The sequence below is a fragment of the Blautia sp. OF03-15BH genome, from assembly GCF_003463065.1.
GTDB lineage: Bacteria > Bacillota > Clostridia > Lachnospirales > Lachnospiraceae > Limivivens.
Genome location: NZ_QSCM01000006.1, coordinates 1 through 230,686, shown reverse-complemented (window position 1 = coordinate 230,686; position 230,686 = coordinate 1). Strand labels below are relative to the sequence as shown.

190 protein-coding genes, 2 pseudogenes, 2 riboswitches and 1 other annotated feature (1 of these 195 cut by a window edge) are annotated in these 230,686 nt (G+C 46.4%); of the genes and pseudogenes, 39 read left to right on the top strand and 153 right to left on the bottom strand.

Annotation, left to right across the window (positions count from 1 at the left end; all coding sequences use genetic code 11):
• The 16 genes from DXA57_RS09060 to asnS form a co-directional block, all read right to left on the bottom strand.
• Positions 1-1,344, bottom strand: the 5' portion of a protein-coding gene (locus DXA57_RS09060; RefSeq protein ID WP_117766770.1) for a LuxR C-terminal-related transcriptional regulator. 1,110 nt of this gene lie to the left of the window's left edge; the window shows 1,344 of its 2,454 coding nt (coding positions 1-1,344); it begins with the start codon at positions 1,342-1,344; the stop codon falls past the left edge of the window.
• A gap of 304 nt (positions 1,345-1,648) precedes the next feature.
• A complete protein-coding gene (gene pepT / locus DXA57_RS09055) occupies positions 1,649-2,890 on the bottom strand; it encodes a peptidase T (RefSeq protein WP_117766768.1) in 1,242 nt (413 codons plus the stop codon).
• Between the two features lie 25 nt (positions 2,891-2,915).
• Complete coding sequence (pepT, locus tag DXA57_RS09050) at positions 2,916-4,136, bottom strand: peptidase T (RefSeq protein ID WP_117766766.1); 1,221 nt, start codon at positions 4,134-4,136, stop codon at positions 2,916-2,918.
• Positions 4,137-4,152: 16 nt separating this feature from the next.
• A complete protein-coding gene (locus DXA57_RS09045) occupies positions 4,153-6,261 on the bottom strand; it encodes an alpha-L-fucosidase (RefSeq protein ID WP_117766764.1) in 2,109 nt (702 codons plus the stop codon).
• A gap of 112 nt (positions 6,262-6,373) precedes the next feature.
• A complete protein-coding gene (locus DXA57_RS09040) occupies positions 6,374-8,053 on the bottom strand; it encodes a peptide ABC transporter substrate-binding protein (RefSeq protein ID WP_117766762.1) in 1,680 nt (559 codons plus the stop codon).
• A 64-nt stretch (positions 8,054-8,117) separates the two neighbouring features.
• Positions 8,118-9,131, bottom strand: coding sequence for an ABC transporter ATP-binding protein (locus DXA57_RS09035; protein ID WP_117766760.1), 1,014 nt, complete (start codon positions 9,129-9,131; stop codon positions 8,118-8,120).
• Positions 9,124-10,158 (bottom strand): ABC transporter ATP-binding protein, encoded by a 1,035-nt coding sequence (locus DXA57_RS09030; protein ID WP_117766758.1) that lies wholly within the window; start codon positions 10,156-10,158, stop codon positions 9,124-9,126. Before DXA57_RS09030 ends, DXA57_RS09035 begins: the two co-directional genes overlap by 8 nt.
• Positions 10,159-10,166: 8 nt before the next feature.
• Positions 10,167-11,528, bottom strand: coding sequence for an ABC transporter permease (locus DXA57_RS09025; RefSeq protein ID WP_117766756.1), 1,362 nt, complete (start codon positions 11,526-11,528; stop codon positions 10,167-10,169).
• Between the two features lie 16 nt (positions 11,529-11,544).
• Positions 11,545-12,486 (bottom strand): ABC transporter permease, encoded by a 942-nt coding sequence (locus tag DXA57_RS09020; protein WP_117766754.1) that lies wholly within the window; start codon positions 12,484-12,486, stop codon positions 11,545-11,547.
• Between the two features lie 33 nt (positions 12,487-12,519).
• Positions 12,520-13,617, bottom strand: coding sequence for a GntR family transcriptional regulator (locus tag DXA57_RS09015; protein ID WP_117766752.1), 1,098 nt, complete (start codon positions 13,615-13,617; stop codon positions 12,520-12,522).
• A gap of 261 nt (positions 13,618-13,878) precedes the next feature.
• Positions 13,879-14,067, bottom strand: coding sequence for a DUF951 domain-containing protein (locus DXA57_RS09010; protein WP_117766750.1), 189 nt, complete (start codon positions 14,065-14,067; stop codon positions 13,879-13,881).
• Between the two features lie 21 nt (positions 14,068-14,088).
• On the bottom strand, positions 14,089-14,805 hold the full coding sequence (locus DXA57_RS09005; RefSeq protein WP_117766748.1) for an NAD-dependent protein deacylase: 717 nt from the start codon (positions 14,803-14,805) through the stop codon (positions 14,089-14,091).
• A gap of 46 nt (positions 14,806-14,851) precedes the next feature.
• Positions 14,852-15,844, bottom strand: a complete 993-nt coding sequence (gene srtB, locus DXA57_RS09000) for a class B sortase (protein WP_158571276.1) — start codon at positions 15,842-15,844, stop codon at positions 14,852-14,854.
• Positions 15,841-17,025, bottom strand: coding sequence for a sensor histidine kinase (locus DXA57_RS08995; RefSeq protein ID WP_243005755.1), 1,185 nt, complete (start codon positions 17,023-17,025; stop codon positions 15,841-15,843). Before DXA57_RS08995 ends, srtB begins: the two co-directional genes overlap by 4 nt.
• The gene (gene vanR / locus DXA57_RS08990) at positions 17,015-17,710 is read right to left on the bottom strand and encodes a VanR-ABDEGLN family response regulator transcription factor (protein ID WP_117766742.1); all 696 of its coding nucleotides are present in this window, start codon (positions 17,708-17,710) and stop codon (positions 17,015-17,017) included. Before vanR ends, DXA57_RS08995 begins: the two co-directional genes overlap by 11 nt.
• Positions 17,711-17,844: 134 nt before the next feature.
• Positions 17,845-19,236 (bottom strand): asparagine--tRNA ligase, encoded by a 1,392-nt coding sequence (gene asnS, locus DXA57_RS08985; protein ID WP_117766740.1) that lies wholly within the window; start codon positions 19,234-19,236, stop codon positions 17,845-17,847.
• Positions 19,237-19,455: 219 nt separating this feature from the next.
• Between asnS and DXA57_RS08980 the strand changes: the two genes are divergently transcribed.
• Together DXA57_RS08980 and DXA57_RS08975 are read left to right on the top strand one after the other, a co-directional pair.
• Complete coding sequence (locus DXA57_RS08980) at positions 19,456-20,217, top strand: YesL family protein (protein WP_117766738.1); 762 nt, start codon at positions 19,456-19,458, stop codon at positions 20,215-20,217.
• A 60-nt stretch (positions 20,218-20,277) separates the two neighbouring features.
• On the top strand, positions 20,278-21,438 hold the full coding sequence (locus DXA57_RS08975) for an ROK family transcriptional regulator (RefSeq protein ID WP_117766736.1): 1,161 nt from the start codon (positions 20,278-20,280) through the stop codon (positions 21,436-21,438).
• 80 nt (positions 21,439-21,518) lie between these two features.
• Here DXA57_RS08975 and rsmA read toward each other — a convergent pair whose 3' ends face one another.
• From rsmA to metG, 4 genes are all read right to left on the bottom strand, one after another.
• On the bottom strand, positions 21,519-22,379 hold the full coding sequence (rsmA, locus tag DXA57_RS08970; RefSeq protein ID WP_117766814.1) for a 16S rRNA (adenine(1518)-N(6)/adenine(1519)-N(6))-dimethyltransferase RsmA: 861 nt from the start codon (positions 22,377-22,379) through the stop codon (positions 21,519-21,521).
• A gap of 1 nt (position 22,380) precedes the next feature.
• Positions 22,381-23,151, bottom strand: coding sequence for a TatD family hydrolase (locus DXA57_RS08965; protein ID WP_117766734.1), 771 nt, complete (start codon positions 23,149-23,151; stop codon positions 22,381-22,383).
• Positions 23,148-25,433 (bottom strand): leucine-rich repeat protein, encoded by a 2,286-nt coding sequence (locus DXA57_RS08960; RefSeq protein WP_158571275.1) that lies wholly within the window; start codon positions 25,431-25,433, stop codon positions 23,148-23,150. The genes DXA57_RS08965 and DXA57_RS08960 overlap by 4 nt, the downstream gene beginning before the upstream one ends.
• A gap of 79 nt (positions 25,434-25,512) precedes the next feature.
• Complete coding sequence (gene metG / locus DXA57_RS08955; protein ID WP_117766812.1) at positions 25,513-27,471, bottom strand: methionine--tRNA ligase; 1,959 nt, start codon at positions 27,469-27,471, stop codon at positions 25,513-25,515.
• A gap of 139 nt (positions 27,472-27,610) precedes the next feature.
• Positions 27,611-27,854, bottom strand: a binding site (T-box leader).
• Positions 27,855-28,079: 225 nt separating this feature from the next.
• On the opposite strand from metG, the gene DXA57_RS08950 reads away from it, so the two are divergent.
• From DXA57_RS08950 to DXA57_RS08940, 3 genes are all read left to right on the top strand, one after another.
• Entirely contained in the window at positions 28,080-29,171 is a 1,092-nt protein-coding gene (locus DXA57_RS08950; RefSeq protein WP_117766730.1) for a M42 family metallopeptidase, read from the top strand.
• Between the two features lie 223 nt (positions 29,172-29,394).
• Entirely contained in the window at positions 29,395-31,983 is a 2,589-nt protein-coding gene (clpB, locus tag DXA57_RS08945) for an ATP-dependent chaperone ClpB (protein ID WP_117766728.1), read from the top strand.
• A complete protein-coding gene (locus DXA57_RS08940; protein WP_117766726.1) occupies positions 31,980-32,153 on the top strand; it encodes a DUF4250 domain-containing protein in 174 nt (57 codons plus the stop codon). The genes clpB and DXA57_RS08940 overlap by 4 nt, the downstream gene beginning before the upstream one ends.
• Positions 32,154-32,693: 540 nt before the next feature.
• On the opposite strand, the gene DXA57_RS08930 is transcribed toward DXA57_RS08940, so the two are convergent.
• The 12 genes from DXA57_RS08930 to DXA57_RS08875 form a co-directional block, all read right to left on the bottom strand.
• Entirely contained in the window at positions 32,694-35,171 is a 2,478-nt protein-coding gene (locus DXA57_RS08930; RefSeq protein ID WP_117766722.1) for a hypothetical protein, read from the bottom strand.
• A gap of 5 nt (positions 35,172-35,176) precedes the next feature.
• Entirely contained in the window at positions 35,177-36,325 is a 1,149-nt protein-coding gene (locus tag DXA57_RS08925; RefSeq protein WP_117766720.1) for a class I SAM-dependent methyltransferase, read from the bottom strand.
• A gap of 690 nt (positions 36,326-37,015) precedes the next feature.
• Positions 37,016-37,462: a hypothetical protein gene (locus DXA57_RS08920; protein ID WP_243005754.1), complete on the bottom strand. Its 447-nt coding sequence runs from the start codon at positions 37,460-37,462 to the stop codon at positions 37,016-37,018.
• Positions 37,463-37,753: 291 nt separating this feature from the next.
• Positions 37,754-38,872, bottom strand: coding sequence for a substrate-binding domain-containing protein (locus DXA57_RS08915; RefSeq protein ID WP_117766718.1), 1,119 nt, complete (start codon positions 38,870-38,872; stop codon positions 37,754-37,756).
• Positions 38,873-38,996: 124 nt separating this feature from the next.
• Positions 38,997-39,437 carry an RbsD/FucU family protein gene (locus DXA57_RS08910; RefSeq protein WP_117766716.1) on the bottom strand — a complete coding sequence of 147 codons (441 nt, stop codon included), beginning with the start codon at positions 39,435-39,437 and terminating at the stop codon, positions 38,997-38,999.
• A 189-nt stretch (positions 39,438-39,626) separates the two neighbouring features.
• Entirely contained in the window at positions 39,627-41,438 is a 1,812-nt protein-coding gene (locus tag DXA57_RS17310; protein ID WP_243005753.1) for a substrate-binding domain-containing protein, read from the bottom strand.
• 80 nt (positions 41,439-41,518) lie between these two features.
• Positions 41,519-42,523, bottom strand: coding sequence for an ABC transporter permease (locus DXA57_RS08900; RefSeq protein ID WP_117766714.1), 1,005 nt, complete (start codon positions 42,521-42,523; stop codon positions 41,519-41,521).
• Between the two features lie 12 nt (positions 42,524-42,535).
• Entirely contained in the window at positions 42,536-44,029 is a 1,494-nt protein-coding gene (locus tag DXA57_RS08895) for a sugar ABC transporter ATP-binding protein (protein ID WP_117766712.1), read from the bottom strand.
• Positions 44,030-44,065: 36 nt separating this feature from the next.
• Positions 44,066-45,046 (bottom strand): ABC transporter permease, encoded by a 981-nt coding sequence (locus DXA57_RS08890; RefSeq protein WP_117766710.1) that lies wholly within the window; start codon positions 45,044-45,046, stop codon positions 44,066-44,068.
• A gap of 300 nt (positions 45,047-45,346) precedes the next feature.
• Positions 45,347-46,327, bottom strand: coding sequence for a substrate-binding domain-containing protein (locus tag DXA57_RS08885; RefSeq protein ID WP_117766708.1), 981 nt, complete (start codon positions 46,325-46,327; stop codon positions 45,347-45,349).
• Positions 46,324-48,126: a cache domain-containing protein gene (locus tag DXA57_RS08880; RefSeq protein WP_117766706.1), complete on the bottom strand. Its 1,803-nt coding sequence runs from the start codon at positions 48,124-48,126 to the stop codon at positions 46,324-46,326. Before DXA57_RS08880 ends, DXA57_RS08885 begins: the two co-directional genes overlap by 4 nt.
• On the bottom strand, positions 48,126-49,733 hold the full coding sequence (locus DXA57_RS08875; protein WP_158571274.1) for a response regulator: 1,608 nt from the start codon (positions 49,731-49,733) through the stop codon (positions 48,126-48,128). The genes DXA57_RS08880 and DXA57_RS08875 overlap by 1 nt, the downstream gene beginning before the upstream one ends.
• A gap of 278 nt (positions 49,734-50,011) precedes the next feature.
• Between DXA57_RS08875 and DXA57_RS08870 the strand changes: the two genes are divergently transcribed.
• Complete coding sequence (locus tag DXA57_RS08870; RefSeq protein WP_117766702.1) at positions 50,012-50,689, top strand: RluA family pseudouridine synthase; 678 nt, start codon at positions 50,012-50,014, stop codon at positions 50,687-50,689.
• A gap of 62 nt (positions 50,690-50,751) precedes the next feature.
• Here the strand turns inward: DXA57_RS08870 and DXA57_RS08865 are convergent, their stop codons facing one another.
• Positions 50,752-52,518, bottom strand: coding sequence for a C40 family peptidase (locus DXA57_RS08865; protein ID WP_117766700.1), 1,767 nt, complete (start codon positions 52,516-52,518; stop codon positions 50,752-50,754).
• Positions 52,519-52,671: 153 nt separating this feature from the next.
• Complete coding sequence (locus DXA57_RS08860) at positions 52,672-52,899, bottom strand: NAD(P)/FAD-dependent oxidoreductase (RefSeq protein WP_117766698.1); 228 nt, start codon at positions 52,897-52,899, stop codon at positions 52,672-52,674.
• A gap of 242 nt (positions 52,900-53,141) precedes the next feature.
• Between DXA57_RS08860 and DXA57_RS08855 the strand changes: the two genes are divergently transcribed.
• Positions 53,142-53,531 carry a Fur family transcriptional regulator gene (locus DXA57_RS08855; protein ID WP_117766696.1) on the top strand — a complete coding sequence of 130 codons (390 nt, stop codon included), beginning with the start codon at positions 53,142-53,144 and terminating at the stop codon, positions 53,529-53,531.
• Positions 53,532-53,724: 193 nt separating this feature from the next.
• Positions 53,725-54,267, top strand: coding sequence for an NADH peroxidase (locus DXA57_RS08850; RefSeq protein WP_117766694.1), 543 nt, complete (start codon positions 53,725-53,727; stop codon positions 54,265-54,267).
• Between the two features lie 173 nt (positions 54,268-54,440).
• Here DXA57_RS08850 and DXA57_RS08845 read toward each other — a convergent pair whose 3' ends face one another.
• The 3 genes from DXA57_RS08845 to DXA57_RS08835 all read right to left on the bottom strand — a co-directional run bounded on the left by DXA57_RS08845 (position 54,441) and on the right by DXA57_RS08835 (position 56,449).
• Positions 54,441-55,049 carry a recombinase family protein gene (locus tag DXA57_RS08845; protein ID WP_117766692.1) on the bottom strand — a complete coding sequence of 203 codons (609 nt, stop codon included), beginning with the start codon at positions 55,047-55,049 and terminating at the stop codon, positions 54,441-54,443.
• A gap of 224 nt (positions 55,050-55,273) precedes the next feature.
• Positions 55,274-55,792 carry a ClbS/DfsB family four-helix bundle protein gene (locus DXA57_RS08840; protein ID WP_024729655.1) on the bottom strand — a complete coding sequence of 173 codons (519 nt, stop codon included), beginning with the start codon at positions 55,790-55,792 and terminating at the stop codon, positions 55,274-55,276.
• A 54-nt stretch (positions 55,793-55,846) separates the two neighbouring features.
• Positions 55,847-56,449, bottom strand: a complete 603-nt coding sequence (locus tag DXA57_RS08835) for a Type 1 glutamine amidotransferase-like domain-containing protein (protein ID WP_117766690.1) — start codon at positions 56,447-56,449, stop codon at positions 55,847-55,849.
• A 316-nt stretch (positions 56,450-56,765) separates the two neighbouring features.
• Here DXA57_RS08835 and DXA57_RS08830 point away from each other — a divergent pair, with 316 nt between their 5' ends.
• Positions 56,766-57,002: a DUF6061 family protein gene (locus DXA57_RS08830; RefSeq protein ID WP_117766688.1), complete on the top strand. Its 237-nt coding sequence runs from the start codon at positions 56,766-56,768 to the stop codon at positions 57,000-57,002.
• 70 nt (positions 57,003-57,072) lie between these two features.
• On the opposite strand, the gene DXA57_RS08825 is transcribed toward DXA57_RS08830, so the two are convergent.
• Both DXA57_RS08825 and DXA57_RS08820 read right to left on the bottom strand, forming a co-directional pair.
• The gene (locus DXA57_RS08825; RefSeq protein ID WP_243005752.1) at positions 57,073-57,990 is read right to left on the bottom strand and encodes a nuclear transport factor 2 family protein; all 918 of its coding nucleotides are present in this window, start codon (positions 57,988-57,990) and stop codon (positions 57,073-57,075) included.
• 33 nt (positions 57,991-58,023) lie between these two features.
• Positions 58,024-58,794, bottom strand: a complete 771-nt coding sequence (locus DXA57_RS08820; protein ID WP_117766804.1) for a nuclear transport factor 2 family protein — start codon at positions 58,792-58,794, stop codon at positions 58,024-58,026.
• Positions 58,795-59,028: 234 nt separating this feature from the next.
• On the opposite strand from DXA57_RS08820, the gene DXA57_RS08815 reads away from it, so the two are divergent.
• On the top strand, positions 59,029-59,916 hold the full coding sequence (locus tag DXA57_RS08815) for a LysR family transcriptional regulator (RefSeq protein WP_117766686.1): 888 nt from the start codon (positions 59,029-59,031) through the stop codon (positions 59,914-59,916).
• Here DXA57_RS08815 and DXA57_RS08810 read toward each other — a convergent pair.
• Positions 59,890-61,008 carry a tyrosine-type recombinase/integrase gene (locus DXA57_RS08810; RefSeq protein WP_117766684.1) on the bottom strand — a complete coding sequence of 373 codons (1,119 nt, stop codon included), beginning with the start codon at positions 61,006-61,008 and terminating at the stop codon, positions 59,890-59,892. The two genes, DXA57_RS08815 and DXA57_RS08810, sit on opposite strands and share 27 nt — an antisense overlap.
• Positions 61,009-61,140: 132 nt before the next feature.
• On the opposite strand from DXA57_RS08810, the pseudogene DXA57_RS17805 reads away from it, so the two are divergent.
• Positions 61,141-61,221 (top strand): annotated as a pseudogene (locus DXA57_RS17805) (NADH peroxidase); the annotation flags it as partial.
• Between the two features lie 102 nt (positions 61,222-61,323).
• On the opposite strand, the gene DXA57_RS08800 reads toward DXA57_RS17805, so the two are convergent.
• The 3 genes from DXA57_RS08800 to DXA57_RS08790 form a co-directional block, all read right to left on the bottom strand.
• Entirely contained in the window at positions 61,324-62,481 is a 1,158-nt protein-coding gene (locus DXA57_RS08800) for an Ig-like domain-containing protein (RefSeq protein WP_117766682.1), read from the bottom strand.
• 115 nt (positions 62,482-62,596) lie between these two features.
• A complete protein-coding gene (locus tag DXA57_RS08795; RefSeq protein WP_117766680.1) occupies positions 62,597-63,844 on the bottom strand; it encodes a zinc ribbon domain-containing protein in 1,248 nt (415 codons plus the stop codon).
• 13 nt (positions 63,845-63,857) lie between these two features.
• A complete protein-coding gene (locus tag DXA57_RS08790) occupies positions 63,858-64,562 on the bottom strand; it encodes a serine/threonine protein kinase (RefSeq protein ID WP_117766678.1) in 705 nt (234 codons plus the stop codon).
• A gap of 125 nt (positions 64,563-64,687) precedes the next feature.
• Between DXA57_RS08790 and DXA57_RS08785 the strand changes: the two genes are divergently transcribed.
• Together DXA57_RS08785 and DXA57_RS08780 are read left to right on the top strand one after the other, a co-directional pair.
• A complete protein-coding gene (locus DXA57_RS08785; protein WP_117766676.1) occupies positions 64,688-65,113 on the top strand; it encodes a helix-turn-helix domain-containing protein in 426 nt (141 codons plus the stop codon).
• Between the two features lie 238 nt (positions 65,114-65,351).
• Complete coding sequence (locus tag DXA57_RS08780) at positions 65,352-66,980, top strand: fibronectin type III domain-containing protein (protein ID WP_117766674.1); 1,629 nt, start codon at positions 65,352-65,354, stop codon at positions 66,978-66,980.
• A 44-nt stretch (positions 66,981-67,024) separates the two neighbouring features.
• Here the strand turns inward: DXA57_RS08780 and DXA57_RS08775 are convergent, their stop codons facing one another.
• The gene (locus tag DXA57_RS08775; RefSeq protein WP_117766672.1) at positions 67,025-68,347 is read right to left on the bottom strand and encodes an alpha-glucosidase/alpha-galactosidase; all 1,323 of its coding nucleotides are present in this window, start codon (positions 68,345-68,347) and stop codon (positions 67,025-67,027) included.
• A gap of 206 nt (positions 68,348-68,553) precedes the next feature.
• Here DXA57_RS08775 and DXA57_RS08770 point away from each other — a divergent pair, with 206 nt between their 5' ends.
• Positions 68,554-69,387 carry an AraC family transcriptional regulator gene (locus DXA57_RS08770; protein WP_117766670.1) on the top strand — a complete coding sequence of 278 codons (834 nt, stop codon included), beginning with the start codon at positions 68,554-68,556 and terminating at the stop codon, positions 69,385-69,387.
• A 108-nt stretch (positions 69,388-69,495) separates the two neighbouring features.
• Here DXA57_RS08770 and DXA57_RS08765 read toward each other — a convergent pair whose 3' ends face one another.
• The 3 genes from DXA57_RS08765 to DXA57_RS08755 all read right to left on the bottom strand — a co-directional run bounded on the left by DXA57_RS08765 (position 69,496) and on the right by DXA57_RS08755 (position 74,207).
• The gene (locus DXA57_RS08765) at positions 69,496-71,631 is read right to left on the bottom strand and encodes a fibronectin type III domain-containing protein (protein WP_117766668.1); all 2,136 of its coding nucleotides are present in this window, start codon (positions 71,629-71,631) and stop codon (positions 69,496-69,498) included.
• Positions 71,632-71,699: 68 nt separating this feature from the next.
• Entirely contained in the window at positions 71,700-72,854 is a 1,155-nt protein-coding gene (locus DXA57_RS08760) for a toxic anion resistance protein (protein ID WP_117766666.1), read from the bottom strand.
• Positions 72,855-72,866: 12 nt separating this feature from the next.
• Positions 72,867-74,207, bottom strand: a complete 1,341-nt coding sequence (locus DXA57_RS08755; RefSeq protein ID WP_117766664.1) for a 5-bromo-4-chloroindolyl phosphate hydrolysis family protein — start codon at positions 74,205-74,207, stop codon at positions 72,867-72,869.
• A 335-nt stretch (positions 74,208-74,542) separates the two neighbouring features.
• Here DXA57_RS08755 and trhA point away from each other — a divergent pair, with 335 nt between their 5' ends.
• Positions 74,543-75,229, top strand: coding sequence for a PAQR family membrane homeostasis protein TrhA (trhA, locus tag DXA57_RS08750; protein ID WP_117766662.1), 687 nt, complete (start codon positions 74,543-74,545; stop codon positions 75,227-75,229).
• A gap of 56 nt (positions 75,230-75,285) precedes the next feature.
• On the opposite strand, the gene DXA57_RS08745 is transcribed toward trhA, so the two are convergent.
• The 6 genes from DXA57_RS08745 to DXA57_RS17465 all read right to left on the bottom strand — a co-directional run bounded on the left by DXA57_RS08745 (position 75,286) and on the right by DXA57_RS17465 (position 84,166).
• A complete protein-coding gene (locus DXA57_RS08745; protein ID WP_117766660.1) occupies positions 75,286-75,495 on the bottom strand; it encodes a hypothetical protein in 210 nt (69 codons plus the stop codon).
• An 8-nt stretch (positions 75,496-75,503) separates the two neighbouring features.
• Positions 75,504-75,749: a GIY-YIG nuclease family protein gene (locus tag DXA57_RS08740; RefSeq protein ID WP_117766802.1), complete on the bottom strand. Its 246-nt coding sequence runs from the start codon at positions 75,747-75,749 to the stop codon at positions 75,504-75,506.
• A gap of 230 nt (positions 75,750-75,979) precedes the next feature.
• Entirely contained in the window at positions 75,980-76,804 is an 825-nt protein-coding gene (locus DXA57_RS08735) for a M23 family metallopeptidase (protein WP_117766658.1), read from the bottom strand.
• A 138-nt stretch (positions 76,805-76,942) separates the two neighbouring features.
• Positions 76,943-79,402: a glycogen/starch/alpha-glucan phosphorylase gene (locus DXA57_RS08730; RefSeq protein ID WP_117766656.1), complete on the bottom strand. Its 2,460-nt coding sequence runs from the start codon at positions 79,400-79,402 to the stop codon at positions 76,943-76,945.
• A 79-nt stretch (positions 79,403-79,481) separates the two neighbouring features.
• Complete coding sequence (gene ileS, locus DXA57_RS08725) at positions 79,482-82,598, bottom strand: isoleucine--tRNA ligase (protein ID WP_117766654.1); 3,117 nt, start codon at positions 82,596-82,598, stop codon at positions 79,482-79,484.
• Between the two features lie 542 nt (positions 82,599-83,140).
• Positions 83,141-84,166 carry an anthrax toxin lethal factor-related metalloendopeptidase gene (locus tag DXA57_RS17465; RefSeq protein WP_243005751.1) on the bottom strand — a complete coding sequence of 342 codons (1,026 nt, stop codon included), beginning with the start codon at positions 84,164-84,166 and terminating at the stop codon, positions 83,141-83,143.
• Positions 84,167-84,315: 149 nt separating this feature from the next.
• A riboswitch (cyclic di-GMP riboswitch) is annotated at positions 84,316-84,399 on the bottom strand.
• Between the two features lie 164 nt (positions 84,400-84,563).
• Here DXA57_RS17465 and DXA57_RS08715 point away from each other — a divergent pair.
• The 7 genes from DXA57_RS08715 to DXA57_RS08685 are packed head-to-tail and all read left to right on the top strand — an operon-like array spanning position 84,564 to position 89,477.
• The gene (locus DXA57_RS08715; RefSeq protein ID WP_117766652.1) at positions 84,564-85,490 is read left to right on the top strand and encodes a transglutaminase-like domain-containing protein; all 927 of its coding nucleotides are present in this window, start codon (positions 84,564-84,566) and stop codon (positions 85,488-85,490) included.
• Positions 85,491-85,500: 10 nt separating this feature from the next.
• Positions 85,501-86,544 carry a type II secretion system F family protein gene (locus DXA57_RS08710; RefSeq protein WP_158571273.1) on the top strand — a complete coding sequence of 348 codons (1,044 nt, stop codon included), beginning with the start codon at positions 85,501-85,503 and terminating at the stop codon, positions 86,542-86,544.
• A 28-nt stretch (positions 86,545-86,572) separates the two neighbouring features.
• Positions 86,573-86,905, top strand: a complete 333-nt coding sequence (locus DXA57_RS08705) for a hypothetical protein (protein ID WP_117766648.1) — start codon at positions 86,573-86,575, stop codon at positions 86,903-86,905.
• 23 nt (positions 86,906-86,928) lie between these two features.
• The gene (locus tag DXA57_RS08700; RefSeq protein ID WP_117766646.1) at positions 86,929-87,423 is read left to right on the top strand and encodes a DUF4860 domain-containing protein; all 495 of its coding nucleotides are present in this window, start codon (positions 86,929-86,931) and stop codon (positions 87,421-87,423) included.
• A gap of 3 nt (positions 87,424-87,426) precedes the next feature.
• The gene (locus tag DXA57_RS08695; RefSeq protein WP_117766644.1) at positions 87,427-87,873 is read left to right on the top strand and encodes a hypothetical protein; all 447 of its coding nucleotides are present in this window, start codon (positions 87,427-87,429) and stop codon (positions 87,871-87,873) included.
• Positions 87,870-88,370: a hypothetical protein gene (locus DXA57_RS08690; RefSeq protein WP_117766642.1), complete on the top strand. Its 501-nt coding sequence runs from the start codon at positions 87,870-87,872 to the stop codon at positions 88,368-88,370. Before DXA57_RS08695 ends, DXA57_RS08690 begins: the two co-directional genes overlap by 4 nt.
• Before the next feature lie 54 nt (positions 88,371-88,424).
• A complete protein-coding gene (locus DXA57_RS08685) occupies positions 88,425-89,477 on the top strand; it encodes a type IV pilus twitching motility protein PilT (protein WP_442857674.1) in 1,053 nt (350 codons plus the stop codon).
• Positions 89,478-89,486: 9 nt separating this feature from the next.
• On the opposite strand, the gene DXA57_RS08680 is transcribed toward DXA57_RS08685, so the two are convergent.
• From DXA57_RS08680 to DXA57_RS08665, 4 genes are all read right to left on the bottom strand, one after another.
• Positions 89,487-91,106, bottom strand: coding sequence for an MBL fold metallo-hydrolase RNA specificity domain-containing protein (locus DXA57_RS08680; protein WP_117766638.1), 1,620 nt, complete (start codon positions 91,104-91,106; stop codon positions 89,487-89,489).
• A gap of 162 nt (positions 91,107-91,268) precedes the next feature.
• Entirely contained in the window at positions 91,269-92,204 is a 936-nt protein-coding gene (locus tag DXA57_RS08675) for a hypothetical protein (RefSeq protein ID WP_117766636.1), read from the bottom strand.
• Positions 92,205-92,369: 165 nt separating this feature from the next.
• On the bottom strand, positions 92,370-92,873 hold the full coding sequence (locus DXA57_RS08670; RefSeq protein ID WP_117766634.1) for a DUF6147 family protein: 504 nt from the start codon (positions 92,871-92,873) through the stop codon (positions 92,370-92,372).
• Between the two features lie 70 nt (positions 92,874-92,943).
• On the bottom strand, positions 92,944-93,999 hold the full coding sequence (locus DXA57_RS08665; RefSeq protein ID WP_117766632.1) for a DUF4367 domain-containing protein: 1,056 nt from the start codon (positions 93,997-93,999) through the stop codon (positions 92,944-92,946).
• Positions 94,000-94,160: 161 nt separating this feature from the next.
• Between DXA57_RS08665 and DXA57_RS08660 the strand changes: the two genes are divergently transcribed.
• On the top strand, positions 94,161-95,225 hold the full coding sequence (locus tag DXA57_RS08660) for an undecaprenyldiphospho-muramoylpentapeptide beta-N-acetylglucosaminyltransferase (protein ID WP_117766630.1): 1,065 nt from the start codon (positions 94,161-94,163) through the stop codon (positions 95,223-95,225).
• Positions 95,226-95,313: 88 nt separating this feature from the next.
• Here the strand turns inward: DXA57_RS08660 and DXA57_RS08655 are convergent, their stop codons facing one another.
• On the bottom strand, positions 95,314-95,832 hold the full coding sequence (locus tag DXA57_RS08655) for an RNA polymerase sigma factor (protein WP_117766628.1): 519 nt from the start codon (positions 95,830-95,832) through the stop codon (positions 95,314-95,316).
• Between the two features lie 56 nt (positions 95,833-95,888).
• Positions 95,889-96,308, bottom strand: a complete 420-nt coding sequence (locus tag DXA57_RS08650) for an HIT family protein (RefSeq protein WP_117766626.1) — start codon at positions 96,306-96,308, stop codon at positions 95,889-95,891.
• A 460-nt stretch (positions 96,309-96,768) separates the two neighbouring features.
• On the opposite strand from DXA57_RS08650, the gene DXA57_RS08645 reads away from it, so the two are divergent.
• Positions 96,769-97,488 (top strand): sensor histidine kinase, encoded by a 720-nt coding sequence (locus DXA57_RS08645; RefSeq protein ID WP_117766624.1) that lies wholly within the window; start codon positions 96,769-96,771, stop codon positions 97,486-97,488.
• Here the strand turns inward: DXA57_RS08645 and DXA57_RS08640 are convergent.
• The 20 genes and pseudogenes from DXA57_RS08640 to DXA57_RS17125 form a co-directional block, all read right to left on the bottom strand.
• Positions 97,386-98,015: a rhomboid family intramembrane serine protease gene (locus DXA57_RS08640; RefSeq protein WP_117766622.1), complete on the bottom strand. Its 630-nt coding sequence runs from the start codon at positions 98,013-98,015 to the stop codon at positions 97,386-97,388. The two genes, DXA57_RS08645 and DXA57_RS08640, sit on opposite strands and share 103 nt — an antisense overlap.
• A gap of 33 nt (positions 98,016-98,048) precedes the next feature.
• Positions 98,049-99,563 carry a DUF6382 domain-containing protein gene (locus DXA57_RS08635; protein WP_117766620.1) on the bottom strand — a complete coding sequence of 505 codons (1,515 nt, stop codon included), beginning with the start codon at positions 99,561-99,563 and terminating at the stop codon, positions 98,049-98,051.
• Entirely contained in the window at positions 99,560-99,922 is a 363-nt protein-coding gene (locus tag DXA57_RS08630; RefSeq protein ID WP_158571272.1) for a TadE family protein, read from the bottom strand. The genes DXA57_RS08635 and DXA57_RS08630 overlap by 4 nt, the downstream gene beginning before the upstream one ends.
• A gap of 2 nt (positions 99,923-99,924) precedes the next feature.
• The gene (locus DXA57_RS08625; protein ID WP_117766616.1) at positions 99,925-100,353 is read right to left on the bottom strand and encodes a prepilin peptidase; all 429 of its coding nucleotides are present in this window, start codon (positions 100,351-100,353) and stop codon (positions 99,925-99,927) included.
• Positions 100,354-100,384: 31 nt separating this feature from the next.
• Positions 100,385-101,293: a hypothetical protein gene (locus DXA57_RS08620; RefSeq protein ID WP_117766614.1), complete on the bottom strand. Its 909-nt coding sequence runs from the start codon at positions 101,291-101,293 to the stop codon at positions 100,385-100,387.
• A gap of 103 nt (positions 101,294-101,396) precedes the next feature.
• Complete coding sequence (locus tag DXA57_RS08615) at positions 101,397-102,956, bottom strand: DUF5702 domain-containing protein (protein WP_117766612.1); 1,560 nt, start codon at positions 102,954-102,956, stop codon at positions 101,397-101,399.
• A 32-nt stretch (positions 102,957-102,988) separates the two neighbouring features.
• On the bottom strand, positions 102,989-103,156 hold the full coding sequence (locus tag DXA57_RS08610; protein ID WP_117766610.1) for a Flp1 family type IVb pilin: 168 nt from the start codon (positions 103,154-103,156) through the stop codon (positions 102,989-102,991).
• A 193-nt stretch (positions 103,157-103,349) separates the two neighbouring features.
• Positions 103,350-103,850: pseudogene (locus DXA57_RS08605) on the bottom strand (RNA-guided endonuclease InsQ/TnpB family protein); the annotation flags it as partial.
• A 108-nt stretch (positions 103,851-103,958) separates the two neighbouring features.
• Complete coding sequence (locus DXA57_RS08600; protein WP_117766608.1) at positions 103,959-105,320, bottom strand: type II secretion system F family protein; 1,362 nt, start codon at positions 105,318-105,320, stop codon at positions 103,959-103,961.
• Positions 105,310-106,053 (bottom strand): type II secretion system F family protein, encoded by a 744-nt coding sequence (locus tag DXA57_RS08595; protein WP_117766606.1) that lies wholly within the window; start codon positions 106,051-106,053, stop codon positions 105,310-105,312. Before DXA57_RS08595 ends, DXA57_RS08600 begins: the two co-directional genes overlap by 11 nt.
• 10 nt (positions 106,054-106,063) lie before the next feature.
• A complete protein-coding gene (locus tag DXA57_RS08590) occupies positions 106,064-107,290 on the bottom strand; it encodes a CpaF family protein (protein WP_117766604.1) in 1,227 nt (408 codons plus the stop codon).
• A complete protein-coding gene (locus DXA57_RS08585) occupies positions 107,184-108,293 on the bottom strand; it encodes a hypothetical protein (protein WP_117766602.1) in 1,110 nt (369 codons plus the stop codon). Before DXA57_RS08585 ends, DXA57_RS08590 begins: the two co-directional genes overlap by 107 nt.
• A gap of 12 nt (positions 108,294-108,305) precedes the next feature.
• Complete coding sequence (locus tag DXA57_RS08580) at positions 108,306-108,782, bottom strand: A24 family peptidase (protein ID WP_158571271.1); 477 nt, start codon at positions 108,780-108,782, stop codon at positions 108,306-108,308.
• Positions 108,783-109,209: 427 nt separating this feature from the next.
• Complete coding sequence (locus DXA57_RS08570; protein ID WP_117766596.1) at positions 109,210-109,416, bottom strand: pro-sigmaK processing inhibitor BofA family protein; 207 nt, start codon at positions 109,414-109,416, stop codon at positions 109,210-109,212.
• A gap of 50 nt (positions 109,417-109,466) precedes the next feature.
• Positions 109,467-111,497, bottom strand: coding sequence for a 1,4-alpha-glucan branching protein GlgB (gene glgB, locus DXA57_RS08565; RefSeq protein ID WP_117766594.1), 2,031 nt, complete (start codon positions 111,495-111,497; stop codon positions 109,467-109,469).
• Positions 111,498-111,632: 135 nt separating this feature from the next.
• Positions 111,633-112,985, bottom strand: coding sequence for an alpha-amylase family glycosyl hydrolase (locus DXA57_RS08560; protein WP_117766592.1), 1,353 nt, complete (start codon positions 112,983-112,985; stop codon positions 111,633-111,635).
• A 282-nt stretch (positions 112,986-113,267) separates the two neighbouring features.
• Positions 113,268-113,843 carry a TetR/AcrR family transcriptional regulator gene (locus DXA57_RS08555; protein WP_117766590.1) on the bottom strand — a complete coding sequence of 192 codons (576 nt, stop codon included), beginning with the start codon at positions 113,841-113,843 and terminating at the stop codon, positions 113,268-113,270.
• Positions 113,844-114,159: 316 nt separating this feature from the next.
• The gene (locus tag DXA57_RS08550) at positions 114,160-115,332 is read right to left on the bottom strand and encodes a serine hydrolase domain-containing protein (protein WP_117766588.1); all 1,173 of its coding nucleotides are present in this window, start codon (positions 115,330-115,332) and stop codon (positions 114,160-114,162) included.
• A gap of 97 nt (positions 115,333-115,429) precedes the next feature.
• Complete coding sequence (locus tag DXA57_RS08545) at positions 115,430-117,979, bottom strand: hypothetical protein (protein ID WP_117766586.1); 2,550 nt, start codon at positions 117,977-117,979, stop codon at positions 115,430-115,432.
• A gap of 598 nt (positions 117,980-118,577) precedes the next feature.
• On the bottom strand, positions 118,578-118,832 hold the full coding sequence (locus tag DXA57_RS17125) for a hypothetical protein (RefSeq protein WP_147345672.1): 255 nt from the start codon (positions 118,830-118,832) through the stop codon (positions 118,578-118,580).
• A gap of 232 nt (positions 118,833-119,064) precedes the next feature.
• On the opposite strand from DXA57_RS17125, the gene DXA57_RS08540 reads away from it, so the two are divergent.
• Positions 119,065-120,846, top strand: a complete 1,782-nt coding sequence (locus tag DXA57_RS08540; protein ID WP_199612705.1) for a glycoside hydrolase family 2 protein — start codon at positions 119,065-119,067, stop codon at positions 120,844-120,846.
• 137 nt (positions 120,847-120,983) lie between these two features.
• Here DXA57_RS08540 and DXA57_RS08535 read toward each other — a convergent pair whose 3' ends face one another.
• The 7 genes from DXA57_RS08535 to DXA57_RS08505 all read right to left on the bottom strand — a co-directional run bounded on the left by DXA57_RS08535 (position 120,984) and on the right by DXA57_RS08505 (position 131,725).
• Entirely contained in the window at positions 120,984-122,849 is a 1,866-nt protein-coding gene (locus tag DXA57_RS08535; protein WP_117766584.1) for a DUF4340 domain-containing protein, read from the bottom strand.
• Positions 122,849-124,303: a GldG family protein gene (locus DXA57_RS08530; protein ID WP_117766582.1), complete on the bottom strand. Its 1,455-nt coding sequence runs from the start codon at positions 124,301-124,303 to the stop codon at positions 122,849-122,851. Before DXA57_RS08530 ends, DXA57_RS08535 begins: the two co-directional genes overlap by 1 nt.
• 16 nt (positions 124,304-124,319) lie before the next feature.
• Positions 124,320-125,183 (bottom strand): ABC transporter permease, encoded by an 864-nt coding sequence (locus DXA57_RS08525; RefSeq protein ID WP_117766580.1) that lies wholly within the window; start codon positions 125,181-125,183, stop codon positions 124,320-124,322.
• Complete coding sequence (locus DXA57_RS08520; protein ID WP_117766578.1) at positions 125,180-126,220, bottom strand: ABC transporter ATP-binding protein; 1,041 nt, start codon at positions 126,218-126,220, stop codon at positions 125,180-125,182. Before DXA57_RS08520 ends, DXA57_RS08525 begins: the two co-directional genes overlap by 4 nt.
• 220 nt (positions 126,221-126,440) lie before the next feature.
• Positions 126,441-128,729, bottom strand: a complete 2,289-nt coding sequence (locus DXA57_RS08515) for a hydratase (protein WP_117766576.1) — start codon at positions 128,727-128,729, stop codon at positions 126,441-126,443.
• Between the two features lie 630 nt (positions 128,730-129,359).
• Positions 129,360-130,448: a PucR family transcriptional regulator gene (locus DXA57_RS08510; protein ID WP_117766574.1), complete on the bottom strand. Its 1,089-nt coding sequence runs from the start codon at positions 130,446-130,448 to the stop codon at positions 129,360-129,362.
• Between the two features lie 164 nt (positions 130,449-130,612).
• A complete protein-coding gene (locus DXA57_RS08505; protein WP_117766571.1) occupies positions 130,613-131,725 on the bottom strand; it encodes an ABC transporter ATP-binding protein in 1,113 nt (370 codons plus the stop codon).
• Between the two features lie 401 nt (positions 131,726-132,126).
• Here DXA57_RS08505 and DXA57_RS08500 point away from each other — a divergent pair, with 401 nt between their 5' ends.
• Positions 132,127-133,083, top strand: a complete 957-nt coding sequence (locus DXA57_RS08500) for a 3'-5' exonuclease (RefSeq protein ID WP_117766569.1) — start codon at positions 132,127-132,129, stop codon at positions 133,081-133,083.
• Positions 133,084-133,105: 22 nt separating this feature from the next.
• On the opposite strand, the gene DXA57_RS08495 is transcribed toward DXA57_RS08500, so the two are convergent.
• The 6 genes from DXA57_RS08495 to DXA57_RS08470 all read right to left on the bottom strand — a co-directional run bounded on the left by DXA57_RS08495 (position 133,106) and on the right by DXA57_RS08470 (position 140,534).
• Positions 133,106-133,825: a tyrosine-type recombinase/integrase gene (locus DXA57_RS08495; protein WP_117766567.1), complete on the bottom strand. Its 720-nt coding sequence runs from the start codon at positions 133,823-133,825 to the stop codon at positions 133,106-133,108.
• Between the two features lie 22 nt (positions 133,826-133,847).
• Complete coding sequence (locus DXA57_RS08490) at positions 133,848-135,638, bottom strand: D-alanyl-D-alanine carboxypeptidase family protein (RefSeq protein WP_117766565.1); 1,791 nt, start codon at positions 135,636-135,638, stop codon at positions 133,848-133,850.
• A 218-nt stretch (positions 135,639-135,856) separates the two neighbouring features.
• Complete coding sequence (locus tag DXA57_RS08485; protein WP_117766563.1) at positions 135,857-137,932, bottom strand: ABC transporter permease; 2,076 nt, start codon at positions 137,930-137,932, stop codon at positions 135,857-135,859.
• Entirely contained in the window at positions 137,925-138,692 is a 768-nt protein-coding gene (locus tag DXA57_RS08480; protein WP_117766796.1) for an ABC transporter ATP-binding protein, read from the bottom strand. The genes DXA57_RS08485 and DXA57_RS08480 overlap by 8 nt, the downstream gene beginning before the upstream one ends.
• A gap of 182 nt (positions 138,693-138,874) precedes the next feature.
• Complete coding sequence (locus DXA57_RS08475) at positions 138,875-139,867, bottom strand: sensor histidine kinase (RefSeq protein WP_117766561.1); 993 nt, start codon at positions 139,865-139,867, stop codon at positions 138,875-138,877.
• Complete coding sequence (locus tag DXA57_RS08470; protein ID WP_117766559.1) at positions 139,851-140,534, bottom strand: response regulator transcription factor; 684 nt, start codon at positions 140,532-140,534, stop codon at positions 139,851-139,853. Before DXA57_RS08470 ends, DXA57_RS08475 begins: the two co-directional genes overlap by 17 nt.
• A 195-nt stretch (positions 140,535-140,729) precedes the next feature.
• Between DXA57_RS08470 and DXA57_RS08465 the strand changes: the two genes are divergently transcribed.
• Positions 140,730-141,332 (top strand): ECF transporter S component, encoded by a 603-nt coding sequence (locus DXA57_RS08465; RefSeq protein WP_117766557.1) that lies wholly within the window; start codon positions 140,730-140,732, stop codon positions 141,330-141,332.
• Between the two features lie 429 nt (positions 141,333-141,761).
• Here DXA57_RS08465 and gatB read toward each other — a convergent pair whose 3' ends face one another.
• The 12 genes from gatB to DXA57_RS08400 form a co-directional block, all read right to left on the bottom strand.
• The gene (gatB, locus tag DXA57_RS08460; RefSeq protein ID WP_117766555.1) at positions 141,762-143,195 is read right to left on the bottom strand and encodes an Asp-tRNA(Asn)/Glu-tRNA(Gln) amidotransferase subunit GatB; all 1,434 of its coding nucleotides are present in this window, start codon (positions 143,193-143,195) and stop codon (positions 141,762-141,764) included.
• Positions 143,195-144,694, bottom strand: coding sequence for an Asp-tRNA(Asn)/Glu-tRNA(Gln) amidotransferase subunit GatA (gene gatA / locus DXA57_RS08455; protein ID WP_117766553.1), 1,500 nt, complete (start codon positions 144,692-144,694; stop codon positions 143,195-143,197). Before gatA ends, gatB begins: the two co-directional genes overlap by 1 nt.
• Positions 144,695-144,705: 11 nt before the next feature.
• A complete protein-coding gene (gene gatC, locus DXA57_RS08450; RefSeq protein ID WP_117766551.1) occupies positions 144,706-145,002 on the bottom strand; it encodes an Asp-tRNA(Asn)/Glu-tRNA(Gln) amidotransferase subunit GatC in 297 nt (98 codons plus the stop codon).
• A gap of 16 nt (positions 145,003-145,018) precedes the next feature.
• Complete coding sequence (gene aspS, locus DXA57_RS08445) at positions 145,019-146,350, bottom strand: aspartate--tRNA(Asn) ligase (protein ID WP_117766549.1); 1,332 nt, start codon at positions 146,348-146,350, stop codon at positions 145,019-145,021.
• A gap of 118 nt (positions 146,351-146,468) precedes the next feature.
• The gene (locus tag DXA57_RS08440) at positions 146,469-147,686 is read right to left on the bottom strand and encodes an LL-diaminopimelate aminotransferase (protein ID WP_117766547.1); all 1,218 of its coding nucleotides are present in this window, start codon (positions 147,684-147,686) and stop codon (positions 146,469-146,471) included.
• 10 nt (positions 147,687-147,696) lie between these two features.
• Entirely contained in the window at positions 147,697-148,314 is a 618-nt protein-coding gene (locus DXA57_RS08435) for an ANTAR domain-containing response regulator (RefSeq protein WP_330423236.1), read from the bottom strand.
• A 35-nt stretch (positions 148,315-148,349) separates the two neighbouring features.
• A complete protein-coding gene (locus DXA57_RS08430; RefSeq protein ID WP_117766545.1) occupies positions 148,350-149,645 on the bottom strand; it encodes a glutamine synthetase family protein in 1,296 nt (431 codons plus the stop codon).
• A 686-nt stretch (positions 149,646-150,331) separates the two neighbouring features.
• Positions 150,332-151,699, bottom strand: a complete 1,368-nt coding sequence (locus DXA57_RS08420) for a nitrogenase component 1 (RefSeq protein WP_158571270.1) — start codon at positions 151,697-151,699, stop codon at positions 150,332-150,334.
• On the bottom strand, positions 151,665-153,863 hold the full coding sequence (locus DXA57_RS08415; RefSeq protein WP_117766541.1) for a nitrogenase component 1: 2,199 nt from the start codon (positions 153,861-153,863) through the stop codon (positions 151,665-151,667). Before DXA57_RS08415 ends, DXA57_RS08420 begins: the two co-directional genes overlap by 35 nt.
• 265 nt (positions 153,864-154,128) lie before the next feature.
• Positions 154,129-154,309, bottom strand: a riboswitch (cobalamin riboswitch).
• 163 nt (positions 154,310-154,472) lie between these two features.
• Positions 154,473-155,969, bottom strand: coding sequence for a glutamate synthase subunit beta (locus tag DXA57_RS08410; protein WP_117766539.1), 1,497 nt, complete (start codon positions 155,967-155,969; stop codon positions 154,473-154,475).
• 18 nt (positions 155,970-155,987) lie between these two features.
• Positions 155,988-160,514, bottom strand: a complete 4,527-nt coding sequence (gene gltB / locus DXA57_RS08405) for a glutamate synthase large subunit (protein ID WP_117766537.1) — start codon at positions 160,512-160,514, stop codon at positions 155,988-155,990.
• A gap of 81 nt (positions 160,515-160,595) precedes the next feature.
• A complete protein-coding gene (locus DXA57_RS08400; protein WP_117766535.1) occupies positions 160,596-162,206 on the bottom strand; it encodes a CTP synthase in 1,611 nt (536 codons plus the stop codon).
• A gap of 550 nt (positions 162,207-162,756) precedes the next feature.
• On the opposite strand from DXA57_RS08400, the gene DXA57_RS08395 reads away from it, so the two are divergent.
• Positions 162,757-164,856: a glutamine synthetase III family protein gene (locus DXA57_RS08395; protein WP_117766533.1), complete on the top strand. Its 2,100-nt coding sequence runs from the start codon at positions 162,757-162,759 to the stop codon at positions 164,854-164,856.
• A gap of 78 nt (positions 164,857-164,934) precedes the next feature.
• Positions 164,935-166,326 carry an amidophosphoribosyltransferase gene (gene purF, locus DXA57_RS08390; RefSeq protein ID WP_117766531.1) on the top strand — a complete coding sequence of 464 codons (1,392 nt, stop codon included), beginning with the start codon at positions 164,935-164,937 and terminating at the stop codon, positions 166,324-166,326.
• Between the two features lie 108 nt (positions 166,327-166,434).
• Here the strand turns inward: purF and DXA57_RS08385 are convergent, their stop codons facing one another.
• From DXA57_RS08385 to DXA57_RS17120, 9 genes are all read right to left on the bottom strand, one after another.
• Positions 166,435-166,884, bottom strand: coding sequence for a hypothetical protein (locus DXA57_RS08385; protein ID WP_147345671.1), 450 nt, complete (start codon positions 166,882-166,884; stop codon positions 166,435-166,437).
• A 1-nt stretch (position 166,885) separates the two neighbouring features.
• Positions 166,886-167,809 (bottom strand): trypsin-like serine peptidase, encoded by a 924-nt coding sequence (locus tag DXA57_RS08380; protein ID WP_117766527.1) that lies wholly within the window; start codon positions 167,807-167,809, stop codon positions 166,886-166,888.
• A 34-nt stretch (positions 167,810-167,843) separates the two neighbouring features.
• Positions 167,844-169,862: a C40 family peptidase gene (locus DXA57_RS08375; RefSeq protein ID WP_117766524.1), complete on the bottom strand. Its 2,019-nt coding sequence runs from the start codon at positions 169,860-169,862 to the stop codon at positions 167,844-167,846.
• Positions 169,863-169,961: 99 nt separating this feature from the next.
• The gene (locus DXA57_RS08370) at positions 169,962-170,435 is read right to left on the bottom strand and encodes a hypothetical protein (RefSeq protein ID WP_117766522.1); all 474 of its coding nucleotides are present in this window, start codon (positions 170,433-170,435) and stop codon (positions 169,962-169,964) included.
• A 67-nt stretch (positions 170,436-170,502) separates the two neighbouring features.
• On the bottom strand, positions 170,503-171,219 hold the full coding sequence (locus tag DXA57_RS08365; protein WP_330423235.1) for an ATP-binding cassette domain-containing protein: 717 nt from the start codon (positions 171,217-171,219) through the stop codon (positions 170,503-170,505).
• A gap of 2 nt (positions 171,220-171,221) precedes the next feature.
• Positions 171,222-172,058, bottom strand: coding sequence for a hypothetical protein (locus DXA57_RS08360; protein WP_147345670.1), 837 nt, complete (start codon positions 172,056-172,058; stop codon positions 171,222-171,224).
• A 4-nt stretch (positions 172,059-172,062) separates the two neighbouring features.
• Positions 172,063-172,905, bottom strand: coding sequence for a hypothetical protein (locus tag DXA57_RS08355; RefSeq protein WP_117766516.1), 843 nt, complete (start codon positions 172,903-172,905; stop codon positions 172,063-172,065).
• Positions 172,902-173,588 (bottom strand): hypothetical protein, encoded by a 687-nt coding sequence (locus DXA57_RS08350; RefSeq protein ID WP_117766514.1) that lies wholly within the window; start codon positions 173,586-173,588, stop codon positions 172,902-172,904. Before DXA57_RS08350 ends, DXA57_RS08355 begins: the two co-directional genes overlap by 4 nt.
• Before the next feature lie 57 nt (positions 173,589-173,645).
• Positions 173,646-174,095 carry a hypothetical protein gene (locus DXA57_RS17120; protein ID WP_147345669.1) on the bottom strand — a complete coding sequence of 150 codons (450 nt, stop codon included), beginning with the start codon at positions 174,093-174,095 and terminating at the stop codon, positions 173,646-173,648.
• A 263-nt stretch (positions 174,096-174,358) separates the two neighbouring features.
• Here DXA57_RS17120 and DXA57_RS08345 point away from each other — a divergent pair, with 263 nt between their 5' ends.
• From DXA57_RS08345 to DXA57_RS17115, 3 genes are read left to right on the top strand one after another with little or no spacing between them, the layout of a single operon-like run.
• Complete coding sequence (locus DXA57_RS08345; RefSeq protein ID WP_243005750.1) at positions 174,359-174,718, top strand: PadR family transcriptional regulator; 360 nt, start codon at positions 174,359-174,361, stop codon at positions 174,716-174,718.
• A complete protein-coding gene (locus tag DXA57_RS08340) occupies positions 174,711-175,106 on the top strand; it encodes a DUF6120 family protein (protein WP_117766512.1) in 396 nt (131 codons plus the stop codon). The genes DXA57_RS08345 and DXA57_RS08340 overlap by 8 nt, the downstream gene beginning before the upstream one ends.
• Before the next feature lie 22 nt (positions 175,107-175,128).
• A complete protein-coding gene (locus DXA57_RS17115; protein ID WP_147345668.1) occupies positions 175,129-175,599 on the top strand; it encodes a hypothetical protein in 471 nt (156 codons plus the stop codon).
• A 488-nt stretch (positions 175,600-176,087) separates the two neighbouring features.
• Here DXA57_RS17115 and DXA57_RS08330 read toward each other — a convergent pair whose 3' ends face one another.
• From DXA57_RS08330 to DXA57_RS08315, 4 genes are all read right to left on the bottom strand, one after another.
• Positions 176,088-176,429 (bottom strand): zinc-ribbon domain-containing protein, encoded by a 342-nt coding sequence (locus tag DXA57_RS08330; protein WP_243005749.1) that lies wholly within the window; start codon positions 176,427-176,429, stop codon positions 176,088-176,090.
• A 42-nt stretch (positions 176,430-176,471) separates the two neighbouring features.
• Positions 176,472-176,714: a hypothetical protein gene (locus tag DXA57_RS08325; RefSeq protein WP_117766508.1), complete on the bottom strand. Its 243-nt coding sequence runs from the start codon at positions 176,712-176,714 to the stop codon at positions 176,472-176,474.
• A 95-nt stretch (positions 176,715-176,809) separates the two neighbouring features.
• On the bottom strand, positions 176,810-177,028 hold the full coding sequence (locus tag DXA57_RS08320) for a PD-(D/E)XK nuclease domain-containing protein (protein WP_330423234.1): 219 nt from the start codon (positions 177,026-177,028) through the stop codon (positions 176,810-176,812).
• On the bottom strand, positions 177,007-177,309 hold the full coding sequence (locus DXA57_RS08315; RefSeq protein ID WP_158571269.1) for an AAA family ATPase: 303 nt from the start codon (positions 177,307-177,309) through the stop codon (positions 177,007-177,009). Before DXA57_RS08315 ends, DXA57_RS08320 begins: the two co-directional genes overlap by 22 nt.
• A 156-nt stretch (positions 177,310-177,465) precedes the next feature.
• Between DXA57_RS08315 and DXA57_RS08310 the strand changes: the two genes are divergently transcribed.
• Positions 177,466-178,218, top strand: coding sequence for an alpha/beta hydrolase-fold protein (locus tag DXA57_RS08310; protein WP_117766504.1), 753 nt, complete (start codon positions 177,466-177,468; stop codon positions 178,216-178,218).
• 108 nt (positions 178,219-178,326) lie between these two features.
• On the opposite strand, the gene DXA57_RS08305 is transcribed toward DXA57_RS08310, so the two are convergent.
• The 3 genes from DXA57_RS08305 to DXA57_RS08295 all read right to left on the bottom strand — a co-directional run bounded on the left by DXA57_RS08305 (position 178,327) and on the right by DXA57_RS08295 (position 181,509).
• The gene (locus DXA57_RS08305; RefSeq protein WP_117766502.1) at positions 178,327-178,977 is read right to left on the bottom strand and encodes a potassium channel family protein; all 651 of its coding nucleotides are present in this window, start codon (positions 178,975-178,977) and stop codon (positions 178,327-178,329) included.
• A 116-nt stretch (positions 178,978-179,093) separates the two neighbouring features.
• Complete coding sequence (locus DXA57_RS08300) at positions 179,094-180,431, bottom strand: TrkH family potassium uptake protein (RefSeq protein WP_117766786.1); 1,338 nt, start codon at positions 180,429-180,431, stop codon at positions 179,094-179,096.
• Between the two features lie 178 nt (positions 180,432-180,609).
• Entirely contained in the window at positions 180,610-181,509 is a 900-nt protein-coding gene (locus tag DXA57_RS08295) for a PfkB family carbohydrate kinase (protein ID WP_117766500.1), read from the bottom strand.
• A 211-nt stretch (positions 181,510-181,720) separates the two neighbouring features.
• Here DXA57_RS08295 and aroD point away from each other — a divergent pair, with 211 nt between their 5' ends.
• Positions 181,721-182,482: a type I 3-dehydroquinate dehydratase gene (gene aroD, locus DXA57_RS08290; protein ID WP_117766784.1), complete on the top strand. Its 762-nt coding sequence runs from the start codon at positions 181,721-181,723 to the stop codon at positions 182,480-182,482.
• 123 nt (positions 182,483-182,605) lie between these two features.
• On the opposite strand, the gene DXA57_RS08285 is transcribed toward aroD, so the two are convergent.
• From DXA57_RS08285 to DXA57_RS08250, 8 genes are all read right to left on the bottom strand, one after another.
• Entirely contained in the window at positions 182,606-183,394 is a 789-nt protein-coding gene (locus tag DXA57_RS08285; RefSeq protein WP_117766498.1) for a shikimate kinase, read from the bottom strand.
• A 255-nt stretch (positions 183,395-183,649) separates the two neighbouring features.
• Positions 183,650-185,599, bottom strand: a complete 1,950-nt coding sequence (locus DXA57_RS08280; RefSeq protein WP_117766496.1) for an alpha-amylase family glycosyl hydrolase — start codon at positions 185,597-185,599, stop codon at positions 183,650-183,652.
• 219 nt (positions 185,600-185,818) lie between these two features.
• Positions 185,819-187,294, bottom strand: a complete 1,476-nt coding sequence (locus DXA57_RS08275; protein WP_117766494.1) for a sensor histidine kinase — start codon at positions 187,292-187,294, stop codon at positions 185,819-185,821.
• Complete coding sequence (locus tag DXA57_RS08270) at positions 187,284-188,846, bottom strand: response regulator (protein WP_117766492.1); 1,563 nt, start codon at positions 188,844-188,846, stop codon at positions 187,284-187,286. Before DXA57_RS08270 ends, DXA57_RS08275 begins: the two co-directional genes overlap by 11 nt.
• Positions 188,833-189,801, bottom strand: coding sequence for a sugar ABC transporter substrate-binding protein (locus DXA57_RS08265; RefSeq protein ID WP_117766782.1), 969 nt, complete (start codon positions 189,799-189,801; stop codon positions 188,833-188,835). The genes DXA57_RS08270 and DXA57_RS08265 overlap by 14 nt, the downstream gene beginning before the upstream one ends.
• Positions 189,802-189,885: 84 nt before the next feature.
• Entirely contained in the window at positions 189,886-190,428 is a 543-nt protein-coding gene (locus DXA57_RS08260; protein WP_117766490.1) for a hypothetical protein, read from the bottom strand.
• Positions 190,429-190,520: 92 nt separating this feature from the next.
• The gene (locus DXA57_RS08255) at positions 190,521-191,075 is read right to left on the bottom strand and encodes an SGNH/GDSL hydrolase family protein (RefSeq protein ID WP_117766488.1); all 555 of its coding nucleotides are present in this window, start codon (positions 191,073-191,075) and stop codon (positions 190,521-190,523) included.
• 177 nt (positions 191,076-191,252) lie between these two features.
• The gene (locus tag DXA57_RS08250; protein WP_158571268.1) at positions 191,253-192,185 is read right to left on the bottom strand and encodes an AraC family transcriptional regulator; all 933 of its coding nucleotides are present in this window, start codon (positions 192,183-192,185) and stop codon (positions 191,253-191,255) included.
• 187 nt (positions 192,186-192,372) lie between these two features.
• On the opposite strand from DXA57_RS08250, the gene DXA57_RS08245 reads away from it, so the two are divergent.
• Complete coding sequence (locus DXA57_RS08245; RefSeq protein WP_117766484.1) at positions 192,373-193,722, top strand: MATE family efflux transporter; 1,350 nt, start codon at positions 192,373-192,375, stop codon at positions 193,720-193,722.
• Between the two features lie 212 nt (positions 193,723-193,934).
• Here DXA57_RS08245 and DXA57_RS08240 read toward each other — a convergent pair whose 3' ends face one another.
• From DXA57_RS08240 to DXA57_RS08225, 4 genes are all read right to left on the bottom strand, one after another.
• A complete protein-coding gene (locus DXA57_RS08240) occupies positions 193,935-195,059 on the bottom strand; it encodes a DUF362 domain-containing protein (RefSeq protein ID WP_117766482.1) in 1,125 nt (374 codons plus the stop codon).
• Positions 195,060-195,288: 229 nt separating this feature from the next.
• Entirely contained in the window at positions 195,289-195,525 is a 237-nt protein-coding gene (locus DXA57_RS08235) for a hypothetical protein (RefSeq protein ID WP_330423232.1), read from the bottom strand.
• 96 nt (positions 195,526-195,621) lie between these two features.
• Positions 195,622-196,773, bottom strand: coding sequence for a YibE/F family protein (locus DXA57_RS08230; RefSeq protein ID WP_117766480.1), 1,152 nt, complete (start codon positions 196,771-196,773; stop codon positions 195,622-195,624).
• The gene (locus DXA57_RS08225; protein WP_117766478.1) at positions 196,774-198,309 is read right to left on the bottom strand and encodes an alkaline phosphatase; all 1,536 of its coding nucleotides are present in this window, start codon (positions 198,307-198,309) and stop codon (positions 196,774-196,776) included. It abuts the gene before it with no gap.
• A gap of 308 nt (positions 198,310-198,617) precedes the next feature.
• Between DXA57_RS08225 and DXA57_RS08220 the strand changes: the two genes are divergently transcribed.
• Positions 198,618-199,499: a YitT family protein gene (locus DXA57_RS08220; RefSeq protein WP_199612704.1), complete on the top strand. Its 882-nt coding sequence runs from the start codon at positions 198,618-198,620 to the stop codon at positions 199,497-199,499.
• Between the two features lie 76 nt (positions 199,500-199,575).
• Here DXA57_RS08220 and DXA57_RS08215 read toward each other — a convergent pair whose 3' ends face one another.
• The 16 genes from DXA57_RS08215 to DXA57_RS08140 form a co-directional block, all read right to left on the bottom strand.
• Entirely contained in the window at positions 199,576-200,934 is a 1,359-nt protein-coding gene (locus tag DXA57_RS08215; RefSeq protein WP_117766476.1) for an alpha-L-fucosidase, read from the bottom strand.
• 15 nt (positions 200,935-200,949) lie between these two features.
• Positions 200,950-201,843, bottom strand: a complete 894-nt coding sequence (locus DXA57_RS08210; protein ID WP_117766474.1) for a carbohydrate ABC transporter permease — start codon at positions 201,841-201,843, stop codon at positions 200,950-200,952.
• Between the two features lie 12 nt (positions 201,844-201,855).
• Complete coding sequence (locus tag DXA57_RS08205) at positions 201,856-202,773, bottom strand: ABC transporter permease (RefSeq protein WP_117766472.1); 918 nt, start codon at positions 202,771-202,773, stop codon at positions 201,856-201,858.
• Positions 202,774-202,869: 96 nt separating this feature from the next.
• Complete coding sequence (locus tag DXA57_RS08200) at positions 202,870-204,375, bottom strand: ABC transporter substrate-binding protein (RefSeq protein WP_117766470.1); 1,506 nt, start codon at positions 204,373-204,375, stop codon at positions 202,870-202,872.
• A gap of 124 nt (positions 204,376-204,499) precedes the next feature.
• Positions 204,500-205,234: a response regulator transcription factor gene (locus DXA57_RS08195; protein ID WP_117766468.1), complete on the bottom strand. Its 735-nt coding sequence runs from the start codon at positions 205,232-205,234 to the stop codon at positions 204,500-204,502.
• Between the two features lie 14 nt (positions 205,235-205,248).
• Positions 205,249-206,880 (bottom strand): sensor histidine kinase, encoded by a 1,632-nt coding sequence (locus DXA57_RS08190; RefSeq protein ID WP_158571267.1) that lies wholly within the window; start codon positions 206,878-206,880, stop codon positions 205,249-205,251.
• Between the two features lie 247 nt (positions 206,881-207,127).
• Positions 207,128-210,991 (bottom strand): DUF1002 domain-containing protein, encoded by a 3,864-nt coding sequence (locus DXA57_RS08185; protein WP_117766464.1) that lies wholly within the window; start codon positions 210,989-210,991, stop codon positions 207,128-207,130.
• Between the two features lie 23 nt (positions 210,992-211,014).
• Entirely contained in the window at positions 211,015-212,757 is a 1,743-nt protein-coding gene (locus DXA57_RS08180; protein ID WP_117766462.1) for a hypothetical protein, read from the bottom strand.
• Between the two features lie 16 nt (positions 212,758-212,773).
• Positions 212,774-214,027: a transglutaminase domain-containing protein gene (locus DXA57_RS08175; RefSeq protein ID WP_117766460.1), complete on the bottom strand. Its 1,254-nt coding sequence runs from the start codon at positions 214,025-214,027 to the stop codon at positions 212,774-212,776.
• Positions 214,028-214,040: 13 nt separating this feature from the next.
• Positions 214,041-214,295 (bottom strand): EsaB/YukD family protein, encoded by a 255-nt coding sequence (locus DXA57_RS08170; protein ID WP_117766458.1) that lies wholly within the window; start codon positions 214,293-214,295, stop codon positions 214,041-214,043.
• Positions 214,277-214,531 (bottom strand): hypothetical protein, encoded by a 255-nt coding sequence (locus DXA57_RS08165; protein ID WP_117766456.1) that lies wholly within the window; start codon positions 214,529-214,531, stop codon positions 214,277-214,279. The genes DXA57_RS08170 and DXA57_RS08165 overlap by 19 nt, the downstream gene beginning before the upstream one ends.
• 18 nt (positions 214,532-214,549) lie before the next feature.
• On the bottom strand, positions 214,550-214,918 hold the full coding sequence (locus DXA57_RS08160; RefSeq protein WP_117766454.1) for a hypothetical protein: 369 nt from the start codon (positions 214,916-214,918) through the stop codon (positions 214,550-214,552).
• Positions 214,919-214,951: 33 nt separating this feature from the next.
• Positions 214,952-215,269, bottom strand: a complete 318-nt coding sequence (locus tag DXA57_RS08155) for a hypothetical protein (protein ID WP_117766452.1) — start codon at positions 215,267-215,269, stop codon at positions 214,952-214,954.
• 25 nt (positions 215,270-215,294) lie between these two features.
• On the bottom strand, positions 215,295-215,483 hold the full coding sequence (locus tag DXA57_RS08150; protein ID WP_147345667.1) for a hypothetical protein: 189 nt from the start codon (positions 215,481-215,483) through the stop codon (positions 215,295-215,297).
• Complete coding sequence (gene essC, locus DXA57_RS08145; RefSeq protein WP_117766448.1) at positions 215,480-220,219, bottom strand: type VII secretion protein EssC; 4,740 nt, start codon at positions 220,217-220,219, stop codon at positions 215,480-215,482. The genes DXA57_RS08150 and essC overlap by 4 nt, the downstream gene beginning before the upstream one ends.
• A 1-nt stretch (position 220,220) precedes the next feature.
• A complete protein-coding gene (locus DXA57_RS08140; RefSeq protein ID WP_117766446.1) occupies positions 220,221-223,037 on the bottom strand; it encodes an InlB B-repeat-containing protein in 2,817 nt (938 codons plus the stop codon).
• Between the two features lie 417 nt (positions 223,038-223,454).
• Between DXA57_RS08140 and DXA57_RS08135 the strand changes: the two genes are divergently transcribed.
• Positions 223,455-224,882, top strand: a complete 1,428-nt coding sequence (locus DXA57_RS08135; RefSeq protein ID WP_117766444.1) for a GGDEF domain-containing protein — start codon at positions 223,455-223,457, stop codon at positions 224,880-224,882.
• A 227-nt stretch (positions 224,883-225,109) separates the two neighbouring features.
• Positions 225,110-225,595, top strand: coding sequence for an HD domain-containing protein (locus tag DXA57_RS08130; RefSeq protein WP_117766442.1), 486 nt, complete (start codon positions 225,110-225,112; stop codon positions 225,593-225,595).
• A 3-nt stretch (positions 225,596-225,598) separates the two neighbouring features.
• Here the strand turns inward: DXA57_RS08130 and DXA57_RS08125 are convergent, their stop codons facing one another.
• The 3 genes from DXA57_RS08125 to DXA57_RS08115 are packed head-to-tail and all read right to left on the bottom strand — an operon-like array spanning position 225,599 to position 227,047.
• Positions 225,599-226,072 carry a GNAT family N-acetyltransferase gene (locus tag DXA57_RS08125; RefSeq protein ID WP_199612707.1) on the bottom strand — a complete coding sequence of 158 codons (474 nt, stop codon included), beginning with the start codon at positions 226,070-226,072 and terminating at the stop codon, positions 225,599-225,601.
• A 56-nt stretch (positions 226,073-226,128) separates the two neighbouring features.
• Positions 226,129-226,773 carry an SdpI family protein gene (locus DXA57_RS08120; protein WP_117766438.1) on the bottom strand — a complete coding sequence of 215 codons (645 nt, stop codon included), beginning with the start codon at positions 226,771-226,773 and terminating at the stop codon, positions 226,129-226,131.
• Positions 226,757-227,047 (bottom strand): autorepressor SdpR family transcription factor, encoded by a 291-nt coding sequence (locus tag DXA57_RS08115; protein ID WP_199612702.1) that lies wholly within the window; start codon positions 227,045-227,047, stop codon positions 226,757-226,759. Before DXA57_RS08115 ends, DXA57_RS08120 begins: the two co-directional genes overlap by 17 nt.
• A 457-nt stretch (positions 227,048-227,504) precedes the next feature.
• Between DXA57_RS08115 and DXA57_RS08110 the strand changes: the two genes are divergently transcribed.
• Complete coding sequence (locus DXA57_RS08110) at positions 227,505-229,013, top strand: diguanylate cyclase domain-containing protein (protein ID WP_243005748.1); 1,509 nt, start codon at positions 227,505-227,507, stop codon at positions 229,011-229,013.
• 88 nt (positions 229,014-229,101) lie between these two features.
• Here the strand turns inward: DXA57_RS08110 and DXA57_RS08105 are convergent, their stop codons facing one another.
• Positions 229,102-229,845 carry a creatininase family protein gene (locus tag DXA57_RS08105; protein ID WP_117766434.1) on the bottom strand — a complete coding sequence of 248 codons (744 nt, stop codon included), beginning with the start codon at positions 229,843-229,845 and terminating at the stop codon, positions 229,102-229,104.
• 45 nt (positions 229,846-229,890) lie between these two features.
• On the bottom strand, positions 229,891-230,529 hold the full coding sequence (locus tag DXA57_RS08100; RefSeq protein ID WP_158571266.1) for an amidohydrolase family protein: 639 nt from the start codon (positions 230,527-230,529) through the stop codon (positions 229,891-229,893).
• Between the last annotated feature and the right edge of the window lie 157 nt (positions 230,530-230,686).

Below are 230,686 nucleotides of genomic sequence, written 5' to 3'. Positions count from 1 at the left end.
TTTATTCTCTTTCAACAGGTCATAAGCTTCTTTGAGGATCTCCGCTATCCCTTCGATCCCCCTGTGCGGAAGAGCGATATCCAGATACAAAAGCTGCTCTCTGGCTACTCTCTTCTGGCTTCCTGTATATTTTTTCTCATACTCTTTCAGTTCCTGATACCAGCGCTCACTCTCGGAAATATTCAAGAGCAGAGACTGAAGCATACTTAAGCCTTTCATCAACTCCGGACTTTCCAGAACGCGTTCCTCTGGCAGATCCAGGTAATACTTTTTCAATTCGTAATAGTAGCCGTTGTTTGGTGTCATCCTCGCATTGTCTACCAGAATGGAGGCGATCCGTTCCGTATCACCGACCGCTTCATACATAGCCAATGCCTTCATAGGCTCTCTTTTCAGCTGGTAATAAAGACCTGCATTTTCATAGAGCTTTTTCTGCTTTTCCATCGAATACCGCTTTTTCAGCCGTCTTCTCATGCTGGTCAGCATTTCCTCACGCAGATAATAACAGGTCTCTTTCCCTTTCCGGTCTTCCACCATGAAATTTCCCAGCCATTTGCTTTTCTCAACCAGCATTTCCACATCCAACCGGCCAGTGATCATCTCTGCCAGCCGGATCGTAAACTGGTCCACAATCGAGACTTCCATCAGAAACTCCTGCAGCTGGACTTCCCACTGATCATAGACGTGATATTCCAGATAGTCCCACATCTGGTCTTTGGCATTCTCAATCAGTATTTCAAATTCCTGATCATCAAAAGGTCCGGATGGGTCTTTTTTCAATTGTCTGAATCGATAATAGGCATCGTAAGAAACCTGCCAGCCAACAGGTACTCCGTGACAGTAAGCCTTCATAATGGTCTGCTGTTTTTCAGTGAGGATCATATTTCTCCGGCTTACATACTGTTCTTCCATCCGTTCGTCAAAGAGCAGGCGCTCCTCATTGATGATACAGAACATTTCCCGGTAGCGGATCGGCGCTAACCAGGGTGGAACAGGGCTTCTCCCTGCCAGGATCAGCCAGATATCCTCTCTTACTGCCAGCTTTGTGATCAGTTCTTTGACTTCTTCCTGATTCGGATCAAAAACCAGGTCATGAAGATCATCGATGACAATGATCTGTCGGGTTTCCTTTTTTTTCGGTTTCAAGGCTTCCGGATCTATTTTTCTTCCATTCAGAAGCCTGTATTCCATTCCGTTCAGATAACGGGTGAAAAATTCGGTCTTGCCAATTCCCGTAATACCGAATATATATACGGTCTGACTGTCTTCATCCGCACTCTTCATACGGCGGAACGCCCTGACCGGGCGGATGTAACACAGCCGCTCTTTCTTTGTTGTTTCCATTCGTTTCGCCCCCTTCCTGACACCCTGATCTATGGCATACCACAGACCAAGCCTGGTGAAGGATTATGGTTAGATTATAACAGTCAGTCCGTGTTTTGTACACTAACCGAATGGCTAGTACAGTGTTTCGAAAATAACCGGATCATTCACGCAGGATGCAGATTTGATTGCAGACAAGTCAATGGTCTGGTTATTTCGAAAACGCTGTAGTGGTAACGTGAAAATTGTGTGTGGGGGTATATAGAAAAAACGGGAAGCTGATAGCTCCCCGTTTTCATTCTTATACTCCTAAAAAGATAATGTTTTAATCTTTTGCATAGGTCTCACAAAGCTTCAATAGAATCTCTACATTTTTTACCATAGACTGGATCGGAACATATTCGAAACGCCCATGGGCGTTTTCGTAACCAGCCGACAGATTTGGACACGGAATCCCCCGAAAAGATAAGGAAGATCCGTCTGTTCCGCCCCGAAACGGTTCCGTCTTCGGAGTAAGACCACATTCTTGTATCGCCTTTTTCAGATAATCTATCATAAAGGGCACTTTACTTACTACCTCGTTCAGATTGCGATACTGTTCCCGTAAATCAAGGTGAATGTTTTCTTTTCCGTATTTTTCTGCAAGCTTTTGTGCGCAGGAACGAATAAATGCATTTCTCGCCTCAAATTTTTCCAGATCAAAATCTCTGATGAGCAGATCCACCCTGGCATTTTCACAGTCAGCCACACATCCTGTTACATGATAAAAGCCTTCCTTGCCTGATGTGTATTGAGGTTTTTCCAGAGCTGGCAGCATCTGCTGAAATTCCACTGCGATATCTGCCGCATTTCTCATAATTCCCTTTGCAGTACCTGTATGTACGCTTAAGCCATGTACACTTAAAGCTGCCCCTGATGCATAAAAAGTGTTATCGATATAATATCCCAGATGATCTCCGTCTAATGTATAAGCAATAGGCGAGCCGAAACGCTGAAAATCCAGAAATTCGGCAAGCCCGTTCGATTCCTCATCGGGAGTAAACGCAATGCTGATCTTTCCATGAGCAACTTCCGGATGTTTCAAGAGATATTCTGCCATTGTCATCACTGCTGCAATTCCAGCCTTATCATCCCCACCAAGCAAGGTAGTGCCATCGGTCAGGATCAGGTCCTGACCGACATACTGCAGAAGATTTGGAAATTCTTCGGTTGTCATTACAATACTTTTTTCTTTATTCAGGAGAATATCCCCTCCATCATAATGATTCAACACCCAGGGTTTGACATCTTTTCCACTGGCATCCGGCGCCGTATCAATATGGGTGATAAAACCAATCGTTCTTCCTTCTCCCTCTGGTAAATTAGAAGGAATACACCCATAAGTATAAAAAGTTTTTTCATCAAGATACACCTCTGAAATGCCTATTTCACGCATCTCATCCGCAAGCATTCTGGCCAGATCGAACTGATTGGAGGTAGTAGGAAAAGTCTGACTACTGCGATCTGAATGTGTATCAACTTTAGCATATCGAATCAATCGCTCTTTTACCTGATCATAGAATTCCATTTTTATTCCAGTCCTTTATCTCTTTTTATTTGTGTTCTGCAAACAGCCGCACTACATTTAAAAGAATCTCTGTCACTTTATCTAACGCTTCCACGGTAATATGTTCAAAAGGCCCATGGTGACCGTAAACTCCTGTTCCGATATCCGGACAGGGTAAACCTCGAAAACTCAGCTGACAGCCGTCTGTACCACCTCGAATAGGCTTAATGATTTCCTTTTCACCAGCCATACGAACTGCCTGAACCGCATACTCGATCAGTTCATAATGCTCCTTGATCACATCTGCCATATTGAAATACTCATCGGTTATGGTAATTTTTACTGTATCTTTTCCATATCTGTCATTGAGAAGCTCCGCAATATGCATTATGCATTTTTTTCTTGCTTCAAAAAGAGCTCTGTCATGATCCCGGATAATATATTCCATCGTACATTCATCCGGAGTTCCGTTCCATTTTGTTACATGGAAAAATCCTTCATATCCAGTGGTATTTCTCGGTATATCACCAGAGGGGAGCATGTTATTCAACTCATTTGCCACAAGCAAAGCATTGACCATGACATCTTTTGCACTTCCAGGATGAACACCGAAGCCCTGAATGGAAATCTGTACAAGAGCCGCATTGAAGTTCTCATACTGAACCATACCTACTTTTCCACCATCCACCGTATAGCCAACATCGGCACCAAGCTTCTCAAGATCAAGATCTTTTGCGCCTGCACAGATTTCTTCATCCGGCGGAAAGCTGAAAGCCAGTCTGCCATGAGGCAGTTTCTCGCGAATGACCGTTTCTGCCATAGTCATGATTTCTGCAATTCCTGCTTTATCATCGGCTCCAAGCAATGTAGTCCCATCCGTCACGATCAGTGTTTGTCCTACTAATTCCTTAAGATCAGGAAACTTTTTCGGTGAAAGTACTTTTCCACTCTTTCCAAGAGGAATCTCTTCACCGTTATAATTTTCAACGAGCTGTGGCCGTACATTTTCAGCATTGAAAGCTGCTGTATCCAAATGTGCACAAAACATCACACAGGGAACTTCCTCATAACCGGATGTTGCCGGAATACTTCCGTAGACATAGCATTTATCATCTACATACGCATCCTCTATACCAATCTGATGCATTTCTTCTACCAGGAGTCTGGCAAGATCAAATTGTCCTTCACTACTGGGTGTTCTTCCGGTCATATCATCACTGCGGGTATTGATAACAACATATTTCAAAAATCTTTCATAGGCTCTCATCGCTTCATCCCCTGTTCTATTTTCCAATCAGCTGATAAACCCTGTGGATCCGAAGTGGATTCAAAGGAATATGATATTTGTTTTCTTCATCTACAGTAAATGCAATCTCCTTCTTCTCCGGGAAAACCTGAAATACTTTTTCCAATGAGATATCTGCTCCGTCAATCTGCAGTTCGCCGCCCGGAATGAGTGGTGTGTCTCCTCCTGTCAGTCTTGCACAGGCAGACAGCTCGTGGAAAATCCATTCCTGCTGTCCTTCGTTTTCGGCTGTTTTTTCGTAAAGAGCATATTCTGCCATATTCACATATTCTGTAGCCAGAAAAACACTCGGTTTAAACAGATACAACAGTAAATCTGTCAGCACTTTTTTCGTCCAGATAAAGTTTTCATTGATCAAAGCAAAAAAATCAAAACAGAAACTGATTACCTTTCCATCTCCGACAACATGTTCTGTAATAGCCGGATATCCCGTGTCTTCTCCCGGAAGCGGACTTCCCCAGTTTACCCACGTCGTATCAGATAAACCAACAGCAGGATTGATAAATGTACCATACAACACCATATTCGATGGATCTGTAAGCTGACAATTCAAAACGGTACCATTTATCGGAGGTGTGGTTTCTGATGAATGTTTCCACACAGGTGACGTTTTGGGCTGAATGTAGGCACTCCACGGATTCTGTATATAATCATCATTTTTGCGTTCCAAAGACAGTCCCATAAGGTCTTTCAAAAGAAATTCTTCCCGTTCTTTTCCATCTGCATCGGAAAGTCCGCTTTCCCCTGAAATCAGAACTACACCACCCTCATAGACATATCTTTCCAGGTCTTTTGCCATATCCTCACTGATATAAGCTACCGAAGGAATGATCACCGCTTTAAATTCCTTCATTTTATTAAGATCAAGATCCAGTTCCGGCACCAGACACCAGGATATTTTGGAATAATCACACAGTTTCATGGCTCCAAGAAGCGCTTCTCTGTGTTTACCGCTGATCTTTGTACGGGAAACGCTACGGATTGGAATGGACTTTGTCACCTTCAGAGTATCAGAAAGATCACTCTGAAGAATACATACATCCGCGTGTACCTTTCTGTTTCCAAGATACGGCTCAATTTTTTCAATCTCCCGATAAGTTTTTCCGATCTTTTGTGCTTCTTCAAACTCCAGGCTGCCATCCCGCCGCATGGATTCGCTGTACATAAACACATGACAGTCCTGTGCTGCAATTTCTGCTGCTGCCAGTTCATAAATGCTATCTGGCTGGTAATTGAAAATCTGTGATACATTTCCCGGACCTAACTGAGGATGACGCCCCCCGGAAGTATCTCTGGTGTAAGCACCTGACAGCCAGTTTCCTGCCCATGGCTCCGTATACATGTAATCCAGCTTGTCTCTGGTGCTCTTTCTGTAATGAGAGGAAAAATTCACAGTGATCGCCAGTGAAGGATCAATAGCCTTCAATTCCGCTTTCACTTCATCCAGAAGTTCTTCTGAATCATCATCCAGAAATGTTGCAAGATCCTTGTTGTAACGGATCATATCCTCTTCTGTTTCCGGCATCTCCATTCCAAAACGCTCTCTGTAACGCTTTTTACAGGTATCACAATAGCACAACGATTTTCCAAAAATATCAATAAAAAGGGAGTCCGGATGATAGTTTCTCACCACTTCTTTCAGCTGCTCCAACGCATATTTCCGATAGTCGCTGGACATACAGGGCATTCCCCATTTGGCATTACTGGAATTATCCGGCATTCCGCAGACCAGTTTTTGTCCGTCCTTTGTCATACAAGACCATTCCGGATGCGCTTTTGTAATATAATTGTCATACTCAAAGCAGTAATATGCCGTAAATTCAATATTTAATTTTTCAAGAACCGGTTTTATTTCAGCGATCCAGTCTCTTTCTCCCAGAGCCGGATGCTTTTTACCAACCTTCGTGTCATAATAGGAATTACCCCAATGATCTTTTGTATAGACCATCACATGGTCAATGTTTGCTTCTTTCAGGAAGCGTTCGCATTCCTCTGCATTCAGTTTGTCAAAATTTACAACCGGGGGATCCGGTGAATGATGATCACAGAGATAACCTCTATATGTATATTTATATTTATCAGACATTTTCCTTTTTCCTATCTTCTTATTTTTTGATAATACTAAAAATCTTGGCCTGTTATAGAAAAAAGTGTCAATGAATATTTCTTGACACTTTTTTCAAAGAAACAATTAAATTCTATTTTTCTGCATATGAGAAGATGGTCACACCTTCAATTGCCGGATAAAATACTCCTTTCAGAGTACTGTCCATGCAGTAGGTATAACTGCCATCATACAGAGGACAAATAGAGAAACCTTCGTCCGTAAACATGATTGCTTCAATTTCTTCAAGAACCTTATCTCTTTCCGTTCCTGCTTTCATCGTATGTGCCTGTGCAACCAGTTCATCATATTTCTCGTTGCTCCATCCGGAATACTCAAAGCTTCCGTTTGATCCAAACAGATTGAAATATCCGATCGCATCATTGTAGCTCAGACCATATCCAAGACGGGCAATGTAGAAACCTCCCTGGGAAATTGTCTGTGTATATCCGGCAGAGTCAATGTTGTTCAGCGTTACATTGATGCCAAGTACATTGGAAAGGTCAGACTGAACTGCTTCTGCGATTGCTTTATTGGTATCACTGGTGTTGTACTGATAATCCATTGAGGTATCGGGATTCCATCCGTCATCAACAGCCTCCTGATACAGCTGCTGTGCAAGTTCACATCTTCCAACATAGTCAGACAGATCGTAATCCGGGTACTGTTCCTGAAGCCAGCTATACATTACTTCACCTACTGCATCCGGCCAGGACTCTCCTTCACTGGTTGTGATTGCTTCCGGAATAAGAGAAATGGCAGCTGTAGAACCATCCTGTGTTACATTCTCTACAATGTTATCTCTGTCAATTGCCAGAAGTACTGCCGCACGTACTCTCCAGTCTGTCATGGAATCTACGTTCAGATAAAGATATGTACAGTTACATCTCGGATTTACAAACAGATCTCCGGATGCTTCGAGTGCTTCGATCTGATCTGCCGGCACACCACTGATAAAATCATAGTCACCAGACTGATATGCAGCAAGATTCGAAGTCTGGCTGTCAGAAAGATGGAAAGTGATCTTATCCGGGCCTAAATTTTCATAATCATAATATTTTTCGTTTTTCTCCAAGGTGATGTAACTGTCATGTACCCACTCAGTCATCACATAAGGACCATTTGCACAGTATGTTCCAGCTTCTGTCCAGGTATCATTTCCTTCGATCACATCCTGACGAAGAGGCATTAACTGAGAAGAACAGGTTAACTCCAGGAAATATGCACAACTGTTTTCCAGAGTAACAACCAGAGTCTTATCATCCGGTGCTTCCACGCCTAATTCACTGGGATCCATCTCACCTGCATTGATCGCAGCTGCATTTTTAACGATCGCATTAAGCAGTGAGCCATTACTTGACGCTGTGTTCGGATCAACCAGTCTCTGCCATGCATATACAAACTGATCGGCAGTTACCGGTGTTCCATCGTTCCATACGATATCATCACGAAGGTGGAACGTATACGTCAGAGTATCTTCATCATATTCATAAGATTCTGCCTGACCCGGAACAATTTCTGCTGCCATTTCTTCCGGATTTGTTCCAACTGCTTCAGTAGTCGGTGCAAACTTCATCAGTCCTTCTTCCATATGAACAATGATTTCATACTGGTCTCCACCGGTAGTAAGCGTAGGATCCATGGAATGAGGCTCGGAATAACCGGTAGCTGCATCGATGGTAAACTCCTCATCCGCCCTTACATTTGTACCACCAAATACCATTGCAAGGCATCCACATGCAATGAAAAATGTTGCTAATGCTTTTCTCTTCATACTGTTCCTCCTTATTCGTGTTTTTTATATATCAATTTTTTTTGATATCTGTGTATCATGACCTTTAATCTTTATGAAAAAGATGGCAGGCAACAAAATGCCCTTTTTCCACTTCTCTCAGTTCCGGACTTTCCATCTTACAGATTTCACTGCAATGCTGACATCTTGTATGGAATCGGCAACCGGAAGGTGGATTGATCGGACTTGGGATTTCTCCCGTCATCGCCATTCTGGACCTGGAACGGGTCAGTTCCGGATCCGGGATCGGAACTGCTGCCAGAAGCGACTGCGTATATGGGTGCAAAGGCTTCGAACACAATTCATAGCTTTCTGCCAACTCCACCATACCTCCAAGATACATGACACCAATTCGATCCGATATGTGCCGGACCACCGAAATATCATGAGCAATAAACAGATACGTAAGACCCAGCTTATCCTGCAGATCTTCCATCATATTAATTACCTGCGCCTGAATAGAAACATCCAGTGCAGAAATCGGCTCATCACAGACAATAAACTCCGGATTTACTGCCAGAGCTCTGGCGATTCCAACTCTTTGCTGCTGTCCACCGGAAAACTCATGCGGGAAACGGTTGGCATGTTCTGTATTCAGTCCTACAATGCCAAGCAACTCTTTGACTTTTTCCTTCCGTTCTTCTTTATTTTTTGTCTTATGATGAATATCCAGTGCTTCTCCTATGATCTCTCCAACCGTCATACGGGGATCCAGTGATGCTGAAGGATCCTGAAAGATCATCTGCATTTTTTCCCTGTAAGGTTTCATTGGAACTGCAGTTTTTGTTTCGCTGTCAAAAATGACCTCTCCATCATATGTAATCCTTCCTGATGTTGGTTCATATAGACGGATCACAGTACGTCCCAGTGTTGTTTTACCACATCCGGATTCGCCTACCAACCCCAAGGTTTCGCCTTTAAAAATTTCAAAGCTGACATTTTCCACTGCATGAACTGCTTTCTTCGGCTGAAGAAAGCCACTTTTGATAGGGAAATGTTTTACAAGATGTTCTACCTTGATCAATACCTGGCGATCATTTGCTTTATTCTTTTCAACCATTCTTTTCTGCCTCCTTCTTCATCTCGAGTACATGAAGCCAACAGGCCGATATATGATTGTTTTCTCCCACTTTTACATAAGGAGGCTCCTGCTCCTGACATATTCTCATGCACTTTCCACATCGCGGAGCAAAACAACATCCTTTCGGCGGATTAAGAAGATCCACCGGACTTCCCTCGATCGGATTTAAACGTTCATGATTCACAATGTCGATTCGCGGCATAGAAGCAATCAAACCTTCTGTGTAAGGATGCTTCATATGATAGAAAATATCTTCGATTTTTCCCTGTTCCACAATATGTCCGGCATACATAACAGATACAGAATCACAGATCTCAGCAACTACACCTAGATTATGTGTGATAAAAATAATCGCTGTATGATGTATTTTCTGCAATTTTTTCATCAGCTGCAGAATCTGCTCCTGTGTTGTTACATCCAAAGCAGTGGTCGGTTCATCTGCAATCAAAAGTTTTGGATTACAGATCAATCCCATGGCAATCATTACACGCTGACGCATACCACCAGATAATTCATGAGGATACTGTTTGATTCGTTTTTCCGCATTATTGATACCAACCTCTGTGAGAATATCGATTGCTCTTTGTGTTGCTTCCTTTTTTGATATGCTCTTATCATGGCGCCGTACTACTTCCACTAACTGATTTCCGATGGTATATACCGGGTTCAAACAGGTCATCGGGTTCTGGAAGATAATACTCATTTCATTTCCCTGCAGGTCTGACATTTCTTTCCTGGAAAGATGCAGGAGATCTTTTCCTTCAAATTCAATGCTTCCTCCGCATACTTTTCCTGAACCTGCCAGAAGTCCCATAATGGTATAGGCTTCCACACTCTTTCCGGAACCGGATTCTCCTACTATTCCCATAATTTCATTTTCATGAAGTTCATAGGAAATACCGTTTACCGCCTTTACTTCTCCTGCTGGAGTAAAAAAGGATACTTTCAAATTATCTACTTTGAGAAGAGGTTTGTCCTTCTTCACATAATCTGTCTTTTCAGCCATAAGTCCTCCTATTTCAGTCTCGGATCCAGTGCGTCGCGCAGACCGTCGCCAATCAGATTAAGAGACAATACCAGCACACTAAGAATCAATGCCGGGCAGATCAATCGATGCGGATATACAGATAATGTTGCAAGTGCTTCCGAACACATGGAACCAAGACTTGCCATAGGTGCTGCTACTCCGATTCCCAGGTAAGACAAAAAGGATTCTGTAAATATAGCTGAGGGAATCTGCAGACAGGTCGCAATTACCAGCTGACCTACGCAATTCGGAAGCAGATGACGTAAAATAATACGTTTCTTTTCTGCGCCTAAAACTTCTTCTGCTGTGATAAATTCCATTCCCTTTAACTGCAATACCTGTCCTCGTACAAGTCTGGCCATGCTCACCCAATACAACAATGCAAACACGATAAACATACTTACTATTCCCACACCAAGATCTCGCATTGCTCTTGCGAATGCAGTATGGGAAGAATCAAACCAGGCCTGCAAAGGAGCACTAAGCACAACTTGAAGCAACAGAACCATCAAGGTAGTCGGAATAGAAATAATGATATCGATGATACGCATGATCACGAAATCCACTTTGCCGCCTACCAGACCTGCAATGGATCCGATCAATGCGCCGATCACCAGAACGATCAATGCTGCTGCGATTCCTATAATCAACGATACCCTTGTTCCATACATACATCTGGACATAATATCACGTCCGGCAGAATCTGTTCCCAAAACATGCGGAACTACTTTTTTGATCATATCGATACGTTTTGCCCCTTCAATGGCATCCAGTGTATATTCCAAAGGTTTTGTTTCTGAAAAAGTCCCATCCTCCTGCACATCCTTGGAACTGGCTATAAACAACTTCTCCTCTGTATCTTTATCATACAGGATGTAACTATTGGATAATGTTTTTTCTCTTGTAAAGTAATATTTCTTTCCGCCTGCTTTTATGTAATAACTACCCTTACTTAAGGATTTCAAGGATCCTTCCATCATATTCGTGCAGAAAACAGCATCATAATTTTTCAATACTTCCTGCTCTTCCAATTCCACATCCGAATATTCCATGGGACCCAGCTTTACACTGTTTCTGTACTGACTTTCATAACTGTAAGGAATGAAAAAAGGTCCTGCAAATGCAAAGATCAAAATCAGAATAAACACCACCGAAGCAACCATAGCTACTGTATTTGCTTTAAAACGCCTCCACGCATCCTGCCAATAGGTTATGCTTTTTCTGTTATCCTCTGCATTTTTCGCTTTTTCATCCGCTGACACCGGTTCAAACAATTCATCTGGCAGCGTCAGGCCTTCCAAATCCTTCGGACTGTTGATCCGAATATTTTTCCAATTCATCCCACTCATATCCGTCCACCTTTTCTCAGTTGTTTGTTCCGCTTAAGGAAATTCTCGGGTCAACTATTTTATAAACTATATCTACAATCAGATTCATTCCGATGATTAAGGTTGAGAGCACGATTGTTGTTGCCATAATAATCGGATAATCTCTGTCTATTATACTGGAAACAAAATAACGACCCAATCCGGGAACTCCAAACGTTGTTTCTACTACAAAACCTCCACAAAGCAGTCCTGCTGTCAATGGGCCCAGATAAGTAACAACCGGAATTAACGCATTACGAAGTGCATGTTTGAAAATCAAACTGCCTGTTCTCAGACCTTTGGCTCTGGCTGTCCGGATATAATCCTGATTGATCGCATCCAGCATACTGGTTCTTGTTAGCTTTGCCACATAACAGACATAATAAAGGCTCAATGCAATAGCCGGCATAATGATCGCTTTTGGATCGTTAAAACTTCCGGATACCGCTGGCAAGATTCCTAATTTTACCGAAAGAAGCGTCAGCAACAATGTTGCAACAACAAAATTTGGAGCCGCGATTCCTACTGTACTAAATACATTTAGAAAATTATCAACAGCTTTACCACGATTATACGCTGCAATACATCCGAGCGGGATTCCCATAAGAACGGTTAAAAATAAAGCTAACACTCCAAGCTGTATGGAAAGTTCAAATTTTCCCTGACCAAAAATAATGTCCTTCACTGGAGTTCCACGCTGCATTTTCAAAGATTCTCCCATGTCTCCATGCAGATAATTCAATAAATAATTCTTCATCTGCACAAGCAATGGCTGATCAAGACCATATTTCGCATTCGCAATTTCCATTTGCTCCACGGTTGTGTTCTCATCCAGAAACGGATTTCCAGGAATTGCATTCATTGCCAGAAAAGTGATCGCTGCAACCAAAAGCAGGGTAACTGCAGATGCAGCTACGCGTTTTAAAATGTACTTGAACAATCTTCTCGCTCCTTTCCAAATCTGCTGTTTTTGTTAAAAAGTACCCCGTTTGATCAATTTATACTTAACAATTCTACGCTGGACCAAATTTGGAAGTTTTCCTTCCATTCGTTCACAGAGCAGTTTGATCGCTTCCTCTGCATATTTTCCAAGGCTCTGCTCATAAGAAGTAAGATTGATCAACGGCAGATTACACATAGAATAATTTCCATAACTGATTACTTTTAATTTTTCCGGAATTGATATATTCAATTCCTGTGCAGCTCCGAGAAGAGGAAAGGCCGAATCATCATTTGCTGTGATTACTGCATCCAAATCCTGATTTTGTTTTAAATATGTTTCTGCTGCTTCCAAGAGCCAATTGGAGTCTCTGTTCTCGACCAGAGCACTATCCGGCACACAATGACAGAAATACTTTTCTTCCAGATGTAAATCATTATCTTCCAGTGCCTGTCTGATTCCTGCTTCTCTAAGATCTGAAGTAGACATTCCTATAGAAAACTGTGAAAAAAAACCGATTTTCCGACAGCCGCAATTAATCAGATTTAAAGTGGCACGGTAAGCACTCTCAAAGTCCTCGCCCGTTACTATGTCAAATGGATTATCTTTGGGTTCAAGATCGATCAGAACTACAGGAATACCTAATTGTCGCAGTTTCTCCAAAACGCTTACTCGATCGGAATAATAATAGATGACTCCTGCAACATTCTGGCTCTGCAAGTTATTAATGAATTCATTTTCATACTCTTCATTTGCAGGCTCCATGACCGTATTCACCGTATACCGATTATTATCGATATTCTCATAAATTTTTGGCAAATATGTCTGTGCCACATTACTCATTAGTCTGGAAAGATAGGGTGTGATCACAAGAACCTGTTTCTTCCCGCCACTTCCAATAAAGTTTTTTGCATTTTCATGTACAAACGTTCCCGCACCCTGTCTCCGGTACAGAATGTTTTGAACACATAAATCATCTAAGGCTCGACGAATGGTAATCCTGCTGGCATGATAAATATTGCACAACTCATATTCACTCTCTATTTTATCATTTGGCCGATATACATTTTTTTTGATCTTATCGATAATGCTCTGCTCGATCATCATATATTTCGCCTTTGAATTTGTCATAACATTTCCTCCTGATTATTTTTCTGCCCCAATGCGTTTTTTCGATAATGTATTTTATTTGTCATGTCATTTTTATACTTGTTATGACAACTTAACTATAGCATTCAGCTTGTTAATTGTCAATACACTTTTGGTTATTCATTATTGAATTCTCTTTTTTCGTGATTATCACCAATATTTTATGTAAACATTTTTTCAAAATCTGTGTTACCTGTAAACGCAAAAAGCGCCGGAGATCTTCTCCGACGCCTTTGTTTTATCTTATCCTTCTTCTTTTTTCTTCAGTCCCCTGGTGTTTTTTTCTACCAGTTTCCGTGCCAGCATGACCTGGTGGCCACAGCCGGTGCATTTGAGCCGGAAATCCGCTCCTACCCGGAGGATCTCCCATTCATGGCTGCCACAGGGATGAGGCTTTTTCAGCTTGACAATGTCTCCCACCTGATAATCCATTCTTTTCTCTCCGTTTCTTCTTTAGATCCTGGAAAAGATCTCCCCGATGCTTCCCTGCACCAGAAGATCCGCTCCCGCATCCTTTGGTGTGACGGACTTATTGACCATCACCAGTTTTTTTCCATTGTAATAGTCGATCAGACCGGCTGCCGGATAGACCACAAGAGAAGTGCCGCCCACGATCAGAACATCGGCATTGGAAATATAGCGGATCGCTTTGGAGATCACCTGCATATCCAGCCCCTCCTCATAAAGAACCACATCCGGCTTGATGAGACCGCCGCAGGTACAGTGAGGCACACCTTCCGCCTTCTGCATATATTCCGCATCAAAAAATTTGCCGCAGCGCGTACAGTAATTCCTGTGGATGCTGCCATGGAGCTCCAGTACCTCTTTGCTTCCGGCCTTCTGGTGCAGACCATCGATATTCTGGGTGATGACTGCCTTCAGGCGGCCTTCCTGCTCCCACTGGGCCAGTTTCCGGTGAGCCACATTGGGTTCGGCATCCAGAACCAGCATCTTGTTTTTATAGAACCGGTAAAATTCCTTCGGATTTCTCATGAAAAAGGTATGACTCAAGATGGTTTCCGGAGGATAGGCATATTCCTGGTTATACAGTCCGTCCTGACTTCGGAAATCGGGGATCCCGCTTTCTGTAGAAACACCCGCACCTCCGAAAAACACAATGTTTTCACTGCCCTCGATCCATTCTTTCAGCCTTTCGATCTTTTCATCCATATTCTGTTTCCTTCTTTCTCAATGGGCTCCTGCCCCTCAGGATCTGTCATTTCTTTTTCGCTATATAGGTCCTTGCCAGTTTTCCCTGTACGATAAAGCGCGTGGCTTCATTTCCGGTACAGGTGGAAAGCGTCACGATCTTGTCTTCCGCTGTCACCTTGATATCATTTCCCTTCACCACCGAACGGTCGTAGGCATCACGGATGAATTGATCAAAACTTCCTTCTTCGGAAAATGTGATCTGGTATGCCAGGCTGTCTACCGCCACCTCTGCGCAGGAGAAAATGTCATACCGATAGATCTTATCCGGTGTGTAGATCCAGAAATAAGGAGCTTTTTCGTAAACCTCGTCCTCATAAAATTTCCGGAGTGTACCAAACATGGAGCCGTTCTTCATATTATGGCCGTAAATGATCGTGTTTTTATCCGAAAAATCACTGTGGTTCTGATATTCCATAAAAATGCAGCCGGCAAAGTTGTCTACCCGTTCAAAGGTTCTGTGAAGATAATAGTCATTATCCGTACTCTGGGCGATCGGATAACTGATTCCTAAGGCACTGACGCGGATCCAGCCAATGATGTCCTCGTTTACCTTCTGCAGACTTTCAAAATCCACCGGATTTTTGAGTACCAGATAGGATCTCACCGTGGTCTGCCCTTTTTCATCCGTTTCGATCTCTGTCTCGGTCTCTCCTGTCGTATAAGGTTCTTTCTCGAGGTCTGTCTTATCTTTGGCCGTTTCTCCTTCGGAATCGGTCTCTGCCCCGGAAGCATCCGTCTGAGAGGAAACAGGTTCTCCGTTTTTGTCTGTTTCTCCTCTGTTTTCGCCACCGGAGGCACCACCCGTTTCATTCTCGGTGAACATCCCCTCCGACACGTATTTCTGTTCCAGAGAAGAATATTCATCCGTGCCCTTCTTGTATTCCAGATAGATGATGATCAGCTGAAAGGCACAGTAGCAGAAAACAGCCAGCGCTGCAAGAAAAACAACTCTCCAGATCAGATCACCGATGGTCTTCTTTTTCTTTGATTTTCTCATTCTTTCCCTCCGTTTTTCGCAATGCGTCCCCATTTTTTCGCTGCTGCCTGCTGCTCTTCCTCATGCCTTGGAAGCTTTACGGTAAACCGGGTGCAGACCGGGCTGCTGGACGCCGCAATGGCTCCTCCATGCAGTTCCACGATCTCTTTTGCAATGGAAAGCCCCAGTCCGGCACCGCCGGTCCGGCTCTGTCTGGCATTGTCCACCCGATAGAATTTCTCAAAAATAAAGTTCAGCTTCTGCGGGGGGATCTGATCGCCCTGGTTGGAAAAGGTGATGATGATATCCTTCTGCTCTCCAAAGGCACGGATATCAATGTTCGTGCCAGGATAACTGTAAGCGATGGCATTTCTCAGAAGATTGTCAAAAACCCTGGCCAGCTTGTCCGGATCTGCATCCACCAGAAGGTTGTCATCCGTGTGGATAGAGCAGGTCAGTGATTTTTCCGCCAGCACCGCATAGCTTTCATCGGCCAGCTGCTCCAGCATCATGGAAATATCCAGCGTTTCCTTCTGAAGCACGATATCCTGAAGATTAAAACGGGTGATTTCAAAGAATTCGCTGATCAGTTCACCCAGACGGATGGATTTTTCCAGAGAAATATGGATATATTTTTCCCTGTCTTCCTCCGAAAGCTCCGACTGCTCGTCCAGCATGGTGAGATAGGCGATGATAGAAGTCAGCGGTGTCTTCAGATCATGTGCCAGAAAGACCACCAGGTCATTTTTTCTCTGCTCGCTCTCCATTGCTTCATATTCCCGGCGTTTCAGAGTCATTTTCAAGGTATTCAGTTTTTCAGAAATCGGCTTCAGTTCCGGTTCCAGAGTCACAGGTGCCTCGGAATCACTGAGAATGTTTTCAATCTCTGCCCCGATGTTGTTGAGGTAGCTGGTCACTTTGGACATGGCTAGGTAGAAAAAGATCAGAAACAGAACAATGAAGCCCAGAGCCATAAAAAGTCCTTTATTCTGCATAAAGACCATGCCGTAGAAGCGGTTGGCCTCTGCCCGGTCCATCCCGGACTTCATCAGAAGATGGATGATGATCGTCGGAAAACTGTCCTGCAGGACTCCGTCGATCAGAAAAACCAGGACGATATATCCCACTGCCATGGAAAAAAACGCCATCAGCACCGTGCGGAGCATCAGGCTCCATTTTAATTTCCGGTAATTATTTTTCAACGCGGTATCCAACTCCCCAGACGGTCTTGATGAAATCCGATTTTCCCGTCGGTCCGCTCATTTTTTCACGGAGATGACGGATATGGACCATTACCGTATTATTGCTGTTTTTATAGTATTTTTCCTTCCATACCTGTTCAAAAAGCTGCTCGGAGCTGATGACCTGCCCCCGGTTTTCGCAGAGGATCCAGAGAATATCGAACTCGATCGGTGTCAGTGTCAGCTCTCTTTCATTATAAATACATTCATGTGTATTGCGGTTCAGGAAAAGACCGCCGAAATCAATGATATCTTCCTGCGGACGGTTTCCTTCATTGTATTTGGTAGAACGCCGGAGCTGGGCTTTGACACGGGCCATGAGCTCCAGAGGGTTAAAGGGTTTGGCGATGTAATCGTCCGCTCCCAGTGTCAGCCCGTTGATCTTATCCATATATTCTGTCTTTGCCGTCAGCATGATCACCGGAAATGTATACTTTTCCCGGATCTTCTGCAGGATCGTGAAACCGTCGATATCCGGCAGCATCACATCAAGAAGTGCCAGATCCGGTTTTTCTTTCTCCACAGCCTCCAGGGCATCACGGCCATTGTAGCACTTCACGACCTGATAATTCTCGTTTTTCAGGTAAAGCTCTACTACGTCGGCAATTTCCCTTTCATCGTCTACGATCAATACTTTACTCCCCATTTTTATGCCTCCTCGTAACAACAGAACTGCTGCACCAAAGGCATGGCAGTGACACACAGCCGGAAAAAGTCTTCTGTGTCTGTCAGCGCCATGTTTCCTCCCCCGGTGCAGCAGTCTTTTCTCAGGTTTTCAGTTTAAAGTTCACAGGTTCCAACAGTTCTCGGGAACGGCAGTACGTCACGGATGTTGCCCATACCGGTCAGATACATCACGCAGCGCTCAAAGCCCAGTCCGAAACCGGCATGACGGGTGGAACCATATTTGCGAAGATCCAGATAGAAGCCGTAATCCTCTTCCTTAAGACCCAGTTCTTTCATTCTGGTCAGAAGCTTCTCATAATCGTCCTCTCTCTGGCTTCCGCCGATGATCTCACCGATGCCCGGAACCAGACAGTCCATAGCGGCTACGGTCTTTCCATCGTCGTTGAGTTTCATATAGAAGGCTTTGATCTCCTTCGGATAATCGGTAACGAATACCGGTTTCTTGAAGACTTCCTCTGTCAGATAACGCTCATGCTCTGTCTGCAGATCAATGCCCCAGGATACCTTGTACTCAAATTTGTCGTTGTGTTTCTCCAGGATCTTAACGGCCTCGGTGTAGGTTACATGGCCAAATTCAGAACCTGCCACATGTTTCAGACGCTCGATAAGACCTTTGTCCACGAAGGAATTGAAAAAGTTCATCTCTTCCGGCGCATGCTCAAGAACATAGTTGATGACATATTTCAGCATGGACTCTGCCAGGATCATATTGTCCTTCAGGTCTGCAAACGCGATTTCCGGCTCGATCATCCAGAACTCAGCCGCATGACGGGTAGTATTGGAATTCTCTGCACGGAAGGTCGGTCCGAAGGTATAGATATTGCGGAAGGCCTGTGCGAAGGTCTCGCCGTTTAACTGGCCGCTTACGGTCAGATTGGTCTCTTTTCCGAAGAAATCCTTGCTGTAATCAATGGAGCCGTCCGGATTTTTCGGTGGGTTGTTCAGATCCAGGGTGGTTACCTGGAACATCTCGCCGGCACCCTCACAGTCACTTCCTGTGATCAGGGGTGTATGCACATAAACGAAATCTCTCTCCTGGAAAAATTTGTGAATGGCATATGCGATCAGGGAACGTACACGGAATACGGCCTGGAACGTGTTGGTTCTGGGACGCAGATGTGTGATGGTACGCATATACTCCATGCTGTGGCGTTTCTTCTGCAGCGGATAATCCGGTGTGGAAGCACCCTCGATAAAGATCTCTTCTGCCTGGATCTCAAAAGGCTGTTTTGCTTCCGGAGTAGGAACCAGTGTTCCTTTTACGATCACGGCTGCACCGACGTTGATCTTGGTCAGCTCCTGGAAGTTCTCCATGGTGTCATGATATACGATCTGCAGGGTCTCAAAAAAAGTACCGTCATGCAGTACCAGAAAACCGAAGGCCTTGGAATCACGGTTGCTTCTTACCCAGCCGCCAACCTGGATTTCCTTGTTCAAATATTTCTCTCTGTTTCTGAAAATTTCTCTAACTGTAATGAGTTCCATTTTTCTTTTCCTATCCTTTGTTTAATGATTAATGGCCTAATTGTTTACAGTATAGCCTATTCGAAAGATCTATGCAAGGGTGGTTCTTTTTTTCTTGGCCGGTTTACGTTTTTTTCATAGAAAAAGTACTGATTTCTCTGTGTTGTAAATTGATTTTTGCATGAAATTGCACTATAATGTTTAGTGATCGATTAATTTATCACAGATTGGAGTTTTCTTATGGACCGTATTTTTAACATGGACAACAAATTTTTCACCTTCATGAGCAGGGTGGCAGACCTTATCATCCTGAACCTTCTTTTCCTGCTCTGCTGTATCCCGATCGTTACCATCGGACCTGCTATCACTGCTATGTATTATGTAACGATGAAAATGGTCAGAAATGAGGAATCCTACATTGCCCGTTCTTTCTTTAAATCCTTTAAAGAGAATTTCAAACAGGGCGTTGCCATCTGGATGATGGCTTTGGTCCTCATCCTTCTGGAGTTTATGGATTTCTTCATTATGAAGCAGCTCAGCGGCGGTATTTATACCGTTGTGAAATACGGACTTCTGGTCATTGCTCTTCTCATGGCTATGATCCTTCAGTACGTTTTCCCGCTTCTGGCAAAGTTTTACAACACCGTGAAGAATACCATCCGGAATGCACTCCTGATGTCCTTAAGACATCTTCCTTACACGATCCTGATGCTGCTGATCAACATCGCTCCCATCATTGCGATGCTTCTCAACACCATGATCTTCTCTTACGGGATCCTGGCATATTTCCTGCTGGGCTTCTCCACACTGGCCTTTGCCAACTCCTTCTTCCTGGTGAAGATCTTCGACAAGTACATCCCGCAGGATGAGGATGCAGAGGAAGAAAAGGATGCAGATGACTGGACCATCGAGGGTCTCCGCGAAGAGCTCGAAGACAGCTCCGATGATACCGCAGCTTCCGCCGGCCAGGATACAACAGAAGACGACACGACAGAGCAGTAAGCTTTTCTCTACTGACTGCTGCATCTGCCGCCCCGAACAGTAATTTCCGCGAGGTGAACCATGCAGACAGGAAGTAAAGAACTGATCCGTGACATCAATTTTCATCTGATTTTAGAAGTCATCATCAATGAAGGTCCCATTTCCCGTGCGGGACTTGCCAAACACCTTGGTCTTACCAAAGCCACTGTCTCCTCCATCGTTCAGGAGCTTCTGGATTCCGGCCTGGTCAGGGAGATTGGCAGTGCCCCGGTGGAAAAGGGTCGGAAACCCATCCTCCTGAGTCTTGATCAGGAGGCCGGATACGCACTTGCCGTCAACATCGAGACCACAGGGATCACGGTCATGTCCGCAGATCTTCTGGGTACCGGCTGCCGGCTGAAGCAGTATCCGGTCAGGGCTTTTGATGAAGGCTTTTTTTCTTTTCTCCTGGAAACCCTGAAAGCTGCCATAGAGACCCTTCCGCCTTCCCGCTACGGTGTGGTCGGCATCTGCCTGGGCGTCCACGGCGTTTCCAGAGGCAATCGGATGATCTTTGCCCCGTATTACTCCCTGGATAAAGAACTGGCCGGACGGCTCACGGAAAGCCTGGATATTCCGGTCTATCTTTACAATGAGGCAAACCTTTCCGTTCTGGGCGAACGGACCTTTGCTTTTAATTTTCCGGACATGATCAATATCAGCATCCATTCCGGTGTGGGCATGGGCATCCTGATCCATGACCGCCTCTACACCGGCGCCAACGGGTTTGCCGGAGAGCTTGGACATACCATTGTCGAACCGGACGGACGCCCCTGTCCCTGTGGAAACCATGGCTGTCTGGAACAGTACATCTCTGAAAGAGCCCTTCTTCAGGACCTTTCGGAACAGAAAGGGAAGCCCGTTTCCTTAGATGAGCTGATCCGGCTCTCGCGGAATGAGGATCCCGATGCCCTGCGGATCCATGAACGCTTCCTGAAATACATGAGCATCGGCCTGAACAATGTTCTCAACACCTTGAATCCGGGTCTGATCGTCATCAACAGCTCCTTTACGACCTATTTTCCGGACATTACGAAGACCCTGGAAAAATCCCTGAATAACCGGATGGGCCGTCCTTTAAAGATCCGCCCGTCACATCTGCAGGACACCGCCATTCTTCTGGGCGGCATTTATGTCGTCCTGAAGGAATTTCTGGAGGTGGAAAACCTCAGGCTGAAGCCTGCCGTCCATGAAGAGGAATGACCCGGTTTTACAGGATTTTCCGTTACAAAAAAGACTCTGACAGCTGCACGCATAAAATGTGCGGTCTGTCAGAGTCTTTTTTATTCACTCAAAGCATTGCAAAGAGCTGCAAACTGTTCCAGCGTCAGGGCTTCGCCGCGGACACTGGGAGATACGCCCAGTGTTTCGATGGCTGCTGCCACCTGTTCTTTACTGAAATGCAGCTCCGGAGAGTTTACCAGTCCGTTCTGCAACGTTTTTCTCCGCTGGTTGAAAGAGGCACGGATCAGGCGGAACAAAAGAGCTTCGTCTTTTACCTTTACAGGTGTCTCTTCAAAACGGGTCAGCCGGATCACGGCACTTCCCACATTCGGACGGGGCATAAAGCAGTTTGGCGGCACATTGGCTGCCAGATAGGGATCGGCATAATACTGGACTGCCAGGGAAAGAGCGCCGTAATCCTTTGTTCCCGGACCTGCCTGCATCCGGAGAGCCACCTCTTTCTGTACCATGACGGTCAGACTCTTCAGCGGCACATGACTCTCAAAAAGGCCCATGATGATCGGTGTCGTGATGTAGTACGGAAGATTCGCCACCACCTTGATGGGTTTTCCGCCATTTCTCTCCTCAGCCAGTTTTTTCAGGTCTACCTTCAGAACGTCCTCGTTGATGACACTGACGTTGTCGTAGGAGCTCAGGGTATCTTCCAGAATGGGGATCAGACTGCTGTCGATCTCCACAGCCACGACTTCCCGCGCTGCCTCTGCCAGATACTGCGTCAGTGTACCGATGCCGGGACCGATCTCCAGGACAAAATCATCCTTTGTGATCTCCGCCGCAGCGATGATCTTATCCAGCACATGGGGATCGATGAGAAAGTTCTGGCCGAATTTCTTCTGAAAGGTAAAGTTATATTTCTGTAAGACCTCGATGGTCTTCTGGGGATTTGATAATTTTTCCATTTTATCCATTGATCTGATACATCCTCATTGCGTTTTCCCAGGTGGTCTCTTCCACCGTTTTCGGGTCGATTCCTTTGATCTTCGCGATCTCTTCGATTACATACGGAAGGAAAAGGGAAGAATTCCTTTTTCCGCGGTAAGGCGTGGGGGCCAGATAGGGACAGTCTGTTTCAATCAGGATCCGCTCCAGAGGTACCGCTTCTGCCACTTCCTTCAGGACTCTGGCATTTTTGAAGGTGACCACGCCGCCGATGCCGATATAATAGCCCATTTTCAGATATTCTGCCGCCATCTCTTTCGAACCGGAATAACAGTGGATCACACCCCCTGTCGTTCCTGCATGGTGTTCCTTCATAATGTCAAAGGTCTCCTGTGAGGCTTCCCGGCTGTGAATGATGACCGGAAGCTTTACCTCTTTGGCAAGCTCCAGCTGGCGGATGAACCACTTTCTCTGCAATTCATCCGATTCCGTATCCCAGTAGTGATCCAGACCGATTTCTCCGACAGCCACGATCTTTTCCCGGCCGGCCAGTTCCTTCATCCACTGGATTTTTTCCTCTGTCAGTTCTCCCACATGATCCGGATGGACTCCCACAGAGCCGTAGACAAACGGATATTTTTCCGTAAGTTCTACCGTGGTCGCCACACCGGAAAGCTGGGCAGCCACGTTCACGACCGGTGAGACCCCTTTTTCCGGAAGGCTCTTTAAGAGCTCCTCCCGGTCTTTCTCGAATGCCTCATCATCATAATGGGCATGACTGTCAAATATCATTTTACAGTAACCTCCAGCACTTTGCTCCAGGGACTGTAGACATTCTTCTTTCCGACCTTTGCCATGGCGCAGATCTTAAAGTAATAGGTCCGTCCCTTTTTCAGATTTTTCCAGGTGTAAGAGCGACCGGTACTGGTGCAGAGCTTCCGGAATTTCCGTCCGGGTGCATTGGTCCAGTAGACGGTACAGTTTTTTGCACCCTCCGGGACCTTCCAGGCCAGCTTCACACCGCCCTCCAGCGCTTTTCCATACAATACCGGTGTCTTCGGATGAACGGTCACATAGAAGCTCTTCACCGCTCCGGCTCCGTAGCGGGCCTGGCAGGTGATCTTCACTTTTCCGGGCCGGTTGGCCTTCAGAACACCGCTCTTTGTGACAGAAGCGATCTTCGGATCGGAGCTTTTCCAGTTTACCTCTTTATGCAGGGCATTGACTGGAAGGATCTCTGTCTGAAGTAACTGTTTTTCTCCAACATTCAGATCTGCCGGTGCATTTACTACACGCACCGCCGATGCATAATTTCTTACCGTCACGGTAAATTTTGTCCGGACCCTGCTTCCGTCTCCGGCCGTACAGGTGATGACAGCGGATCCCTTTTTCAGGGCCAGAAGGCTTCCGTCTTCCGTTACCGTTACCACGGAAGGACGGGAGCTTTTATACGTAAGCGCCGTATTGGCGGCATTGGAAGGAAGCAGCTCCAGCTTCGGCCGATACTTCTTTCCCACTGCCAGACGGATGTTTTTCGCCTCCGGCCGGATCGCCGTCAGCTTCACCTGAACCTTTACCTTCGCACACAGACTCTGCCGGTCGCCATAGCGGGAAGTGCAGGTAATGGTGGCTTCTCCGCCTTTTTTCGCTGTGACCGTACCGTTTTCATCCACGGAGACCACAGAACTGTTACTGGAGCTCCACTGGAAGGTTTCCGGTGCCACTGCCGCCGAAGCCTTGGAAAAACCACTGTTTTTCAGGTAGACCGTAAGCTTTTCACTCTTTCCCGGCTCCAGCTCCAGAGCGGTCTTTCCCAGGTAAAAGGTATAGTTTTCGCCTGCAACGCGGATATCTGTGAGTTTGCTGATATCTGCCTGTTTTCCCGGACGCTCTGCCTTTTCCCTACCGAAAAGCTGTACCCAGCATTTGATTTTCCCCTGGGAAAAACAGCCAACGCCGATGCTTTTTACCTCCGGATCCAGAATATGGCCTTTAAAGCCTTCAGACTGCATCCAGACTTCCATGGCTTCTCTGGCAGAACCAACTCCGATGAGGCGGTTTTCTGCACGGGCTTTGCTGCTCACGGAATCAAAGCTGGCTCCATTTGGGCGCTGCTCGGAATAAAGCACGTTCAGCTCCGCACTCCGGATCATGGCTCCCTCCAAAAGTTCCCGGTCCATCTCCACCGGTTCCAAACCAAGCTTTCCCCGCTCCTGATTGACCAGCGTCAAAATCTTCTCTGCTTCCGAATAGAGATATGTACCGAAAATCTTCAGTCCGCCCTTTTTCCGGTAGGAACCGTCTCCCTGATCTTCCAAATCCTCCGGAAGATTCAGCGTCAGGGATGTACAGCCAAGGAATGCGTTTTTATCGATCCGGTAAACCTCTGACGGGATCGCAAAATTTTTCAGGGAACGGCAGAGACAGAAGCTCTGCTCACCGATGACCTCCAGTTTTTTCCCGGTTTCTACAGTCTCCAGGGCCGTACAGCCACGGAAAAGCTGAATAGGAAGCTTCTTCACACCGGAGCCCAGAACGGCATTTTTCAGAGCGGTACACTCCTGAAATGCTCCTGTTTCCAGTGTCTTCACCGAATCCGGAAGTGCAAGAGAGACCAGGCTCTTACAGCGGTAAAAGGCAAAGCTTCCAATCGTTTTCAGGCTTTTCCCAAAGTGGAGCTCTTCCAAGGCCTCACAGCCACGAAAGGCATTGGTCTCTATCGTCAGGACGCTGTCCGGAAGACTCACCCTCTGCACGGTTTTCTGATCCTGAAAAGCTCCGGAAGCGATCGTTGTGATGCCGGGCTGGATCTGGATCTCCGTGATCCCTGAAAAATCCATATTTTTCAAAGCTTCTTTTGTCAGCGCACCTTTTCCGGAAAGCAACAGGATATTTCCTTTCCGGACCACAGAGATCTCTCCGGCTGCTTCTGCCGTTTTCGCACGTCCTGTTTCGGAAGCTGCCGTGATCACCTCCGGTGTTCCGGCTGCCTTTGCACAAAGCTCCGGTCCACCACCGGAAAGCATTGCAGCCGCCAGAAAGCAGGCCGCTGCTTTTTTCCACAGATTCGCCATGTTCTCTCCTCCTCTCTGAAAGATAAGCCCGGCGAGGGCGGCTTTCTGCCGCCTGCCAGGCTTGGAACAGTTACGTGATTTAGCAGATTTCTGCGCCTGCGGGCATTTTTTTCTCAGGTACCATAAGGGCCAGTTCGCCGTTTTCATCCTCGGCACAAAGGATCATTCCCTCAGAAAGAACGCCGGCCAGTTTCGCAGGTTTCAGGTTCACCAGGACCATTACCTTTTTACCGACCATCTCTTCCGGTGAATAGTGTGCTTTGATACCGGATACGATCTGTTTTACCTCACTTCCGATCTTTACCTGGGAGCAGAGCAGTTTCTTGGATTTTTTCACTGCTTCGCAGGAGATGATCTCACCTACCTGGAACTGCATTTTTTCAAAGTCCTCAAAGGTGATCTCTTCTTTTTTCGGAATGTCGATCACCGGCTCTTCCTCTTTGACTTCCTCGGTCTCACCGGCTGCCGCTTTCTTGGCTTCTACCTTTTCCAGAACCTCTTTGATATCCTGACGGGCAAAAAGGATCTCCGGCTGCTCGGTCACTTTAGTTCCGGACTCGTAAAGACCGAAGGTATGCATCTCGGAAAGCTCTCTCTTGCTGCCGTTCAGCTGAGCCAGGATCTTTGCGGAGGTTTCCGGCATGAAAGAGTAAAGGAGGCTTCCACCGATGCAGATGCTCTCTACCAGGTTGTAAAGAACGGTTGCCAGACGATCCTGTTTCTCCGGATCTTTTGCCAGAGCCCAGGGCATGGTCTCATCGATGTATTTGTTGCAGCGTTTGAAGAGAACAAAAATTTCGCTGATGGCATCTGCTACACGGAGCTCATTCATCTTCGCATTGACTTTATCCACGGTGGAAAGAACGACCTGCTTGAGGTCCTCATCCATGGTATCGGTCACACCTTTGTCTGCCACAACGCCGTCGAAATATTTATTGGACATGGAAACGGTACGGTTCAGAAGGTTTCCGAGTGTATTTGCCAGGTCGGAGTTCAGACGCTCTACCATCAGATCCCAGGTGATGACACCATCGTTCTCAAAGGGCATCTCATGAAGAACAAAGTAACGGACTGCATCTACGCCGAAGAGCTCTACCAGATCATCTGCATAGATCACGTTTCCTTTGGATTTACTCATTTTTCCGTCGCCCTGCAGGAGCCAGGGATGGCCAAATACCTGTTTCGGCAGAGGCAGATCCAGAGCCATCAGGAAGATCGGCCAGTAAATGGTATGGAAACGGATGATATCTTTTCCGATCAGATGAAGGTCTGCCGGCCAGTTTTTGTTGAAGAGCTCACTGCTCTCGCCGTCACAGTCATAGCCGATACCGGTGATGTAGTTGGTCAGGGCATCCAGCCATACATAAACCACATGCTTCGGATCAAAGTCTACCGGGATTCCCCATTTGAAGGAGGTTCTGGATACACACAGATCCTGAAGACCGGGCAGGAGGAAGTTGTTCATCATCTCGTTTTTACGGGATACAGGCTGGATAAACTCCGGATGCTCATTGATATAATCGATGAGCTTCTGTGCATATTTGCTCATTTTGAAGAAGTAAGCTTCCTCACGGGCAGGCTGTACCTCACGGCCGCAGTCCGGACATTTGCCGTCTACCAGCTGAGACTCAGTAAAAAAGGACTCACAGGGAGTACAGTACATACCTTCGTAGTAGCCCTTGTAGATATCGCCTTTTGCGTACATTTTTTTGAAGATCTTCTGAACCTGTTTCTCATGATACTCATCGGTGGTACGGATGAATTTATCATAGGAAGTGTTCATAAGATCCCAGATCCTTTTGATCTCGGTGGATACATGATCAACAAACTCCTTCGGAGTGATGCCAGCCTCCTCGGCTTTCAGCTCGATCTTCTGACCGTGCTCATCGGTTCCGGTCTGGAAGAATACATCATAGCCCTGCTCTCTCTTGAAACGGGCAATGCTGTCTGCGAGAACGATCTCGTAGGTGTTTCCGATATGCGGCTTACCTGAGGTATAGGCAATGGCCGTGGTGATGTAATATTTTTCTTTTGACATGTGTAGTTCCTCCTTTTTAATTCCGCAGAGACGATTCCAGACAGGCGCAGCATACCACATCAGCGTATCTGTCCTGGCTGTCCGAATGCCCTGCATCAATTGCTTCCCGCGAAAAAAACCGCCTTCCCGGGGATCTCCCAGAGAAGGCGGCATAAAACCGCGTTACCACTTCACTTCATCTCCTTCTCACAAAGGAGACCTCATTGGGTGCTCTTCACACCCTTCCGCTGTAACAGGCGGTCCTGTCACCGGCTTGCCGTCCCATGAAAGCTCACCCGTGCCGCTCAGAAGCCATCTTCACCCATCGTCCCTATAGCCCCTCTCAGCAAACAGGCCTCTCTGTGATATTTCTTATGGGTTACTCTCTTCATCTCTGCGTTTTACCTAGATTTTAGGCTATCACAGGCGGTTGGGGTTGTCAAGGGAAAGATTTCTGATCGCTGATGGTGTAGAAGACTCGATCTCTATCCGCATTTTTGTCATCGGCTCCATCTCAGGAGGATTTCTTTTACTTTCTGGTTATACTAAAACCTTTACTCCCCTCTGGCTTTTCCATTACAAAAATGCTATGATAGTGAAAAGAAAAACTTGAAAGAGGGATAAAAGATATGGAGATCAAGCCAAACCCAAATGCAGTAAAGATGATTCAGGAATTGTCAGATGCAAAAGCACCATCCGGATTTGAAGATGAAGCCGTAGCAGTCGCAAGAAAGTACAGCGCAGATTTTGCCGATGCCAGTGAGGACTGCCTGCGCAATCTTTATCTGCATGCAAAGAACAACACAGGCGACAAACCTGTTTTTATGCTCGATGCCCACAGCGATGAGGTAGGACTGATGGTTCATTCCATCAAGCCAAACGGAACCCTTCGTTTTGTTTCACTCGGAAGCTGGAGTGACAATTCTCTTCCGGCATCAAAGGTACTTGTACGCAACAGACACGGAGAATTTATTCCCGGTGTTATCGCTGCAAAACCGCCTCATTTTATGACACCGGAAGAACGCCAGCATGCAGGAAGCACTTCGATCCAGTCCCTGGTGATCGATATTGGTGCGGTCAGCAAGGAAGATGCTGTAGAAAACTTTGGAATCCGCATCGGAGAACCCATTATTTCCGATGTTCATTTTTCCTACGATGAAGCCCATGATGTGATGATCGGAAAAGGCTTTGACTGCCGGATCGGCTGTGCGGCACTTCTGGAAACGATGCGCCGTCTTTCAGCAGAGGATCTGAATGTCGATCTGGTCGGCGTATTGTCCACACAGGAGGAACTTGGAGAAAGAGGCGTCAAAGCGGCCGTCGGAAAGGTTGCACCGCAGATCGCCCTGTGCTTTGAGGGCTGCCCGGCAGATGACACCTTTACCGAACCGTATGCGATCCAGACCGCACTCAGAAAAGGCCCCATGCTCCGTTTCATGGATAAATCCATCGTCTGCTCTCCGAGATATCAGCGCTATGTACTGGATCTTGCAGAAGAAAAAGGTCTGGCTGTACAGTCTTCTGTCCGCGAAGGCGGCGGAAACAACGGTGCGATCATCAACACCGCGCTCGACGGCATTCCGGTTATCGTTGTCGGTGTTCCTGTTCGTTATATCCATTCTCATTACGGTATCACTTCCTATTATGACTTTGAGGCGACCGTACAGCTGGCAACCGAGGTTGTCCGCTCTATGACAGCCGACATCATCCGCTCCTTTTAAACAGGCACAGATTCCCTGCTTTTATTGTGAAAACAATAGGCAGGGAATTTTTTTAAAAAAACACTTGCATTTTTCTTTTTTTATGTTATAGTAGTTATAGAACAAATGTGACGATGTCAGGTTCCAGGCTTTCGCACTTGCACAAGAGCCTTTGAACCTAGCACTCTCAGCGTTCTGAAGCAGTTTTCAACATATCCTACTATACCAAAAGGAGGCAGGACTTATGAATATTAATAAATTTACACAAAAATCCATCCAGGCCGTCAATGACTTGGAAAAAATCGCATATGAATACGGAAACCAGGAGATCGAAGAGGAACATCTTCTCTACTGTCTTCTGAACCAGGAGGACAGCCTGATCCTGAAACTGATTGAAAAAATGGAGATCAACAAGGACGAATTCCAGCGCTCTCTTATCGATGCACTGAATAAACGGCCGAAGGTTTCCGGCGGGCAGGTCTACATCGGTAAAGACCTGAACCGTGTACTGGTGAGCGCCGAGGATGAGGCCAAGGCCATGGGAGATGAATACGTCTCCGTGGAGCACCTCTTCCTTTCCCTGCTCCGTTATCCGAATGCCGGCATCCGTGACCTGTTCCGGGACTACGGCATTACGAGAGATCGTTTTCTTCAGGCTCTCTCCACTGTCCGCGGCAATCAGCGCGTGACCAGTGATAACCCGGAGGTTACGTATGACACTCTCACCAAATACGGCGAAGATCTGGTGGAAAAAGCCAAAAACCAGAAGCTGGATCCGGTCATCGGCCGTGATACAGAAATCCGTAACGTGATCCGTATCCTCTCCCGTAAGACCAAAAACAATCCGGTCCTCATCGGTGAACCCGGTGTTGGTAAAACGGCAGCCGTTGAGGGTCTGGCACAGCGTATCGTCCGCGGTGACGTTCCGGACACGCTGAAGGACAAGACCATCTTTGCCCTGGATATGGGTGCTCTGGTAGCCGGTGCCAAATACAGAGGTGAGTTTGAAGAACGTCTGAAAGCCGTTCTGGAAGAAGTCAAAAAGAGCGACGGCAAGATCATCCTCTTTATCGATGAGCTGCATCTGATCGTCGGAGCCGGAAAGACCGACGGTGCCATGGATGCAGGCAATATGCTGAAACCTATGCTGGCCCGTGGGGAACTCCACTGTATCGGTGCTACTACTCTGGATGAATACCGGGAGTACATCGAGAAAGATGCCGCTCTGGAACGGCGTTTCCAGCCTGTTATGGTCAATGAGCCGAGCGTGGAAGATACCATTTCCATCCTGCGTGGACTGAAAGAGCGGTATGAGGTTTTCCATGGTGTAAAGATCACCGACAGTGCTCTGGTGGCAGCTGCCACTCTTTCCAACCGTTACATCTCTGATCGTTTTCTTCCGGATAAAGCCATTGACCTGGTGGATGAGGCCTGTGCTCTGATCAAAACCGAGCTGGATTCCATGCCTACCGAGCTGGATGAGCTCCGCCGCCGTGTCATGCAGATGGAGATCGAGGAAGCCGCACTGAAAAAAGAGACTGACAGCCTGAGCCAGGAGCGTCTCGCTGACCTTCAGAAAGAGTTGGCAGAGCTCCGCGATGAGTTCAATACGAAAAAAGCCCAGTGGGACAATGAAAAACATTCTGTTGAAAATCTTTCCAGACTGCGTGAGCAGATCGAGGACATGAACAAACAGATCGAAAAAGCAAAACAGAATTACGATCTAAACAAAGCCGCTGAACTGCAATACGGTGAACTGCCCAAGCTTCAGCAGCAGCTTTCCATCGAGGAGGAAAAGGTGAAAAACGAGGATCTCTCCCTGGTACACGAAAGTGTCACCGATGATGAGATTGCCCGTATCGTTTCCCGCTGGACCGGCATCCCCATTGCCAAACTGACAGAGGGAGAACGAAGCAAGATCCTTCATCTGGACGAAGAACTCCACAAACGGGTCATCGGTCAGGACGACGGTGTCCAGAAGGTAACAGATGCCATCATCCGTTCCAAAGCAGGCATCAAGGATCCGACCAAGCCCATTGGTTCCTTCCTGTTTCTCGGCCCCACCGGTGTCGGTAAGACCGAGCTTGCCAAAGCCCTGGCACAGAGCCTTTTTGACGACGAAAACAACATGGTACGTATCGATATGAGTGAGTACATGGAGAAATATTCCGTGTCCCGTCTGATCGGAGCTCCTCCAGGATACGTTGGATATGAGGAAGGCGGTCAGCTGACCGAGGCCGTGCGCCGGAAACCGTACTCCGTTGTTCTTTTCGATGAGATCGAAAAAGCCCATCCGGACGTTTTCAACGTGCTCCTTCAGGTACTGGATGACGGTCGTATCACCGATTCCCAGGGACGGACCGTAGATTTTAAGAACACGATCCTCATCATGACATCCAACATCGGTTCTTCCTACCTGCTGGATGGTATCTCCGAGGATGGTTCCATCAAAGAAGAAGCTTCCAATCTGGTCATGAATGACCTCCGCGGTCACTTCCGTCCGGAGTTTCTGAACCGTCTGGATGAGATTATCATGTTCAAGCCGCTGACCAAGGGCAACATCGGCCACATCGTAGATCTGATGATGGCAGACCTGAACAAACGGCTTGCCGACCGGGAGATTTCTCTGGAGTTGACACCGGAAGCAAAAGACTATATCATAGAAGGCGGCTACGACCCTGTCTATGGTGCAAGGCCTTTAAAACGGTTCCTCCAGAAACATGTGGAGACTCTTGCAGCCCGTGAAATCTTAAGCGGTGAGATCCATGAGGGAGACACCATTCTCCTCACATTAAAGGACGGAACTCTGAAAGCAGAAAGGAAAGCCGGATGATTCCAAAGGATCCTGTCATTCTGTTGAGCTATGTAAATACACAGCTTCGGGACTATTTTGATTCCCTGGATGCGTTGTGTTCCCTTCGGGGAATCCGTAAGGATTCCCTGATCGCGACGCTTGACAGCATTGACTATCATTATGACGAAAAAACGAACCAGTTCATTTAATGGCTGGTTCGTTTTTTTTGTCATGATCCTGAAAGACGCGTCTGTCCTGGAATTGATCTATTTTCTGTCAATTTCCATTAAAAAAGTGAATTATTTTTATGTGATTTTCTACTTCCTTTTTCCGTACGGGGCACTCCTTTGACAAAATGCACAACTTTTCCCGGTTTTCCACGTTTGAAATCCTTTTCAAAACATCTGTTCGAACAAAGTTATCCACATTTTCATTCTTGCGTTTTTGTGGGAAAAGCAGACTTATACACCAAGTTATCCACATTATCCACATTTTTTATCCCCAGTTTCATGGTTTACATAGGTTTTTCCGGAAACAAATGTTTTGTGTATTTATCATAATCGCCTTTTTTCGCTGTTTTTTTGCAGAAAAATCATTGTTTCATACATCAGAAAAAATCCCATTATTTTCTGACTATTTCACAGAGAGAAACACCGGATATTTTGCTCCGGAAACAGCCGCTCTTCTCTTTTGACCACAAAAAAACACCGGCGGGCAGGCTTTTTGGCCTGCCGCCGGTATCTCTTTTTTTAATCGGAGATCGGATCCCAGTAAGTCATAAATACATTGCCGGCTTCCTCAAAAAGAGCCGTACTGTCGTTGATCCCATAATAGAAGGTTTCGTTCTCTCCAGGATTCATCAGGATCGTATTGTATTCATCATAGCCTGCGATAATGACAATTCCCTGAGGGGTCTGCTCCGTCACGGGAGTCTTGGCCAGCACAGGAGTTCCCTCACTGACATAGTAGAGGACCGAATCCAGTGTACAGCCGCTCAGATCCAGTGCCTTCCTTCCGGTTCCTTCCTCAATAGCGGATACGTCCATGGAACCCTTGCGGATCACTTCCGGGAAAGTGCTGATATCCAGAGTCGTCTTGGTCACTTTATTTCCCCGCTCCCAGATGTTCTGAAGGTTGCCGTCAACCACCACACCCAGATTTTCATCTGCTGTCTCTACCGCTGTGCTGATCGCCGCACAGACATCGTAAAGCTTTCCTTTTGCATAGACATAGTAAAGCTCCTGCCTCTCGCCCGCATCCGGAAGCTGTACGCTTCTGCTGCCCTCCTGAATGGTTTCCCTGCTTCGGATGACCTTGGGCAGCGAACTGGTGGAAATGGAACTTCCCACAGTCAGGATCGTCTCGGTCTCTTTCCGGCTCGTGGTTTTGGTCGTCAGCCCTGCCTGCCCGCTCTCATTGGCACTGCTGCTGACAATATGATCCTCTGCCGCATCCACAAAGCTTCCGTCCGCCTGTTTCTCCACTCTGGTCATCGTCATCATTTTTCCCTCGATGACCGCATCGGTCACATAATTGTTTCCGGCAGTATATTCTTTTACCACTTCGCCGCTTCCGTTGACCAGTTTCAGTTCCTTCATCGGGAAAAATTCCCGGCCTTTATGCTCTGTATGGATATCCGAAGCATCCGCAATGCCATAGACGGCTGCCTCATCCAGAAAGCCAAGAAAGCGAAGACGTTCGGAATCCCCGCAGGAAATGGTCTGCTTCTGTCTGGTATCCAGATCCAGGATCGTAAGCACAGAGGCGTGATAAGCGTCTTCTCCTTCTGTCCAGGCAAAATACCGGCCGGATCCGGAGGAACCATAGCAGTCCTCCTTCAGTCCGGAAACCAGAAGCTCTGTCTGGCGCGTGGTCATATCAATCCCGTAAACACTGCCATCCACGCAGACATAAAAGTCATTTCTGTCTGCGGAAATATAGTTAAGCGCCTCCACGTCTTTTTTCAGAAGCTCATAATTCTGCTTCACCTCCACAAAGAGGCACTCGGTAATACTGGAATTTGTGGCATTGAAGTAATAAACAGCCACACCGGATTCGCCTTCGTGATCTCCCCGGTTCATGTAACCGCAGACCAGGAAATACATGTTTCCCGCCTCATCGATATTGACGATCTGAATATCATTCTGATCGTAGGTATCTCTGGCGTCAGAACGGTTTTCCTGCGGAAAACTGAAGACCTCTACCATCTTGTTTCCGGCTGCCTGATACTCCCACAATGCTCCCTGACGCACAAAGGCCACACAGTTACTCTTGAGATCACTCAGATATTCCACATCCCTGCCGGCGATCCCGAGATCAATGCCGGAGGACGTGATGACACCGGTGTTTTCCGGATTGAAGACCTCATTCACTGTCCGCTCGAAATCCAGCAGACGGATCCGTTCCTCCGTGTAAAGCATCCGGTAATACTCGGACACCGCATAGAGCTCCGTCTCATCGTTCTCGTTTTTGGCAGAGATCATATAGTCCATCACAATGGTAGCCGTGCTGTCATTGATCTCCTTCAGGCTCGGAGTTGGTTTGTAATACGCCTGCGGGCTCAAGGATCCCCAGCTCAGCTGATCCATGGTACAGTGGATATTCGAAAAAGCAAAGGTGGAATTATCTCCCTCTTCATTGGGCTCAATGTAGGCGGAAATAGATTCCAGATCATTCTTGTTCAGGCATCTTTCATAGAAGCCCATGGTGAAATCCAGATAACTCTCTGTATGGAGCCCGTCCTCATTGATGATCCTCGTATAATAATACAACACCTGACTTCCGGCGGTGAGCTTCAGCTTCAGCGCATATTCCGTATTGATGAGAAGGTCGTCCTGAAGACTCAGCGTCACATTCAGGCAGCCGTCCTCTTCCTCCGCCTTGTTGACCTTGGTATTTTCCAGTGTCCGGGAACCGTCAGCACTTAAGACCTCATAACTGATGTCGTTGATCTGATTCTTATAAGGATCGATGCGAAGCTTCAGCGTCCGGTCATTTTCCAGAGGTGTCAGCGTATCCCGCATGGCTGTCACATCCATCTCTTTGGTGTAGCCATGCAGGCAGTTCAGCAGACTGTCTCCGTTTTTCATATATACCAGCGGGAAAGAAGCCTCCGCCATGACCTCTGTCGTATCTGTGGTTCCCTGGTTCAGATACCAGGAAAATCCGACCACTGCCAGCACAAAGACCACTGCCAGCGTCAGAATGTGTATTATGATTTTTTTCATGCCCCTTATCCTCTCTTATCATCCAACAGCCGTTTCAGCGTCGGATCTACTCCTAAAAATTTCATACATGCGCCAAGTTCTGCTGACTTTGCCTTCCGGGAGCCCTTCACAGCCCGGATCAGAATGTTTTTCGGCGTATGTTCCATATCGATAAATTCCAGAATCTGCACCTCATATCCCTGTTCCTCCAGCACACCTGCACGGAGTGCATCCGTCACAAGAGCAGCCATCCGTTCCCGGATCAGACCATATTTCAGTACCGGTTCCAGCACCTCCTGATGGATCTGTCGGTTCAGCTCATGCTGACAACAGGGCACTGACAAAATGACCTTCGCTCCCCAGCGTACCGCCTTTTCCAGTGCAAAATCCGTAGCCGTATCACAGGCATGCAGCGTCACTACCATATCCACACGGTCTTCTCCCGTATAAGACGCGATATCTCCGGTCAGGAATTTCAGCTTGTCGTAGCCATAATCCTGTGCCAGCGCATCACAGTGCTCGATGACGTCCTCCTTTAAGTCCAGGCCGATGATGCGGATATCCAGACCATGCAGAACCTTCAGATAATAATACAAGGCAAACGTCAGATAAGATTTGCCGCAGCCAAAATCCAGGATCGTCACTTCCCGGTCTTTTGGAAGCTCTTCCCGGATATCCTCGACAAATTCCAGGAAGCGGTTGATCTGCCGGAATTTGTCATATTTGGAATGGACGATCTTTCCATCCGGAGTCATGACTCCCAGATCTACCAGAAAAGGCACCGGCGTGCCTTCTTCCAGAATATAACGCTTTTTCCGGTTATGGCTTAAGTCTGCCGGACGCATCTTCACCGGTTTTCGCTTTTCTTTGATCGTGACCTTTCCTTTCTTGCTGGTCAGTACAGAAACGGTCCGGTCTGTCAGATCCAGCTGAAGCTGGCCAAAATCATTCATGAGCCATTCCGTGATCTTTGAAATGACTGCTTCTTTTTCCAGATTTTCATGAAACTGCTGTTTTCCAACCTGGGCGGCTGTCTGAAAAAAAAGCGTTCCTTTCTGAAGTACCGGCCGGATCTTCACTCTGGATGGACCATCCTTTTTCCTGGCCGCACTCAAAACCGCCTGGATCAGCTGATCGGTCAGGCAGGCTGTCAGTGTATCATATAAATTTCCCATTAAAATTCCCCGTTTTCCTGTAACGGTTCAGCCTCATCGAGATGGTGCTGAATCGTTACCATTTCCTTATAATACAATAGAGCCGTGACAAACTCCACGACTCTATTGTAAAGGCTTTTTTTAAAAACTACAACCGTTTTTTCGAACTTCTGTATCAGCCTATAAAGCGGACGTTCACACCGCAGAAGTGGCCGAACTCTGGCCGCTGGTCAGGAACTTTATGCATATATTTTTATTGCATAAAATAATTTTTACTGTTATACTGTAAACATGAGTGCTGCCATAACGGTAGGCGATTAGTCCTTCGAAAGAGGGACTATTGTCTTTTTTATGTCCCTCTGATTACATAAGAAGCATTGGAAAGGAGGGCGATGCCATGAGTATCATTGACTTTATCACAGTTATAAGCTTCGGTTTAAGCTGTTTCAGCATTGGATATGCCCTTGGCAAAGATAATAAGGTACAAAAATAGCCGCCCCAAAGGTCCAGCAAACCAGGCGACTATTTTTGTGTCTGTATAACTAGGCTAACCGTCTATCGACAGCATCCTATCTACTTATTATAGTATCTCTTCCATCTTAAAATGTCAAAACTTTATTTCTCATGTGCCTTAGTCCCGCTTCTCCTCTCTTTCTGAGACCGCCTGATGCTTTACACCCTAGCGATTTCGCAAAATTTTTATGACAAAGATTATGCTTTTTGTGACCACTTCCGGCAGTTTCTTCTGCGGCAGCGCCGCCGGAACATCTCATCGACCAGCAGCGTCTGGATCAGGTCGCTGAGCCAGTTCTGCTCCGGTGGATAACGGCGGTAGGTTTCCCGGTTCATGGCCAGCGTTTCCTCTTTATCTTCCCCTTCCGGCGGCTGATATCGGTCCTTGACCGCTTCATAGATCCCGGCCGTCAGTTTCCGGACCATGACGGGATCCGGACATTCATCATACATCAGACTTCCTTCGTATTCCATCTGGTCACATACCTGCTCGATCTGTGGAAACAGTTCTTTTGCAAGATCCGGATAAAGTGTTTTCATCCGTTCCAGGTCGCGTTCTGTCTCGTGATCGTCTTCATAACAACAGAGAGGGGCTTCCCTCCGGCACCAGGAACAATTTCTCTCCATAGGATCATAATATTCCATCCGCTTCTCCTGAAAACCTCATCTCTACAGGATATGCATGCAGACCGCATTCCATACCCGCCTCAAAAGAAAAAAACAGCCACTTGCGGGCAAGCCCGCAGTGGCTGTTTCTTTTTTTCTCTTCTCACTACTCCGCATCCCACGCCACAGATTCGCGTGCCTTGCACGCTCTCGCTGCTTCGCAGCTTCTGTCTGTGGCTGGCGGGCATTCTGCCCGCCTTGAAATGAAGTCCCAGCCCCTTGCAGGCAAGCCCGCAGGTTCTGCTCCTTTATTTCAGGATGCTCAGAATTTTAATCATATAAGTTCTGAGCGATCTCGGGATCTTCCATGTTATCAGCGGTGTACCACTGGCATCCAGTGTCTACGTCGCCTACTTCCTCACCATTTGCTGCCATGGTCAGAAGGTCGATGACTGCTGCACCCATTGCTACAGGAGCCTGAGTGATTGCACCATACAGAGTTCCGTTCTTAACAGCTTCTTTGATAACGGTACCAGAGTCAAAGGTTACTCCAAGTACCTGATCCTCGCCGCTGCCCAGTTTCTGCAGGTTCTCGTTTCCGGTTACCATTGCTTCACCAGAATGCTGGTTGGAACCGTAGATGCAGATGGTATCTTCTTTGTTCAGCAGGGTCTGGCAGTCTGTTGCAGACAGCTCTGCAGTTACCTGTGACGGTACTGCTACATCAATGATCACTTTTGCATCGTCAGTAGCCTCTACTTTAGAGTCCTGAACGTATTTGTCATTTCCTTCTACGGTTACGGTGTGTCCATCAGCTGTTGCCAGCTCTGCGATCTTATCGATGAAGCCAAGACCTCTGTTAACGATAGACTCACTGGTTGCATCCTGACCCATAACACCGATACGAACAGAACCTTCAGCTGCTGCGATACGGTCTTTCAGTACTTCATAGGTCTTCTCTGCTGCCAGCTCACCAGCTGCATAGTTGTCGGTTGCTGCGTTTGCTACTACAGAACCTTCCGGAGCTCCCGGTACACCGGAGTCAAATCCTACGATGGGGATTCCTGCATCTTTTGCCTGCTGCAGAGCGTCATTACAAGCATCAGTACTCAGCGCTGCAAGACCGATTGCTGCCGGTTTTGCATTGATTGCACTGTTCAGCATCTGTACCTGGTCTGCGATATCGGACTCAGAGTTCGGTCCTACAAAGTTCATGGTAACACCGAGACGGTCAGCCTCTTCCTGTGCTCCTTTTAATACTGCCTGCCAGTACTGATGCTGGAAGCCTTTGGATACGATCTCGAAGTGGTAAGCCTCTTTTGCCTCTACATTGCTCAGATCTACAGAAGCTGCTGCCTCAGTCTCTCCCTCGCTTGCAAGCACGGGAACGGTGATCATGGATGCTACCATAGCGGTTGCCAGTAATGCGCTGATCATTTTGTTTTTCATTGTGAAAATCCTCCTTTTTTTCATTACATAGTTACTTCCCCTGATGCCGGTCCGGATTTCCGGCAGCATCTTTTATAACAGTCCAGGCCCCTGGGCTTTTGCCCTTTCTGAACGGTTATTCCTTTTAATCTACCACTACGCCCTTCTGGAGCATAATGTTTGCATACAGTGCACTCTCACCGGTGGCGATGATCGCATACACCTTTTTGGCTTCATCGTAAAATGCAAATCTTTCGATCTGTCCGATGGCCTCTGCACCTCTTGCATCGTGTTTTGCTACAATTTCTTTATAAGTATCCCAGATTGGTGTCTCCACCGTATCTCCGGGCATTACTTCCATCAGATTTACCGGATGCTCTACATAAGTATCCAGCGGGAACACTTCAAGAATGGCATCCAGAAGCTCCGGTACGCCATGTCCGTCACAACGGATCACGATCGCATCTTTTCCCATGGATTCTGCCGGAAAGTTACCATCAGAGATTACCAGACGGTCACTGTGTCCCATTTCACAGAGCACTTTTAAAAGCTCCGGAGATAAGATCTTTGGAATTCCTTTTAACATGTTTGCTTCCTCCAGTTGTCATTTTTTCGGATCGGGCTGCCGCTTTCAGCAGCCCGTCCACACACCACACTTTTTATGAAGTGAAAGCCTTAAAAAGGCCTGCTTCCATTTGTCGCCTCAAAATGAAGTCTCAATTCCTTGCGGACAAGCCCGCAGGCTTTCCTCCTTCATTTCAAGATGCTCTTACTTTTAGTCATACAGGTTCTGTGCAATTTCCGGATCGTCCATGTTGTCTGCTGTGTACCACTGGCATCCGGTATCCACATCTGCTACTTCCTCACCATTTGCTGCCATGGTCAGAAGGTCGATGACTGCTGCACCCATTGCTACAGGAGCCTGCGTAATCGCCCCGTACAGAGTTCCGTTCTTAACAGCTTCTTTGATAACGGTACCAGAGTCAAAGGTTACTCCAAGTACCTGATCCTCGCCGCTGCCCAGTTTCTGCAGGTTCTCGTTTCCGGTTACCATTGCTTCACCAGAATGCTGGTTGGAACCGTAGATGCAGATGGTATCTTCTTTGTTCAGCAGGGTCTGGCAGTCTGTTGCAGACAGCTCTGCAGTTACCTGTGACGGTACTGCTACATCAATGATTATTTTTGCATCTTTCACAGGTTCTACTTTAGAATCCTGAACGTATTTATCATTTCCTTCTACCGTTACGGTGTATCCATCAGCCTCTGCCAGCTCAGCGATCTTATCGATAAAGCCAAGACCTCTGTTAACGATGGACTCACTGGTTGCATCCTGACCCATAACACCGATACGAACGGAATCTTTTGCTTTTGCGATCCGATCCTTCAGTACCTCATAGGTCTTCTCTGCTGCCAGCTCACCGGCTGCATAGTTGTCGGTTGCTGCATTTGCCACTACAGAACCTTCCGGAGCTCCCGGTACACCGGAGTCAAATCCTACGATGGGGATTCCTGCGTCTTTTGCCTGCTGCAGAGCATCATTACAAGCATCGGTACTCAGTGCTGCAAGACCGATTGCTGCCGGTTTTGCATTGATCGCACTGTTCAGCATCTGTACCTGGTCTGCGATATCGGACTCAGAGTTCGGTCCTACAAAGTTCATGGTAACACCGAGACGGTCAGCCTCTTCCTGTGCTCCTTTTAATACTGCCTGCCAGTACTGATGCTGGAAGCCTTTGGATACGATTTCAAAATGATATTTCTCTTTTGCTTCTACTTTACTGAGATCAATGCTGCCTTTTACAGCTTCTGTCTCAGATTCTGCTTCTGTTTCTTTCTCAGTAGCCTTTTCGGTTTCCTTCTTGGTCTCTTTCTCAGTGGCCTTTTCAGTCTCTTTCTCGGTAGCCTTTTCGGTTTCCTTCTTGGTCTCTTTCTCAGTGGCCTTTTCCGTTTCCTTCTCGGTCTCTTTCTCAGTGGCCTTTTCGGTTACTTTCTCAGTCTCTTTCTCAGTAGCCTTTTCGGTTTCCTTCTTGGTCTCTTTCTCAGTCTCTTTCTCAGTGGCCTTTTCCGTTTCCTTCTCGGTCTCTTTCTCAGTGGCCTTCTCGGTTACTTTTTCAGTCTCTTTTTCTGTAGCCTTTTCCGTTTCCTTCTCGGTCTCTTTCTCAGTGGCCTTTTCGGTTACTTTTTCGGTCTCTTTCTCAGTAGCTTTTTCAGTTTCCTTCTCCGTTTCCTTGGAAACAGCCTCGGTCTCTGTTTCTACCTTCTTTTCAGTTTCTTTTTCGGTTTCCTTCTCTGTTTCTTTCTCGGTGGTTTTCTCAGTAGCTTTTTCTGTAGCTGCCTCTGTTGCTTTTTCGGTGGCTTTTTCCGTTACTGCCTCTGTTGCTTTCTCAGTGGCTTTCTCTGTAGCTGCCTCTGTTGCTTTCTCGGTGGCCTTCTCCGTTGCTTTCTCTGTAGCTTTTTCCGTTGCCGCCGTGGTTGCTTTCTCAGTGGCTTTCTCTGTTGTCTTCTTGTTGTTGCTGCTTCCGCAGCCGCCTACCATCGTTGCTACCATGGATGCACATAAAAGTGCGCTGATTACTTTGCGTTTCATCCTTCGAAATCCTCCTTTTGAAGGGCAGCGGAACCTCACATTCCGCTGTCGAAAAAATAAAAAGTGTGTGTGCTGCTGTGTTAGGCTAATTTTCTATTCTTGATCACGTCGATGAATACGGCGAGAATCAGAATCAGACCGGTGATGATCTGCTGCCAGTTTGCCTGCAGACCGATATACGGAAGGCCGGATTTCAGCATGGACATTACAAACACGCCGAGCAGGGTACCGAAAATGGAACCACAGCCTCCTGTCATGGAAGTTCCGCCGATGATAGCACCGGCGATAGCGTCAAGCTCAAGGCCTGCGCCGGTTCCGGGAGCGATAGAGGAAGAGAATACTGCCGCATAAGCAATTCCTGCGATTCCTGCAAACACACCGGAAATGATATAGGCTAACGCCTGATATTTTACCACATTTACACCAGAAAGTCTTGTTGCTTCTTTGTTACTTCCGATAGCGATGATATAACGTCCCGGTCTTGTCTTGTTCAGGAAAAGAGACATCAGGATAACAAAAATGACTACCCAGATGAATCCAACCGGAAGAAGAAGACCCGGTTTGTTGATCTTGAATAACATACGGAACCAGCCCTGCTCACTGGAAGCTGCCGGCCAGGTCACACTCATACCACCGGTGATGATGGAACCAAAACCTCTGGCCACCATCATCGTTCCCAGAGTAGCGATGAAAGGCGGAAGCTCCAGTACTGCAACCAGCACACCGTTAATACAGCCCATCAGAAGACCCAGAAGAAGTGTTCCGAGAATACCTACGATTACCGGCATGCCCTGACGGGTGATCAGATAACCGCCAAACAGTGCATAGCAGATCATTCCGGTACCGATAGACAGATCCACACCGCCTGTGATCAGGCAGAAGGTAACGCCAATCGCCATGAAGCTGATATAGTAAGAATAGTCGAAAATACTTACGATTGTCGGATATTTACGGAAGCCGGAACTCATAATGCTGAAAAATGCAAACAGAACAATGATTACCAGCAATACTACGATTTTTTGTGTACCCACTGCTTTTACAAGCGGATTGTTTGTAAAAGCATTTCCTTTTTTCTTATCTGCCATTTCTCTCTCCTCCTACTTCCGAAGCGTTGCCGCATGCATGATACGTTCCTGAGTTGCTTCCTCAATTCCGATCTCTCCGGTTACCCGGCCTTCACACATAACCATGATACGGTCACTCATTCTTAAAATCTCGGTCATCTCAGAGGAAATCATGATGATTGATTTTCCGGCTGCCACCAGTTCATTCATCAGATGATAAATTTCACTCTTTGCTCCTACATCGATACCACGGGTCGGCTCATCAAAGATCAGGATATCACAGTTTCTTACCAGCCATTTGGCGATAACCACTTTCTGCTGGTTTCCTCCGGAAAGGTTCACCACCAGCTGATCCACTGACGGAGTCTTGGTTTTCAGAGATTCCACATATTTCTGAGCAATGTCATTCTCTTTTTTCTTATTGATGAACGGTCCGTTTGTGAACTCATCCATGGTAGCCATGGTGGAGTTCTCTGCCACGCTCTTTCCTACAACGATACCATAACGCTTCCGGTCCTCAGAGAGATAACCGATACCATGTTTTACTGCATCCATGGGGTTCTTGATATCCACTTCCTGACCGTTTATGTAGATCTTTCCGCTCTCTTTCGGGTCTGCTCCGAACAGGGCTCTGGCAGTCTCGGTACGTCCTGCACCCATCAGTCCGGAGAAACCAAGGATCTCGCCTTTGTGAAGCTCAAAGCTTACGTTCTTTACCATTTTTCCTGCGTTAAGATTTTCAACCTTCAGGACTACCGGTGCATTCTTCGGAACATTGCTTTCTGTCTTCGGATCCTCATAAATAACACGACCTACCATCATGTTGATGATATCGTCTTTGGTAGACTCTTTTGTGATCAGAGTTCCTACATAAGAACCGTCACGCATAACGGTAACACGGTCTGTGATCACCTTGATCTCATCCATACGGTGAGAGATATAAACAATTCCCATGCCCTTATCACGAAGATCACGGATGATCTTAAAGAGCTCTTCGATCTCTGACTCTGTCAGGGCTGCTGACGGCTCGTCGAAAATAATTACCTTTGCATCATGGGAGATGGCTTTTGCGATCTCACACATCTGCTGACGGCCTACGGTCAGATTTCCCATTTTTTCTGTAGGATCGATTTTAATGTTCAAACGGTCAAAGAGCTTTGCAGCTTCCTTGTTCATCTTATCATCGTTGATGAGTTTTCCATTCATGATCTCACGACCGATGAAAATGTTCTGAGCCACAGTCAGGTGGTTCATCATATTTAACTCCTGATGCACGATCACAACACCTGCTGCCTGTGCATCACGGGGATTTGCGAATTCAATTTCTTTTCCCTCGTAGGTGATGGTTCCGGAGTCTTTCTTATAAATACCGGTCAGCACCTTCATAAGAGTGGATTTTCCGGCTCCGTTTTCTCCCATGAGGGCGAGCACTTCACCTTTTCTGATTTCAAGATCTACATGATCAAGGGCATGTACACCCGGGAAGGATTTGTCGATCCCTTTCATAGTCAAAATAACTTCGCCCATGTCTTCACCTTCTACCTTTCTGTTCTATCAATAACATCAGTTTTTCTTTCTTCTGCTTCGTACATCGGCAAATACTGCCACCAGAACGATGATACCTGTGATTACGTACTGGTAATCCTTCTGGAAGCCCATAGCCAGGATTCCTTCCTGAAGGAGGGAAATGATCATAACACCGATGATACTTCCGCCGATGGATGCAATGCCTCCGGACATGGACGTTCCGCCCATAACACAGCTTGCGATGGCATCATTGTTAAAGGTATCTCCAAGACCCGGGGAAACAATGGTGTAGGATCCCACGTAGGCGATGGCTGCGAAACCGGCCAGCGTACCACAGATCACAAAAGCCAGCATTTTCCATTTCTTTACATCAACACCAGAAAGTCTTACTGCTTCCTGGTTGCTTCCAAGACAGAGGATGTAACGTCCTGCTTTTGTGTTGTTGAGGATGATACCACAGACAACTGCTACAAGCAGGAGAATAATAAGACCTGTGGGGATATCGGTTCCACCCACATTCATTTTGATGAGGCTCTTATACCAGCCGCCTTCTGCACTGGACTGAGGCCAGCTCATAGCCTGTGTTTTTGTAAATACAGAACCAATACCTTTGGAAAGCATCATCACAGCCATGGAGGAAATAAAGGAAGGCAGTCCCATATAAGCCACCAGAAAACCACTGAAAAGTCCAAATACAAGACCCACCAGAATGGTGATGATCAGGCAGGCTCCCATAGGAACACCATCAACAAAAAGCTTTCCACCGATCAGAGCTGCACAGAACATGACAGGTCCGATAGAGAAATCAATCTCACCTGTTGCAATAACAAAAGTAACGCCCAGAGCCAGAAAGCCCAGGAAGTATGCATAGTTCAATGCACTGATGATACGTGAGTAGCTGACAAAACTCGGCTCGATGATACTGAACAGCAGATACATCAGAACCAGAACACCGCAAAGGATGATTCGGTTGAAGCCCAGTTTTTTTACAAGCGGACTGTTTTTAAAATTTTCCATTTCTCTTCCTCCATTCTCCAAGTGTTGCCGTATACATAATGACACCCTCCGTTTCTTCGTGAAAAGATCACCCTGCCTATTTCCGTACATTCCTTTTCGCCCCCGAAAAGCCCCCAATACATTTTTAGGCAGGTTGACCATTTCCTTGTGACTATAGCACTATTATATGGTGATTCTGAGAGAAAGAGAATGGGATATCTTCTGATGAAAGGGGAATATTTTACTTTTCATGGGATTTTTTACACATTAAATAAAAAATTTGCACAAAAAAGCCCCGCTTTCGCAGGGCTTTCTCACCTCTTAATCCAGGAACGGAAAGAGGAATTTCTGGTTTTCATCCGTGTACATATTTTCTTTTGTGATAAGCTCCGATCCGGAATCCACCATTTCCGGAAGGATCTCCCCCCGAAGGAGAAGCACCGTATTTTCCACACCAAGGTATCCCATGTTAAAGGGCTTCTGAACTACAATGGCATTGAACACCCCTTCTTCCAGCATCTGGACTTCTTCAATGGAACTGTCAAAGCCAACCATGAGGATCGAATCGGAAAGTCCCAGATCCCGGACCGCTTTTCCGGCTCCTATGGCACTATATTCATTGAGACCCACAAGGATGTTGATGTCCGGATGCTCTTCCAGAAGTGTTTTTGTCCGGTTGTATGCTTTTTCATAATTGGAATCGCAGTAAACGGTTCCCACGATATGTTCTTTCTCATCCCCCAGTCCTTCACAGAGGCCCTGGTAACGCTCCAGCGCAGTAGAAGAACTTTTTACATGGGATACCACGCCGATCACCGGATTTTCCGGAAGATGTGCCAGGATGAATTCCCCCATTTTCCTTCCGGCAGCCACATTATCCGTCTCTACCACGATCGACTGAAGGTTCTGATCCAGTTCAGAATCAATGAGCACCAGCCGGATCCCCGCGACAACGATGCGGTTCGCCGCCTCCGTGATCTCACTTTTACTGGAAGGCGAAAGGAGGATCGCATTCGGATTCATGGCGATGGCTTCATCAATGTAGCGCACCTGAGCTTCAAAATCCTGCTCGGAATCCGGCGCCAGGATCGTCAGATCCACATCATACTCGTTTGCGGCCATCTGGGCTCCTTTTAAAAGGGAAGTCCAGAAATCATTGGCATCATCCCGTGCTTTGGGTATATAGACTACCTGGATACGTCTGGCTGTGCTGGAACGGTTTACGATTATGATCCCTGCTCCCAAAACAAGGACAAGGATCAGGATGATGAGTCCAACTATATATTTTCCGTTATTTTTCATGACTCTTCCCCTTCCTCTGCGGGAATGATCACGGAAACTCCGGTTCCCATGCCCGGCATACTCTCATAGACCAGCCCGTATTCCTTTCCATAATAAAGCTGCAGACGGTTCTGCACATTATAGACTCCCACATGACTTGTTTTTTTCCTCTGTTTCTCCTTTGGTTCCGGTTTCTTTTCCAGGATATGCTTCAACGTCTCTTCATCCATACCCACGCCGTTATCCCGTATGGTGATGACCACCTTTCCGTCCCGGATCTCTCCCAGGATAAGGATCATCCCCTTCCCGTCCAGATATTTGATGCCATGATAAATGGCATTTTCCACCAGTGGCTGGATCACCAGTTTGACGATCTTCCGGTGAAGGACTTCTTCATCTATATCAATGATATATTCCAGCTGATCCCGGTAGCGGAGCTTCTGGATCGCCAGATAATTGCGGGTATACTCGATCTCCCGCTCTACTGTGACGATCTCATCCTCATTGCTGATGCTCTGGCGTAGAAGCTTTGCCAGTGCCGAAGTCATCTGCACCACTTCTTCATTTTTTCCACTCTCTGCCATCCAGATGATGGAATCCAGCGTATTATAAAGGAAATGCGGATTGATCTGTGCCTGAAGCGCCTGAAGTTCACTTTTTCTCTTCTGCTTCTGTTCACGGACATTTTCCGCCATCAGGTTCTGGATCTTCTCTGTCATAATATTGAAGGAATGGGTCAGACTTGTGATCTCATTGCAGCCCTCAGGACTTATCAGAGCCTTGTCAAACTCTCCCTTCTGCACATTTTTCATAGACTGTTCCAGTTCCTTGACCGGTTTTGTGATCTCACCGGAAAGCCACAACGCCAGAAGCAGAGAAAGGACGCCAAGGCAAAGTGCGATCAGCAGATAGAAAAACTGGATCTCGGAGCGATTCTTCATAAACTCCAAGACATCGGAAACACCGACTACAGACCAGCCTGTCTTATCCGATTTAAATACGGAATACAGCTGACGCCGCCCGTTTTGTGAGGTCAGGAAGTTCCCCGTCCCGTTTTCCAGCACCTCATCGATGAGCTCCGTTTTCATGCCGCTGTACAGCAGCTGCTGCTTTGGATGATAAATAATCTTTCCTTTTTTGCCCACGATAAACAGGTAGCTTTTGCTCCCCAGATTCACATTGGTACAAAGCTCCTGAATGGAACTGTAGTTCATGTCTACAAAAAAGATCCCATCTACCTCATGCGTTTCCGGATTGAGCAGCCCTTTACTCAAAGTGATCACCCACTGATATTTTCCCTCAATAGCATTCTGGACATGCGAAGCGGAGATCACCGCTTTTCCTTCCGCCTCCATCGTATCCTGATACCAGGGCATACTGGCAAGATCCACGTACGGATTGCGTGTATCCGTTCCTCTATTGATGAGGGTCCGCCCGTTTTTTGCAAAAACAGCAATGTTGCAGATATCAGACCGGGCATCCATCAGCGTGACAAACTGCTCCTGAATCCGTTCCCGCATCATGATATGCTCCATCCGGTCAAAAAGATAATCGGAGAGTTCCGGATTGTTCGTAACAATGTCCATGATATTTTCCATATAGCTGATGTAGGAATCGATATCTCCGTTCACCTGCTCCACCAGCTGGATCGTATAGGACTCTGAATTTTCCAGGATCGTCCGCTCCGTATAATTCAGAGAAAACAGCAGAAAGATCAGAAGTGCCACCAACGTGATCGCCATATAAGAAAAGATCATCGCCCCCCGTATGGTTCGGAATCTGGAAAGGATCCGTAAGGGAGACTTTCTTTCCCCGCCCATTACTTCCGCACCTTTCTGGCATACTCTGTCGGCGTCATACCCGTAGCCTTTTTAAAGATATTTGAAAAATAATGGGGATCGCTGTAGCCCACATCGCAGGCGATCTCATAATTCTTTCTGGATGTGTTTTCCAGAAGAAATTTCGCTTTTTCCACCCGTTTTCTGGTCAGGGCTTCAATAAAGGTTTCACCCGTATAATTTTTAAAGATCGAACTGAAATAGCTGGTGCTCATGGCCAGATGGGAGCAGACAGAATTCAGGGTCACATCTGTATCTTTATAATGCTCCTCAATATAATACAATGCCCGGAGTGCCTGCCGTTTACAGTAGCTGTCCTTCTCATCCCGGAAATTCTCTGCCAGACAGGAACAGAAAGCGATCAGTACTTCCTCTACTTCCGAAAGATGATTGCGTGCATAGACCGTATTCATCAATTCTCTTTCTTCTTTTAAGATCTCTTCGTCATTCAATGCAGCCAGATCCAGTTCATTCATAACAGAAAGGATCAGATTCTGTACATGAAAGATACTCCTGTTTCTGGTCAGGCAGGATTTTCTCAGTGCAGAGGTAAAGGCTCTGATCTCTTCGCTGACATCCTCTTTTTTTCCACTTCGGATCGCCAGACAGATCCGGCTTACATATTTCGGAAGCTCACCGCTGACCAGATCCTGATTTTCCGGAAGTTCGCGCGCATAGATCACCTGATCTCCACCCAGGACAAATTTATATTCCAGTGTACGCCGTGCTTCCTGAAATGATTTTTGCAGCTCCTGCAGCCTTCCCGTTCTGCCTCCCAGACCGATCGTGCAGTGGATCTTCAGGAAACGGAAGATGTTGTCGTGAATCTCCTCCGTCACCCTCAAAGCCAGCCCTTCGATTTCCTCATCTCCTGAAAAAATCAATACCGTGCGTTCATCCACATCCTGAAAGCTCACTCCCGCCTGGTAAAAATCCATGATCTCTGCAGAAATATTATAAATGGCAAAGCAGGCCAGATCGCTTTTGTACTCATCCGACTGTTTCAGAAAAGGCATCAGATCATCACCTGTCACCAAAGCAGTCATAAAGTATTTTCCATCCAGTTTGATCTGATAATCGTTGAGTTTTTCCTGTATTTCCTGCTCTCCTACATTTCCCATCAGAAGGCTGTTCAGAAAACGTCCCCTGAGGATCGGAAGATTACTCATATAAGCCCCGCGTATCCTTTTCATATCCGATTTCTGAAAACGTTCTTCATCCAGCTTTTCCTTTACCCGTGTCAGTGTCTGAGCCAGTTCTTTGGCCGTAATGGGCTTCAGGATATAGTCCATCACCTGATACTTTACTGCGGTCTTGGCATACTCAAAGTCATCGTAACCGCTGATGATAATGACCTTGACCCCTCTGTGATGCTCATAAAGATAGCGGGTCAGTTCCATACCGTCCATGTAAGGCATGCAGATATCCGTAAGAACCAGATCTGCTTCCTCCTGATCCAGCCGTTCCATTGCTTCCCTGCCGTTTTTGCAGGTTCCCATAAGCTCATAGCCCAGTTCCTTCCAGCGGGTGTTCTCACTGATCGCTTCACGGATCAGCGCCTCATCATCCACCAGCAATACCTTATACAAAAATAACCCTCCCTTGTTTTTGCAGTTCCCCAATCATGTGTGTTTGTTCGCATTGCACTTCTGTACGGAAGCCGTGCAGTTTTTTACCCCAACTGATACCTGCGAATTGCTCCGCTGCGAAGTAGCTCTGGCATCATTGTATCGTATAACGAGGCAAATTACAATGACAGGATGTCAAAGGATGCCATTCCTGCAGATTTACATTTTTCGCCTGGCATGGTACGATGGAATACGGATCCGGGCTTTCCCGATCTTACGAAACGATAGGAGGATCAGAGATGAATCTGTTATATGAAGATAAAGACATTCTTGTAGTAGAAAAACCTGCCGGGATCCCGGTGGAGACCAGCCGGATCGGCAGCAAAGACATGGTCAGCCTTTTAAGGAACCATCTGGCGGAAACAGTAAAAAACCCTCAGGACGGCATCCCCTATCTCGGTATGATCCACCGGCTGGACCAGCCCGTACAGGGTGTCATGGTTTTCGCCAAGAACCCGAAGGCGGCCGCTTCTCTGAGTAAAGAAATCGCTCAGAATGAAATGAAAAAAACTTACCTGGCCGTTGTGGAAGGAAAAGCAAAAGAAGCCGAAACACTCACGGATTTTCTTCTGAAGGACGGCCGGACAAATACTTCCCGAAAGGTGCCAAAAGGAACCAAAGGAGCGAAAGAAGCCCGGCTTTCCTATGAATGCCTGAAAATACTGGAAACTCCGGATCCTGGGCAGCCCGTACTTTCTCTCGTCCGGATTCATCTTTTCACCGGACGCCACCACCAGATCCGGGTACAGATGGCCTCTGCCGGACTTCCTCTCTATGGAGACCGAAAGTACAATCCGGTCTCTGCCGGTCCTACTCTGGCTCTCTGCGCCTTTGAGCTCACCTTCCGCCATCCTTCCACCAGAAAAAGTATGACCTTCTCCTGCCAGCCCGCCGGAGAGATCTTTCGGAGGTTTTAACGCATAAAAGAAGCCCATTTCCGGGTGATAAGGAAATGGGCTTCTGGGGGGTGCTTATATATTTAGAAGAAACTTCTTGCACAGCAGGGTGTCCGGTAATTGATACTGGATACCGTGATTCCTGTGCTCGGATTGCTGGCATGTACCACCTGACCGTTACCGATATACATGGTTACATGACCGATTCCGCCGCTTCCCTGATAGAAGAGAAGGTCACCGGGCTGGATGGAATCCAGACTTACCGGAGTACCTACCGTAGACTGAGATGCTGCGGTACGGGGAAGGCTTACGCCAAAGTTTGCCATTACAGATAATACAAAACCGGAACAGTCTGCTCCATTGGTCAGGCTGGTGCCGCCGTATACATACGGATTTCCTACAAACTGAAGTGCATAGCTTACAACGCTCTGACGGATGCTGGAAGAACTGGAGCTGCTTCCGGAACTGCTGCTGTCGGAAGAAGAACTGCTGTCGGAAGAACTGCTGTCACTGGAGCTGCTGTCACTGGAACTGCTGTTGTTGGAACCGTCATCATAGTTATTATCCTGCTGATTCTGCTGGGCTTCCTGCTCTGCTTTCGCTGCTGCCTCTGCCTCTGCCGCTGCTGCCGCTTCCGCCTCTGCCTGCTGGCGTGCTGCTTCTGCTGCTGCCGCTGCTTCCATGGCTGCCGCTGCTGCCGCATCAGCCTCTGCCTGGGCCTCCTCTGTCCAGTTCTGATCTGCCTGATTCTGTGCATCTACTGCTGCCTGCCATGCGTCAGCTGCTTCCTGCTCCTTCTGCTGTGCATCCTGCTCCTGGCTGGCTGCACTTGCCTGAGAAGCTGCTGCTGCCTCTGCTGCTGCCTGTGCATCTGCCGCTGCCTGCGCTTCCGCTGCCGCCTGCGCCTCTGCTGCTGCACGCGCTGCTTCTTCGGCTGCGATACGTTCTTCCTCTGCCTGGGCTTCCTGTGCCCATACAGATGCTACAGAAGTATCCTGTGCCACATATGCGATCTGGTCTGTCAGATCCTGTAATTCGTAATCATATTCCTGCTCACCGGCAAGCATCTTGGCCTCTGCCAGTGCTGCATTTGCCTGATCTGCAGCATAAGCTGCTTCATTTCCATCGGCTGCATTCATTGCCGCATAAGCTGCTTCCTGCATCTGGGTTGCTTTATCAAGAGCTGCCTGAACAGCTGCTTTTCTGGCCTCTGCCTGCTCTACAGACTCTGCTTCCACAAACTCGGTATCGCAGTCTACATATTCTTTGGAAACATAACCTTCCACATCATCATCTACTGCAACCTTTACCCAGTCACCGTTATCCTCCAGGACTCTCAGCTTCTCAGAATCACCGACCATGGAGATCGCCTCGGAATTGCTGTCTGCAGAAGAACGAACCATCAGAGTCTGGGTTCCCTCCTTTACAGTAGCCATATCGGTACCGACTTCCTTTGCCAGCTCCTCAGCCTGACTTCCTGTCACAAAATAATCAGAGCTCACATATCCGGTCACGTCTCCGGATTTGATAAGGTACCAGCCATCATCGGTCTTACCAAGGATCTCTGCCTTACAGTTATTATAAAGTTTTCCGACAACATTGCCGCTCTCTGTGCTGGCTGCGTCACGGATATTTACATACTCATCTACCTGTGCGATGGCCACGGTATCATAACCGCTTGGTGCCACCTTTACAACTTCTTTCGTCTGCTGACTCTCTGTAATCTCTGCTCCCATACCGGCCAGTGCAGAATCCAGTCCGGAAGCCATAGTCACCACCCCAGTACTTCCAAGAACCATTGCGCCGGTCATACAGCAGGCCGTCAGTTTCATTAACACGCTTCTTTTCATTATAGATATCACCCTCCGTATCAGTCTCCACCGGACTTTCCCAAAAAGATTTCCGGTTTTTAACTGATTTGTTACATAATTGTTAATTTTACTAGGGGTATCATAACAAATTCAGCCTTGTTTGTCAACAGCAATTCATATCTTTTTCATTTCTTATGCATTTTCCGTAAGATAATCCTGCGCGGAATTTATGGCATCCGCCCCGTCTGCCACAGCAGTTACAATCTGTTTCACAGGTTTGGTCCGGAGATCACCTGCCGCAAAAACACCCGGCAGATTTGTTACACAATCTTCCCCTGCCTTAACATATCCGAATCCGTCCGTTTCCACCTGATCTTCTCCAAGGATCCCGGTCACCTCGAAATCCCGGATCACTTCCATGTCCGTCCCCCCTCACCCGCCGCTTAGTACTCCGCGCACTTGAAGCGGGGGAATGCTTATCTGCAGTAAAAATTTTGTGAATCATAAATCAGTTGACAAACGATAAGATCCGATATATTATATTTATATTAGTAATCATTACTGTTCTTATATATAGAACCTCCCTCCAGAAACAAACCGTTTTCTTCTATATTATAAAAGCCTCTGCGTTGGGAAGGTAATTTTACGGAAGGAGAAAATATATGGCAAACCTGAAAAGAAGCAAACAAAGAGAATCCATCAAAGCCTTTCTGGCAACCCGGACAGATCATCCCACTGCCGATACCATCTATATGAATATCCGGCAGGAATTTCCAAACATCAGTCTGGGAACGGTCTACCGAAATCTGTCTCTTCTGTCAGACCTTGGTGAGATCATGAAGATCACCACAGACGGAGGGGCTGACCGTTTTGACGGCAATACCAACCGGCATCACCATTTCATCTGTACCAGATGTCACCGTGTCATGGATCTGGATATGCCGAATATCGATGAAATTATGGAAAAGGCTCAGAAATGCTGTACCGGTCAGATCCAGAACTATGTGACACATTTCTACGGAATCTGCGGAGACTGCATTGAGAAGAGCTGATGCGTCTTTACAACAGAAAAAGATTCTCAACTTTTTTCAAAAAACTATTGACGAACCAAAAAAATTGTGCTATTTTAATATCAGTAATCATTACTGATTTGATTACAAAACGAGCCTGACAGCACAGGGCTTTCAGGCACCGAGAATATCTGAATCTGAAAAATATCATATAAAAGAAAAGGAGATTACAATTATGGCTAAATGGGTATGTAGTGTATGTGGATATGTTTATGAAGGTGAGGCCGCTCCGGCTGTCTGTCCGGTATGTAAAGCACCGGCTGAGAAGTTCATCAAACAGGACGAGACCATGAGCTGGGCTGCTGAGCATGTAGTTGGCGTTGCCAAAGGTGTTCCGGAAGATATCATCGAGGATCTTCGTGCTAACTTCCAGGGCGAGTGCTCTGAGGTTGGTATGTACCTGGCTATGGCAAGAGTTGCTCACAGAGAAGGTTATCCGGAAGTTGGCATGTACTATGAGAAAGCCGCTTACGAAGAGGCTGAGCACGCTGCTAAATTCGCAGAGCTCCTGGGCGAAGTCGTAACCGACAGCACCAAGAAAAACCTTCAGATGCGTGTAGAGGCTGAGAACGGTGCTACCGCTGGTAAAACCGATCTGGCAAAACGTGCAAAAGCAGCTAACCTGGATGCGATCCATGACACCGTGCATGAGATGGCAAGAGACGAGGCTAGACACGGAAAAGCATTCGCTGGTCTTCTTAAGAGATATTTCGGCTAATCCAAAAGCCGCATAAAATAAGGATTTTTACAAAGAGAGGATAGAGAAATCTGTTCTCTCTTTTTTACTGTTTCTGCTGATTTTTTATATTTCCTGTGTCCCTTGCGTGTCCCACTGCCTTTTGAAAAGTCCAAAAGTAAGAAAATGTGTCCTTAAAAAATGTGTCCCGAAATTTAATTGTTTTCAATCATGTTTACAAGCTTATAAAAGCTTGTTCTTTTGGTATTTGTCTGTTCCATTGCGGTCTTTGCAGTAATCTCTCCCGCTTTCCAAGAGGAATAGACTTCATTCCAGTTTTCGGGAAATGTGAGTGCGGGACGTCCAAGACGTTTTCCATTCTGTTTGGCTGCTGCAATCCCCTCTGCTTGACGCTGTTTAATTGTTGTGCGTTCTTGTTCTGCGATTGTTCCTAATACTTCAATCAGAATATTGTTTACCATCTCAAAAACCCACTCTTGCCCCTCTGGTAAGTCCATCATAGTAGTTGGCAAGTCAATCACTTTCAAACGAATGCCGTTGTCTTTGAAATACTGCAATTCGTTGTGAATGTCGCTTTTGTTTCTGCTCAATCTGTCAAGAGATTTTACAACAAGTGTATCACCGCGGCGCAGCATGGCATTTTTTAATGCTTGATAACCTTTTCTGTCTAAATCTTTTCCGCTTTCCTTATCTGTGATAATATCTCTTTCATCTGCTCCAAGAGCCTTGAAAGCTGCTATCTGACGGTCAAGGTTCTGCTCTTTACTTGATACTCTTGCATAATAGTATGTGCGGCTGTTCATGTTTGCGCCCTCCCATTTCCTTATGTTCGTATTATATCAAAAGCGTTCGTAAATATCAATATATTTTACGAATATGCTTGTGAATGCAAAAACAACTTTCTCGAACATAAAAATACACGCTATTTTGCGTGTTTGTAAAGGTGTACTCTTACGAACACCAAGAGACACAAAAAAATAGCGTGGAGTACGCGCCCCACGCTATTTTTTACTCATCAAACTGGAAGTTATAGTGCAATCTTTTTCCATTTTCTAATCTTGGTTCTAAAGGTTCCGAACGGAGCAACTGTATTAACATGTATGAATTTGTATACTTCCCATACAGCTGTTTTAGTTGCTTCGTCAGCCCATTTTCTCATATGTGGTTTAAATAATTCTTCATCACTCAGAGAATCAATCATTGCATAAATAGAGTTGATATTCTCATTCAATCTGTCTTTCAATTCTTGCAGTGACAGCTGAGCATATGTATCTGTGAACCATTGATATAATTCGCCAAGCTGATTCCACTTAAAATTATCCGAAGGAGTTTTGACAGGAATACCCTTTCTTTCGTCTGATTCCCATTTAATAACAAGAGTTGTCCAGCCAACCTGATAAGCAAGATTTTCTGCCGGAGTTCGATCGATCTCATCAATTCTCTTATCTTTTAAATGCTCCGGAATATCATTAAATTCTGAAATATACTTTGCAAAGCTTTTATTTATCTCGTTTTTAAGTTCGTCTTTATTCTCATATGTTCTCAATAGTCTATCTCCTCAGCTTCCGATTTTCCAGTTTCAAAAACTGGAACTTTCAAATTAGTCTTTGCAAATAACCTTTGAACCTTCACCATCAATTACAATTCCCTGACGGTTGTTAATTGGGGATAGATTCAAATCCGAAAATTCAGTCATTATTTTCTCGGTAACTTTCTTAAATGGTGCTGTAAGATAATGCGGAAGAACATAGAAATCAATCAAATCAAGCCCTGCATCATCTTCTTGTGAGTAGTCCTCCGGCTTTTCATCCATTTGTTCAATATATTGGATAGTTGGAGCGCATATAATCGCACCTGCTGATTCACCGATCATCAGTTTTCCCTTTTCCAATTCCTTCTTCAATAGCTCATCCGTTCCCGTTTTACGAAGCTGGTCCATAAGGAAGAAAGAATTTCCACCAGTAAAATATATCACATCCGCATCTTCAAAAACAGACTGTATCGTTAAATAAGCCTCCGTTGAAATATCAATTTCAGTTACGGCTGCTCCCAGTTTATTGAATAGCTTTCGAGCCGAGCCGACATAACCGGTATAGCCTTCACGCAGCGAAGCTGTGGGAATAAATGCGACTTTCTTGTTATCAATTTCTTCTTTTATCAAACTTCCTACACTTGAAAAGTGCGAACATAAAAACAGTTTCATCCATATCCTCCTTAATAAATTCCGATTGAGATTTCACCTGTTTTAAGAAATTTAATAACTGTTATATTTTGTTATTAAATTCTCCGCAAACCATTGAAAACACTGGATTTGTCGCAGGTGAGCTTTCCCTTATTGTTTCCCTTGTGTTATATCGTCCCACCAGTGTTTACGAACTCTGATAAGGGAAAATACAAGGGCAAAAAAATTATATAAAACAGTATAACACAAAATAAAAGTGACATGGTGAACTGATTGAAATGCTTCTGATTTTTGTAATGAATGATTGATTGATTGAAAGATAAGGAGAGGCGATACGATGAGAACGATATTTGCAGAATACAATCCCAAGCGCAACAGTATTGATGTTTACACCTCTGTTGGCTATATGCTCCGCATTGACTGTTGGGAAGCTGAAAAGGACTTAAAAACCACGCCTGGATCAGACTGTGCATTAAATGCACTTGCTATTGACGAACCACTGGAATATGCAAGATTATATCTTGATGGAAATTTACAGATGTGGGTTGATGCAGAAGATTCACTTGAACTTTAATATTTCTGTTAAAAACATATGATAAAAGTCCCCCTTACTATTTTTGAAGGAGGACTTTTATTAAAATTTATTAGAATTTTCCATTCGGGTTCTGCCATGTGGATTTATCGGCAATCGTTTCCATTACATCCCAATGCTCAGCAATCTTGCCGTTTTCTACTCTCCAAAGGTCATAGTAAGCAGTTGGTTTATCACCAAAGGTACCTTCACTTACTGCCAGTACAAAGTTTCCCTGAGCAAGCACCTGATGAGTAGTAGTATAAATCATCTGAATATTCTGTTCAGCAAGTGCTGCAAGTGCTTCATTCAGACCAGATACGCCATCAGCAATGCCGGTGTTATGCTGAATATATGTGTCACCATCAAAATAGTCTGGTGTTTTATCTAAATTATTACCTTGCATAACATCATAAAGGAAATCTTCCACGAGTTTGCGATTTTCTTCAGTTTTGTCAAGATCGGTTACTTCCATAGTTCCGTCAATCTGTGTATGTCCTGATGGATTCGGCTCTGCCTTTGCAGCAAGGTTATCCCAGTGCTCAGCAATTTTTCCTTCGTTGTCAAATCTGAAAATGTCGAATGCTACCTGCTCGCCAGCACCTGCAAAATTGTAAACAGTCTGAAGAAATACTTTGTCACCGTCTTCAAATGCCCGGATGTTTTCAACAGTGGTTTTTTCATCTGCCGAAGCCAAGTATTCGACAGAACTGATGAATGCGTCTCTTCCAGTACCATAGGCAAGGTTGTGCTGAATATAATCTTCTGCAAGTAATTCTTTAGCAATATCGGTATCTCCAGTTGCAAAAGTATCTATCAATGCCAGAGCTTTTTCAGTCTGGGTCTGTTCAGTTTTTGTCGATTCGGTCTCCTGTGTAGTTGCACTGGTGGAAGAAGCAGTGTTGTCAGCATTGTTGCTGGATGTTGAACATCCTGCTAATGCAGTCATTGTTAAAGTTGCGGTTAAAAGAAGTGTGATAATTTTTTTCATAGTGTGAGTCCTCCTTAAATATTATAATGTATTTTAAAATTTGCCGTTCTGATTCTGCCATGTAGATTCATCAGCGATAGTTTCCATTACATCCCAATGCTCGACGATTTTGCCGTTTTCAACTCGGAAAAGATCGTAGTAACTTGTATAAGTACCACCAAAAGAGCCTTCACTTACTGCAAGACCGTAATTTCCGTCTGCAAGTACCTGATAAGTTTGATCATAAATCATCTGAATACCCTGTTTGCCAAGAGCTTCAAGCGCTGCTCCGAGTCCGGAAAGCCCATCAGCAATTCCTGTGTTGTGCTGAATATAAGTATCTCCATCAAAATAGCTGGTCAGCTTTTCCGGATGCTCGCCACGGAGAACATCACCTACAAACGCAGAGACAATTTTGCGTGTTTCTTCTGCATTTACAAGTTCTTTTTCCATAGTACCATCAATCTGGGTACGACCAGATGGATTTGGCTCAGCCTTTGCAGCAAGATTATCCCAATGCTCAGCAATTTTTCCGTTGCTGTCAAAGCGGAAAATATCGAATGCTACCTGCTCACCAGCACCTGCAAAATTATAAACAGTCTGTAAGAAAACTTTGTCACCATCTTCAAATGCACGAATGTTGTTGACAGTTGTTTTTACCGGTGTGGATGCGAGATAAGCTACAGAGCCTAAAAAAGCATCTCTGCCTGTACCGTAAGCCAGATTGTGCTGAATATATCCTTCAGCCAGTAAATTTTTTGCTGCATCTGTATCACCAGTTGCAAATGTGTTAATGAGTGCCAATGCTTTGTCTTTGTTTGTCATGTTAATATTCTCCTTATATGTGTGTGTATGATTAAAAAGATTTTTCAGAAATGACATTTTGTTACCTCCCTTTCTGATCTAATGTTTGCCTGGGTGAATGATGAGCTTACATCGTTCGTTTCCCTTGCTGTGACTATACTATAACGCAGTCGGCACATTTGAAAAATGGCTGAAAATTTGTATGGGCTACAACTTGAAATTGTAGTATGATATATACGAAAGGAAGTGATAGCGATGGAATTTAAGCATATCGAATATTTTTTAAAAACCTGTGAGTACACATCTATGTCCAAAGCGGCAGAAGCACTTTATATTTCACAGCAGGCATTGAGCAGATGTATCGCAGGCATGGAACAGGAACTGGGCTGTCAGCTATTCCAAAGAACCGTAAAAGGAATAAGTCTTACTAAAGAGGGAATGTATCTTCTAAATAAGTTTAGTCCTCTGGTAACGCAGTATCATCATGTATTAGATGAAGTTACAGAACACTTCGAGCGTCAGCCCGTGAAGCTGCAATTCTGTTGTGCACCACTGATATTTCGATGTATTGATCCAGAGCTGTTGTTTGATTTTCAGGAAAAATATAAAAACATAACACTTGAAATGTTAGAATTGTCTGACGCAGACTGTGATAAATATATTGAGGAAAATGTGACACGCTTAGGACTTCTTGCAATTCCGGAGAATCGGCATGGCGAAAAGATTCCATATACTTTGGTGAAAACATTTCCCTTATATCTTTTTGTGCACAAAGATAATCCTCTGGCAAAAAAACAATCGGTGAATTTTTCAGAACTGAAAAATGAGAATTTCCTAATGCTTGACAAGAAATCGTATTACAAAAATCTGGTGTGGCATTATGCAAAAAAATATCATTTTGAACCGAAGGTCGCCTTTGAATCATCGGATGCAAATCAACTGATCAGTCTGGTAAATAAGGGGCGTGGAGTCGCATTAAGTCTTGAGCCGATGTATGATAAAGGCGTTTATGGAAATCTTGTAATGATTCCATTCGATGATAAAGATATTACGTGGAGTATTGCTTTCATTTATCAGGACTACGAACGACTGAGTAATGCAGCACATAAATTTATGTCATTCATAATAGAAAATGTCAGATAAAAGATTTAACTCTGCAAGCCGCGTGCCGTATGTGTGGCGTAAATAGTGATATTTAAAATCTATTTTTAATGCTGTTTTGATTGTTCGGCTGTGATATTTCATAGAATTTACAGTCTGTATTTTTCCGTTTGGCAAACTGTTTACTAATTCCAAAGATGAAATTTTGTTACCGTCAACGTCATAAATATAAGTGCAATTTTGCGCCAGCTGCGCTTTTAAATCAACCTCATGCGCCTTTGTTTCTGCCGTAAGTTTTAAAAAATAGTCTTTTAACTTCTGGCTCATATAGATTACACGCCGCGCGTTGCGCGTTTTCAGCGGTACAAGTTTAATCAAGCCGTCTTGATACTGCATTTGTCGGTCTATAGTTATTCTGCCGTTCTCAATATCAACATTTTCCCATTTTAAGCCGTAACACTCATTGATACGCAAGCCGCAGCACTTTCCCAACAGATAAGCGGTTTCTGCATTTGTGCCTTGAAAATAAGTGTCAAGACGTTCTGTTTCTTCTTTGCTGAATGCTACAATTTCGGTATCTTCATCAATCTTCATTTTCGGCATACGAATCCGAACATCTTTGTTTACGCATAATTTGTTATATACATCTACATCTAAATAATTGCGGGAATACGCCTGTCCGAATATCAGATAGAACATTTTTAAAAATCCCTCTACATACTTATAAGCGCGTCCCTCAGTGTAATACAGAAAAGAAAGATAATCATTTACTTCTGCAACAGAAATGCTGTCAACATAGCGTGAACCGAATTTTTCTTCAAGATGATTTTTCCATAAGCTGTTTTGTTTCTTTATCGTGGAATATGCTTTTCCGCTGCGCCCCTGTTCGCAATATTCCATGTAAACCTCTCCAAAAGTCATGCGGTGTTCTGGCTTCTGATTCAGACTTGCTTCAAAACGCATTTCTGCAATCGCTTTTGCCTGTGCTGCTGCCCGCTTTGTTTTCAAAGGGTTTCCCGCTTCATCTTTTGAGCCTTTGCGGTTTACTCTTTTCCCATCAACTGTTTTTGTGAAACGATAGCACCAGTTTCCGTTTGGTAATTGAGATATTCCTAAATCCTGTGTTTTTGTCATTTTTGTCGCCCTTTCCTGTGTTCTGGGGACACATTTTTTAGGATTTTTCTTTTACTTTTGGAGACACCTGTGTTTCTTATAAAAGATAAGAAATCCTTTATAATACAAAGGTTTTGAAGTCACGAGCGAAGCGAAGTGACTTATGAAATGGCTAAAGATGAGGCTAGACACGGAAAAGCATTCGCTGGACTGCTTAAGAGATACTTCGGCTAATCCAAAAGTAAGAAAACTGCTGGTTTCATAATCATTGTAAAAAAACGAGGAGACAGAAACATCTGTCCCCTCGTTTTTTATATCAACAGTCCGCAGATTTGCTCAGCCAGTGTATGCGACAAAGCCAAGATCTTTAAATGTGATTCCTGCATAATCCAGAAGTTTGGACCAGCCTGCGAAGCCTGTCTGTACTGCTGCATTTGCCAGATCATTGATCGCCTGATAGGGTGCTCCGCCAACGGATTTTTCTACCTGGAAAGCAATCTTGCTCTCTCCGTCATAGGTTGCCGGATTCAGATTTGCTTTTACTTCAAAACCACCGCTCAGGTTCTTCATAAGGAAAAGGTAATTTGTCGGTGCAGAAACAGGATTTTCCATGACATACATGGTCATACTGCTCTTGTCCTTGCTGGATTCTGTCAAAAACAGAAACTCAAGCTGATCTTCTACCCGATTATAAACGATTCCATAAGTATAATTGGTTCCTTTATACAGATTTTTCATATTAATAAAGTAATTACCGGCTGTGTTTTCTTTTCCGAAAGTAAGGATATAATCCTTCAGTCTCGCAAAACCTGTTGCCTGCGGCTTCGGTGCTTCCGGCTCCGGCTGGGACGGCTTCGGTGCTTCGGTTTCCGGCTGGGACGGCTTCGGCGCCTCGGTCTCCGGCTGAGACGGTTTCGGTGCCTCCGTTTCCGGTGTCGCAGCTTTTACATCTTTTACGAGAACCTTACAGCTGTATTTTTTTCCTCCGACAGAAGCGGTAATTCTGGCGCTTCTGTCTTTCTTCACCTGTTTTGCCTTCACTTTTCCGGTGGCACTTACGGTTACAACCGACTTGGCGGAACTGCTCCATTTTACCTTCTGTCTAGTACCGAGCATTTTCAGCTGACAGCTGCTTCCCTCTTTCAGTGTGATCGAGGTTTTATTCAGCTTCGGTGCTTCTACGATAACCTTACAGGAATAAGTTTTCGTTCCCACTTTGGCTTTAATCACCGTGGTACCTGCTTTTCTGGCTGTCACAACACCTTTTGCAGAAACGGCTGCAACTGCTTTTTTTGTGGATGACCATTTGACTTTTTTTCTGTTTCCCTTGAGTTTTAAGGTCTTTTTCTGACCTTTGATCAATGTCATTTTACGGGCACTGATCTGCACCTTCTGTGTGCTGGCTGCACTGGACACCAGTTCCGGTGACACGGTAGAAAACAGGCATACGGCAAGAAGTAATACCAGCATCTGTTTCCATGATCTCTTTTGCATCTCTTTTTCCCCCTTTGTTTGTTCCGCACAATAACCTGTTATAGCGGAACTGCTATATCAAGTGTAAACAAATCCACCTGGAAAACAATTAACTGGCTGCATAGATTTTCTTTTTTTACTCAAAAACAGCATTCGCTGTATCCACCGTATGCTTCGTCTTATTCTCAATATCCGTTCCGTTTCCTGAGAAAATACTTCCGGCAAAGTTCAGGATCTCATTTCCCGGCAGGCGGTCGATGCAGACGGCAGTTCCGTTTCCGGTAAACGTATTATTCAGAAAGTCGGGCGAGCTGCCATAGGAAATGCTGGTATTCAATTTCAGAGCCGTCCCGTTGTCTGTAAAAGTGCAGTCCGATGCACTGACCCAGGACCCGTCCTGGGCTATGGCTGCAATATCCCAGCCGCTGAAACTGCATCCGGAAAGCAGTACAAAGCAGTTCGCATTCAATCCGGTTCCGGAGTTCCCCTCAAAACGGATGCCGGACACGATCCCATAATTTCCGTTCTTTCCATTTACATGGACGGTTCCGTTAAAAGTAGTAGCTGCATCTCCATCCATACTTCCGAAAATCTGCCAAACATGGTCACCAAATGTAATCTCTCCATCGTAAGTCACTGCCGGAAGATAGAGATAAACCGGTGTGTCGGAAGACACCTCATTTTCAATGGAAGCCAGCAGGGTATTCAGCTCCTCGGTAGTCTCCATGGGCGTATCTTCCGGACGGTAAGTAACCACCTCCTGCTTTTCGATCGTAAGCCGGGTTTTCAGAGAAATGGTATCGCCGTTTTCCATCGTCAGCTTCCAGAAGATGTCATTGCTTCCGGTATCAGCCATAAAATGAAGATTCGAAACATAGGCTGCATTCGGAAAGTTCTCGTCGTGAGCCGGTTCCATGTATTCGAGTTTCTTTGAGTTTTCCTGTGGCACGGTCTCTACCTCGCAGGATTTCACTTTTTCCGCAAATTCTTCCCAGGCCACTTCCCCTGTTTCTTCATTTAAAACATAGAGCTGACAGGGAAGGGCACTGTCCAGACCATCCGCCAGCAGATCCGTCCGATCTCCCTGGGCCTGACCAGCCATGCCATCTGACTCCGAATAAGTCACCAGAAGCTTGTAGGAATGATCCTTATCCGGATAAACGATCTGGGCATTCGCCTCATAAGCCACCGGTCTGTGATACATAGAAAAAACAGCTCCTGCTCCTGCCAGGATCAGCAGAACTACGGCAGCTACCAAAGCCTTCTTTTTCCACCGTCTCGGTGTCTGGATCTCCTGTTTTTCTGCCTGAACTGCCGTACAGCAGGGGCAAAAAGACGCATCCTCAGGAAGCGGATGTCCACATTTCACACACTTCTTACTCATTTGTTTCCTCCTGTTATAATGCCTCCATCAGATGAAGGATATTTTTGTATCTTTTTTCCGGATTTACCATCGTACAACGCTGCACGATCCTGCCCATTCTGCCGCCGGCGAGCTTTCTGGACGGATGTTCTCCCGTCAGCATAACATTGATCAGGACACCAAGCGCATAAATATCTGCGCGTCCGTCCGACTGGGAGAGGCCGTACTGCTCCGGTGCTGCAAAACCGGTGGTTCCAAGGACCCGGGTGTCCTCCTGAACGGCATTTTTATAGATCCTGGATGCATCAAAGTCGATCAATACCACTTCTTTCCCTCGCAGGATGACATTATCCGGTTTCACATCCCGATGTACGATCCCCATGGAATGAAGGATCCACAATGCGGAACACAGCTGTCTGGCGATCTTTTTCGCCTCTGCAGTACTCAGAAGCCCTCCCTTCAGAACCTCACTGAGCGTATCTCCCTGTATGTATTCCTCCAACAGGACTGTCCTGCCGTTTTTTTCCCCAACTTCCATGATATGCGGCAGATTCCGTGCGGAAATTCCAAGAAGCTTCTTATAGACTTCACTGCTTCCTTCAAAATGTCTGAATATATAACGGGTGCCGTTTTCCTTATGGCGCACAAGCAAAACTTCGCCTCGTGCACTTTTTTTGATCTGTGTCATAATATCAAATTCATTACCGATCGCTGCCAGAAGGCTATCGTAAAGATCCATACTTTTTATCCTCATCACTATGCGGCGTGCATATTGTTTTTCAGAAGCTTTTTTTGTATACTAAAATTTGAGTATACTATTTAGACTATTGTAACTTAACCAACAATTATTGTAAAGGTGCGAATATGGAAAAGAAGAATACAGACAATTTACAGCAGGAATTGATGAATGCACCGGACTTGAACCAGTTTCTTTCACAGAATCAGAAACAGTTTGTAAATCCAAATGTAGCGGAATTGTTAAACCGGCTCTTTGAGCGGAAAAATATTTCAAAGGCTTCTCTTGCAAAACAGGCAGGCATGAGCGAGATCTATCTGCATCAGATCTTCGCCGGCCGGCGGAACCCCTCCAGAAACCGTCTGCTGTGTCTCTGCTTCGGTCTGGATGCCAGTGTCGAAGAAACCCAGGAGCTGCTGAAGCTCTGCGGCATGGCTCAGCTCTATCCGAAGCTGAAGCGGGATGCCATCATTTACTACGGCCTGCTGCACGGACTGCCTCTGTTTGAGATCAATGACAAACTTTTCGATGAAGATGAGGAAATTTTATTCTGAAAACACACTGATTGGTAATGATTCAGAACCAGGCAGATTTTCTGTTGAACGTGTGAAGCATCCTTGCCTGCGTGAACGATGGTGAGAATCCCATCAAAAGGAAGCGAAACAGAATCGAGATGGGATCTGAACCGTTATCTTTATAGCAAAAAACAGAAAGAGAGGTGTTTTTATCGGGGCTTTGCAAAAATGCTTTTGTTTACCGGCAAACATTACTTTATAATGAAAGGGGAACCATATGAAAAAGACATTAAAAATGATCCTGACAACCTGTCTGCTTCTTTTGGCTGTATGCGGAGCATCGTTGTCAGTAAGTGCAAGAACCTATTATTACCAGGGACTGATCTCCATTGATCCGTCATTTCCGGACAGCGTTTTCGATGCAAATGAAGAGATTCAGATCCCTCTGACAGTGAAACGTTTTCTCAGCAATAACACAAAAGATTTCTTATCCCAATACTATTGTGATGTTTATGGACCAAGAGGAACCAGAATATCTCACAATTCCGGATATCTTTCAGACATGACTGCTCCGACCTTAAACTGGACGATTTTCGACAGACATACTCCTCGTGATTTTGGTACCTATACTGTAAAATATTATACCTCCAATAATGAAGGCGGAACCTGTTATTTCCATGTAAATTCGATCTCCGGCACTTTCGGAGCCGGTTTGAAATGGTCTTATGACGGTGCCACGCAGGAACTCAGGATATCCGGTTCCGGCAGCATTCCAACAGATAACCTGCCCTGGAGAGACTATGAAAGCAGCATCAAAAGCATTATCATAGAGGAAGGAATCACATCCATAGATGAATTTGTCTTTAATGACCTTGTAAGTTTAACAAATGTAAGTTTCCCAAGTACACTTACCCGTATTGGAAATTTTGCATTTGATGGATGCCACAGTCTGACAACCGTAAATTTCCCAGTCAATCTTATTCAGCTTGGCGACTGTGCTTTCCGCGACTGTTCTTTCCTGCAGGATGTAAAACTTCCGAACAATCTTCGCATCATGGGCACGAACTGTTTTAAAGGAACAGCCATCAAAACCATTGAAATCCCTTCCAGCATGATCACCATTCCGCAGAGTGCATTTGAAGAATGTTACTATCTGGAAACAATTACCCTCCCAAATACTATAAGAGGAATTGATACCTGTGCATTTGAGAATTGTTCCGGACTGAGATCCGTCATTTACAAGGGAACAACGGCAGAATGGGAAAGGATCAACATCGCTTCCTATGGAAATGATGCCTTAAGATCTGCTGCTATTAAAACATCTTCCTCCCCAGTGTCTCCGGCGACTCCGAACAAAGTCACCCTTGCCAAAACCAAACTGAAAAGTGTATCCAACACCGCCGGTGGGATCAAAGTCACCTGGAACAAGGTAAACCGGGCAGGCGGTTACTACATCTACCGCAAGACCGGCACCAGCAAGACCTGGCAGAAGATCGCTACGATCAAAAAAGGCAGCACCGTTTCCTATGTGGATAAAAAGAGCCTCGTCAACGGAACCCAGTACACCTACATGGTAAAAGCCTATAAAGGAAGCAGCGTAGGAACCGGAACGACTCTGAAGACCATCCGGCTGACTGCTCCTGCCATCACCAGCTGCACCAGCCGTTCCAGAGCCATCACTCTGAAATGGAAAAAGAATCCGAAAGTAACCAGCTATGAGATCCGATATACCATCGGCAGTTCTTCCAAAACCATCCGGGTAAAAAACAAAGCTGCTGTCAAATCTGTAATCAAGAACCTGAAAAAAGGAAAGACCTATACGGTTCGTATGCGTGCATATAAAACGGTAAGCAAAAAAACTTACTACTCCACATGGAGCGCAGCGAAGAAAACGGTTATCCGCTGATGCAACGACACCCCGCAGAATTTTGCGGGGTGTTTTTTTGCTTATTATTTGTATTCTTTCATATAATCTCCGTGAGCTTCAATCAGTTCGTCGCACATGGCAATAATGTCACGAATATTAAGCTCTGCGGCAGTGTGGGGATCCAGCATGGCTGCCTGGTAAATCTTTTTGCGGTCTTTGGTAACTGCGGCTTCGATGGTCATAAGCTGAACGCCAACGTTTGAAGCATTCATGGCTGCCAGATGAGCCGGAAGCTTGCCTACCTTTGTGGGATGGACACCGGTTCCATCAATATAGCAGGGAACCTCTACACAGGCATCAGAAGGCAGATTCTCGATATAACCGTCGTTCCGCACATTTCCGCCGATCTTGTATGGCTGATTGGTCACAACAGCTTCCATAATATAGGAAGCGTATTCTTTGCTGCGCTCATGTGTGATCTTGCCGTCTTTGAGAATATCCTCTCTCTCTTTTTCCCAGCCTTCGATCTGTTTGATACAGCGTCTCGGGTACTCATCCAGCGGAATATTGAATTCCTCGATCATCTCCGGATAACGGGATTTGATGAACCAGGGATTGTACTCTGCATTGTGCTCACTGGACTCCGTGCAGTAATAGCCCAGATGGCGAATATACTCATAGCGCACCATGTCATGATGCTTTTCGCCGGAAGTATTCTTCTCCTCCGCCCGTTTTCTGATCTCCGGATAAAGATCCACGCCATTCTTGTCATGAATGTCCAGAAGCCAGGCCATATGGTTGATTCCTGCAATCAGCTCTGTTCTTCCTTCCAGCTTATCTTCCATTCCAAGATCCTTCAGAAGATTCTCCGAACATACTTGAACACTGTGGCAGAGGCCTACGGTCCGGATCTTCGTATACCGCTGCATATAGCCGGTCAGAATTGCCATCGGATTGGAATAATTCAGGAAAAGGGCATTCGGGCAGACTTCTTCCATATCTCTTGCAAATCCTTCCAGTACCGGGATCGTCCGAAGTCCTCTCATGATCCCGCCAATTCCCAGCGTATCTGCGATGGTCTGCTTCAGACCGTATTTCTTCGGAATCTCAAAATCTGTCACGGTACAGGGCTCATAACCACCCACCTGGATCGCATTTACAACAAATGTTGCATCCCGTAAAGCATCTTTTCTGTTTTCCACCCCAAGATAAGTCTTGATGACGGATCTTCCCTCGTTTACGTTCTGATTGATGGCAGAAAGAATGATCCTGGAATCCTCCAGGCGTTTCTCATCAATGTCATACAGTGCGATCTCGCAGTTTTGCAGGGCCGGAGTGCACATACAGTCTCCCAGTACATTTCTTGCAAAAACCGTGCTTCCAGCTCCCATAAAAGTGATTTTCATTGCGGCTCCTCCTTTTTTCTCTGTTATTTCTGATGAATCCATTGTATAATCTTCTTCAGAAAACAACTATCCTGTTTGTGCAGAAAACTTGTTAAAATGTTGTATTCTGACGTTCGTACAAGCCTTCCCTATGTTTCCATTACAAAGCCATTCTGATCGATTGCTTAAGGGATGTGACTATTTTACAATACGAAAAGGAGAAGAATATGAAAGAAAAGCAAACCCGGCACCAGTCCTATCTCAATGTTTATTTCTGTGGCAGTGAAAACTGCTCACCAAGACACGCTTACGGTCCCGCTGTGCGGCCTCACTATCTGCTTCACGTCATTTTAAACGGACGTGGTATTTATCAGTACAAGGGGCAGACCTATTCTCTTTCCGCCGGAGACGCTTTTCTCATTCTACCAGGGGAAGTGACGTATTATCAGGCAGATGAGGCGGAACCCTGGAGCTACGCCTGGGTGGGTTTTGATGGAAAAGCGGTTTCTGAAATCTTAAGCCGGACGGTTTTTTCCGATACCTTCGTCTTCCGGAATGAAGCACCGGAATCTGTCACGCTTCTCACGGACCAGATGAAAAAACTCTGCGAAACGTTTCTGCAGAGCCCTGAAGATCAGCTTTCTGCCGCTGGAAATCTTCTGCCGCTCTTTTCCTTTATGAAAAAAAAGGTTCCTGAGACTTCTCAGGAACCCACCCAGATCTACCTTCAGAAAGCAAAAGAATATCTGGAAAACAACTATGCCTATCCCGTCCGCATCTCCGATGCAGCCCGCTACACCGGCATTGACCGGACCTATCTCTACCGGATCTTTATGGAAAAAGAGAAGCTTTCACCCAAGCAGTACCTTCTGAACCACCGGCTCCGCATGGCCGTGGAAATGCTCTGTACCACCAGCTACTCCATCACAGAGATCGCCCTCTCCTGCGGCTTCCACGATGCCTCTTCTTTTTCCGGCTGTTTTCGCCAGCAGTTTCATATGTCCCCCAGAGATTTCCGGAAGACCGTACATCATGAGCAGAATAAAGACTATACCGGCTGAAAAGCCGCCGATTTTTTCTGCAATCATTCTCAGGACTGCCGGCGATTCGAGAGAATCCCATCATTTTCCCTGCAATATAAAAATCATCATAATCTGCTTTTTATTATTCTATTTGGCCGGGCGCAACGCCTTGGTATTGGAAAAATCAATCTTCTTTACTTCCCCGATCTCTCCGGTAAAAGATGACGGGCAGACCGCATACAGACGATCTTCGCTTCCGATTGTCAGTTTTGCGTAATAGTGCGTATAACTCCATTCGGATGATCCAACCGCATAATCTCCATAACAGTTATGAATCTTATCAAAGCCCCCGATCCTTTCTGCAAACACACAGAGCATGTAGGGAGAAACATAAGAATTCCAACGGTGACTTAAGAAACAAGGGCCATTTGGTATCGATGCCAGCGTCACCGTTTCGCCATTGCTCATCGTGTGATAGCTGAAGCGATCTTCGGATGTAAGATACTCGCAGACCGCATCCATTTTTTCAAAAGATGTCATCGAGGAATTCGTGTTGGCGGCAATGATCTGATCCATCCAGGCATATAAGTCCGTGTTATAGTCCTTCACGGTCCAGTGCAGTGTTTTGGCTGTTACATAGCCCTCCTTATGGATCTCGCGGACTTCCACATCATAATTTCCTGCTTTTTCAAATTCCACTTCTCCTACATAACCGCCCTTTACTTTGTGAAGCGAATGATCATAATCATCCGCATTGAGATACTCGATATCATCGTAATACTGCCCACCGCCCAAGTTGGAAAGATTGATCAACACGGTTTTTCCATTCGAGAGCAGCTGGATGGAATTCGGATCCGGATTATCCGTCTGAATATACACTGCCTTTGACACACCTCCATAAAGCCCGATACCAGCCGTATCCAGGAAATAGAACTTATAAGAATACTTTGCCTTCGCACTGCTTGCCACGCGATAATTTCCCACAGACACCGTTTTAATGCTGCTCCAGGGACCATAGATTTTCGTCGTCCCATTCAGCTTGAAGGAACGAACTTTCAGATAATAGGTGGTTCCGCTCCGGTCATAATTGGAAAAGAAGGACAGTTTTCCATAGCCCTGGCCGTTCCAGTCGCTATCTGTGGAATCATATTCCAGATACCGGTCAAAATTCCGTGTCTCGCTGAGCCAGCCTTCATAGCCGCTATAGGGATCAGAAGCAGAAAAGGTTCCCGGACAATTCACACCTATATAGTACTCACTATAATCAACACTCTGAATTTTCGGTACCGGAAGATTGGCATTGTATTTTGCCGAATCCATTTCGGTTGTTTTCCCATCCTGGTAAGTCTCCTCTGTAACCGTCACAGAAGAAGAAATTTTCTGTCCATAAATATCGGTAAAGGTAATGGACGTTTTTCCAGGATTTATCGCTGTAAAATAGAAGAAATACTTCGACCCTTTATTGACCTGCATCACAACATCTGACTTTGAAAAATTGACGCTCTGAATTTCGTTGGTAACATAAATTTCAAAGGTTTCTCCCGTTTTTTTCCTGAGAGAAGCATAGGTTTCATTCAGAAAACCCAGGGGATCAGCATTTCCATTGTTGTTTGTATTGCCGTTGCTGGTATTGCCATTGCTCGGGAAGCCTGCTTTCTTTGCTGTGGTTTTGGCTGTCAGTCTGGACCAGGCGGAGTAGATGGATTTTGTCTTCGTATACCGGTAAAAGGTCCGGATTTCCAGATAATAGCGTGTTCCCGGTTTGAGGCGCCTTAAGGTCGTGGTCAATTTCGTGGCTCCGCTTAGGGTCTGCACCTTTGCACTCTTAAAATCCTTCCGAGTGGAATAGCGGATCTGGTAACCGGAGATGGCCCTGGAAGGACGCTTCCAGGTCAGCTTCAGTGTGGTTCCGCCGGCCGGGCTTGTCATGGTCGCCAGCCTGGCACCAACAGGATTGATGCGGAAGGTTTTCTTCACCGTTCCGGTATAGCTGCCCGTTCCTTTCACCGTTACCGTATAGAAACCGGGATTTTTCCGGCCTTTGGAATAGGTCAGTGTATAGTCTTTCCTGACTTTCAGCTTTTTTCCCCGATAAGTGACCGTTACCGCCGGTTTCTGTACTTTCCCGTTGTAGGTAAAAACGGTTTTGGAAAGCCGGATCGTCGTGTTCTTTACTGATGTCTTTCCTGCTGCTTTCACATTTCCCGGGCAGATCAGCAGAGCTGCCGAAAGAAACAGAAATAAAAGGCCGGCCAGCACCGGTGTGTGTGTTCTCTTGTTCATCGTTTGTCCTCCTTGATTTCTTTTTCATGAAAACTGCTCCGGAGTTTTTCCGGAGCAGCTTAAAATCGTTATCTTCTGATCTCCAGAAGCTTGTTTTTCAGTTCACCTTCCAGGCGCTGCATCTCTGCCTCGGCAGCCTGGCGTTTTTCGTGACCTTCGGCCTGGATCTTCAGGACTTCATCCAGGGTAGAGATCAGGGATTCATTGGTCTGTTTCAGTGTTTCGATATCCACAATGCCGCGCTCCGACTCTTTGGCTGTTTCAATGGTGGCCATTTTAAGGGTCTGTGCATTTTTCTTCAGGAGCTCATTCGTCATATCCGTGACTTCTCTCTGAGACTCTGCCGCCTGACGGGAATGTTCCACACCAAGAGCCAAAACCATCTGACTTTTCCACAAAGGAATGGTGTTTACCACCGTAGACTGGATCTTTTCCACCATCTGTGTATCATTTCCCTGAACCAGACGGATCTGCGGTGCTGTCTGAAGAGAAATCATACGGGTAAGCTCCAGATCGTGCAGCTTTTTCTCAAAGCGGTTGCAGAAGCTGTCCAGATCCTTTGCCTCCTGCGCATCTTCCGGAAGACCGCTTCGTTCTGCCTTCTCCTGCAGTTCCTTCAAGTCCTTCTCACGAACCTCCTGAAGTTTCTTTTTACCGGCAAGAATGTACATGGAGAGCTCTTTAAAATACGTTTTGTTCAGCTCATACATCTTATCCAGCATCGCAATGTCTTTCATCAGAACAACCTGATGATTCTGGAGCGCTTTCACGATCTTTGTGACATTTTCCTCTGCCTTGTCATATTTGTTCTTCATGGTGTCCAGCTTGTTGGCATTCTTTTTGAAGAAACCGAAGAAGCCCTTCTCCTGCTCTTCCGCCGCATCAAAGCTCTTGAGCTCCGTCACCACACTGGAGAGCATATCGCCTACCTCACCGAGATCCTTTGTCTTGACGTTTTCCAGGGCTGCTTCGGAAAAATCAGCCATTTTTTTCTGGGCCCCGGCTCCGTACTGGAGGATCATATTGTTGTTGGTCAGATCGATCTGTTTCACAAAATTCTCCACCATTTTCCGCTCGTCATCATTTAAGATGCTCTCGTCAAAGGCCGGTTTTACCGCTTCCGGTGCAGGTGCCGCCGGTACTTCCGCCTCTTTTTCCATCTCTCCGAAAGGATCCAGGCTCAAAGTCGGTGTTGCTTCCAAATCTTTTAAATCCATGCTCATCTTTCTTCTCCTTTATCGTTTCACTTTTACTTTGTCAAAATCGCTCTCTGTCAGACCTTCCTGGGCAAACATGTTGTGAAGGACGGAAATATCCGATGAGATATCCCATGCCGCTTCCTCAAAAAAGCTGTCCAGCAGTTTTTCAAAGGCCTGATCGATCGTATCCAGCGTATCCTCGATCTCCTTCTTGGAATTGACGATATTTTCTCCCTGGGAAGGCTGTCCGTCCAGTTCCTCATAAGCCTTTAACAGTTTCACCGTCGTAGGAAGATAATAATCCATAAATCTTCCCAGATCATCCACAAGCTCCGGATGCTGTTCCACGCGATTGAAGATCTTGGAGATCACCAGCTCCAGCCGGGAAATTTTCTCAGAGATTTCCACGCCTGGAATACGGTCATTACAGGTTCTGATCTCTTCCAGGTAGGCTCTTCCGGCAGCGATCGTCTTTTTCGCTTCCTCCGGAAGGTCTTTTCGTCTGCCGAATTTTTCCGCTTCCTCGGCTTTTCGTTTTTCTTCCTTCTGACGCTCTTCCAACTGCTTTTCCGCTGTCTGATATTGTTCATAGGCGGAGTCTGTCACCATAAGACAGGTCTGGGCTTTGTCGAGATGTCCATGAAGGAAAAGCCGTTTCCGGATCATTTTCCCTACATCTTTTTTTACAAAATCCTCGGATTTTCCAAGAGCATCGGCAAGCTCCCGGATCTGACAGAACTCTCTGTCCCGCAATTCTTCCACATATCTTCGGAAACGGCGGCTCTGTCCCAAAAGGGAGCTTCCTTTATAGGCCATAAAGGCACTTCCCGCTACAAAAGGAGCCAGAACGCCGGTTGTGATCATTGCCGCCTGCACATGGTCCGGAAGGAGAAGCGGGATCGTGATCCCAAGTGTGATCACCAGGATTCCCAGGAATGTATAGCCACAGATGCTCAGTGCCACACCGGTTCCCGTCATTCCACCCGGATTTTTAAATCGCTCCCGGAGAAAATTCTTTCTGTTTTTTTCCCGTGCCTGCTCATAGCCGGGCTGAAAACGGGTAGACCGCATGGTGGAGCGGCTGTATTCGTAAGAGGTCTGTCTTCCGGAAGAGCTGCCTTTTCCTTCCACTGTCCCGCTGTAAACCGTATGATCCGTTGACGTCCCCGGCCTGCCGGAATATTTTTCCGCCGCCTCCCGCGTTTTCGCGTCTGCTTTATTTACGGCATTCTGAACACTCTTTCCCACATTTTCCATGGCTTCCCCCACGGTTCTGGAAATATTCTGGCTCAATTGCCCAAAGTCTTTGGTTTCCAGTGCATTCCGCACCATATCCTCGATCTCATCACCGATCTGTGACCAATTTTTATCTGCCATCGCTTAATCTTCCTTTTTCTATTCAAGACGTTCAGAACAAAAACTACGACCACACATTTCCTGCGCTGTCGCTGCTGTCGCATTTTATGGCCTGAACGGTTATGGCTACATTATAACACGGCACTTTTTCTTTGTGGGATTTTTTTATGAAAAGGGGTTGCATTTTCCGGAAGACTGGTATATGATACTCGTATGAGATAACATAGTTTTAATTACTACGTGTAAGATTATCAAAAACTGTGTTTAGGATTTTGGAGAGTTATTGATCCGGAGACGATTTTCAGACAACTCCCGGAGATCGTCCCGCCCCATAAATAGAAAGCGAGGAATCAATTATGGATGCTGTTTATACACACGCAATTGAAACACAAAAACCTTTTCTGAAAGACCCCGGAAGTGCCATCACTCATTTTATCGGCGCTGTCGCCTCGGTTTTCGGAGCTGTTCCTTTGCTGGTCAAAGCACATCGGACAGGAGATCCAGCCTGTATCGTTTCCATGACCGTCTTCATCAGCAGTATGATCCTGCTTTATACAGCCAGTACCGTTTATCATTCTTTTGATATTTCTGTCCGTGTCAACCGGATTTTGCAGAAGCTGGATCACATCATGATTTTTCTTCTTATTGCCGGTTCCTACACACCGCTTTGTATGGTAACGCTCCGTGACGGTGTCGGACCGCTGATGTGTATCATTGTCTGGTCTATCGCTGCCGTAGGCATCCTGATCAAGGCCTGCTGGATCACCTGTCCGAAATGGTTTTCTTCGATCGTCTATATCGGCATGGGCTGGGTCTGCCTCATGGGCTTGCCGGAGATCCTCAGTTCTTTAAGCCCTTCAGCCTTTGGCTGGCTTCTGGCCGGTGGCATCATCTACACCGTGGGCGGCATCATCTACGCCCTGAAGCTTCCGATCTTCAATTCCCGCCACCAGAACTTCGGTTCTCACGAGATCTTCCATCTCTTCGTCATGGCCGGAAGCCTCTGTCATTATATCGTAATGTATTCTTTTGTAGCCGCATAATGAAAAATGAGCCGCAGCATCTGTTTTTGACAAGTGCTGCGGCTCGTTTGCTGTTGTTATCTTACCACCTTACAGGATTTGACCTTTGACCAGGCACCGTAGTATTTGCCTGCGTAGCGAAGGGTGGCAGAGGTCGCTTTTTTACTGATATTTGCAGTTCTACTGTAGTAAAAATTCTTATTTTTAGCGTACTGAAGCTGATAACCGGAGACCTTGCTGTCTTTTTTCCACTTGATGATGATCTTTCTGGTGCGGATGTTTTTCAAAAACGGTCTCAGACAAAATCTGCAATCAGTCTCTTTTTTTCTTCTCTTGTCAGCTGTTTGATCTCCCATTCCCGGCGCATGGCCTCCTGTCTGGTGGGGTAGGTCTCATAGTAGACCAGGGTGACAGGAAGGCGGGAGCGGGTGTATTTGGAACCCTTGCCGCTGTTGTGCGTTCTGACACGTCGCTCAACATCCGTGGTCCATCCGGTGTAGAGTGTACCGTCACTGCAGCGGACGATGTAGGTATAGTTCATTTTGTCCATGGTATCTCCATTCATTCTCCCTGCTCTATGTAAGGATGCCCATATTTTCCCGGGCATCACATCTATCTATGAAGCAGCCGCTCTGTCTGGTATTTTTCCTCGCGGGCCGGATGCCCGGGCACTGCCTGTGATATGCTGCGGCTGCGGATTGTAAGGCAGTTCTTTTTCTGATAACAGTATACGCGGAAAACGCCTCCCGGTGCAAGTCCGTTTCTTCTGTGTCATTCTCCCAGAAACAGAAACGGATCCACCGGTGCGCCGTCTTTCGTCAGTTTGAAGTAGAGATTGCTGCCTTCTTCGCAGTAATATTTCGTAGGTTCGCTCACATAGCCGATGAGACCGCCGTCTTCCACGACATCTCCTTCTTTTACAGAGATCTCTTTCAGCTGGCCATAGGTCAGTTCATAGCCGTTTCCGATGTTCATTGCCACCGTCGTACCGGTCTCTTCATCCACTTTCACGGAATCCACGATGCCCTTTGCAGCTGCTGCCACGGGACTTCCGATATCTGCGCCGATGATCAGCGCCGGATTGTACTTATAGACCTTCAGCGTCGGGAAGAAAACAGAGCCGTCCATGCTGTAATCCAGCAGGACATTTCCTGCCACCGGCCAGTCCAGAGACGAATCCTCTGAAAACTGCACGGATGCCTGAACCGTTCCGATGTTTCCGGCAGCTGCCTCCACACCGGAAGAAGCCACACTGGCCGTTTCACCGGTCTCTTCCTCCTCATCTGTTTCCGCTACCTGCTTTACCAGATCTTCCGGATTCTCCACGACTTCCCCAATGAGATCCGAACCACTCACTCTGGCATCCTGCTCCTCCACAGCTGTTTCTTCCACAGGACGGGCTTTTTTCGCCGCATTGGCATCCTGGATCCTGGCCTCTTTCTCCAGTTCCGTCGTCTGCTCTTCCTGTTCTTTTGTGTTTTCCGCCTGATCCAGGGTGTAAACCGTGGTAAATGCGGCCGCTCCCACCAGACAAAGGCTGAAAACCAGAGCGGGACCGTGTTTCTTCATAAAAAGTCTTGTTCTCATATTCTGCATATTCTTCACCTCATCTTATTCGATCTTGTTCAATGATAGGATTGACCGAATCACAGACAAATATACAGAAAAACTCCGGGTGAAATTTTCCACCCGGAGTCAGACATTTTTACTTTTTATAACCGTTTAGAGCGATTCTTATTTTTCAGGCATAATCACCTTATCCAGGTGCCACAGCTCGTCTACATACTCCTGAATGGTACGGTCAGAAGTAAATTTACCGCTGCATGCCATATTCAGCATAGCCATCCGTGCCCAGCCTTTCTCGTCACGGTATGCTTTTTCTACTTCACACTGGGCTGCTGCATAAGATTTGAAATCAGCCAGAATAAAGTAAGTATCTGCTCTGTCGCTGCTCTTGGTATTCAGAAGAGAGTTGTACAGATCACGGAATCTCTCGGTGTCATCCGGTGCATACTCACCATTGATCAGCTGCATCAGGACACGACGGATATCCTGGTCGTTATTGAAGTAATCCATCGGATTGTAGCCGCCATGGTTCTCATAGTCGATGACCTGCTGTGCAGTCAGGCCAAAGATAAAGGCGTTTTCTTTTCCGACTTCCTGAACGATCTCCACGTTTGCACCGTCCATGGTTCCCAGAGTCGGTGCTCCGTTCAGCATGAATTTCATATTTCCGGTACCGGATGCCTCTTTACTTGCCGTAGAGATCTGCTCGGATACATCAGCTGCTGCAAAGATCAGCTCTGCGTTGGATACACGGTAATCCTCGATGAAGACTACTTTCAGTTTTCCGTTGATGGATGCATCATTGTTGATCACATCCGCTACGGAGTTGATCAGCTTGATGGTCAGCTTTGCACGACGATAACCGGCAGCTGCCTTTGCACCGAAAATGAAGGTTCTCGGATAGAAGTCCATCTCCGGATGATCCTTGATCTGATTGTAAAGGTACATCACATGAAGGATGTTCATCAGCTGACGTTTGTACTCATGGAGACGTTTTACCTGTACATCAAAAATGGATCTCGGATCTACTTCGATGCCATTGTGCTCTCTGATATATTTTGCCAGACGAACCTTATTCTGATACTTGATGTTCATAAATTCCTGCTGTGCCTTGGGATCGTCCACATAAACAGCCATTTTGTGGATCTCCGGAAGGTTGGTGATCCAGCCGTCACCGATATGAGCAGTTACCCATCTTGCCAGCAGCGGGTTTCCGTGAAGCAGGAATCTTCTCTGTGTGATACCGTTGGTCTTGCTGTTGAATTTCTCCGGCATCATCTCATAGAAGTCTCTCAGCTCCTGTTTTTTCAGGATTTCCGTATGCAGCGCAGCAACACCGTTTACGGAATAGCCTGCAGCGATCGCCAGATGAGCCATTTTTACCTGTCCGTCATAGATGATCGCCATCTTGCGGATCTTCTCCTGGTTGCCCGGATATTTTGCTTTGATCTCTTCCACAAAGCGGCGGTTGATCTCCTCGATGATCTGATAGATACGCGGAAGCAGGCGGCTGAACAGCTCGATCGGCCATTTCTCCAGTGCCTCTGCCATGATCGTATGGTTGGTGTAAGCACAGGTCTTTGTGGTTACTTCCCATGCCTCGTCCCAGCCAAGACCTTCCTCATCCATGAGGACACGCATAAGCTCTGCAACCGCTACGGTCGGATGGGTATCGTTCAGCTGGAAGGTTGCCTTCTCATAGAACTTACGGATATCGCTGTGGTTCTTTTTATACTTTGCAACAGCTTCCTGTACACTTGCGGAAATGAAGAAATACTGCTGTTTCAGACGAAGCTCTTTACCTGCGTAATGCTCATCTGCCGGATAGAGGACCTCAACGATGTTCTTTGCCAGGTTTTCCTGCTCAACGGCATTCATGTAATCACCCTTGTTGAAGGAATCCAGCTGGAAATCCACGATGGGCTCCGCATCCCATACGCGAAGCGTATTAACCACGCCGTTGTTGTAGCCAACGATGGGGATATCAAAGGGAACGGCACGAACGGACTGATAGTTCTCCTGGATGAAGTTGTTGCGATGATTTTTCTCATCGTATTCCACACGCACATAACCGCCGAATTTTACCTCTTTGGCATACTCCGGACGGCGAAGCTCGAAGGGGTTGCCGTTTTTCAGCCAGTTATCCGGTACCTCTACCTGATAACCGTCCTCGATCTTCTGTTTGAACATTCCGTAACGATAACGGATACCACAGCCGTAAGCCGCATAATTCAGGGTTGCCAGAGAATCCAGGAAGCAGGCTGCCAGACGGCCCAGTCCACCGTTTCCAAGAGCAGCATCCGGCTCCTGATCCTCGATGACGTTCAGGTCAAAACCAAGCTCATCCAGAGCTTCTTTTACCTCATCATACTCGGTCAGGTTGATCAGGTTGTTTCCCATGGCACGACCCATCAGGAACTCCATGGACATGTAATAAACGTATTTCGGATCCTGTTTCTCATATTCTTTCTGGGTCATCATCCAGTTATCGATGATGCTGTCTTTCACCGCATAAGACACGGCCTGGAAGATCTGCTGTTTGTCAGCTTCCTCGATATTTTTGCGGTAAAGCTTCTTTACATTATCTTTTACTTCTGCAATAAAAGCTTTTTTGTCGAATTTTTGCATGACTGCCTCCTTTTTTATCTCTTGTAGTGCGGTAACACCCCGGCGGCTGCCGGGGTATTATCACACGAATTTCTCTATTTTACTGCTTTTTTACACCAAGCGTTACATTCTCGCCGTTGATGTTCCACTCTTTGGTATAACCGTCAACGGAACCAAGAATGATATCATCTGCCAGTACCTCTTTTTTCAGTTCCTCGGCATGCTCTTTTAAGAGACCTGCGATCTTCTCATTATCCGCAGCATATACAAGGATGCGGTCCATAACCTCAAATCCTGCCTCTTTACGCATGGTCTGTACTTTACTGATGATCTCACGCACAAAACCTTCCTCGATCAGCTCCGGTGTCAGCTTGGTATCCAGTGCAACGGTTACCTCACCTTCCTGAGCGGATACATAGCCTTCTGTCTGAGCGGTCTCGATCAGCAGATCACTTTCCAATAATACGACCTTTTCTCCATTGATGTCAAGGGTCAGCTGACCGTCTGCCTTGAGCTCATCCATAGCTGCGTTTCCGTCCAGCTCGGCAAGTGTTTTCTTGATGCCTCCAAGCAGTTTGCCGTATTTGGGACCTACGGTCTTCAGCTGCGGCTTGAAGCTGTAGGAAGTGAATGCACGTACATCCTCGGTAAAGGTAACTTTCTTGGAGTTCAGCTCATCCCGGATGATATCCTGGAAGTAAGCCGGCAGTGCTACCGGAGCTTTCACAAACATGTTTGCGATCGGCTGACGGTTTTTGATATTGGCGGTATTTCTGCAGGCACGTCCCATAACGACGATCTCCAGAACCTCATCCATGTCTTTTTCCAGTTCTTTATCGATCTGCTTCTCATCCACAGTCGGGAAATCGCAGAGATGGATGCTCTCCGGAGCGGAAGCGTCAACCTTGCGTACCAGATTCTGGTAAATATCCTCGGTCATGAAGGGGATCATGGGAGCGGCTGCCTTGGAAACCGTCACCAGAGCGGTATAGAGAGTCAGATAAGCATTGATCTTATCCTGCTCCATTCCTTTTGCCCAGAAACGCTCACGGCTGCGGCGTACATACCAGTTACTCATGTCATCTACGAAATCCTGGAGAACATTGGCTGCCTCGGGGATCTTGTAAGCTCCCAGATTCTTATCCACATCGTTTACCATGCTGTTCATCTTGGAGAGGAGCCATTTATCCATAACAGACAGTTTCTCATAATCCAGTGTATACTTGGTCGGATCAAAGCTGTCGATGTTTGCATACAGTACATAGAAAGCATAGGTGTTCCACAGAGTTCCCAGGAACTTTCTCTGTCCTTCCATTACGGCCTTTCCATGGAAACGCTTCGGGATCCAGGGAGCACCGGCGGTATAGAAGTACCAGCGGATGCTGTCGGCACCGTAGGTGTTCAGCGCATCAAACGGATCTACGGCATTTCCTTTGGATTTACTCATCTTCTGACCGTTCTCATCCTGTACATGACCCATAACGATAACGTTCTCGAACGGAGCTTTGTTGAAGAGCAGCGTGGAGATCGCCATCAGGGAATAGAACCATCCTCGGGTCTGGTCTACTGCCTCAGAGATGAATTTTGCCGGGAACTGCTGTTTGAAGAGGTCCTGATTTTCAAAGGGATAATGATGCTGTGCGAACGGCATGGAACCGGAATCGAACCAGCAGTCGATTACCTCCGGAACACGGTGCATCTGTTTGCCGCACTTCGGACACTTGATGGTAACGGCATCAATGTACGGACGGTGAAGCTCAATATCCTCCGGACAGTTATCGGACATGGACTTCAGCTCTTCAATGCTTCCGATGGAATGCTGATGACCACACTCACACTGCCAGATGTTCAGCGGAGTTCCCCAGTAACGGTTACGGCTGATGCCCCAGTCCTGTACATTTTCCAGCCAGTCACCGAAACGGCCTTTTCCGATGCTCTCGGGGATCCAGTTTACGGTGTTGTTGTTGCGGATGAGGTCGTCTTTCACAGCCGTCATTTTGATGAACCAGGACTCACGCGCATAGTAAATCAGCGGAGTATCGCATCTCCAGCAATGCGGGTAGCTGTGTTCAAACTTCGGAGCGGCAAAGAGAAGGCCTCTCTTGTCCAGGTCTTCCAGGACCATGGGATCTGCTTTCTTACAGAAAACGCCTGCCCAGGGAGTTTCCGGAGTCATCTCACCCTTGGCGTCTACCAGCTGCAGGAGCGGAAGGTCATATCTTCTGCCGACTTTGGAGTCATCCTCACCGAAGGCCGGAGCGATATGAACAACACCGGTACCATCACTCATGGTTACATAGGTATCGCAGACAACGTAATATGCTTTTTTCTTCAGTTCCTTGAAGTTGTAGAGCGGCTCATACTCTTTGTACTCCAGGTCTTTTCCTTTATAGGTCTCCAGAACCTCATAGGAGCACTCGCCCAGAACCTTGTCAGCCAGAGCCTGTGCCAGATAATAAATGGTTCCGTCTTCTACTTTTACCTTTACATAGGTCTCTTCTGGGTTTACGCAGAGAGCCACGTTGGAGGGAAGCGTCCAGGGAGTCGTGGTCCATGCCAGGATGTAGGCATCCTCACCTACGACTTTGAATTTTGCGATAGCGGAACGTTCTTTGACATCTTTATAGCCCTGAGCCACCTCATGGCTGGAAAGCGGGGTACCGCAGCGCGGACAGTAGGGAACGATCTTGTAGCCCTCATAGAGAAGACCTTTCTCCCAGATCTGTTTCAGAGCCCACCACTCGGACTCGATGAAGTTATTCTCGTAAGTAACGTACGGATGCTCCATGTCGGCCCAGAAACCAACGGTGTTGGAGAAATCCTCCCACATGCCTTTGTACTTCCATACGCTCTCTTTACAGTGTTTGATAAAGGGCTCCACTCCGTACTGCTCGATCTGCTCTTTTCCGTCCAGACCCAGCATTTTCTCTACTTCCAGCTCTACCGGAAGTCCGTGGGTATCCCAGCCTGCTTTACGGGGAACCATTTTTCCCTTCATCGCCTGGTAGCGCGGGATCATGTCTTTGATGACACGGGTCTCTACGTGGCCGATGTGCGGTTTTCCGTTAGCGGTAGGCGGTCCGTCGTAGAAGGTGTAGGTCTCACCTTTTTTACGGTTATCGATACTCTTCTCAAAGATGTGGTTTTCTTCCCAGAATTTTTCCACTTTTTTCTCGCGTTCCACAAAATTCATACTTGTGGGGACTTTGTCATACATGTGTGAAATCTCCTTTCTCTTGAGGACGTTCAGAGTATTCCATCAGGCCACAGGTCTACGCGCTGCTTCGGTCGGTGCTAAACGAGTCCCACTGGGACTCAGCACCCCGCGCTTCGCGCTATCGCTGCTACTCTGAACTGTTGGTGAAAATTAAAAAGCTCCCATCCGTAAAAGGATGAGAGCATAATTGCAATCATAAAACCACCTGTTACACATTTTCACATACCAGCATATGTGTTCCCTGTAACGGGGGAATCCCGTCAGGATCTACTGTTCTTCAACCCTGAAACTCCGAAGTGATCTTCTGTCTTCCCTACTGGTACCGGGCTTACACCCTCCCCGGCTCGCTGAAACGTTTGACAGTCTTTTATGGCTGCGCCGGTCTCCCGGCAGAAAACATACTCTCTTCATCCACGTTTTTCCTCATGTCGTTTTATTATAGAACAGAGCTTCGCAAAAAGTCAAGCCTTATCCGGAAAACATCTCTCTTTTTGCGCGAAAAACGGCCGTGCAGTCTGCACAGCCGTCTTATTTTCTATCTATTATTTGGTCCAGATGGAACCGTAGAAGGCTTTCGCCTGGGCGACCTGGTTATCCGTGATCTTATCCAGCGCATTGGTGATGGCTTCAAAGGTCTGCGGGCAGGTGCTCTTCAGCGTAGCCGGATTCAACGTATACTCTCTGAAGCATTCTGCGAAATACTCGGATGCGTTCTGGATCGCATAGATGCGTCTGCTTCCGGTGAAGGAATTTTTCTCCTGCTGATAGATTGCCTGGAAGTTTGCTTTGGTATCAACGTTTCCAGCAATAAATGCTACAAAATGACCGAGCTCATGATAAACCGTATCGCTTTCTTCTCGCAGAGTGATACTCTGTTTTCTCGCATCAAAGTAACCGGCATAGGAAACAGAACCGTCGATGGTGATATCAAAGTGGAGCTCCTGGTAAGCTTTCAGAACTCTGGAATCAAGAAGCGGTGCCAGCGTGGCGGCGGAAACCGTGTACGGAGCCGTATTTTTGCCTGAAGAGGTAGTTTTATTTGATGTCAATGCGGTAGCTGCTGCAGTCTGCGTTGCGGTCGTTGCTGCGGTGCCGGAAGACTTTTTGGCTACGGTTGTGACCGTAGTCTTGATCTTTTTCGTGGTGATCATGGTCATTTTTTTGGAGTTCTTTTTATATTTTTTCGTAACGTAAGTAGTCGTTACTTTCTTTGTCGTAGTCGTTGCTGCTGCGGAAGTCCTTGTGATCGTCGGACTTTTTACCGACTTGGGAGCACTCTTCTTCGTATAGGTCTTCTTCGCTTTCTTTTTCAGATTTACGATCTTCTTTGTGGTAGACGTCTTGGTCTTAACGGATGTTTTCGGTGCGGAAGCAAGCGGCACCTCATCCTCATTGATAGAGATCTGATCGTCCAGATCCACAAAGCTTGTCAGTTCCGGAACATCAGATCCCTGTCCCTTGTCAACTGCCCATGCACCGGTACCAAGCACAGCTGCTACCAGAAGGATACATCCGGCTCTTTTCACTTTCTGATTATTGAATAACTGTTTTAAATTCTTTCCTTTCATTGTCTGCGCCCTCCTTTTGATCGGAACGGGACGAATTTTGAATTGCAATAAAAATACCGCTTCTCCAACTATAAAAGAACAGAGAGCGGCTGCCTGAATGAATACGCATTCTGCAAATCTAGCTTCGCCTTTCCTAACTTTGCATTAAATGTGGCAACCGGCTGTCATAGTCTTCAAACCTTAGACCCTTGGCTTTGCGTCCCTGCTTTTCAACAGGTTTGCCCTTGTTTCTTCTTATCCGATACAAGTATATACACTTTTTCGGTCTTTTGTCAATCCCGTTTCGACATTATTTTTACTTTTCTTTTTATCAGAATCTGCTATACTGAAGTTGTTTGGAGCCCTTTACGCCTGCTTTTTTAAATACAGGCTGCGGCTCTCTGAAAGGAGTTTCTGTATGGACCACCGATCTTTTTTTCGTTCTCTGGCTCCTCTCCTTTTTCTTATGATCGTTTTGATTTTTTCCGGCTGTTCCAGAAAAGACAGCAGCGAAGCCTCGTCCACATTTACGCCGGGAAGCGCTCATGTGCTGGTTCCAGAAGCCGACGGCAGCAAGACCATCGGCGGCGATCCCCTGCTTCTGGATCTTTCCCATACAGATCAGGGATATTTCATCGGAACCATGTCGGAGGACGGGGGGAAGATCAATCTTCAGCTCATCGGACCGGACAGCGTGACTTACAAGTATTTCATAGAAGAAGCCGGCTGTCCCACCGTTTTCCCTTTCACCGCCGGAAGCGGAAGCTATACCGTTATGGCATTCCAGAATATTTCCGGAGACCAGTATGCGTCGCTTTTCAGTCAGGTGATCGATGTGGAACTGGAAAATGATTTTCTTCCTTTTCTCTATCCCAATCAGTATGTGGATTTTACTGCGGACAGCCAGGCGGTCGCTCTGGCAGCCCGTCTGACAGACGGTCTTACTTCCGATGTGGACGCTCTCACAGCCATTTATGAGTATGTCACAGCCAACATCACCTATGACAACGAAAAGGCTGCCACCGTATCCGGAAACTATCTGCCGGATGTTGATGAGACGCTTTCCACCGGAAAAGGGATCTGCTTTGACTATGCTTCCCTGACTGCTGCCATGCTGCGCTCGGTCGGGATTCCGGCCAAGCTGGCTATCGGCTACACGGCCTCGGTCCGCCATGCCTGGATCGATGTCTATATCCAGTCTGTCGGCTGGGTGGAACGGGCTGTAGAATTCAATGGAGACGAATGGAAACTGATGGATCCCACTTTTGCTGCAGCCGAAACAGATCAGGATCTTCAGGAATATATTGGAGACGGAGACAACTACATCACGGAATATGTACGATAGGTATTTAAATATGAAAGAAAAAAATATGACCAATCAGGAGCTGATCTATCTCTGCCGTCAGCTCTCCATGCTTTTGAAGGCAGGAATCTCACTTCTGGAGGGAATTTCCATCCTGAAGGAGGATGCAGATACCAAAGACGGAAAAAAGATCCTCTCCGTCATTTATGATGAACTGCTGGAAAGCGGAGACATCCAGTCTGCGCTGGAAAAAGCAGCGGTTTTTCCCCCGTATTTCATCCATATGGTAAAAATGGGGGATCTTTCCGGAAATCTGGACGATACCTTTGCTTCCCTTGCCGTTCATTATGAACGGGAGGAAAATCTGAGCGGCAGTATCCGGGATGCCCTGACTTATCCTCTGATCATGCTTGGCATGCTTTCCGCCGTACTCCTTGTACTGATTGTAAAGGTCATGCCGGTCTTTGATCAGGTCTTCCGGGAACTCGGTATGGAAATGGGCGGCGCAGCCACGGCTGTTCTCCGGCTTGGAAACGGCCTGCGCCGGTACGCCTTTCTCTTCCTGCTTCTCTTTTTTCTGCTGGCTCTTGGGCTTCTTTATCTGACCCGGACCACCAGCGGAAGAATCCGGCTTCGTACTCTCGCCCGAAAACTTCCCTTTTCCAGAGGACTGATGTACGATACCTCCTGCGCCCGCTTTGCTTCCGGCATGTCTGTGGCACTGAAAAGCGGCCTGGATACGGAGGAAAGCTTTGATCTGGTAACACGGCTGGTAGACGATCCCGCTTTTTGTAAAAAAATCACTTCTGCCCGGGAAGCCATTCAGAAGGGAGAGGATTTTTCCTATGCCCTGAACCAGGCAGGTATCTTTTCCGGCATGGATGCCCGGATGGTAGCCGTCGGTTTCCGGAGCGGAGAAGCGGATACCGCTCTTTCGGATATCGCGGAACGGCTGCAGGCCAAGACCGATGAAAAGCTTCAAAACCTGGCTGGGCTTCTGGAACCCTCGCTGGTCGCTCTCCTTTCCATTCTGGTAGGGCTGATCCTGCTTTCCGTAATGCTTCCGTTGGTAAACGTTATGTCAGCGATCGGATAACAAAGACTACATCGAAAAGGAGCGTTTTATGAACCGGTTTCAGAAAAAAAATACATTCTCGCCCGGCCGTCTTATCCTGCTGGTCTCTATTATGCTCTTTCTGCTGATCTTTCTTCTTTTTTACAGAGGTGTAAGTTCCATTTCCCGGACAGCTTCGGATCAGCAGACAGAAAATCTTCGACTAGCGATTCAGCGAAGCGTCGTTCACTGTTACGCCGTAGAAGGAGCCTATCCGGAAAGTCTGGATTATCTGAAGGAGCATTACGGGATCACCTACGACCCGGACAAATATCTTGTAAGCTATGAGATCATCGGCTCCAACCTGATGCCTGATGTAAAGGTTTATGTCCGCAAAAGCTGAACATGTAAGAAAGGAGGCTCGCCATGAACCGGAATCCTGCCAGAAAGCACTCCACAGACATCCTTTTTGTCCTTGTGCTGTTCCTGGTATTTACTTCTTCCGCCCTGGCTGTCATTCTGCTCGGAGCCAGAGTCTATCAGAGTACCTCTTCCCGTATGGAAAGCAATTATAACGTCCGGACAGCCCTCGCCTATGTATCGGAAAAGATCCGGCAGAATGATGAAAGCGGCGCTGTCTCGCTCTGTGAACTGGATGGGATCCCTGCCCTCACACTTTCTCAGAGAATGGAGGATACCTCCTATATCACCTATCTTTATTTTCAGGACGGAGCCTTAAAAGAGCTTCTCACAGAGGCTTCCAGAGAGGTTTCCGCAGAGCAGGGAACCGCCATCATCTCTTTAAAAAGCTTTTCGGTCAGGGAAACGGATGACGGCTTTTATTCCATTCAGGCGGAGAACGATCAGGGAGAAACCCTTTCCCTTTTGATCCATCCAAGAAGTGACAGGACGGAGGAATAAACGATGAAACGCAAAAAACAGGCTGGCTCCAGCCTTTTTCTCATGGAACTGATCCTTGTATTATTTTTCTTTCTCCTAACTTCGGCTGTCTGTATCCGGGTCTTTGCCAAAGCCTATTCCATCAGCCGTTCTTCCCTGGAACTCAGCCACGCACAAAGTCTGTGTGCCAGTGCCGCCGAAGTCTTTTCCGGCACAGACGGAAGCCCGGAGGCCTTTCTTGAGAAGTTTCCGGACGGAAGGATCGCCGGACAGGGCTTTCAACGTTTCTTTGACAAAGATTTTTTAAGCTGCGAGGAAGCAGAAGCTGTCTATACACTGATCGTGGAACAACAGGAAAAGACAAATGATACACGCAGTGCTGTCATCCGTTTTTTCCGGGAAACGGAAATTTATTCTCTGACAGTCCGCCATCACATCCCGCAGACGTTCCGAAAGGAGGCTGGCTCATGAAAAAAAAGACTTCCCGCCCGCTTCTGACAACCGGAACGTCCACCCTGCTTCTGATTTTTGTTTCCCTTTGTCTTCTCACCTTTGCAGTCCTCTCTTTTCTCAGTGCCCGTGCAGACCAAAATCTCAGCCGAAAAACGGCAGAACGGACCAGTGCCTATTATGAAGCCTGTAATCAGGCAGAAGACCGGCTTGGAGAAACCGATCGGATGCTGGAAAAACTCTGGCAGGAAACTGCCAACGAAAAAGCCTATTTTCAGGCAGTCCGGGAAACATTTGAAGATATGGATTTTGATGAAGAAAGCCGTATGCTTTCCTTTTCCGTACCGCTTACAGATACCCAGGTACTGACCGTCACACTGAAGCTTCGGACGCCCGAATCCGGCAGTACCTTTTACACCATTAGCGGCTGGAAGACCGTAAATACCGCCGAGTGGACGGCAGACACCAGGCAGAATGTCTATGTACAGACAGAAAGCGCAGACGCTGAGGGAGAGTAACTTCTCTTTCAGAAACGCAGAAAGGAATGGAACCTATCTATGAATGAAACGACCATAAACGCCGCAGCCATCCTTCAGGATGCCACGGAAGCCGGGGCTTCTGATATTTTTATCGTTGCCGGCCTTCCTCTTTCCTACCGGGTCAACGGTGTACTTTTTCATAAGGGAGAGCGACTGATGCCCGACAGCACGGAGGCTTTTATCCGTCAGATCTATGAACTCACGCACACGCATCCCATTGATGATTTTCTGAAAAACGGCGATGACGATTTTTCCTTTGCGATCCCCGGTCTTTCCCGTTTCCGGGTAAGCACCTACAAGCAGCGTGGCTCTCTGGCCGCCGTCATCCGTGTCATCACCTTTGAACTGCCCAATCCGGCAGAGCTTGGCATTCCCGGTGCGGTCATGGGGCTTTCGGAATACACCAAGGGCATGGTTCTCGTCACCGGACCTGCCGGAAGCGGAAAATCCACCACTCTGGCCTGCCTGGTAGACCGGATCAATTCCACCAAGCAGGATCATATCATTACCCTGGAGGATCCCCTGGAATATCTGCACCGCCATAAAGAGAGCATTGTAAGCCAGCGCGAGATCTCCACCGACACAGAAAACTATCTGGTGGCACTCCGGGCGGCGCTCCGCCAGAGTCCGGATGTGATCCTCCTCGGCGAAATGCGTGATTTTGAGACCATCCAGACCGCCATGACGGCTGCCGAGACCGGCCATCTGGTGCTGTCAAGCCTCCACACCATCGGTGCTGCCAACACCATCAGCCGTATCATTGATGTTTTTAATGCCTCCCAGCAGCGCCAGATCGCTGTCCAGCTTTCCATGGTATTAAAAGCCGTTGTATCCCAACAGCTGGTTCCGGCCAAGAACGGCACTCTGGTCCCAGCTTTTGAGATCATGGTCATGACACCGGCCATCAGCAATATGATCCGTGACAACAAAGTCCATCAGATCGACGGCATCATCTATACTTCTGCCAAAGAGGACATGATTTCCATGGACAACAGTCTCCTGGAGCTTTACCGGAAAGGCATCATCACGCAGGAGACCGTGCTTCAGTACTGCACCAATCCGGAAATGATAAGGAAAAAACTGTGATCTAATGCTTTAGCGGTCCCATTTGTCACAGAGCGAATTGATCTGGCTGGTAAATTTGGCCAGATCTTTATTTGCTCCTCCTTCGTTATGACGGATGACCGTCAGCAGACGCTGCCCCGCTGCCAGAAGACGGGCAAAGGGTGTATTGGCCCGCAGTCCCTGTATGGTATTCAGAGCCTGCGTCTCCGGCTTCCGGATCCGAACCGGAACGCCTTCTCTTTCCCAGCAGCCCTTTTTCAGATCAAAGACAGCTCCACTGTAAGGAGCTTTTGCATCCAGACCAAAGGTTTTATGGATCAGTTCTGCAAAACCATCAATGATGGCATCGTCTCCGTGGACTACAAATACTTTTTCCGGCTTCTTTTCAAAAGCCCCCAGCCATTCCAGCAGGCCCTCCCGGTCTGCATGGCCGCTGATGCCGTTCAGTTTACAGATCTCTGCCCGCACTTCGATCTCTTCACCAAAGAGTTTTACTTTATCTGCCCCTTCAATGATCGCTCTTCCCAGTGTTCCGACTGCCTGATATCCGACAAAAAGGACGGTGCTTTCCGGTCTCCAGAGGTTATGCTTCAGATGATGCTTGATCCGTCCGGCCTCACACATACCACTGGCAGAAAGGATCACCTTCGGATCCGGGTTGAAGTTGATGTTCTTGGAATCCTCACTGGTAACTGAAGTCCGGAGTCCTGCAAAACCGATCGGGTTGATCCCTTTTTTCACCAGTTCCATGGCCTCTTCGTCGAAATCATCCCACATATGTTTCTGGAAGATCGTTGTTGCCTCCAGTGCCAGCGGACTGTCTACAAAGACCTGAAATCCGTCATGATTTTTCACCAGATGTTCTTCCTTGATCTTACGGATAAAATACAGCATTTCCTGCGTTCTGCCCACTGCAAAGGACGGGATCACCAGATTGCCTCCCCGGTCAAAGGTCCGCTGCATGATCGCCGCCAGCTCCTTCACATAATCCGGCTTCGGACCATGGCTCCGGTCACCATATGTGGATTCCATCACCACATAATCCGCCTCTTTCAGATATTCCGGATCACGAAGCAGCGGCTGATGTTTGTTTCCGATATCGCCGGAAAATACGATCTTTTTCTCTGTTCCCTCTTCTGTCACCCAGACTTCAATGGTGGAAGATCCGAGGAGATGCCCTGCATCCAGAAAACGGATCTTCACATTTTCGTTTACATGATACTCTTTCTCATAAGGCAGGCCTACCAGGCACTGGATCGCTCCTTCTGCATCGTTCATATCATACAGCGGAAGAACCTCTGCTTTTCCGGCTCTTCGACCCTTTCTGTTTCTCCACTCCGCCTCAAACATCTGAATATGCGCACTGTCACGCAACATGATCTGCGCCAGATCTCTGGTCGCTTCTGTGGCAAAGATCTGTCCACGGAATCCTCTCTGATATAAAAGCGGCAGATTGCCGGAATGGTCTATGTGTGCATGCGTCAAAAGTACCGCCTCGATCTCACTGGCTGCCACCGGAATTTCCTGATTTTCAAATTCATTCGGCCCCTGCTCCATACCGCAGTCGATCAAAAGCTTATGATCTCCCACTTCCAGATAAAAACAACTGCCTGTCACTTCATGCGTTGCTCCCAAAAAAGTAAGTCTCATACTCTGTACCTCCCATTCTGTCTGATCTGAATCCTTTTTACTTTTATTATACCTGTTTTTTCTGATTTTTGTTCAATAAATTCTGATTTTTTCAATAAAAAAAGGAGAGTGGTGCAGGCTCATCCTTCCGATCAGCAGCATCACTCTCTCTGTTATTCTTTTTTATATCTCTGATCTGTTTTTCAGAAAACCGGAGAAGCATACACCTGCTTCCGGACCGGTCAGGAAGGGAAGCCGCCGTGGTCCCTCCTTCAGGATCTGTTTCAGGACTTTTTCGTTTCCTTCGAGTTCTCCTGGCAGAATATAAAACTGGTCAAATGTTTTGTTTCTGCTTCCGAGAAATTCCAGAAACTCTTCCGAGGCCTTTCCGTCACATCCGCTTTCATTCATGGAAATGACCCGGATGTCTGAAAGATACGGCTTCAGTTCCTCTTTCAACTCTTTCTCTTTTGTACGAAGATCCGCATTTCCCAGCAGCAATGTTCCAAGCACATAGCTGCCGTCATATTTTCCGTTATGTCCTTTGCACAGAATAAAATCATTGTACAGACAGCATCTCATTCCGCAGGCATGATCCTCCTGCTTCACACAGGCCAGACAGGGCAGTTCTGCTTCTGCAGGTTTTGCCGCCATCAGGCAGTCCTTTCCTTTCTTTGCGCTTTCCGAAGGTCCATGATACACTACCAGATTTCCTCTGGAACCATGATCTAGGCATTTCACCCAGACATTCCAGTCTTTTTCCTGAAACACAACTGTTTCTCCGGCATTCAATATCTGTACCTTTCCTGCTCTGGAAAGTTCCGGGAGTTTCGCCGCCGCATCTCCATAAGGAATAAAAACCTGCTCTACCTGGTTGCTCTTCAGAAGGTTCCCGGCCCTCTTCAGATCTTCCGGATGCAGATTTTCAAGAAGCAGTATGGAAACCTCTGCTCCTTCCAATCGGAAAAGATCTCCTGCATAAGCCTCTTCCTTAAATGCTTTTCCGTCAGAGCATAAACTGCAAAGACAGAATCCCTCTTTTTCTCCACTGGTGCTTACGGTGTGCACGACTCCCCTTGCCGTGTTCTGAAATAAATGACGAAAATATAATGCCTTCATACTTTTTCTCTTCCCTTTTTTTGCAACGCCTCCCAGAAAATGGAAGGCGTTTTTCCCTTGATCCTTGTTTTCTGGTTACTGATATCTGTTCTTTTTTCTCTTTCCACCACAAAAGGTAATGTAAAATTTCATGCGGTTATTTTTTTCAGTTGTGGAGGATAAATCCTAATTAATATAAATACCACTGGTGCATGTTGACACAGATTCTATAGTACTACCTTTTTTAGCATAATGATAGCCTCTTACTCGATAATAATATCCTTTTGCAACAGCGTAATTTAATCCAGTATATGCATAATCACTATTGCGAGTTGTATATTCATGAGTTTGTACAGTTGTCCACCCCCCATTTGATAACTTTTCTAAATACAGTTTTACATATACAGTATCACTTATCCTATAGCAATAGGTTCCACCTGATACATAAACAAGGCCACTCCCTTTTTTTACTATATTAGACTCACCATTGGATAGGTATGTTCCATAAGGAGTCACATTTCCCCATGTAACTAAGGAACGACTGTCCTTCGCTTCTTCTTCACTCGTTAGTAATGAACCATCAATAACTTCTCCATCTAAAGGTCCACCTGCTTTAGAAATCATTCCTAAACAAAACACTAAACACAGCATTGTAAAAAAGCAAAAACTATTTTTTAATTTTTTCCTCACAAATCCTCCTTTATCATTGAAATCTTACATTACATCTATCATAAACGTATTACATCTTACTTTGTGACGTTTATTCATTAAAATAAAATTTTATTTCTTTAATTATTTTTTTAAATTCATTTTCCGGAACTTCTCCCCATATTAAATAGCAAGCTTCTTCATAATTAAAAATTGCTGAAAAACTCCCTTTTCTTGACCCATTTAAAGCATATATATTTACTTCTACTTCTTGGGGAAATATCAACATTTCATCAATTATTTTTCCATCAAATTTTTGATTCCGACTTGCTTCATCATTTTGTTTATACATATTAATTGTAACTGTTGTGTTTTTGTATGTATAAAAAACATTCGCAATTCCAGCTCCTTCATCTATCATATAATTTTTATAACTCATATCATTAGGCATATAAAATAATTCAATTGGATTTATATTCAATTTATCTTTTATATCACTATACATTTCTTCTATTTCAGTATTCTTTACAAAATGACTATCACCTTTTTCCAAATTGATACTCCAACTTTCATTAAGAAAACTATTCCAAACACTTGCAATTTTCTCCCTATTCGCCTCACTGCTCATACTCAGCACAAACACACCCAGCGCCACAACGGCGGCTCCGGTAATGCCTTTAAGGATTTTGGGAAGGATTGTGGGATTTTTCTTTTGGGGTGTGTGGAGAAGTTCGCGGCCGAGGCGCAGAGCCTCCTGGTCTTCGGCGGATAACTGGTCTTCCGGTCTTGCCGGGCAGGGGGATGTCCCTTTTTCCGGACGGTCGCCATCTGCTTCTTCCGGGTCTTCCTCCCAGATGCCTTTCCTTTTCAGTTCATTTACGATATCATCAAAAAGCTGCTGCTTTTCTTCCGTTCCCATAGGAATGGAAGTGCCAAGAGCTTCCTCTTCCTGAGACGCTTTCTCGGCTTCATCTGCAGCCCGGATCAGATCCTGACGGATTTTCTCATCCATTTCTTTGTCTTCCGCCATTTCCCTGGTGACGTGCAGACTCTCTATTTTTTCATTTTCCATTTCATAGGAAAAATTATTTTCTTCCGTATTTTCCGTATGTTTTTGTTGTCTCTTTAAAATTTCTTTCTCTTTTTCGAAATCTCTGTTCCTTTTCAAATTTCCGTCCTCTTTTGCGTTTACACTCAGGTTCTTTCCTGTTTCCTGTCTTGACTTTTTTTCATAACAGTATAAGATGTACTATAGAATACTTGTAACTATTCGGAAAACAGTGTCCGGTAAACGGACAGAACAGTTACGACTACTTTTGGAGGAATAGCATGAAACGAATCATTCTTACCGGTGGAGGTACCGCCGGACATGTAACCCCGAACATTGCCCTTGTTCCGAAGCTGAAGGAAAAAGGTTATGATATTCAGTATATTGGTTCTTATGATGGTATCGAGAGAAAGCTCATCGAAGATCTGAAGATTCCTTATTATGGCATCGCATCCGGAAAGCTCCGCCGTTATTTTGACATCAAGAATTTCAGCGATCCCTTCCGTGTTATCAAAGGATACGGACAGGCGATCCGGCTGATGAAAAAACTGAAACCCAGCGTGGTCTTTTCCAAGGGCGGCTTTGTGGCAGTTCCGGTTGTCATGGCAGCGAAGCATTGTCATATCCCGGTCGTGATCCACGAGTCTGACCTGACTCCCGGTCTGGCAAACAAGCTTTCCATTCCCTCTGCCACCAAGGTCTGCTGCAACTTTCCAGAGACCATCAGCCATATCCCGGATGGCAAAGCCGTTCTGACCGGTTCTCCGATCCGTCAGGAGCTTCTCAAAGGAAACAAGCTGAAAGCGCTTGATTTCTGCGGCTTTACTGCTGACAAACCGGTTCTTCTGGTCATCGGCGGCAGCCAGGGATCCGTGATCGTCAATGATTCCATCCGCGGAATCCTGCCGGAACTTCTGAAAACCTTTCAGGTTATCCATCTCTGCGGCAAAGGGAAACTGGATCCCACATTAAATTATCTGGATGGATACGTTCAGTACGAATATATCAAGGACGAACTGGCTGATCTTTTCGCTCTCGCTGATATCTGCGTATCCCGTGCAGGTGCAAATGCCATCTGCGAGCTTCTTGCTTTAAGAAAACCCAATCTTCTGATTCCGCTTTCTGCCAATGCCAGCCGCGGCGATCAGATCCTCAATGCAGAATCTTTTGAACGTCAGGGCTTCAGCATGGTGCTGAGTGAAGAAGAACTGGCACCTTCCCTTCTGCTCCCGGCCATTCAGAAACTGTATGACCACCGCAGTGATTACATTGCCGCTATGGACAAGAGCCAGCAGGGCGATGCCATTTCCACGATTATCCAACTGATCGAGGATGCCTCTTTATGAGGCATCCTTTTCTCTGCCTGTAAAGCGGATATTCGCAATCCGCTTTCACTGCCAGCTCATGAACACAGTCGCTTCCACTCAGAGGATATCAATACTTATCTCTGAACTTTTTGCGGATAAATTTTCTTGCACGATATAGCTTCGCACGAAGCACTTCCTGGGAGATCCCCAGATGCTGTGCAGCTTCTTCCTGTGTCATTTCTTCGACACAGACCGCCTGGATGATCTCATACCAGCTTTTGTTCTTCTTTCTCACAGCCGCCAGAACCTCTTCTTTGAAAGCCTCCTGATGCAGCCGTTCAATGATATACTCTGCATTATCCTTCGAACAGACATGTACCTCTACTTCCGGTGCATCAATGTTCTCAAATCCCTTTCGTCTCTCGATCCTTCTGAAATAATCGATGATCTCGTTTTTGCAACAGGTAAGCAGCCACGGTTTTATCATCTCTTCCGAAACCGTATCCATATGCTCATAATATTTCATGAATACCTGCTGCACACATTCCTTTGACAGTTCTTCGTTGGAAAGCCGTTTCTTGGCATACCAGAAGACAAGATCTTCATACCTCTTATAAACCATTGTAAATCTTTCATTCTTTCTCATCCGTCACTCTCACTCCCTGTTTCTTTCTGCCTCATCAGGTGATATTTGCAATCCACTCAGTCCTGAGCAGCTGCAAATGCTTTTAAGATTTCTTCCTTTCCCTCGTCTGTCAGTGTACCCGGTGTCCATGTTACACCTGCGTTATCACCTTCATAACGTGGGATCAGATGGATGTGAAAGTGAAAGACCGTCTGTCCTGCGGCAACTCCGTTATTCTGGACGATATTGACACCGTCACAATGCAGTGTCTCCATCATCTTTGCTGCCATTTTCTTCGCAAGAATAAATGCTTTTGCCGTCCTTTCCTCCGGGAGTGCGATCACATTTGCATAATGCTCCTTCGGAAGAATCAGGGCATGGCCTCTGGTTGCCGGACCAAGATCCAGGATCACTCGAAAATCTTCATCCTCATACAAAGTTGCAGATGGAATTTCACCATTTGCGATTTTACAGAAAATGCAGTTCTCATCTTTCATTGTTCTACCTCTTTTCCGCTTTTTCAGCTATTATGAAAATTTTCCCTTACCTTTTTATGGTAAGACTTTTGCAATATTATGTCAATGAAATATGTTTGCTATTTTCCAGATTCAGTGCTAATGTAATACACAAGAATTGCGGGAGCTGCTTTGCAGCGGAGCAATTCGTAGGCATCCGTTGAGGGCAAAAGACCTTTTGACCCCAATGATACACAGATTGCTCCGCATTTCATGCTCCCGCAATCCTGAAACACCTCAAATCCGCTCATTTTTCTACGAAAAATGGCTACTTTTCGGTGTTTTGCGGGTCAAGAAGTCATGCTTTTTCATGCAAGCATGAAACGCATGACCTTTTGACCCTAGTATCATCATACATAAAAAGTAACAGGTCACAGAACCGCACATTTGCAGCTTTTGTCCAAGGCTGATTGGCATTCATCCAGAGGGGAGGATACGATCTATGAAAGAAAAGGAAACAGAAATTCAGAAACTGAAAGAAGAATATCATCTTGCTCTTTCCCGGATCTCTCATGAAATACGAAATCCGGTCACACTGATCAACAGCTCCATGCAGCTCATGGAAGCAGAGCATCCGGAAGTGGCAGGCATTGATCTCTGGTCCGATATGAAAAAAGATATGCTTTTTCTACGGAGACTCCTAGATGAGCTTTCCGGATACAACAATGGAGAAAGGATTCATCCGGAACCCCTCCTGCTCTTTCCGTTTCTCTCGGAAATTGCTTCCAACGCCCGTTTTCTGTCGCCCGATCCAGAGATCACATTCACCGCACGGCTTGCAGAAAATCTTCCCGAGATAAACGGAGATCCCGTAAAGCTTCGTCAGGCTGTCACCAACCTTCTCCGAAACGCTTTTGAATCCGGTGCATCGGAAGTGATCCTCTCCTGCTGTTCAGAAAAAGAAGAAGCCATCATCAGGATCACTGACAACGGCTCTGGGATTTCTCCGGAAATTCAGGGAGAAATCTTCACTCCCTTTGTTACTTATAAGAAGAACGGCACCGGTCTCGGCCTTCCTCTGGTTCAGCGGATCAGTAACGCGCATGGCGGTACACTCACCTATTCTTCCGGAAAAGAAGGGACCACCTTTACACTCCGCCTTCCGACCAGTATGAGCGCAAGCAGAAAGCCGGCCAGCATTCCGCCAAGATGTGCCATATAATCGACTCCTGTGGAAACGAAACCATCTGCCAGGGTCAGAAGGGCCATAAATATCAGCCGTCGGCTGCTGGTTCCCGGAATCTTTCCCCGGTGGCGCACAGCCAGAAATACCAGGGCTCCCATCACAGCAAAAATAGCCCCGGAGGCTCCTGCAGAGACAGCATAGCTTCCGGTGAACATCTCCTTTGCCAGGGAAAGAATATTTCCTGCCAGTCCTCCCAGAAAATAAATCAGCGTAAAACGGACTTTTCCGATCATTTTCTCCAGAAGATCCCCCAAAAAGATCAGCGTCAGCATATTTCCAAAGAGATGCTCAATGCCAAAATGCAAAAACATAGAAGTGAGAAGTCTGTAATACTCTCCATTTTCCAGGATCAGCGGTCCGTAGGCAGCTCCATGTTCCAGCATATACGCCCCGTTTTCCGTGTTTCCCGTAAAGTCCATGACAAAAAAGATCAGAATATTCATCATGACCAGCGTCAGAGTGATCTTTCCTCTTGATTTTAGAAAATCCCGCAGTTCATCCATTCTTTTTTTCTCCAAACATTTCTGTTTTTTCTGTCACTTTCCCATTCCCGTACTGTCGGAATGAAAACAGAAACGTCTGTCGGAAAAACGGATCTCCATTCCGTCCTTCAGCTGCTTCTTTTCTCCTTCTTCCAATCGTATACCATCCAGGAAAGTGCCATTGGTAGAACCTCTGTCACGAAGATACCAGTCTTCCCCGTTTTTTTCCAGCGAAGCATGGATCCTGCTCACGGAAGAATCCGAAAGAACGATATCTGCCTGTTCTTTTTGTTTTCCAACTGTCAGCCGATCCCGGTCAAGAACGATGTTTTCCTGCCTGCCAGGCTCCATACTTACAAGAACCGGATATTTTTCCGGCAGCGGATCGCTCAGAAATACCGTTTTCTCTCCGTCTTCTCGCAGCTCCTGTTCCCACAAAAGCACCTCTTCTTCCACAGAGTTTTCTTTTTTCACCGGTTTTTTCTGGAAAACAGTGGTAAAGTACACCAGAAGTCCCATACACAGAAACAGAATACCACCTGCCTGGATGAAATTCAAGCCCTGGCATACCACAGCCCAGCCAGCTGCGGCGACAGAAGCGGCTATTCCGATAGAAATCTGCAGGAGCTGTTTTCGTCTGCTCCGGAATTCTGCCCGGAATTCCACTGCCTTTCTGCTTTTCTTCCCTTTGGATGTTTCCTCGCCTTCTTTCCGGATTTTTCTTCGAGATCGTTTTTTCTTCTTTTGTACATCTGCCCAGGCTTTTCTTTGTTCCTCTGTATCTCTCTTTTCCGGACGTTCTCTTCCCTCCGTTTTTTCTGTATTCTCCTTTTTTTCCGGAACTTTATTTCTGTTCCGTCCGGCTATTGGCTGTGCTCTCTCCGCTTTGTTTTCCTTTTCTTCTTCTGCGCCAGTTTCCTCCAGTTCCACATATTCCAGTTCTTCCGCCTCCGGTCGTTTTTTTTCTTCCCGGATCACCGGTATCGGCTGTCTGGTTTCTCTGGATTTTCTTGCTGCTTCCTTTGCCGCCCGTTCATGAACACTTTCCAGAATCTTTCCGATACTGAAATGCTCTTCGGCTGACCGGCTGTAGATATCATAGCCCCAGAGAACCGCTTCTTCCTGACTGTGATCCAGCCTTTTCAGAATATATTCTGCCAGCTCTCTGAAATCCTCTTCCAGACTTCCCTCATAAAAAGGCAGATAACAGAAAAAGAAAGCCCCCGTCTCTGCATCCTGAAAAATATATTCCGGTTTCAGGACAAACTGTTCCATACTCAAAAGATATCTTCCCGCTTCATCCATGGCTTTTTCCAGACCACCAAGAAGCTTTTCGATGTCTTCCTTTCCCATAAGACGGCGTTCAAACACAAGCGACATCGGCTGTTTTTCCGTGATATCATAGTAGAAAGTCCGGCTTCCGTCCACCATCCGCATCTTGCAGGAAAGGAGGCCGTAAATAGGATTGACCAGAAGCATCCGGATCTGATATTCCCCGCCTTCCGGTTTTCCCGGTGCTTCCAGAATCAGGTAGTCATTGTCTTTTTCTTTTCTGTACGAGGGTTTCATTCTTTCTTCACCTGCCTTATTGCTTTTTTCATGCTGTGCATACGAAAAATCGTCCGTACCGGCTTTTGTCTTTCCAGTACAAATTTTCCGCTGACGGAATCAGGCAGAGAAAAAATACGTTTTCCAAATGGAAATACCGGAACTTCTGCCTCCGTTTCCGCAGATATTTCTTTTTTCCCAAGAGAAACGCCCTCTGCCTCTTCTTCGGTAAGCAGCCCTGTCAGAGCTTTTTCCATTGCTTCTGCCTGTACCTGCCCCCGAAGCTCCATAAAAAAGCCAAGATAGATCACACCCGTAAGAAGCGGGATCAGAATCCCCATAAGAAGAGCTGCCTCCACGGTATAGCTGCCTTTTTTCATCTTCATCCTCCACACAGAGCCAGGCTCAGCACCGAACCGGCCAGAAGAAACGGAGCAAAGGGCAGCCGGTAATTTCTCCGCACTTTCCGGAAGATCAGAAGACAGCCGCCCACCAGGGCTGAGATCCCTAAGGCAAGAAGGAAAGACAGAAAAGAGAATTTCAGTCCCAGTGACATTCCCATGACAAGTACCAGCCAGCCGTCTCCATATCCGATCTCCTCTCTCGTAACAAAGGCCAGAAAAAGCAGAGCCGCTCCAAGAAGGATCCCGCCAAACCAGGCTCCCAGAGAAACGCTCCCTTCAAAAATCTGGATCCCTGTCCCGAGACTCCCCATAAGGATCAGAAGCCAGGATGAAATCTCCTGCTTTTGAAAGTCCTGCCAGCTGACCACCGACAATAACAAAAACCACACCAGATATGAAATCTTCATTTTCCACCATCCTCTCTCATTTTTCGGAAAGTTATCCACATTTTGAGCAGGCTTTCCACCCGCTGACTGAGGATAACGGAACCTTTTGTGCCGTTCTCTTCAAAGCACTGCAGCCCAGCGAACCATGATAGCGGTTTCCGAAGCGGGTATAATAGACCGTCGGCGACGGGTGAGCCCCATAACAGCTGCAGGGATAATACTTTGAGCCATCGGAACTTCTTTTTCTCTCCATCTCTGCCACGGAAGCAGATTTTATCGACACTTTGATATAGCTGCAGTCCGGATCCCGGTGATAGACACTTCCATTCAAAGCTACATATACCGTTTCTCCTTCCGTTTCCTCTCCCTCTGCCATTTCCTCCGAAGGCGATCTTCCCGTCCAGGCCCGGACCCGTCCTCTCTCAAGGAATTTCAGCCTCCGGAGCCGATAGCCCGGAACGGGAAGGCTGATCCTGCTCATCACTTTTAAATCTATGATGTTCTTCTCCGAAAAATCCGAAGCGGCCAGACTGATCTTCACCTGTTCTTTCAGAAAGGTCTCTTCCAGTCCGGCTTTTTTCAGGATCAGGTTCTTGGCATAAACCGCTGTCAGAGCTCCACCCACGATCTCTCCCACGCCTGTTCCTTTTTCTTCCTCTGAAATGCCCCCGTATACCCCATAGGAAAGCAGTGCCATCTTTCTGCCCGCCTCATGGATTCCTCCCACCAGACGGGTCTGCACTACGGAGACCTCGATCAGATAAAGTGCACCCAGCACAGCCCAGAGAAACAGCGGCAGAACACAGGCAGCTTCCACGGTAAGTCCGGCTTTCAGAGGGGAAAGGAAGAATGCTCTTCCAACAGTAAGGAAAACATTCTGCGGGGATGATGCTGCCGGGAGAGCCTTTTTCTCCTTTCTGTCTGCAGCTTTTGAATCGTTTTCTTTTCCTTGTAAGAACATTCTTCCTTTCCTCCCTGCTACAAATACCTGTGATCATTCACATCCTCCTGACCCGCCGCTTAGTGCTCCGCGCACCTGAAGCGGAAGAATGCTTATTCTGCGTTCAATCCGTTTCATAAATAAACTGCCCACTGGTATGATAACGGACTGCACTTAACCCGGTTTTTAAAAATGCCGCCGGCAATGCAGCAAAAACCGGACCAAGTTCCCATTCCGCCTCTGCCTCCAGACCTGCAATACAGTGATCCACTCGAAAATGACTCATTCCTTCTTTTTTCCGCAGATTGCATTCGATCAGATTTAAGGCCCGCATAGGATATGCCTTCTTTTTGCCTGTAAGAAAAAGCATCTGAAGATAAGCCTCATAATCCAGACCTTCTCCTGTTTTTTCGTTACAAGAAGCAAGAACCTCCGGAAGTCTTCCCAGATTTTCCAGCGTCAGACGAAAAGTTGCTCTTGTCTTTGCCGCCGGTACTTTTCCACCTGCCAGCAAGATCCGTACATCGAGAAGACTCTCTCCATAAGCCCAGGCTGCCAGAAGCGCAGCCGTAAGGGCAGTGCTCACACCCGGAGTCCCTCCTGCGATGGCCACTGCCAGGATCTCTGCACTGTGGCGCATGGATCCGTCAGACAACAGATAGACAAAATTGGCACCCTCTCGTAAGAGAAGCAGTTTATTTACCGTTGCTTTCAGGTTCTTTTCGTCACTTTCCTTTCCACAGAGAAGATATTCCAGTTCATAGGAAAGTGCAGTCTCTTTTTCTTCCGTATCCATCGCGCTGGAAAAATGACTGAAAAGATATTCCTGAAAGATCCCGTCTGCAATCACTCCACCGTTCTCTCGTTCCCAGGAAAGATCTCCCCGTTCCAGCCTTCTCCCGCCCGGAAGTTCTTTTTTCACCAGTGCTTTCCCGGAAACGGAAGCCGGATCCTCCAGCACCAGTCCCAGGATTCCCATATTTTTCACCTTTTTGATCAGATCTAGCGGATTCTCCGGCTTCTCTGCAGCTGCCGGCAGCTCGCTCCCGTCAGGATTTACAGGCACAACCGTTCCGCCTTCCGTTCCCAGGCTTCCGCTGGAAGCCTTTTCTTCCTGAGCCTGCGCTGCTTCAGCCTCAGCAAGTGCCTTTTCTGCTTCTCTCTCCTGCTTTTCATAGTCCTTCTGGTTCTGTTCCATTTCCTGAGATTTTCTCTGGTTTTCCAGAAACTCTGCCACAAGTTCTGTTCCGACAGCGCTTTTCAGATTTTGTACGACCTGATCCCGGAAAACCAATCCATTCTCATCCGTCAAAAGAAGCGTCCGCAACACGCTGCTCCCCTCTGTCCGTATCGGAAACAGTGTGTTTCCGGTCAGGGCTGTTCCTCTGGAAGGCTCTGTATTATATTTCATAAAAAGATCCAATCGCCGGGCGATCTTTTCCTTTTGGAATTCTTCGCCCCCATAAGAGGCATCCACACCGAACACCTCATATTCTTCCAGAAGGTCCCTCTCAAATTCCCCAAAGACCGAAAAAATCCCAAGATCCATCACGGAAGCCGCCTTGACTCTGGCTCCCTGCACTCGTACAGATTCTGCCATGGCACAGATCAGCGACAGAAAAAGTACGGTAAGAACACTGAAAAAGACTGTCATCGACCCTCTGTATGCTCTTTTCCCTGCCATGGCTTTCCTTCCTTTCTATTGCGGCTTCCCCGTCAGATCCCGTTGCTCTGATTGTTGATCTTCTTAAAAATATTGTTTACCAGTCTGGTCAGCTGGTCTTTAAAAATCACAACCAGACCGATCAGTACCACCAGGATCAGAATGATCTCCACAACTCCGACTCCGTCTTCTTCCTGCAAAAATGCTCTTACATGTTCCATATGATTTTCCTGCCACTCAAAATGTGATTAAATAACTCACATCGAGATAATGTAGACCCTCACGAGTTCTACTTACTGCTTTATCGTGTATGCTTTGGATTGACCGAAATCATATCTACTCACAAGTTCTTGTACACTCCACAGTCGTAAATTCCCGAAATAGCCTTCGGTACATACCTACGTTTGCGTTTATTTATGCAACTTCGTAAGTCATAGCATCTCTCAAATTAAGTGCAGCATTGAGATCTCTGTCTTCGATATAACCACAATCACATTTGAAAATTCTATCTGAAAGTTTTAAATCTTTCCTGATATTTTTGCAGTAATGGCAGGTTTTAGAAGATGGATACCATCTGTCTGCCACACGAAGTTCAATCCCATTTTCGCTGCATTTAGCTTGAAGTTTTATTCGAAACTCATAAAACTTCTGTGACGCAACTGCTTTTGAAAGATGTCTGTTTTTCATCATGCCTTTTACATTTAAATCTTCAATCGTAATGTAGGATGGTTTGGTTTTCACGATCTCTGCGATTGTTTTGTTCATGTAGTCGGTGCGGATATTATCTATCCTATGATGAAGTTTCTGTACCTTGAGCTTTTGTTTTTGTATATTCGCTCTTTGAGTGGACTCTCCTTTCTTTGAATTTTCATATTTTCGAGAAAGACTTCTTTGTTCTCGAATCAGTTGTTTTTCAAACAAGAACCGAAACATAGTATCTGTCAGCTTTTATTGAAACTGTACCGCTTGTTGTGGCAATATGTTTAGTTACTTATAAATTCCTCCTTTTCTCCGGCTTCGTCCCTAAAAAGCCAGGACTGCCGGAACCATCAGTATCACCACGACCAGGATCAGCATAAGCATCATGGGAAGCAGAAGTTTCGTTCCTGCTTCCTCTCCCAGTTTTCTTGCCAGGCTTTTCCTTTCTTCCATTCCGTTTTCCGCCTCCTGCTCCAGAAGCTCTACCAGTCCGGCAGAACCCTTTTTCAGATCCTGAGAAAGAAGGGAGCCAAATTTCAGATAGTGAAGATTCCCGCATCTCTGACCGAATTCTTCATAAGCTGTGGCTTCTCCCACTCCCTGTTCCATTTCATAACAGGCAAACAGCATTTCCTCATAGGCATAATGGACTTCCCTGCCGCTCTGGTCTCTGTAATGAAAGGCGATCTTGCTGAAAGCCCCCCGGATGGTCATTCCGGCTTCCAGAAGCATACTCATTTTATAAAGGATCACCGGATAATCCAGAATCATCTGCTGCTTCCTGTGTTTTTCCTCCTCTTTCAGTTTCCGGTCATCCCTTCCGTAAAGGTACCAGAGGCCGACAGCCAGGATCAGAAAACCTGCCAGAAGCGGAGAGTTTTCCCTTATTCCCCAGCGGACAGGAACACCCTCCCAGCTATCCGGAAGCACCACTTCCTCTGCCTCCCTGCTTTTCTCACCGTTTTTCTCCGCTGCAGCCTTCAGTTCAAGAGCCTTTTCTTCCAGTTCACTTCTTTCAGGCGGCAGAAGTTTCACCGGAAATTCCCGGATCATCTCCTGATTTTCATACTTCAGTGTCAACTTCACTGCTGCAAGAATCCCTTCTTTTGGCGGTTCACAAAGAAAGTGTCCGTTATCATCCATATAGTCCGGTGGATCCACAGACCAGACTGCAGTAACCGTTCCGTTTCCGAATGAATCAGCAAAGTTCAGATCCTTTCTTACTTCCTCCAGAGATTTGTTTTCTCCAAGGATCTGTTCCTCCAGATTTTCGAGGATTCCCTGAAAAATTTCCTGGATCTCCTCACGGGAATACTTTCTTTCTCCTATCGTCAGCGGGATATCCACCACTTCTTCTCCGAAAAAACCCACCGTCAGCTCTGTCTCCAGATTCCCTTCCCCATACCCCGGCCTTTTTATCGACGGCCGCTCCATCCAAGACACTTCCCCATGAAAACCAAGTGCCAGAACCCCGAGAAAAAGCAGCCCTCCAAAAAGAAACAGCAACATTCCGGAAAACTTTCTTTCATAATAAGTTTCAATCGTCATCTTGTTTCTTGTCGTCCGGAGAACCTTCAGCCTTGCCTCATTTTCCTGTCCCTGTTTCCCCTTAAGGATTCCCGGATAACGCCTGACCAGCCATTTTCCCGCCCGGTCAAAAGGTTCTTTCCATTGTTCATATGTCAATTTCCACGATCCTCCTCCCCCAGAAAAAAGCGATCAGATAAAGGCCGAGACAAACCGTCATCAGCAGGATCCCAAATGTGTTATGATACAGGCCTTCCAGAAATTCTGAAGATCCCAGATCCACATAAGCCAGAATGAAAAACGGCACAGCACTCATGATCTTCTGTTCCATTTTTTTCGAAGCCAGACTGATCTCGATCTCTCTTCGGGTCTCTGTTTTCCGGCTGATGTTATCTGCCGTACTCCGGATGATCTCTTTCAGATTTCCCCCGGAACGGCGTGCCACCTGAAAGATCTCCCCGAAATTTTCAATATCCTCCATGCCGCTTCTTTTTCCGAGATCGGTCCACAAAGATTCCAGGCTCTGGTTCAGATTCCGTTTTCTCTCCATTTCTCTTAATTCCTCTGTAAAAACTCCGTCTGCCCCATAGATCTTTTCCGTTTCTTTCAAGGCTTCTCCCAAAGCATTTTCCATGGAATATCCGGCATCCAGTGCACTGGCCACCGCATGGATCCCGGTGAGGAACTCTGTAAGCAGTTCTTCTCTCCTTTCCCGGATCTTCTTTTCCTTTTGCTTTTTCAGAAACACCGGAAAACCGAGAAGAAAAGGAAGTACTGCCCAGAAAGAATGATAAAAAAGCCAGCTCACCATGGCACAGATTCCCAGATAGAGAAGTATCAGTTTTCCTTTTTCTTTTCCTGTCAATTCCAGGATCCCATAATCTCTTTCCATACGTTTAACCTCACTCTTTTTCCGGCACGATCCCCGCCCGCTTCAGTTTTTCTGTCTGAAGAAGCTCGTTCTGCTTTACAAGGATCCCCATAGGATGCTCCTTTGTCTCTTCTAACTGAAACAGGGTTCTGGCTGTGATCTCACCGGAACTTCCGTCATAGCCTGTGATCTCCACGATCTCCATCACTTTTCGGCTCCGGTCTCTCATTCTGCCAAGATGGATGATCAGATCCACCGCAGAAGCGATCTGACGCCTGACCGCAGAAAGCGGCAGTTCCATAGCCATCAGGATCATGGTTTCCAGCCTGGCCAGCATATCTCTCGGGCTATTGGCATGACCGGTGCTTAAAGAACCATCATGGCCTGTGTTCATACTCTGGATCATATCCAGCGCTTCTTCCCCTCGCACCTCCCCCACCACGATCCGATCCGGCCTCATCCGCAGGCTTGCCTTGATCAGATCCCGGATCGTCACAGCATTTTTTCCTTCCGTATTGGCCTGCCGTGCCTCCAGCCGTACCAGATTCTCCGCTCCCTGGATTTGAAGCTCCGCATTGTCTTCAATGGTAATGATGCGCTCTTCCTTGGGGATAAAATCGGACAATGCATTGAGAAATGTAGTCTTTCCGGAGCCGGTTCCTCCACTGATGAAAATATTGTAGCCTCCTTTTACCAGTGCTTTCAAAAAAGCGACCACCTCCGGCGTGACAGCCCCCAGCTCCACCAGCCGGTCCATGTGAATGGGATTCTTCGGGAAACGACGGATTGTGATGACCGGTCCGTTTAAAGCCACCGGCGGAAGCACCAGGCTGACCCTGGAACCATCCGAAAGTCTGGCATCTGCCACCGGTACCGATTCATTGACGATCCGGTTGCACCGACCCGCGATCTGCTGGACCATATCTTCCAGTTTTTCTTTGGAAGCGATCTTTTTCTCCCAGCAGAGCAGACGGCCGTTCCGTTCCAGAAAAATTCCTTCTGTCCCGTTGACCATGATCTCCGTGACAGAGTCATCGTCGATCAGTTCCTGCAGGATATCCAGTTTCCGGATGCTGTTGAAAAGCTCCGTCCGAAGCGCCTCTTTTCTCCGAAGGCTCACATAACGGTTCCGTGTCTCCTCCAGGATCAGATCATCGATCTGCCTGTAAATCTCCTGGTCTTTCACTTCCCGTGTCTGATCCAGCCGCTCCCGGAGCTTTTTTCGAAGGTTCCGTCCTTCCTGTTCCCATTCCTCCATCGTTTTCCTCCCTGATCAGCTGTCTGGCGAGATCGCCCAGTTCTCCCCAGATCAGCTGCTCCATATAAGCTTTTCCCTTTCCACTTCCACTGACGAAGGGCATGGAAAGTTTCCTTGTTTTCTCCAGAACCTCCAGCACATTCTGCTGCTTCAGCACTTTTTCATACTGTTCTGCCTTGGCAAGCGCCGCCTCATCCTCCGGCATGGGCATAAAGATCCGGGTACAGAGTTTCAAAAGTTCCGCCGTTCCATTCACTGCCGGACCAATATCCAGAAGAAGCACCTCATATGCACTGTATTCCGCCAGATCCCGGATCAGAGAAAGCCATTCTCCGGGTGAAATATTCCGGAGATCCTCCGGGCAGAACGCCGGCGGGATATAATCCAGTGCTCCCAGATGACAGATCAGGCTTCCCAGACGGTAAACCAGATTTCCACTCCCCAGACGAGCAAAATAGAGAAGATCTGTAAGGTCTGCCTCATAAGTTTCCTCCAGCAAAGTTTCAAAACCTGCATATTCCTCCAGATTCAGATACAAAACCTTGTGTTCCCGTGCCAGAAGCTGTCCGTAGGTCAGCGCCAGAGAGGTTTTCATGCACCGGCCGACCGGAGAATAAATACCAACGATCTCCACCTTCTTTTTCAACATGGCCATTGGTGCCGGCACTGCCTCCACCGCGTAATAATTCATCACCTCCGCGATCAGCTGATCGGAAGCCTGATATTTATAAATGCAGGGATATTCGGAGAGTTCTTTTTTCTTTTCTCCCTCTGAAAGGATCATGATCTTTCCGATAGAAAGCTTCAGAAGCTCTCCGCACATGGCGGCGGCTGAGATCAGGAGCAGCTCGATATGACGTTCTCCTGCATAAGCGATCAGCCGTTCCACATTGGTAAACGCCTGGACTTCAAAGGAAGACCCCTGCGTTTCATCAATGGCTTCCATGAGATTGTATGCATAGGATGCTTCCAGATCGCATACTGCAAAAATGCTTTTTTTCATAAACTCCTCCTTTCAGATCAGTCCTGTCATAAAAAGGCAGACACTCAGCGCAATGGGAACTGACAGCGGAAATTCGCCGCTTTTGTCTTCTTTCTGCCGGTAAGGCCGCCATTCTCTTTTCTGGACAGAAGCAAAAACATAACCTGCCAGATACTGAAAACGCTGAAGCAGATTTTTCCGGTACAGCATAAGAAGCAAAGACAGGACACCCCCGAAAAACAGGGCCCAGACAAGACAATGAAGCAGATCACGGATCCCCAGAAAACCACCAAGCACAGCCAACAGTTTGATGTCTCCTGCGCCGATCATACGAAAATAATAAAGGAAAGCAAGAAGCAGAATCGGAAAGGCTGCACTTCCCAGAAAAAACACGAGTCCCCAGCCACCCAGGCGAAACAGTTGAAAAATGAGTCCTCCAAAAAGGCCTGTAAAAATCAGGGTATTGGATATGATCCCCCTTTTCAGATCCTGAAAAACGGCTGCCGTCACCAGAAGGCATACGGAAATTTTTTGGATCGTTTCCAGAAAATCACCTCTTTTAGTTTTTTAAAATCGTAACTATTCAGAACGTTCAGCCCAACAGGCCACAGACACGCGCATTGCATGCGCTATCGCTGCATGCGCAGCTTCTGTCTGAGGCTAATGGGCGTTCCGCCCATTCCAAAATGAAAATTCATCCTATTGCAAACGAGTTTGCATAGTCTGATTTTTCATTTTGCTGATGTTCTGAACTGTTACTTAAAATCTGGATTTTTTTGCCGAACCGGCAAGACTTGTTTTTGAGATAGCTTTATTATACACGCAATGCGCACGCTTGTCCATATGCAGAAATAAACAGAAAAAGCGGAGGGAAACACGGTCTGTTTTTCCACCCCACTCTTCTTTTTCTCCCTTTTGTACAAAAATCTGTATCTTTCTACAAACCATAGCCTGTGATTCCGTAGAGCAGAAAAACACCCGGGACTCCCAGAAAGCCCGTTGCGGCCGCTGTCACAGGATTTACACCGACCCAAAGCGGAATTTCTGCCATGGAACAGATCAGATTCACCGTAACGATCAGCCCAAGCCCCACTGCCATCCGGAAAAAGAAATTCCAGATCAGCTGTCTCATAGAAAATTTCATAAAAATCCCCCCTGCACATTTCTATGCAGAGGGGATAAGGTTTTATCACCTTAAAATTTAAATACTGCCACTCCATAAGCAGGCAGATCATATGCGAAGGAATACGGTCTTCCGTCACACTCTGATTTTACTGCCCGGTATACTTCCGGCTGTTCTTTTCCGCTTCCGCCAAACTCTGCGGCATCGCTGTTAAGGACCAGACGGTACTGTTTTCTTCTCGGCACACCGACACGATAATCCGGACGGGCCACAGGTGTAAAGTTGATGACAAAGAGCAGATTGTTTTTGCCATCCTGCGAATGACGCACAAAGCTGAAAATGCTTCTGGTATTGTCATCCGCATTGATCCACTCGAAGCCGTCGCCTCTCTGATCGGAATCATAGAGGGCTTTGTTCTTCTGATAAAGATGAAGCAGGGCACGTACATAATTCTGCAGTTCGCTGTGCTTTTCCTCTGCCAGGAGATACCAGTCCAGCTCCCTCTCCTCACTCCATTCACGGAGCTGCCCGAAATCCTGTCCCATGAAGAGCAGCTTCTTTCCGGGATGACCAAGCATAAAGGAATATCCTGCCTTCAGATTGGAGAATTTGTCATCATAAAGTCCCGGCATTTTATTGATCATGGAACATTTCAGATGCACCACCTCATCATGGGAAAGAACCAGAATGTATTTCTCAGAATAGGCATAGGTCATCGAAAAGGTCATCAGGTTATGGTTGAACTGACGGAAATACGGATCCAGTTTCATATATTCCAGAAAGTCATGCATCCAACCCATATTCCATTTCATGGAAAAGCCCAGTCCGTCATCCTCCGGTTTTCCGGTCACCTTCGGCCAGGCCGTAGATTCCTCGGCGATCATCACCGTTCCGTGATTTCTTCCCAGAACCACGCTGTTCAGATGTTTGAAGAATTCAATGGCCTCCAGGTTCTTATTGCCGCCGTAAATATTCGGGCACCACTCTCCGTCTTTTCTTCCATAATCCAGATAAAGGATCGATGCCACTGCATCCACACGGAGACCATCCACATGGAACTCCTCGATCCAGTAAAGAGCATTTGCAATAAGGAAGTTTTTCACCTCATTTTTGCTGAAATCAAAGACCTTGGTCCCCCAGTCCGGATGCTCTCCCTTTCTGGGATCCGCATACTCATAACAGCAGGTTCCGTCAAACTCCGCCAGACCGTGGGCATCCTTCGGGAAATGAGCCGGAACCCAGTCCAGGATAACACCGATCTTATTTTTATGAAGATAGTTCACCAGATATTTGAAATCCGTAGGAGAACCGTGGCGGGCAGTCGGCGCATAATAGCCCGTCACCTGATAGCCCCAGGAACCGTCAAAGGGATGCTCTGCGATCCCCATCAGCTCCACATGGGTATAACCCATATCTTTTACATATTCTACCAGAGCATGAGCAAATTCCTGATAGCTGTAAAAACCGTCTTCTGTCTCCGGATCATGCGGATGTTTTTTCCAGGAACCCGGATGTACCTCATAAATACTCATAGGCTCTTCATCCGGATTTTTCTCGACCCGCTTGTTCATCCAGGTCGTATCCGTCCAGCGGAATTTGCTGATATCTGCCACCTTGGATGCATTTCCCGGACGAAGCTCGGAAGCACTGGCAAAAGGATCCGCCTTATAAAGCTCCTGATCCTTTTCCGTCAGGATATGGTATTTATAAAGGCAGCCTTCCTGCACGCCCGGAACAAAAACCTCCCAGATCCCCAGGGGATCCAGTCGCTTCATCGGTGTCGCTTCTGTATTCCATCCGTTAAAATCACCTACTACATGGACATCCTTCGCATGAGGTGCCCAGACAGCGAAATAAACACCGTCTTTTCCTCTTCTCCTGGTCGGATGCGCACCCAGCTTTTTGTAAATGTCATAATGCGTTCCCTGACCGAACAGATACTGATCCAGTTCACCGATCCGAAGAACCTCCTGTTTCGGAGCTGCAGACTTCTTTGCCACAGTTTTTTTCTCTGCTGCTTTTTTTGCTGTAGAAGCCTTTTCTGCTGTTTTTGTCTCTTTTGCTACTGTTGCTTTTCTTGTTCTTTTCTTCGTTTCTTCCATAATCCCCTTCTCCTCACACATGATTTATGGCAGGCTTTCCTTGCAGCCTGCAGGCTTCGGTCCATCTATGCAGTCAGATCTTTTTATCTGCCAAAAACTGCCGGGCCCTTTTTTTGCCCCGCAGTCTCTTTGGTCTTAATTATTTACAGCTACGATCAGGCTTCCCGCCGGTAAAAGTTCCGCGTTGATACGGCCGTTTTCCACATTGACCTGCTCTCCTGTAGCAGCGTTCACCGCGCTTCCTCCTACCGGTACCGGAATGGAAACCTGTGCCGGATTCTCGTCATTATTGACGGCTACGATCACGGCCTTGTCATCCTGGATCCTGGCAAACGCATACTGCCGGTTAGTCAGAAGAAGCTCTCTGTATTTTCCCTCGGAAAGCGGGGAAAGTTCTTTTTTCAGCCTGCCCAGCATTTTGATATGCCCGGTCAGCTGGCAGTCTTTATATTTTCCTTCCATCTCGGCCAGATCAAGCGCCGGACGGAGCGGATCATCATTGCCGCCCTCTTTTTTCCCTTCAATGCCCCATTCGGAACCATAATAAATGGATGGAATGCCCGGCAGCGTGTAAAGAAGTGTATACTCCGGGAAAAGATGAGCTTTGTTGTTCAGCTTGCTGGCCAGACGGTCCACATCATGATTATCCGCAAAGGAATAAAGGGTTCTTCCTTTATAAATACCGCCATTCTCATCGAATTCCCTCCGGATCGTATGAGCGATCTCAAAATAATTGTGATCGTTATGACCGGAATAGAGACCCTTGTGCAGTTCATAGTTCGTTACGGAATGAAGGACCTCATCGTTGGCCCAGCGGGCATAATCCCCATGGATCACTTCGCCCATCAGCCAGAAATCTTCTTTTTCCTGAGAAGTTCTCCAGCGCATCTCTTTCATGAAATCAAAGGTCAGGCAGTCTGCACAGTCCAGACGGATGCCGTCGATGTCAAACTCCCGGATCCAGAAATGGATCACATCAAAAAGGTAATCTCTCACAGCCTGTTCGTAAAGGTTCAGATTGACCAGTTCGAAGCAGTTTCTCCAGGCCTCATATCCAAATCCGTCATTATAGGGGCTGTTCCAGCCGAAATTCACACCCTTGTACCAGTTGACATAGGGGGAATGTTCCCTGTTTTTCTGAATATCCTGAAAAGCAAAGAATTCACGGCCGGTATGGTTAAACACACCGTCCACAACTACCCGGATCCCGGCTTCATGGCATTTTTTCACAAATTCCTTAAAGTCCTCATTATCACCCAGACGACGGTCTACTTTTTTATAGTCCTTCGTATCATACCCGTGGGTGGTGGATTCAAAAAGCGGACCGATATAAACAGCTGTCACCCCGAGATCTTTCATATGATCGATCCAGGGAAGGAGCTCCTGCATCCGGTGCTCGATCTCTGTCCCTTCGTTTCTCTTTGGTGCGCCAAGAAGGCCCAACGGATAAATATGATAAAAAACTGCCTCGTTATACCAGTGTCCCATTGTTTTCTTTTCCTCCAGATCTATATTTTACATGTAACAGTTCAGAACATCAGCGAAATGAAAAATCAGACTATGCAAACTTGTTTGCAATAGGATGAATTTTTATTTCGGAATGGGCGGAACGCCCATTAGCCTCAGACAAAAGCTGTGAATGCAGCGAGAGCGCATGCAATGCGCGGGTCTGTGGCCTGTTGTTTTGAACGTCCTGAACAGTTACTTTTACATAACAGTTCCTTGTACAGGAAAAAGCTGCAGATATATGACAAAATCCTGTCTGTCCTGTCAGCTGAAAATCCCGTGCATAAACTGTTTTGCCAGTGCTTCTTTTGTTTCCCTTGGAACCTGATATCCCTCCGGCTCCCGTGCCGCCATCAGAAGAAGGTAATGATCCAGCATTCCGGTAAACCCCAAAGCAAACTGCTCCTGTCTGCCGTTCATATTTCCCAGCTGACCGGAAGCCCCCATAAAAAGGCTCACCATATTCTGATAGAGATCTTCTACAAAAGGCTTTACCGACTGGTAGGCTTCATTCTCTCTTGCCGAGTAAAAAAGCGACATCATCAGCATGTAGGCTTTCCGGTGGTTCATACCGTAATCCACATAAGCAGCTGCAATCTTCGGCAATGTCAGCCAGATCTGCTCCTTCTCATCCCGGCCGTCAAAAACTTCCCTGCGAAACTCCGCATACTCCCGGGAAAGGAGCGCCTCCAAAAGGCCTCGTTTGTTTCCAAAATAATAATAGAGGGTCGGCTTGGTCACTCCGGCCGTCTCTGCGATCTCCTGTACGCCCACAGCATCATATCCTCTGGCATGGAAAAGCTCAAGCGCACAGTTCAGGATTTTTTCTCTGTTGTCCATCGTCTCCCTCCTGTTGTCTTAATTATACCGTCCGGTATATAAAATGTCAACTGGAAAGACTTTGTATTTCACCGCAGATTTTACTTTCTTTCATCCCGGATCTTCTTTTTTCGTCTTTCTTCTCTTCCTCGCTTTTCTATACCGTCCGGTATATTACATCCGCACTATTTCTTTTTTCCGGATATCGTAACTATTCAGGACTGTTACCGGATATAAAAAAACTGCCTGCCATTTTTTCTATGGCAGACAGTTTTTCACAGAGCCGCATGCTCCTGCATACTGCTTTTGCAGGCAGAAGCGGCCGCATCGGATCTCTTTATATTTCAGAATATACCACGTTCCGTATCCGGCGCGTATGTGTAGAGGTACCGGCTCCGGTAAGCTGTTCCATCACAAGGATGATAAGGTTTTTCTCCGGTGCAACGGACATATAAGGACCAAGCCAGCCATCCCAGCCATATTCTCCGCGGCTTCCCAGTGTGGCCGCATACTCCGGTTCAACGAGATTTCTCATAAGATTTCCATACGTGTAACCGGCCAGAGTATCCCAGCCTTTCATTCCCTGACGCTGCTCTTCCGTGATCGTAGTATGAGTCAGGAAATGAACCATGGGCTCTGTGAGAATCCGCACACCCTCAAGAGCACCGCCATTTAAAAGCATCCGGCAGAATCTCAGCCAGTCGTCAATGGTGGTCGTAAGCCCTGCTCCGCCGGCTTCGTAAGCAGGATCTCTTTTCATATCCACGGAAATGCCAAGGTGATTGACCGTGTAAAGCTGAAGTCCGTCTTTTTCCATGCTATAGGTTTTTGCCAGGCGGTCCTGTTTTTCCTCCGGCACAAAAAAGCCCGTATCATTCATTCCCAACGGCTCCCAGATCCGCTCCCGGAGAAATTCGCTGAAACGTTTCCCGCTGACTGCTTCAATGACAGCCGCCAGGATATCCGCTGACAGTCCATAACGGAACTCCGTGCCCGGATCAAAGGAAAGAGGAATGGCGCTGAGTCTTTTTGCGATCTCCTGTGTGCTGAGAGGATTCTCTCCGTCCATCCGCGCTTTGATCTCATCGAGAAGTTTTGTCGTCTGGACTTCTGTCTCGTTGGAAGCGCCATCGTAAGTGTAACCGGAGGTCATATTCAGGAGATCACGGATCTGAACCTCTCTGGCCGCCGGACGCAGGGTTCCATTTTCCGCAACCATGGGATTCTTAAAGAACGGAAGATAAGTGGATAAGGGCTCCACCAGATCCAGTTTCCCATCCTGTACGAGCAGCATAGCTGCCACTGCCGTCATGGGCTTCGTCATGGAATAAAGCCGAAAGATCGTATCTCTTTTTACCGGCACTTTATTTTCCCGGTCAGCATAACCTGCCTCATAATAACACTTCTCTTCGTCATCCTTATAGATCAGACAGCTTCCACCAGCTGCTGCTCCTGTCTCCACCATTTCTGTCAATATGTCCTGAATCTTCGCAAACTTCTGTGTATTCATTTTTTCTATCCCCTTACATTATTAAGATGCTGCCAGAATCCCAATATAAAGCGGACGTCAGCCTTTTTATCGGCTTTCACGTCCGCTTTCCGGGATTTTATTTAAAATCTTTCTCGTAAAGAATCACACGGTCATCCTCATCATAGCGTTTATGAGAGAGAATCCTTCCGAGCTTGCGGATACCGGTCCTCTCAGAACGGCTGATGGCATCATCCACAATATCTCTTACATCGGCAATACAAACGGGATGCTCCGGCGTCTGCATTTCACCGATCCGATTATAAAGGGCTACCATGGCAGAATCGTCAATACGGTAATCCTCATCATACGCATAGATTTTTCCAAAAGTCACCAGTTCATCATTTGTCATGATGGGAATGGAAATCTCGGAAGTAAATTTCTCGGCAAAGGTTGGATTCTTGTCAAAGAGTTCCTTCAGATAACTCTTCTCATCTTCCAGGATCACCAGAAGACCATCTGTGCGGAACTCCATAGCCTTTGACAGCTGTGCGATGGATTCCTCGGAGAGATCTCCGGCTTCTTCAATGATGAGCGTACCTCCGGCGATCTTTGCCACCGTGGAGGCGATATCCTTCTTATTGAAGTCCTCTGCATAAATCTTTGCCACTCTGGCCGCACTGTTTCCACGTTCCTGGCACAGAGCCTTTGCAAAACGGATACCCAGAGTCGTTCTTCCGCTTCCCGGATCACCTGTGATCACCAGGTTTCCGCTTCTGGAAGTCTTATCCTTCTGAAGCTTGTTCAAAGTTTCCTTCATTGCACAGGCGATCTGCTCCTGAAGTCCCTGGATTGTTGAAAAATAGGAAAACAGCTGCTGCTGGCTTAAAGTCAGACTCTGGTTCGGACGATAAGCTGCCTGCTGATAAGGATTCTGCTGAGTGGCTGCTGCCTCTGTATTCCTGCCTGCACGCTCCATGCGGATCACACCCTGCGCCTGGGAAACCCTGGCTGCTTTCTGGTCGGCACTACTCTGCTGCGGAACACCTGCTGCTGCCTGCTGCTGTCCCTGTGCCGGCTGGCTCATGACGGGCTGGCCAGCCTGACTCTGCTGTACCGACTGTATCCTCTGCTCTCTGGCAGCCTGCTCCGGTTTCTTTACCGGAACCTGCGGCTGAGCAGCTGTCTTTTTCTCTGTCTGACTGTTTTCTAAAGTTCCGGAAGCCATATCCGGTGCCGTTGTTCCTGGCATTTCCACTTTCTTCTCTGCGGCTGCATTTACACCTGCATGAGCTGCAAGGCGCTCATTCAGACCGGCTGCCTGCTCGGCCTCCGCACGCATCTTGGCCGCCTGGGCTTCCAGTGCCGCAAAGCCGGAAGCTGCCATTCCCGGATCCTGTGCAGCTGCCTGCGGAGCCGGGATCCTCTCCTCTCCGGAAGGCTGCACAGCCTCCTTCGGCTGCTCGTTTTCCACCTGCAGATCCGGCATCTCCGGTATTTCTCTCTCTGGCTCTTTTTCTTCCGTAGAAGCAGTCTCATCTGCGCCACTCATAGAAACCAGAATATCATCGATCGATTCCTTCGGTTCCTGAACGGGAACATTCCCTGCACGGTCCCGGAAGAAGGACATATCATTTTTCGGTTCCACGATCTCTGCTTCCGTCTCTGCCGGATGAATACCGGAAATGATCTCCCGCATACTCTCCGCCAGTTCCTTCTGAAGCTGCTGTGCATCAAATGCCTGATCCGGAGCTTCCGGTTCCTGAGGAACGGCTTCTGCTGCTCCAGCAGAAGCGGCTGCCGGTGCGTCTGTCTGCAGATTATTTCTCACTGCATCGGCAGGCATCACTCTTGTAGTTCCGCCGGTGCTGTATCTCCAGGACTGATCCTGCTGCTCCGGAGTCTCCTGCTCTGCAGCTGCCGTATGCTGGCTGACCGCCTGAGCAAGCTCCTTCTGTGTCTCAGAAATGATGTTCTCTGTGATCGCATCTGTTTCGTTGGAAGGCATTTTATCCACAATGATCTTTTCCAGCTCCGGAACGGCAGCCTCCACCCGTTCCTTGATCGGCATCAGATTTTCATCCCGATGATCATAGATCGTCTGCTGCATGGGTGTGAGCTCCGTCAGTGAACGTTTCAGCTCCAGAGCTTTGATCACATATTTACCCTGGCGGAACCAAAGAACCAGGTCATCACAGCTCTCGATGCATTTCTGCTTTTCTCCTGCCTGATAATAAAGCTTCGCAAGCTCATAACCCCACTGCTCTGTATATTCTGCTTCCTTATACTCTTCCAGGATCGCAATCTGATCCTCCAGTGAGGAACCTCTTCCTTTATAGATCTCATATTTGAGGATATACCGGGAGGTATCGTTTGGCGCGGCATTTACAAATTCGCTGTAATATTCCACGGCCTCATCGAATTCCTTCATCTTGATCGCCACCTCAGTCAGACGGAACAGGATCGTTCTCGTCATCTGAGATCTTCTATATGCACGAAGAAGGATCTCCTTGCTGTCTTCTAATCTTCCATTTGCCTCATATATTTCACTGACCATGCAAAGCGTACGGGTATTCCGGACACGCTTCCATTCGACGGTATCCGCTACCTTGACCGCTTCCTCATAGTTCCCGCTGGTGACTAATTTTTTAATCTCGTCCAATTTGAGATTATATTCGTATTTATCCAATGTTTTCACCTCTTGACAGTTACCTTTTGGGTTACATAGATAGGTACAGTCTACCATAACTCAAACCCCTTGTCAAAAAAAAACGCCCGTACTTTTACTATTATAATGGAAGATTTTTTGCTGCTGCATCCGGCAAAAACAGCCGTTATCGCTTTGCTTCGATAACGGCTGTCTAATGTTTTTCAATCATATTCAGTTTTCTTTCTATATTTTAAATCTAATCGGAGGAAATATTCTTTTGTCTTATAGTTTCCTGCTTTCTTATATAAACAACAGTTCATCTGTCGTTATAAAATCAAGGAATCTGTTAGAGCCTTCATCCTTTTGATAAAACTCAAAGTCTTCGATCATATTTTCCTAATATTCTCTTCAATACGATGGATTATATAAGTTTTCTCGATATATAAATCTTTACTTCTATATACCTTCAATTGTTATATAAACTGACGTATTTTTTATCCCCTCGAAATCCTGGAATAAAAACCTTTGAATGCTTTGTGGTATTACTTCAATATGGTAGCAAATTCTTTTCGCTTTATCTCGGCTCCGGTTCATTTACTCTCCGATTATCTGGACTATATTCGATCTTTCCGGATATTTATTTGTTGAGATAAAGGTCATTCATGCAGGAAACCTTTGCTATACCACATCCATATTGAATAGAATGATCAATCGGACTTCCCATTGGAACTGACCTCCCTTTTTCTATTTCTACGAGTTCCTTCAACAACTTTGACTTCTCTTTCACTCCGGTTCCTCCAGCTTTCTCGTCACTGGAGAATGGTAAGTGTTTTTTGAAGTTCTTGTTTGTTGTTGACATTATAATAGCACAGCCCTTTTCATTTGTCAACACTATTTTTGATTTTTCTTTTAAAAATCTAATCTTCTTTCTTTTTATTCGTCTTATTTTTCATAATTTCCATATTTATTATGAAAATTCAGTTATTTTACATTTTACATCCATGCAAAAGGATCCGTTCTCTGTACTCATAAAAAGCGTAAGTTTCTCTTTTCATCTTCCGGATTCCTGTGCTATACTGACTTCAGCATAAGCCGGAAGAGTTCCGGCAACGGAAGGTGATAACATGCGTTTACTTGATGCCGTTTCTACACTGAAACCAAAGAAACATGAAAAAACGACCACTTCCAGAATGACGACCATCTGGAGTGAACAGATCGACCCGGGCAGCGTCCTGCCGGAATATCCGCGCCCGCAGTTCCGCCGTGAAAACTGGATCTGCCTCAATGGTCCCTGGGATTATACGTTTACAAAAAAGAATAAACGGCCGGAGCGTCCGGATGGCCAGATCCTGGTTCCTTTTTCTCCCGAATGTATCCGTTCCGGCGTGAGCCGTCAGCTTCTCCCGGGAGAATATCTCTGGTATTTTCGGTTTGTCTACCTGAACACGATCCCGGAAAACCAGCGGCTCCTGCTGCATTTCGGGGCGGTTGATCATAGCTGCAGTGTCTGGTGGAACGGCCACCTTCTCGGAAAGCATGAAAACGGATATCTTTCCTTCTCTTTTGATGTGACAGATTATCTTCAGGAGGGCAACAATACACTCTGGGTACGGGTTCAGGATGACTCTGACAGCGGAAGTCAGAGCAGAGGCAAACAAAGCCTCAAACCTCACGGTATATTTTATACTGCCCAGAGCGGGATCTGGCAGACGGTCTGGATGGAATGGGTTCCGGAAAAGCGGATTGAAAAGCTGAAGATCACACCTCTTTATGATGAAGGTTCTGTCCGCCTGGAGATCACTCTGACGCAGCCTCAGGACATGGAGATCCGGATGCTCTGGAATCGTGATTCTTACTGTCATTATGTGGAAAAAGAAGATTTCCCCGCCGATCAGAATACCTTTGTCCGTGATATCCGGCTGCCGGATTTCCGTCCCTGGAGCCCGGAGGATCCTTTCCTTTATGAGGTACAGCTTATCACGGAAACCGACACCGTCCACAGCTATTTTGCCATGCGGAAATTTTCCCTGGGACTGGATGAAAAACAACAGCCAAAGCTTTTCCTCAACAATCAGCCCTACTTTTTCAATGGCGTACTGGATCAGGGCTACTGGCCGGAAAGCCTTTACACAGCGCCCTCTGACGAGGCCCTGGTTTTCGATATCCGTTCCATGAAGGAACTGGGCTTTAATATGATCCGCAAGCACGTAAAGGTGGAACCCATGCGCTGGTATTATCACTGTGACCGCCTGGGCATGGTCGTCTGGCAGGATATGGTCAACGGAGGTGGAAAACCACTTCTGCCCCTGGTCTGCTATCTGCCAAACCTTTTTCCGCCGGTGACTACCCGGGTGCGTGACAATCTCTACTGGTTCTTTTCCCGGACTTCCAAAAAAGCCCGCCGAAAGTGGGAGGAAGAAGCCATGGAGCTCATCGATCAGCTTTATAATATTCCCTGTATCGGTCTCTGGGTGCTTTTCAACGAGGGCTGGGGACAGTTCGATTCCCTGCGCCTGACAGAAAAGATCCATCTTGCAGACCCGGGCCGCCTCGTAGATCACGCCAGCGGCTGGTTTGACCAGGGCGGCGGCGATGTAAAAAGCGCACATAATTATTTCCGCCCCCTGCGGGTGCGTACTGAACAGCGCCCCTTTATCCTCTCGGAATACGGCGGCTATTCCTGCCCTGTGGACGGCCACCTCTATTCTTCAAACTCCTTTGGATATCATACCTATAAGGATACCATGGAGTTTACCGCTGCCTGGCAGTCTCTCCAGAAAAAGATCCGGGAGCTCCAGGGCAAAGGCCTGGCCGGAGCTGTGTATACACAGCTGTCTGATGTTGAGGAAGAGACGAATGGATTATATACTTATGATCGAAAGGTTTGTAAGGTGGAGCGGAAATGATAGGAGTAAAGCGGACATTCAAAATCCGCTGATCTGCCAGTAGACTTTTTCAGCCGGATGCGTATGCTATTTTCCAGAAAAAAACAGATCTGCAAAAAGGTTTCTCTTCCTTTTACAGGTCTGTTTTTTATCATTCTTTATTCTTCGGAGGCCGTCTCCGTTTCGCTTTCTGCCTCGGTTTCGGGTTCCGGATTGATGATATCTTCGTAGTAGCCGATGATCTTCTGTACATCCATCTTGCTGATCCGGGCAGGAAGCGCCTGATCGGAAAGGACGTCATAGAGTCCGTCATCTGCCAGATAGAACTCGGTGGTCAGTTTGGTGCCGTCAACTTTGGTGAATACCAGTTTGAAATCCGGATCACCGCTGACTTCCGGCGCCTCGCTGGTACGTTTCTGTGCCTGCATGGCAATGAGGTTATTGTAGAACAGGCGGAACGGGGTGGAGTCCACTTCCTCGCCGTCTACCAGATAGTGGTAGACCGTCTGCATCTGCTGCTCAGTTTCTGCCTCGGTCTCGGTTTCTGCTTCCGTTTCCGCCTCAGTCCCTGCTTCATCCAGAGCGCCTGCACTGATCTTGATTGTCTCGGCTTCGGTTTCTTCCTCCGTGGAGGCTTCTGTCTCTACCGGAACCTCCTCACTTTCCACGGTGAGTGTCTTGGTCTCGCCCTGGTAGGTGACTTCCAGGCTCTTCATATTGGTCATGGGCACATCGTTCAGATACAGGCTCACATAATCCAGCACATCCACGTTCAGAAGTTTCTCCAGAGTAGATTCTGCCATGGTATAAACACCATCATGATCTGCCAGTTTCACGTAATAATCGCCATCGTCGTTGGTGTTGCCGATGAGAAGGGTGGTGGTCACTTCGATGGTTTTTGGCTCCTCGGTCTCGGTTTCGGATTCCGGTTCCGTTTCTGCCTCGGTCACAGCTTCTGTAGCTGTTTCCGTCCCAGTAGCTGCCTCTGTCATCTCTTCCTCTGATACAGCCTCAGTGGCTGTCTCTGATACGGCTTCTGTCATAGTTTCCTCAGAACCGGTCTCAGATTCTGCTGTTTCCGTTCCGGATACAGCCTCGGCCTCAGATACCGTTTCTTCGGCTGTCTCGCTCTCAGAAGCTGCCTCACTCACTTCCTCGGTCTCAGTCTCAGTTTCCTCTTCGGTTTCTGCCTCGGTCTCTTCGCTCACAACGGTAACGGTCTCTGCCGGTTTGTCCAGTCCGTACTGAGCCAGATCGTCTCCTTTGTAGTCCACAAAATCTTTATAAGACAGACTGGAGACTGCCGTGGTAAGATCACTGGCTGCTGTGGTTCCGGCCTCCTCTTCGTTGCCGTCCTGATCTTTCACCGTCCAGCTGGTGCCGGTTTCGTCGGAGCTGAACTCTACGGTGCCATCTTCTTTTTCCACCTTCATGTTTCGGATATTGGTGGATTCAAGTGTCGGAAATGTATCTGCTTTTGCCACATCATACGGCTGCATATCAAACACATTTACACTGCTGGCCGGCATGGTGTAAACATCTGTACCGTCATCTACCTTCACATAAAAATCGTTGTTGCTGCTGTTCTGGTTGCCGATATAAAGAGTAAAAGCAGTTCCGTCTGTTTTCAGAACGGTTACTTCCTGCTTCGGCTCATCCAGTCCGTACTCGGAAAGATCCTCCGGGCTTTCCAGCACCCGATCCACCGTAAGGCTGGTCAGCTTACTCATCTTTGTATCGACTGCACTTTCATCCAATGGAAAATCGGAATCTTCCTCATAAGTCCAGGTATCATCGTTTTTCGTATAGGTCATCGTCACATCACCGTTTTTTACAGTGACTTTTGCAATTTCATCATCCGTAACAGACACCGGCAGGGAGCTCTCCTCTGTCTCCTCCGTCTCTGCTTCCTGATCCGCTTTCTTCTGCTGAAGATCGATCACAAAATAAAGAACCAGAAGAACGATCAGGATCAGGACTGCAAAAAGCAGTCCCTTTCCTTTTTTCTTTTTTTTCACTGTCATTATCTCTTTCTCCTCTTAAACCAGATACCGCCTCCAAGAACCAGGCAGAGAACCGGAAGAAGTCCGATCGTTACCATGCCCCACATCCGTGCAGATGCTGCTGTCACAGTCAGATAAGAGATCTGTGTACTCTTGCTCGGAATGGAAACGCTCTGTTCCTGATCACACATCCAGCTTACAGAATTAGCCAGAAGCTTGACGTTATTTCCGGAAACCATGGCATCGACCTGCTGGCTGAACAGGTTTGCACTGGTCAGGTAGATCAGCTTTGTCTCGCCGTTGTCCACAGACTCGGTAACAGCAACGCCCACATCAAAGGGGCCTTCTGCATCCCCGTCTTCCTTTTCCAGAGTTCCGTTTACATTGGTTTTTACATAAGCAGAATCAGAGGTGGTGAGAAGACTCTCTATAGTAACGGTATCCCTCTTATCCTCCAGCTTTTCTACTGCCTGTGCCACCGGCATCAGAACATAAGAGTTTGCTTTGGAAAGATCTCCCAGCGCATCGGAGCTTCCGATATTCGGAACCAGATATGTCGGATTACCGGAAATATAATGCTGTCCATCTGCTTCCAGAACAACGCCTTCCATCGTGCCGATGCCATAGTTGTTCAACACCTTCTGCAGATTCGGCATTTCCTTATTCAAATAACTGGTGATGATAACCGCTTTTCCGCCATTTTCCATGTAGGTGATCAGCTTATCTGCTTCTTCTTCGCTCAGATCATTCTGCGGAGAGAAAAGCATGACACAGTCTGCATCATCCGGCACACTCTCTTCCGTAAGAAGGTTCAGGTCTTTCATCTCAATGTTTTCTTTTTCAATGGCAGATTTCATATCCTCTGTCATATCGCCTTCTTCATGACCGGTAATGGTATACATGATCGGCAGAGAATCCGTAGTTACATAGGAAATCGCACTTGTCACCTGACCCTCGCCGTCAAAACCTGTGGTCTCATACTGATAGGTCTGATAATTGACGGTAGATTCAAACATATCGGCATAGGGAATGACCTTGTTTCGTTTCTCACCGACAACAATAAGAGAGTTGTCTTCCAGATCGTCCTCCGTATATTCCGAAACAAAATTCGGGTGAAGCACCGGATCCATGGTTTCCACTTTGACGTGAGAAGAAAGTCCCGCATAACGTTCCAGGAGCTTCTGGATCGTCTCATTTTCCTTTCCGCTTTCCACGATCTGATAAATGGTTACATCCTGATCCAAAGCACTTACCAGCTCTTTTGTGGTATCGCCGATGGCGGAAAGCTTGGTCTGGCTCAGATCCACATTCCGGTACTGAGCCGGAAGTTTTCCGACAACAAGATTAAACACTACCGCAATCGCCAGCACGACCACGCTGATCCCCAGACTGTAGGAACCTTTGCGGATATTTTTGCTGCTCCATTTCGGCAGGATATTTTTTATATTAGGCTTTTTGATACTTGGCTTTTTCATGATCTGTCTCCTCCCTTTAGCTCCATCTTCTCTTCTGGATGGACTGTACGGTAAAGAACAGGAACAGGCCGATTACCGTGAGATAATAAACCACATTGGAAACATCCAGAATTCCGTTTGTAAAATCATCAAAATGGCTGCTCAGGTCAAAAACACTTAAAATTTTCTGTACCGCACCTTCCAGAAGTGTGGATTTCAGGAAATAAATGCCGGCCAGCACCGCTTCCCCGATGATTCCGATCAGCACTGCCAGGAAGGTGTTTTTTACAACAGAATAAACAACCACTGCCACACCAAGGATCAACATTGCAATGATCAGAAAAGAGGTCGCTGCCGTCTGACTCAAAATACTGGTCAGACTGTTCATCATGTAACAGATAAACAGAGCGCCAAATGTAATAACGGCTGCAATGACCGGACTCTCTGTCAGCGAAGAGAGGAAAAGACCGATCGCAATATTCGAGCAGCCCAGAAGGAAAAATCCCAGGAGTGCCGTATAGGACATAGGCATGGAAACCTCACCGTAAACCTGCATGATCAGCGGATACAGACAGATGATCAGAACCGGAATGGCAAAAATGGCGATCATTCCCATGAACTTTCCGAGAACGATATCCGTTACTGACAGCGGAGAAGTCAGAAGCAGCTGATCTGTTTTCTGACGCTGTTCCTCTGCCAGCGCTCTCATAGTCAGGATCGGTGTTACGATCAGGAAAATAAAGTTTACCGCAGAAAGTGTATAACCGAAAATAGGATAACCCATATTCATATGATATGCGGTAAAATAAATGCCCGTCACGAGGAGCATAAATGCGATAAATACATAACCGGACATGGAAGTCAGATATGCCCGGATCTCTTTCTTGCAAATGGTACTCATTCTTGACCACCCTCCTTGTTCTCTTCTTCCGGTGTTTCCGTATCCTCCATCAGACTCTGAATGGCATCCGCATCACTGAATGCTCCGGTATTTTTTGCTTCCGAAGGATCCTGGGATGTCAGTTCAAGGAAGATATCCTCCAGAGAAACATGTGTATTTTCCATACGAAGGATGGGACACTGGTTTTCTGCACAGGCATAGAAAAGTTTTTCCCGGACATCTTCATTTCCTTCTGTTTTCAGACTTACCTGAACCAGACCATTTTCATTATCCGTAAAGTTCTTCTCGGCGATCTCCGGAATTGCATTCAGCATTCCCTCGATCTCTGTCCGGCTGCCCTTGATGGTAAGTTCAAGTGTATTTTCACCCTCCATGAGTTTTGCCAGATTTTCCGGCGTATCACTTGCAACCAGATGACCATGGGAAATGATCATGACATAATCACAGACAGCACTCACCTCAGAAAGAATATGAGAACTTAAAATGACGGTATGCTTTTTGCTCAGACTCTTGATCAGGTCACGGATCTCGATGATCTGCTTCGGGTCCAGTCCTACCGTCGGCTCATCCAGTATGATCACTTCCGGATATCCCATCAAAGCCTGGGCCAGGCCGGTTCTCTGCTTATAACCCTTTGACAGGTTCTTGATCAGACGATCCTTCATATGGGTCAATTGTACCGTATCCATGATGTCAGCGATCATATCCTCTCTGTCTTTTTTCGGAACTTTCTTCAGTTCTGCTGCCAGTCTCAGATATTCGATCACAGTCATATCCATGTACAGAGGCGGCTGCTCCGGCAGATATCCAATGTCTTTTTTTGCCTCCTCCGGCTCCTCCAGAATGTCATGGCCATTGATCACTACTGTGCCCTCTGTGGATGCAATATAGCCGGTGATCATGTTCATGGTCGTAGATTTTCCGGCTCCGTTAGGTCCCAGAAAACCATAGATCTGACCTTCTTCCACCTGAAAGCTCAGATGATCTACCGCGGTATGATCTCCATACTTTTTCGTCAGATTCTTTACTTCTATCAAAGTGCTTCCTCCTTTTTGCCCGTCCTGCTGCATGTCACAGCCTTTCGGCATAAATATATATATTAAAAAAATAAAATAATATTGTGTTCATTTCGGGGAAGGATTGTGATTTTTTCTTGATAACTTTTTGAAAATTGTGTGAACGTCTCCACAACAAAAATGCCCTCTGGCATGAGATATTCTCTCACACCAGAGGGCAGATCTAATTATTTTTTATACTTTATTTCCGGTTGTAATTGATCAGGCAGCCTTTCAGGATGATCTCGCGCTCATCATCGGTGAGCTCGTCCATTTTCAGAGTGATCTCTTTCAGACCATCGCCTACGACATAGCAGGTGAACTCGCCGGCTTTGTTCTCGATGGCTTCGCGGATACCGGGAAGGAAGAGATAATCACCGTTTTTGAAGGGAAGCTCGCCCTCATCAATGAGGAAAGGAAGCATACCCCAGTTGATCAGGTTGGAACGGTAACGTTTGGTGGCGTACTCGTTGGCGATGTTTGCCCAGCCGCCTAAAACCTTCTGGCAGGAAGCTGCCTGTTCTCTGGCAGAACCGTCACCGGGTTTCACAGCAAAAATGGTGGAACCAACGCCCACGTTGGTCTTGTCCACATCCGGATATTTCTCATGCAGCGCTTTGAATACTGCTTTAAGCTCCGGAAGTGCCTCCGCAGGACAGTTGCCTGCCTCGATGGCTTTCTGCGCCGTCTGTACCTCTTTGGCACGGCCCACGTAAGCCGGATCCTTTCTGGAGAGAGTAAACTCTGCCAGTCCCAGAGGATTGGAACGGTAGGAGGAGGTCTCTCCGGACGGGATCAATTCGTCCGTAGTTGTTACCGGATCGTGGATCTCGGATACGACTTTCAGGATCATATTTTCCGGAAGGGCGGACATCTTCGGCCAGTCCTTGATGTTCGGACCGAAATGGATCTCTTCGCCCGGATCTGCCACACCATGACTGTCAAAAACACGGTTTGCATAAATATTGCTGTCAAAATGATAGGTCGGACCTGTATACTCTACATCCAGATCGGTAGCAGCTGTCAGATAGCCCTTATTTGCCGCTGTTGCTGCGATGGAGCGGGCATCCATAAGAGCCACCGAAGCGATCTGACCGCTCTGAAGCTTACTTCCCTCACGATTCGGGAAGTTTCTGGTAGAATGACGGATACTGAAAGCATTGTTGGCCGGAGTATCTCCTGCGCCGAAACAGGGACCACAGAATGCCGTTTTCACGATGGCACCGGTCTCCATCAGCTCTGCCAGTCTTCCGTTTCTGGCAAGTTCCATATAAATAGGTGTGCTGGCCGGATAAACACTTAAGGTAAACTCATCACAACCGATGCTGTGTCCCTTCAGGATATCCGCTGCTGCACAGATATTCTCAAATCCACCACCTGCACAACCAGCGATGATTCCCTGATCCACATAGAGTTTTCCGTCACGGACTTTATCCTTCAGGGTAAAGTCTACGGCTCCGCCCAGAGATACTTTTGCACGCTTCTCCACATCTGCAAGAATCTCGTCCAGGTTCTGATTCAGTTCATCGATCGTATAAGTGTTGCTGGGATGGAAAGGCATGGCGATCATCGGACGGATCTCACTTAAGTTCACCTCAACCACGCCATCATAATAGGCAACTTTTCCAGGCTTCAGTTCTTTATAGGCAGAAGTTCTTCCATGGATCCGGTAGAACTCTTTGATCTCTTCATCTGTCTGCCAGATGGAGGACAGACAGGTGGTCTCTGTGGTCATCACATCCACGCCGATACGGAAGTCGGCGCTCAGTTTGGAAACGCCCGGACCTACAAATTCCATTACTTTATTTTTTACATAACCCTTAGCAAAAACAGCGCCAATGATAGCCAGTGCCACATCCTGCGGGCCAACCCCTTTTGCCGGCTCACCGGTCAGATAGATGGCAACCACACCAGGCATATTGATGTCATAGGTCTGACAGAGCAGCTGTTTTACCAGCTCCGGTCCGCCTTCCCCCATAGCCATGGTTCCAAGGGCTCCGTAACGGGTATGGGAATCGGAACCAAGAATCATCTTTCCGCTCTCTGCCAGCATTTCACGGGCAAACTGATGAATGACTGCCTGATGAGGAGGTACATAAATGCCGCCGTATTTCTTTGCACAGGTCAGGCCAAACATGTGGTCATCCTCATTGATCGTTCCGCCTACTGCACAAAGACTGTTATGACAGTTTGTCAGCACATAGGGAATCGGAAATTTTTCAAGGCCTGATGCTCTGGCTGTCTGAATGATTCCCACATAGGTGATATCATGAGAGGTCAGTTTATCAAATTTGATCTTTAACTTTTCCATATTTCCGGATGTATTATGATCCTTCAGAATATGATAAGTAATGGTATTTTTCGCTGCTTCTTCCCGGTTTAAGGTTTCTTTTCCAAGCATATTGCGAAGAATCAGTTTTGCATCCCCGGAATCCTCCACCAGCTCTGTGCCGTTTACCAGATATGCACCGGTGTCACATAATTTAATCATGCATCTATCCTCCATTTCTGAGCACTCTTTATGAGCACCCATTGGGCTTTTAGGTTCTATATTTTTTCTGATAACTCACATTATAACTGTGCAGTGATGAGATTGCAAGAAAAAATGCAAGAGGTGAAAAATGAGCAAAAGAAAAGAGGATATGATCTTGATCTTCAATCATATCCTCTTTCAATGATGATTCTCCATTGGAAGATACCTCTTTCTTTTATTTTTGATGTTCTGTTACAATCTGCTTTTTCTTTTGGGGTTAGGAATTAATATTTCGGTGGTCCGTACCGTCCTTTCTTTCATATTTGAGATCCTGTCATCTATCTTCTTTTCTCTGAAAATCTGAAAGATAAATGAATGATTACTGTTTCACTGGAATCTCCTCCTTACTGGAATCGCCTTTCGTTTGATTTCCTGTTTGTTTTGTTGTCTTGATTATATCTTGTTATTTCTATTTTGTCAAGCATTATTTTAAATATATTTTTGCTTTCTATTTATTGTGTGTTTTCATTTAAATTTTCTAATTATTTACAATATTTTAAAACCATTCTTTCTGAACGTATGAATCCCCGGAAGGTTCAAAGACCTCTCGGGGATCCTATAACAACACGATTCTGTTTTTTCAGAAGTTTAGTATTCCTGATTCTCCATATACTTCATATAATTGACTACCATCAGAGCAATCTTGAAGGTCAGGGCGTCATCAAATTTGCGGATATCTAGACCGGTGCTCTTCTGAAGCTTCTCCAGACGGTACACCAGAGTGTTTCGGTGCACATAGAGCTGTCTGGATGTCTCGGAAACGTTCAGGTTATTCTCGAAGAACTTGTTGATCGTAGTCAGTGTCTCTTCATCCAGGGAGTCCGGAATGTTGTCGCCGAAAACCTCATGCATGAACATCTCACAGAGAGAAATGGGCAGCTGATAGATCAGACGGCCGATTCCAAGAGTATTGTATGCAATGATCCGTTTCTCTGAGTAAAAAATCTTGCCTACATCCAGAGCCATTTTGGCTTCTTTATAAGATTTGGAGACCTGTTTGATCTCGCTTACAATGGTACCGTAGGAAATACGCACGGTAGCCATGGCCTCGGAGTTCAGCATATCCTTCATCATATTGGCAACCTGCTCCACTTCCTCATAGTCCTCGTCCTCGCGAAGTTCATGGATCAGAATGATGCTCCGCTCATCCACTGCTGTAATAAAATCCCTGGTCCGTGTAGCAAACAGCGTCTTCAGAAGTTCTCTGGCATTCAGGTCCTTCTCCTGCTTCGTCTCGATCATGTAAACAACGCGGCGGGCCTCCACTTCAATGTGAAGCTTCTTCGCACGGTTATAGATATCCACCAGAAGAAGATTATCCAGAAGCAGGTTCTGAATAAAGTTATTTTTGTCAAAGCGTTCTTTGTATGCAACGATCAGATTCTGGATCTCACTGACTGCTACTTTTCCGATCATGTAGGTATCTTCACTGGAACCTCTTGCCACAAGAATGTATTCCACAACCTGATCATCAAAAATCTTGAAAAAATGATATCCCTGGATCACCTGGCTGTCTGCTACCGAATCATTAAACAGACAAACCATATCCTTGGAAATATCTTCTCCATTAAAGGTAGAAACCACGGTTCTTCCTTCCGGATCAAACACACACAGATCAATTCTGGTTATGGAGCGAAGTTCGTCAATCGCATTCTGTAATACCTGGCTGGAAATCATTGTCCCACTTCCTCTCTTTCATTCACGAAAAATAGTTACTTACAGTATACTAAAACCCTTCGGACGGTGCAAGTGAAATTTTATCGCTCCTTTTCTGAAAACGATAAAAACAATAAAAATGCCATCCGGAAAACCGGATGGCATTGAAAATACTTTTATGAATATTAGTTGGTGATAACAAGCTCGGTCTCTTTGTCGAAGACATGAATCTTCTCAGCATCCAGAGCAAATTTAACGGTATCGCCGGTTCTTGCGGTTGTACGCGGATCTACACGAGCGGTTACGTTAGCGCCCTCAATATCGAAGTACAGGAATACTTCTGCACCAAGCAGCTCATATACACGGATGGTGGACTCGATCACAGTCTCAGGAGACTTCTTCAGCCACTCGTCAGAATCATGTACATCCTCAGGACGGATACCAAGAACAACGGTCTTTCCGTTGTAGCCGCCATCGATGAGTTTCTTAGCTTTTGCCGGAGCAAGTTTGATGGAATGGCTGCCTACCTGAAGAGCAACATCGTTGCCGCTTACTTTAACGGTAGCATCCAGGAAGTTCATCTGCGGAGAACCGATGAATCCAGCTACGAACAGGTTGCACGGATTGTTGTAAAGGTTCTGCGGGGAATCTACCTGCTGAACAACACCATCTTTCATAACTACGATTCTGGTACCAAGGGTCATAGCCTCTGTCTGGTCATGAGTAACGTAGATGATGGTTGCGCCCAGTCTCTGATGCAGTTTGGAGATCTCGATACGCATCTGTACACGAAGTTTTGCATCCAGGTTTGACAGCGGCTCGTCCATCAGGAATACCTTAGGATCACGAACGATTGCACGTCCCATAGCAACTCGCTGTCTCTGACCACCGGACAGAGCCTTCGGTTTACGATCAAGCAGTTTCTCCAGGTCAAGGATCTTAGCTGCCTCTTTTACCATTTTGTCGATCTGGTCCTTCGGAACTTTTCTCAGTTTCAGACCAAATGCCATGTTATCATATACAGTCATATGCGGATACAGAGCGTAGTTCTGGAATACCATTGCGATATCTCTGTCTTTCGGCTCTACATCGTTTACGACTCTGTCACCGATCTTAAGGGTACCACTGGTGATCTCCTCAAGACCTGCGATCATACGAAGGGTGGTAGATTTACCACATCCGGAAGGTCCTACAAAGATGATAAACTCTTTATCTTCAATTTCCAGGTTAAAGTCTTTTACTGCTTCAAAACCATTCGGGTAAGTTTTGTTGATGTGCTGCAGTGATAAGCTAGCCATTTCTTCATCCTCCTAATTCATAAAAGTAACTTGCAGTTCCTCTCTGTTAGTAACTACAACGTTTACTGACTGAAAACAGTATACTAAATTATGTCGCTCCCCGCCATACCATAATCCACCAAAGTTTCTACAATGACCTTGTGAGTTCTGCCAATCCGGTTAAGTATTTTTTAAGTTTTTGGGCATAGTGACGGATATTTTTTGTTTTTATATACAATTTCACAAACAAAAACAAATTTTATCACTGCATCAGAAAAAAGCTTAGGCTTACACTGTCTTTCTCACAAAGACACTCATGAGACTCCTCTTGTTTTTTCTGCCTCTTTCCTGTATACTATTAGCGCAAATATTGAGAGACGGTGCCTGTGCACCACACAGCAGCAGAAGGACTTTGATCGATTATGAACTACATTGTTTTTGACCTGGAATGGAATCAGTGCCCCGGTGGAAAAGAAAAAGAAAATAAAAAGCTTCCCTTTGAGATCATTCAGATCGGAGCAGTCAAGCTGAATGATCGGTATGAGGAGTGCGGACAGTTCCAGGAAAAGATAAAGCCCCGGGTCTACCACAGCTTCCACCACCATACACAGGAAGTCCTCCATATGAATATGAAAGCTTTTCGGAAAGCCCGGTCTTTTTCTGAGGTTGTCACCGCCTTTTTTGAATGGTGCGGTCCTATGGAAGAAGCCGTCTTCTGTTCCTGGGGATCCCAGGATCTTCTGGAGCTCCAGCGAAATTTACGTTTCTATCATATGAAAAATCCATTTCCCTTCCCGCTCTGCTACCTGGATATTCAGAAGATCTACAGTCTTCAGCGAGAAGACGGACGCTCCCGGAAAAATCTCCAGTCCGTCATTGATTCTCTGGAGCTTCCCAAGGATCAACCCTTCCATGAAGCACTGGGAGATGCCTGCTACACGGCCAGGATCCTGCAGACGCTGGATCAGAAGAAGGCTCTGGAGTATTTCTCCGTAGACTATTTCCGTATTCCCCAGAACAGGAAGGAAGAGATCCAGATCTGTTATGAGACATATCAGAAATTTGTCTCCAAACCCTTCCGTACCAAGACGGAAGCCATGCGTGACCGCAAGGTCGCTTCCACCCGCTGCTATATCTGTGGAAAACCGGCCCGCAAAAAGATCCGCTGGTTCACCGGAAATTCCAAGAATTACTACTGTCTGGCCTGCTGTGAGGAGCATGGCTGGCTTAAGGGAAAGATCCGGATAAAAAAAGCAGAGGACAACCAGTTTTTCTGTGTAAAAACATTAAAACTCGTTTCAGAAGAGGATGCAGCCTCGATCATAAAAAAGAAAGAAGCACTCAAAGAGAAACAGAAACGCTGCAGAGCAGATGGCTGAACATCTGCCTGCAGCGTCTTTTTTACACCCTGTTAAAATTTTCCGTCAATTCTTCCATCTCTGTCAGAAGACAGTCTACCCTGCCGTAAAAGGCATCACTTTTACCAGGTTCATTTAAGCTTCTCCCGATATCCTCCAGGGCTTCCTGCAGAAGCCGGATCCTCTTTTCCCCATTTCCGTTCTGGTCAAGAAGAGAACGGCTCCGCTGATTTTCTTCCGGAGTCCTTTTTTTCACCGGATTTTCATCAATATAGCGATAGGTGATCGACGGAGACGCATGATTCAGAAGATTCTGAAGATAATAAATATCATTTGTTGCCTTATAATAATTCCAGGCAAAAGTTTTCCGCATGGTGCTGCCTCCAACGGATGGAAGGCCCACATCCTCTCCGACCTTTTTCATCACCCGCGTAACCCGTTCTTTTGAAAGGTGCTTTCCGGAACCGGAACGCCCGGGAAACAGCCAGGCTTCAGGATCCTTCCCTTCTGTATAACAAAAGATCTCTCTTTGCAGTTTCTCCGGGATCTTAAAGATCCGGCGGATATTTTTCTTTCCGATATTCAGCTCTATGCTTTCTTTTCCCCGCACATCCCTGTTTCTGAAATCCAGGATGTCCGGAAGCTTCAGACCCGTTCCCAAACCGATCTCAAACAAAACATAGTATTTTTCACCGGCTTTTTTCAGCCCGTCTTCAAATTCATGCAGAGCCTTATCATCCTTGACCGGTGACACCCAGCTCATCACTCATTTCCCCCTGTTTCATCTATTTTTCTTCTGTGGATTCTTCTTTTTCCACATGCATTTCCCTGGCCTCTTCAATGGCCTGCTGGCGTTCCAGGCGGTCTTTTTCCAGCTCTGCCCGAAGCTCTGCTTCGATCTCACTTACCGGCTTGCTGTCAATACTCTTTTCAATACGGATCCGTTCTTCCCGTTCTTTTTTTCTCTGTTTCCGGATCTTCTCTGCCCTCGCATTGCGTGCCCAGGCAATTCCAAGGATCGGCAGGAGGATCAGTAAAAGGAGCAGCCCCACAGCCGCTGCCATAATATCGTTCTCATTGATCCAGTCGATCAGCCATACGATCCTCTCTTTTAACCAGGTAAACTTCTCCGGCAGGGTCTGGAAGAATTCTTTGATGGCTGTTCCGGCATTTCTGCCAAAACTGCCCAGAACCTTTCCGGCCTGTTTTCCAAACGCTTTTGTCTTCCGGAAAGCCACCTGCACCCTTCCCTTGATGCCGGGCTCGGTTTCTTCGATGATCTCTGTATAGTTCACCGGGACCGTACTCGGTGTCGGTACGTCAAAAGAAAGCGAATTGTAGGAAAGAGCCGCACTTCCTACCTGCCAGCCGTTATATTCATAGGCCAGTCCGCCGGAACCGTCTCCTTTACGCACTACAGAGGAGGCATCTGCCGTCTTCGGGATTGTCACCGTCACTTCATTCGGACCACTCACCAGTGCTTCATCCAGAGCCTCCGTACGGAGTGCGGAAAGTTCACCGAGATTATCCATTCCGATCAGCTGAGAACGGCTTTCTGTTTTCTCATTAGCTGCTACCGTCACATTCTGGAAATTTTCAAAGGCATAATCCAGCATGGCATGGCTCTCACTGTAAGCCTTGTCTTTTCCATTTACATGAAGCTCCACACAGATCAGCGTACGGCCATCCTTCTTTGCGTAGCTTACAAGCGTATTCAGGGCATCACTGGTAAAACCGGTCTTTCCTCCAAAGCAGCCTTCGTAATAATACTCGGCATTTTCCTGGATCATCTGGTTGTGATTATACCAGTAGCGCTCCTCATCCACCTTGTTGGTCTTCGGACAGGTGTAATTGGTTGTTCCGGCAATCTTCTGGAAGGTCGGATGCTTCAGGGCCGCCTGCGTGATCAGTGCCATATCTCTCGCACAGGTATAATGCTCTTCGTTCTGAAGTCCATGCGGATTCGTAAAATGCGTGTTGACACAGCCAAGCTCCGCTGCTTTCGCATTCATCAGATCCGCAAAGCCACTGATACTGCCGCCGACTGTTTCCGCAATACCGTTTGCAACATCGTTTGCAGATTCCAGCATCAGTCCGTAGAGCGCCCGGCGCATGCTTAAGACTTCACCTACCTGGATGCCTACATGGCTGCTGCCTTCCTCCAGATTATAAACTGCGTTTTCTGAAAATCGGATCTTACTGTCCAGCTTCCCGCTTTCGATCGCTACCAGTGCCGTCATGATCTTGGTAATACTGGCCGGGTACTCTTTCCTGTCCATATTTTTGCTGTACAGAAAAGCCCCTGTATCCGCATCCATGACGACTGCGGCTTCCGCTTCGATCTGCGGACCCTGCGGCCAGCCGGAGATCTCATTGGATTCCACAGTCCAGTAATAGGATTCCGGGATGTACTCGGTCTCTTCTCCACTGTCCTCTGCTGTATCCTCCCCCGTATCGTCATAAGTTTCCGTATATTCTGAATCTTCCGCTGCAAGGGACGGGCACACCGGCACAGCCGCGGAAAGAATCAGGGCTGCCGCCAGCGTGCGGATCAGCCATAGTTTTTTCTTCCTCATTCTTCTTTCTCCATGTTCTGCGGCTCCTGCCTGTCAAAAGACGTCCGGAAAACCGCATCGCCAGTTTCTGTTTCTCTCGCATCATTATATTATAGAGGTTCTTTTTTTTCAAGGACTGATTCTCTGCCGTCAGGCGCACATAAAAAAGACAGCCTCAACGATTCCAGAAGCCTTTCTCCATGAGAAAATTTTCTGAAAACCCTGAAACTGTCTTATGATCACCTGGCGTTACTTACGATCTTATAATAAATCCTTGCTGTGATGGTATAGACAAGGAAATAGACCAGAGCAAAAACGGCTACCGTAAGACCGATGCACAGGCTGAAAAGTTTTATATTGTAGGCTGAAAACAGTGCCATCATCTTCACCAGAACTTTGAAGGCCATCGCCATATGAAGGCCAGCTGCCCCAAGAGGCAGGAAAAACACCAGCAGCACCTGCGTCCGGATGGTTTTTTTCACCTCAGCCTGGCTAAGGCCAATGTCCTGCATGATGACAAAGCGTTTCCGATCATCGTAGCCTTCCGTTACCTGTTTATAATAAATGATGAGTACGGTTGCCAGAAGAAAGATCAGACCGAGGAAAAATCCGATAAAAAGAATCGTTCCATACTCCTGAAAGAGATATTCTTCTTCCTCCGTCCGGTTCTGGAACGTGGAAATATAGGCCCACTCCGACGCTTTCTCTGTTTCCCAGGAACTGCGGAGCTTCTCCTGAAACTCTTCTGCCGGTTCCTGCTTACCGGAAATATCAAAGTAGCAGTTCCAGCCCAGGAAGTACGCTGCACCCGGACCTTCTCCCTCCTCAAGACCATAATATGTTTTAAAATTCTTCCCGAGACTTTCCGTCAGCTTTTCCATTTCCTCTATTCCCGGAAGGAGCACCTGCACCCGTTTTTTTATTCCGCTGTACCGGCTGGCAACGGCAGTTTCCACAGGCTCCTCCAGCCGTTTTCCCTTTATGGAATAGTCCCCGAAAAGCAGTGTTTCTCCCGGTATCAGTCCCTCTTCCGACTCATAGAAGGCTGCCACGTCATCCGGAAGCTCTGTTTTCTTCCCGGTATTCGCTTCATAATCCTCCCGGAGCAGGTACTGGACGTACACCAGGTTTTCGTAATCGTTCGTATCTGCCAGGTCGCCCATTTCTGCCTCATAACCATCTTTTCCCTTTCGGTATACCATATTGCATCTGGTATAAGACAGCATATTTTCTACTCCGGAGCCGTTCTCTTCCATCTGTGCCTTTATAAACTTCTTCATATCCGAGGTTGTATCCTGATATGTTTCCGGCTTCAGGCTTTCCACATAATAACGCATCTGCAGGAAATATTCTCTCGGGTATTCTTCCCGGACCCCTTCACTCACACCGTTGAAAATACAAAGGCTCGCCCCGATGGTGACCATGACCATCGTGGAAAGGATGCAGATCCCGGCCAGTCCTGCCGCGTTCTGCTTCATCCGGTAAAGCATGCCGGAAACAGAAATAAAACTGGATGGACGGTAATAAAAACGCTCCCTCTTTTTCATCCATTTTAGCAGTGCAATGCTTCCTGCCATAAAAAGTCCATAGGTACCGATGATGACCAGAAGAGCCGCTGCAAAAAACCACAGCATGGCTTCCATGGGACTTTCTACTTTCTGTGCGATCACATACCCGCCGGTCAGAGCCGCCACACCGATCAGGGCTGCCAGACCATGAACCTTCGGTTCCCGCTCTCCCTGGCTCTCACTTCTGAGAAGCTCGACCGGTCTGGTCCGGATGACAGCGACGATATCATACAAAAGCACCAGACAAAACAAAATGCCAAACAGGCTCAGAGTCTCTGTTACGGCTCCTCGCGGGATCACCATCGTAAGATCTGCCTCCATCCGGATCATTTTATAAAAGATCAGAAAAAACAGCTGAGAAAACAAAGCTCCTCCGGAAATCCCAAAAAACAGGCTGAAAACAGCTACCAGAAGGATCTCAACGCTCATCAGTCTGGCCAGATGACGTTTTTCCATTCCGAGAACATTGTAGAGGCCAAATTCCTTTTTTCTCTGTTTCATAACGAAACTGTTCACATAGAAAAGAATGACCAGAGAAAAAATACCTGTTATCGGTGTGCTGATCCTCAAAAGAGAGCCCATCATTCTTTTCCCTTTCATCCCGGAAATATCCACCATATCACAGAGAGAACCCTGAATGTAAAAAAGTGCCGTCATGACAGAAGCCGCCAGAAGATACGGAAGATAGATATTCCTGTTTTTGCGGATATTTCCCCAGGCCATTTTCAGATAGAAGCCCTTATTCATGACTGTTTCCTCCTGTTGTGAGCAGTGTCAGTGTATCTGAGATCTTCTGATACATCGCCTCTCTTTGAAGTTCACCACGATAGATCTGATGAAACACGGTGCCGTCTTTGATAAAAAGTACCCGGCCTGCATGACTGGCCGCCTTGATGCTGTGCGTCACCATAAGGATCGTCTGCCCCTTCCGGTTGATCTCTTCAAAAACAGCCAGAAGACTGTCTGTAGAACGGGAATCCAGCGCCCCTGTCGGTTCATCTGCGAGGATCAGATCCGGCTTCGTGATAAGAGCTCTGGCCACCGCTGCCCTCTGTTTCTGGCCACCGGAAACCTCATAGGGATATTTTTCCAGGATCCCGGCGATCCCAAGCATCTCTGCCAGAGGCGTCAGTCTCTTTTTCATCTCCGCCACCGGCTTTTTTGCAAGCACCAGCGGAAGAAAAATATTGTCTTTTATGGAAAAGGTATCCAGAAGGTTAAAATCCTGGAAAACAAAGCCAAGCTTTTCCCGCCTCCAGGCAGCAAGCCTGGATTCCGGGATTGCCGAAAGCCTGGTCCCGTTCAAAAGAACCTCTCCGCTGCTTGGTCTGTCCAGCGATGCCAGAATGTTAAGGAGTGTGGTTTTTCCGGAACCGGATTCTCCCATGATCGCCACATACTCTCCCTTTTCCACGGAAAAATTCACATCGGTAAGCGCCTGTACCCTGGCGCCTCCCAGACGGGTCGTATATATTTTTTTCAGATGATGTACTTCCAGAACTGCCATTGAAATGCCTCCTAATATGATGATCTTGTTTTTGCCCGCAAACGGTGCCTGCGGATTGCTCACTGCAAATATAGTATAAAAAAAGAAGAAATGCTCTGCCATGGTTTTTGCTTACATTTCTTCTTCCATTCCTTACATCTGCGTAAGAAAAGCCTTTGCCAGTGTCCGGCATCCGGCCTTTTTTACTCTGCCTCCAGTTCTGTCCTCCGAAGATCCAGAAACACCTCCGTTCCCTCTCCCAGAACGGAGCGGATCTCGATTTTGTTTCCCAGCATCTCCATCACCTGCTTCACCAGTGCCAGACCAACCCCGGTGGAACGCTTGTCCAGGCGGCCGTTGTAGCCCGTATAGCCCCATTCAAAAATCCTCGGAAGATCCTCCGGGCGGATTCCGATCCCCGTATCGCGGAGCACGAGCAGCCCATTCTCTTTCCCGATCCGGACACTGCCGCCCTCCTTTGTATATTTGGAAGCATTGGTCAGAAGCTGTTCCAGCACAAAGACCAGCCATTTTTCATCAGTCAGCACCTCACCCGACAGATCACCTGCAGAAAACGAGATATGCTTGTGTATCAGAAGCGGGCTGACCTTTTTCACTGCCTGCATCACTACCGGCCGGAGTTCATACCTCTGGATCACCAGATCATTGCCGTCTCCTTCCATCCGCTGATAAGAAAGTGCCATCTCCACATACTGACTGGTTTTCAGAAGTTCCCTCTTCAGTGCCCGGACATCTGCCGGTTCCTCCTGAAGCAGAAGTTCCATTGCTGCAATGGGCGTTTTGATCTGATGGCTCCAGCGCGTATAGTATTCCCTGGACCGTACAAGCTTCTCCCTGCTTTCTTTCTGCTCTCTCTGACAACGTTTTTCCTGATCCCGGATGATTTCCTGATAGATTTTCTCCAATGGTGTCTCCGCTTTCGGAAGATCTGCGGTTTCAAGAGACTGCTCTGCCTGCCTTTTCAGGATCAGCAGCTGCCGTCTTTTCCTTTTCCATCTGAAAAATCCTGCCATCAGAAATCCCAGTGTCACAACTGCTGTCACCAGGCAGGTATAACCGGCCGGTCCCCAGGGCAGCCCGTAAAGACCATAGATCAGGCAGAGAGACCCTTCAAAAAACAGCAGAAAAAAGAGAAGCTGGCGTTTCTCTCTAAAAAAATCACACAGTTCTTTCATATATCAGATAACCCACACCTTTTCTGGTAGAGATCAGGTCTTCCACTCCGATCTGCTTCAGTCTCTGCCGAAGCCTGGCAACATTTACCGTCAGAGTGTTTTCATCAATAAATTCTTCCGTATCCCAGAGTGCCTGGATCAGATCTTCTCTCGGCACCACATTTCCTTTTTTCTTCATGAGGATTTCCAGGATTTTATATTCGTTTCTGGAAAGCTCCAGTTTTTCTTCCCCAAAGGAAACCACTCCATCCCCCAGGTTCAGGGTGACTCCCCGACAGTTCAACGTATTCAGATCTCTTCCAAAATCGTACGTTCTCCTGATAATAGCCTGGATCTTTGCCAACACCACTTCAAACTTAAAAGGTTTGGCAATAAAATCATCTGCTCCCATATTGATGGCCATGATAAGATTCATATCATCCGATGCCGAAGAAAGAAAAAGCACCGGTACCCGGCTGATCTTCCGGATCTCCGTACACCAGTAATAGCCATTGAAAAAAGGGAGCGACAGATCCATCAACACCAGCTGGGGCTGAAATTCCCGAAATTCTTCCATCACCCGGTCAAAATCCTGCACAGCCCGGACAAGATATCCCCATTTTTCCAGCTGACGGGACAAGATATCCACAATGGTGGCATCGTCTTCCACAAGCATGATCCGATACATATCATTTACCTCCTCTTGATCTGACACCATTCTATCATCTTTTTTTAAATTTTGTATTTTTTTCTGAAAAGGACGAAAGCGTTCATACTGGTATGGTCATTTTTTTCAGAATTGGCTATTTAAATCCATCCACTTACAGTATAAGATAGCGATAACATTCCAGTAGATGGAAAACAAAGAAAAGAGGAGAAGCTTATGAACAGTAAATCACACGATCAAATCCAGAAATTAGCCCTGACGGCACTTTTCGCCGCTTTGTGCTATGTTATCTTTACCTTCCTGCAGATCAAGATCCCCATGCCCGGCGGAGATGCCACTTCCCTGCATCTTGGAAATGCCTTCTGCGTTCTGGCCGCACTGCTTCTCGGAGGCGGTTACGGCGGACTGGCCGGAGCTGTCGGCATGACGATCGCCGACCTGATGGACCCGGTTTATATCACCGGAGCTCCCAAGACGTTTGTCCTGAAATTCTGCATCGGTCTGATCACCGGTCTGGTTGCCCACAAGATTGCTCACATCAGTGAGAGCACGGACAAAAAATACATCTTCAAATGGAGCCTGATCTCCTCCATCGCAGGTCTTGGCTTCAATGTCATCTTCGATCCGCTGGTTGGTTACTTCTACAAACAGTATATCTTAGGCCAGCCCCAGGAGATTGCTTCCGTCCTTGCCAAATGGAGCACCGCTACTACTTTTGTAAATGCCGTTGCTTCCACCATCCTGGTCGTTATCCTTTATAATGCCCTTCTTCCGGCGCTTAAAAAATCCGGACTGAAAATTTCCAGTCCGGCGTGGTGATGTGAAGCGGATTTCACGAAATCCGGTGAAAGATCGAAAATCCGATTAACCACACTATAAAAACTTCCCGGACGAATAAGATGTCAAACCTTATTCGTCCGGGAAGTTTTACTTTGTTATTTTTTCAGTATTCCACATTTTAACCTGTTTCGGTCTTGGATATACCTTTGCCAAGGATAAAAAGCCACAAAAATAGCCGCCCCAGTTCGGTAAACTAAGCGACAATTTTTGCAATTTTAAATTCTATTTATTCCTATTATATATTTGTAATACTAACAAAAATAGAGAGGCATCTCTCACTCTTCATCTCCCCACCACTATGTCCCAGTCTGACGTACGCCCCTTATTTTCTGGCGTGCCCTGGAAGGGGGAGCCTGAGGGGGAAACACGGGCTACGCAACTCTGAGTGTTTCCCCCTCAGCTATTCTTTTATTTTACCTTGGAAATGATCAATTCTTTCATTTGGCCCGGATTGCATTTTCCTTTCATCTCTTTCATGATCTGACCGACCAGAAAGCCAAGTACTTTCTCCTCGCCGTTCTTATATTTTTCTACAGCATCCGCATTAGCTGCCAGGATCTTATCCACTACAGCCTTCGCCTCTCCGGCAGACTGGGAAATTTTCAGACCGTGGGCCTCGATGTAAGCCATCGGCTCCACATCTTCATCAAAGATCTTCTCAAAGACCTCCTTCGCACCCTGGTTGTTCACTTCGCCTTTTTCCACAGAAACGATAAGGGCTGCCAGATGCTCCGGTGAAAACTCAACCTCTTCTTCCTCCAGTCCTCTCTCTTTCAGCAGACGAAGCGTCTCTCCCAGGAACCAGTTTGCCGCTTTCTTGGGATTGCCGCAAAGGTCCGCCGTCTTCTCGAAAAGCTCTGCCAGATGACGGGACTGGGTCAGCTGCTTTGCGTCATATTCGGAAAGACCGTAATCCTTCTGGTAACGGGCCGCTTTTTCCGGCTGCATCTCGGGCTGTGCTTTTTTCACACGGCTGATCCACTCATCATCAATGTAGACGGAGGGCAGATCCGGATCCGGGAAATAACGGTAATCCTTGGCATCCTCCTTGGAACGCATGGCATAGGAGTATTCCTTATTGTCGTCCCAGCGGCGTGTCTCCTGAACCACGCTTCTTCCCTCCTCCAGAAGCTCGATCTGACGGGCACGCTCACCGTCAATGGCACGGGCAATCGCCTTGAAGGAATTCAGGTTTTTCATCTCGGTACGGGTTCCCAGTTTGTCGCTTCCCACTTCCCGTACGGAAAGGTTGACATCGGCACGCATGGATCCTTCCTGGAGCTTACAATCCGATACGCCGAGATACTGACAGATCATCCGGAGTTTTTCCAGGTAAGCAATGACTTCCTCAGCGGAACGCATATCCGGCTCCGAAACGATCTCCACCAGCGGAACACCGCTTCGGTTATAGTCCACCAGGGAGCAGTCCTCCCACTCGTCATGGATCAGTTTACCGGCATCCTCCTCCATATGCATTTCATGGATACGGATCTTCTTCGGACCTACGGAAGTATCTACCATCAGCCATCCATCGTGGCAGATCGGCACATACAGCTGAGAGATCTGATAGTTCTGGGGGTTGTCCGGATAGAAATAGTTTTTCCGGTCAAAACGGCAGTGCTGGTTGATCCCGCAGTTCGCTGCCAGACCAAGTGCCAGCGCATATTCTACCACCTGTCTGTTGAGGACAGGAAGGCTTCCGGGCATTCCGGTGCAGACCGGACAGGTATGGGTGTTTGGCGCACCTCCGAACTTTGTAGAGCATCCGCAGAAGATCTTGGTAGCGGAAGCCAGTTCTACATGAACTTCCAGACCGATGACTGTTTCATACTGTTTCTCCATCATGCTCTCTCCTTTCCATGCTTTTTCTCTACCTTTGCCTGAAAAGCCATGGGGAAGCTTCCACGCAGCTTTTCAAGGCCATAAGCCGCATCCAGCAATTTCTTCTCGCTGAAGCAGTTTCCTACCAGCTGCAGGCCAACCGGCAGGCCTTTGGAATCCATTGCCACCGGAATACTGATTCCCGGGAGTCCTGCCAGATTCACAGCCGTGGTATAAATATCGCTGAGATACATTTTCAGAGGATCCTGAAGACTCTTTCCGATCTCCGGAGCCGTAGTCGGGGAAGCCGGAGCCAGGATCATGTCATATTTGTAAAAAGCATCATCAAAGGATTTTTTGATCAGCGCTTTTGCACGAAGGGCTTTCAGATAATATGCATCGTAATAACCGGAGCTTAAAACAAAGGAACCAAGGAGGATTCTTCGTTTTACTTCTTCGCCAAAGCCTTCCGCACGGGTCTTTTTGTACATGTCGTGAAGGCCGTCGGCCTCCGGGGTGCGGTAGCCGTATTTGACGCCGTCAAACCGGGCCAGGTTGGAGCTGGCCTCCGCAGAGGCGATGATATAGTAGGCAGGGATCACATAGTCCACCATCCCCAGCTGGAAGAATTCTACAATGGCACCGTTGCGGCTCAGCAGATGAATGGTATCCACCATGGCCTTTTTCACATCCGGATCGAGATTTTCTGCGAGATCCAGATATTCCTTTGGCACACCGATGCGGACACCGTGAAGGTCGCCTTTCAAGGAATCCAGGAAATTTTCCGACTTTCTCTCCATGGAGGTGGAATCCTTGGCGTCATAGCCCATGATCACATCCAGAAGAGCCGCGCAGTCCGCCGTATCTCTTGCCACCGGTCCGATCTGATCCAGAGAGGAGGCATAGGCAATCAGGCCATAACGGGAAACGGTTCCGTAGGTAGGTTTGATGCCCGTAACGCCGCAGTAAGCGGAGGGCTGACGGATGGAACCGCCGGTGTCGGAACCCAGGGCCGCAAAGGCTTCTCCTGCCGCTACAGCCGCACAGGAACCACCTGAAGAACCGCCGGGTACATGGTTGGTATTCCAGGGGTTATGGGTGATGCCAAAGGCGGAAGTCTCTGTGGTGCTTCCCATGGCAAACTCATCCATGTTCGTCTTTCCGATGACGATCATGCCTGCCGCATGAAGCCTTTCCACCGCCGAAGCATTGTAGGGCGGAACGAAGTTTCCAAGAATCCTGGAAGCGCAGGTGGTTTTCTGACCCTTCGTGCAGATGTTGTCTTTGACTGCAATGGGCACGCCTGCCAGCGGGCCTCTGTAGCGGCCGGCCTTGATGCCTTCCTCAACTTCTTTTACCCGCGCGTATACTTTTTTCTCATCCACATCCAGAAATGCGTGGATCTTCGGCTCCTGTCTGTCGATCTGGTCAAGGGAAGCTTTTACGGCTTCTCTCACACCGATCTCCTTCAGCCGGATCTTTTTCCCCAGTGAAAGGGCTGTGTTTTCCAAAATATCCATATCGGTCCTCCCTACTCGACTGTCTTCGGTACCAGATACTGGCCGTCCTTCTTGCGGGGCGCCAGATCCACCAGTTCATCTCTCATGTCGCCGTTTACCACTTTGTCCTCGCGGAACACATTTTCCACGGGGAAAAGCGAGATCAGCGGCTCCACGCCTTCGGTGTCGAGTTCGTTCAGTTTATCTACATAACCCAGGATTTTTTCCATTTCCTGGCGGGATTTTTCTCTTTCTTCATCGGTGAGGGCCAGCTTGGCCAGAAGCTCGGTGTTAGCCATAACCTCATCCGAAATCTTATGCTCTGCCATCTTTTTTCCTCCTTCTTTACGGCTCCAGTCTGTTCAGGTCTCTCGGGAACAGGCAGGCCTCTCTGACATTTTCCTCGCCAAGAAGCTGCATGGTCAGACGTTCCATACCGATTCCAATACCTCCATGAGGCGGCATACCGTATTTGAACGCATCCATGTACTGCTCCATGCCCTCGTCGGTCATTCCTCTGGCTGCGATCTTGTCCTCCAGCATATGATAATCGTGAATACGCTGACCACCTGTCGTGATCTCAAGGCCGCGGAACAGGAGGTCGAAGCTTAAGGTATAACGGGAATCTGCCGGGTCATCCATCGCGTAGAACGGGCGCTTCTTGGAGGGATAATGGGTGACAAAAACGAAATCTGCGTCGTATTCCTCTTTGAAATACCGGCCGATGAGTTCTTCCTCCTCCGGCTCCAGATCGAAGGGGTTACGGATTTTGCGGTTGTATTTCTCTGCCACCAGCTCTTTGGCCTCACTGAATTTTACAAAGGGGATCTTATCTGTTTTCGGAAGGGTGACATTCAGGATCTCAAGCTCCGGGGCGTAGTCTTTTTTCAGAAGCTCCATCGTGTACTGGAGAAAACCGGTCTCCATCTGGCAGATTTCCATGAAATCCTCGATGTAGCCCATCTCAAAATCCAGGCTGGTGTACTCGTTCAGATGTCTTCTGGTGTTGTGCTTCTCAGCACGGAAAACCGGACCGGTCTCAAAGACGCGATCGAAAACGCCCACCATCATCTGTTTGTAAAACTGCGGGCTCTGGGCCAGAACGGCCGGTTTGTGGAAATAGCTGAGCTTGAACACGTTGGCTCCTCCCTCAGCTCCTTTGGCTCCGATCTTCGGTGTATGGATCTCGGTAAAACCGTTCTCATGAAGAAATTCACGGAAGCCTCTCACGATGCCTTCCTGGATGCGGAATCTGGCCCGCTCCCGGACGTTCCGAAGGGAAACGGAGCGGATGTTCAGCTTGGCTTCCAGAGAAGTGTTCAGCTTCCATTTATCAATGGCAAGGGGAAGGGGTTCTGCTGGAGAGGAGAGAATCGTGATCTCCTCCGCACGGATTTCTTTTCCGTGGGGCGCTCTCTCTTCTGCCCGGACAGTTCCTTTTACCCGGATGCAGTCTCCCTCTTTCAGCTCAGAAATGGAAAGATTTGTTTTTCCCTCTTCCCAGACCGTCTGCAGAAGACCGTCTCTTTTTCTCAGGATCACGAAAGCGATCTCACCCATGTTTCGAATGCTATAGATACTTCCGTCTGTCAGGACCTCCTGGTCCAGCGATTGCGGAGCAAGCACTTGGGAAAGCTCCAGAGTTTCTTTTTCTCTGACTCCTGTTACAAATTCCATATCACATTTCCTCCAAAAATTTATCTTTTTAAAAGAGAAACACCGGCTGGGTCTGCAAGCATCCAGCCGGTGTTTTTTTATACAGTTACTTCATACGCCGGCCTTTTGCCTGCCTTTCTCACATCTTTGTGATTCTCTCAATGGCCTTCAGCGTATTTTCATAGGTTCCAAATGCAGTCAGTCGGAAGTAGCCTTCGCCATGCGCACCAAAACCGCTTCCCGGCGTTCCCACGATATTTACCGTGGAAAGCAGGTGATCGAAAAACTCCCAGGAGTTCATGGAATCCGGAGTTTTCAGCCAGATATAGGGGGCGTTCTCGCCGCCGTAAACCGTATATCCCGCGTCTTTCAAGCCCTGAAGAATGGTCTTCGCATTCTTCATATAATAATCGATCTGAGTCTTCAGCTGTGCCTTTCCTTCCGGGGAATAAACGGCTTCGCCGGCTCTCTGAACGATGTAAGGAGCTCCGTTGTATTTGGTGCCATGGCGTCTTGCCCACAGATCGTTGAGCTTTACGCCTTCGCTGCTTTTTAAATCTTTTGGGACCACCGTGTAACCTAAGCGAACACCGGTGAAACCTGCGTTTTTGGAAAAGCTTCGAAGTTCAATGGCACATTCTCTTGCCCCTTCACATTCGTAAATGCTGTGCGGCATATCCGGATCGGAAATATAAGCTTCATAAGCGGCATCATAAAGGATCACCGCACCGATCTTTCTCGCGTAGTCCACAAATCTCTGAAGATTTTCCTTGCTGATTCCTGCTCCCGTGGGGTTATTGGGGAAGCAGAGATAGATCAGATCCGGCTCTTCCTTCGGAAGCTCCGGAACGAAATTGTTCTGGGAAAGGCAGGGCATATAGATGACTCCATCGTAATTCTCATTGGTCGGATTATAGAGTCCTGTACGGCCTGCCATCACGTTACTGTCCACATAAACCGGGTAAACCGGGTCGCAGACAGCGACTTTATTATTCAGTCCGAAGATCTCCTGGATATTTCCGCAGTCACATTTTGCTCCGTCAGAAACGAAGATCTCATCCTCATAAACTTCACAGCCTCTCGCCTTGTAATCATTCTCAACGATCGCATGGCGGAGGAACTCATATCCTTTATCAGGGGCATAACCGTGGAAGGTCGCTGCATTGCCCATCTCATCCACTGCTTTGTGCAGGGCTTCAATGATGGCCGGGGCCAGCGGCTGGGTTACATCTCCGATGCCGAGACGGATGATCTCGGCGCCCGGGTTTCGCTCCTGAAAGGCGGCTACTTTTTTAGCGATATTGGAAAACAGATAGCTTCCCTGCAATTTCAGATAATTATCATTGACCGTAAACATGTTTCTTCTCCTAACATTCATCATAAATCAGCATCAGAATCATCTGCGCTGTCTCCACCATGTTGGTTGCATTGTCCATACTGCATTTCTGTATATAGCGATGGGCCTCTTCCTCACTTAAATGATTCCGGTCCATCAAAAGGAATTTCGCGTTGCGGATATAGTTTTCCTCACGCTCACTCCTCTTTTTCGGTTTTCTTTTATCCTGCTTAAAGCGGCGATCGATTTGGCGGACCATCATCTCCACGGTATTCACCAGATCAAACACTTTTAATGGTGTGGTCAGAGACATAAGTCCTGACGGATTATCGCTTACCGCAGCTGCCGAACCGATCAGCAGCATATCAAAATATTTCGGAAGGTTTTCGGAAAGCTCCCGGTAATACATATCCGAAAGACGGTAACCGCTTACTACAAGACCTGACGAATATTTGTTGATCTCGATCAGCGCACCTGCTCCGGTCGGGCAGAAAACGGTATCCGTAAATCCATGACTGACCAGGATTCTGCGGATTTTTTTGGCATCTTCCACTTTCGGCATAACTACAATGATGATGCTCATGACCTCTTCGCCCTTTCCTTCCGATTTTATAACTGTTCCGATCCAGGCAGATTTTCCTGCGAACATGCGGGTTGTTCCAGCCGCTGGCTCTGAACTGTTGGTTAAATTTTATACAGATACTGCTCCAGCTCCCAGGCGGAAATCTGTTCCATATAGCTCATCCATTCTTTTTCCTTGGCCTGATTGTAAATCTTCAGGAATCTTTTTCCCAGGACCTCTTCCGGAAGCCCGTCTTCTTTCATGGCCTTCAAAGCCTCACTCAGATTGGAAGGAAGCAGTTCTGTCTCTTCTGTTTTTCCTTCTTTCTGCGGTTTCAGATGATTTTCAATCCCTTCCAGTCCAGCCGCCAGGCACAGGGCAAATACCACGTAAGGATTAGCTGCTCCATCAGGACTTCTCAGTTCAAGTCTGGTTTCCTGTCCTCTCTGGAAAGGAACCTTTACAAGAGAAGCTCTCTCCGACTTTGACCAGTAGATCTGGGAAGGTGCTTCAAATCCGGTGGTCAGCCGTTTATAGGAATTCACCAACGGATTACAGAAAGCTGTCATTCCTTTGATATGCTTCAGGATACCAGCCAGAAATGCGTAGGCATCACTGCTCAGGCCATCCTCGGAATCCGGATCATAAAATACATTTTTTCCGTTTTTAAAAAGAGACAGATGGATGTGCATACCGGAACCATCCACACCGGCCTTGGGCTTCGGCATAAAAGTTGCATGAAGACCATGGCGCTTCGCAATGGTGCGGATAGCGGTTTTCACCGTCATGATCTTGTCCGCTGTCTCCAACGCATCATCCATAGAAAATTCTACCTCGTGCTGACCGGGAGCGATCTGGTGTCTGGAGGATTCCACCTCGTAGCCCATCTCTTCCAGCGTCAGTACGATATCCCGCCGGGCATTTTCCCCCAGATCCACCGGACTCAGATCAAGATAGCCTGCCCGCTCGTGGGTAATGGTGGTGGGGATGCCGTTATCATCCGTGTGAAACAGGAAAAATTCACACTCCGTATTTACTTTCAGTGTGTAACCCAGGCTTTCTGCTTTTTTCAAAACTTCTTTCAGAAGATATCTTGGGCTTCCCTCATAGGGAGTTCCATCTGTACGGATCAGATCACAGATCAGCCGTGCAACTTTTCCCTGCTGAGGCCGCCAGGGCAGAATACTGAATGTGGACAGATCCGGGCGAAGATACATTTCTGCTTCTTCCGTGCGGATAAAGCCTTCAATCGAAGAAGCATCAATGATACACCGGTCATCCATGGCTTTCGGAAGCTTTCCCGCCGGAATGGCGATATTCTTCATCGTACCGAACATATCGGTAAACTGAAGGCGGATAAATTCCACATCCTCTTCCTCCACAATATTCAGAATCTCCTCCCTGCTGTATCGTTCCATATCACAATCTCCTTTTCCTAAACGCAACTATCTGATAATACGACAAAAGGGCGAACTTACCCACTCATTTCTGTGAGGTAAGAACGCCCTTGTTCTATAGTTTCGTATTATAGCAACGGGATTTTTCTTTGTCAAGAAAAATATGCGAGGGGCCGCGATAATCATACTTTGCGCAATTATAACTCTCATTGTTTATATTATGCTAAAAAAATAGCGCCCTCGCTCTGGTAAAGTAAGGCGCTATTTTTCATATTACTTCTGCCGACGGTCAGGTATGCACTGACCAGCAACTCTCTCGTTAAAAGCTGATCTCCCTCCGAGACGGAGAGGAGACGTCAGAAACTGCAGGGGTACCATTCTGGTAACATATCGTACAGTTTTGAATTTCAAGCATGCTCATCTTTTATTCTACTGCTGCCCATTTCGCTGTCAGCATATAGTAATCGATCGGGAATACCGCCACATCTTTACTTTATCTGTATTGATCAGGGTAATATTCTCATTTGCATACAGGAACAGTGTCGGGCACTCTTCTGTCAGTACATTCTCTGCGTCTACAAAGCACTGCACGCAAATTTCAATAATCTTTAATTTCCTCAATGTGTCCCATACTTTGTTTTATCCTCCCGATACCCTCTGGTCTTTTTTGTGTTCCACTTAACATGGTTTCCATTCATAAACCGCCTTTAATCCCAGGCTCCAAGCATCCGCACGCCGTTTAACAGCTGTTCCAGCAGATACAGTGCTCCTTTGCTTCCCAAATATGTTTTCGGCACCACATGCAGATACTCTGTCGACGGATTCGCTATCTCAACACCATATAATTTCTCACTGTGCAGGAACGCATCCATGATTGTATTCCCGCTTCCAAACACAATGGCATTTTCCACCTTCGTGATATCCGTTTCCAGCACGTCTTCCATGCCCCATTCTTCTAACATCCTGCGTAATTTTTCTTCTGCTTTTCCTTTACACTGCCCATAAAGCAGATGAATACATGCAGGTCTCATACCCAGATACCCGGAAAGGAAATCCATCCAGGCATACACAAAAGAAGCTTCCCCCTCAATCGCATACCGAATGTTCTTTGGAAATCCATGATTTCCGAAACGCCGTGCCAGATGATAAAATGCCCGCGCACGGTCCTTTTCGATCCTGACAAGTGCCGGTGAAGCATCTGCTCCCAGTCGTTCCGCGACTGTTTTCACAAACTGCTCTGTCAGATCAAAGCCAACCGGCATGCTGCCAAAATCAAGAATCGGAAGCCCCTGCTGTTCCAGATAATGCATGGTCTGCTGACATCGCTCCGGCGCAAAAAACAGATTCAAATCCGCCTCCGGAAGCACCTGCAGCTCTTCCACCGTACTGCCTGCTCCAGGTACACACGCGATCTCAATCCCCATGATTTCCAGAAGACTCCTGATCTCTGCCAAATCCCCTTCCAGGAATTTCTCATACGTATAAAAACCAAATAAATTTACCCTCGGAGCACCAGCTTTTGCCTGTTTCTTCCTTTTTTGCTCCGGAACCAGTAAATGAAGCAGCTTTACCATCGTTTCATCAAATCCAATAAATGCATTTTCTGAAAACTGGGGACTTTCAAGAAAGAGAAAGGGTACCTCATACTCTTTTGCAAGCCGGCTTAAATTCTGTTCCAGTGCCTCACCGAGCAGGGAAGTGCCGGGAGTCTGAAGAACCGCAAAAAAATGATACTCGCGCTCCGTCAGACAATCCCTGAGCGCTCTCTCCAGTTGTTCCCACGTACCGAAAATATTGTCCTCGTAACGCAGGTTCGAACCCGGAATTGCCGGTGTCCCGGCAAAATACTGACTGCGCAGCAGATGATCATCCATTGCGTTTTTCAGTTCCAGCTCGCCGCGCAAATGCCACAGTCCGGATTCCTGGATCGTATTTTTTCCAAAGCCATAGCTGTGATAAAAACGACAGCCCAACGGACCGTTCAGAAGTACAAGGCCTCCCTTGATTGATTCACACGCAAATACTTCACCGGTCAAATAATCAGGTGTAGTATTTCTCAAATAAGATCCGGTCACGCTTCCACCTGCCTTCCATTTTTGTTCCCATAAGATCCTTCCATGCTTCTGCTGCCTCAACTCCGGTCAGAAAACCTGGCCGTTCGTTTGCCATCAGATCGATCACCGTCACATGGTTCGGAACATCCGCCAGCGCACTTCTGTCACTTGTCAGTATAAGCTCTACGGGAAGTTCCTTTATTGCCTGAACCAGTTTTTTCTGATCGGTCTCCCATTTTGCAGAAAAACGATGATTCCATCCGGCATTATTTTCCTTTTCTTTTCCTGCCACAAAGACCGCCAGCTGTTCCAGGCCAAGATCCTCCACCACTTCAAAAAGCCATTCATTTCCCGGACGATTCAGGAAAATGATGCATTTCTTTCCCTGAAAATTCGGTTTCAAAGCCTGAATCCGCTCCTGATACCTTGCTTTTTCTCTTGCGATCAGTGCTTCTGCCTGTGACTCTTTTTCATAAAGACTGCCCAGCTGTCGCACCCAGCGTGTCGTTTCAGAAAATCCTTTCGGAAACGTACCATCCAGGAAACGGCAGCCATATTTCTGTTCAAAAATTGCTTTCAGTTCTTCTCCAAGCACATCGTCCCGTGCCATCACACTATAGGGTGCGCGCAGAAAGCCATGAATTTCCTCCATGGAAGTCGCGCACAGAAAACGGCAGTTTACACGAATCCCGAGTCCATCCAGCATCGCCTTTATGATCTGGTAATTTTGATCTGTCGCAGACGACCAGGTCAGTTCATACACCAGATTAATGCTGTCCTTTTCCGGTTCTACATTTCTATCGATCGCTTCCCTCGCAAGCGTTTTGTAACAAAGTGCCATTCCTTCATTATAATCCCCTGCCGCCACGCCATCTGTCGGAATCAGATACATCTCACAGCCAAGTGCTTTCAGTTCCTCCTTTAACGGTGTCAGATCATCTCCGCTCATACCAGGAATACAGGAAGTCACTGCAAGAATCGTCCGCACTCCCTTTGCCGCAAGTGCCAGAGCTTTTTCTCTTGCATGCTCCACTCCTCCGAATACTGCATCCTGCATGGTCAGATCCGTCGCTTCAAAATGCTGCGGAATAAATGCCGGATAGAGAATTCCACGCTCATAAAAGCCTCTCCTTGCATATGCAGTAAAGCCATTCTGCGAAAACCAGACACAGCTCTTTGGCGCATGTGCCAGCACTGCCGCATCCTTCACATGAATGGCCAGCGCCACAGCTCCATTAAAGGCACAGCCAAACAGGGGGACTCGGCTGAACGGGTCAGAAAGAGCACGTTTCTTTGGCAAAACTTTTTCTTTTGGAAATTCTTCCGTTTTTTCGCATGTTCTGCTGACGGTGCTCCGCTCCTCCGTTCTTCCGATTGTCATCGGAGCTTCGCCCCGCATAAAATGCTCCATTTGCTCTTCTGTAAGGGGCTTCGCCTCATGAAGCTCAAGCCCGGCCTCTATCTGATGTGCAAGGTTTAAAAAAATCTGAGCTTCCTCGCTGTGCAGATCCTGTTCCACTACAGTTACTGCCTCCCGCTCCGCCCGGGCAAAACGGTCGCTTCGCGGGATCCTTACACACACAGGCAGGCCGACCGCTTCTGCAAATGCGTAAACGCGCGTACTTTCATCCCCTATCCCGCGGCTGTTATAGATAATCCCTGCTATCCGCCGTTCCTTCTGATTCAGATTTCGTATCCCCTGTAAGATATTGTTGGCAGCATAGATTGCCATCGCCTCTCCACTTGTCACAAGAAAAACGGCCTCGGCATACTGCCTGCGCACGGGAACCGCAAATCCACCACATACGACATCACCGAGCACATCGTACACGATATGCTCATAATTTGAAAAAACCTGAAATTTGTTTAAAAAATCAAAGGAGGTCAGAATTCCTCTTCCCGCACAGCCCATACCAGGTCTTGGTCCTCCCGCCTCCACACAGCCGACACCATTGTAGCCATTCATCAGGACTGCTTCCGGTCTCTGTTCATCTGCCGGCGTATTCAGAAGATATTCCAGTATTGTCTCTACCTTCTGTCCATGGTGCAGTAACCGTGTCGAATCATGCTTCGGATCACAGCCAATCTGCAATACCTTTTTCCCACAGCATGCCAGCGCCGCGGACAAATTCGCGCTAACCGTCGACTTTCCGATTCCACCTTTTCCATATACTGCGATCTGCATATTTTTCCTCCCTCAAAGGCAGCCGTTGCGTTTTATCCTGATGCTATGGGCAACTGTTCTTATATAAATGCATAAAAAAGCCGGTATATGCTTGCGCAATACACCGGCAGTTTCTGTCGTTTGTTTTCTAAATTTCGGATCTGAAACTTTCCTTCCCCTTTGTATTCTCCTGAGCTGCTTTTTGTTCTTCCTCGAACGTTTCCTGATGGACTTTAAAACAATGGTTTCCTCAGATCTGTCTATTTATTTTACTGTGGCCCGCAGCAAATAAAATGCGCGCAGGGCCTGTATTCTGACTTGGGTATCATCACTTTCTTCGCCTTCCCAGAAATAATTTCCAGTGGCATTTTGAAGAAAACTCCTCCTACACAGCAACGGCATTGTACGGGATTCTCACCCGTTTCCATAAGCATTTCGCTTATATAGCCCTGAACGTGACACAATATTCTGTTATTTGAATCCGCACAAGCCCCTGCTTGCCTGATTCATCAGTTCTAATCATTTAGCTAGTATAAATGCCTGATAAAAATTTGTCAAGTCACAGATCCCTCTTATTTTTGCCAATAAAAAATGCCCTGCTTTTTGATAACAGGACATTTTTTCATTTTTTTACAGATTTGTATACCCCATCAGCGATGCATCCACTTTTTCTGCTGCCATTCTTCCTTCCCGGATCGCCCACACAACCAGCGACTGGCCTCTGTGCATGTCACCGGCCGCAAAGATGCCCGGAACGCTGCTTTCGTACTCATCCGGAGCTGTTTCCACATTGGTCCTGCCATTGACCTTTACCTTGAAGGCCTCTGTCACATAAGCCTGGCTTCCCAGAAAGCCTGCTGCGATAAGCACCAGACCTACCTCGATAACCTTCTCAGTTCCTTCTACGGGAACCATATTCATCCGTCCTGTCTTTTCATCCTTCACCGGTTTCAGGCTGACGATCTTTGCCTGCTTGACTGCACCCTTTTCGTCCTTGATAAACTCCGTCACTGTGGTCTGATAGATTCGGGGATCATGACCAAAAACAGCGATGGCTTCCTCCTGACCGTAATCGGTCTTCAGAACTCTGGGCCACTGAGGCCAGGGATTGGAAGGCGTTCTGGTCTCGCTCGGCTTGGGCATCATTTCCAGCTGAGTCACGGATTTTGCACCCAGACGGATACTGGTTCCCACACAGTCGTTTCCGGTGTCACCTCCGCCGATGACAAGAACGTGCTTCCCTTCTGCAAGGCTTCTCACCTCTTTGGAGATCTGCTCCTTGTTACCGGAATCCAGAAGGCTTTTGGTGACTTTGGAAAGAAAATCCACAGCAAAGAAAATGTTCTTTGCGTCTCTTCCAGGTACTTTAATATCTCGGGGATTGGAAGCACCACAGGCCAGGATCACCCGGTCAAAATTTTTCGTCAGCTCTTCTGCTTTGATGTCTTTTCCGACATCCACGCCCGTGACAAATTTCACACCTTCCTCTTCCATCAGATGGATCCGCCGGTCCAGCACACTTTTTTCCAGCTTCATGTTGGGGATACCATAGCGGAGCAGACCGCCGATCCGGTCATGTCTTTCATAAACGGTCACTTCATGACCACGCCGGTTCAACTGCATGGCGGCAGCCAGACCGGAGGGTCCGCTTCCGATAACAGCGACCTTTTTACCGGTCCGTACCTTGGGCGGTTCCGGTTTCACCCAGCCCTCCGCATAAGCGGTTTCAATGATGGCACGCTCATTTTCTTTGGTAGATACCGGCTCCCCGTTTACGTTACAGGTACAGGCGGCCTCACAGAGAGCAGGACACACACGACAGGTAAATTCCGGAAAGCTGTGGGTCTTGGACAGTCTCAGATACGCCTGTTTGAAATTTCCACGATACACCAGATCATTAGTCTCCGGCACCAGATTGTGCAGAGGGCAGCCGGAGGCCATACCACCGATCATACAGCCGGACTGGCAGAAGGGAACGCCGCACTCCATGCAGCGCGCTGCCTGCTTTCTCTGTTCTTCCAGCTTCAGCGGAGTTTTGAACTCATGGAAATGCTTGATCCTCTCAAGGGGAGCTTCCGCTGTGGAAGTCTCCCGTTCATACTCTAAAAATCCTGTTGGTTTTCCCATCTTTCTTCTACCTCCCGCTTATTTCACCTGAAAACTCTCGTAGAAAGCTTCCATCTGTGCCTGTTCTCTGGACATTCCCTTTTCCTCAAGTTTGGTGCTTAAGGTGATCATCTTCTTGTAGTCGACAGGAATGATCTTCTTAAACCTGGGCAGATACTCTTCGAAATTGTCCAGGATCCTCTGTCCCTTTTCAGAACCAGTCTCCTGTACATGTTTTTCGATCATCTCACGAAGCTCCTGAATATCATATTTCTCCTCCACTTTTTCAATGTGGATCATCGCTTTGTTCAGGTTCTTGTAGAGCTCATTTTCCTCATCCAGCACGTAAGCGATACCACCGCTCATTCCTGCTGCGAAGTTTTTGCCTGTTTTTCCGAGAACTGCCACACGGCCGCCGGTCATGTATTCACAGCCATGCTCGCCTACCCCTTCCACAACTGCCGTTGCACCGGAGTTCCGGACTGCGAAACGCTCACCTGCCACACCGTTGATGTAAGCCTCACCGCTGGTGGCACCGTAAAGAGCTACGTTTCCGATGATGATGTTATCTTCTGCTTTGTAGGTTCTCTTAGCCGGTGCTGTCACTGTGATCTTACCGCCTGACAGACCTTTGCCCATATAATCATTACAGTCTCCGGTGAGACAGATGCTTAAGCCTTTCGGAATGAAAGCGCCAAAGCTCTGACCGCCGGCTCCTGTACAGTTCAGGGTGATGGTGTCCTCCGGCAGACCGTTCTTATAACGGCTGGTGATCTCAGAACCCAGGATAGAGCCAAGGGCCCGGTCGGTATTGGACACCTCCACCTTCAAAGAAGCCTTCTCTCCCTTTTCCACAGCACCTTTCAGCTTCTTCCAGAGAACCTTTTTATCCTTGGTCTGCTCCAGTTTAAAATCATAGACTGCTTCTTTTTTGAAATGCTGGTTCTGTCCCAGATACGGATTGTAAAGGATGCCGTCCAGATTCATCTTGGAAGCCATGGGATTTTCCGCATGCTCTTTTACCTTCAGAAGATCGGTTCTTCCCACCATTTCTTCCAGCGTCCGTACACCGAGCTTTGCCATATATTCACGGAGTTCTTCCGCAATGAAACGCATGAAGTTTACCACATATTCCGGTTTTCCCTTAAATCTCTTGCGAAGCTCCGGATTCTGTGTTGCCACGCCTACAGGGCAGGTATCCAGGTTACAGACACGCATCATGACACAGCCCATGGTTACCAGAGGAGCCGTAGCAAAGCCGAATTCTTCCGCACCAAGAAGCGCTGCAACTGCCACGTCACGGCCACTCATGAGTTTTCCGTCTGTCTCAATGATAACACGGCTTCTGAGGCCATTCTGAAGCAGGGTCTGATGTGTCTCGGAAAGACCGAGCTCCCAGGGGAGACCTGCATTGTGAATGGAGCTTTCCGGAGCGGCTCCCGTACCTCCGTCATAACCGGAGATCAGAATAACCTGGGCTCCTGCCTTTGCCACACCGGCTGCGACTGTTCCCACACCGGCTTCGGATACCAGTTTGACTGAGATCCTTGCATACTGGTTGGCATTTTTCAGATCATAGATCAGCTCTGCCAGATCCTCGATCGAATAAATGTCATGATGAGGCGGCGGAGAGATCAGGCTGACGCCAGGCGTGGAATGTCTGGTTTTTGCCACCCAGGGATATACTTTCTTGGCCGGAAGATGACCGCCCTCGCCTGGTTTTGCACCCTGCGCCATTTTAATCTGAATCTCGTCGGCACTGACAAGATAACGGCTGGTCACACCAAAACGGCCGGAGGCTACCTGCTTGATCGCAGAACAGCGGTCATGCTCCATTCCTTTGGAATCCAGGCGGTCGTCGCTTTCACCGCCCTCACCGGTATTTGATTTTCCGTGAAGCATGTTCATGGCAAGAGCCAGGGTCTCATGGGCTTCCTGGGAGATCGAACCGTAGGACATTGCACCGGTCTTGAAATGACGGACGATGCTGTCCACGCTTTCCACTTCTTCGAGCGGAATCGGCTGGTCTGCATAACGGAAATCCAGAAGGCTTCTTAAGTTTCCGCTGGTTTCCTCATCCACCATGCTGCTGTACTCCTTAAAGATCTTATAATCGCCCTTCCATGCAGCCTGCTGCAGAAGATGGATCGTCTTCGGATTGTAACGATGCGTCTCACCCTCACTTCTCATCTTGTGTTTGCCCATGCTGTCCAGAGTGAGGTCTGTATTCAGTCCCAGCGGATCAAAGGCTTTGCTGTGGCGTTCATCCACATCTCTGGCGATATCCTCAATGGTGATCCCGCCTACACGGCTGACTGTTCCGGTGAAATATTTCTCTATCACATCCTCAGAGATACCAATGGCCTCAAAGATCTGTGAACCCTGATAAGACTGGATCGTAGAAATACCCATCTTGGAGGCGATCTTTACGATACCGCTTAAAACCGCATGGTTATAATCATCCACTGCTGCATAATAATCTTTTTCCAGCAGTCCCTGATCGATAAGCTCCTTAATGGTATCCTGCGCCAGATAGGGATTGACTGCGCTGGCACCATAACCCAGAAGGGTTGCAAAATGATGCACTTCCCTGGGCTCTCCGGATTCCAGGATCACGGCCAGAGAGGTCCGTTTCTTTGTTTTTACCAGATGCTGGTGAACGGCAGAAACTGCAAGGAGAGACGGCATGGGAACACGGTTCTCATCCACTCCACGGTCTGTCAGGACCAGGATATTGGCTCCGTCACGGTAAGCCTTATCCACCTCTACAAAAAGACGCTCAATGGCACGTTCCAGCTTGGTGCTTTTATAATAGGTGATGGGAACCTCCGCCACACGGAAGCCTTCCACATGCATATGCTTGATCTTCAGCATGTCCGTATTGGTCAGGATCGGGTTATTCACCTTCAGGACCTGACAGTTTTCCGGCTGCTCTTTCAAAAGGTTGCCGTCTTTTCCCACATAAACGGTGGTACTGGTAACGATCTCCTCACGGATCGCATCGATTGGCGGGTTGGTAACCTGTGCAAAAAGCTGTTTGAAATAATCAAAAAGAGGACGATGCTGTTTGGAAAGCACAGCCAGCGGGGTATCCACACCCATGGCAGCCGTTCCCTCGCCGCCGTTCAATGCCATCTCCAGAATGGATTTCCGGTACTCCTCATAGGTATAGCCAAAGGCCTTCTGCAGCCGTGCCCTCTCTTCATCGGAAAACTCTTCCACCTTGATGTTGGGGATCTTCAGGTCATGAAGTTCTACCAGGTTGCTGTCCAGCCATTCGCCATAAGGCTGCTTTTTCGCATAGTATTCTTTCAGTTCTTCATCCTCAAAGATCTTATGTTTCACCGTATCTACAAGAAGCATTTTTCCGGGATGCAGACGCTCCTTTAAAACAATCTCTTCCTCCGGAACCGGCAAAACACCTACTTCAGAAGAAAGGATCACATCACCGTTTTTCAAGATATAGTAACGGGATGGTCTTAAACCATTACGGTCCAGAACAGCTCCCATCACATCACCATCAGAAAACAGAATGGAGGCAGGACCGTCCCAGGGCTCCATCATGGTAGCATAATACTGATAAAAATCACGTTTCTCCTGAGAGATCGTATGATTGTTGGACCAGGGCTCCGGAATGGCCACCATGACAGCTAGCGGAAGTTCCATACCGCTCATGACCAGAAATTCCAGGGTATTATCCAGCATGGCAGAGTCAGAACCTCTGGTATCTACCACCGGAAGCACCTTGTAAAGCTGTCCTTTCAGATAGTCAGAAGACATCGTTTCCTCACGGGCCAGCATCTTGTCCGCATTTCCGCGGATGGTGTTGATCTCACCATTGTGAACGATAAAACGGTTCGGATGGGCTCTTTCCCAGCTGGGATTGGTGTTGGTGCTGAAACGGGAATGGACCATGGCGATCGCAGACTCGTAATCCGGATCCTGCAAGTCTGCAAAAAAGGTTCGAAGCTGTCCTACCAGGAACATTCCTTTGTATACAATCGTCCGGCTGGACATGGAAACCACGTAGGTGTTATCATTGCTCTGCTCGAAAACTCTTCTGGCAATATAAAGTTTCCGGTCAAAGTCCAGTCCTTTTTCCACATCCTCCGGCCGTTTCAGAAACGCCTGCATGATATACGGCATACAGCTTCTTGCCTTTTCACCAAGCACCTCCGCCGCTACCGGCACCTTACGAAAACCAAGAAGCGTCAGTCCTTCTTTTCCGGCAATGATCTCAAACATCTTTTTGGCCTGATTCCGTTTCATCTCATCCTGCGGAAGAAACAGCTGTGCGATACCATAATCTCTTTCGCCGCCGATTTCAAAGCCTTCCTCTTTTGCCACCTTACTGAAGAATTTATGGGACACCTGTAAAAGGATACCGACGCCATCTCCTGTCTTTCCTTCTGCGTCTTTACCGGCACGATGTTCCAGATTCTCTACGATATGAAGAGCATTTTCCACGGTCTTGTGGCTCTTAATGCCCTTACTGTTGACTACGGCACCGATACCACAGTTGTCATGCTCAAACTGTTCTCTATATAAACCTTTCCTCTCACTCATCTGTTTTCATCCTTTCCTGAGAATATTTGTAAAACGGACATTCGTAAGCTGCTGTCACTGCCTGCTCATAAACGCAGTCACTTACTTCTCCTTCGCATATGCAGCCGCTGCTGTCACAAGTCCTCTGAAAAGTGGATGTGCATGGTTCGGTCTGGACTTGAACTCCGGATGCCCCTGTGTTCCTACAAAATACGGATGATCCACCACTTCGATCATCTCCACGATCCGTTTATCCGGGGAACAGCCGGCAACTGTCATCCCTTTTGCTTCAAACTCTGCACGATATTTATTGTTCACCTCATAACGATGACGATGACGCTCGCTGATCTCTTCTTTTCCAAAGAGCTTTCTGGACCTGGTTCCTTCTTTTAATATACAGGGATAAGCGCCCAGGCGAAGCGTTCCTCCCAGATCCTCAACATCCTCCTGATCCGGCATCAGGGCAATGACCGGATGTGTGGTCTCCGGATCCAGTTCGATACTGTTCGCATCCGTATAACCCAGGACATCTCTTGCATATTCTACGATAGCCATCTGCATTCCGAGGCAAATCCCAAGGAAAGGAATCTTTTTCTCTCTTGCGTGACGAATGGCAATGATCATTCCTTCCGTACCTCTGGGGCCGAAACCGCCGGGAACCAGGATACCATCCACACCGGCAAGCTTTTCCGCTACATTCTCATCGGTGATCTCCTCAGAATCCACCCAGCGGATGCGGACATTGACACGGCTTGCGATACCTCCGTGCTTCAATGCCTCTACCACACTTAAATAAGCATCATGCAGCTGGGTATATTTCCCGACCATGGCGATCTCTGCTTCCTGTTCCGGATGGCGTAAATTTTCCACCATTTCCTTCCATTCCGTCAGATCCGGCTCTCTGCAGGGCAGATGGAGACTTTCCAGGACCACCTGAGCCAGATTTTCTTTTTCCATGGCAAGCGGTGCTTCGTATAAATACTCCACATCCAGATTCTGCAGCACATGATAAACCGGTACATTACAGAACAGGGCGATCTTGGCTTTCACTTCATCCGGGATCGGATATTCACTTCGACATACCAGAACATCCGGCTGAAGTCCCATGCCCTGAAGCTCTTTGACGCTGGCCTGTGTCGGCTTCGTCTTCAGTTCTTCTGAAGCTTTCAGATAGGGGATCAGTGTCACATGCACCAGAACGGCATTTTCATGACCTACATCGTGCTGAAACTGACGGATGGCCTCCAGAAAAGGCTGACTTTCAATATCTCCGACGGTTCCGCCTACCTCTATAATAGCAATCCGGTCTTCATTCTCCTTTTTGGCCCGATAGAACCGGCTCTTAATCTCGTTTGTGATGTGCGGAATGACCTGTACGGTACCTCCGCCATAATCCCCGTGACGCTCCTTCTGAAGAACAGACCAGTAAATTTTACCGGTGGTCACGTTGGAATTTTTATCCAGGCTTTCATCAATAAATCTCTCATAATGACCGAGATCCAGGTCTGTCTCCGTACCGTCGTCAGTAACGAAAACCTCGCCGTGCTGAATGGGGTTCATCGTACCCGGGTCTACATTGATATAGGGATCAAACTTCTGCATCGTCACCTGATAGCCTCTGGCTTTCAGAAGACGGCCCAGCGAAGCTGCCGTAATTCCCTTGCCCAGACCGGAAACCACACCGCCCGTCACAAATACATATTTTACTGCCATCACATTTTCCTCCTTGCCTGCTGCAACGAAAAAAGGTGTCAGAAAGCCCCGTTTCGGAACCTTCTGACACCTTCGTCATCAAATTTCATGGGTCTTACTATATCTCATTTTGCCCCGTTTGTAAATCCCTGTTTTTTGAAATTTTTTTGTGACAGTTCAGGACGTTCAGCCCAACAGGCCACAGACACGCGCATTGCATGTGCTATCGCTGCATTCGCAGCTTCTGTCTGAGGCTAATGGGCGTTCCGCCCATTCCAAAATGAAAATTCATCCTATTGCAAACGAGTTTGAATAGTCTGATTTTTCATTTTGCTGATGTTCTGAACTGTTACAAAAAATTTAAAAAAGGGTGTTGACAAGACCGGATTTTTGAGTATACTACGAGTCATAAGCAAAGGCGCTTAGGAGTGATCCATTCTCTCCTGAGTGCCTTTTTTCGTTGCCAGGCATATGAAAAACCGGTCCGGCTGACCAGTTTCGATCGTTATCATTGCGGAAGCACGAATGTGCCACAGAACATCAGCAAGTATTGAAAGGAGTGCCATTTCTTATGTCAAAAGATATTCCCAGTTTATATGGAAGTCTCGTTTTCACCGATAAGGTGATGCGCGACAAGCTTCCCAAAGATATGTACAAAGCTCTGAAGAAAACCATTGAAAACGGAACTCATCTGGAGCTGGACGTTGCAAATTCCGTGGCTGTTGCCATGAAAGAATGGGCTGTTGAAAACGGAGCTACCCATTTTACCCACTGGTTCCAGCCCATGACCGGATACACTGCTGAGAAACACGACAGCTTCATCTCTCCCACGGGGGATGGTGAGGTCATCATGGACTTCTCCGGAAAAGAACTGGTAAAAGGTGAACCCGATGCATCAAGCTTCCCCTCCGGCGGACTGAGAGCCACCTTTGAGGCCAGAGGTTATACTGCATGGGATCCTACCTCTCCTGCTTTTATCAAAGATCAGACCCTTTACATCCCCACCGCTTTCTGCTCCTACAACGGAGAAGCGCTGGATAAAAAGACCCCTCTCTTACGCGCCATGGAAGCTTTGAGCACCGAAGCTGTCAAAGTCCTTCATCTGCTGGGCAACACCGCAGTGACCGGCGTCAACACCACCGTAGGACCGGAGCAGGAATACTTCCTTGTTGACAAGGCAGCCTACAGAGCCCGCCGCGACCTGCTCTTCTGCGGAAGAACCCTCCTCGGTGCACCGGCTCCAAAAGGACAGGAAATGGAAGATCATTACTTCGGTGTCCTGAAACCCCGCGTAGCCGCTTACATGCATGATCTGGATGAGGAGCTCTGGAAACTGGGCGTTCCCGCCAAAACAAAACATAACGAGGTTGCTCCCGCTCAGCACGAGCTGGCACCCGTTTTTGATACCGCAAACGTGGCAGTTGACCACAACCAGCTGACCATGGAAGTGATGAAAAAGGTAGCCGACAAACATGATCTGGCCTGCCTGCTCCATGAGAAACCCTTCGAGGGCATCAACGGAAGCGGAAAGCACAACAACTGGTCCATCATCACCAATACCGGCAGCAACCTTCTGGATCCTGGCAAGACACCGGCAGAAAACACACAGTTCCTGGTATTCCTCACCGCTGTCATCAAAGCTGTGGATGATTACGCAGATCTCATGAGGATCTCCGCTGCCACCCCGGGTAACGATCACCGTCTGGGAGCCAATGAGGCACCGCCAGCCATCGTTTCCATGTTCCTCGGTGATGAGCTCACTGCTATTTTAAAATCCATTGAAAATGACACCTATTTCAGCAGTCAGCACAGAGTCCAGCTGGATATCGGAGCTCATGTCCTTCCTCATTTCTTCAAGGACAACACTGACAGGAACCGTACCTCCCCCTTTGCCTTCACCGGCAACAAATTCGAATTCCGTATGCTTGGTTCCGGTCAGTCTGTGGCAGGTCCAAACACCGTCCTGAACACTGCGGTTGCAGAGGTTCTCTCCCAGTTCTACGATGAGCTGAAGGATACACCGGCAGATCAGATGGAATCCGCAGTCCATGAATGGATCAAAAAGACCGTCAAAGCACACAAACGGATCATCTTCAACGGAAACGGTTATACCGATGAATGGGTAGAAGAGGCAGAAAAACGTGGTCTTTTCAACCTGAAATCCACACCGGAGGCTCTTCCGCAGTTTATTGCAGAAAAGAACGTGGATCTTTTCCTGAAACATCATATTTTCACCAAAGAAGAAATCCATTCCCGTTATGAGATTCTTCTGGAAAACTATGTAAAGACCATCCAGCTGGAGTCCAAGACCATGCAGGAAATGCTCAGCAAAGACTTCCTGCCTGCTGTATCCCGCTTCGCAGGAGAGGTTTCCAAGAGCGTTCTGGACAAAAAAGCACTCCTGCCCTCCATCAAAGCAGAGAAAGAACTGGCTCTCGTGGAATCTCTTACCGCTGCCTATGAGACCCTGTCCGAAGGCAACGACAAGCTGAAAGCTCTCACAGAGGAGGTTTCTTCCATGGAATCCATGCAGGAAGCCGCTACCTTCTGCCATGACAAGGTTCTGGCTCTCATGGATGAACTCCGTGTCGTAGCAGACGAAGCAGAGACCAGAATTCCGGAAAAAGAACTGCCTTATCCGACCTACGATCAGCTGCTCTTTTCCGTCTGAACGCTTTCCTTTTTCTTCAGGTACGCTCATCCCCCTCTTTTACAAAAGTAAACTGACTGGAAAGCGAGGAATCGACACATGGAACTGGATCCTTCCTGTGAAATCAAAGAGGAATGCGGCATTTTCGGTATCTTTGCAAAAGAAGGTACCGAAGCCGCTCCTTCTATTTACTATGGCCTGTGTGCCCTGCAGCACCGCGGCCAGGAATCCTGTGGTATTGCCGTCAGCGATACCACGGGGCCGAAAGGCAACATGAGCTCCCATAAAGATCTGGGACTCGTCAACGAAGTTTTTAAAGAAGAAACCCTTCATTCCCTTCATGGAAACCTGGGTATCGGCCACGTCCGCTACTCCACCACAGGAGGAAATTCCGCCAGCAACGCCCAGCCTCTGGTGCTCAATTACGTCAAAGGTACTCTGGCTCTGGCCCACAACGGAAATCTGGTCAACACAGAAAAACTCCGCCGGGAATTTGAAGAGAACGGCGCCATCTTCCACACTACCACAGATTCTGAGGTCATTGCCTACTGTGTGGCAAGAGAACGGGTCCACAGTACAAGCGTGGAGGAAGCCATCAAAAAAACCGCGGCAAAGATCCGCGGAGCCTATGGTCTGGTCATCGCCAGCCCCAGAAAACTGGTGGGTGTGCGTGATCCCCTGGGATTAAAACCTCTCTGCATCGGAAAAAGAGAGGATGCCTACGTCATCGCCTCGGAAAGCTGTGCGCTTTCTGCCGTCGATGCAGAATTTATCCGGGATGTCCTTCCCGGTGAGATCGTGACAATAACCAGCGAGGGCATCAAATCCGACACAAGCCTGTGCCAGGAAAAGCATGCCCACTGCATTTTCGAATATATTTACTTTGCCCGGCTGGACAGCCATCTGGACGGCATTTCCACCTACGAAGCCCGCATCCGGGGCGGCGCTGCACTGGCAGCCGCTTATCCCGTAGAGACAGATATCGTAGTCGGCGTTCCGGATTCCGGCCTTGCCGCAGCCAAGGGCTATTCGGAGGCATCCGGGATTCCCTTTGCCCTTGCCTTCCACAAAAACAGCTATGTGGGCCGGACCTTCATCAAACCCACTCAGAAAGAGCGGGAATCTGCCGTCCGGGTGAAATTAAATGTCATCGAGCCCGTGGTTCGCGGCAAACGCATCGTCCTTGTCGATGATTCCATCGTCCGCGGCACCACGATCGCCAACCTGATCCACATGCTGAAAAAGGCCGGAGCCTTAAGCGTCCATGTACGCGTGGCCTCCCCGCCCTTCCTGCACCCCTGCTACTTCGGCACGGATGTCCCCTCCAACGATCAGCTCATCGCCTGTTCGCATAACCTGGAAGAGATCCGCGACTCCATCGGTGCAGACTCCCTGGGATACATGAAAATCGAAGATTTACCTTCCATGGTCGGAGACCTCCCTCTCTGCTGTGCCTGCTTCGACGGCAACTATCCCATGAACATTCAGTAATTGCGGAAACGGTCCTCCGTTTTCCGATTACACATATCACATTTTTCTTTTACTACTTGCAGGAAAAACGGCTTCCGAGGATCGGGAGCCGTTTTTCTGGTGAGATAATTATTCTTTCATCCATTCTTCCACTTTATCCCTGCTGATTTTCACCGCTTCTGCAATCTTATCGACAGGAAAACCCATCTCAGCCAGAGAAAGCGCTGTTTCTCTGGCTTTCTTTAATTCGCCTTCAGCTACACCAGCCTCAATACCAGCTTCAACACCGGCTTCATACTCTGCCTTACGAAGTTTCTGCTCTTCCTCTTCTTTACTGTACTCAAAAATACTCACGGCAATCACCTCCGCACGATTTGCTCTCAGAAATTTTTCCAGAATGATTTCTGAAATGTATTTAAGATTCGACAATAGAAATGCCTTGAAAGAAAAAGAAATATGCTTTATTTTTATAGTAACATGTATTCTGATTGTTTGCAAGATGTTATTATGAGCATTAAAAAGAAGATGTCGCGAATTCACCCAAATAGGTATATGAGCAACACCTCCTTTAAATAACACATCATCCTTTTAATGAAACAATTAATTCATACAAAGCCTTTGTAATATATCTTCCTTGATTTCCAATACAACTTCCATTATCATTTTTTATAGTAAGACAATTGATACCTGCAATATAATCAACTCCACCACTTCTTTTGAAAATCGGAGCTCCTTCTTGCCCAACGTTAGCAGTGTCTATGGTATATTTTAGTGTATAGCCATTAGAAGATAAAAGGACATTTCCCGTAGCACATACCTGATTATAGGCAAATGAATCCGGACCTTCTACCTCACCATTCACATATCCAGAAATCATATATGAACCTATACTTTCCCCAGCTGTACCCACTACATTATTTCTTATTCCAAAATATCCACTCTTGTTTCCAATTGGTGTATTTAGTTTCAATATTGCAAAATTGTACAATGTGCCTTCATAACCTTGTGTCTTAAATTGTGATGGTATATGAATAGAAGTTACCTTTGCTTTTCCATACGGCATACTACCTTTTGAGTATCCCGGATAGAAATAAACTTCATTTGGCATACTACCTGTTTTATTTCCACCATATCTGAATATTGCTCCCGCAGCTGTAACAACTGTATCTGGTGATACCAAAAAGCCTGTACAATGCGCTGCATCTTCATTATAGTTTACTTCTAACATACCTATGTAGCTGTATGGTGCCGTTTTTGTATTTACCAAATTTCGATCATCTGAACCAATAATCCCTCTTCCGTTATTATTTTCTGTTTCTGTTCCTTTAAATCCCGGGCAAAAATCCGGAACTTTATTCCCTTTAAAAGTATATTCTTCTACTGTTTTAGTCTCTAAATTGTAATTCAACATTTCAAATGGAACATCTTCACTTGCAAAACTTTTTAAGGGCACTAACATAATCATACAACTTATCATCATTATAATCTTTTTCCAACTATACATTTTCTCTATTCTCCTTTTTTAACTTTTCAATTTGTTAATACCAATACCTCACACACCCATAAATATAAACGTAATCGTAGGCAGAAATCTTTATCCCCCCTTTTGGATAAGGTGCACTGTTTGAGGCATGTACCACTTTGTCGTTTCCAATATAAATTCCCACATGACTGTTTCCACTGTAGTAGAAAATCAGATCTCCCGGTTTCCGATCCTCAATGGGAATCTGAATTGGCTGTTTGTAGCCTTTTACCCCATCATGCTGTGCCCAGGTGGTTCTCGGAATATGGATCCCGAAATGGCGCATTACCAGCATGGTAAACCCGGAACAGTCAACTCCCTGTTTCAGATCCTGATCGCCTCGTTCTTTATATGGATATCCTATAAATTCCTGCGCATACGCCGCTATCTGCTCTCCCAATTCCTCCTTTCCACTGTCCGGCATCTTAGGCTTCATGTGACCATCTTTATCAAACAGATAAATCATTCCATCTATGGATATTTCTGTATCAACCGCCATCGCCCCGCTTTGCTTCAGATCAAAATAATAGGTATACTCGTCGATCACTTTGAATCCAGTATATAAAGCACCTGTTACCGTGCTGAAATAGTACTTTTTCCCTTCATATTCCGTAAGCCCCTTTGCCTTACTTCCGTCTTCCAGAAACAAATAGGTCTCTCCATCAATCCAGGCCAGCTGCCCGCTGGTGCGCGTTCCATCCTTTTTCAGATAATATCCGTCGATCCATTTTTCTCTGTCCATTTCTCCACTGGCTTCGTCAAAGTGATACCATTGTCCATCCACTTCTCTCCAGCCGGTCAGCTTTTCGTAATCTTCGTCCAAAAGCCAGGTTTTCCCATTCTCTGAAAACAGTCCAGGCGTTCTTGTTTTTCCGGTCTTTTTTCCGTCTGCTCCAATTTCATAGGAAAGGATCCATGTATCTGTCACCATTTTTCCTTCTGCATCTACAAAATAGGTATTACCTACAAACCGGTTCTTCGCCAATTGACCGAAAGCATTAAAGAAATATCTTCTCCCTTCTATGTAGTGCCAGCCTTTATAGGCTCGTCCCGTTTTCTGATCAAAGTAGTAGTCATTTACGCCATAGTGGATCCAACCAGTCGCCATCTCCCCTGTTGTCGGATCAAAATAATAGCGGATCCCATAATCGGTTCGCACCAGACCGGACAATTTCTGGCAAGCTCCATTTTTATCAAAGTAATATACTTTGCCCGAAATTCTCAGCCAGCCAGTTGCTTTTTCCTTTTTCTCTTTTCTGAAGTAATAGGTCTTTCCATCAATCTGCTGCCAGCCAGTCGCTAATTTCCCTTTCTCATCCAGATACTGATTTTCATTCAGCCAGTAATTTCTCGCCAGTGAATGATCTTCCAGAAAATAGAATTTCTGCTTATTTATAACATTCCACCCTTTTTTAACGGTTTTTCCTGTATCCGGATCCAGATAGTAACGCTTCGTTCCCGCATCTACCCAGCCATACTGACGTTCTCCGCTCTCATTTACATACCAGGTCTTTCCTACCATCCGACCTTTGACCAGCTGCCCATATGCATTAAAATAATAATATTTTCCTTTTATTTCGTGCCAGCCCTTATACATACGAAAAGTAACCGGATCAAAATAATAATCATTTACACCATAATGAATCCAGCCACTGGCCAGCCTTCCTCTTTTTCCAGCATAATAGGTCCGCTGAATCAAAGTATCTTTCTGAAGAATACCTTTCCGGTTAAAATAATACTGATATTTTCCAATTTTCTGTTTCCCCGTCAGAGCCAACCCATTTTTGCCAAAATAATACAGTTTTCCCTTAACCGTTCTCCAGCCACTTAACCGCTCCCCTGTGTTGGGATCAAAATAGAAAAGACTGCCTTTTATAGTTACCAGGCCTTTCGCCTTTTCTCCATCCATCTGATAAAATACTTTTCCATTCTGCGAATACCAGCCCTGATCAGCAGCGCAGATATTTTTGCATGGAACGATCATCAAACAGAATGCCAGCGTAATATATAAAAATAATTTGCAGTCTTTTTTCATTCTCTCAGACCCCTCAGTTTATTTTTTCTGAATACTATCACAGAATCCCCTTCTGTGCCGGATCATGTAATTATCCCGGCGTTTCATGTAACTTTTCCCTTAATCAGGAACTTTCACAAGATTCCGAACCGGCCACAAAGACACAATCAGTTGAAAAGGAAGCTTTTCCAAATCCCGGATATCTTTTCCCATACGTTCTTCATAGACACCGTATGGAAGGTAAAATTTCTTTTCTGTTCCAGGCTTCAGGGATAACGCAGGACTTCCCTCTGCACTTCGATTGGCAAATCTATATAATTCCGGTTCAAAATCAAGCACCCGGTTCTTCTCATACAGATAGAAAAAAGACCAGTTTACCCCTCTCTCGGTGCTTTCATCCTCCGATTCATTTTTCAATGTCACTGTAAGAAGATATACTTTGTCCGGTTTCCACAGGTTCTGATTCTTTACCTGTTCGTCATATTCCGTTTTTTCTGATACTTCCGCATATAGATGCAGGTATTCCTCTGTTGATAAAATTCTTTTCTCATCAATACGGAGATAATATCCGTCCCGGTTATCGTTTTCCTCCATCTGGCTTCCACTTAAGTTTATCCATTCTCCCGCTTCATATGTTTTTTGCGGAATATCCGGATAGTTCTTATTTACCCGCCAGACCCGCAGTCCCCAGAGAAAGATCAGAAGGATTGCGCACGTAACTAATATCTTTTTCCTTTTCATCCGATTTCCCCACAATTCTCCCTTCCGAAAGTTCCAATATCTGGTCAGAATGCGTCTTCAAAACTTCATTATCATGACAGGAGAATATCACCAATGCTCCATTTTTCTTTTCTTCTTCCAGCAAATGAGAAACCATTTCTATTCCGGACGTATCCAGTGCATTAAACGGTTCATCCAGAATAAGCAGGTCCGGTCTTTCCATAACAGCTGCCGCTATCCCAAGACGCTGTTTCATTCCCAATGAATATTTTTTATATTTTCGCTGGTCATCCGGGTCAAGCCCTACCCGGAAAAGAGTATCTTTTATTTCCTTTTCCGCGATTTTTTGATTAATATCTGCAATCATTTTTAAATTTTTCTGCCCCGTACAGGAATCCAGAAAAGAAGGATTTTCCAAAAGGATTCCAACGCCTGGCGGAAAACGAAAATCAATTCCCAACTTCTTTTCATCATAGAAAATCTCTCCCTCTGACGGACGAATCAAACCGCACAATAAACGCATGAGCATGGTTTTTCCTGAACCATTGATTCCTTTTAAGCCATAGATTTTCCCCGCTAAGAAAGTACAGGAAATATCCTGCAGCACTACATTTCCATGTATGCGCTTTGTGACATGATGAACTTCCAGTTTTTTCAAACTCATATATCTTCCCTCTCCTTTGGAAGGTTTTCTTTTACACGGACTGCCAATCCCCACAAAAGCAGGCTGATAATTCCCACTCCTGCCAGAACCATTAAGCCTTCCTTTCTGTTGACACCGGTTTTTACAAGCAATCGATCTCTGAACACCATTCCCTGATTCGCTATCAGCAAAACAGACGGATATACCATAGCAGCCGCTATCTGAGAGACACTCATGCAAAAACCGCCTATGGGGCCAAGCAGCTGAGCCGTCGCTGCCTGCAATAAAATCAAGATAAAAAACGTAATTACAGGACTGATGATCAAACCAAAAATCCAGAAAAAATCAGTCGGAACCGTCCCCTGAATGGACGGATACATCCAGGCAAATACTTCCTGATTCATTTTCAGGCCGAGCGGTATGTCACGCCAGACACAAAACAAAATAATCGTCAATGTCACGGTTATCAGATAGCCGATCGCCACAAGAAACGTCCAGAAAAGTTTTTCCAGCCACCAGCCTGTCTGTGAACGCAACGCCAGAATCTGCGCTGAACCTATTTTTTCTTTCATGTGAAAAGGAAAATCTGATAATAAGTACAGTCCATAAACATATATTATGCACCAGCGCAAAGGCAATTCCGGTATCCGGATTTCTGTTGAGGGAATATACTCGGTTCCTGCCAGAAGATACACCAGTACATTCATTACGCTACCCTTTGATGTTATCCCATTCTGCTGAATTCCAAATCTTACAGAAGTTTCGTATCCCCCGCACAAAAATAAGACAAGAATCACCGAGATGCCAAGACCTATAAGGATTCGTTTTTTGCAGCAACAAAGATCCATTTTCAAAAGTCTAATATATTTCATAGGTATTTACCTGTTTTTCTACAAGTATCAGCTGAATGAGCAGGAAAAAAAGCCCTTCTCCAAGTATGATCCATCCGTTTCTCACATAACCGGAGCCTCTTAAGAAACCATAAACGGATATTTCCTGCGCTTTTAAATTTCCTACAAACAGGATATTTTTGATTGCTTCGGCTCCCACATAAACCAGCAAAACGATTCCAAAAGAAAGAAACTGATTCTTCACATACATGGTACAGACAAACACAAAGTTTGCAAGTAAGCCGCCAAAAATTCCCTCGATCAGAATATACATTCCTGCATAAAGTGATGGATAACTGTAAAAAATGGCAGCCCCAAAATCATTTTCGAGAATACTAAAATATGGATAAAAGGGCAGCGGCTTTTCCCATGGAAAAAATGCAGCTGATATTGCCAGATTCACAAGCAGTGTTCCGCTGATCACAACGAAACCGCTGAGAAAAACAGCCAGGTATTTTGCCCGGAAATATTCTCTTCTCCCGGTTCTCACCAACACCAAACGAAGCTGTTTTTTCTTTTCTTCCTGATAATAAGAAGCTGCAAAAGGAAAAGCTGCCAGAAATGGAAGCCAGAAGAAAAAGAGTGTGCGTCCAATGCTCAGCTGTTCATTTAATATCCAGACATTATAGAGTGTATACGCCTGTCTGACCGGGAAACGATCTTCCCAATATTGTATATATTCTCTCTGGCTTAACCAGGAACGATACACCGTTAAAATGCTGGATATCCCTAAAAACTGTCCTATACCAAATGCCAGCCAAAACCGGTTTCCGGTAAATGCTTTTTTCAGCTCTATTTTTATCATCTTCATAGTAAGTCCTCTTCTGATATCTGAAATACCAGGCCGCCGTCCATATTTCCCGGGAATAATATCAGACGGGCATCTGATTTTTTGTTCAGCCACTCCTTTCTCACCATCATTCCCATCGTAAAAATTGCTTCTTCGCCTTTTCCTAAAAATAATCGGTCCGCATTTTCCTCGATTGCTTTTTTATCCAGGTAGAGCCGATTTACATCCTTTCCATCAGCACCTTCCGGCCCGCGGGGCTGCAGTAAAACAGATGGCAGAGAATCGATATTTTTGTCCAGCAGCTCTTTACATTGGAAAGCCCCATTCAAAAGAAGATACCTTTCACCTGCCTGTCCCACTCCATTCTCGTTATAAATTTTAAAACGTACCAGCAGTAAAGAATTACTTCCGGTTAATTCATCAGGAATAACGTTTCCTTCCTCATCGATAACTCCGGATACCTGACAGTCTTTTTGAGAAATTCCCTTCTCTTTTAAATTTTTTGTCACTTCCATATCGATAAGATCGACCGTAAAACCCTGATAAACTCCCGTTTTCTCCTCGATTAAGTTCTGTGTTTCGATTTCGATGTTTTGATCTTCATCCAGATGGTTACTTTTCTTTGGCTTCCACTTGGGATTACTTATAACGATAAGAAGTAATAACAGCGCCACTGACGCAAAAATGTATCTCGTTTTTTTCATTTTCTTAATATAGAGGCCATACCCATATTAGAGTATGGCCTTGTTCCCATTATTTTGTTAATTTGCTGCCGGGTAACTTCCTGCTGTATCTGGACTCCAATAACCTCGAGCGATTTTTCCTTCATAAGGAGAACCACCAGATAACAACTTTCCACTTAACCTGCATAAAGTTCTTTTATAGCCTGCATTCTCATAAATATTTGTTCGTAATCTTCTTTTTGTTCCAGCTGCAATATAAGCCCATCCGCCAATTGTTTCATTATACCATGTTGCACCGTCATAACGATAACCTGCAAATTGAACACCATTAGCAGGTGACATTGTAGGATTTACATAGACTGATGATGAATTATCTTTATAATAGGAACCGGTATTTGCTTCTGATGTATATAAGGAAAACGTATACAATTTATCCGCTGTATCTGCTGAAACCCCCAATGCTGTTCCCATAATTGTAATTGTAGAAATGATAGTGCAGCAAATTCTTCTCACACTTTTATTCTTCATATGCATAATTTCTCCCTTTTCTTATATTAATCCTGCCTTATAAACAAAATCACATTTTCACTTGGTCTTGATTTTACTACTACATTATCATTATCCCTCCTCTATTGTCAGTTATTTTTTATTCTCTTGTTTTGTTGTATCTTCTTTTATTTGCATCCTATCATTGTTTTTATCTTTTGTCAATAACTATTTATTTCATCTAGGTATTTTATCATATTTATATTTGTGCTATATTATATTTATCCAAAAGGAGGGAATCGTTTTTGGCCAGAAACGACAGCTTACGAAGGGGAAATAATATAGAAATGTTGATTTTATCCATTTTGTCAACCGAAGATTGCTATGGATATCAGCTTTCCCTTTTAATCAAAGATTACTCTCAGGGAAAAATATCTCTTCCCGAGGGATCGCTTTACCCAGCTTTATACAAATTAGTAGATAACGGTCTGATATCTGATGAAAAAAGACAGGTCGGCAAGCGACTTACCCGTGTTTATTATCATATGGAACCGGAAGGAAAAGATTATCTGAATCAATTGATTGAAGAATACAATTCTCTTCACTCTGGTATTCAATCAATCCTCAATAAGACAAAGGAAGGAGACGAACTTACTCATGTTTAAAAAACGCAATGATTTTGATCAGTATTTAAAAAATGTTCGGATTTCTTTTCCCGTGTTTCATAAAGCGGAGCGTCGGTTTTTTCAGGATTTTTCCGCTAACGTGCGGGAATACCAGGCTATCCATCCTATGAGTACACTTTCTGATTTAGAAGAAGAGTTTGGACGCCCAAAGGATATCATTATGGATTATTTTTATAATATGAACTCCTCTTCTTATCTTCTCTATATGAAAAGAGCCCGCTATTTAAGGATTATTACGGCTTCTGTTATCATTTTTTTAATTGCAGGTACCATCATAGAAAGTTACTTTTATTATACGTTATACAAAGAATGGGCTACTAATGAAATCAAAAGCGAACAAACCGTTATTTATTATTTAGATGAATAATATTCATTGGAGGGATTTTGTTATGAAAATGTTTAAAAATTTATTATTTGCAATTTTAGGAGTTTTATTCCTGCTTCCTATTTCTGTTTCTGCAAATTCAGCTACATCAGTAACTCTTGAAACTTATCATTTTACAAACGGAGATTATTTGGAAACTATTTTAATTCAAGATGCTTTACCAAGGGCAGCTACATCTACCAGAAGTGGTCAGAAAACTACCTATTACAAATCTGCTTCCGGTACTGTTTTATGGTCCGTAACTGTAAGGGCAAGCTTTTCTTATGTTTATGGAAAATCCAGCACTTGCACCTCTGTTACTGGAAGTTCTGCTTCCAATTCTGCTGCCTGGAAAGTTTCTAATGCATCTACCAGTAAGAGTGGAAACCGCGCAACTGCTACCGCTACTGGTTATCACTATGAAAAGGGGCAGTTATTATCCTCTTATACTCGATCTGTTTCTCTTTCCTGTGATATATACGGATCTTTATCGTAACTTTTTATTTTTCTCCAAAAAAATCTGGGTGAAATCGTTTTTATGGATTTCACCCAGATTTTGCTGATATCCTATCTGGCACTATTCAAATGGAGCTCTAATTATCTATCCGATAACTACTTTTTTCTGTTCGATAAAATCAAGCAAAAAAAGTTACTATACAATACTCATACTTTCTTTCATCCATTCTTCTACTTTATCCCTGCTGATTTTCACCGCTTCTGCAATCTTATCGACAGGAAACCCCGTCTCAGCCAGAGAAAGCGCTGTTTTCTCTGGCTTTCTTTAATTTGCCTTCAGCTACACCAGCTTCAATACCAGCTTCAACACCGGCATCATACTCTGCCTTACGAAGTTTCTGCTCCTCCTCTTCTTTGTTGTACTCAAAAATACTCCGGCAATCACCTCCGCACGATTTGCTCTCAGAATTTTTTCCAAAATGATTTCTGAAATGTATTTAAGATTCGGGAGCCGTTTTCTATATCACTTTATAAACGGGATTCCACATAATCCCGGCCACAGTTTTTGCAGAAGAGAGAATATTTTGGATTGTATTCCCCACAGTCCGGGCAATACCAGTCTCCATTTTCCAGAGGAATTACAGGAACCAGTTTCGGCGGAGCAGCTGTTTTTCCCAGTTCTTCTGTCTGTGCTTCGATCGCCATCGCACCAAGCGGAGCCAGTGAACTGCCCCTCTGCCCGGTACCTGCCAGAGAAGAAGCGATTTTATCAGTAAATTTCAATGAAATCTTGGAACCGCAACGCTGGCAGAACTGTGTTCCCGGAAGATTCTCAAAGCCACATTTTTTACATACGATACACTTTTTCATAGATTTCTTCTCCCTATATCACTCTTGAAAACTATGCCGTATTTACACGATATCCTGTACTATCTTTTTCGCCGTCTCATAAGAATCCTTCTCCACATAAACGCCGCTCTCATTCTTATGCTCAATTCCCGACACCACAGTCCGGTAAAAAATCATATGCACCAGATCGGAGAAAAAGTTAGATTTGATGGGTTCTACAGAATAGTTAATCTGATTCTGGTCCAGTCTTTTTTTGATCTGGATCATCTGCGGCGTGTCCTGTATCGTACATAATAATTTCTTCATACCTGATCTCCTTTCTGTTTTTTCACAATTTACTTTTATTTTATAAGTTTTCCGATATTTCTATATCTATATCTTATCATCGGGCTTATCTGTTGTCAATCAGATATCATTCTTTTTACCAGGCATCGTTTCCTGAAAAATGCGATCCCATAGTAGAAAATCTCGTCATATTCTTCTTCATAATCCTTCGCATACATTTTTTTATCAATCTGCTGCAAAGCTTTTTCACAGTCCTTTTCCATATCCTCTATTGTATGGAAATATTTCGCCTCAAAGACTGCCACACGGCCTTCTATCGGGTCATAAACAACCACGTCTCTTCTGCCTTCCCCATGCTCCCGATTTGATTCCACCGTGTAACCCGCTCCAATCCATGAAACAGAGCCTGGCTGTCTTTTCGAATATCAAAAAATGCTGCCAGCATGCTCATTCCCAGTATTTTTCCAAAACATCCCGGCCGGGTAATCAATGTCACCTTAGCCACGCCTGTACCCAGGAGTTCCCGGATCAGACCCGATTTATCAATATAATAATATCCATCCTTCCGGATCTCCGAAAAATCCGAAATACCTGCAGGAATTTTCAGTTCAGACATCTCATTTCCCCCTTCCACAGGCAATCTTAAGTTTACCATATCATGAAGATCGGGCTTTTATAAGCAAATAGATAATTTGCTTTTCTGCAAAAATTCTCCTTGTGAAACGCACCCTGAAAGCGTATCATATTAAGAAAAACTACCGGAGGTCTGCCCATGTTCCAGAAATCTTTTCCTCTTACCGATAAAACCTGTTTTCTCTATGGAAATCCCCAGCCATCCCACCTTCTGATCCAGCCCGTCGGGGCTCAGGATCTTTCCGGCGGACTGGAAAAAGAGGTTGCCTGCCTGAAAAAAATGGCTGGAGAAGATTTTCTTCTTGCGGCCTTTGAGATCAGAAACTGGAATCAGGAGCTCTCTCCCTGGGAAGCTCCGCCTGTCTGGGGGACAGAAGCTTTTGGAAACGATGCCGCAGAGACTCTGGATTTTATCCTCAGAGATCTCCTGCCGGAGCTGAAACGCCGCTTCTCTCTTTCCTCAGAGCTTCCGGTAATTCTGGGCGGTTATTCCCTTGCGGGACTTTTTTCCCTCTGGGCCGCTTACCAGACAGATGTTTTCTCCGGCATTGCCGCTGTCTCTCCCTCTGTCTGGTTTCCGGGCTGGATGGAGTACGCCCTTTCCCATCCCATCCAAACCGGACGCATCTATCTCAGCCTCGGTGATAAAGAAGAACGTACAAAGAATCAGACCATGAAGACCGTCGGAGACAATATCCGTAAGCTTTATCAGCATTATTCTGCTCCGGACTCTGTCTTATCCTGCACAGAAGAGCTTCACCATCCACAGCCGGAGGAACAGCCTTCCACTCGACATTTTCTTCTCTCCTGCACTCTGGAATGGAATCCCGGCGGACATTTCCAGCACCCGGAAGAACGGACCGCGCAGGGGTTTGCATGGAGTATATCATAGCTATCCGTCCCTTTTCCCAAAAAACAGAACTGATAAGCCATTCCTATAATCAAAAAGCTTCCATACCGCAACGGGATTCCATCCCCTGGTACAGAAGCTTTTCCTTTTTTATAATTTAAAACACCGCTCAATATCCCTGATATTTCCGAGCACCAGCATGGTCGCATCATCGCCGAGAAGGGTACCAGGTGTGATGCCAAGATCCATCCGGCCATCCTCTTTCAAGGCCATGATATTGATCTTGTACTTTCTCCGGATATCCAGCTGGCCTACGGTTTTTCCTAGCCACTCCTCCGGGATCGTTACTTCAAAGATCGCATGCTCGTCATCCAGCTCAATGTAATCCAGGATATGGTCTGCGCTATACCTGATAGCGGTCCAGGCTGCCAGCTGCTTCTCCGGATAAACCACTTCATCTGCACCGTTTCTTAAAAGGAACTTTGCATGCACATCTCTGGCTGCTCTGGATACCACCATTTTCGCCCCCAGCTCCTTCAGAAGGGAGGTCGCTTCCAGGGAACTCTGAAAATTATCTCCGATCGCCACAATACATACATCGAAATTACTTACTCCAAGAGAACTTAAGAAAGCCTCGTTGGTGGCATCTCCGATCTGGGCATTCGTCACATAGGGAAGTGCTGCCTCCACCCGTCTTTCTTCTTTATCTACTGCCATGATCTCATGATGAAGTTCATCCAGTTTCATGGCCACATGTCTTCCAAATCTTCCTAATCCAATCAGTAAAATTGACTTTTTCATAACTGCTTATAAATCCTCCATTCCTGTTTTCATCCTTCTCACGTTCCCCGTGATCCGATGCCATGGCTCCGACGGATCAAAGATCCAACCGTTTTCCCACTCTTCTTTTTCACCTGTTAACCGACCGTGATCTTCTCCTCCGGGAATCTCGCCGCATCTCTTCGTTTCTCAGAGACTGCCGCAAAGATCAGAGTCAGACCGCCGACCCTTCCCAAAAACATCAGTCCGATAAGAATGGCTCTTGATACACCGCCAAGCGTCGGTGTCGCACCGAGGGAAAGCCCTACCGTTCCCACTGCAGAAGCCGTCTCAAAAAGAGCGGTCTTCATGGAAATCCCTTCGATCACACTGATCGCAATTCCTCCGGTAAGGAAAAGTGTCAGATACATAAGAAGAATCGTGGCTGCATTTTTTATTGTTTCGTCAGTGATCCTTCTTCCAAAGAAATGAACATGCTCTTCATGTACAAACACAGAAAGTGCCGATCCGTAAAGGACTGCCAGTGTTGTCGTCTTCAGACCACCTGCAGTTGATCCCGGAGAACCACCGATCAGCATGAGAAACACCATCAGAACCTGTCCACCCTCTCCCATTTTGGAAAGATCCGTTGTATTAAATCCGGCCGTTCTCGGCGTTACCGCCTGGAAAAGTGAAGCCAGGAATCTATCTTTTACCGAAAGATCTGCATATTCCATAAAGAAATAAAACACTGCAGGCACCAGGATCAGAGCTGCTGATGTTACCAGGACCACCTTTGTCTGCAGCCGGTATTTCTTAAACTGGAGACCTTTTTCCTGCATATCTTTCCACACAAAGAAACCGATTCCGCCGGTAATGATCAGTGCCATGATCACAAGATTCACCACCGGCTGCCCCTGATAGGCGGTCAGAGAAGAAAATTTTTCCCTGAATCCCATCAGATCAAAACCTGCATTGCAAAACGCCGAAACCGAATGGAAAAGTGCATACCAGAGTCCTTTTCCAACTCCCATTTCCCCACAGAAGACAAAGGCCAGAAAAACGGCACCCGTAAGTTCCATTACCAGAGTTGCCCGGAGAATAAATCCGGTCATCCGCACGATTCCTCCCATCTGCGGGGCAGAGATCGAATCCTGCATCGTACTTCTCTGCATCAGCCCGATCTTTCTTCCGGACAGCGATGTGATGAAGACCGCTACCGTAACCACTCCCATACCGCCGATCTGGATCAGCAAAAGGATCACTGCCTGACCGAAAACAGACCAGTAAGTAGCCGTATCCTGCACAACCAGCCCTGTCACGCAGGCTGCCGAAGTTGCCGTAAAAAGTGCATCCGCAAAGCTTGCTCCCCTTCCGTCTCTGGTTGCCCAGGGAAGCATAAGGATCAGACTTCCTGCCAGAATCAGAATTGCAAAACCTAAGATAATCACCTGAAAGGATCTGATATGACGATGGGGCTTTCTGTTTTCTTCCATCCCCTTCATACCACCGGAACCATTGATCCCGCTCATTCCTTTCCAGTTTCCGGACGCTCTCCCGCCGGAATCCTTGATACTTCCGTATCCTCCTTTTTCCATAATTGCCATAAAATCTCCATTCTATCCATTCACCCATCTGTGATACCTTCACAGTGGCTTCCGGACATATATCTGTTTACAGTAAATCCAAAGAAGCAAAAGCTTCATCCGAAAGAAGTGCCCCTTCCGTCTCTACCACCTTCGCAGATACCCGGTTTGCTGTGGCAATAGCTTCTTCTATAGTCTTGCCACACTGAAGTCCGGCAATCACCGCACCGATATGCGAGTCTCCGGCTCCAATGGTATCCAACTGTTCTGCAGGTACCCCGGGAATAGTTTCTTCTTTTTCTCCATCATAATAATAACAGCCGTCTGCTCCCAGAGTAACGATCACCGTATTTTGCGTAAACCGATGAATTTCCTCTGCTGCCGCCTTCAGCTCTTCTTTTCCAGTATAAGAAGTGATCTCCTGCTGATTCAGATGAAGAATGGGATGCAGGGCAAAAACCCGTTCCAACCGCTTTGGATCCAACAGTGTGATTCTCGGACCCGGAGCAAAAAATACGGTAAACTCCGGATGCTCCTCCAGATAAGAAAGGATATTCGTTCCGGTCTCTTCTTCAATCTCCAGACCGCAAATGTATACGCTGTCGATTTCAGAGGCATCCAGAGTATCAAACCATTCCTTTTGAAAGCGATACTCAGCCCCATGATAACAGGCAAAGGTTCTCTCTCCGTCATCTTCCACAAAACAGTAACAGCAGCCGTTTTCTGTCTCCGGCTTCGGCACCGGAGAAACGATTCCTCTCTCTGCCAGTGCATTCCTTACAAAATCTCCATACGCCCCGGTTCCCACTGGGAAAAAAGGAATATACGGAACTTTAAAATGCCGGATCGTATCCGACGCATTATAGGCACAGCCTCCCAGTGACATTTTCTGTGATGTTACATGCACATCCTCGCTCTTCTCCGGTAAGTGAGGCAGATGGATCACCACATCCACCACCGCCGAGCCGATCACCAGTACTTTCTTCATTCTAACAACCTCCAGGTCATTTTTATCAACCATAACATTCTATCACGTTTGCCACTGTCTGCCTACAGAAAATTTCCCGGTACAGTGAAAAACAGATACCTCAAGGACATCCGTTCTTTTGTTTTTACCGTACAATTCGCTGTGGCATGAAATTTATAAATATGGTATGCTTTACTGGAACAAAGCAGAAAAGAAAGTGAGGTTTTCCTCTATGAAAACAATTCAAATAAGAAACATCACCATCGGCGAGGGCCGTCCAAAGATCTGCGTTCCTGTCGTGGGACAGACGGAAGAAGACATTCTCCGGGAGGCTGCCGGGTTTGCTTCTCTTCCTGTCGATGTTGTGGAATGGCGGGCTGACTGGTTTCAGGATGTTTTTGACACTGAAAAAGTCCTGCACACGGCAAAAGCTCTGCGTTCTGTTCTCGGTGAGCTTCCTCTTCTTTTTACCTTCCGCACGGCAAAGGAAGGTGGCGAAAAAGAAATTTCCGCTGAAGCTTACAGAAAATTGAATCTCACGCTGGCAGCCAGTGGTTTCGTGGATCTCATCGATGTGGAACTCTTCTCCGGAGACGAGCTGGTAAAAGAACTCATCCGGGAGGCTCACAGCCATGGAGTAAAAGTCATCGCTTCCAATCATGATTTTCACAAAACGCCCTCTAAAGAAGAACTCATCCATCGTCTGCGTCTGATGCAGGATTTTGATGCCGATCTGCCAAAAATTGCCGTCATGCCAACCTGCCGCCAGGATGTTCTCACGCTCCTGAGTGCTACTCTGGAAATGGCAGAAACCTATGCAGACCGTCCCATCATCACTATGTCCATGTCCGGAACCGGTGTGATCAGCCGCCTTACCGGAGAATTTTTTGGCTCTGCTCTGACCTTCGGAGCCGCCAAAAAAGCCTCTGCTCCCGGTCAGATCCCTGTATCTGAACTGGAGACTGTTCTCTCTGTGATCCATAAGAGTTGCTGAGTAACTCAGAATTTGGAAAAGTCCTATGTTTCACGTGAAACATAGGACTCTCTTTCTGTGAAACACCGCACAATGTTTCACGTGAAACATAATTATAATTGCAAATGATTTTTTCTGAAACCTCTATCTTCTTTCAGACCAGGTGATCACCTTTCTCACCAGTTCTTCGCAGATTTCTTTTTTATTCTTTCCATCTGTCTCAATGATGATGTCTGCCGCCGCTTCATATTTTTCACGACGTTTCTCCATCAGTTCTGCAATAAATTCTACGTTCTTATTTTTCTCCAGCAAAGGTCTATCATGGTTGTCCTTCGTTCTTTGAAGAACGGTTTCCGGGCAAGCAGTCAACAGAACAGTACAGCCGCTTTTCTTCATCTCTGCCACATTACATTCCCGCATAGGCGTTCCGCCACCACAGGAAACCACCACTCTGGAACGCGACTCCATCTCTTTGAGAAGTTTTGTCTCAAGCTCCCGGAAATAAGCCTCTCCATGAACTTTAAAGATATCTGAAATACTCATGCCTTCCCGCTTTGCAATGATCTGATCCATCTCTATTACTTCCATGGATAATTCCCGATTCAAAAAATCTGCCACCGTGGATTTTCCACAGCCCATGAAACCAATAAGAAAAATATTCTGATCCAGCAGCTTTTCCGCCTGAATCTTCTTCGCTCCCTTATAAATGCTGAAAAACACATCTTCTATTTCCTGTTTATAGGCCTTTCCCATTGTCTCACTTTTCAGCCATTTCTGAATTTCCATCTCCTGCTCTCTCTGAAAAAATGGAAGACCATGCTCTTTCTTATATAAAGTGATCTCTTCTATCCCTTTGTTTCTCTCAAGAAGTGCCTCAAGAATTGCAGCATCACACTGACGGATCTTATTTTTTAATCTATCCAGTTCGTTCATGTTTTTTTCCTCTCTGATGTCACCTTACTTGAAACCTATTTTACCACATATCATCTCAAAATAACAATTGTTTCATTTACAGAATGCACTTCCTGCAAACCAGAAAAAATCCCCTGCCGACACCCTATCAGGTGCCCGGCAAGGGACTTAACTGATTCATCTTACCATTGTCCGGAAATTTCCATGCGGCAATGGATAAACTTTATCTCCTGCTGCTGATTTTCAGCGAACAATCCATTCTATCGTTCTCTGCGATTACTCCAGGATCATCATGGAATACGGAGCCAGTGTCAGAGTCTGACCATCAAAGCTGCTTGCCTCGTCTGTTGCAGACTGGTATACCGTCTTTGTAAATTCGCCGTAATTCGGATCTGCAGCAATTTCCTGTGTCTGCTCTTTTCCTGTCAGGTTAATGACTACCAGCACACGCTGATCTTCTGTCATACGAACGTAAGAAATCAGTTCCTGTGTATCCATATCGTATTCATCAATGTCGCCGTTCATCAGAGCCGGAATCTCTTTTCTTGTCTTTATTACTTCTTTATAATGTGCCAGCATTGATTCCGGATCATCCTGCTGAACTTCTACCGATGCATTTCCGCCCAGGCTGTAACGTACCGTATCATAATTTGCCAGACCGTCTTTCGGCATTCCACCTTCGAAAGGCTTCTCAAACCATGCCATACATTCACGGATACTGGAATCCGGTTTCGCACCGTTCATTCCGATCTCTTCTCCATAATAGAGGAAGGGTTTGCCCGGAAGTGTCAGCAGAAGATCTGCCGCTACTTTCGCATGGCTTTCTGCTTTTTCTGCATCGTCTCTCGGAACCGGATTTCCATTTGCATCCAGCTGAACAGATGCGGTCAGAATATCATCCGCAGTCTCATCAAATTTATATCTCAGAAGGCTGATCAGACGGTTCTGGTCATGGTTGGTAATGAACGGGCAGTCAATGAATTCGTAATTGGAACCTTCGCCTAGTTTGTTGTAATAGCTGATCAGACCCTTTACGATATCAAGATCATTCGTATCGCTCAAACGGTTGGTCTCTGATGCCTGTTCCGTATCATAAGCAGTTGTTTCATTGGAAACTGCCTCATAGATTTTTCCGGAAAGATTGAAATCAAACACGCTATGCAGTCCACCATCTGTAAGGAACGGAACTACATTGTCCACATTTTTCTCCCAAACTTCACCTACCAGATAAACATCCGGATGCTCTGCTTCCAGAGACGCACGGAAATCTTTCCAGTAGTCCATATTTTTCTCAAAAATATAATCGGAATAAATGTTGGAATAATAATCGCCGTAAATATGACGTGCTGCATCCAGTCGGAAACCATCCACTCCGGCATCCAGCCAGAAATCAGCTACATCTTTCATTTCCTGTCGAAGTGCCTCACTCTCATAATTCAGATCAGGCATTCCTGATGAGAAAATACCAATGTAGTCATAACCTGAAACAACACTGCCATCTTCCGGAAGTGCTCCCCACTTCTTCATTTGTTCTGCGGTTTCATCTGTATTTCTCCATACCGTATTTTCCGGTCCGGTTGTTCCATTATCATAGAGAGGATACTGTGGTTCATATCCATCCATACTTCCGTGTTCTTTTAAGTAATCCGCTTCCTCCTGATGAATTTCATCTGCGGTTTTTTCTACAAAGTTGGAATCTGCCGGAACGAATGTGAAATAGTCCCAGTATGGGTTGGCGCTGCCATCCTCAAGGGTCGGTCCTTTGAGTGCTTCCTGGAACCAGACATTGGACCAGCTGCAGTGATTTACTACCAGATCCATGATAACTTCAATACCATATTCATGGCAGGTTGCCAGCATGCTCTGGAAATCTTCCATGGTTCCATAATCGCTGTTTACTTCATAATAGTTCCGCACATCATATCCATGCTGACTTGAAGAATCCGTGATCGGCATCAGCCAGATTCCCGTAATTCCCAGATCTGCCAGATACGGGATCTGCTCTTCTATTCCCTTAAAATCACCGATATGGTCTCCATTTGAATCCCGGAATGCACGTACAAAGATTTCATAGTATACGTCACCTTCCTGTTCATCAATCACCCCGTCTTTTGCCGTAAATGCCGGTGATTCTCCTGCAAATACAACCGTCTGACCGCCAAATGTCATGATCGCAGCAAGTCCTGCAGACAAAAGTCGTTTTTCCCACTTCCTTTTTTTGCACATATTCTTTTCCTCCTTATCGAACTTACATAGTGAAATGGTTTTTTCAGTAAGCTTTGTTGAGGGTATTCTATCTGAAAATCTTTCCAATGTCGATGTTGTTTTTTTACACGCCAGATAGCTTTCATTGGTATATATTACTATATTTCAATATGAATGCCTGAGGTTTTTGTGCATTATAGATACATTTAAATATTGTGGTACAAAAAAACGACATACCTGTTACTGATTTAATCCGCTTTGCGGAATCCGGAAACCAATTACCGTTTTCGTATATGGTGTACTCTCGATAAAAATTTCTACCTGCTCATGGAAGTACAGCTGCATCCGGCGAAATACATTGATCAGGCCAATTCCCGTTGTCTGAGCCTCCTGCGATACACTCTGAGCCACAGTCCGCAGCTCCCTGACCTTTTCCTCTGTCATTCCCGGTCCGTCATCCTCCACATAAATAAGTACGCTGTCTCCTTCTTTCTTTATATGACAACAAAGCTGAATACCTCTGGCACAGCAATCTACACCATGAGTGACTGTATTTTCCACAAGAGGCTGCAGGACCATAAACGGCACATACAAAGAATGACACTGCGGATCACAATTCAGCTGATATCGGAAACGACTGCCAAACCGGAGTTCCTGGATGTCCAGATAATTCTTGATCTGCTGCAGTTCCTGTTGGATAGTCACGATTTCTCCCTCCTGATCCAACACGCTGCGCAGATAACGGGCGATTGCTTCCGTGATATGCTGCGTCTGCGAAGCCTTTTCCATATACGCCTGTTTCGCAATCATATTCATGCAGTTAAACAGAAAATGCGGGTTGATCTGATTCTGGAGAGATTTCAGTTCCAGCTGCACATTTCGATACTCCAGCTGTAATCTTTTTTCATTTGCCTCTTTCCGTTCCAGTTCTATTTTCTGCTGCTGTTTTAACCGTTCGATCTGTCTCTTTATCGTTTCTACCATATGATAAAAGGAATCCACCAGGACACCCGTTTCATCCTTCTGTGTCCCATACCACCGGGGGAGATCCCATATATTCTGCATTACCAGATTTGCCATTTCTGTGAGATGCACAATCGGTCGCACAATATTGCGGATTCTGAGGAAAACCAGAACTCCCAGCAAAATGATCACGCTGCAGAACGCGGTCAGCATCATGCGCTGGCTCTCTGCCTGCCGCTCTCCGACTTCTTTCATATTCTGTACAGATAAGCGTTCAATGGACTGTTGGGCATAGATGGTGTACTTGTTTAAAAGAGTATTCATATAGGAAAAATCCTGATAAGCCTGCCGTGCCTCCTGCGTTTCTCCGCTTTTTGTCTTATCCATGATCAGCCTTCCCTGCTCGGAAAGATTTTCGGACAGATAGATCAGGTTTTCTACATAGGGATCCGGAAATGCTTCATAAATTTTTCCGGCACTCTGCATCAGTTCTTCGCTGCTTTCTGTATACTCTTCTTCGCATTTTTGGTTATCCGGCATATTGGAATACTGCTGCAAGGCCGAACTGTACTCTGTCAGAGCGTTTGTATACAGAGACATCAGATGATTTTTTTCGATCAGTGTCGTATATTCTTTGTTTATCACATCAGACAGATAAAAATTTCCAAAGGAAAAAATCAGAGATGTCAGAATGATCATGCTTACCAGCAAAGTCAGTTTTGCCTGTAAAGTATGGAATTTTTTACCTTTCATCTTCTATTCTCCTTCGATACTCATTCACGGTAAGTCCTGTTGTTTTTCGGAAGAGAGCGCAAAAATATGTTTTGCTGGTATAGCCGCACTTCTCCGTCAGTTCACGAATCGTAATCTCATGTTTTTCCGCAATCAGTTCCTTCGCGTGGTTCATTCTGAATTCCGTCAGGAGTGACACAAAATTTTTTCCCGTTTTATTTTTAAAAATACGGCTGAAGTATGTCTGCGTCATGCCCATCCGCTGTGCGATTTCCGCCTGCGACAGATCTGATGCGTATTCTGTTCTCATGATCTCAAGGATCTGCTCCATGGATGCATCTGAACTTTCCTCTTCTGTCGTCCGACAGTCCTCAAAAATCTGATGGATCATTTCCTGCTGTTCCTTCGGATCCTCTATAAATCCTTCACGGCTGATTTTTTCCATTACAAACGAAAGATCCTGACTGTCAGAAAATGTAACAAGCGCATCAAATAAAATACGAAGATATTCCCAGAATTTCTGCGGTTCCCTCTGCGCATAATCACGCAATTCCGAGAGAAGCATATTTTCCAGATACCGGATCCGGTTGTCCTGCAAAAAGCGGATCATCTTCTGCATATGAAAGGCATAACGGTCTCTTGAAAACGCTCTCGGACACTGTTCCATCTGCGTATAGCAGATGAAATCCCGGCTGATCACGGGCAGCAGCGACAGATCTTCCGGAATCCGGACCCCTGAAGCTTTCATCTGATCCAACGAGGCTGATACCGGACTGACATAACAAGGCTGTTTCTGTCCGGTCAGCTGCTTCAGCGACCAGATCGCACACCGCAGCATGGTATACAGTAAAAACAGCTCTCTTTTCTTCTGTGGCTGAACAAAAAGAAGAATTTTGTCAGATTCCAGCCTCACGAACACAAAAAATTCCTGTTGAAAAATCTGGCAGACAGAGGAATAGATTTCCAGTGCTTCTTTTTCATCCATCCCTTCAGGCATACTCCATGTCTGAGCGATCCAGCACGCCTGCCACTGTCCGTTCTCCGGAAATCCAATCTCTTTCAACCGGGGAAATACCTGTTCATTCCCGTCCATCATCCATTGCAATAAGCCCCGATCCGCCTCATATCTGGTCTGGATCATATGTTCTTCCAGTCTCTGCTCTTTTTCCTTTCGTTTTTCCTTCTTTTCAAGGATCAGAATGCATCGGTCCAGTACGGAAAGTATCTGCGCCTCCCCTGTCGGTTTCAGCAGATAATCCACTACATTGAGCTTGATCGCCAGATACGCATACTGAAATATGGAATACGATGTACTGATGATGATCAGCCCTTCATATCCTTCCTGCCGTAGTTCCTGACACAGTTCCAGGCCGGTTCGCTCAGGGATCTGAATATCTACGATCAGAATATCCGGCCGGTATTGCTTTGCCATCTCCAGTGCACTGTTTCCATCCCCGGCTTCAAAAACGACTTGCAGAACTGGTCTGTTTTCTTTTATGATCATTCGGAGAGCCTGACGTTCGATCACCTCATCCTCCACAATCCCTACCGTATAATATTTATTCATCTGCATGTTTCTCCCCCTCCGGAAGCGGAAGATCTTTCTGGCTGATAACAGAGCAGTCTATATAAACAGCATCTTCCTCCGGTACTTCTCCCTTTGCCAGACACGCGGCAATCTCTGCGCTTTTATGGCCGATCTCATAACTCTGCTGTACCACGATCGCATCCACAGCCCCTTCTTCCAGAAGTTCCACCATCTTTTCAGAACGATCGAATGTAATGAGATGAACCTTCTGTTCCAGCTGCTTTTGTTTCAGAATCTGCGCATACAGCGTAGTTTCCGATTCCATCAGTCCAAAGATCGCCTGTATATCTGAATTTTCCATAAGTAATTCTTCAAGGCTAAAGTTTGACATTCGCTCGGAATACCATGGCGTCTCTGTAAATTTGATCTCTACCTCCGGCCATTTCTGCTTCAACGCCTCACAGATTCCATGAAAGCGCTCGGAAACGGCAGCGACATCCTCATTGTCCTGAAGCACAACCGCTCCGCCGTCAATCCCATACAGCTGATCCAGTGTCTCTACCGCCAGATATCCCGCCTGTCTGTTATCTGTTCCCACATAGACGTCACGCAGTTCCTTTCCCGCATCCGAATCTACCAGAATGATCTTCATTCCTTTCTCCCGCGCTTTCTCTACTACTTCCGCGTCGGGAAGATTTCCGTCTGCAATAATCACATCCGCTCCGGACATCAGTACCAGATTCCACGCGTCTTTTGCATTCCATGTCATTGCATCCTGATCTTGCAGAGAAATATCAATATCGAAAAAAGAAAGACCTTCTTCCTTACAGCCATCCTCAATTCCCCGCAGTATTTCCTGCCAGTAGGTTGATTTTGATGAAAGGATCCCTGCAATTCGCGGTGTTGCTGCTTCTGCTTTCTGAACGCCCGCGATCGGCAGAACACTGCAAAGCACACTGCTTATTATTGCTATGAGTTTCCATTTCCTCAATCTCTTCATCGTGCGATTTCATCCTCCCTTCCTGCTTCATTGAACGCTTTGCTGCCTGCTCATGGGCACCATCGCTTCATACATGTCAATCCATCAAAGTTCCCTGTAATATCTTTCAAACAGCTCCAGATATCTTTTTTCTACCACCTCAAAGGGAAGTACTTCATAAGAAAAGTGCGTTTTCATGATTGGAGGTGCTTCTTCGGAGACTCCTCGCAGAAGAATTTTCAGATCATAATAGAGCATATCGTCATCGATTTCTTTGACTTTTTTCTCTTCTTTTTCGTCTAGTCTGCTTCCCAGATATTTCGTGTATACAATGTCCAATAAAGTTTTTTCATGGGATATATAGTCAGAAAGATGCTGTTTAAAAGGCCTTGGCACGTCTGACATATAGGCCTCACTGGCATCATGAAGCAGACAGGCAAGCGCGATCCTGTTTCCATATCCTCTTGCTTCCGCTTCTAATGCACAATGTATACAATGTTGTCCTACTGAAAAAAATGTCTTTACATGACCATTTCCACGACAGATCAGCGAAAGGGCATGTGCCACGTCTGTAATCTCAATTTTATCTGCTTCCGGTTCCAGTGGAAAGAAATATATCCCTCCGTATGTTGTGATCCAGTCTGCCAATTCTCTTCTCCCTTCCTGAAAAACAGATTTTCGTACGGAAATCTGTTTTTTCTTAACGTCCCGTACGAAATCATGTCTTTTATCCAGCCATTCTATTTCAGATCTTCTTCAATGCTCTTCCAGATATAACCTGCAGCAAAAGCAGAGCCTTCCGCTGATGCATGTGCTCCATCTTCATAATACATCTCTGTCTCCGGATGAGCCTCACGGTAAGCCCACCAGTTTTCACCCACAGGTGCCAGAAGAGCGCCAATCTCTTCCGCAATCTGTTTGTTGGCTGCTGTCATACGAGGCTGAACCTCTTTTTCCTCTTTCATCGCCCAGGTCATGTAGATCACCGGTTTACTTTCCGCTTCCCGGATCCATTGATTTAACGTACGGACCGCTCCGAAAAACTTTTCTTCCGGACCGAAGGGATGAGAAAATTCCTGAAGTACAACATAATCATAATGTCCGTACAGAATGTTAAAGCGGACATCCGGCTCCTGTACATGCTGTTCCAGATACCAGCCGCCATGAGCGATCATCGTCACTTCACAGTCAAAACCTGCTTTTCTGGCTTTTTCTGCCACCATAGCCGGCATATCATTAAAATAGGTATGGCTGTTTCCAATAAATAAAATTCTAAGTGTTCTTTTCTCTTCCATCTGTTTTACCTCTCTTTCCTGACAACTCCCGCCCGGCAGGCACAGGCGGCATCAGATCTTTTTCTCCAATGGATATCCGCGGATCGCTCTGCTGCAAAGCAGCTCACACAATCCCATAAATGTCAATATCTGTATCAATAACCACAAGAGCCGAATCGCAATTTTTCAAAACGCGCTCTATAATAAACACTCGGCAAAGTCCTTTTTCTGTTTCTGCTGCTTCAAAGAATTGTATTCTCCGGGATTGCATCCAAACTGTTTCCGAAAAGCGCCGGCAAAACGACTGGCATTGCTGAAGCCTACCATATCTGCGATCTGGGTCATCGGATACCGACCGCTCTGAACCAGGGAAAAGCTCTGATTCACGCGATATTCTTCCAGATATTTCGTGATGGTTTTCCCTGTCATTTTCCGAAACAGACGGCAGCAAACCTCTCTGGAAAGATGAACCTGATCTGCCAGCTCTTTCAACGATACCACAGATTCGGAATGTGCATGAAGATAATCCAGCATCTGTTCCAGCCTCTCCAGTTCTCTCTGGCTGGCCGGAACCACATTTCGAAACTCCGTGTCATGTGCGGAAAAAATCAGGCCAAAGGCTTCGCAGAGCAGTCCCTTGATCCTCAGTTCATAACAGAAGGGTTTCTCTTCAAAAAGTGTATCCACTTGGTTCAGCTTTTTCAAGGCTTCCCGGCTCCACTCCTCTTTTCCTGTAAGCAGGATACAGGGAAGGGCAGAATTTTGCAGAAAAGGTCGGAAACAGTTGCGTTCCACATCACTTCCCAGATCTCCATAAAGAAAATCCGGTCGCACAAGGATCGTTGTATACAAAGTACGGCTGTCATCTGTGGAATCACAGCTATGAGGGACATTTCTGTTCAGAAGGAGACCTTCTCCCGGATGCACCTCATAATTTTTCTGATAGACCTGGTATCTGGCCTTTCCCAGACGGGGCAGACTGATCTCAAGCTCATTATGCCAGTGGATCGGGACATTTTTTCCCTCAAACATCCAGAGATCATCGTGATTTACTGTCATGGGAAAGGTCTCTGAACCATGTGCGCAGAGTTCCCGCTTTGTATCATCTACCAGTATTTTTTTCTTTATCATCTGCAGTTCTCCCATCGTTTGTAGAATTGCCGAACTGTCCTGCCGCGGATCACTTTGCAGCCATCCGCTTTGGTGAAAAAAAGCCGTTCGTACCTGCACGATATGGCTTCTGCTCACCGAAATCCGCTGCAAAACAGCTTACTTTATTATAACTTCCACGTACGGAATATACAAGAAGGAGGTTCTTATGTCCCGCTCAAAAAAAGAAATGGATCTGACAGTCGGAGATCCGTTCCGCTCCCTGCTGAAATTTGCGATCCCTGTGATCCTTGGAAATCTGTTTCAGCTTTTCTACACCCTGGCCGATACCATGATCGTAGGAAAAACACTCGGAGCCCAGTCCCTGGCAGCCGTAGGCTCCACCAGTATCATCATCTATTTTGTGTTCTGTTTTATCAACGGTTTTACCGGTGGCTTCGGCATCTGTCTGGGCCAACGCTGCGGTGCCAAAGATGAAGTCGGCATGAGAAAAAGCGTAGCCGTCTCCACGCTCTTAAGCATTGCATTTACAGTCTTCCTCACTCTGATCTGCTGCCTTCTGGCTCATCAGATCCTGATCTGGATGCAGATCCCCTCCGATATCTCAGGAGAAGCTTATGACTACATGTTTATTGTCCTTCTTGGCACGGGTGCGACTGTCTTTTACAACATGATCTCCAACATGCTCCGGGCTCTGGGAGACAGTAAAACGCCTTTATATTTTCTGGTCTTCTCTTCCATCCTGAATATTTTTCTGGATCTGCTTTTTATTGTCCCTTTTCATATGGGCGTTGGCGGAGCTGCCTGGGCTACCATCCTTTCCCAGCTTCTCTCTGCCATTTTAAGCCTTGTGGTAGGACTGAAAAACTTTCCGGTCCTTCATCTTCACCGGGAGGATTTCCATGACCTGAAAGCAAGTGCTGTTCTTCACCTGAAGACCGGCTTTCCCATGGGCTTTCAGATGTCTGTCATGTGCATCGGTCAGCTGGCCATGCAGGCCGTGGTAAATGGCCTTGGAACGGCTGCTGTGGCCGGATATACCGCTGCCTCCAAAGCAGATCAGCTCTCCGTCCTGGTCAATAATGCCATGATGACCGCTATTTCCAACTATGTGGCCCAGAACTTCGGTGCCGGCAGAAAAGACCGGATCCGTCAGGGTGTGCGGGCCTGTCTTATCCAGACAGAAGCCTTTAATCTCGTCATGTGTATCGGAATCCTTCTGCTGCGCCATCCGATCGTGCAAATGTTTCTTTCTGATCCGACAGCAGAGATCTATCATTATTCCGACACCTATCTGACCATTGTTGCACCCTTCTATTTCCTGCTGGGCCTTCTGGCTGTTTACCGTACCGCCATCCAGAGCATGCAGAACGGCCGTGCTCCCTTCGCAGCCTGTATGATCGAGCTTGTCATGCGTATCTTTGCCACCATCGGCCTTTCCGGCCTTATCGGTTATACTTCGGTCTGCATTGCCAGTCCTCTGGCCTGGCTCGGTGCCTGTGCCCTTCTGATCCCGGTCTACTACCGGATGATGAAGAGCCCCTTACTCTTCCAGTGATACAGCCCCTCACAATCCCCTGCTTACTGCATTTTTTTGCGGAAGCAGGGGATTCTTTTTTCTGTAATATCTGTAATAAAAAGAGAAAGCCAGTGTGATATATAACATCTCACGGGCTTTCTCTTTTTGATCCTCTTACAGCAAAAAATTTTGGCTCCCTATTGATACCTGTGAACTGCTTCCTTACAAAGCAATTCACACACTTCTACCTCTTATTTGATCCTTTTCAGTTCATACTGTCTGGTTCCCAGACCAATCTTTTCTGCCTGATCCAGGGTCGCCTTCCATTCGATGTTTGGATTGGAATCCTTGAAATGGTCGTGATGACAGTGCCAATCCGGCTCTGCCAGGTGTTCACCCAGCTGACTGTCTGCGATCGGTGTCGCCTTCAGACAGGCATCCGCACAGGCTTGATCCAGAGCAACCGGATCAAAGCTTGCAAACATTCCGATATCCGGAAGGATCGGTGCATCATTTTCCCCATGACAGTCACAATTGGGGCTGATGTCCTGCACAAGAGAAATATGGAAACAGGGACGGCCATGACAGACTGCCTGAGCATATTCTGCCATCTTCCGGTCCAGAAGCTCATTTGCGCTGCTGTTGGGGTTATATACGGCATCAAAGCTGCAGGCTCCGATACAGCGGCCACAGCCTTTGCATTTATCATAATCAATGACTGCTTTTTTATCCACATAGGTGATCGCATCGCTTCCGCATTCTTTTGCACAGCGACGGCAGCCACGGCAGAGTTCTGTATGGATGGCCGGTTTTCCGCTGGCATGCTGCTGCATCTTTCCTGCACGGCTTCCGCAGCCCATACCAATGTTCTTAAGGGCACCGCCGAATCCGGTGGCTTCATGGCCTTTAAAATGGGTCAGACTGATAAAAATATCCGCATCCATAATGGCATGACCGATATATGCTGTCTTGCAGTACTCTCCGTTTACAACCGGAACTTCTACTTCATCGGTCCCTCTTAAGCCATCGCCAATGATGATCTGACAGCCTGTGGAAATGGTGTTGAAACCGTTGATATTTGCACAGTCCAGATGCTCCAGTGCATTCTTTCTGCTTCCCGGATACAGCGTGTTGCAGTCCGTCAGGAACGGCATTCCGCCCTGCTCTTTACAAAGATCTGCCACTGCTTTTGCATAGTTCGGGCGAAGAAATGCCAGGTTGCCAAGCTCACCAAAATGCATCTTGATCGCAACGAATTTCCCATCCATATCGATATCCTTAATCCCTGCTGCAACACAAAGTTTTTTCAGTTTATCCAACTGGCTCGTACCCACCGGACAACGGAAATCGGTAAAGTAAACCATTGATTTTTCCATATTCTGTTTTCTCCTTATCTTGGATGTTCCGGATCAGATATTTTGAGAAATATCTCCGGACAACTCATCTTAGTTCATAGAAAAAGAATAGCAGATTTTTTTTAACAACGCAATCTTCCTTTTCCATTTTTTACTGCATAAACCATTGTTGTCTGCGCTCTGTCCGCTTTTTACAGAACTTTTCTTCCATTGACTGTCAGCATGAACGCAGATCGCGAAGCGACTGCGTTCATGAGCAAGTAGCGAAGCGGATTGCGAATGTCCGCTTTACTGTCGTCCCCAGAATCTCTGCTGATTTTCTGCAAAGCATCATACGGCCAAGAAAAATCTCAAAATAATCATACATGGAGCAGATACTTTCATCGATCTGAAGATTCAATGCAATCATGGAACGGTCTTTTTCTATTTTTAGTTTTGATTCGGTAACTGCATAATTGACCCGGTCATGGATATCAAACGCTGCCATTTCCTTCTGGCGGACTCTGCTTTTATTCCTTCTTTCTTTTGTAGTATTTTCGGCATCTCATTCGCCTTGCTGATGTTTCACGTGAAACATCAGTCATCATGACTGCAAAGATGTGGTGTTGTTACGTTTTTTCCTTTTTGTAAGCAACAATGCACTGGTAAGCGCAGTAAAGGGTGCAACGGTCACAAGCCCGAAGCTTCCAACGATCGTGTCCAGTAATTCTGCTGCTACATATTTATAATTCAGGATATTGTCTATCGGTGTTCCCTGTGCCATAAACGTCATTAAAAGCGCTATATAGCCTCCGGAATAAGCCAGCAGAAGCGTTGTTGTCATCGTTCCCATTGCTGCCCTTCCGACGTTCATCCCGGATTGTGCCGCTTCCTTCCAGCCAATATCCGGTTTCTTTCCGATCACTTCATTTACTGCAGAAGTAATATCTACCGAGAGATCCATCATGGCGCCTGAGGCCCCGATGAAGATTCCGCTCATATAAATCTGCGAAAGGTTCAGACTCTGATATCCGGCATAGAGAAGGCTTTCCGAGTATGCCATAACGGCACCATGGATTTTAAATGCATCCGTGAAAATGCAGCCCATAACACAGCTTACCAGTACTCCAAGAAGTGCACCGGATGATGCTGCAAGTGTTTTTCTGTCAAATCCATAGACCAGAAAAATGATCAGAAGTGTCAGAAATGCGGTCAGCACGATTCCCCACCAGATCGGATTGGCACCTTTCAGATATGCAGGCGTCAGGATCTTCCAGATTGCCAGAATGGTAATCATAAAAGAATACACTGCCCGCAAACCGGTTCTTCCGGCAAAGCCGATCAGAAGTAAAACAAAAATTCCTGCAAGCAGAAGTTCTTTGTCCAGGCGATAGTGATCACTCATCATAACGGAAAGAATTTCTCCGTTGCTATAACTGATCACTACCTGTGCAATGTCTCCTTCCTGGAAAATTTTATCCGCTTCCAGTGAACCGCTCAGCATATTTACGGCTTTTGTTTCCTCTCCTTTAAACTTTCCTCCGAGGATCTTCACCTTGCAGTACTGCTCTCCGGACTGGATCAGACCATTATTGATCACAGAACTCTCATCTGTGGAAAGAACCTTTGCTCTCACTCTGTCTGTTCCCTTATAAATAGCAGCATCCTCATAGCCCGTAGGAAGGGCCATGAGGATAACAATCAGTAAAATCGCTATGAGGGAAACAGAACCTTTTCTAATCCTGTCTCTTGTCATTTATTCTACTCCTGTAAGTGCCGCCATCTTGTTATAAATATCTGTGTTATCGTAGTAACCGACAAACTCATCCTGACCTGCTCCCATGGCAAATACTTCTACCGGAAGTCCTGTATGTGCATAGGAGGAGAAATTGATACCGGACTTATTGTTCAGGATATGTGTGATCGTTACGGTCAGCGGTTCGTAGCTTCCATACAGCAGATATTCTTCCTGGCCAAATTCCTCTTCTTCACCGGTTCTGCTCATGGTTTCTTCATAAGCAGCCTGAAGCTTCTGATACTCATAATCGGTCATCACAAGGCTTCCTTTATCGTCCGTTCCTTCCGGATGCACATCCTTGCTGTCTGCCTGGTTGGAGCTTTCTGTGGCTCCGTCCGGCGCCTGAAGTCCGAACAGCTCTGTAATGTCAGCCATTACGGTGTCAAAATCCGTCTTGTTCTCCTTGTATGCTGCCACATAATCGGAATCAAATTTTGCATAGGAGATTTTCTGGTTGCTGATGTTGGTAAGAAAGGTGTCATAATCCGTTCCTGCGAAGCCAATGGTAAGACCACCAGTCTCATGGTCTCCCGTTACAAGGATCAAGGTCTCATCCGGATGTTCCTTGTAGAACTCCACTGCTTTTCCAACTGCATCATCCATGGCCACGGTATCTGTGATCGTTGCTGCTGCATCATTTGCATGGCAGGCCCAGTCGATCTTTCCGCCCTCAACCATCATGAAGAAGCCGGTCTCATTGTCCAGTACCTCAATTCCTTTTTCAACATAGTCGGAAAGTCCCCATTCGCCTTCTTCGCGGTCCATGTCATAGCTCATTGCATCGCTGTCCGCAAGCGTTTCATCGATAACGATTGCTTTTCCATCCTCTGCGGTCAGGCTCTCTGCCTCTGCCTGGGTTTTGATCACTTTATACCCTGCTTCTTCTGCCAGCTGGTACAAATCCGTTTTATCCCCATCTGCTCCGGTTGTCTTCTTCAGACCGCCGCCTGCAAAATAATCAAAATCACTTGCGATCAGCTCCTGACCGATTTCATAATAACTATTTCTGGATGCCTGATGTGCATAGAAAGCTGCCGGTGTTGCATGATTTAAGTTTACAGAGGAAAGGATTCCCACTTTATAGCCAAGCTGTTTTTTCAGTTTTTCTGCGATGGTCTCATAGGAGGTCTCCATCTTCTCATCCATATTGATGGTTCCGCTGTAGGTCTTATGACCTGTGGAAATGGAAGTTGCTGTGGAAGCGGAATCCGGACAGAAGGATGTGCTGTCATAGGTCTGTGCAGATCCGGCTACCGGGAATTTCATCATGTTCAGCTTGCTTTCGCTGTTGAGGATCTCATCTCCGTCATCTGCGATCGCATTCAGATAATAGTTGGTTGTCTGCACCTGCGGATAACTCATTCCATCACCGATGAACAGGAAAATATATTTCGGAGTCTTTGTTCCTTCTTCTGCTGCCATTCCATGAACAGGTACTGTACAGACTGCCATTGCTGCTGCCAATAATAATGCACCGACTTTTTTTGCTTTCATAATACTCTCCTTTACATAACTCATTGTAACTGCAAAATGAATCTGTTTCACTTCTTTTCTTGACGATGCCTATTATAGGTGGGCTCTGTAAAATCTCCATTTGTCCAAAGTTAAATTTCTATAAGATTTTTGTCTGTTTTTGATACAGAAATTTTACATAAGGGCTATTCTTCCCTCTGTCCATATGTTATACTTTGTTGCAAACGGATCTTCTCAATCCGCTTCGCTACCTGCCCGTAACCAACTCTACCTTGCAGCAGCCATCATACCGGCACGCTGCCCTCACCTGAATAAAGGAGTGTAAGAAAATGAAACACCCCAAGAATTTTCGTGTTGTAAATCTACTGATGCTTACCGTTGCAGGAATCGTAAACGCCTTTGGGATCACGATTTTCCTGACCCCGGTCAAATTGTATGACAGCGGTATTTCAGGAACCTCTATGTTGCTGGAACAGATCACTCCACCGTATCTGTCTCTGTCTTTTTTCCTTTTATTACTGAATATCCCTCTGTTTCTGTTCGGTCTGAAAAAACTGGGCAGGCTTTTTACTGCCTATGCGATCTATACGGTGGCGGTCTACTCTCTTTTCGCATGGCTGATCACGGATGTCTTTCCCATTGATGTCAGTATTGCCTCTCCTCTTGCCGGCACGGATCTGCTGCTCTGTGCACTGTTTGGCGGCGTGATATCCGGTATCGGCAGCGGTCTTGCGATCCGTTTCGGCGGTGCAATGGACGGAATTGAAGTCATGGCAGTGATTTTCTCCAAACGCCTTGGCATCACGGTCGGAACCTTTGTCATGATCTATAATATCCTTCTATATATCATTTGCGGCTTTGTACTCAAAAGCTGGATCCTGCCTTTATATTCCATCGTCACCTATGCTGCCGCTTTAAAGACCGTCGATTTCATTGTGGAAGGTATCGACCGGTCCAAATGTGCCATTATCATCACAGAACATCCGGATGAAATATGCAAAGCACTCAGCGAGACCTTTGAAAGCGGTGTGACACATCTCAGTGCCAAAGGCGGCTACTCAAACCGCGACAAATCGATGATCTACTTTATCATCAACAGATATCAGATCATCCGAATGAAAGACATCGTACACAACATTGATCCGCTCGCCTATATTACGATCAGTGAAGTCGCGGATATCTTTTCCAGTAATAACAATCATCCATCTTGATTTTCAGACACAAAAAACCGGCATTTCCAGACGGATTTCTTTCCGTCCGGAATGCCGGTTTTTTATTTGGCAGCGTTTACTTTAATCCATCTGCCAGTCCATATACATCATTTTCTTTACAGGAAGCGCCCTCCCACTGAATGGGATTTTCAAACTCCAGCTCAATAATGGTATCATAAGCATCCCGTTCTGCTTCTGGAACTTCAATCTGAATATATTCGTCTTTTTCCTGAATATCAGCAGATTTCACATTCCACAGCTTCCAGCTTTTTAATTTGTTTCCGGTAAGCTGCAGCCTGATCTTATCAGACTTCCATTCCATAATATGAACATATACTTTATTCTCTTTGTAAGTAGTTCCTCCCCAGCTTCCCGGAATTACAGGGCCGCCTCTTGTTCCGTAGAGAGTTTCTCCATATTGTTTCATCCACGCTCCCAGTTCAGCCAGCCGTTTTACCTGTTCCTCTTCCATATTTCCGTCGCCGGTCGGTCCTACATTTAACAGATAATTTCCATCACGCACAACAATGGACACCAGATTATGGATCAGTTCTCTCAGAGAAAGAACTTCTCTGCCCGGTATATATCCCCAGGAATCCGCAATACAATCACAGGAATCCCATGGTTTATCCGTACGGATCTCATCGATCCGGCGTTCTCTTGTATGAAAATCTCCTTCCCAACCAAATCTGTTATTGATCATGATTCCCGGCTGCAATTTGCGGATCTCATTGATGATCTTTTCAGATTCCCAGAAATAATTGACTCTCATATACTCGCCAACTGCCCAGTCAGGTTTCCGGAACCATCCCTTTTCTCCTGTCCAGTCATTGCCGCCAAGTGCCAGCCATTCTCCATCAAACCAGAGCATATCGATTTTTCCGTAATTCGTCATCAGTTCGATCAGCTGATCATGGCATTGTTTTTTTAATGCCCGTGCATTTTCCCAGTATAAATCCGGGAAAAAGTATCCGGGGAATCTCCAGTCCAGAGGAGAATAATAAAAACCGACTTTCAATCCTGCTTCTCTGCAGGCTTCTACATATTCTCTTACAAAATCTTTTTCTGCCGCACTGTTTGTTGCCTTGAAATCACTTGCTTTACTGTCAAATAAACAGAAACCGTCATGATGGCGTGTCGTGAGAACCATATACTTCATGCCTGCATCTTTGGCTGCTTTTGCCCATGCACGCGCATCAAATTTTTCCGCTTTGAAATCTTCGGCTAATTTTTCATACTCTTTCACATCCAGCCGTTCATTAAAGAGTACCCATTCACCCTTTCCAAGCATGGAATAAATTCCCCAGTGAATGAACATTCCGAATTTTGCATCGCGAAACCATTGCATCTCTTCTTTGCTTAAACATGCTACCTTTTCTGGCTGGTAATCCTTCCGTACCAGTTCAAAAGATTTCATTGCTTCTGTTGTCTTCATATCTTCACCTTTCTCTTAACCTTTAACAGCACCTACCGATATTCCTTTGATAAAATATTTCTGTACGAACGGGAAAACCAACAGAATAGGCAGCAGACCTACGATTGCTATTGCCATTCGTACCGTCTCTTGAGGGATTCCGCCGCTGATACTTGATACATTGATATTGCTGTTCGCATTCTTGGATAAAAACTCTATGTTCTTTATCATGTTGTTTAAAAGCTGTTGGATACTGAACAGCTTGGCATCTGTCACATAATATAATCCATTCATCCAGTCATTCCAGTAAGACAGACCGATGAACAGTCCTACCGTCGCAATGATCGGTTTACATAACGGCAGAGCCACCTGACCGAAAATCCTGAATTCCGAGGCACCATCGATCTCCGCTGCTTCCTTTAACGCTACCGGAACATTCGACTGGATGAAGGTTCTTGCTAAAATAACGTTAAATGCGTTCATCAGAAGTCCCGGTATGATCAAGGCTGCAATGGAATTTTTCAGATGCAGATAACGTGTATACATGATGTAGGTGGGAACAAGACCACCATTAAAAAGCATAGTAAAGAACAAATAGAATGCAAGAAAACTTTTTCCTGGAAACTTCGGCTGTGCTAAAACATAACCATATAAAAGAGTGAGCATGGTTCCGACTGCTGTACCAATAACAGTCACCAGAACCGTTACTCCGTATGCATGAAAAATCTGTGCTTTTTCATTCCAGATATACTTATATGCATCCAGACTGAATTCTTTCGGCCAGAAAGAATAGCCATGCATTACGATCTCATTGTTACTGGTAATGGATGCCATAACCAGCAGGATCAGGGGAATCACCATTATCAGAGATATCAAAAACATAATCACTGTCAGCATACGCTGATAGCGTCTCTCGCCTTTTCCAACCATCTTACTTTCCTCCTAAAACAGTGCATTTTCGCTACTTAACTTCTTGGTAACCCAGTTTGCAGTCAGAACCAGGACAAAACCTACTAATGACTGATATACACAGGCTGCCGATGACATACTGATATCTCCTAATTCAATCAATCCTCTGTATACATAAGTATCTATGGTATTCGTTGCATTGATCAGAGCTCCGGAGTTCATAGGTACCTGATAGAACAGACCAAAATCGGAATAGAAAATTCTTCCTACATTCATCAGTGTCAATGTGATCACTGTAGATTTCAGCATTGGCAGGGTAATAAAACGGATTTTATTCCATCTTGTCGCCCCATCGATCTCTGCTGCTTCATACATTTCCTGATCGATCCCCAGAATAGCTGCCAGATAAATAATGGAAGAATATCCGGCGCCTTTCCAGCAATTGATAAAGATCAGTATCGCCGGCCAGTATTTAGGCTCTGTATAAAAAGAAATGGTGTCCTTTCCAGCTGCTGCCAGTGAACCATTGATAAATCCTGTTCTTCCACTCAGAAAGGCGTAGGCCAGATAGCTCACGATGATAATTGAGATCAGAGAAGGGATCAAAACACAAGACTGAAAAATCTTTACTTTCATCTTGCTGCGTATTTCACTCAGAATGATCGCGATCACAATAGCAACCACTGTATTTACAACAATAAACGCAACATTATATAGGATCGTATTTCTTGTTATCAAAAAAGCATCGGGCGCTTTAAAAAGATACTCGAAGTTTGACAGCCCCGCCCAGTCACTTTTCAGAATTCCTTTTGAGAAATTCAGATTTTTAAATGCTATTACAATTCCAAGCATAGGTATGTAGTTATTGATCAACAAATAGATAAATCCCGGTGCTACCATAATATAAAGAGGTATTGCTCTTTTCAGCATTTTCTTTTTCTTACTGTTCATATCCTGTCCTCTCTGATGCAAATTTCACTCGTATTCTTCTTCATAAAAAACGGCCGACCAATAGCTCTATTAATCGACCGTTTTTCCTATTTCCTTTTATTTGTTTTCAGCGAGCCATGCATCTGCCTGTGCCTGTACATCCTCGATGATATGATCGATTCCAGCTGCCTTCAACTCTTCATTGAATTCTGCTACTGCTGTTTCCGGATCCGCATCACCATTTTCGATGATTGCTTTGTATTTGTCTTTCACGTTGCTGATCGCAGTAATTTCATTCTTCACATTACTGGTATCATAGATAAAGCCATACAGCGGAGAAAGTGTTGCAGTATCATTGAACTCAGAGTATTTCTCAAATACATCCTCCGGATCGGTCTCCCATGCATATCCTACAGAAGCATTACCGGAAAGCCACATCTCATTTCCCCAGCCAACAGTTGCACTTGTAACACCTTCCGGATATCCTGCGATACCTTTCTCGGCATCTTTGACTTCATAATCTTTTCCTTCGATACCATAACGGAACAGATTCTGGAAATCAGCGCTGGAATATAACAGGTTCAGAACTGCCAGAGTTTTTTCCGGATTTTCTGTCTGTGCAGCTACCAGCCATTCGATGTTATTTACAGACTGTGTGGAAAGAGATTTTTCTGTGATTGGCATTGCTACAATGTCCATACCGGTATTCATAACCTCCTGGGTTACAATACCCGGATGATAGTTTCCAAAGTAGCCAAATGCATTATTTGCTTTTAAGATATCCTGTCTGGGAGTTGTGTTTGTTGTAGAATCCGGCATGAAGTAACCTTTCTGATTCCAGTCATAAGCTACTTTAGCCATCTCTTTATATTCATCTGTATCATAGATGTTTACAACAGTTACTCCGTCAGATGTATCATCATCCATTGCAACGCCAACTCCGGATGAAATATCATCAAACTGACCCTTGATGTAGTTTAACAAACAGCCGCTCTTCAGATCAGACGGGATCAGTGCGTACATCTCCGGATGAAGCTCATGTACTTTTTCAATTACCTTTTCCACATCATCCATTGTTTTGACATCATCAACGGTAAATCCGGTTTCATCCAGAATATCTTTTCTGCAGATCAGACCGGCCTGTGCTGCCATATCACGATAAATGGGAAGTCCGTATAATGCTCCATCAAAATAGCAGGCATTAATGTAACGCTCCATTGCTGCATATGCATCCGGTGCATAGGTCTGTACATCTTCTGCAATATCATACAACTGACCTCTCTGACCTCTTTCTCTGATATTGGAAGTACCAAGGAAGATATCCAGCTTCTCTCCACTGGAAAGCATCAGGTTGATCTGGTCATCATAAGCACCCCACTCAATGATCTGCAGTTTGATCTTTGCATCTGCAACCGGTGCGATCAGTTCATTCATTGCATCCTCTACTTCCTGCATGCTGGCAGGAGATGCGTTGGAACCCGGCCATACCATAAGGATCTCTGTCGTATCTCCATCCTTTAATACAGCGTCTGTTGCTTCATCTGCAAGAGAAACAATGCTTCCTGCCAGCATGGACAGGCTCATTGCTGCTACAAGTAACCCACTGACCAATTTCTTTTTCATTTTTAATCCCCCTGTTTGAAAAGTATTTTTTTGTTTTCCTTTGCTGTCGATATACCAATCATACAGGTTCTCTGTTTCTCTTTCAATTTCAATCTCGACCCATTCTATAACAAAATCGACTTGGTTATTTTTTATTTCTATATTCGCTTGGTGTCAGTAAGGTTTGTTTCTTGAAGATTTTTGCAAAATATGCCGGAGAATCATATCCGATGTGAGAGCTGATCTCGGCCATGGACATCGATGTTTCCCTCAAGAACTTTTTTGCCATAATGATCCGGTATTTCTGAATATATTCCATAAACGTACAGCCGGTATATTTTCTGAATTCCCGATTCACATAATCTCCGTTTAAATGTACCAGTGATTCAATATTTTTTCTTGTGATCACTTCATTATAATGGATTTCCAGGTATTCCTTGATCACTCTTACCGGATCTGACATTTCTTCTATTCCGGTCATGTCTTTTCTATTCTGTGAAGAGATGATTTCTTCTACTCTTTCTACCGCATGATGGACCACTTCTTCTAATTCTTCAAAAGCTACCGGTTTTAAGAGATACTGGTAGACGCCCAGGGAAACTGCACTTCGGGCATAATTGAAATCCGGATACCCTGTCAGGATAATACTGATGATCTCCGGATAGATATCCTCCATCCATTTGATCAATTCCAGTCCGCTTTCCCCTGGCATTTCTATATCACAGACCAGAATATCAATTTTTGTGCTCTCCAGGATATCTTTGGCTTCATCCGCATTATGCGCTGTATATAATTCCTTAATGCCCTGTTTTTTCCAGTCCACTGCTTCTTTCATGATTTGCACCATAGCAATTTCATCATCTACCAATAATAAGTTCATACGTTTCCTCTCCTCTACATGATATGGGGCAAATATAAAACAACCTCTGTTTTCCCCGGAACACTATGGATCTCCATTTTTCCGTCTTTACCATAGAACTCCCGGATTCTCTCTTTTACATTCTGGATTCCTATATGTTCTCCGTTCTCTTCAATGGATTCTCCATTTTCAATACGCTTCAGGATCTCCGGATCAAAACCGACTCCATTATCCATAATAGTAATTTTCAGACCTTCCTTTTCAACAGATCTTACACTTACTTTTACTTTTAACAGCGGGACTCTCATGATATTATGTTTCAAACTGTTTGCAAAAAAGGTCTGCACGATCATTGGCAGTACCAGCTGCTCTTCCAGGCCTTCCTGGATTTCCATACTTGTCTCGAATTTGTCCTGATACCGATAACGCTGGATCTCCGCATAGCTGTTAAGACAATTCATTTCCTCAGATAAAGGAACAAAAGTCCCCTTCTGTCCCAGTAAATAGCGGAAATACTTTCCGCTTACCAGAGATAATTGCTGAATAGAACGAAAATCTTTCATCTGTGCCATGCCATAGATCAGATTCAATATATTTGTGTAAAAATGCGGCTGTATCTGTACTTTCAGGAAATGACTGTTGATCCTCTGGCGTTCCAGTTCTTTTTCATACACCTGTATTTTTAAATTCTGGATCTGATCTGCCATATTATTATACGTTTTGTATAAAAGATCGATCTGTGAACCGTTGTTTAAAACCTTAAGGCGCGTATCCATCTCACCTTCACTATAACGTTCCATTGCCAGTCTCAATTTTTCCAGAGGGAAAAATACTCTCCTGGCTTCCCTTCCCCAGACTACTGTGATCAGTATCATTGCCAGAAATAAAGTTCCACAGAATATTAACAGACCGAATCCTGTATTGTTATACAGGCGACCGCTTTTTACGGAAACAGAAATCGTTACCTCGGTTCCTTTCAGCTGACTTTCATAGGAAACGGTTTTTCCGGCATGTTTTTCCCCTTTTTCAAGCACATTTTGTTTGTCACTGTCCAGAATCTCCAGAAACCAGTCTGCTTTTTTGTCATATAAACCGTCCAGAACCCGTTCTGCGGAATATAAACTTCCTATGTAACCATTATACATGTGGTAAATTTTGAATATGTAAGGCGTATCATTTACCATCAGGATTTTCCATTTATCGCCTGCAGCCACAATATGCTCTTGAATGTATTTACTGATGGCTTGTTTCATCTCCTGATAATTTGCATAAGAAAGCCCTTTCTCATTTGCAGAAAAATAAATATCCCTGTCCGGAACATAAACAAATGTTGTAAGTTCATTTCCGTAACGGGCATTCATTTGCTGAATTTGCGTATGTAGCTGAGTCTTCGCTATTTCCACTTTCAACTTACGATCCGATTCACACAATTGACGATACATAACTCCTGTCTCAATCCCGATAAACCCAAGCATGGAATCTGCTGTTTCGTCCAATTTGTTTTCCCAGTAATTACCATAAGCCTCTACAGAATCACCGAATAATTCTCTTGCTCTTTCTCCATCCTGTTGAATAAGAAAAAAGCTAGAGATCTCAATGATCAGAATTGCTGCCATGAGCGTCAGAACCATGGAACGAATTGCACTTTTTACTATGGAATGATTCATCCTATTTTCCTTTCTTAAATCAAAATCCTTACGTTCCGCTGCACGAGAAATGCTCTTTTGCAAATGCGTTTTCATCTCCTTCATTATACAACATAATCAGATTTCCGGATAGAAATGTTTCACGTGAAACATAAAGCAATTTTTTCACTTTCTTCGGGAAAAAAACAAGCAGCAGAAACTGAAGTTATCCAATTCCGCTGCTCATTTCGTTACCCTATGGTGTTGCTGTCAAAGCCTTTTCTTCCTGTTATCCCAATATCGTAGTCGCAGAATTAAGCAGTGCCAGAACGGAAGCACCGTCCGGGCTGTCTGTATCCAGCAGGGTGATGGCACCGCCAATGACGGAAGCCGCATCCGGATAACTGCCTTCTGCTTTTTCCTTTGCCTGCGTAAGAAGTGTCAGGATGGCAGCTTTATTTGCTGCTGCATCGGCTTCTGCCAGTGCGGAAGCACTCTGAAGGAGAGGAAGGATTTCCTCTTTTGATCCTCCTGTTGCTGTCGGAGCTTCTGTTTCTGTCACTTCTGCTGCGGCTGTCTCCGCCTGTGTTTCCGGTATCTGCTCCATTTCCTGAGGTGCTTCTGTCTCCGCTTCTGCCGGAGCCTCGGTCTGCTGGACTTCCGGCTCTTCTGCTTCCGGCATGGAAACAGCTCCGGTTCCGCCCGCATTGCCATTGACGCCGATCACTTCTGCCCCGTTGATCGTAAAGAGCTCCGTAGGATCACTGTAATTTTTCTTGGCTACAAAATAATTTCCACTGTCTGAAAAGCTGAAATAGGAATATCCTTTCAGCAGCTCGTTTCCATGCCAGTCTACAAGGATCGGATTACCGTCAATCGCAGAAACCTCAAAGATCATACCATTTGCCCGGCCATGGGGAGAATTCGGATAAGGACCGGATTCGGTTCCGTCCGCTGCAATGATGGTGTAAGTGCCATCTCCGTTCTTATAGGTACCGGCCAGGCCGTCACACTCAAAGTTTTCACTGTCATACTTCAATTCACAGCTTACTTCTCCTCCCTTCGTTACAAAACCGATCTTGCCGTCTTTTTCTACACAGAAATAACCATTTGTACTCAGACATCTGCCGCTGCCGCCATAGTTATAATGAATCCGGTCATATTCAAAGGGAAGGATCTCTTCTCCATTCATATTTATGACACCATATACGCTCTCTCCTGCCTCGCTGTCCCAGTCAGATCCCATGACATAGCCATCATCATAGACTTTCAGTGCTCCATGACCGGATTTGTCACTGATCTGCTTCAGAACCACATTTTCATAGGAGTAATCACCAAAGTTCCATACACTGTCGGCTGCTGCCACAGCATTAAAGGAAGCATCATACGTCGTTACTTTTCCGCTGCTTCGATCCTGGACATTGAGATAGTCTCCATCTGCCTGAAGATCTGCCACCTGGTCTCTGGTCAGTTTTACGGAAGCGGTCTCGGTTTCTCCTATGTGATAAATAACAGCGGTCTCGATCTGATAATAGCCATTATCCGAATAACTCTGGAAATCATAATCGCTCTCTGTCGCCTCTTTTAGCAGATAAGCTGCGATCCATTTCTCATTGAGGATGTTCACATTGTCATACTCACAGGGAACTACCATCTGCGCTTTTGTCGTCATAACTCCTGTTTTCTCTGTATCCGCATCCTCCATGAGAACAAAGCCACTCTCATAGCTCGTATAACGGGAAAACTGCGGATTTGAGTACTGCGTATCTGTCACATCCATAACCGCATATTTGTTTCCGTCATTGGTTGCCAGCAGTAGATCTGTGCCATCAATAAATCTCTCGGATGCGACATTACCGACACTTGCAATCGTTACTTCTCCGTCAAAGACTTCAAGAGAGGCTCCCTCTTTTGTCTCGACCTGCATTTCTGTGGCTCCTCCGGCACTGTTGGCCAGATCCACGGGATCTGCATCATTTACCATATAGAGAGTGGATGAGGTGTATCCTTCCTGGGAAATGAGATAGCTTCCGTTTTCTGACATGGAATAACCGCTGCTTCCGGTAAGAAGTACATTTCCGTGCCAGTCGATCAGATCATACCCGTTTCCGTCAGTCGGCTGACCGATCCAGAGCATACCCTTGGATTCTTTGATCACGTTCATATATTCATACGTTGTTCCCAGATCAGATTCTCTTCCATCTGCAGACAGAAGGAGATATTTGCCATCGCTCGTCTTTACCCGGGCACTCATTCCATAGCCCATAACCGATTCTGCATTATTATAGCCATAGTTAAAGGAACCGGTGACATTTCCTCCGGCTGTTACGAAAACGGTCTGCTCGTTTCCAATGGAAAGGAAATAACCGCCGTTTTCATAAACATCAAAGGAAGTATCAAAGTTGCCAAACTGTGTGGGCACAATGACATTTCCATACCGGTCAATGATTCCGTAACCATTATCACCGGAAACCATCGCGTATTTGCCATAGAAGCTTCTGACAGAATAGCCGGTCTTCTGCTGCAGGGCATCTTCCAGAGAATTGTCATAGTCATAATCACCGAAATGGTACAGGGAATCCGCGGTTTGTACGGCATTGAAGGCAGAATCATAGGTGGTGATCACACCGCTTCTCGCCTGGATATTGATATAATCCGCGCAGGATTCCGCATCGTAAAAATCATCTCTTCCCAAGGTTCCGACACACTGGGTTCCCTGGTTTCCTATGTAGTAAACGTCTGCATGATCGATGAGATAATAATTGGTATAGTCCGTATAATCATACTCGTCTTCCGTACCGCCTTCTGTCAGGATCACACCTACCGCCCACATGTTTCCTACGACTTTTACAGCGTCATACTGGAAATCTACAACAACAGAACCGTCCGGTGCAAGAATACCGGATTTTCCGGAGCCATCATTGAGCTCGGCTATGATATAACCTTTTCTGCCCATCATATCCTGACTGTAAATGGATTCTGTGAGAAGATTTCCATTCAGATCCATCAGGGCGTAAGAACCGTTCAGATCCTTGTATTCAATGATATTTGTTCCGGAAATAAAAGCATCTGCCTTTACACCGCCTGCTGCGGTCAGACTTGCTTCACCGGTGAACACCTGGATAGGCTCTGCGGGTCTGTCAGATACGGCAACGCTGCTGGTAGCATTGATGATCGCATCTTCGCCCCAGATTTCATCGTTGGTACGCAGAAGAATACTGTTGCTCGGCAGAACCTGCTCCTCGGTGATCGTTGTGAAGGTGTCGGTGATCGGGTCGTCGATACCGCTGCTGGTGGCTACGTTGTAGGTAACGCGCTCCAGGGTCGGCTGCATCTGGGCGTAATCGTAATCCATCTGGCTGAATTTGTAGCTGAAATCATAGAGCTGGGTCTTCTCGACTTCGCCAAGCTTTGCCGGAGCTTCCTTGCCCTGATTTGCCGCTGCCTCTGCTGCCGCCGTCTCCGTCACGCCGATGACATTGTCCACAACGTCGTGAACGGCCTGTTCCTCGGTGATCTGGTCTCTGACAATGTGGATCTTAATGTCATTGACCACAAGGGTTGCCTGATCCTGTCCTACCGTGTCAGCGATGTTTCCTGTGGTGATGAGCTCTACGTTTGCCAGCTCTTTCTTGCCCTCGTCAAGCTGGGATCCGCTGGCCTCCTCGTAGGCCATCATAACGCCTGTGAGGGCTCCGGTACCGGAAACCTCGAAGGGCGCTGCTGTCAGAACCTCACAGTTATAAACGCCGGAGGTGGACAGCTGGCTGGCAATCATGTTGCTGGTCACATAGTTTAAGTTTGCCGTTTTTACCTGAATACCGCCTGCGTTTGTGGGATTTACAAGCGCACAGCTGTAGGTGTAGGAACCGATCTTCTCTGCGGAAATCAAGTTTCCAAGCTTCTCCTTCTCATCCGCATTTGTGATCGTAATCGTTGTTACTTCTGACTGGTCGATTCCAAAGAACTGAAGAATCTGGCTCTTCTGGTCCTCCGACAGGTCCGCTCCCAAAGTCAAAACAATGGGAAGCCGGGACTCGGAAGCCAGGCCGGAAATATCTGCCGCCTGGGAAACGACGGAGCACAGCTGCGCCACGCCCATCATTGCAACGAGCATACAGCAGATGAGCTTTCTCATATACTTTCCTCTCATGACTCTCTCCTTATTTTATTTTTTTATTGAAACACACCTTTCGCCCTTTCGGCTCCGATGCATTCAAAACTGATTTCTTTTATGACGGAATTTTCACAGATGATCGTGACCGCACTGTAAAACGGATCGTCATTCCGGACAATCGCATAACCGTTGCAGCCGTCATCCCGCACGTTGCATGCATAGAGATAATCGTTGCCCACAAAGGTCGCCACGCCGTCCAGCTGCTTCCCTGCAAAAGGCGGGAAACCTTTCAGGATATCCGCCTCGGAACTGCCCACATGGACGTCTCCGGGCAGAACCACATTCAGATAGGTACCGTTGGTGTCGATGAGGGCCGTAAGGATACCCTCTGACAGCACCGTGTCGTAGCCCATCATATTTGTGATTCCCGTCATCTCTTTATAGAGTGAATTTTCAAAGTAAAAATACTGGGTGTTGATGATCTCTGTCCAACTGCCGGACTCCATGTCCGCGTCGGAAGAGATATCATAGGGCAGCCGGATCTGCCTGTCCAGCTGAATATCCGATGGATCAATTTCACTCATCGGTGTCGGGAACTGATAGGAATGACCATTCAGTTCATACCGGAAGGAACTGATGTCCTCTTCCCCTGTGCCCACGGGTGTTTCCGGCACTTCCGGTGCTTCTGTTTCCACCGGTGTTTCCGGCACTTCCGGCGCTTCTGTTTCCACCAGCGTTTCCGGCACTTCCGGCGCTTCTGTTTCCACCGGCGTTTCCGGCACTGCAGCCGCTTCCGTTTCCACCGGCGTTTCCGGTACTGCCGGTACTTCTGTTTCTGCCGGACCTTCCGGCACTGTAGCCACTTCCGTTTCCGCCGGACCTTCTATCACTGCAGATTCTCCTGCGATCTCCGCACTTTGCACCACCTGATTGAATACAGGGAAATAATTGTAGGCAGACAACTGTCCTTGCATCAGTTCAAAGGCATACACCGTGTCTTCATAGATAAAGCAGACGGTTTCGCAGGCAAACTGATTGGCTCCCACATTCATCTGGAAATTCAGTTTTTTGGCAGGCAGACTGGCTGAAGAAAGGTCCTCCGACTGCATATCCGAAGTGACACTCATATCCGAGATACTTTTCTCATAGCTGAAAAAAGCACTGGCCGGATCCTCTGATTCCATGGCAAAGTAACTGATAGTCAGAGTTCCGGCCTTGGGGCTGATCGCTCCGGAACCGTTCACCGGAGAATAAGAGATCAGGCTGCGGCCGCTTGCCGCATTGTTCCCCCAGTCTCCCGGAACATCCACCAGCACACTCTCTGGAATCTTTGTCTGTGTCAGTTCCGGCATCTGAAAATCCGGTATACCGGCGTCAAAAACCGTCTCCTGCAGTGCGTTCAGATCCGGAAACACCATTCCGGAAAACAGTTCCTGACTTCCCTCCGCAGCCGTTTTCCCGGAAGCGGCCGCTTCTGTTTCGGCTTCTCCGCTTCCCTGCAGCAGACCGTCTAGCAGTAAATCTACTGCAGCGGCATTCTGGCTTCCGCCTTCCGACAGTACCTGAATGCTCTGCAGTGTGCTTTTCACCGGATCTCCGTCCGGCAAGAGCTCCATACACTGCTGCAATAAGATCCCGATTGCAGCGGCATTTGCATCCGGATCCAGGTCTGTCAGACTCTTTACCGCCTTCAGTTGTTTTTCCACATCCTCCTGCAGCGCAGATACAGGCATCACTGCCTCAGACAGAAGAACGGCAGACAAAAAGAGGGCTGTTCTTCTTAAAACCTTATGTGTTTTCATATTTTTTCCTCTGGGCTTACTGATAATTCTGCATCGCATCCGGCGCCAGCGAAATAATCGCAGAATCACACTCAGAACCCCTGCTGCTGTTATTTAAGCGGATATGTACACTTTCCTGCACCATCTGGATCTCATACATGCCATCCTGGGTGATATATTTATACTCATCTCCCGGCAGGAAATGTGTGATCGTGTCCGTGGAAACCAGGAACAGAAAGTGATCCAGCTTTTCCCTGTATCCGGGATCCTGCAGGGCCTCCATGAAATACTGATATTCCTCCGTGCCAGGCGTCAGATCATCTTCCCGGCTTCCGGCATCGTCCCAGGTACTGTCCATTTCATACCAGACACCATCGATTTTTACAATATTCCAGGCGTGGCCTCCGGCTTCTGCCTCGGAGGCTCCTGCCATTCCACCGATAAAAGCGACTTCGATCCCGCACTGCTGCAAAAGGTATTCCATCGCCAGTGTGTAGCCGTCGCAGACCGCATAGTTGGAAATCCCGCTGGAATCGGTCACCAGACAGCCATAGGCCGTATGCGCCAGATCCTGCCCCCGTTCCAGGGCCACTGCCCCGTCAGCTACCGGATCGTTGTAATTTACCAGTGCGATGAGTTTGTCATGGATCTGACGGACAATCTCATAATCGGAGACATTTCTGTTGACATCTGCCAGAAAAGCTTCTGCCGCCGTATTAAAGGCCTGCATCTGCTTCTCATAATTGACAAATGGCTCTGCCATTTTAATATAGACAAAATAAAAGCCCCCGTAATTGACTGCCTCCGACAAGTACACCATTTCCGCCTCCTGTCCGGAATACAGCCAGAAAAGTTCCGGATGATCAAAGCACAGAGCCCGGTAGGCGACGTTAAATTCATAATAGTAGTCCTGACTCTGCGGATCGATATCCGTCATCATAAGACCGATATTGCCTTCACTCACCGGATCCTGTGCCACCCCAAGCATCACATCGTAGATTTCCTTGGCAACAGGATCCAGGTTTTCATAATAGTAATAACTCTTTGAAGTGTTCTTCAGCAGACTGCTGCCGGATCCATTGTAGGTGCTCATGATCTCATCCAGCTTTGCGGCATCCTGCCCTGACAGAAGCTCCATAGGCTTTGACGGCGTATATTCTGCCAGATCACCCGTGGGCATCTGATTTCCTTCCAGATTTTTTACCCCGGCCTCTGCAAAAACCGTTCCTGTCTCCAGAAAAATGCCCGCAAGAAGGATTGCTGCTGTCCATATGCCTTTCTTAAACTTCATACTGCCACCCCTCTCACAACAGAATGAAACGGTCTCCGTTTTTTATATGATATTCCCCCAGAGTACTGTTTGCATCCAATAACGTGTTTTCCGCACAGGAACAGAGAAATTCCGTCCCGGAAGACTGATACATCTTTCCTGAGAGTTCTTCTGCAATCTTTACAAACAATGGAATCAGTTCTTTTACCTTCAGGAAGTCCGGAACGAGAACTTCAAAGCTCTGAGAGATCGACGCGATATCCAGTGTGATCAAAAGTTTTGTCTCCATAATCCCTTTACATACTCCTGTAATACTACTTCCTGATCCCGAAGAGAGTTGTCCAGCGTCTCCAGGATCTCACGCCGCAGTTCGATGCTCCGGCAGAGTTTGCGAACAGAGGCCAGGATCTCGGCTCCACCGGGATCTGACCCAAAGGCTTCCTCTGCCATCTCTTCAATACGGCGCGCTATCCGGATTTCTTCTTCGAGATATACCGTATGCTTCTGTAACCTTGCAGGTATCACCTTTATCTCCATAAAAGCTTACACGATCAGTCCTACGATACTTGCTGCCGCTCCTGCCGCATCGGTTGCTGCTTTGGAGGCATCTTTTACATCGGATACGATATTATCCACGGTAGAACCTGCATTTGCCAGATCATCCACAACCTGCTGATACTGAATATTGGTATTTTTGCAATCCTCCATGCGGTTCTTTACTTCGTTGATCTTATCACTGATCAGGTTCATGTATTCTGCGGAAGAAGCAGAACCATCCCAGAAATCCTTCATCTGTCCCTGTAACGTATTCAGCTGTTCCAGATGTGTGACCAGCTGTGAGTAATATCCCTCCAGTGCGGAGATTTTTCTCTGATAAGTTCCTGCGCTATATTTTAAAATATATCCTGCCATGTTATTTCATCCTCTTTTCTTTTTTATTCAGGGTCAGTGTCCGATCTTTCTGGCTGCTTCTGCGATCGCCTCGAGAATTTTCGTAAGAGTTCTTGACCACTCCTCCATAATATCGCTGAGTCCGTCTACCGCTTTCATAAAGTTCTGTGTCAGGGTCTGGAAAGCTTCTGCCAGAGCTTCTCCTGTCTTTTTCAGCCCCATCATGATCGTATCGTCCTCATAAGGCTGCGTCTTCAGCTCTTCTGCCACCAGCTTTAAGAGCTCATCTACCCGTTTAAACTCTTCCTCCACATTTTTCTGCCACTGTTTTGCGCTTTCCATCCGGAAGCTTAATTCTGCTGCACTGTCCATTCTTTTTTCCTCCTGTATATAAAGTTTAATATTTGGAACCCATTCTTTTTTTCAGCCGGATCCATTCTTCCAGCTCCGAATCCAGCAGTTTTTGATACTCCTCCGCAATATCTCCGGATAAAAATCCGGCTACCATTGTTTTTTCTTCTTCTAACATTCTGCTAAGATCCGTACAAAAGCGAAGGCAACGTTCCTGCTCTGTCTTATCCATCATCCATCCTCAAAAATCGAATCGTCATCTGTTTTCACTGTCTCCTTTCGAAGTTCTCCGCAGGGCATTATCAGGTGATGCAGTTCTCCACGATAACTCATGATAAAATGATTGCCACCTTTTTTGGAAAGAAGCCGCTCCATGTCATAGGGAAGCTGGACGAGACTCTGTTTGTTCAGCTTCTCCCCAAAGAGCAGGGTCATTTTTCCGGTGTTGAAGCATTTATACAACTCATTTCCCCAGAGATATGGCGGCTCGTCGCTGTAAAATCCGGCCATCAGATAGATCTGTGCATACCTCGCAAGGACATACACGGAGCTGAATTTCGCCAGGTATCCGCTGATCTCCATAGTCACAGAAAGGAGATCGGAATATCGTTCAAAAAGTACGAGGATCGGCCGGAAGCTCTCCCTCATATGGGAAAACACTTCCTGTTTTGCGACAGCCGTTTCCGGATTCCAGTGATGTTCCTCACAGTACTGCGTATAAAGGTTGTATCGATGCTGGGCGTTGGCGCAAAGAAACGCTGCCAGCTGCTCGATCCCTTCCCGGTCTGCCGTAAAAATCCTGGCATCCTCCGCCATTCCGAGTTCTTCATAACAGCTCTCTTTTGCCTCTTTCAGGAAAGCGACCACCATATTTTCCGCTTTCGCATAAGTGACAAGGTTTTTCAGGATCGGAACTGCCGCCGTTTTGTCACTGAAATAAAGACTCAGCTGGTTAAACTGTTTTAACGGCAGGGCAATGGGCCGCGATGTTTTTACCTCATAGCCCAGAGGGAAACGGCTTCCGGCAAAGCCTGCGAGAAAATCTTCATATTCCTGATCGACCTGGATCTTTGCCAGTTTTTTTGCCGCCTGGTATTTCTGGTTTCTGCCTGCCAGGTCATTTACTTCCTCTTTTAACTTCTGGATCCGCTCCTCCTGATCCAGCTCCGGTGCAAATCTTGCCAGCTGCATTTCCAGCGCTTCTCCTCTGTGACTGAAAAGTCCCCGCCCCGGTTTTTCCGGAGGCAGGCAGGTACATTTGACACCCAGGATATCGGTGTAATCATATTTATCCTTTAGCCGGAGTGCGATCCTTGCTTTCAGCTCCTGCCTGGTCCTCATGTTGATCTCATTAACATGACCGATGGTAAAAAGGTAGGAGACACCGTAATTCACACTGTTTTTCAGATCATACTGGAGCTGGTCATACTGTTTCTGTCCGGCCTTCGTTTGCAGGAAACCGGCCACATTATCGATCACTACCAGAATAAAGGGAAGCGGCTGCCGTTTGACCGCATCGGAGTAACTGCTTACCTCCAGTGTGGAAAAAAGCTTTTTCCGCTCCTGGATGATGCCATTGATCAGCCGGAACAGCTCCGTACTCTGTTCTGCATCATCCTCCTCCAATACCGCTCCGCAGTGAGGCAGATTCCGGAACACCTTGAGCAGTCGGCTGGAATAATCCATGATATAAAACTGAAACTGTTCCGGTGTCGTCTTTTTCACCAGTGAGTAAAGAAGTGCTTCCACAAAAGAGGTTTTTCCGCTTCCCGGCTCTCCGCATACAAGGATATGACCGCAGGTTTCCAGATCCAGATACAGCGGATACTGTTCCTGCCTTGCCGGATCATCCAGTAAGCCGATTGTAGTCTTCAGAAGTCCTTCCGGCCTCTCCTCCTCTTTCTCCACCGGGAGCTGATCCGGCAGCATGGGCAGCCACAGTGCTTTGGAGCTTATCTTCTGCTCCCTGGCAATCTCCATAATAGATTTCACAAGAGAAACCAGCTGGGATTTTCCGGTGGAAGTCTTTATGATCTCCGGTTTCACCGTCATGACCGGCGAGCCTACATGATCGATGACCTGAATGCTCTCATCCTTCTGTTTTACCACTTCGTCCTGCGGTTCATATTCGGCACCGCTCCAGGCCGACTGTCCCATGGCAAAATACTCATTGTTTCCAACCTGAAGGTAAAAACGGCCGGTTTCTCTGATCTCCGCCGCCTCCGGACGCTTCAGCATATCCATGCTGTCTGCCCGGTCCTGGACCTTCAGGCAGACGCGGAATTTTGTATTGCTTAAGATCTGGTCTGTCACTACACCTGCCGGTTTCTGCGTTGCCAGGATCAGATGCACGCCAAGGCTTCGGCCGATCCGGGCGATACTCACCAGCTGATCGAGGAAATCCGGCTGCTGCTGTTTCAGTTCCGCAAACTCATCTGATATAATAAACAGATGCGGCATGAGTTCTGAGACCGTTCCGTTCCGGTACAGCCGCTGATAGGTGTAGATATCCATGGTTCCTTCCCCTGCCCGGCTTTTCGCATCATTAAAAACCTTCTGCCGGCGCAGGACTTCGCTTTGGATCGAGATCAGGGACCGGTTGATGGCCGCTCCGTCCAGGTTCGTTATGGTTCCGATCAGATGCGGCAGGTGGATCTGATTCTGTGGATCGTCAAACGCACCTGCCAGACCTCCGCCTTTATAGTCAATGAGTAAAAAAGCCACTTCATCCGGATGAAAATTCACTGCCAGAGAAAGAACATACGTCAGCAGAAATTCACTCTTCCCGGAACCGGTCGTTCCTGCCACCAGCCCGTGGGGCCCCTGATATTTCTGATGGAGATCCAGCAGAAATTCCGCTCCGTCTGTCCCGATTCCGACAGGAACCGCAAGAGAGGTCACCGGATCATGGTTTTTCCAGCGTTCTGCGATGTTCAGATCCTCGATACGTCCCACGCCGAACATTTCCAGAAACGTAACGGTTTTGGGCAGAGCATAGGCCTGGGATACCAGCCGAAGCCTGGTATTTGCCAGCACGCGCATACTCTCCAGGGCTTCTTTTTCTTCAAAATCATCTACAAGAAACGTTTCATCCTCTTTATCCAGCTCCCGGACATAGATGAGTTTGTTCCGAATGCCTTGTTCTGTCTCTTTATTCAGCTCCAGAATGACAGAGCACTCTTTGGGCACATCCGGAAAACCGGTGATCAGGCTCAGGCCGATGCTTTCCTTTTTCTGAATGACCTGCTTGATGACTTCCACGCCATCCAGCAGCTTCTTGCTCAAGGCGATCACCAGATAATACGGTCTTTCGCTTCGGATCTGCTCCCATTTTCTCTGGCTTTCCAGATCCTTCTCCAGCTCTTTCAGAAGATATTCGCCTACCTGATAGGCTTCTGAAGCATTGGTGGCGATCAGCCGAATGGACCGCTGATCATCCCAGACATGCGGAAGATATTTAATATAAGCCATGTCGTCCAGCTGGCTCTCCTCCATCAGAAATACCAGCTTTACCTCATCATAACTGAAAAGGATCGTAAGCTGCAGGACCAGCGTATTGATAAAACCGGTCACATCCCTCAGCCTTCCCTGAATGCCAAGTACTCTGTTTTCCAGAAGCGGGATCATGATCGGAACCTGTTCCAGCATCACCTGTGTCTCTGTCAGCTCATTCAGCTCATCCTTCAGAACATCTTCTTCCATATCAAAATGTTCCCCTGGACAGCTGATCTTTGCCTTCAGCGGGATATTTCCGCTTCCTATCCGGACATCCAGGAAATCATCATCACTGTTCGTTCTGGACCACAGCTTCTTCTTTTCATATACATATCCGAGGACTTTGGAAAGCTCCGGATAATTCTGACGGAGAACAGATTCCTCCCGTTCCTTTTCCTGAAGGATCTCCTCCTGTTTCTGAGAAAGGTATTCCCGGTATTTTTCCAGCCGCCGTTCTTCGTACTCTTCTTTTTGCTCTTTCGTATACCCCTGGGACAACAGAGGTAGCAGGATCGAACTTGCAAGCATGGTCACATTTCCGGTAAGCGCCGCCGTACTTCCCATGATCATCGAGCTTCCCATCCGCATGATGAGCGGGATCCCGTCCTTTCCCATCGGCATGGGCGGACTGTCGATCTCAATGGTCTTATCCTCAAAAGCAAGCCTTTTTCGCGGATAGCGGTTAAACAGCATCTCACTGTTTTTCCTTTTTTCCGGAAATACATTGCTCATAACGCTGTTTGTGTCATCGACAAATCTGGCTTTTTTCGGCGAGATCGCCACACGGTGATTTCCGTCATTGACAGAAAGGAAACGGCTGCCCACAATGATCTGAAGACCAAAGATATCGATCACATCGCCAAGATCCAGCTTCATGGATTTCACACGATACCCGTTTACATAGATCCCGTTCGTTGAATCCAGATCATGGATGCTCCACGTAGTCCCATTGTAATGAAGCCTGGCATGTCTGCCGGATATCATCGGTGCGGAATACACAAGATCATTCTCTTTATTTCTTCCGATGTAGAGATCTCCCGGAAGTGCCACATAATTATGCCGGATAAAACTGGCTTCGTTCACTTCCTCTGTATACAGCATAAACAGAGACTCTCCGTTTCGGATCAGGATCAGCTCCTGATTCAAAAGCTTCTGTTTCTTCTCAAACGGATTTTCCGCGGAAAGATACCTCGCCGTATTTTCCCGTACGGAAACCCATTTTTCTGTTTCTGCTTCAAAATGGATCGGAACATGTTCTACCGGTTCTTTTGGAAAACAAAGGCTTCCTTTGGCCGGATACGGTAAAAACAGACTTTGCATTTTTCCCGTCTGTGACAGCAGCGTTGCCTTCAGGCCAGTGGGATTTTCAATGAACAGCCGCTGAAACTGCCCTGCGGCTGTTTCCGTCACTTCCATAGAAGCCGTCTCATCCTTTAATTTTTCTGTTCCGTCCAGTGTCATGTCATATCTATTCATATTATTCCAGGTCGTACATCGCTGTGATGATCAGGTCTGTTGCCGGCATTTCAAAAGAAAAGCTGGCATTGTCATTTTCTACAGTTTCACTTCCGTCCGCGGAGATAAACCAGCAGTTAAACTTCTTGCCCGGCTCTTCCTCTGCTGTCACGGTAACGGTCTCTCCTTCTTCATAGACGCCTGCGCCGCTTCCGCCAAAGACCATGACGCTATAACGGTCTCCTGCTTCATATACGGCCTTAACGGATACCTTCTCCGCCGGCATCTCAAAGGAGACTTCTCTGTTTTCTGCCGCTGCGGGATCCAGCTTCAGAGAGCCCTCTGTCACTTCCCAGCGTGCAAACGGAATACCTGACGCATCCGTTTCATCGGCTGTGATGGAGACGGTGCTTCCGGCATCATACATTCCGCTTCCTTTTCCGCCTTCTACCTTTACGGTATATTTTTCCTGCGCATAATGAGCTGTCATTGCCACCTCTTGTGCAGGCATTTCAAAAGAGAGATTCTGTACTGTCAGGTCACTGATCTCCAGGGTTCCTTTATCAATGGTCCAATGAGAAAAAGGTACGCCGTTATTGGAGTCCTTCGCCGATACCTGGACCTGATCCCCGTAATGGTAGGTTCCTGTTCCGTTTCCGTCATTGACAGAAAGCGCATAATCGATATCCTTGAAAACAGCCTGGATGACCAGTTCGCCATCCGGCATCTCAAACGCCGCTTTTTCCTTCTGGGCATTCTGGATGGAAACCGCACCTTCTTCCACTTCCCAGCCGCTGAATTCTTTTCCTTTCGAAGGCTCATCGGCGATCAGTGTTACTTTTTCACCAACCAGATAATCTCCGGAACCGCTTCCGCCGTTGACCGTCACCTTATGCTGATTCTGGTCATATGCGGCAGCAAGGATCACATCCGTCGCCGGCATGGAGATCGTAAGCTCCGGACTGGACGCTTCTTCTTCCGACAGTTCTAGGGTTCCATCCTTTACCACCCAGCCTTTAAAGGTCGCTCCCGCCTTTTCCTGGGCCTTGATGCTTACTGTTTTTCCAAAATCATAGGTTCCTCCACCCTGTCCGTTTTCCACCTGAAGTTCATAGGAGAGGGTTTTATAAGTAGCTGTGATCTCCAGCTCGTCATCCGGCATTTCAAAGCTCGTCTTCTGCTTGTCCGCATGCTCCAGATAAACCGTACCGTCTTCCACATCCCAGCCTGCAAACGCATTTCCTTCCGCCGGTTCTTCCGCTACAATGGTGATTTCTTCTCCCACCTCATATTCACCGGAACCGGAACCATGATTGATGATGACATTATGGCTGTTTACGTCATAAAGAGCTGTCAGCTGCACTTCATGGCGGGGCATTTTAAAAGAAACGGTCTTTGCTGTCAGTTCTTCTTCTGTCAGCGGGAGTTTTCCGTCGATCTCCCATTTGATGAAGGTGGAGCCGTCCACATCCTTTGCTGTGACCGTTACCTTCTGGCCGCCCTTGTACTTTCCTGATCCGGAACCGTCTTCCACAGCCAGCGTATAACTCTGGTTTGTCAGGAAATAGGCCAGAACTGCCACCGCAACCGCAGAACCCGCCAGTCCCTGGATGAGCATTTTTTTCTTTTTCGGCTTTTTTCCTTTTCCCCCTGTTTTTTCTGTCTTTGCTTTCGGCGCCTCTTTCTTTTCTTCCGTTTTTACCGGCGGCACTTCTGTCTTCTTCACGTTCTTTTCTGTCTGTGCCGTACTGCCTGCTGTGGATTTACCGATGCTGTTTCCTGTGATCCCTGTTTTGGAGGTCTTTTTTACCGTCTCCGCATCATAGATAAACATATCCTTTCCAAACATGGCTCTGGTTTCATCCAGGCTTTTGCTGGTCTCACCTGTTCCCTTTTCTGCAGCCGCTGTTCCGGCAATGTTTTTTCCTGATCCGGTGATATGCTCCAGATCTGCCAGGATCTCTCCGGCATTCTGATACCGTTCTCCCGGATCGTGGGCGCACATCCTCAGAACGATTTTTCCAAACGCCTCAGAAGCTGCACACGGCAGCGGAAGCTCTTTCTTTCCACTCAGACGGTCGATAAGCGCCTGCTGCATTTCCCATTCCGAATAAGAGCCGGTTTCCGGATAAAAAGGAAGCCGGTTGTTGTTCAAAAGCTTGTATAAAACCAATCCCAGAGAATAGATATCTACCGTATGGTCATAATCCTTTCCATGAAAGACCTCCGGTGCCATGTAGTTTTCCGTTCCCTTTTTGGACAGATCCGAAGACGCCTTGTCACAGATCCTCGCAATCCCGAAATCTCCGATTTTAAAATTCTGATAGTTATCCACAAAAATATTATCGGGTTTGATATCCCTGTGAATGATCCCTTTGCTCTCGAAAAGCTCCAGCGTCTGTACAAGCTCCCTGCCCATTCTTAAGACATCCGCCTCGGAAATCCCCTGCTCCTGTATAAACGTCTGGATCGGCACCAGAAGCTCCATCCGGATCAGGATATCCCATCGGATCTCTTCCGGGTATTTGATCACTTGATAGTCTTCACAGTTTACAATATGTGGAAAACCCTTCATATCTGTCATGATCTTGATTTCATCCGTAAGATCCTCGACAACATCCTGAAAAAACGCTGTCACGGACTGTTCATCCATTCCGTCCCCGTAAAGCGTTCTCTTTAATGAGGGATCCTTTGGGACCCGGATCACTTTCAGTGCGGAAGATATGGAAATATCATGATCCTTTTTCACGATCTCCCACACCTGACCACTGGCTCCACTTCCGATCTCACGGACGATCTCCCAGTCATTAAATACCATTTCACCAACTCTATATTCCATCCTCAACCTCGCCTCAAATAATGTCTGAAAATAGTTCTGTCACAGAACGGTTTTTACGATTTTGATGTTCTGTATGATTACTTCTTATCATAATATCATGTTTCATGGTGTTTTTCAACAATCTTTCCTCTTTTGTGTTTCTTGTTTTTATCTATATAGCACAATATTTTCTTTATTGAAACCCATCCTATTTTCAAAAAGTAACAGGAATGGCCTCCTGTTTTTTCTCATTTTTGTTTCTTTTGTTCATAATTGTTTCTCTTATGCAAACAATTTCTTTTTTAACAATGATCGTATCTTTCGCTGTTTCTGTTTCAATAAAAGACAACTCTTTGAAGAAGCATCTGAATTTTCCCACACACGCAATAAAGACGAAAATTTATGGTTTCCCTGTAAAAATTATGATAAAATAAATGCATGAAGAAAAAAAAGCTTGCCTTTTTGGCTGTTGCAATCATTGCTGTTGCATTATTGCTCGAAACCGGGATTTTAAAATATGTGAACGACAGAAACACCTATCAGATGGCAAAAGTACTGCTTGATCGTGTTGTCACCGTGCTCAATAAAAATGATGAGAGTGAAAACGAACTCATCGGATCGCTGAAGGACGATTATATCGTAAGGGCAAAGGCTGTATCTTATATCATAGATGCAAAACCAGAGGTGGAACGTGATGTGGAAGAATTACAAAAGATAGCAGATCTGATGGCGGTCGATGAGATACATCTGTTTGATGAAAACGGCTATATCTACAGTGGTTCTGTGCCCAAATACTTCGGCTATAACTTTGACTCCGGAGAACAGATGGCTTATTTTAAACCCATGCTTACGGACAAAAGTCTTACCATGTGTCAGGATGTCACCCCGAACACTTCCGAAGGCAAAGAAATGATGTATGCCATCACATGGAACGAAGACGGTACACGGCTGGTTCAGGTAGGTATCTCACCGAAGCGTCTGCTTGAAGAGACGAAACAGAATGAGATCTCTACGGTCGTGGCATCTATGCCGTTCTATGAAGGAATTGAAATCTTTGCAGCCGATGCAAAGACAGGAATCATAAAAGGTGCTACAGACAGTAGATGGATCGGAGAGACTCTGGAAAACCTGGGTATCACCTCTGCCAAGACAAAGGGCGAAAAGACTGGTCTTTTCTACGCAAAGTTCGACGGAAATCTTTGCAGGTATTCCCTGTGTCAGGATGACAACTATATCGTTGTTGTAACTGTCGAGAATACCTTTTATCTGCAGAGTACTGTTTTTGCGATACTGATCGTCGGTGTGTATCTTATACTGGCATCCTGCTGCATGATCTATCTGCTCTCAAGGGTTATGAAAGAAAAATATGAAAAAGAGAAACTGGTCTATACATCCACTACGGACGAACTGACACGATGTCTGAACAGACATGCATATGAAGAGGATCTGAACCGTCTGGATCCTGCCGAAGAATGGATCTATCTTTCCATGGATCTCAATGGATTGAAACAGGCAAATGATTCTCTTGGGCATGCAGCCGGTGATGAACTCCTGCGTGCTGCTGCAGATCAGATGAAAGAAAGTTTCAGCCCTTATGGAAAAGTCTACCGGATCGGCGGCGATGAGTTTGCTGTGATCCTTACCAGAAAAGTACAGGATCTTCCGGCTTTGCTGAAAGACTTTGACCATCGGGTCTTCCAGTGGCACGGAGAACTGACAGGCTCCATGGCGATCTCATACGGATATGTTTTCAGTTCCGAGAAAAAATGGAGCAGCATCTACGAGATCACAAAAGCAGCCGATCAACGGATGTATGAAAGCAAAGCCCGCTATTACCTTGAAAACGGACTGGAGAGAAGAAAATAATCAAGACAAAGAAGAAATGCCATGCGGCCTGCCATTCCAACTGTTGCCGTAAAGCGGACATTCGCGATCTGCGTTCAAACTACAAGAAAAACAACCGGACTTTGTATTGCATTTGTTTCGGTGATCTGCTATAAAGAATATGAGTGTTAAGAAGTCTTTTGACTATTGGGCAAGATGGAATATGAATCATTATAAAGAGTCATTTTTATGAAGGAGGAATACCGGAAATGATCAATCAATTACACCTGGCAATGATCGGATTATATCACGGAGATGCAGAAAGGATCCAGCATTTCTGCAAAGTTCACAGTTACGCAAAGCTGATCGCTGAATCCGAACAGGTAGATGAAAAATGCCTGTTTACGCTTGAAGCTGCGGCTCTGACGCACGATATTGGTATTCATTTATGTGAAGAAAAGTACGGAAACTGTAATGGAAAACTACAGGAAAAAGAAGGTCCTGCTTTAGCTGAAAAGCTGCTTGGAGAATTGGGCTTTGATCGTGACGTTTCTGAAAGAGTTCAGTATCTGATCGCACATCATCATACCTACGATGCGATCGATGCGATCGACTATCAAATACTTGTGGAAGCTGATTTTCTCGTTAATATCATGGAAGGCGCCCTTTCCAAAGAGAGCGCCCGGAACATCTATCAGAATATTTTCAAAACAACCTGTGGAAAGAAGATCTGCAGGGAAATGTTTGACCTCTGATCATCATTTTAAAATATATTCCATCTGCCGTTCCTTTGTTTTCATACCCATTTTTTCATAAAATTTTTCTGCTGAAGTATTTCCTGCCCATACATTTAATGTCACTTCATAGCAGCCCATTTGTTTTGCTTCATTTTTTACATATTCAAACAATCTTTCACCGATATGCTGCCCCCGTACCTCCTGATCGATACATAAATCATCTATAAAAAGAGACTGAAACGGTACCATATTGTTTGAGAAAGGCTGTTCTTTCAATTGGCAAAAAGCGTATCCTATGCATACATCTTCCTCATTCACGGCAACATATACCGGCTTTTTTTCATTTTTCAAAAGTTCTCTCAATTCATCTGTGCTATATTTTGTCGTGCCGGGAATAAAAATGTCCGGTCTGATGTCTGCATGAATTTGCAGCACCTGGCCCAACAGTTCCATCATTCTCGGAATGTCTTTTTCTTCTGCTTTTCTGATCATCACTTTTTTACCTCCAGTATGTCCGTCTGTTTTTAGTTTATCAACACCAAAAGCAAAAATCAATGATCGGATTTAAATGTTTTCCGATAATACAGATAAGAATAAATTCCCGGTAAAATGCCCGGGATAACAGCCAGTGCAAGAAACAGCCATATGTTTTGAAACGGTAACGTTACGATCATGGCGATCCCTCCTACCACCATACATTTTCCTCCGAACCGATGTGTATGATACCAGTTGTCAGGATCATACAATGCCCAGGGGACACGAAAACCAATGCTATAGTTCGGCTTTGTTTTCGGAATAAAATTGCCTAAAATAAGATACAAAATGCCAACAAGTATGACACAGAGATACTGGACATTCAGTTGATATCCTGCATTGTACATATAGATGGTGCTGCAGACAAACAAAGAAGTCAGCGGACAGATCCATAAGACAACCAGGAATATTTTTTTGCTGATATCTTTTGCTTTGGGATCCATACTTGTGAAAACCATACACAGGAGATGAAAGAACAACAGCATTGCCGGAAGTCCAAACACTGCAAAGGCTTTGGAGCTGTATCCGTTCGGCTGATTGTCCGTTCCAAAATGTGTTGCAACCGTATCCGGTAATCGGTTCCATAAAAGTAAGCCTATAAGAATTGGTAATAGTGTTACGATGGATGTCAACAGTATCATTTTTTTATGTTGTCTGATCATGGTCATTTCCTCCTTTTAATTCGCTGATCCATAACAAAATCTCCTCCAGCACCGTGGCATTAAGCTCATAATAAATAAATTTTCCCTCCCGCTCGTCACGGATCAGATCTGCTTCCTTTAAAACAGACAGATGGCGGGAGATTGCCGCACCTGAAATTGAAAAATGATGACTGATCTCGCCGGCAGACAGGCGTGACTGCCGGAGCAGATTAAGTATTTCACGTCTTGTAGGATCAGCAAGTGCATGAAGCGTGTCTTGCATACTCAAGTTCATCCCTCCTTCATTTATTATTTAACATTTAATTTAAATGTTAAATGAATTATAACATGCTATCCTGCTTTGTCAAGATTCTTTTTGTTCTCCCCCGTTATCACTTTAATGTATTTTTTTCAAAAAATTTATTTTACTTTTTCAATTCTGTGCTATACTAAAGCGTCATAAGAAGGTCATATTTATAAAGCGAGGTGAAGTGAAGCAGGTGAAGAAAAAGACACTTGTGCCTCTTATCGTTTTTTTACTGGGCATATGCCTTGTTGGTTTCATTGTGTACAAAACAGACACCCATGAAAAAGAGCAGAGACACACAACCGCACAATTAAATGCAGCAACTTATGGTGAACGTATAAAAAATGAAATTACGAATGGAATTGAGATTACAAATACTCTACAGCAGATCTTAATCAGCGAAAATGGAGAAATCCACCTCTTTGACACGGTCGCAGAAAATATCATGTCTGATTCCATTGAAAGCGTGCAGCTTGCTCCGGATGGCATTGTGACAGAAATTTATCCTGCAGAAGGAAATGAGGCAGGTAAGATCGATCTGATCCATGATAAAGACCGTGGAGAAATTTCCTGTTATGCAAGAGATCATCATACCATCATTACACAAGGTCCTTTCAAATTGAAACAGGGCGGCTCGGGAATTGCTGTCCGCAATCCGGTCTACCTGAAAGATGAAAACGGACAGGACTATTTCTGGGGTTTTACCATTGTTATCCTGCGCGTTCCTGACATTTTTTCAGACACGATCCAGGCACTTTCCAATTTTGGATATGAATACAGGCTTTCCAAAACAGATGCTCCCTGGAGTAACGCTTACAAAATCATTGACCAGTCAGATGGTCCATTGACTCACCCTGTTTCTTATGCTTTTACGATCGGGGAAGAAAGCTGGCGATTCGAAGTCACTCCTGAGAATGGATGGGAAAACAGCACTTTGACAGCAACCGTCATCGGAATCTTTCTTGCGATCACCCTGCTTTTTTCGGTTCTTACCCGCGTATGGTTAGTATCAAAGGAGAATAAAAACAAATTTCAGATACTGGCGCACACGGATTCGCTTACGGCTATTTACAACCGCTATGGATTTGATGAAGCAGCAGAAAAAATGATGGATAAAAATCCGAAGGCGCATTTTGTGGCTGCCCTCCTTGATATTGATGACTTTAAGTTTATCAATGACATTTACGGACATGGTTACGGAGACAGGGCATTAAGGAACCTGGCAGACAGTATGAAAGCCTTTTTCCCATCCGATGCATTACTGGGAAGAAACGGTGGCGATGAATTCTGTATTCTTCTGCAGAATACTGCCTGCGAAGATGTAAAAGAACAGCTGCAGCAGTTCACCAGCCTTCCAAAGACATTCTTATGCAGAGGAAAAGAACAGCACTTTTATATTTCTCTTGGGTATGCGGAATATCCGACATTTGCATCCAATCGTTCACAGCTTATGCGCTGTGCAGATGCAGCCCTTTATGAAATAAAACTCCACGGAAAAAACGGATGTATGGCTTACCGGGAAGGACTTCACTCAGGAGTCCGCAAACAGCTGGGATTCGCATTTAAGGATGTCTCGGAACACCTTCCCGGCGCATTTATCATCTACAAAGCAGACAGAACGGAGGATGAACTCTTTTATGCAAACCATGAGTTCCTTCATATGACCGGATATAAAAACATGGATGAACTCTTTCAGCTCACAGAGAAAAGCTTCCGCAACCTAATCCGGAAAGACGAACAGCAGCAGATCGAGGCGAGTATCTGGGAACAGATCGATAATGGCAATGAGAATGACTATATCCACTTCCATCTCCGAAAAGCGGACGGTTCTTATCTTTCTGTGCTTGATCACGGAAGGATCGTGGAGAGCCAGCAATACGGAAGAGTCTTTTATGTATTGTTTATGGACTGGGATGACATGCATATTCATTACAACGATAAGTTTTCAGAATAAACAACATTAGAAAAAAAGAAGCGCTCCATTGGTTTTCTTTTCCCAATGGAGCGCTTCTTTTTATAAGACAGTCCAAAACAATCCGTGTCTATCTTTCTTTTATTGCTTTGTACTCTTCTTCGATACCGGCAGCTAAAGTTTTGATCGTATACTCCAGGAGTTCATTACCGAACGCTTCCGATGATTCTTTGACCGGATGGCGTCCTGCGATTCCGATCAGATTACTCTCATCGTCTTTTACCTGTCCGAAGTCAACCAGCTCCGGCCGCACAGCCATCACGATAGAAGTCTCATTCGCTCCGGCATGGTCGCTCTGATATTTCAGTCTCTCATCTTTCGCAAATGTCCAGGCTGTCAAAATACGCAGGCCATACTTTTCTTTTGCCTCTTCCTCCATCTCCGTAAAGGCGTTTATCGACGGACCGTGTCCATGTCCGACAACAATACGGATTCCCACTCGGGAAAGCTGGGCAAAAATACTGCGCAGGTACTCCTGAAACAGTTCCTTTTCCATCCAGTAAGCGCTGCCTTTCAGCTGCTGGACACAATAGGTGTGCAGTGCACCCTCCGTATTGATATCCATTCCATAAAATGCTTTCCCACCGTCATGAAAGATACGGTCGGGTCCCATAAACAGCATCGGAAGTACTACACCGCCGACTTTTTCCGCTACCCGGACAAACAACTCTTTTGACTGGATCCCGTCAGCTCCAAGGGGCATATGCGGACCGTGCCATTCCAGTGTACCAAGCGGCAGATAGGCAACCGGCATCTCCTGTACTCTCTGCACCAGTTCTTCTGGAAGCAATTCCTCGTATAATACTTTTTTCATCCTGCTCTCCTTATCCAAAGAAATGATATGCCACTATTATACATTCTATTTTTCAACAAGTGCAAGCAGTTTTTCCTTTATTTTTTCCTGCTCTGCAGGATCCGGATACATCCGCTTTGTCCACTCAAGTGCGATCGGAAGATATTCCTCCGCAAGGTCATACCGATCCGAATTGGAAAGGAAGAAGATATGAGCGATCGTCAGGTTCAGCTTCGGATGCTTCTTCAGGATTCCGATCGTTTCCTCCCGGATCTGCTCATGAGTCGGATACGTTTCGTCACAGTAATATCCGGCGCCGATCGCCCACTTTGGAATCCGTTCTTTGTCCCAGAATTCCACCGGATCGTTGGAATGCAGGAGCACCGGGATGTTGTTTTTTTCCAGGAAATCGTACATCGGATCGTAGCATTCATCACACAGAGAAACACCATACGCCTTACGGAGTTCCGGTTTTCCGAACAACAGCTTCATTCCGTCAAATCCGACTTTATGATAAGCCTGTACCTGCCGCAGCAGCTCGTCCGCCTCCGGTGCACCCTTTCCTGTCGTATGAAAGCATGCATAAGTGTAAATCTTTTCCGGTGCTTTCTTCTTGATATCCAGAAGTTCCAGATTGCCCCAGACACATTTGGGTGCTACACTTCCTGATAAAAGCACATACTGTTCATATTCTGCTTTTTTCACTGCTTTGTTGATCTCTTCGATGTCTCCTACATGAATGTGTGTATCAATGATCGGGTATTATAAAAAAGCTGTCAAAAACCGGATGATTTCAGAAAAAACTGGGTAATCAAACTTGTTGAGGGTCTCTCTTCGTGAGGGGCAAACTTGAGGGTTTGTC

Coding starts and splice junctions, on each gene's coding strand:
- pepT (WP_117766768.1), bottom strand. CDS start 2,890: ATGGAATTCTATGATCAGGTAAAAGAGCGATTGATTCGATATGCTAAA.
- pepT (WP_117766766.1), bottom strand. CDS start 4,136: ATGAGAGCCTATGAAAGATTTTTGAAATATGTTGTTATCAATACCCGC.
- DXA57_RS09045 (WP_117766764.1), bottom strand. CDS start 6,261: ATGTCTGATAAATATAAATATACATATAGAGGTTATCTCTGTGATCAT.
- DXA57_RS09040 (WP_117766762.1), bottom strand. CDS start 8,053: ATGAAGAGAAAAGCATTAGCAACATTTTTCATTGCATGTGGATGCCTT.
- DXA57_RS09035 (WP_117766760.1), bottom strand. CDS start 9,131: ATGGTTGAAAAGAATAAAGCAAATGATCGCCAGGTATTGATCAAGGTA.
- DXA57_RS09030 (WP_117766758.1), bottom strand. CDS start 10,158: ATGGCTGAAAAGACAGATTATGTGAAGAAGGACAAACCTCTTCTCAAA.
- DXA57_RS09025 (WP_117766756.1), bottom strand. CDS start 11,528: ATGAGTGGGATGAATTGGAAAAATATTCGGATCAACAGTCCGAAGGAT.
- DXA57_RS09015 (WP_117766752.1), bottom strand. CDS start 13,617: ATGACAAATTCAAAGGCGAAATATATGATGATCGAGCAGAGCATTATC.
- DXA57_RS09010 (WP_117766750.1), bottom strand. CDS start 14,067: ATGGATTATCAGGTGGGAGACATTGTCAAGCTGAAAAAGCCTCATCCC.
- DXA57_RS09005 (WP_117766748.1), bottom strand. CDS start 14,805: ATGGATGAAAAGATCGAAAGGCTGAAAGAATGGATCGAGGGCAGTGAA.
- srtB (WP_158571276.1), bottom strand. CDS start 15,844: ATGAGAAAATCAAAGAAAAAGAAGACCATCGGTGATCTGATCTGGAGA.
- vanR (WP_117766742.1), bottom strand. CDS start 17,710: ATGGGGAGTAAAGTATTGATCGTAGACGATGAAAGGGAAATTGCCGAC.
- asnS (WP_117766740.1), bottom strand. CDS start 19,236: ATGGAACTCATTACAGTTAGAGAAATTTTCAGAAACAGAGAGAAATAT.
- DXA57_RS08980 (WP_117766738.1), top strand. CDS start 19,456: ATGGACCGTATTTTTAACATGGACAACAAATTTTTCACCTTCATGAGC.
- DXA57_RS08975 (WP_117766736.1), top strand. CDS start 20,278: ATGCAGACAGGAAGTAAAGAACTGATCCGTGACATCAATTTTCATCTG.
- rsmA (WP_117766814.1), bottom strand. CDS start 22,379: ATGGAAAAATTATCAAATCCCCAGAAGACCATCGAGGTCTTACAGAAA.
- DXA57_RS08965 (WP_117766734.1), bottom strand. CDS start 23,151: ATGATATTTGACAGTCATGCCCATTATGATGATGAGGCATTCGAGAAA.
- DXA57_RS08960 (WP_158571275.1), bottom strand. CDS start 25,433: ATGGCGAATCTGTGGAAAAAAGCAGCGGCCTGCTTTCTGGCGGCTGCA.
- metG (WP_117766812.1), bottom strand. CDS start 27,471: ATGTCAAAAGAAAAATATTACATCACCACGGCCATTGCCTATACCTCA.
- DXA57_RS08950 (WP_117766730.1), top strand. CDS start 28,080: ATGGAGATCAAGCCAAACCCAAATGCAGTAAAGATGATTCAGGAATTG.
- clpB (WP_117766728.1), top strand. CDS start 29,395: ATGAATATTAATAAATTTACACAAAAATCCATCCAGGCCGTCAATGAC.
- DXA57_RS08940 (WP_117766726.1), top strand. CDS start 31,980: ATGATTCCAAAGGATCCTGTCATTCTGTTGAGCTATGTAAATACACAG.
- DXA57_RS08930 (WP_117766722.1), bottom strand. CDS start 35,171: ATGAAAAAAATCATAATACACATTCTGACGCTGGCAGTGGTCTTTGTG.
- DXA57_RS08925 (WP_117766720.1), bottom strand. CDS start 36,325: ATGGGAAATTTATATGATACACTGACAGCCTGCCTGACCGATCAGCTG.
- DXA57_RS08920 (WP_243005754.1), bottom strand. CDS start 37,462: ATGGAATATTATGATCCTATGGAGAGAAATTGTTCCTGGTGCCGGAGG.
- DXA57_RS08915 (WP_117766718.1), bottom strand. CDS start 38,872: ATGAAAAACAAAATGATCAGCGCATTACTGGCAACCGCTATGGTAGCA.
- DXA57_RS08910 (WP_117766716.1), bottom strand. CDS start 39,437: ATGTTAAAAGGAATTCCAAAGATCTTATCTCCGGAGCTTTTAAAAGTG.
- DXA57_RS17310 (WP_243005753.1), bottom strand. CDS start 41,438: ATGAAACGCAAAGTAATCAGCGCACTTTTATGTGCATCCATGGTAGCA.
- DXA57_RS08900 (WP_117766714.1), bottom strand. CDS start 42,523: ATGGCAGATAAGAAAAAAGGAAATGCTTTTACAAACAATCCGCTTGTA.
- DXA57_RS08895 (WP_117766712.1), bottom strand. CDS start 44,029: ATGGGCGAAGTTATTTTGACTATGAAAGGGATCGACAAATCCTTCCCG.
- DXA57_RS08890 (WP_117766710.1), bottom strand. CDS start 45,046: ATGGAAAATTTTAAAAACAGTCCGCTTGTAAAAAAACTGGGCTTCAAC.
- DXA57_RS08885 (WP_117766708.1), bottom strand. CDS start 46,327: ATGAAAAATAACGGAAAATATATAGTTGGACTCATCATCCTGATCCTT.
- DXA57_RS08880 (WP_117766706.1), bottom strand. CDS start 48,126: ATGGGCGGGGAAAGAAAGTCTCCCTTACGGATCCTTTCCAGATTCCGA.
- DXA57_RS08870 (WP_117766702.1), top strand. CDS start 50,012: ATGAATCTGTTATATGAAGATAAAGACATTCTTGTAGTAGAAAAACCT.
- DXA57_RS08865 (WP_117766700.1), bottom strand. CDS start 52,518: ATGAAAAGAAGCGTGTTAATGAAACTGACGGCCTGCTGTATGACCGGC.
- DXA57_RS08860 (WP_117766698.1), bottom strand. CDS start 52,899: ATGGAAGTGATCCGGGATTTCGAGGTGACCGGGATCCTTGGAGAAGAT.
- DXA57_RS08855 (WP_117766696.1), top strand. CDS start 53,142: ATGGCAAACCTGAAAAGAAGCAAACAAAGAGAATCCATCAAAGCCTTT.
- DXA57_RS08850 (WP_117766694.1), top strand. CDS start 53,725: ATGGCTAAATGGGTATGTAGTGTATGTGGATATGTTTATGAAGGTGAG.
- DXA57_RS08845 (WP_117766692.1), bottom strand. CDS start 55,049: ATGAACAGCCGCACATACTATTATGCAAGAGTATCAAGTAAAGAGCAG.
- DXA57_RS08835 (WP_117766690.1), bottom strand. CDS start 56,449: ATGAAACTGTTTTTATGTTCGCACTTTTCAAGTGTAGGAAGTTTGATA.
- DXA57_RS08830 (WP_117766688.1), top strand. CDS start 56,766: ATGAGAACGATATTTGCAGAATACAATCCCAAGCGCAACAGTATTGAT.
- DXA57_RS08825 (WP_243005752.1), bottom strand. CDS start 57,990: ATGAAAAAAATTATCACACTTCTTTTAACCGCAACTTTAACAATGACT.
- DXA57_RS08820 (WP_117766804.1), bottom strand. CDS start 58,794: ATGACAAACAAAGACAAAGCATTGGCACTCATTAACACATTTGCAACT.
- DXA57_RS08815 (WP_117766686.1), top strand. CDS start 59,029: ATGGAATTTAAGCATATCGAATATTTTTTAAAAACCTGTGAGTACACA.
- DXA57_RS08810 (WP_117766684.1), bottom strand. CDS start 61,008: ATGACAAAAACACAGGATTTAGGAATATCTCAATTACCAAACGGAAAC.
- DXA57_RS08800 (WP_117766682.1), bottom strand. CDS start 62,481: ATGCAAAAGAGATCATGGAAACAGATGCTGGTATTACTTCTTGCCGTA.
- DXA57_RS08795 (WP_117766680.1), bottom strand. CDS start 63,844: ATGAGTAAGAAGTGTGTGAAATGTGGACATCCGCTTCCTGAGGATGCG.
- DXA57_RS08790 (WP_117766678.1), bottom strand. CDS start 64,562: ATGGATCTTTACGATAGCCTTCTGGCAGCGATCGGTAATGAATTTGAT.
- DXA57_RS08785 (WP_117766676.1), top strand. CDS start 64,688: ATGGAAAAGAAGAATACAGACAATTTACAGCAGGAATTGATGAATGCA.
- DXA57_RS08780 (WP_117766674.1), top strand. CDS start 65,352: ATGAAAAAGACATTAAAAATGATCCTGACAACCTGTCTGCTTCTTTTG.
- DXA57_RS08775 (WP_117766672.1), bottom strand. CDS start 68,347: ATGAAAATCACTTTTATGGGAGCTGGAAGCACGGTTTTTGCAAGAAAT.
- DXA57_RS08770 (WP_117766670.1), top strand. CDS start 68,554: ATGAAAGAAAAGCAAACCCGGCACCAGTCCTATCTCAATGTTTATTTC.
- DXA57_RS08765 (WP_117766668.1), bottom strand. CDS start 71,631: ATGAACAAGAGAACACACACACCGGTGCTGGCCGGCCTTTTATTTCTG.
- DXA57_RS08760 (WP_117766666.1), bottom strand. CDS start 72,854: ATGAGCATGGATTTAAAAGATTTGGAAGCAACACCGACTTTGAGCCTG.
- DXA57_RS08755 (WP_117766664.1), bottom strand. CDS start 74,207: ATGGCAGATAAAAATTGGTCACAGATCGGTGATGAGATCGAGGATATG.
- trhA (WP_117766662.1), top strand. CDS start 74,543: ATGGATGCTGTTTATACACACGCAATTGAAACACAAAAACCTTTTCTG.
- DXA57_RS08740 (WP_117766802.1), bottom strand. CDS start 75,749: ATGAACTATACCTACATCGTCCGCTGCAGTGACGGTACACTCTACACC.
- DXA57_RS08735 (WP_117766658.1), bottom strand. CDS start 76,804: ATGCAGAATATGAGAACAAGACTTTTTATGAAGAAACACGGTCCCGCT.
- DXA57_RS08730 (WP_117766656.1), bottom strand. CDS start 79,402: ATGCAAAAATTCGACAAAAAAGCTTTTATTGCAGAAGTAAAAGATAAT.
- ileS (WP_117766654.1), bottom strand. CDS start 82,598: ATGTATGACAAAGTCCCCACAAGTATGAATTTTGTGGAACGCGAGAAA.
- DXA57_RS17465 (WP_243005751.1), bottom strand. CDS start 84,166: ATGAAAGGAAAGAATTTAAAACAGTTATTCAATAATCAGAAAGTGAAA.
- DXA57_RS08715 (WP_117766652.1), top strand. CDS start 84,564: ATGGACCACCGATCTTTTTTTCGTTCTCTGGCTCCTCTCCTTTTTCTT.
- DXA57_RS08710 (WP_158571273.1), top strand. CDS start 85,501: ATGAAAGAAAAAAATATGACCAATCAGGAGCTGATCTATCTCTGCCGT.
- DXA57_RS08705 (WP_117766648.1), top strand. CDS start 86,573: ATGAACCGGTTTCAGAAAAAAAATACATTCTCGCCCGGCCGTCTTATC.
- DXA57_RS08700 (WP_117766646.1), top strand. CDS start 86,929: ATGAACCGGAATCCTGCCAGAAAGCACTCCACAGACATCCTTTTTGTC.
- DXA57_RS08695 (WP_117766644.1), top strand. CDS start 87,427: ATGAAACGCAAAAAACAGGCTGGCTCCAGCCTTTTTCTCATGGAACTG.
- DXA57_RS08690 (WP_117766642.1), top strand. CDS start 87,870: ATGAAAAAAAAGACTTCCCGCCCGCTTCTGACAACCGGAACGTCCACC.
- DXA57_RS08680 (WP_117766638.1), bottom strand. CDS start 91,106: ATGAGACTTACTTTTTTGGGAGCAACGCATGAAGTGACAGGCAGTTGT.
- DXA57_RS08675 (WP_117766636.1), bottom strand. CDS start 92,204: ATGAAGGCATTATATTTTCGTCATTTATTTCAGAACACGGCAAGGGGA.
- DXA57_RS08660 (WP_117766630.1), top strand. CDS start 94,161: ATGAAACGAATCATTCTTACCGGTGGAGGTACCGCCGGACATGTAACC.
- DXA57_RS08655 (WP_117766628.1), bottom strand. CDS start 95,832: ATGAGAAAGAATGAAAGATTTACAATGGTTTATAAGAGGTATGAAGAT.
- DXA57_RS08650 (WP_117766626.1), bottom strand. CDS start 96,308: ATGAAAGATGAGAACTGCATTTTCTGTAAAATCGCAAATGGTGAAATT.
- DXA57_RS08645 (WP_117766624.1), top strand. CDS start 96,769: ATGAAAGAAAAGGAAACAGAAATTCAGAAACTGAAAGAAGAATATCAT.
- DXA57_RS08640 (WP_117766622.1), bottom strand. CDS start 98,015: ATGGATGAACTGCGGGATTTTCTAAAATCAAGAGGAAAGATCACTCTG.
- DXA57_RS08635 (WP_117766620.1), bottom strand. CDS start 99,563: ATGAAACCCTCGTACAGAAAAGAAAAAGACAATGACTACCTGATTCTG.
- DXA57_RS08630 (WP_158571272.1), bottom strand. CDS start 99,922: ATGAAAAAAGGCAGCTATACCGTGGAGGCAGCTCTTCTTATGGGGATT.
- DXA57_RS08625 (WP_117766616.1), bottom strand. CDS start 100,353: ATGAAGATTTCATATCTGGTGTGGTTTTTGTTATTGTCGGTGGTCAGC.
- DXA57_RS08620 (WP_117766614.1), bottom strand. CDS start 101,293: ATGTTCTTACAAGGAAAAGAAAACGATTCAAAAGCTGCAGACAGAAAG.
- DXA57_RS08615 (WP_117766612.1), bottom strand. CDS start 102,956: ATGGCAGGGAAAAGAGCATACAGAGGGTCGATGACAGTCTTTTTCAGT.
- DXA57_RS08610 (WP_117766610.1), bottom strand. CDS start 103,156: ATGGAACATGTAAGAGCATTTTTGCAGGAAGAAGACGGAGTCGGAGTT.
- DXA57_RS08595 (WP_117766606.1), bottom strand. CDS start 106,053: ATGGAAAGAGATTATGGGATCCTGGAATTGACAGGAAAAGAAAAAGGA.
- DXA57_RS08590 (WP_117766604.1), bottom strand. CDS start 107,290: ATGGAGGAATGGGAACAGGAAGGACGGAACCTTCGAAAAAAGCTCCGG.
- DXA57_RS08585 (WP_117766602.1), bottom strand. CDS start 108,293: ATGAAAAAAAGCATTTTTGCAGTATGCGATCTGGAAGCATCCTATGCA.
- DXA57_RS08570 (WP_117766596.1), bottom strand. CDS start 109,416: ATGAAATTTTCTATGAGACAGCTGATCTGGAATTTCTTTTTCCGGATG.
- glgB (WP_117766594.1), bottom strand. CDS start 111,497: ATGGAAGAAACGAAGAAAAGAACAAGAAAAGCAACAGTAGCAAAAGAG.
- DXA57_RS08560 (WP_117766592.1), bottom strand. CDS start 112,985: ATGGGACACTGGTATAACGAGGCAGTTTTTTATCATATTTATCCGTTG.
- DXA57_RS08555 (WP_117766590.1), bottom strand. CDS start 113,843: ATGGACAACAGAGAAAAAATCCTGAACTGTGCGCTTGAGCTTTTCCAT.
- DXA57_RS08550 (WP_117766588.1), bottom strand. CDS start 115,332: ATGAATACACAGAAGTTTGCGAAGATTCAGGACATATTGACAGAAATG.
- DXA57_RS08540 (WP_199612705.1), top strand. CDS start 119,065: ATGCGTTTACTTGATGCCGTTTCTACACTGAAACCAAAGAAACATGAA.
- DXA57_RS08535 (WP_117766584.1), bottom strand. CDS start 122,849: ATGACAGTGAAAAAAAAGAAAAAAGGAAAGGGACTGCTTTTTGCAGTC.
- DXA57_RS08530 (WP_117766582.1), bottom strand. CDS start 124,303: ATGAAAAAGCCAAGTATCAAAAAGCCTAATATAAAAAATATCCTGCCG.
- DXA57_RS08525 (WP_117766580.1), bottom strand. CDS start 125,183: ATGAGTACCATTTGCAAGAAAGAGATCCGGGCATATCTGACTTCCATG.
- DXA57_RS08515 (WP_117766576.1), bottom strand. CDS start 128,729: ATGATTAAATTATGTGACACCGGTGCATATCTGGTAAACGGCACAGAG.
- DXA57_RS08510 (WP_117766574.1), bottom strand. CDS start 130,448: ATGATTTCCAGCCAGGTATTACAGAATGCGATTGACGAACTTCGCTCC.
- DXA57_RS08505 (WP_117766571.1), bottom strand. CDS start 131,725: ATGGCTAGCTTATCACTGCAGCACATCAACAAAACTTACCCGAATGGT.
- DXA57_RS08500 (WP_117766569.1), top strand. CDS start 132,127: ATGAACTACATTGTTTTTGACCTGGAATGGAATCAGTGCCCCGGTGGA.
- DXA57_RS08495 (WP_117766567.1), bottom strand. CDS start 133,825: ATGAGCTGGGTGTCACCGGTCAAGGATGATAAGGCTCTGCATGAATTT.
- DXA57_RS08490 (WP_117766565.1), bottom strand. CDS start 135,638: ATGAGGAAGAAAAAACTATGGCTGATCCGCACGCTGGCGGCAGCCCTG.
- DXA57_RS08485 (WP_117766563.1), bottom strand. CDS start 137,932: ATGAATAAGGGCTTCTATCTGAAAATGGCCTGGGGAAATATCCGCAAA.
- DXA57_RS08480 (WP_117766796.1), bottom strand. CDS start 138,692: ATGGCAGTTCTGGAAGTACATCATCTGAAAAAAATATATACGACCCGT.
- DXA57_RS08475 (WP_117766561.1), bottom strand. CDS start 139,867: ATGAAAGAACTGTGTGATTTTTTTAGAGAGAAACGCCAGCTTCTCTTT.
- DXA57_RS08470 (WP_117766559.1), bottom strand. CDS start 140,534: ATGTATCGGATCATGCTTGTGGAAGACGATGCCACCATTGTGGATATC.
- DXA57_RS08465 (WP_117766557.1), top strand. CDS start 140,730: ATGAACAGTAAATCACACGATCAAATCCAGAAATTAGCCCTGACGGCA.
- gatB (WP_117766555.1), bottom strand. CDS start 143,195: ATGGAGAAACAGTATGAAACAGTCATCGGTCTGGAAGTTCATGTAGAA.
- gatA (WP_117766553.1), bottom strand. CDS start 144,694: ATGGATATTTTGGAAAACACAGCCCTTTCACTGGGGAAAAAGATCCGG.
- gatC (WP_117766551.1), bottom strand. CDS start 145,002: ATGGCAGAGCATAAGATTTCGGATGAGGTTATGGCTAACACCGAGCTT.
- aspS (WP_117766549.1), bottom strand. CDS start 146,350: ATGGAATTTGTAACAGGAGTCAGAGAAAAAGAAACTCTGGAGCTTTCC.
- DXA57_RS08440 (WP_117766547.1), bottom strand. CDS start 147,686: ATGTTTACGGTCAATGATAATTATCTGAAATTGCAGGGAAGCTATCTG.
- DXA57_RS08435 (WP_330423236.1), bottom strand. CDS start 148,314: ATGTTCGCAGGAAAATCTGCCTGGATCGGAACAGTTATAAAATCGGAA.
- DXA57_RS08430 (WP_117766545.1), bottom strand. CDS start 149,645: ATGGAACGATACAGCAGGGAGGAGATTCTGAATATTGTGGAGGAAGAG.
- DXA57_RS08415 (WP_117766541.1), bottom strand. CDS start 153,863: ATGCAGATCGCAGTATATGGAAAAGGTGGAATCGGAAAGTCGACGGTT.
- DXA57_RS08410 (WP_117766539.1), bottom strand. CDS start 155,969: ATGGGAAAACCAACAGGATTTTTAGAGTATGAACGGGAGACTTCCACA.
- gltB (WP_117766537.1), bottom strand. CDS start 160,514: ATGAGTGAGAGGAAAGGTTTATATAGAGAACAGTTTGAGCATGACAAC.
- DXA57_RS08400 (WP_117766535.1), bottom strand. CDS start 162,206: ATGGCAGTAAAATATGTATTTGTGACGGGCGGTGTGGTTTCCGGTCTG.
- DXA57_RS08395 (WP_117766533.1), top strand. CDS start 162,757: ATGTCAAAAGATATTCCCAGTTTATATGGAAGTCTCGTTTTCACCGAT.
- purF (WP_117766531.1), top strand. CDS start 164,935: ATGGAACTGGATCCTTCCTGTGAAATCAAAGAGGAATGCGGCATTTTC.
- DXA57_RS08380 (WP_117766527.1), bottom strand. CDS start 167,809: ATGTATAGTTGGAAAAAGATTATAATGATGATAAGTTGTATGATTATG.
- DXA57_RS08375 (WP_117766524.1), bottom strand. CDS start 169,862: ATGAAAAAAGACTGCAAATTATTTTTATATATTACGCTGGCATTCTGT.
- DXA57_RS08370 (WP_117766522.1), bottom strand. CDS start 170,435: ATGGAGGAAAACGATAACCGGGACGGATATTATCTCCGTATTGATGAG.
- DXA57_RS08355 (WP_117766516.1), bottom strand. CDS start 172,905: ATGAAGATGATAAAAATAGAGCTGAAAAAAGCATTTACCGGAAACCGG.
- DXA57_RS08350 (WP_117766514.1), bottom strand. CDS start 173,588: ATGAAAAAAACGAGATACATTTTTGCGTCAGTGGCGCTGTTATTACTT.
- DXA57_RS17120 (WP_147345669.1), bottom strand. CDS start 174,095: ATGAAGAATAAAAGTGTGAGAAGAATTTGCTGCACTATCATTTCTACA.
- DXA57_RS08340 (WP_117766512.1), top strand. CDS start 174,711: ATGTTTAAAAAACGCAATGATTTTGATCAGTATTTAAAAAATGTTCGG.
- DXA57_RS17115 (WP_147345668.1), top strand. CDS start 175,129: ATGAAAATGTTTAAAAATTTATTATTTGCAATTTTAGGAGTTTTATTC.
- DXA57_RS08330 (WP_243005749.1), bottom strand. CDS start 176,429: ATGAAAAAGTGTATCGTATGTAAAAAATGTGGCTTTGAGAATCTTCCG.
- DXA57_RS08325 (WP_117766508.1), bottom strand. CDS start 176,714: ATGAAGAAATTATTATGTACGATACAGGACACGCCGCAGATGATCCAG.
- DXA57_RS08315 (WP_158571269.1), bottom strand. CDS start 177,309: ATGTCTGAACTGAAAATTCCTGCAGGTATTTCGGATTTTTCGGAGATC.
- DXA57_RS08310 (WP_117766504.1), top strand. CDS start 177,466: ATGTTCCAGAAATCTTTTCCTCTTACCGATAAAACCTGTTTTCTCTAT.
- DXA57_RS08305 (WP_117766502.1), bottom strand. CDS start 178,977: ATGAAAAAGTCAATTTTACTGATTGGATTAGGAAGATTTGGAAGACAT.
- DXA57_RS08300 (WP_117766786.1), bottom strand. CDS start 180,431: ATGGAAGAAAACAGAAAGCCCCATCGTCATATCAGATCCTTTCAGGTG.
- DXA57_RS08295 (WP_117766500.1), bottom strand. CDS start 181,509: ATGAAGAAAGTACTGGTGATCGGCTCGGCGGTGGTGGATGTGGTGATC.
- aroD (WP_117766784.1), top strand. CDS start 181,721: ATGAAAACAATTCAAATAAGAAACATCACCATCGGCGAGGGCCGTCCA.
- DXA57_RS08285 (WP_117766498.1), bottom strand. CDS start 183,394: ATGAACGAACTGGATAGATTAAAAAATAAGATCCGTCAGTGTGATGCT.
- DXA57_RS08280 (WP_117766496.1), bottom strand. CDS start 185,599: ATGTGCAAAAAAAGGAAGTGGGAAAAACGACTTTTGTCTGCAGGACTT.
- DXA57_RS08275 (WP_117766494.1), bottom strand. CDS start 187,294: ATGAAAGGTAAAAAATTCCATACTTTACAGGCAAAACTGACTTTGCTG.
- DXA57_RS08270 (WP_117766492.1), bottom strand. CDS start 188,846: ATGCAGATGAATAAATATTATACGGTAGGGATTGTGGAGGATGAGGTG.
- DXA57_RS08265 (WP_117766782.1), bottom strand. CDS start 189,801: ATGAAGAGATTGAGGAAATGGAAACTCATAGCAATAATAAGCAGTGTG.
- DXA57_RS08255 (WP_117766488.1), bottom strand. CDS start 191,075: ATGGAAGAGAAAAGAACACTTAGAATTTTATTTATTGGAAACAGCCAT.
- DXA57_RS08250 (WP_158571268.1), bottom strand. CDS start 192,185: ATGATAAAGAAAAAAATACTGGTAGATGATACAAAGCGGGAACTCTGC.
- DXA57_RS08245 (WP_117766484.1), top strand. CDS start 192,373: ATGTCCCGCTCAAAAAAAGAAATGGATCTGACAGTCGGAGATCCGTTC.
- DXA57_RS08240 (WP_117766482.1), bottom strand. CDS start 195,059: ATGGAAAAATCAATGGTTTACTTTACCGATTTCCGTTGTCCGGTGGGT.
- DXA57_RS08235 (WP_330423232.1), bottom strand. CDS start 195,525: ATGGCAGCGTTTGATATCCATGACCGGGTCAATTATGCAGTTACCGAA.
- DXA57_RS08230 (WP_117766480.1), bottom strand. CDS start 196,773: ATGACAAGAGACAGGATTAGAAAAGGTTCTGTTTCCCTCATAGCGATT.
- DXA57_RS08225 (WP_117766478.1), bottom strand. CDS start 198,309: ATGAAAGCAAAAAAAGTCGGTGCATTATTATTGGCAGCAGCAATGGCA.
- DXA57_RS08220 (WP_199612704.1), top strand. CDS start 198,618: ATGAAACACCCCAAGAATTTTCGTGTTGTAAATCTACTGATGCTTACC.
- DXA57_RS08215 (WP_117766476.1), bottom strand. CDS start 200,934: ATGAAGACAACAGAAGCAATGAAATCTTTTGAACTGGTACGGAAGGAT.
- DXA57_RS08210 (WP_117766474.1), bottom strand. CDS start 201,843: ATGGTTGGAAAAGGCGAGAGACGCTATCAGCGTATGCTGACAGTGATT.
- DXA57_RS08205 (WP_117766472.1), bottom strand. CDS start 202,773: ATGAACAGTAAGAAAAAGAAAATGCTGAAAAGAGCAATACCTCTTTAT.
- DXA57_RS08200 (WP_117766470.1), bottom strand. CDS start 204,375: ATGAAAAAGAAATTGGTCAGTGGGTTACTTGTAGCAGCAATGAGCCTG.
- DXA57_RS08195 (WP_117766468.1), bottom strand. CDS start 205,234: ATGAACTTATTATTGGTAGATGATGAAATTGCTATGGTGCAAATCATG.
- DXA57_RS08190 (WP_158571267.1), bottom strand. CDS start 206,880: ATGAATCATTCCATAGTAAAAAGTGCAATTCGTTCCATGGTTCTGACG.
- DXA57_RS08185 (WP_117766464.1), bottom strand. CDS start 210,991: ATGAGAGGAAAGTATATGAGAAAGCTCATCTGCTGTATGCTCGTTGCA.
- DXA57_RS08180 (WP_117766462.1), bottom strand. CDS start 212,757: ATGAAAACACATAAGGTTTTAAGAAGAACAGCCCTCTTTTTGTCTGCC.
- DXA57_RS08175 (WP_117766460.1), bottom strand. CDS start 214,027: ATGAAGTTTAAGAAAGGCATATGGACAGCAGCAATCCTTCTTGCGGGC.
- DXA57_RS08170 (WP_117766458.1), bottom strand. CDS start 214,295: ATGGAGACAAAACTTTTGATCACACTGGATATCGCGTCGATCTCTCAG.
- DXA57_RS08160 (WP_117766454.1), bottom strand. CDS start 214,918: ATGGCAGGATATATTTTAAAATATAGCGCAGGAACTTATCAGAGAAAA.
- DXA57_RS08155 (WP_117766452.1), bottom strand. CDS start 215,269: ATGGACAGTGCAGCAGAATTAAGCTTCCGGATGGAAAGCGCAAAACAG.
- DXA57_RS08150 (WP_147345667.1), bottom strand. CDS start 215,483: ATGATGGATAAGACAGAGCAGGAACGTTGCCTTCGCTTTTGTACGGAT.
- essC (WP_117766448.1), bottom strand. CDS start 220,219: ATGAATAGATATGACATGACACTGGACGGAACAGAAAAATTAAAGGAT.
- DXA57_RS08140 (WP_117766446.1), bottom strand. CDS start 223,037: ATGGAATATAGAGTTGGTGAAATGGTATTTAATGACTGGGAGATCGTC.
- DXA57_RS08135 (WP_117766444.1), top strand. CDS start 223,455: ATGAAGAAAAAAAAGCTTGCCTTTTTGGCTGTTGCAATCATTGCTGTT.
- DXA57_RS08130 (WP_117766442.1), top strand. CDS start 225,110: ATGATCAATCAATTACACCTGGCAATGATCGGATTATATCACGGAGAT.
- DXA57_RS08120 (WP_117766438.1), bottom strand. CDS start 226,773: ATGATCAGACAACATAAAAAAATGATACTGTTGACATCCATCGTAACA.
- DXA57_RS08115 (WP_199612702.1), bottom strand. CDS start 227,047: ATGAACTTGAGTATGCAAGACACGCTTCATGCACTTGCTGATCCTACA.
- DXA57_RS08110 (WP_243005748.1), top strand. CDS start 227,505: ATGTCTGATTCCATTGAAAGCGTGCAGCTTGCTCCGGATGGCATTGTG.
- DXA57_RS08105 (WP_117766434.1), bottom strand. CDS start 229,845: ATGAAAAAAGTATTATACGAGGAATTGCTTCCAGAAGAACTGGTGCAG.